The organism is Novosphingobium sp. BL-A-41-Hi4B-X5A, assembly GCF_055521705.1.
Map to the genome: position 1 here is coordinate 1581891 of NZ_CM145500.1, position 223859 is coordinate 1805749.

The following is a 223859-nucleotide window of genomic DNA, read 5'->3' on the forward strand; positions in this document are numbered from 1 at the left end:
GACGCTCAAGGACCCGGTGATCCGCGATGCCGCGGGCAAGCCGGTGTGGGACACCGCCGCCTTTGCCTTTGCCAGTGGCCCTGCGCCTGCCACCGTGAACCCCAGTTTGTGGCGCCATGCCCAGGTTCTCGGCAAGGCCGGCCTGTTCAAGGTCACCGACCGCATCTGGCAGGTGCGCGGGTTCGATGTCGCCAACGTGACTTTCGTGCGTGGAGACAAGGGCTGGATCGTCATCGATCCGCTGACCGCGACCGAGACAGCGGCCGCTGCCTATGCGCTGATTTCCGAGAAGGTGGCGAGACTCCCCGTCACTGCAATGATCTACACCCACAGCCACGTCGATCATTTCGGCGGCGCAGGCGCGTTCACCTCGGTAATGGCCAAGGACGCGCCGATCATTGCCCCGCAGGGTTTCACCCGCGCCGCCGTCAGCGAGAACGTGATCGCCGGGCCCGCCATGGGGCGCCGCGCGTCCTACCAGTTCGGCCTTGGCCTACCCAAGGGCCCGGAAGGTTCGATGGGCTCAGGGATCGGCATGGGCGTGGCGGCGGGCGGCCGCAGCCTGATCCCGCCGACCCGCGAGATTGGCGAAACCGGCACCGAACTCATGCTCGATGGCGTGCGGGTACGCTTCCAGATCACGCCCGGAACCGAGGCACCTGCCGAGATGAATTTCGGCTTCCCCGACTGGAAGGTTGCCGACCTTGCCGAGAACGCCAACGTCACCCAGCACAACATCCTGACGCCGCGCGGCGCTGTGATCCGAGATGCCAAGGCCTGGGCGCAAGGGCTGACCGAGGCGATCGACTTTTTCGCAGGCTCCGAAGTGCTGATCACCAGCCATGGCTGGCCGCGTTTCGGCGCGAGCGAGATCACCGAATATCTCGCCAAGCACCGCGACGCCTATGCCTACCTTCATGACCAGACGGTGCGGCTGATGAACAAGGGCCTGACCGGCCCCGAAATCGCCGCGCAGTTGACGCTGCCCCCGGCGCTGGCGGCAAAGTGGTACGACCGGCCTTATTACGGCTCCTACAGCTTCAATGCCCGCGCCGTGTATCAGTTCTATATGGGCTGGTACGATGGCAACCCCGTCCACCTCGCTCCCCTGCCCCCGGAACAGGGCGGCAGGCGCTATGTCGAGGCACTGGGCGGCGCAGAGCGGGTGCGGGCCCTGGCCGAGGAAGCGTTTGCCAGGGGCGATTATGCCTGGACGGCAGAATTGCTCGACAAGGTCATCTTCGCCGATGGCAATGATGCTGCGGCAAAGAGCCTGCTTGCCCGCACCTATCGCCAGCTCGCTTACCAGAGCGAGAACGCCTTGTGGCGCAACATGTATCTCACCGGTGCGACAGAACTGGAGAAAGGCGTCACCGCCACCGATCCTACCGGCGGTGCGGCCCTGATCAGCCAGCTCCCCCCGTCAGACCTGTTCGAGGTCCTCGCGGTGCGGCTCGATCCGGCCAAGGCCGGTGACGGGTCTGCGTCACTTGGGTTCGTTTTTCCTGACAAGGACCAGGACTGGACGGTGACGATCGCCAATGGCGTCCTCGTCCACCGCAAGGGCCTGCGCGATGGTCGGCAGGCGACTCTGACCGTCCGCTACGCAGACCTGCTGTCAGCCTTGTTTGCAGGCCAGCCGCTGGCTGCAAAAGTTGCCTCGGGCGAGGCGAAGATCGAAGGGGACCCGGCTGCCTTTGCTCGCCTGATCGGCTGGCTCGACAAGCCGGATCCTGCCTTCGCTATCGTGACGCCCTGAAAGGCAAACTCAGTTCGGCTTCTTGAGGTAGGCGATCACGTTGGCGCGGTCTGCCGCGTTGGGCAGGCCGGCGAACGCCATCGATGTGCCGGGAACCAGCGCCGACGGGCGCGTCAGCCACTTGTCGAGCGTGGCATCATCCCACTTGAGCTTGGCCTTCTGCATCGCCGCGGAATACTTGAAGCCCGGAGCCGCCGCTGCCTTGCGCCCGACAACGCCCGCAAGGTTGGGGCCCATCTTGGCGCCAGCGCCCGGCTGCACGGCATGGCAGGCCACACAACGCATGAAAATCTTCTTGCCCGCAACCGGATCGCCCTTGGCCTGTGCAAAGGCGGTTCCGCCCGCCAGCGCCGAGGCGGCCAGTCCTGCCACGATCATCGCACCCATCATCTTCTTCATCGATACACCCTGTTCAGTTCCAGAAGCCGCCAGAGCCGCAAGGCTCGAACGCACGAAGAGAATTCCGCAACCGCGCTTTATCGCGGCTGAACGCGAACGCGCTATATCAATAAGGGCAGCGCTGCAAAAAGGGTGGCGATGGGCTAGAGTCTATCAATGGAACCCCTGTCTCTCCCGCACGCGCGCCCCTTGCCCCAAGGCTTCGTTGACCGTCTTTCGGCCCGCTTTGGCCCGCAATGCCAGACGAGCGAAGCGATCCGCGCGCAGCATGGCGCCAGCGAATCGCAGTATCCTACCGTTCTTCCCGATGCCGTGGTCTTTGCCCGGTCAACGCAGGACGTGGTCGATTGCGTGAACCTGTGCCGCGAAGCCGGCGTGGCGATCGTGCCCTATGGCGCCGGCACATCGCTGGAAGGCCACACCCTGCCCCTTGCAGGCGGGATCAGTCTCGACCTGACGCCGATGGACGCCGTCCTTGCCGTGAACCATGCCGATTTCGATTGCACGGTGCAGCCGGGAATCCGGCGCGAAGCGCTCAATACGCACCTGCGCGACAGCGGACTGTTCTTCCCGATCGATCCGGGCGCCAACGCCACGATCGGCGGCATGGCCTCGACCCGCGCGTCTGGCACCAACGCGGTGCGCTATGGCACGATGCGCGAGGCTGTTCTGGGGCTGGAGGTGGTGACGCCGCAGGGCAAGGTCATCCGTACCGGCAAGCGCGCCAAGAAGTCCGCCGCCGGGTACGACATCACCCGGCTGTATATCGGTGCGGAAGGTACGCTCGGCGTCGTCACCGGCATCACCCTGCGGCTCCACCCGGTGCCAGAAGCGATCATGGCCGCGACCTGCCCGTTCGAGACGCTGTCCGGCGCGATCGAAACCGTGGTGCAGGCCTTCCATTGCGGCGTGCCCATGGCGCGGATCGAATTGCTCGATGCCATGCAGGTCCGCGCGGTCAACTTGCGCAGCAAGCTGGGACTGCCCGAGGCGCCGACGCTGTTCTTCGAATTTCACGGCACGCCTGCCGGCGTTGCCGAGCAGGTCGAGACGGTCAAGGCACTGGCTTCGGCCAACGGCGGTGGCGCATTCCAGTGGGCGACGCTCGCCGAAAACCGCAACCGTCTGTGGCGCGCGCGGCACGAATCCTATTACGCCGCCGTCAACCTGCGGCCCGGTGCGATCGGCCTGACGACCGACGTCTGCGTGCCGATGAGCCGGCTGGCCGAATGCATCCTTGCCACCCGCGCCGATCTCGACACCTGCAGCGTGCCGGCCACGATCCTGGGTCACGTCGGGGATGGCAACTTCCACCTCGTCTTCTCGATCGACCCGAATGCACCGCATGAGATGGCAGAGGTGGAAAAGGTCAACCACCGCATGGTCGCCCGGGCGCTCGCCATGGACGGCACCTGCACTGGCGAGCACGGCGTCGGGATCGGCAAGCAGCAGTGCCTTGTCGATGAACTGGGCGAGGACGCCGTCGACATCATGCGCACGCTCAAGCAGGCGCTGGACCCGGGCAATATCTTCAACCCGGGGAAGATTTTCCGGAGTTGAATCTCAGGCCAGAATACGGGCCTCTTATACCAAGCTGCACAGACTCTGACCCATGAGGACGGCGTTTTGGCGGTTCTCGGCAAGGAGCGTCCGAAGGGGTGATGCGGGGTCATCATACCGAGGACGCGACGCTGTCCGAGGGCCGCCAAAACTCCGCCCGCAGGGGTGCCCAGCCCCGCTCGCTGGACATCGTCGCAGCCTCGCGACGATGAACCACATCGCCGCTTCGGCTGCTTCTCGCCAGCAAACGGGGCTGGGCATCCTCATGGGTCAGAGTCTGTGCAGCTTGGTATTACACCAACTCGCGTCATCCCGGCGCAGGCTGGGATCCATCTCGCTGCCCTCCCGACGAGCGGTAGTGGGCCCCGGCCTTCGCCGGGGCGACGTTCACTCGGTGTGCCGTAGCAAAGTACCCCGACTCACTCCATTTCGAGGATGATGGCGTCCACGGCCAGGCTGTCGCCGGCCTTGGCGTTGACCGTCTTGACCTTGCCCGCCTTCTCGGCGCGCAGGATGTTCTCCATCTTCATCGCTTCGACCACGGCCAACGGCTGACCTGCCTCGACCGTATCGCCCTCGCCCACGTTGAGTGACACAAGCAGACCCGGCATCGGGCAGATCAGGAACTTCGAAAGATCCGGCGGGATCTTTTCGATCATGTGCTGGGTCAAGTGCGCGATATGGGCGGGCAGGACTTGCACGTTGTGGATCGCGCCTCGAGTCGTCAGCTTGAAGCCCGCGCGGGTCGGCTCGACCTTCACCGACAGCGGCTTGTCGTCAACCTCGCAATGCACCATCCGGTCGCCCGGAGTGTATTCCAGCGCGATGTCGATGGCCTTGCCGTCAACGCTGATCTCGTCCTCGGTCAGTTCCACCGCATAAGTCGAGCCGCCGATCTTCACCGCCCATTCCGACGGCGGATCGAGATCGTGGCCAAGCTGGTTGTCGACCTGCCGCGCCCGGTCCGACCGGGCCGTTGCCAGGAACGCCGCCAGCGCCGCCAGCGACTGCTTCAACTCGTCAGACGTTGCCGCGCCGTGGAAACCCTCGGGATATTCCTCGGCGATGAAGCCGGTGGTCAGCTCCCCCGAACGGAAGCGCGGGTGCTGCATGATGGCGTTGACGAAGTCGATGTTGTGGCCCAGCCCCTCGATCTCGAAAGCGTCCAATGCCTCGATCTGCTTGTCCGCCGCCTCGTCGCGGGTCTTGCCCCAGGTGATCAGCTTGGCGATCATCGGATCATAGAACATCGAAACTTCGCCGCCTTCGTAGACGCCATCGTCCACGCGCACGCCGTCCACGCCGCGACGCCCGTTGGCCTGCCCGTCATCGGTCCATCCGGCGAGCGGCGGGTTGTAGCGGATCAGGCGCCCCGTCGAAGGCAGGAAGCCGCGATAGGGGTCTTCGGCATAGACGCGGTTCTCGATGGCCCAGCCATCGATCTTCACGTCGTCCTGAGTCATCGCCAGCTTCTCGCCATAGGCCACGCGGATCATCTGCTCGACCAGGTCGACGCCGGTGATCGCCTCGGTGACGGGGTGCTCCACCTGCAGGCGTGTGTTCATTTCGAGAAAGTAGAAGCTTTCACCGCTCGGGTCCGCGCCCGAAACGATGAGTTCCACCGTACCGGCCGAATAGTAGCCCACCGCGCGGGCCAGCGCGACGCACTGCTCGCCCATCGCCTTGCGCATCTTCGGGGTCACGAACGGCGAAGGCGCTTCTTCCACCACCTTCTGATGGCGGCGCTGGATCGAGCATTCGCGCTCGTTCAGGTAGAGAATGTTGCCGTGCTTGTCGCCGAGGATCTGGATCTCGATGTGGCGCGGGTTGAGGATGAACTTCTCGATGAACACGCGGTCATCGCCGAACGAATTCAGGCCCTCGCGCTTTACCGCTTCAAAGCCCTCGCGCACGTCCTTCTCGCTGTAGGCCAGGCGCATGCCCTTGCCGCCACCGCCGGCCGAGGCCTTCATCATCACCGGATAGCCGATCTCGTCCGAGATGCGTACGGCATGCTCGGTATCCTCGATCTCCCCGACGAAGCCGGGAACGACATTGACGCCCGCTTCCTTGGCCAGCTTCTTGGATTCGATCTTGTCGCCCATCGCGGCAATCGCGCCGACAGGTGGGCCGATGAATGCAATGTTCTCTGCCGCCAGTGCCTCGGCAAACGAGGTGCGCTCGGACAGGAAGCCGTAACCAGGATGCACCGCTTCCGCGCCGGTCTGCTTGCACGCCGCGATGATCTTGTCGGCAATCAGATACGACTGCGCGGCAGGGGCCGGGCCGATATGCACGGCTTCATCCGCCATCTGCACGAACGGCGCCCGCGCATCGGCATCGGAATAGACCGCCACCGTCTGGATACCCATCCGACGCGCCGTCTTGATCACACGGCAGGCAATTTCACCACGGTTGGCGATGAGGATTTTCTTGAACATTCAGATATCCTTGGCGAGTTCGGCGAGCGTATCGGTGCGCTCTATTGTAAGTTTTGTCAGGCAATTGATGTGAAGCATCTTATCTAGCGAAATGCCCAGATCGAACGGCCAGCGAGCTGCACAGTCGGCATCGCGAAATGTCAGCCAAGCGCGCTGTGCCACACGAAGCCGAGCCTCGTCTTCACGTGACCGCTCCCTGAAAATACGGACCGTAGTCTTCCACTGTGCATTCAAGGCTCGATCCGCCTCCGCGAATTCGGTCTGTGCGCATTCGTTGAGTTCGGATTGAATGGTCGTGTTCTTGCAGTCCGGCGAATTGCTAACTGCCGCCGCCAGCATCAGCATTACCGACATGCCGAGGTCTCCACTTCATTCGTCACCCCGGGCCTGACCCGGGGTCCCGCTTCTCCCGCAACCTCGAAAAAGGCAGCGGGGCCCCGGGTCAGGCCCGGGGCGACGGGAGAGAGGCGAGGCGAAGCTGCCAAGATCACACCAGCTCCAGCGCCTGCGCGAGGTCGGCCACGATGTCGTCGATGTGTTCGATGCCCACTGACACGCGCACCGTGTCCGGCCCGGCGCCTGCGGCCACCAGCTCTTCCTCGCCCAGCTGGCTATGCGTGGTCGAGGCGGGGTGGATGATGAGCGAGCGGGTGTCACCGATGTTGGCGAGGTGGCTGAACAGCTTGACCGACTGGACCAGCTTCACGCCCGCCTCGTACCCGCCCTTCACGCCGAAGGTGAACACCGCGCCACCTTTACCGCCGAGGTACTGCTTGGCCAACTGGTGATATGGGTCTTCCGGCAGGCCGGCGTACGATACCCACGCCACCTTCGGGTGGTTCTGCAACCACTGCGCCAGGTGCAGCGCATTGCTGCAATGCCGCTCCATGCGCAGCGCGAGCGTTTCCATGCCGGTCAGGGTCAGGAACGCGTTCATCGGCGCCATGGCTGGCCCCAAATCGCGCAGGCCGAGCACGCGGCAGCCGATGATGAAGGCAATCGGGCCGACGGGCTTCAGCGCCTCGGTCAGCACCGCGCTGTGATAGCTGGGGTTCGGCTGCGAGAGTGAGGGGAACTTGTCACTCGCCGCCCAATCGAACTTGCCCGAATCCACGATCAGCCCGCCGATGGAATTGCCGTGGCCGTTGAGGAACTTCGTGCACGAATGGACGACGATGTCCGCGCCATGTTCGATCGGGCGGCACAAAGCGGGGCTGGCCATCGTGTTGTCGACGATCAGCGGCACGCCTGCGGCATGGGCGACCTCGGCAATCGCCGCGATGTCCTGCACCACGCCACCGGGATTGGCGAGGCTTTCGATGAACACGCCGCGCGTCTTGTCGGTGATCGCGGCGGCAACGGCGGCGGGATCGTCGGCATCGACGAACACGGCCTTCCAGCCGAACTTGGCAAAGCTGTGGGCGAACTGGTTGAGCGTGCCGCCATAGAGCTTCTTGGCCGCCACGATCTCGCAGCCCGGCTCCATCAAAGTGTGGAACACGATGAACTGCGCGGCATGGCCCGATGCCACGCCCAGCGCGCCGACACCGCCCTCCAGCGCCGCGATCTTGGCTTCGAGCGCGGCGTTGGTCGGGTTCATGATGCGCGTGTAGATGTTGCCGAATTCGGCCAGCGAAAACAGGTTCGCGGCGTGCTCAGCACTGTCGAACACGTAGCTGGCCGTCTGGTAGATCGGCGTGATCCGCGCCTTGGTCGTCGGATCGGGCTCGCACCCGGCGTGGACCGACAGCGTCTCAAGCTTCTGTGTCATCGCATCTCTCCCGTTATACGGCGCGGATACTATCAGGCGGCGTCGATCTCGCTACCCAGCGGCGGCATGTTGTGGCCAAGCAGGCGCAGCATGTCGGCGGCGCATTCGACCACGTTCGAGCCGGGACCGTAGATGCCCTGCACGCCTGCCTCGCGCAGGTAATCGTAGTCCTGCGGCGGGATCACGCCGCCCGCCACAACCTTGATGTCTGCACGACCAGCGGCCTTGAGATGGCCTATCAGTTCGGGGATCAGGGTCTTGTGCCCGGCGGCAAGCGACGATGCGCCGACCGCGTCGACGTCCTTTTCCAGCGCCAGCGCCGCGGCTTCCTCGGGCGTCTGGAACAGCGGGCCGGACGTCACTTCAAAGCCCATGTCACCAAATGCCGAGGCGATGACATTGGCACCGCGATCGTGCCCGTCTTGTCCCATCTTGGCGACGAGCATGCGCGGCTTGCGGCCCAAGCGGCGGGTGACCGCCTCGACGCCATCGAGAACCTGCTGGTAGCGGCTATCGCCAGCATAGGCCGAACCATAGACGCCCTTGACCGGCGTCGGGAACGTGCCGTGGCGGCCGAAGACGACTTCCATCGCATCCGAAATCTCGCCCAGCGTGGCGCGGTGGCGCGCGGCTTCCACGGCGAGTTCGAGGAGGTTGCCGCCGGTCTTTGCACCTTCGGTCAGCGCATTCAGCGCCGCACGGCACTTGGTCTCGTCGCGGGTCTCACGCACGCGCTTGAGGCGGGCGATCTGCGCCTCGCGCACCGCGTGGTTGTCGACTTCAAGCGTCTCGATCTGGTCTTCGTTCGCCAGGCGATACTTGTTGACGCCGACGATCACGTCTTCGCCCCGGTCGACGCGGGCCTGACGGCCGGCGGCGGCCTCCTCGATCATCGCCTTGGGCCAGCCAGCTGCCACGGCCTTGGCCATGCCGCCATCGGCCTCGACGCGCTCGATGATCTCCCACGCCTTGTCGACCAGTTCCTGCGTCAGCGCCTCGATGTAGTACGACCCGCCGAGCGGATCGACCACGTTGCACATGCCGGTTTCTTCCTGGATCACGATCTGCGTGTTGCGCGCGATGCGGGCGGAGAAGTCGGTCGGCAGCGCGATGGCTTCGTCGAGCGCGTTGGTGTGGAGCGACTGGGTGCCGCCGAGCATCGCCGCCATCGCCTCGATCGTGGTGCGGATGACGTTGTTGTAGGGGTCCTGCTCCTGCAAGCTGACGCCCGAGGTCTGGCAGTGGGTGCGCAGCATCTTCGAACGTTCGTCCTGCGCGCCGAGCTTTGTCATCACCCGGTGCCAAAGCACGCGGGCGGCGCGCAGCTTGGCCACTTCCATGAAGAAGTTCATGCCGATGGCGAAGAAGAACGACAGGCGACCGGCGAACTTGTCGATGTCCAGTCCCGATGCCACGCCGTACTTCACGTATTCCATGCCGTCGGCAATGGTGAACGCCAGTTCCTGCACCTGCGTCGCCCCGGCTTCCTGCATGTGGTAGCCGGAAATCGAGATCGAGTTGAACTTCGGCATCTCGCGGCTGGTATAGCCGAAGATGTCCGAGATGATCCGCATCGAGGGCTCGGGCGGGTAGATGTAGGTGTTGCGGACCATGAACTCCTTGAGGATGTCGTTCTGGATGGTCCCGTCGAGCAGCTTGCGATCGACGCCCTGCTCTTCACCGGCGACGATGAAGAAGGCGAGGATCGGGATCACCGCGCCGTTCATCGTCATAGATACCGACATCTGATCGAGCGGGATGCCGTCGAACAGGATCTTCATGTCCTCGACGCTGTCGATGGCCACGCCGGCCTTGCCGACATCGCCCACCACGCGCGGATGATCCGAGTCATAGCCACGGTGCGTTGCAAGGTCGAACGCGACAGACAGGCCCTTCTGCCCTGCGGCCAGATTGCGGCGATAGAAGGCGTTGGATTCTTCCGCCGTGGAGAAACCGGCGTACTGGCGGATCGTCCACGGGCGCCCGGCATACATCGAGGCGCGCACACCGCGTGTGAAGGGGGCGAAGCCGGGAAGGCCGGGATCGGCGGTGACGTCCTCGGCGGTGTAGAGCGGCTTGACGGCGATGCCTTCCGGCGTCTGCCAGGTCAGATCCTTGCCCTTCACTTCCTTGGCCGCAGCGGCCTGCCAATCGGCCAGTGTCTTCTCGGTCATCGTCTCAATCTCCATGCCCTCTCCCCGGTCGGGGAGAGGATACGCAGGCTTGGCAGCTTGCTGCCTAGCCGAAGTTGGAGAGGGGCCTTGCGACGCTTTGGGTGCGCGCGCCCCCTCTCCCAACCCTCTCCCCTGAAGGGGAGAGGGCTAGAAGCTCAGTGCCCGTCCTTGGGCGTCTCCATGATCTCGGTCAGTTGCCCGCCCATGTCCTTGGGGTGGACGAAGAAGATCAGGGTGCCGTGCGCGCCGATGCGGGGTTCGCCGAGTACGCGCTTGCCCTGCGCCTCGAACCACGCTTTCGCAGCGTGGATGTCGGGCACTTCGTAGCAAAGGTGGTGCTGCCCGCCCAAGGGATTGGCGGCGAGCCACTTGCCCACGGCGCTGTCCGGGCTGGTCGGCTCGATCAGTTCGATCTGCGTGCCAGCGGTCCCGTTCTCGCCCGGCGTGTTGACGAAAGCGACGCGCACCTGCTGGCTTTCCAGCACGAACGGTTCGGTTATGTCCGAGGCGCCCATCACATCGCGGTAGAACGCGATGGAAGCGTCGATGTCGGGCGTCGCAACGCCGACGTGGTTGAGGCGGCCCAACTTCATGTTCAAACCTTTTCGATGACCATGGCGATGCCCTGCCCGCCACCGATGCACATGGTGATCAGGCCATAGCGTCCGCCGGTCCGGTGCAGCTCGTACATCGCCTTGATCGTCAGGATCGCGCCGGTCGCGCCGATCGGATGGCCGAGCGAAATGCCCGAGCCGTTGACGTTGGTTTTGGCCGGATCAAAGCCCAGTTCCTTGGCCACGCCGCAAGCCTGCGCCGCAAACGCCTCGTTGCTCTCGATCACGTCGATCTGGTCGAGCGTCAGCCCCGCGCGCGACAGCGCCACCGGCACAGCCTTGACCGGCCCCAGCCCCATCACGCCCGGCTCGACGCCCGCATGGCCCCAGCCGAGAATCTTCGCCATCGGCTTCAGCCCATGCTCTTCAACAGCCTTGCCGCTGGCCAGCACGACCGCAGCCGCGCCGTCGTTGATGCCCGAGGCATTGCCGGCGGTGACGGTGCCGTCCTTCTTGAACACCGGCTTGAGGCCAGCAAGGCTCTCGACCGTCGTCTCGCCACGCACATGCTCGTCGGTGTCAAACACCACCGTGCCCTTGCGCGTCTTGATCTCGACCGGGACGATCTGCTCCTTGAAGTAGCCAGCCGCGATTGCCGCGGCCGCGCGCTTCTGGCTCTCTGCCGCCAGCGCGTCCTGCTCTTCGCGCGAAATGCTGCAGCGCTCGGCCACGTTCTCCGCCGTCACGCCCATGTGGATGTTCTCGAACGGATCGTGCAGCGCGCCGAGCATGGCGTCCATCAGCACCTGATCGCCCATCTTCTGGCCGTTGCGCGCGGTCAGCACCATGTGCGGCGCGTTCGACATGCTTTCAGCGCCGCCGCCGATGGCAATGTCCTGCTCGCCCAGCGCAATGCCCTGCGCTGCCGAGACGATGGCCTGCAGGCCCGAACCGCACAGACGGTTCACGTTCATCGCCGGAGCCTCGATCGGCACGCCCGCGTTCACCGCAGCCACGCGGCTGACATAGGCGTCCTTGGGCTGGGTCGGCACGACCGTGCCGATCACCACGTTCTGCACCTTGTCCGCCGTGATCCCGGCGCGGGCGATGGCTTCCTTGATCACGATGGCGCCGGTCTCGGCCGGACGCAGCGAGGCAAGGCCGCCGCCGAAGGAGCCGATGGCGGTACGCGCGCCCGAGACGATGTAGATGTCGGTCATTTTCAGTCTTTCCAAAGTCTTGGGTCAGGTCACAGCGGAATGTTGTCGTGCTTCTTCCACGGGTTCTCGAGGCTCTTGTTCTTGAGCTTCCTGAGGCCCAGCGCCACGCGGCGGCGCGTCGAGTGCGGGTGGATCACCTCGTCGACGAAGCCCTTGCTTGCCGCCACGAACGGGTTGGCGAAGCGGTCCTCGTATTCCTTCGTCTTGACCGCCTGCTCTTCGGCAGAGAGGCCGCGGAAGATGATCTCGACCGCGCCCTTGGCGCCCATCACCGCGATTTCGGCGGTCGGCCAGGCGTAGTTCAAGTCACCGCGCAGGTGCTTTGAGGCCATCACGTCATAGGCGCCGCCATAGGCCTTGCGCGTGATCACGGTGATCTTGGGCACGGTCGCCTCGGCATAGGCGAACAGCAGCTTGGCGCCGTGCTTGATGATGCCGTTGTGCTCCTGCGCGGTGCCGGGGAGGAAGCCCGGAACATCCACGAAGGTCACGATCGGAATGTTGAACGCATCGCAGAAGCGCACGAACCGCGCCGCCTTCTTCGACGAGTTGATGTCGAGCACGCCGGCCAGCACCATCGGCTGGTTGGCCACTACGCCCACAGTGCGGCCTTCGACGCGCCCGAAGCCGCAGATGATGTTGGCCGCATGCTTGGGCTGGATTTCGAAGAACTCGCCCTCGTCCACCGTCTTGCGAATGACTTCGTGCATGTCATAGGGCTGCGTCGCCGAAGCCGGGACGATGGTATCGAGGCTCGGCTCGAGACGGTCATAGGGGTCGGAGGTTGGCCGCTCGGGCACATCCAAGCGATTGGACAGCGGCAGGTAATCGAAGAAATCGCGCGCCGCCAGCAGCGCCTCGATGTCGTTCTCCAGCGCAAGGTCGGCAACCGAAGTCTTGGTCGTGTGCGTCACCGCGCCGCCCAGCTCTTCCTGCGTCACAACCTCGTTGGTCACCGTCTTCACCACGTCCGGGCCGGTGACAAACATGTAGGAGCTGTCCTTCACCATGAAGATGAAGTCGGTCATTGCCGGCGAATAGACCGCACCGCCAGCACAAGGTCCCATGATCAGCGAAAGCTGCGGCACCACGCCCGAGGCGAGCACGTTACGCTGGAACACTTCGGCATAGCCGCCAAGCGACGCCACGCCTTCCTGAATGCGTGCGCCGCCCGAATCGTTGAGGCCGATCACCGGCGCGCCAACCTTCAGCGCCATGTCCATGATCTTGCAGATCTTCTGCGCGTGACGTTCCGACAGCGATCCGCCGAACACGGTGAAGTCCTGGCTGAACACATAGACCAGACGGCCGTTGATCGTGCCCGAACCGGTGACGACGCCATCGCCGGGGATGACCGTATCGGGCATGCCGAAGTCGACGCAGTTGTGCTCGACGTACATGTCCACTTCCTCGAAGCTGCCTTCGTCGAGCAGCACTTCAAGGCGTTCACGCGCGGTCAGCTTGCCCTTGGCGTGCTGCGCATCGATGCGCTTCTGCCCGCCACCCAGCCGCGCGGCTTCCCGGCGCTTTTCCATTTCGGCGATATTGGCGGACATGCGTGGCATCCCTTCTTCTGACTGGCGGACCGTTTTCTGCTGCGACTCCGGCCAGCTCCTCCTCCCCGAGGTGCCACGCCAGAGCCGCGCCCGCGCCCTGCCAGAACGACACTGGGCGCGGATCGGCGTTCCAACTGCGCCACGCCGCTTGCCAAGTCCAATGTTATTCTGCAAACTTGCGAAGGGCCACTTTGCAAAACTGGCCGGAGTTGGGGGACGGTATAAATGGCGCGACGCCGCTTGTTTGCAGGCGAACAGCTCAAGGCCTTGCGCATCACGCGCAAGCTGCGTCAGGGCGAGATGGCATCGCTTCTGGGCATCAGCGCCTCGTATCTCTCGCAGATCGAGAATGACGAGCGCCCACTCACCCCTGCGCTGACCGACCGGTTGCAGCAAAGCTTCCCGGTCGAATGGCAGGACTTCGCCGCGGACCGGGTCGAACCCGTGCTTTCCGCGCTGCGCGATGCCACGGCCGATCCGATGCTCGGTCAGATGCTTCCCGGCGATCAGGTGGAGCGCGTGGCCGAGCAATATCCCGCATTTGCTCACGCCTTTGCGCAGTTGTGGGACCAGCATCGCCGCTCGGTCCAGCGCCTCGAAGCCATCGACGAAGCCTTGGGTTCGGACAGCATTTCCGGCGGCCGCCTGCCGTGGGAGGAAGTGCGCGACTGGTTCCACCACGCCAACAATTACGTCGACACCATCGACCGCGCCGCCGAACGACTCGCCGTGCGCCTGTCCGGCACCGGCATGACGCCAACCTCGGCGCAGATGGCGATCTGGCTTGAAAGCCGTGGCATCGCGGTCGAGCAGGTCAGCGGCGGGGCCATGCGCCGCTTCGATCCAGAGGCGCGGCGGCTGACGATCGACCCCAACCAACCCATTGAATCCGCTCGCTTCCAGATCGCCTACCAGCTTGCCGCCGAAGCCCTGCGCGAGGAGATCAGCGCGATTGTCGGTGAGGCAACGCTGCAGTCCGACGCCGCGCGCCAGCTGCTGACGGTGGGCCTCGGCAACTATGCGGCGGGCGCGCTGATCATGCCCTACGAGTGGTTCCGCACCCGCGCCCGTGCGCTGCGCCACGATATCGACCAGTTGCGTCTGACCTTCGGCGCCAGCTTCGAACAGGTCTGCCACCGCCTCTCGACGCTGCAACGCCCGCAGGCACGCGGCATTCCGATGTTCTTCTGCCGCGTCGACATGGCCGGCAACATCACCAAGCGCCACTCCGCCACGCGCCTGCAGTTCGCCCGCTTCGGCGGCGCCTGTCCGCTATGGGTGGTGCACGAAGCCGTGGCGATCCCCGACCGCATCCACGTCCAGGCCGCCGAAATGCCCGATGGCGTGCGCTATGTCTCGATTGCCAAGGGGCTGGTGAAGCCTTCGGGCAGCTACTACCGCACACCCCGCCGCTATGCCGTGGCGCTGGGTTGCGAAGCCGCTTTGGCTGACGAATTCATCTATGCCGACGGCATCAACCTCGCCCGGCCCGAGGCGGTCACCCGGATCGGCATCTCCTGCCGCATCTGCCCGCGCGACAAGTGCGATCAGCGCGCATTCCCGCCCAGCGACCGCGCCATCGTCGTCGATCCGCACGAACGCGATCTGGTGCCCTATGGGATCACAGACTTCACGCCATGATGGTCAGTTCACCACGCGCACAGTCGCCGTGCCGGTAGCCCAGACCGGCAGGTAAAGCCCCTGCCCCGCCGCCTGCAATTGTCCGGAGCGAGTGCGCAGCAGGTCCGCCTCGACAATGAAATCGCCCTCGCGCTTGACCTCTATCGCGCGGTCGACCTTGCCGAGCAACTTGGCATAGTCGCGCTCGAAATCCTGGGTCAGCGACGAGGCCACGTACTGCGCCACGCCCGGCGCATTGATCAGGTCGATGATCAGATCGCCGCCGGTCATATCGGTCGTGCCGCTGACGCTCAGGTCCTCGAAGCCGACACGGCGGGAGTTCTTCGCATTCACCGGCTTTCCGGTGAGCCACACCGTGCCGCTGGCAGTCTCCCCACCCGCCTGAGGACGGGCGGAAAAGTTGATACCGACCGCGATCTTGCCACCCTTGGTGCCATAGATCTCCACCGCCTTGAACTGCGCCATGACCGGGCCCACGCCAGGCACGTCGAACGGCTGTGCCGACCGCTTCGTCAGCGCCTTCATCAGCACCGGCTCAAGTTCGCGATAGTCGGCAAAGACCGGGAGGAAGAATTCGAGCTTGCCCGCGCTCTGCTCCAGCCGCTTCATGTTCGGCAAGGGAGCGGACTTGGGATCAGCCGGTCGTTGGCCGACGAAGGTCTCGGTCAAGGCTTGGAGGCCCAGCCGCAACCGCAGCTTGCCACCAACCACCTGATAGCCGCCATAGCGCAATTCACGCGGAGTAATGCGCATCCACACCGGCGGGTTTTCACGGTTCAGCGAAACCGTGGTGAAAGCATCGGCCCAGGCCTTGGCCACCGCTTCGCGCAAGTGCAGCTTGCCCAGTTCTCCCGGCAGATCGCGTTCGAGCTTGGCAATGACCGGGCGAAGCTTTTCATCCGCCTTGTCGGCAATGTCGATGCGCTGCCCCATGAAATCGACGTGGGGTGCGTCGGTCCAGTCATAGCTGATGTCCACCCTGCCGCGCGGAGTCCAGTCAGGCGCGATGTCGAGCCGCACAACGGCATGGGCCATGGCATCGGCAGTTGCGGATTCGTCGATCAGCCCGGCGACGTTTTCGCCGCGGATCTTGGCATGGAGCGGCATCGCGATGCGGATGTCGCGGCCTGATCCTTCCAGCCGCAGGCTCCCGCGTGTGACCGCGCCGATGATGCGGCACTTCAGCTTTGGCGTCTTGATCGTGGCGATGCCGATATCCAGGCCCTTGCTCTTGACGCAGGTCTGGCCCGGCTTGTCGATCGTCCACAACTGCTGGGAAATCTCGCGTTCCAGCACGCGAGACAGGTCGGCCAGATCGGCCTCTACCGGGACCGTGATCAGCGACGGCGCAGGCTCGACCTCGATCGCGTCGGACGTGCGGACGGGCTTGCCGCCCCCGCCTGCGCCATTGCAGCCGGACAAGGCGAGGAGGATTGCGAGGGGAGCGAGGAGGCGGTGCATGTCGCCCTCAACGCTGGATGCGGCCAAATGGTGCCCCGGCGCGGCGAGCCGACAGCCCAAGAAAACAGGACAGGAGCGCCAAGCCCCTGCCCTGCCACAATTTTAATCGTCGGATCGAACGGAATCAGGCGTTCGGATTGGGCGCGAAGGCGCAGATCTTGTTGCCATCGGGATCGCGCAGGTAGGCGCCGTACTGCTTGCCCGGCGAATTTTCGCGCACGCCCGGCTGCCCTTCGCAGGTGCCGCCGTTGGCAAGTCCGGCGGCGTGCCAGGCATCGACCACCGAGGAGTCAGCCGCCTTGAAGCCGAGGGTGTAGCCGTTCGAGACGGTGTGCGCTTCGCCGTTGCCGGGCTTGGCCACGATCAGCGAGCCGTTGGGCGAAGGGAACAGCGTGCCGTGCGGCAGTTCCACCGCATTGTGGCCGAGCGTCTGCATCACCGCGCTGTAGAATTTGCGCGATTTTTCAATGTCGTTGGTGCCAAGGAAAGTGTGGGTGAACAAGGTGGTCTCTCCGTCCAGATTGTTATTGAACCAAACTATCTTGCCGTGATCCTGTCACTGCGTCGAGAGCGAAAATGAAACGTCAGAACGTTGTCGGGCTTTCGAGCGGCGGGTCGGCGCGGTGCGCGGCGGCATAGATTTCAGCCGCCCTCATCACGCGCAACATGTTGCCGCTGCTCAGTTTTGCAAGGTTCGCCTGCGACCATCCGCGCTGCTTCAACTCGGCGAAGAGCGCGGGATAGGTCGAGACGTCCTCCAAGCCCTGGACCGTGGCTTCGACACCATCGAGGTCTCCGCCGAGGCCGACGTGGTCGGCGCCGATCAGTTTCGCAATGTGATCAATGTGATCGGCAACATCCTTGATGCTGCCGCGCGGCATCGGGTTGGCCTTGTCCCATGCTTCGATCGCGGCTTTTTCGGCATCCGGATCGCCGCGGTTAAGTGCCTTGGCGCGAGCCATTTCGGCATCGCGCGACGCGCTCCATTGTCGTGCCGCTTCAACGACATAGGGCGGGTAGAAGTTGACCATGACAATCCCGCCCGCTGCGCCGATGGCCTTCAGCGTCTCGTCCGATATATTGCGGGCGTGTTGGTTGATCGCGCGGGCGTTGGAGTGACTTACGATCGGCGGCGGACCGCCCAGCGCGAGCACGTCGCGCATCGTCGCCTCGCTCACGTGGGCGAGATCGACCAGCATGCCAAGCCGTTGCATTTCCTTGACAACTTTGACACCGAACGGCGTCAGACCATCGTGCGCTGGGGAGTCGGTGGCGCTGTCGGCCCAGGCGTTGTTCCTGAAGTGGGTCAGCGTCATGTAGCGCGCGCCGAGGGCATACATCTGGCGCAGCACGCCCAAGGAACCACCGATGGAATGGCCGCCTTCCATGCCGAGAAGCGAGGCTATCTTCCTTGATTTCCACGCTTTTTCGACGCAAGCGGTGTCGGTGCAGAACTGCATTTCAGCCGGATGCCGCGCGATCAGGCGCTTCATCACGTCGATCTGTTCGAGTGTTGCCTGCACTGCCTGCGGTTCAGACAGATCGGCCGAGACATAGACCGACCAGAACTGTGCGCCGACGTTTCCGGCGCGCATTCCGGGCAGGTCGGTCATCATGCCCGACGCACGGGAGTCATTGAAATCAAAGCCTTCCAGCACGTCCTTGCGGCGTTCGCGCAGCTGTTCGGGTACGTCGTTGTGGCCGTCCCAGACCAGCGGCGAGGAACTTTCCAACTCTCGCGAACTCTGGGGGGACTCTGCGGCAACTCCCCCGCAACTCCCCCACAACAGCGCCGTGCAGACGAGGGACGAAACGAGGCTTCTGGTCACGCGCATTTCGTCCGCTCCGATCCGGCCCAAGATCCTGAGGTGATCCTATGCGGCAGGCTGCTCCGCCATCACATCATCGCCATCGCGCTCGGGCAGCATCAGGAACAGCACAAGGCTGAAAATCGAGCCCATCGCCATGATGACAGACACCGTCAACAGCTGGTCATCCCCCAGCCAGCCGAACAGGGTGCCCGCCAGCAGCGGACTTCCCGCAGCGCCCAGCCGCCCCACGCCCAGCGCGAAACCTGTGCCGGTGGCCCGCGCATAAGCCGGAAAGCCGCGCGCGAAGGCGGCATAATAGCCGCTGATCGCCGCATTGGTGAAGAAGCCGGCGATCATCGTCGCCATTTGCCAAGCGCTCAACGTATCACGACCGGTGCCGAACCAGGCCACCAGCATCGCGCCGATCAGCAGCATCAGCGCGGTTGGCCACCTGACTCCCAGCCGTGCCATCACGAAGCCGAAGAGCGCACTGCCGAGGAACCCGCCGATGTTGGCATATGTCAGCACCGTGGCCGCCTGTGCCGGAGGATAGCCCGGCGGATAATCGGACACGATCTGCACGCCGAACTTCAGGATGTAATAGAAGGTGATGCAGTGGAATGTGTAGCCGAACGCCAGCAGCAGGGTGACCGGGCGCAGTCTGGGGTTTGACAGGATATCGGTAACGCGCGGCTTGGCGGCGCCCGGCACGATCACTGGCAGATCGCTGACGGCAGGCTTGCCGAAAGCGGCGAGCGTGCGGTTCACGCCCGCGAGATTGCGCTTCGTCACCAGATAGGCCGCCGTTTCGGGCACCAGCACCAGAATGATGGGGATCAGAACTGCGGTTACCACCGCACCAAACACGAAGACCGCGTGCCAGCTGTAAGTGGGCAGCAGCCATTCCGACGCCGCAATTCCGCCGATGATCGCACCCAATGGATAGCCGGCCACATAGACCGCGATGGCGATGGAGCGCCAGCGGCTGTTGGTGCTTTCGGCAACCACCGCGTTGGTGGTCGTGAGCATCCCGCCGATGCCGATGCCAGTGAGGAACCGGTAAGCGACCATCGGCTGAACCGACGCCGCAATGCTTGCCAGGTACATGCCAATCGCCATCAGCACGAGGCAGACCAGCATGGTGGACTTGCGGCCATAGCGGTCTGCCGCGCCGCCCAGCAGCACCGAACCGAAGCCCATGCCGAGCAGTTCGGCCGAAAGCACCACGCCCAGCGCCGGGCGGGCAATGCCCCACTCGGCGGTGATCCCCGGCGCGGCAAAGGCGCTCGACAATACGTCAAACCCGTCGAGCGCGTTCAACAGCACCATCAGGACCACCACGATCCACTGGCGAACGCCCATCGGCGTCTGCTCGATCACCTCGCGCGGGGTTTGTGACATGCGGCCCGATTCCTCTCCAAAAACACTTATTGCTATCTGTTATAACTTATTCGTGGATTCTGGAAAGCAGTTCGATGAGCTGCCGCACTTCCTTGTCGGAAAAGCGGCTTTTCACCCAGGCCTCGTGCTCGCCAATGGCCTGCTTGGCACGGCCCAGCATCTCGATGCCATCGGGTTCGAGGAACAGCGCCTGCTTGCGCCCGTCCTTGGGTGAGCGGTCGCGCCGCAGGAAGTGCTTGGCCTGAAGGCGGTTGATGATGGCCATGGTGGTGGCACGGTCCATGCGCAAGCGCTGCGCCAGATCGGTCTGCGCGATGCCGGGGTGATCATCGACCAGCCAGAGCACCGAGACCTGCTTCTGCGTGAGATCGAGATCGGTGAAGGTTTCCGTGAAATGCCTGAGGCACGCGCCGTGGGCGAGACGGATGTGGAAGCCGAGAATATCGTTGATCGCGCCGACGTCGTCCTCGTCGGTGTGGCCGACGGGTGCGATGGCGTCGGCGAATTTGTCCTTGATCAATGCCCTTCCCCCAACAAACGCGGCCCCAACGAATGCGCTTGTCTAATTGTTAGCAATACATACAATATCACGAGGAGGATGCCATGGCTCAATTTCCGAACACCCCCAGCTTCACGGGATTCAACACGCCATCGCGGATCGAGGCGGATATCGCCGATCTGGCCCACGAAGGCACGATTCCGCAAGGGTTAAACGGCGCATTCTATCGCGTCCAGCCCGACCCGCAGTTTCCCCCACGCCTTGCCGACGACATCGCGTTCAACGGCGATGGCATGATCACCCGCTTCCACATCCATGATGGCCAGGTGGACTTCCGCCAGCGCTGGGCGAAAACCGACAAGTGGAAGCTGGAAAATGCGGCCGGAAAGGCCTTGTTTGGCGCCTATCGCAATCCGCTGACCGACGACGAGGCGGTGAAGGGCGAGATCCGTTCGACCGCCAACACCAACGCCTTCATCTTCGGCGGCAAGCTGTGGGCGATGAAGGAGGACTCCCCTGCCCTCGTCATGGACCCGGCGACGATGGAGACGTTCGGGTTCGAGAAGTTCGGCGGCAAGATGACCGGCCAGACCTTTACCGCGCATCCCAAGGTGGACCCGAAGACCGGCAACATGGTTGCCATCGGCTATGCCGCATCCGGCCTGTGCACCGACGATGTGGCTTACATGGAAGTGAGCCCGACAGGCGAACTGATCCGCGAGGTGTGGTTCAAGGTGCCCTATTACTGCATGATGCACGATTTCGGCATTACCGAGGACTACCTCGTGCTGCACATCGTGCCGTCGATCGGCAGCTGGGAGCGGCTGGAAAAGGGCATGCCGCACTTCGGCTTCGACACGACCAAGCCGGTGCACCTTGGCATCATCCCGCGCCGCGACGACGTGCGACAGGAGGACATTCGCTGGTTCACCCGCGACAACTGCTTTGCCAGCCACGTGCTCAACGCCTGGCAGGAAGGGACGAAGGTGCACTTCGTGACCTGCGAGGCGAAGAACAACATGTTCCCGTTCTTCCCCGACGTCCACGGCGCGCCGTTCAACGGCATGGAAGCGATGAGCTACCCGACCGACTGGGTGGTGGACATGGCGAGCAACGGCGAGGACTTTGCCGAGATCGTGAAACTTTCGGACACGGCTGCCGAGTTTCCGCGCATCGATGACCGCTTTGCGGGCCGCAAGACGCGCCATGGCTGGTTCCTCGAGATGGACATGAAGAGGCCGGTCGAGCTTCGGGGCGGCAGTGCCGGCGGGTTGCTGATGAACTGCCTGTTCCACAAGGACTTCGAGACCGGGCGCGAACAGCACTGGTGGTGCGGCCCGGTATCGAGCCTGCAGGAGCCGTGCTTCGTGCCGCGTTCCAAGGATGCCGCAGAAGGTGACGGCTGGATCGTGCAGGTGTGCAACCGGCTGGAGGACCAGCGCAGCGACCTGCTGATCTTCGACGCGCTGGAGATCGAGAAAGGTCCGGTGGCCACGGTACACATCCCGATCCGCCTGCGTTTTGGCCTGCATGGCAACTGGGCGAATGCGGACGAGATCGGGCTGGTCGAGAAGGAGATGGCGGCGTGATTCAGCCCAGAATCCAACCAGGCCTGGAGTTCGTCTACGAGGCGACCGGCGATCTCGAGCCGCCAGTGCCCATCGGCGAAACCTATGACGGGACGCGACGGATCATTCCGATTGTTGGCGGCGGGCGCGTGGAAGGCCCGCTAATCAAGGGCAAGCTGATCGGCAATGCGGCCGACTGGCAGGTGACGCGGCCGGACGGGGTGACCGTGGCCGATGCGATCTATGCGCTTGAAACCGATGACGGGGCGGTGATCCAGATCCGCAATCGCGGGCTGCGGCATGGCCCCCCGGAGGTGATGCAGCGACTGGCCTCGGGGCAGGACGTGGACCCGGCGGAGTATTACTTCCGCACCGTGCCCGAGTTCATCGCGCCCAAGGGGAAGTACGACTGGATGAACCGGTCGATCTTTGTCTGTTCGGGCGCGCGGTATCCCTTGGGGATCAAGCTTTGGGTGTGGCGGGTGACCTGATCGGTCACCCTTCCGCTCTCTCCAAAAGTGCCCCTTCATCCCGCTGTGCGCGGCGAGCAATGAACAGCATCAGGACCGCGATCGGGATCGCGACCGCATTGATCGAGAGCATCGCGGTGCGCAAGGATCCGGTGGCGTCGGACAGGAGGCCGACGACGTAGGGGCCGATGCCCATGCCGAGGATCGTCATGACCAGCAGGTAGAGGCTGGAGGTGAGCCCCCGCATGCGCGGCAGCACCTGATCGTACATGATCGCGTAGAGCGGCGGCATCCAGCCGGTGAGGATGAAGCTGTAGATCAGGAAGCGGGCGTAGAAGCTGCCGGGATCGGCGGCGTAGTAGACCCAGAATGACATGACCGGCGAGACGGCCATCGCGAAGAGTGCGACCCAGGCGCGACCGGCGCCGGGGAAGCGCTGGTTCAGCCAGTCTGACAGGGGTCCCCATGCCAGCGGGCCGATGATGCCCATGGCCGCCGACAGCAGTCCGAACTGCAGCGCGGTTTCCTGCATGGTCAGGCCATAAGTGCGGATCAGGAAGCTGGGGTTGAACGCCATCATCCCGTAGTTGATCACCGACTGCAGTGTGCCGACGGCGATGCACATCATCACCGTGGGTGAGCGCGAGATGACGCGGAAGGCCTGGGCATCGCCCAGCTTCATGCCCTGCATCAGGTTGACGATGACGAAGACGCCGAGGCCGATCACGCTCCACTGCAGGGCATGGGGATTGAGCGTGACGCTGCCGAGTTGCATCGGCGGCTTGGGGCTGATGGCGTTGCTGAGCAAGGTCAGGGCGAAGGCGGCGGCGGCGATCAGGACGAGCGCCAGCAGGTTGCCGCGCACCATGGCAGGGCTGGCGCCCCTGCCCTTCATGCCGATCCAGTGGAAGCCGGGCGTGACCGAGCCGAGCAGGCCGAGACTTTTGCGGAAAGGATGGGCCTCTCGAGCCGTCTCGATCCCGTCCATCTGGCCGCGCACGGGCTCCTTCAGCATCCACAGGAAGGCGGCGAGGACGAAGCCGGGAGCGGCGGCGACGAGGAAGGCGAATTGCCAGCCCTTGAGGCCGCCGGCCGCGTGGTTGGCGTCCCACCAGTGCGCGGCGACGCCGCCGAGGATCAGCGAGCCACCAAGGCCGAGCGCGATGGCCGAAGCAATGACCGACATGACGAAGCCGCGGCGGTGCTTGGGCCAGAAGTCATAGAGCAACGACGTGCCCGCAGGTGCGGTCGCCGCCTCGCCGATGCCGACGCCGAGGCGCGACAGGGCGAGCATGGCGAAGCTCGACGCCAGCCCGGCAAGGCCGGTGGCGGCGGACCAGAACAGCAGGCTGATCGCCAGCAGGCGCGTGCGGACCCAGCCATCGGCGAGACGGCCCACGGGAAGCGAGAACAGCGCGTAGAACAGCGCGAAGACGGTGCCGTAGAGCAGGCCCATCTCGGCGTCGCCGATGGCAAGGTCCTTCTTGATCGCAGGCGCGAGGATCGCGAGGATCTGGCGATCGAGCAGGCTCATCGCGTTGGTCAGCGCTACCAGGATCAGCGCGTACCATGCGCCGGGGGCCAAGGTACGGCGGGGTTCTGTGGTCATTGGCTCTCCCGTCGTTCTTTTACGCTACCGTTGCTGGCCCACCCCCCAGCCCCTCCCGCTTGCGGGAGGGGGATGAAAGCACTGCCCTCTATCCCCCCCCCGCAAGCGGGAGGGGTCGGGGGTGGGCTACTTCACTTCACAGCTTGAACCACTTCTCCGCATTCGTCTGGAAGAACTTCTTCTTGGTTTCGTCGCTCATGTCCATTGCGTCCATCGCACGGACTTCGTCGGCGACGTACTGGTAGGGGTAGTCCATCGCGTACATCACGCGGTCTTCGCCCATGACCTGCTGGCAGAACTTGATCGCCGGTTCCCACGCCACCCCCGAATTGGTGACGAGGACGTTGGTCTGGAGGTATTCGGCGATGGTCTTCTTCAAGGGCTTCATGCGCTCGTAGCGCTGCGAGCGGACGCCTGCCTGGTGCATGTAGTCGAGGCGGTAGAGCCAGTAGGGCAGCGCCTCGCCCATGTGGCCGACCATGATCTGCAGGCTCGGATACTTGTCGAAGATGCCGATGGTGATGAGGCGCAGGAGGTGCATCCCCGTTTCGACGCCGAAGCCGAAGATCGCGCCGTCGAGCCCGGCATCGAGCATCGGGCCGATCATCGAATCCGGCGAAGTGGCGGGGTGGATGTAGAGCGGCTGGTCGACCTCGACGAGGGCGCGGAAGATCGGGTCGAAGTACGCCTCGTCGAGATAGCGCCCTTGCGTGTGGCTGTTGATCTGGATGCCCTTGAAGCCGAGTTCCTTGGCGCCGCGATGAATCTCGCGGGCCGACCATTCCGGGTCCTGCGGGGCGACCGTGCCCATGCCGATGTAGCGGGTGGGGTGCTTTTCGCAGGCATCGGCGAGCGTGTCGTTGGCGCGGGTGGCGAGCGTCTTGGCTTCCTCGACATCGAGCAGCGGCTGGACGCCGGGCGAGGTCAGCGCGAGAATCGCCTTGTCGATGCCGGTGGCGTCCATGTCGGCGATGCGGCGGTCGCCGAGATCGAGCAAGCGCTCGAGAATCTGCGTGGCGCGCTCCGACGGGGACTGCGCGTAGAAGCCCCAGAGCGAGACCATGCCGCGGTCCGCCGTGCCGTCGCGGATCATGCGCAAGTAGACGTCGATGATCTCGCGCGTGGCGAAGGCTTCCTCGGTGGCGATGCGCAGGTAGCCCTGTTCGCCACCGGTCTTGAGTTCTGTCGTCATGCAGGCTTCCTTCCCGGGGAAGACAGCCTGCGGTCCATCACTTGCGGATGGTGAGCGACAGGCTGCCGATGTGGTTCATGCGATCGGGCACGTTGAAACGGTTGACGTACTGGCCCGAATATCCCGCCTCGATGGCAATGCCCTTGGCGATAGGTACGCCCACCCCGGCAAAGGTGCGCAGCTGGTCGAACCCGGCGCGCTGGCCCCATGAGGTCGTGTCGAAATTGACGAAGGGTTCGGCCCAGACAATGGCGTTGAGGCCCTTGGCCACCGGCGTTTCGACGCGCACCTGCTGACGCAGGCGCCAGCCCATGCCGGAGCGCCCTTCCAGCCAGCGCTGTTCGAGACGGGTGCGAGAGGTAACCGTCGTCTTGCCGGGGCCGCCGACCACGCGAACAAGCGCCTGCTGGAACATGCGGTGCTCGTCGGTCGGCGTGCCGTTCAACGGCTCGGTGCGGACATAGGCGTAGCCGAGGAACAACGTGTCGCTGGGCGTGATGCGGTATCCGACGGCGGGACGCAGCAGGACCTGCCCCAGCCGGTCCGCTCCATCGGTGAAGCGCAGTTGCACATCGGTGAAGAGCAGGACCTTCTGCCCGACCTCGATCGTCGAGAACTGGGCCAGCCAGACCTGTTCGTCCTCCTGCGCGGCCATGGCCGTGGCGGGGAAGCAGAGGCCGGCGGCGGCCAGCAGGAGACGCGTGCGCCGCATGGGAAACTCCGGGCAAGTGGGGATGACCCTTGCGCGTTAGTGTCGGCACATTGCCCGGATGTTTCCCGATCACGTCAAAGCCCGCCGATCAACCTTCGTGCACGGCCTTGGTGACCATGCAGGCGAGGACGCCTTCGGGGCCGTCTTCGGCGCCGTGGCCCGACCACTTGACGCCGCCGAAGGGAGAGTCCGCGCCGCCGATCATGGTCGAGTTGAGGCCGATCATGCCGCTTTCGATCTCGCGGGTGAGGCGCTTCTGACGCGAGGCGCTTTCGGTCCAGGCGTAGGCGGCGAGACCGTAGGGCAGGCGGTTGGCTTCGGCGATCATCGCCTCTTCGCCGCTGAACGGGTTGATCAGGGCGACGGGGCCGAACGGCTCCTCGTTCATGATCGCGGCGTCGAGCGGTACTTCGGAGAGGACCGTGGGCGCGTAGAAGTACCCGGCATTGCCGATGCGTTCGCCGCCGGTGTGGAGGCGTGCGCCGCGCGTCATGGCATCGCCGATGAGGCGGTCCATCGCCTCGGGGCGGCGGGCGTTGGCCATCGGGCCCATCTGCGAACCGTCCTCAAGGCCATTGCCGACCTTGATGCGGCCGACACGCTCGGCAAAGCCATCGCGGAAGCGTTCGAAGACGTTCTCCTCGACGATGAAGCGCGTGGGGCTGACGCAGACTTGCCCTGCGTTGCGGTACTTGGACGCGGCCATCGTATCGAGGGCGCGGTCGACATCGGCATCGCCGAAGATCAGGACCGGACCGTGGCCGCCGAGCTCCATCGTGGTGCGCAGCATGTTGTCGGCAGCGAGGCGCATGAGGTGCTTGCCGACGACGGTCGAGCCGGTGAACGACAGCTTGCGGATCACCGGCGAGCCGAGCAGGTGGCGGCTGACTTCATCGGGCACACCGAACACGGCCTGCGCCACTTCCTTGGGCAGGCCAGCGTCGAGCAGGCACTGGAGGACGCCGAGCGCGGAAGCGGGCGTTTCTTCCGCTGCCTTGAGGATGACCGAGCAGCCAGCGGCAATGGGCGCGCCGAGCTTGCGGCCCGGATTGCCGAGCGGGAAGTTCCACGGCGCGAAGGCAGCGACGGGGCCGACGGGTTCATGGGTGATCGTGCTGCGCTGCCCGGCGGGGCGGACGAGCGTGCGGCCATAGATGCGGAAGACTTCGCCCGCGTAGAAATTGAACAGGCCGACGTTCATCAGGACTTCGATGCGCGCCTCGGGCAGGGTCTTGCCCTCTTCCATAGTGGCGATGCGGGCGAGGTCTTCCTGCCGCTCCAGCATCAGGCGGGCCGCGCCCTGCAGAACGGCGGCGCGCTGCTGCGGCGTGCTTTCACGCCAGATGCGGAAACCCTTGGCGGCAACTTCCAGCGCGCGATCGAGATCGGCGGCTTCGGCCAGCGGCAGTTCGCCGATGGTTTCGCCAGTGGCGGGGTTGACGACGGTGTGGGCGCGGCGGCCTTCGCCCTGCACGCGCTGGCCATCGATGATCATGTGGAGCGAAGGATACTGGGTCATGTCTGTTCCATGGTTTGCGGGCAGGAGCCGGGAGGAAGGGGCCCCTGCCCGCAAGCTTTTACGCCCGCGCGTTCTCGCGGTCGATGTCGCCCTGCCAACGCTGTGCGACCATTTCCTCACCCGTGACAGGGTGCTTCATGTGGAAGGCGTTGAGCTTGTGGGTCGGCCACAGCCAGTGGCCCTCGATCAGCTCGTCCGGGCCGGTCGGGTCGGTGGGGTAGGTGACCTTGGGGAACGGCACGTATTCGTGCGGGGTGTTGGCCCAGCCATGTTCGAAATCGGCGTGCCAGATCGGCATGTAATTGAGGATATGCATCCGCCAGACGCCGTCCACCTTCTTGTAGGTGTTCTCGTAGATGCCGCCTTCCCACCACTGGCGCGCCTTGAGATGCGGGGCATCGCCTTCGTAGTCCTTGTGGCGGCCGGCCTGCATCATCGAACGGGCGCGGCCCAGTGCGGTGACGCCATCGGGCTGGATGTTGATGATGTCCTGCAGCTGCGGGTGATCGAGCAGGAAGCCATCGATCGGGCCGTTGTTGCCATAGGTGAAGCGCTTCTGGAAGCGTTCGACATAGAGACGGCGGACGCCCTCCTTGCCCTTCCACACGCCGCCGAAGAAGCGCACCTCGCCATCGTCGGTGAACAGGTCGACCGTCTCGTTATACATGCACTTGTCGATCAGGTAGCCGTAGAGGTGCTGCAGCTTGCGGATGTCCAGTTCGTCCTCGCGCACCGTCAGGCGCTTTTCGAGATCGGCAAGGCGGCTTTCGAGCGCGGCAATCTGGCTATTATCGGACACGTCCAACTCCCTTATATTTTGGCATCTATTTTGTAAGTCTTACTAACAATCTGACGGGCTGCGCGAGTCCTGTCAACGCCCCATTGCCTCAAGCCTTTCAACTTCCTCGCGATAGGGACGGATGGCCTTGAACATCAGGAACGTGGCGAGCGGCATGAGCACGCTGGCGGTGATCAGCAGGGCCTTCCACAGCTGGGCAGGATCGCCGATCAGACCGTCCTGCACCTTGCCGACGACGTAACTGCCCATCGCGCCGAAGAAGGTGAACATGAACAGGTAGAAGGCGGTGACCTGCCCGCGCATGTCGTTGGGGGCGACGCGCTGGACAGCAGCGTTCTGCGGCACGGCGCCCGCAATGCCGAACATGCCCGAAAGGCCGAACATGATCAGCGATCCCCAGGCCGTGGGCATCAGGATGGCGGTGATGGTGCAGACGGTAACCCCGGCAGCGCAGCAGGTGGCGGCGCGGACGTTGGCGTCCTTGTGGCGCTTGGCCAGCCATTCGACGAACAGCCCCCCCAGCAGCAGGCCGGAGAGCGAGGCGATCAGTACGGTGACGCCAAGCGCGGCACCGATCTGCCCTTCGTTCCATCCGAAGGTGCGGATCATGAAGGGCACGCGCCAGAACTGCAGGCCGAAGGTCTCGACCGCGCTGAGGGCGAGAGCGCCGAACAGCGGGTAGTAGACGCGGGGCTTGGCGTTGATCGCGCGGAAGGCATCCAGCCCCATGAAGGTCAGGATCTTGCGACCGAAGGTGGCATTGGCAGGAACGGTCGGTGCATCAGCTGCCGGGGCCATGCGCGGCGGTTCCTTGATCGTGAGGAACAGCAGGCCGACCAGCAGCGAGGGGATACCCATGAAGATCAGGATCCACTGCCAGCCGAGGATCGTCAGCGGGCCGAGGTGGGTTGCCTCCCAGGGCGCGGTCATCATCACCAGCATGCCGCCGATCAGCGGGCCGAGGGTGGTGCCGCCGATGAAGCCGAACTGCAGCAGGGCGAAGGCGCGCGTCAGCTTCTTGGGCGGGAAAGCGTCTGCCAGCAGCGAATAGGATGCAGGCGCGTGGGCGGAGCCGCCAGCGGCGAGGAACACGCGGCTGCCGACGAACTGGCCGAAGCTCTGGGCAAGACCGCCTGCCGAGATGATCACGCCGACCAGCGCGGCCCCTGCCCCCAGCACGTACTTGCGCGGGTAGATGTCAGCGAGGCGCGCCAACGGGATGCCGACGAACAGATAGCAGATGATGCTGGCCGGACCCGCAAGGAAGCCCAGTTGCGAATCGGTGAGGCCGAAATCGCGCTTGATCCGCTCGGCCAGCATGCCGAAGGTGATCGCATCGAAGAACGTCAGGAAGGTTGCCAGGACGATCACGAACAGCGCCCAGTATGCCGCGCCTGCCGGATGTTCGGCACGTTCCTGCTGAACGGCGCCTTCGGGAACTGCCGTGACTGCGACACCTGCCATGTGCTCTCCTCTCTCGCCGCAGCAGCCCTTTCGTGGACCTTTTCGAAGCGGTAATATTGTTAGTCTTGCATACAATTCCGCTCTGGTGAATACACAAGGTGAAAAATGATTCCCCGCCCTCTGCCGAGGGTCGGGGGCGCCAATGGATGGAGAGGATCTGATGCAGAATCTGCCGGGCAAGACAGCATTCGTGACGGGCGGCGCCAGCGGCATCGGCCTCGGCATCGCCAAGGCGCTGCTGGGCGCGGGCATGAACGTGACCATTGCCGACATCCGCCAGGACCATCTCGATTCGGCAGTCGCCGAACTCGATGGCGGTGAGCGCGTGCTGGCGCTGAAGCTGGACGTGACCAATCGCGAGCAGTTCGCAGCCGTGGCCGATGCGGTCGAGGCGAAGTTCGGCAAGATCCACATCCTGGTGAACAATGCAGGCGTTGCCGTGGTCGGGCCGACGGAGTTGGCGACCTTTGCCGACTGGGACTGGGTCATGGGCGTTAACGTCGGTGGCACGATCAACGGCATTGTCACGATGCTGCCGCGTATTCTCGCCCATGGCGAAGGCGGCCACATCGTCTGCACCGCATCGATGAGCGCGCTGGTGCCGGTGGGCATGACCACGATCTATTCGTCGGGCAAGGCGGCAGTCACTTCGATGATGGAGTGCATGCGGCCCGAACTGGAACCGCGCGGCGTGATCTGCAGCGCATTTTGCCCCGGCGCGGTGCAATCGAACATCGCCGATGCCGCCAAGACCCGACCTGCCGATCTGGCCGACACCGGCTATGCCGAGGCGGACAAGCGCCGCGCATCCGGTGGCAATTTCATGCATCTCTACCAGACCAAGGAGCAGGTCGGGCAGCGGGTGCTGGAGGGCATCCTCAATGACGAGCTCTACATCCTCACCCACTCCGAATTCCTGACCGGCGTGGAAGAGCGCGGCCTTGCCACCACTGCCGCCGTGCAGACCCACCTGCCCGAGAACCCGGAATACAAGCAGACCTTCGCCATGCTGTTCCGCAACCCCGCGATCACCGAGGAGATTGCGCGGCAGAACAAGCTGAAGGAGGCTCGCGGCGCATGAAGGATTTTGCAGGACGCACCGCCTTTGTCACCGGGGGCGCGAACGGCGTGGGCATCGGGCTGGTGCGGCAGTTGCTCAATGAAGGCTGCAAGGTCGCCATCGCCGACATCCGGCAGGATTCGATCGACAAGGCGCTGGCCTCGCTCGACAATCGGGAAGTGATGGGTGTCCAGCTCGACGTGGCCAGCCGCGACGGGTTCAAGGCAGCAGCGGACGAGGTCGAGGCCAGGTTCGGTCCGGTTTCGATCCTGTGCAACAACGCGGGCGTGAACCTGTTCCAGCCGATCGAGGAGTCCTCCTACGACGATTGGGACTGGCTGCTGGGCGTAAATCTGCACGGCGTGATCAACGGGGTGATGACCTTCGTGCCGCGCATGGTGGAGCGCGTGAAAGCGGGCGAGCAGAAGGGCGGCCACGTCGTCAACACGGCGTCGATGGCGGCCTTCCTCGCGGCGGGCAGCCCTGGCATCTACAATACCACCAAGTTCGCCGTGCGCGGCCTTTCGGAGTCGCTGCACTATTCGCTGCTGAAGTATCAGATCGGCGTCTCCGTGCTATGTCCCGGCCTGGTGAAAAGCTACATCTATGCAAGCGATGACGTGCGGCCCGATGCGCTGAAAGGCACGATGAAGCCGGTCGATCCGACTGCGGTGGAGCGGCTGCAGGGGTTGCACGAATTCGGCATGGAACCCGACGTGATCGGCGCGCGCGTGATCGAGGCGATGAGGGCCAACCGCCTGCACATCTTCTCGCACCCTGACCACAGGCAAGAAGTGCGCGAGATCTTCGACGAGATCATCGCCGAGTATCAGGACTACCCGAAAGACCCCGGCTATGACCGGCGCGTGGCCTTCGAGAAGTTCCGCGCCGACAGCTTTGCCGAAGCACGGCGGCAATCGCGGGCTGCGGACTTCTGAGCGCAAACGAAAAGGGCGGAGCCGCAAGGCCCCGCCCTTTCTCGTTGGTTTCGCGCTGTCTTCAGGCGACGTCGCGCAGGGCTTCGACGAACTTGTCGATGTTGCCCGTGGTCAGGCCGGCGATGTTGATGCGGCCCGACCCTGCCATGTAGACGCCGTGGCGTTCGCGGATGGCGAGGATCTGTTCGCCATTCAGCGGCAGCATCGAGAACAGGCCGTTCTGCACGCCCAATGGCGCCATGCTGATCGGGCCGACCTGCTGCGCGGCAGCAAGGCGATCACGGACCCAGCGCATGCGATCGCGCATCTCGTCGAGCTCGGCCAGCCACATCGCGGTAAGATCGGCATCGCCGAGGATCAGGCGGACGGCAGCGGCGCCATGATCGGGCGGCATCGACCACGAAGCGCGGGCGATCGTCGCGCCATTGGCCATGGCATTGGCGAGTGCGGTGGCATCGGAGGTCACGGCGTAGAATGCGCCGACGCGGTCACGATAGAGGCCGAAATTCTTGTCGCACGAGTAGGCGACGAGTGCTTCGGGGACGACCGAGAGAACCTTGCGCAGGCCATAGGCATCGGCTTCCATGCCAGCGCCGAGGCCCTGGTAGGCAAGGTCGAGGATCGGCAGGACCTTGCGCTCGACCAGCAGCGGCGCGATCTCGTCCCATTGGGCTTCGGTGTAGTCGACGCCGGTCGGGTTGTGGCAGCAGCCGTGCAAAAGGACGGCATCGCCGGGCTCGGCCTGTGCAAGGGCAGCCTTGAGCGCGTCAAGATCGGCAAAGCCGTCGGCCGTCATGTGGCTGAAGGTCTTCAGTTCGACACCCACGGCTGCGATGATCTGGGCGTGGTTGGGCCACGACGGCGTGCCCATCCATACGCGCTTGACGCCCGAACGCTTCGCCACCTCGATGGCGAGACGCACGGCACCAGTTCCGCCAGGAGCCTGCATGCCCTCGACCTTCGAACGGTCGAAGTCCTTGCCGAAGACGTAGGGGATCAGCGCGTGGACGAAGCCCATGTCGCCTTCGGGGCCGAGGTAGGCCTTGGAATCCTGCGTCTCGAGCAACCTGGCTTCAGCGGCCTTGATCGCCTTGAACACCGGCGTGTCGCCCTCGGACGTGCGGTAGACGCCCACGCCGAGGTCAATCTTGTCAGCGCGCGGATCGGCATTGTGGAGCTTGATCAGCGCCAGAAGTGCGTCGGCGGGCTGGGCGGCAAGATTTTCGAGCATGAGGCCTTCCTTTGCGGGGAGCAAATTGCGGCGGCTCCATGCCGCCGGAAGGCCTCGGGGGCAACCCTACATTTCAATTATAAGGTATGCGGGGGGCAATTTGCAGCGATATTGCGCGAAACCGTCAGAACGGGAACCAGTTCTGCTTGCGCGAGAACTTCATGTAACCGCCGTTGATGCCAAGGCGCAGCCCTGCTCCCGAACGGACGGGAATCAGCACGGTATCGCCCTTGCGCAGATAGCTGACGTGGAAACCGCCGACGAGATAGGCCTGCCCCTCGCCCGCCGGGAAACGCTTGTAGAGCTCCTCGCTGTCGAACAGGTTGTAGACCAGCACGAAGGTGCTGGCGGCGTTGGCGCCGGCATCGAAGCCGATCGACGGTCCGGTCCAGTAGACCGGGCGCTCGCCCTCGACCTTGTGGTGGAGCGTGCCGGAGCCATAGCGCAGGCCGACGACCAGCGCGCCGCCGGCTTCGCGGCCTTTGATGTAGGCGTTGGGCTCACCCTGCTTCTTGAGCAGGTCCTTGATCAGATCGGCAAGGCCTGCAGCGCCCTTGCCGAACACGCCCTCGGCGGCACCGATCAGATCATCGTCCTTGTAGGTGTTGCTGGTTGCCGATTGAGGCGTTGCCGCTGCGGGCGCAGGCGGCAGTGTGGCCGGTGCCGGGGTTTGATAGGGCGCCGAGGCGGGCGGCGGGGCATCGGCGGGGAGCGCAGGGAGCGACCCGGCCTCGGCACCGGCGGGCGTTGCCGCAGGGCCTTGCGTCGGGACTGGCGGATTGGACTGTGGCGCCAGGTCACCGTCGATCACTGCGTTGGGATCGACGGTCTGGACCTGCGCGAAAGCGGCGCTGGTGGTGAGCGCAAGGCAAGCGGCAAGGCCGGTTACCAAGGTGTGCGCTTTCGACAATGTGATCATGATTCCCGGCCGTCCCGATCTTCGCGCGCATTCGCGCACCCCTGCCCTTCATGCAGAATCCAAGGCTGACGCCACGACAATGAACCGGCGATGAGCCGAGTCCAAAACGCGGCGAACCGCCTTCCCGCGATGATTTTCGATTTGGCCGGATTTTTGCCCGACAGCCCCTTGCCGCCCCCCACAACCCTCGTTATAGCGCGCCCTCGCCGCTGCGATCCGGAGACGTGGGTGAGTGGCTGAAACCAACGGTTTGCTAAACCGTCGTACTGGTAAATCCGGTACCGAGGGTTCGAATCCCTCCGTCTCCGCCACCGCACCGCCCGTAACGGTGCTTGGGCGTCCACTAACCCTTGATTTTCGGGCGTTTTGATGGGATCAACGGCATTGCCGTGTTCCCCGCCTGTTCACAAGCGTTCACGAGGAAGCATGGTATCAGGCATGGCATCGGGCCTGCCGGGACATGGTATCGCCTCATGCTGAACGACGCGAAGATCAAAGCCGCCAAGAGGCAGGACAAGCCCTACAAGCTCGGGGATTCGAACCAGCTGTACCTGCAGGTCCAGCCGACGGGCGCGAAGCTGTGGCGCATGAACTACTCGCACCGGGAATCGCCTGCCGCCCCGCTGAAGCAGAAGACGCTCGCGCTTGGTGCCTACCCAGCGGTGACGCTGCTCGATGCCAGGCGGCAGCGCGACGAGGCGAAGGAGCTCCTACGACAGGGCATCGATCCCGGTGCAAAGCGGAAGATCGATGTCCTGACCACCTCGTCGCAGATGGCGACGACGTTCGAGGCCGTGGCCCGCAACTGGTGGAGCAAGCAGAAGAAGCGCTGGTCACCGGTGCATGCGGCGGACGTCCTTTCGAGCCTTGAGGACAACGTGTTCCCCGCGATCGGCGCGCTGCCGATCTCGACCATCAAGGCCCCGAAACTTCTCGAGGTGCTTTCGAAGGTGGAGAACCGGGGCGCGATCGAGACCGCCCACAGGATTCGCGCGCGCATCTCGTCCGTCTTCGTGTTCGCCCTGGCATCGGGCCTCGCCGAACAGGACCCAGCCGCGAGCCTCGGCAAGGCACTGCAGCCGAAGCCGCGCGCGACCAAGCAGCCCGCTATCACCGCCTTACCCAAGCTGCGCCAGATGCTGGTCGACTGCGAGGCCGAGCGCTGCCGCGCCAGTACGAAGCTGGCGCTGCGCTTCATCGCGCTGACCGCTGTCAGGCCGGGCGAACTCCGCGGCGCGCGGTGGAGCGAGTTCGAGGATATCGACGGCGAGCATCCGCTCTGGCGCATCCCTGCCGAGCGCATGAAGGGCGATGACGAGCGCAAGGCCGAAGAGCATGGCGACCACCTGGTGCCGCTGGCGCCGCAATCGGTGGCGGTCCTGAAGGTGCTGGAGCAGCTGTCCGGCGATCTCGACCTGGTATTCCCGAGCGAGCGGCATCCGCACCGACCCATTTCGGAGAACACGCTGCGCGCGCTGCTCATCCGCGCCGGCTATCACCAGCGGCACGTGCCCCACGGATTCCGCGCTGCCTTCTCGACGATCATGAACGAGCGCGCCGAGCGCCTATGGCGGGAGAGCGGCGCGGCTGGTCATTCGCCCGATCGCGCGATCATCGATCTGATGCTGGCGCACGTGCCGAAAGACAAGGTCGAGGGCGCATACAACCGCGCCGCCTACATGCCGAGGCGGCGCGAATTGGCCTGCGAATGGGCCGATATGCTGGTCGGGGATTTCTGGCCTCCCGAGGTCCACCTCGGCCAGCCAATCAGATATGCGGCTACTGGGCCGGGGCGTTAATCCGCGCCTTCGGTGGCGTCAGCCAAGGCATGGAGGGCTTGGCCGACTTCGCGGAACCCGTCGCGAACCTCGACCGCCAACATCTCGATTGCGCCCATAGGTGATGCGGCGTCGCCGAGCCCAAGGTATTTGAGTGCAGCCGCAGTCGACTTCTGCTCGCGCGCCAACTGCATAATGGCGAAAGCGATGGCAAATTTGCCATCGCCAGCACGTGCATGTTCTTCGAAGACGTTCTCGATGTGGTTTGTCATTTTGCTTTCTCCTCAAAAGCGCGCTGCCCGGACACTGTTCACTCATTCGAGACGTCATTCGTGGCGCTAATAGCAAGTCGCAGCCTTTTCCTCGCCACTCATGATCGCGACGCTGCGACGAAACTCGATCCTCGATCCGCCTTCCGGCTGCTGAATTATGTCGAAGCGAACAATGGGAACGCCGTACGCATTGTTGCGCACGACCACCCAATGCCCCTCGCCCTGTTGAAACGCGGGGTTGCTACCCATCAAACGGGAACTTACGCAGCCCGCAACCTCAGACGCAGGCTTCTTGCTTGTGTAAGTATCTTCGACCTTGGAGCGGCCCAGGCCCTCGGCCGACCAAGCACACCCTGAAAGCAGGGCGGCGGTCGCAATACAAAGCACAACTTTCATAAGGGTCTCCCTGTTCGTATAAGCCACGACAGGGATGCATAGGCCTGCCGCTCAATGGTCACTGCGGTCGGCGCGCTGCGCCTCTCGCCAAGCTGCTACTTCGGTCTCACTCCACCTGCTCGCATAGCCCCCAGGTTTATAGGGTTGGGGAAATTTCTGCTCCCGAATCAGACGATAGATCATCGTCTTACCAATTCCTGCGATCTCGATCACTTGGGGAAGTCGGAGCAGGCGGTCCACGCGCTTATTTTCAGCCGACATTTCGGCCTCCTTTTACTGAATATTTCTTGTCGACGAAGCCGGATGTTGTACCGGTGACGATACACGAGTTAACCCATGTCACTCGCTCTGGTCCAAGACGCCGGACGTGCCCCCGGCGCAAATGCGCCCTGCGGCTGGCACCTCCGGCGCCTGCAGCCGAGCCGAGCGCGGCATCGCCAGCGAGGTTCAGGATATGGAAGTCCTTCAGGGGCACCTTTCCTGCCTTCACTCGCGAACGGTTCAGCTTCTCCGGCTGCGTGCAACGAACCATGCTGACGTTCGTACAGGCCAGCGCAATGCACATGTCGAGGTAAGCGTTGACCTCGTCCATGAGATCTGCGGACATCATCTCCATGGTCGTCTGCCAGCCGTGCTGACGAACCGTGCGACCGAGCCATTCCGGCATCAAGGCGACGACGCCTTCCATCTGTAGCGCTTCTGCGTTGAACTGCGCCCGGTTGATCCGCCCAGTCTTGAGCATCGCCTCCCGATATGCGCTCGGCTCGGCCTTGGCGTAGATCGCATCGAACGGAACCACCGTCGCGCCGGCAACGGGCACCCAACGTCTGATTTCGTCGAAGTAGCAGATCGAGGCGATGACCACGCCCGAGCCGGGTTCCGGTGCATCCGGGTAAGTCTTGCCCCCGGGGAACTTCCCGTCGAACAGCCAGGCCAAAGCAATCCTGCGCGACGAGGTCGTCGCCTCGTAGAAGTTGTCGCGGCGCCCTGTATCGACTGCCCGGTATTCCAGCGCGACGACAGGGAAAGGCGGATGGAACATGACGCCTGGCACCTGCGGCCTCGGCTTGTCGCGGGTCAGGAGCATACCCGCATCGGGCAGTACAAAGACCTCAGCCTTGCTCAGCAAATCCGCGATGAAAGCGACGCCTTCCCGGTCGGCTGAACCGAGGGCCGACTGATGCTCGAGCTCGGCAAGGTCGGCCAGCGCCTTCGTGGTGAAATTGAGGGCTTCAGACACTGAACAGCCCTCGCCACATGAAAAGGCCAATGGCTGCAATGTTGATTAGGGCGCAAACCGTGCCGATCGGTTCCGCACCTCGTTTTGCCCTACCTCGGTACACCGCATACGCGAAAACAACGAGGTAGGTTGTCCAAGACAAGCCTACCGCGACACGGATAAGCGTATAGATCATGCGGCCCTCCTGTACTGGCGGGCACGCAGACTGGCGCGGACGCGCTCAGTATGCGGCCGCATGATCCTGCGATCGGCATAGGGGTCGAAGGGTAGCGGCTGGCTCTGATCCGAACCGTAGACCGGCACGAGGAAGCTTTCCTCCTCGCGGTCATCGTTACGGTCGTCGCAGCCTTCGTCGTCGACGGCGCAGTCGGGATCTGCGACGGGACAACCCGGCCCCGCAATCGCGCCAGTGTTGTGACCGCAAAAATCGTCTTCGGCCAAGCTGCCGTCGAACTCGTCGCCGTTCAGTTCGAAGCCGTCGGCCTCGTCGATGGCGTCGAGGACATCAATAAGGCAGTCGATTAGATTCTCAATCTGCATGCGGAAGATGAGGGCCGGTGTCCTGCCACCGCAGGGCACGAAGGCATCCAGCGAGGTCATCATGTTCATGACGCCACCTTTTCAATGAGGTTGCGGAGCGCGAGGGGCAGGCCGGGAGTGTCGAGCAGCTGCTCGACCAGCCGGTTCGAAGTCTCCAGCGCCGCTCGGCTGGTGAAGTGCATCCAAGGCACGATCTGACCCGCAGGACCGACGGTGACCGCGCCACCGATTTCCCGCCAGGCGTGCAACCAGCCTTCCGCGAGGAGGGCGGGCGCGGCCTCGACGGCCTCGTCGACGCGGATGCCCGTGACGTTGCTGTTGCTCATGCGCCGACGCTTTCCAGCCAAGCGGCTGCGTTCGGGCATACGATCAGGTCAACCAGCCGGAAACCTTCTCCGGTCATGTCCTCATCAATCGATGCCGGGGCCCATCTCGATTGCCACTGGTTAAGGGCTCTGCCGCTGTAGCTCCGAGCCTCGGCGGGGATGCGCTCGCGCTCAAGACGACCCTCGAACATGGCAAGCACCATGTCGCCGATCACGTCATCTCTCAGGACCGGGTCCGAGACATGGCGCGCTGCGTCCGAGACTTCTCTCAGCAATGCCGCTCCTGATTTTCGAAGCGCATCACGCTTGCCGGTCAAAGTGTGGCCATGCGCCCGCAGCCGATCGTCTCCGGCGATCTGCTTGCGCAGCCTCATGACAGTGCTCTTGGCGACGCCTACCTCGCGCGCGACTTGCTCCCCTGTCGCCCCGCCGCGCAGCAGCTTGCGAACCTGCCGCCGCTGGGCTTCGGTCAGGCGCTGAGAGCCGGGGTGCGGCTGGTTCGGTTGCAGGCCCTGCCTCCAGCGCCAGCGTGTCACGCCGCCCTGCGTGACGCCGAAGCGCTTGGCAATTTCGGTATCGTTGAGGCCTTGCTCGTAGAGCGCGCGGGCTTCTTCTGGGTTGATCCTTGCGGCCATGGCTCAAGCCTCCCCCGCCATTACAGGTCCAGTGATAAGCTGCGGCCAGTCGCGCTCGATCTCCTCCATGATCTCGGCGGTGCGCACCTTGGTGTCGAAGGCGAGGATCCTGCGAAGCCGGTCAGCCTCGCGCCCAGCCGGGGAGTCATGCTCTGCGGGCGTATCCATCGACTGCCAAAGGGTGCGCTTGCCATTGAACTGAACGATGCGGACCTGCAGTCCGATCGCGTCGGCGCGCTCCATCCATAGCTCGGCCGAGAACCGCGGCTGGCCGTAGGCAAGCAAGTTGGCGCCGATGTCCGAGTGGTCGATGTCGAAGTAAGCTGCCCGGTTGAACGCGCAGGTATCATCGCGCTCGTCATCCTCGAGCGCGATGTTCGCGTCCCAGATGTTGCCCCAGCCCTGCTCCTGCCCCTCGCCGAACCAGGTATGACCCACGAGCCCATGCAGGTTGACGTAGGCCTTGGCGATGAAATCCCCGGCCGTCGTGCAAGGGGTTGCCATCACCGCGCGGAACGCTGCCGAGCGGCTGGCCCGCGCGGTTTCACCGAGATCGCTCTCGTGGTCTGCGGTGTGCTGAAAAGCCTCTTCGGCCTTGCGCCAATCCGCTAGCGCGCGGAACATGTCAGGCCCCGGATAGTGGGCCTGCAGCAGAACCGTATCGTTGATGATTGCCTCGAAGGCATCTCGGGCAGTCGGCCCATCCGACCACTCGGACACGTTGTTGTCGCGGTAGAGCATGAGCTTCAGCCCCAGCTCGGTGGGAGTGACTGCCGGGTGCTGCAGGCATTCCAAAACCGCCGCCATGTGGGCGGTCAGTTTGCCCTGTGTCTCCTCGCTCTCGGCATCGCGGTCGAAAGCCGCTTCGAACTCCGCATGTGCGGCATTCTGGGCCTTCAGAGTATTGATGAAGGCGATGGTGCTGTGGAAGCGCATGGCTCAGGCCCCCCCGAGCAGGCGCGCGATATCGCGGCGGGTTTGCTCGACGTAGCTATCGGTCCACGGGTTTAGCGTGCCGTTGTCATCTTCGAGCAAGTGGTCGAGCTTGAAGCGCAGCGCGGCCAAGTCCGGCGCGGGCGTGTCCATGAGTTCGCCCTGGCGCAGCGCGGCATCCTGATCGAGGCGGTCGGCTTCGAGTACGATCTCGCGGTCAAGCGGTTCGCCCTTGGCGCAATGCGACTGGTGAAACAGGGCGGCAGTGGCCTTTGCCGACTGCCATTCCGCCATGGCGTTGTCCCAGCCGGACTGGGTCGAACTGGGCGCCAGTGACGCAGCCAGTTCGTCAGCCAGGCGTGCCGTGGTTTCGAGGACTTCGACCGCAATGACGTGCATAGAGCCGATCTGGTCGCAGGCATCGACGACTTCGGACAGGCTGGCGCTTTCGGCAAAGCCGGTGATCCGGTCCTGCTGGACGTGATCCATCGCGACCAAGAGGTTGCGGATGTCGCAGATGCGGCCCGAAATGGCCTCTGCCCGATACTGATGGTCGCGCTGGGTAAGCGGGGGCGTCTCCGCAAGCGAGGCCGCTTGCGGCATGTTCAATGCCGTCATGGTTGATCTCCTGCGGTGAAGCAGGAGGGAGGCGTCTCATTCGCACAAACGCAAAGGGCGCCATCCCACCTGCATCGGAGGGTCAGCGGCCCGAGGGCGATCGTCTCCGATGCCCTTACCTAGCCAACAGGCTAAACTTGTTCAAGTCCAAAATTAGCCCATTGGCTAAAGCGACGATCCTTGCCAGATCACGCGTCCGAGAACCGTGAAGGGCTCTCGACCGATCGGGATCGGCTGGTGCATAGGATTCGAGGAGACCGGTTCGAGTCGCGGCGGGTTTGTTCGGTACCGCTTGAAAGTGGTCTCGCCAGTGCCGTTCATGATGGCATAGAGGCGCCCCTCCATCAGGTCGAGGTCCTCGGGGTCGACAATGATGATGGCTTCGTCACCGACAACCAGATTCATGGAATCACCGTCCGGCTTCAGCGCGAAAGCCGACGCACTTCGCACCGGCGCGGGGATGTAACCGTCGGGGTCGCGGACGGCCTCACGCCAGTTACCAGCCGCGATTTTCCCGATGATTGGCACCATTCGCACAGCTACCGTAGCCGGTATGACGGTTGCGATCTGCTCTGGCGGAACCTCGAGCGCCTCGGATAGCGCGCGCAGCATGTCGCTCGATAGCTTGCGCTGCGACCGCTCCAGCTTCGCGATCGTCGTGAAATGGGTTGCCTTGCCGAGGATAGCTCCGACTTTTTCGGCGAGCTGCTCCTGGGTGAGACCCTTGCCCTTGCGGATCTCGAAGATGCGGTTCGACGGTATCATGTTGTAAATCCTAGCCAACTGCCCTGCGGCATATTAGCCGATTGGCTACGGCGGGGATATAGTGTTTTTGCGCACAAGCTCGGTCTGGGACTGGACAAAATTAGCCAATAGGCTAGAACCTCGCGGCATGAAGCTAGCCGACTATCTCACGGAGACGGGTCTTAGCCTGTCGGAGTTCGCCCGCCAGATCGGTGCCCGCAACGCCCGAACGGTTCAACGATACACGAAACATGGACGCGTACCCTCGGGCACGATGATGGCCAAAATTATGTCGGCCACGCAAGGCAAGGTCATGCCGGACGACTTCCTCAGCTCCATCGGCGAGTAACCCAATGCACCGGGGCGCAACGGGTACCAGCCGACCGGGACGGCTGAGCGATGCAGAGTTTCGTGACCTCTGCGACAGGGCGCGGGAGCGCCATTCGATTTCCGAAATCATTGGTCGACACACTACGCTGAAGAAGCGCGGCGCGCGCGAACTCGTCGGCCTCTGCCCTTTCCACAGCGAAAAGACGCCAAGCTTCGAAGTCAACGACACCAAGGGAACCTATCACTGCCACGGCTGCGGCGCTGGTGGCGATGCAATCCAGTTCCTTGTCGCCCGCGAGGGCATGACATTCATGCAGGCCGTGCAGCTGCTGATGGGCGACGAGTTCCCAATCATCTCCGAGGAGGAGCAGGCCAAGCGCAGGGAAGCCGATGCGCGGGACCGCGCCGACCGAATCCACCTCGCCCGGTGGATTTGGGGACAGTCGGTCAAGCCCGAGGGAACGCCTGCCGAGGTCTACGCGAGGTCGAGAGGCATCACGATACCCCTTCCCCCGACTGTCCGGTTCGTCACCTCGCCGCGATGGTTCAACTTCGAGACCGGCGAGTGCGGACGAGAGCATCCGGCGATGGCATGCGCGCTGCAGGATGTGGGCGGCGCAATCGTCGGCGTCCAGTGCGTGTTCCTGCAGGACGGCGGCAACAAGAAGTACGAACGCGTCAATCCCGACGGCAGCAAAGCGAAGGCGAAGCTGTCGTTCGGTATTCTCGTCGGCTCCGCCTTGCGGCTGGGTCCGGTAGCGCCCCATCTCGTCAACTGTGAGGGCCCAGAGGATGGACTCACGCTAGCGCAGAAGCTGGTAGGCCAGTCAATCTGGGTATCGTGCGGTACCGCCCTGCTCTCTCGCATAGAATACCCGCCTAAAGTGAAGTCGGTGTGCTTTGTCGGCGACAATAATCCGGCCGGCAGGGTCGCAGTTGAGCAGGCGCGAGACGCGGCGCTGGCGCGTGGCCTGATCCCGACGGACGTATATCCCGATGCCCGGTTCAAGGACTGGAACGATGAGCTCCGGGGGGTGACCCTGTGAGTCTCGACGATCCACAACGGTTCGGGCCTGGCCCGGATATGGCCATTGGCCAGCCGATCGACATAAAGCCGATCCTTCCCGACGCGGAAGCCTTCCCTATCGACAAGCTCCCAGCGCGCCTATCTGCTGCGGTTCAGGCGATCACCGACATCGTGCAGGTGCCCTTATCGCTCGCGGCGCAGTCAGTGATCGGGGCCTGTGCCCTCGTTGCGCAAACCCGCATCAACGTCGAAGTGCCGACGCGGGAAACCGTCCCTTCATCACTCTTCCTGTTCACGATCGCGGCGTCGGGCGACCGCAAGACGACAGCTGACAAGCTGGCGCTCGGGCCGGTCTACGAACATGAGCGCGAACTGCGAAAGCGGTTCGAGCCCGAGCAGCAGCAGTACACCATCGACAAGGCTGCATACGAGGCCGCGATGTCGAAGGCCAAGCGGGACGGCGGCAAAGACCGCCTGCAGGTGAAGCGCAACATGGAAGCATGCGGAACGCCGCCGCTCCCCCCGGCTCTGCCCATGCTGCTTGTCGAAGATCCGACCATTGAAGGCATGACCAAGTTGCTCGACGAAGCCTATCCGTCGATCGGCCTCTTTTCCGACGAAGGCGCGAAGATGCTCGGCGGGTACAGCATGCAGGAGGAGCGACAGGCGTCGAGCGGCGCCGCCCTCTCCCAGCTCTGGGACGGCAAGCCGATCAAGCGTGTGCGCGGGACCGACGTCACCAAGATTCTCGATGGTCGGCGAGCCTCGGTTCACCTCATGGTGCAACCAGGCGTTGCATCCAAGCTGTTCGGCAACAAGGCGCTCCGGGACCAAGGCATGCTGAGCCGCATGCTTGTCACCTATCCCAAGAGCTTGAAGGGCTCCCGCCTGTGGAAGGAACCACCACCGGAGACGTGGGACGCTATCGAGGCGTATCACAAGAGACTGAGTGGCCTGCTGCGGCAAGCCTTCACCCGCATGCATCCGGAGACCCGCGAGCTCGAATTCAGCAACGTCGCGCTGCAGCCGGAAGCGAGAGAGATGTGGATCGCATTCAGCGACATGCTCGAGCGCCAGCAAGGACCTGACCAGCCACTGGCCGAAGTCAGTGACCTTGCATCAAAGATGGCGCAGCACGCGCTCCGGCTGGCCGCGGTGATCTCGTACTTCGAGAACGGCGAAAAGGTAGTGGCGAGCGGAATCAGTCCCGCGAGCATGTCCGTCGGCATCGCCTTGGGCGAGTTCTATCTTTCGGAAGCTCTTCGCCTCTTCAATGCCGGCAGTGTCGACGAGGATTCAGAGAACGCCGCAGCGCTCATCGAATTCATTCGGAAGGAGCGCTTGGCGATCGCGGGACACCGTTGGCTCAGCCGCAACTGCCCGAACCCGATCCGGCCTGCCAAGGTCCTGCAGCGAGCCATCGAGTTGCTGATGGACCAAGGGCACCTTCGCAAGATCGAAGGGGGAGCAGAAGTCACCGCGCGCGGAAAGACCTTTGCCGAACGGTCCGCTTACACCGTCATCTATCCGGAGGCGGACAAGTGACATTCCAGCGCTTTTCCGACGTCATGCCGACTCCGACCGGGCAACATGCCGCGCCGCCTACCCAGCCTCCCGCACAGGGACCGGCCGATCTGTTCACGCACATCGAGCGGATGGAGCAGACACGGCGTCCCCGGGGTTACACGGAGGCGCGTTGGTACACCCTCTTGCGTGATATGCGCCTATTCGGGGAGCGGTGGCTTGACGACGCGCTGGCGGCCGGCTGGTCAATGCTGGACCTGTTCGGCTCACCACCTGACATGAGCGCTCACAGGTGGGACCTGACAGGCCTCGTGTTGATGCTCGACGGCCGGGAGGTCGGGCAGATCGCTCCGGACAAGATCACCATCATTAACCGGCTGGGCAATCCCAATACGTTCTACCGACAAGCGCCTGGCTGCTCGGTTCCGTTCAGCCGCGCCGGCGCTGTTCTGGTGTGGGCGGCGGTCTGCAATCGGAGTTCAGCAGCATGACTGTCGCCGCTGTCGCAACTGTCGCAGCAACGGGCAAGAATGGCGGTTTTCTGCGGGTTTCGCAGAAGTGTCGCACGGCTGTCGCACCAAAAGCTGCGACAGTTCATTCCTGCGCTCGATCATCGCCGGACGAAGGCTTCGGCCTAGGTTCGGTGAATGGCGGATTTCTGCGGATTTTCATGTTGGCCACTTCGCACGGTTTCGGCGGAAGGGCATGGGTTAGACCCCCTTACGGCCTGAAAGGCCTACAGGGGGTCTAAAGCCGTCAAGCCCGTAATGGGGTGTCGAGGCAAGGACGAGGCGATGAAGCGAACAAAAAAGACGGTGAAGCGAAATACGGCAATCAGGCGCGGGAGGCTCGAGCTTCACCATGTCCCGCAAGAAGGGTCTGCGGTCCTTTTTGAAGGCAGGCCAATGGTCTTTTTGTACCATTCCCCGTTCGCCTGGCCAGATGGAAGGCAGGGTGTCCAACTAAACTGGCGCTCGCTTTGCGCGGTATGCGGCGAGGAATTCGTTAGCAGGACCATCCTTGGCGGCGCATCGACGGTGATTAAGCGGTGCGAAAAGCATTGCGGCAAAGGCAAGATGCCTTCGCTGCCCGATCCCCTGCCGATCTACCTGGTTGACCCGATCAGTCGAACTATTTCCACGATCCCTCACCCCGTGAAATGCGAGACCAATGATGACCCTGCCTGATAACCCGGGTGCAGTTGAATGGTGCATCCTGCGAACCTCGCCGTCACTGACCCTTCGACTGACCGATGCACTGGAGAGTGCTGGCTATGCGGCCTGGACACCGATCGAGATAACCATCCGACGCGCGGCACGCTCTCGGAAGAGGATCGAGCGCCGCCTCCCGATCACTCCCTCATTCGTGTTCGTGTCCTACGCGAGCCTGACCGAGCTCATCGCACTCGCAAGGTCCGCCTCGCTCACCCACATGGTCTGGGACAGAGATGAGTGCCGCATGGTGCAGCGCGGCTTTCCCCAGTTCACCGTGTTTCGGTCCATGGGCAAATACCCGCGCATCTCCGATGCGAGCCTCAACCCGCTGCGCAGCATCGAGCGTCGACGCAAGCCAGCCGTGAAGCCGACGTCATTCACCGTCGGCGATGAGGTCCGCTATCCCGATGCTGGCTTCGAAGGCCTGACCGGCAAGGTGGACGGCATCAAGGGCCGCTACACCCTGGTGCTGTTCCCCGGCCTGCCGATCGCAGTGCAGATCGATCCCCGCTTCCTCCAGCCAGCGCAGCGTGCGGCTTGACTGATCGTGAGCCCATACGGTATGCATTGCGGGAGCCGAGAGGCCGATGCGGTTACGGATTGCACTGCGATGGCTTTAGCCACCTGCCCCGGAACCGAGAGCGACCGAGCAAAGTGCAGGGTGCACTGAGCCGGGACTGCGAAAGCCTGCCTCATTTCAGCACTGCGTGAAGCGATGGGAAAGCCTCCCGCATTTCACCGCGACACCAAGCGCACGACGACGGAACGAGGATACGGCTGGCGCCATCAAAAGATGCGCGCTCTCGTCCTCCGAGAAGAACCGCTCTGCCGTTCCTGCATGAAGCGGGTGCCACCGATCTACACGCCCTCGGTCATCGCTGACCATATCAAGCCCAAGGCTGAAGGCGGCACCGACGATCGCGAGAACTACCAAGGACTGTGCCAGCCCTGCTCCGATGCCAAGACGGCTGACGAAGCAGCGCGAGCGCGAGGTACCAAGGCACCGCGGCGCCGAGTGGCGATAGGAGACGACGGATGGCCGAAGCAGTGATCAACATGGCCGACACGATCCGTAGCGTGACCATCAACGTCCGCGTCTCTGGTATCGCAGTGGCACGTGCCCGTCTCTGGGCAGGCGCTCAGGTCATGAAGCTCGCGGCTCTGATCATCGGCTGCGACATCGAAATTGAGGCAGAAATCAGCCCGAAAACCGAAGGTTTTGGCGGCTGACGGCGGGGGGATGTCGGAAAATGGGGGGCGTAAGGCCTCCTGACCGGTGTCGGCCTGAAATTCGCGCAAAACCACATTAAATGTCCGGAGTGCTTCAATATGGCCAAGCCAGGAGCGAAGCCGAAGGCGGCGCACCTGCGTATTGTCGACGGCACCCATAGAGCGACCCGCCACGGCGACGCAGCCAAGGCGAAAGAGATCATCGAGGCTACCGCCGACAAGTTCGGAAAGCTCACCCGCCCCAGCTACCTCAAGGGCGAAGCTGCTACGGCATGGAAGCGCTACATCGATCCGGCCGGCTGGCTGGACGCGTCGCGCGAAGCCGCTGCCATCGCCTTCTGCGAACTCTGGAAAGAATTCCGCTTCAACCCAGCGGGCTTCCCCGCGTCGAAGCACGGACAGATGCGTGCCTACATGAGTGAGCTTGGCCTGACCGACGAGCGCAATCGCGGAGACCAGGATGGCGGCGAGGAAGAAGACGAGTTCTTCGGGCGAGACTGACCGCGCAACCGCATATGCCAAGGCCGTTGTTGCTGGCGAGATCGTCGCCGGGCCGCATATCCGCAACGCTTGCCGCCGCCATCTCGACGATCTGGAGCGCGGACACGAACGCGGACTGCACTACGATCGCGAAGCAGCGGCGCGCGGCATCAGGTTCTACGAGGACCGCCTACGGTTGAACGACGGCCAGTTCGAAGGCCTGCCCTTCAAACTGCACGCCAGCCAAGCGTTCAAGACGGGTTCGATTTTCGGCTGGAAACGCAAGGACGGCACCCGCCGATTCCGCCGCGCTTACATCGAGGAAGGCAAAGGCAACGGCAAAAGCCCTTGGGTCGCGGGTCTCGGGCTCTACGGTCTCTGCGCTGACGGCGAAGCCGGATCCGAAGTCTACGCGGCGGCGTCAAAAAAAGACCAGGCTGGCGTGCTGTTCCGTGACGCCATCAAGATGTTTAAGTCGTCGCCAACGTTGAAAGCGCGGCTGTCGGCAAGCGGCGGCGAAGGCAAGGAGCACAACCTCTCCTATCTCGCCAAGGCCTCGTTCTTCCGGCCGATCAGTCGCGAGGCAGGCCGTACCGGCTCGGGCCCTCGCCCGCACTTCGCGCTCTGCGACGAAGTTCACGAGATGCCCGATCGCACCATCGTCGAGATGTTGGAGCGCGGCTTCAAGTTCCGACGCCAGCCCTTGCTGGCGATGATCACCAACAGCGGCAGCGACCGCAACAGCTTCTGCTACGAGCAGCACGAGCATGCGATCAGGGTTGCGGCTGGCAACCCTGACGCGAAGGACGATGACCCGACCTATCTGGGTGAGCCCCTCGACGACAACACGTTCGCGTTCGTCTGCTCACTCGACCCCGGTGACGATCCGCTCAATGACCCGTCGTGCTGGCCGAAAGCAAACCCGCTGCTCGGCGTCACGATCACGGAGGATTATCTCGCCGATGTCGTGAAGCAGGCCAAGCAGATGCCAGGCGCGCTGAACGGCATTCTTCGACTGCATTTCTGCGTCTGGACCGATGCTGAAACCGCATGGATGACGAGGGATGTTCTCGAACCTTGCCTCGCCGAATTCGATCCGACCGAGCATTACGGCAAGCGCATCTTCGACGGCATCGACCTCTCGCAGAACAAGGACATCACCGCGAAGGCCAGCGTCTGCCAGACCGGCGTGGTCGAGGAAGGTCCGCACGCCGGCAAGCCAATGTTCGACGCTTGGGTCGAGGCCTGGACGCCGGGGGACACGGTGGCGGCGCGGAGCCTTCGGGACAAGGCGCCTTATGACGTCTGGGTCCGGCAAGGACATCTCTCGGCGCCACAGGGCGCCAGCATCAGTTACCGGCATGTCGCGCAGGCGCTCGCCGAGGACACACACAACTACGAGCTCGTCGCTGCGGCATATGACCGGTACGCTTTCAAGCGTGGGCTTGAACCGGAGTGCGACGAACTCGGCTTGTCGATTGAGTTCGTGGAGCATCCGCAGGGCGGCACCAAGAAGGGTAAGCCCACCGAGGCGATGATCGAAGCGGCCGAGGCGACTGAGCGGGAGCCGGAAGGTCTGTGGATGCCGATGAGCGTCCGACAATTCGAAGAGCTGGTTCTTGAGCGGCGAATCCGCATCCGCATCAATCCGGTGGTCATCTCCGCGATCATGAGCGCGGTCACGGCATCGGATCGATGGGGCAACTACTGGCTCGCGAAGGAAAAGCCGGTGATTAAGCTAAAAAGCCTATATGTTTCAGCACTTTAGGGGCCTCCGGGCCCCTTTTCCTGCCCTGCGCACAACCTCCCCACCCACCCCCATAAAAACCGCAGTTTTCCGCCACTTTTGAAAGCGTCCCGGCTGCTCTGTTGCGCAACAGTTGCGCAACGGTCGGGCAAGGAGACCACCATGGCCGAAATCAACGAAGAGTCCCGCGCGGACCTGCTCTATGGCGTTCCAGCGATTGCCGCCCACCTCGGGCTGACCGAAAAACAGGTCTATCACATGCGCGATCGGGACAAGCTCCCGACGTTCAAGATGGGCGGCAAGGTCTGCGCGTTGCGCTCTGCGCTGGCGCGCCACTTCGACCAGTTGGCCACCACCGCCACCAAGGACCCGCAGGCATGACTGCGCTAATGCGGATACCGCACCGGGACAAGCTGCGTGCGGTGCTGGTGAAGCGCTCGGGCACCGGCTGGCGCGTCGGGATAGGTTTGATCCTCTCCGGCGCCTTCGAGGGCGACAGCACGGGATCCGGCGACGAGCGGCAGGCAGAGACTGCCGCGCTCCGCCTGGCCGACGCTCACGACCTCATCGCGGTGCAGGACTGAGCCAGTGTCGCAACTGTCGCAACTGTCGCAAATCACTATCCAAAGCCCGCAATCGCTGGGCTTACGGTCAACTGTCGCAGAACCGTGCGACAGTGCCTGCGACAGCAGCGCGAGGTCTGCGACATGAGTAAGGAAGCGGTCGATTGGGCGGCGCGCATGATACCGGACAATCCGCCTGACAAGCTGGTGCTGTGGGCCATCGCCCATTGCCACAACAAGGGTAGCGGCATCGCCTATCCGTCGGTCGCGGCGATCATGACCTTCACCGGCCTGCGGCGTCGCACCGTGCTCTATGCCCTCGACCGCCTGCACGAGGCTGGTCTGATCCTCGATACAGGCGACAGGCGAGGACGGACAGGACAGGTCAAGGTGTGGGCGCTGCCCCTCGCCCAGCCGCTCGGCAAGGCCAAGCCTGCGCCAGTCCGAAAGGGCGCACCTGATGCACCCTTGGACCCGGACGACCCAGCCGCTGACCGAGTGTTCTAAGGGTCCGCTAGACGGATGCTTAAAGGGTGCATGACGTGCACCCTTTCACACCGCTAAGGGTGCAGCAGATGCACCGTTAAAGGGTGCACCAGATGCACACGGAACTTATATCTCTAAGAGATACCTAAGCTGCACCGTAGTGAAACGTAGGTGCAGCGTTGATAGGTAGCGCGTGCGCGAGAGGCGTGTCGCTCGCCTTGCGTCGGCTCCACGCGCGAGCCCTGCCACGACAGGACAGGGCAAGGTCGATGGACGCTCCGCTCGCTTGCGCGGCGTCGCTCCCGGCCTGCCCCTGCCCCCTGCACAGGCACAGGTAGCGCAGCCCGTCGGTTCGAGATTGCGCGACGACGACAACGCAATGACGACTACCCCGGGGGTAGGGGGGGGAGGGGGTGGGGTACCCCCCTATGCGCCCCCTATCGATGATGTGCCGCCGAACTTTTTATTTTTCCGAACTCGAAGAACAATATTCAACACGCGCCAGTTGGCCCCTGCCCTGCCCCTGATCCGCGCTGATCGCGGCCTTGCTGCTGCTCGAACCGCGCGGGAACGCTGCCGGATTGACCCGCCCCCCGGGGGGTATTCGGAAAATCAGGAGGGTCCGGCCTCCTGACCGATGCAGCCCAAAAATTCGCGCATCCACAGTCCATTTCCATGAAAACGGAGGCCACATGAGCCACAGATTGCCGCCTGTCGTCGCCAAGGTGACCGGCGCCGCCGCGAAAAACCGGGGGCGCTACGAGGGCCGGAACGATCCGACCTCCCCGCTCCTCGGCGAGCCCTCTAAATTTCTGACCGCCGCGCAGAAACGCGCGTGGCGGCTGTTCAAGGATGAACTGCCGTGGCTGGTGGAATCCGACCGGCCCCTTGTCGACCTCGCCGCCACAATCCGCGCCCAGCTGATCGAAATGAAGGGCCTGAACATCAACATGGTGCAGGTCTATTCCGCGATCCTGTCAAAGCTAGCCGCGACGCCAGTGGACCGCTCCCGCGCTCCCGGCCTGTCGGGCAATCCCGAGTTCGACGAATTTTTCGACCGCTGAACTGACCCCGAAGGGAACGACCATGACCGACGAAACCACCATTGCGCCTGCCGACCTCACGCCGGAACAGTGGGAGCAAGCCGCGATCGTGCAAGGCGAAGTGCTCGAATTACTCAAGCGGCTAGTGCGGGACGGGTTCGATTACCGGATCGTGTCGGTCGGCACCTCGACAGCGCTGGCGAACATGATCGGATCGATCTGCGGGCCCGCGCAAGTGCCGGTGCACTTTGCGCGGCTGTCGGCCTACACGATGCACCTGGCCCAGCCGCGCACCGACTGAGCGCGCTTGCCATTTCCGCAAATTCACCGTATTGGTTTGCTCGTTGGAAGCGCGGGTGTCCGCGCAACCGCACCGACTTACTCGCGGGTGTCCGCGCCAGTCGGCTGGAAAACGAGCGATGCTCGACAGTCGAGGTGTGCGCATGAACTACGCGGGTTCCCCGTTCGAAATCAAAGAATTGAGCGGCAGCGGCCAGATCGAAGGCCTGTTGTCCGGGTTCGACAACGTCGATTCCTACGGCGATATCGTGCGCAAGGGCGCGTTCGCGAAGTCGCTCGCCGCGCGCTCGCGCCCGCTTCCCATGCTCCTGCAGCACGATCCCAAGCGCCCGATTGGCGCTTGGACCGAATGGAGCGAGCGGGGGGACGGGCTTTACGTCAAGGGCGCGATCGTTCTCGAAAGCCCGGACGGCAAGGCAGCGCACGCGCTCGCGAAGGCTGGCGCGCTCACCGGCCTGTCGATTGGGTTTCGCGCAACCAAGGCCATGGAGAACCCCAAGGCAGGCATTCGCGAACTCATCGAAGTCGACCTCGCGGAAGGCAGTCTCGTGACCTTCCCGGCGAACCCGAAAACGCGTGTCGCTGACGTCAAGTCTATCGTCGGTCCCGGCGATATCGAGACGCTGCTCCGCGATGCCGGTTTGTCCGGAAGGCAGGCCAAGACCGCCGCCAGCGCGGCATGGAAGTCCATTAACGAAACCAAAGGTGACGACGAGGCGGCCGCACGGCTGGCCGCGCTCATCACCCAGTCAACCAACCTAATCGCCCAGATCTAGGGCAAGGAGACGATCATGGATATCGAACAGCTTTTCAAGGATCACAGCGAGGCGGTTCAGGCGAAGCTCGAAGAGCTCGGCCTGAACCAGAAGACTGCGCGCGAGCAGCTGAAGGCGCTCGAGCAGAAGATGGCGCGCGGCGACAAGGGCGGCTCGCCTTTCGGCCAGACGCAGGGCTACGGCGAACAGGTTCTGGCGAGCGAAGAGTTCAAGGCCTTCCGCGCTGAGGGTAGCCGTGGCCGCGCCCGCATCGAACTCAAGGCGATCACTTCCGCACAAGCCGGCACGTGGAGCGAGCGCGATCCGGAGCTTGCGCCGATGGCGCGCCGGGTGACCCGCGTCCGCGACCTGCTGACGGTGGTTCCGACGACCAGTGGCAGTGTCGACTGGGCCAAGCAGACCACCCGCACGAACAATGCGGCCGTCGTCGCTGAGGAGGCCCTGAAGCCGACGAGCGTCTATGTGTGGACCAAGCAGAACACGCCGATGCGCACTATCGCGCACCTCGCGAAATTGACCCGCCAGGCACTCGACGACGACGCGCAGCTTGCGGGCGAACTCGACACCGAAATGCGCTATGGCCTGACGCTCGCGGAGGACGCGGAGCTTCTGAGCGGTGACGGTACCGGCGAACATCTGACCGGCATGATCCCGGCAGCAACCGCCTACTCGCCCCCGTTCGAGGTGACCAATGCAAACGAGATCGATGTTGTCGGTCTCGCCGTGCTGCAAGCCAGCCTCACCGAGTTTCCGCCTGACGGTATCGTCATCAACCCGTCGCGGTGGATGAAGATGCGCCTCCTGAAGGACGCCGACGGCAAGTACATCATGGGAGACCCAGCGGCGAACGTGGAACCTGTCTTGTTCGGCCTGCCCGTGGCGGCGACGCAGGCCATGGGCGCGACGAAGTTCCTGACCGGCGCGTTCAAGATGCAGAAGCTCTACGACCGCATGCAGCCGGAAGTGCTGATTGCGACCGAGAACGCGGACGACTTCGAGCACAACCTGCTCACCGCGCGCTGCGAGGAGCGTCTTGCGCTGGCGGTGCGCCAGCCGACCGCGCTGATCTACGGCGACTTCGACACCGCGCTCGGCCTGTAAGTGAACACGGCTGGTATAATCCCCCCTGCCAGTCGGGGAGCATAGGCGGCGCGCAGAGGAATCTCCGCAGGGCTGCGCGCCGCCGCTCCGAAAAATAAGAGTCGCCACTATGGTCGATGACAAACCCATTCCGGACCTTATCCGCAGGCAGCAGGCCACGCAGGCCACGCTGGCAAGGTACCGGAGCCAGCCGTTCGACTGGAAGAAGGCGGTAACCTGCGTTCACATGGCGCGGTTCCACCTGCGCAAGATGGGCCACAAGGTTCCCGAATTGCCGCGCATCCGGGGCGTGATCGGGGCAACCCGCGCGCTGCGTGAACGGGGCTGGGCCAACGTGTCGGACATGCTCGATGCGCAAGGTTCGCTGGAACGGATTGCCCCGGCGTTCATGCGCATTGGCGATCTGGCCGTGCTGCCGGGTGACGAAGTGATGGACAGCATCGTGATCAACGCAGGCACCGGCAAGTTGCTGGGATGGCACCAAGACTGGGCCGGGGGGATGATCGAGATGGAAGCATCGCTCGATGATCTGCTTGGGGCGTGGAGGGCCTGATGGCAAAGGTTCTGCGCGTCGTCGCCGTGGTGGCTGGCGCCGTGGCTGTCTTGGCATCCGGCGGCGCCCTGCTGGCTGGGGCTGGAACTTTCCTAGGCGTGTCGGGGGCTACGCTTGGAACCATTGCGACCGTCGCCAGCACCCCTGCGAGCAGCAACGCCATTGCTGCCCAAATCCTACCGCGAGGAAAACCCTATGACCCTGATGAACGGATTCATTACCGCGAGCGAGGTTCGCCTCTACACGGACACTGCGTGGTTTCACCGCGGCGACCCGAGCATCGTGGCGTTCTATCCGAAAGCGTTTGTCTCGCTGTCGCGCATGTTCCCCTATGCCGTGGCGACATCGATGATCGGCCCGGGCCTGTGGCCGGGGCCGATGAACGACTTGTCGCAGATCGTCGAGAAAGCGCGTCCTGGCACTACGCCGGAGCTTATCGAATGCCTGACCGAATACGCTCGGGCCTACGCGGCATCTGGGGGAACTTGTCGCCTGCTCGCTGGCTCATTCGGCTACTGTGACGAGTACCCGCGCCTGCACCTCGTCAGCACCGACGGCGCGGGCCTTGGCGCGCCGTTCGAGGCCGTGGAGCTTGCGAGCTTCGTTTCATCGGCCAATGACACTGCGGCGGCGCAGGCCGTCGTCGCGGACTGGTGCAATCGCGACCGCATGCTTGCGGCGATCGATGCGCAACGGGCGACACTGACCGCCGACGCCGTCGGGAGCGCGCCATCCTATATCGTCGGCGGCGAGGCAATCGAGATCACGGTCAACCGCGACGGCGTCCGGCAAGACATCGTTCGCGTGTGGAACGACAAGCTGAATCACCCCATCGATTTGCGCCGCGACGAGGTTCTTGCGTGACACTTTCGGGCCTTATCGACCGGCTGACCGGCAATGTTCGGTTGAAACGGACGGGGGGTGCACCTCCTGAGGATTGGCGCGTGCGACCGGTCAGCGAAAGAGAGGCCCTGTCGATCACACCAGCGCTGGCTTGCGTCAGCTTGCTGGCCGGAACAATCTCTACCCTTCCCCTGATGGTGTACCGCAAGGACAGTCGGGGCAAACGGCCAATGGCCGACCACTGGCTCTACTCCATCCTTCACGACGACCCGAACGCGGATCAGACTGCAGAGGATTTCTGGGAGTTCATGTGCGTTGCGCTGGAACTGCGCGGCAACGCCTATGCCGAGAAGCTTCGTGGCGGTTCTGGGCAGGTGATCGGACTGGACCCTATCCCTCCGTCACTGGTGACAGCACAGCGCCGCAAAGACGGGCAGATCGAGTACCGTTGGACATGGGAAGGAAAGCAGCGCGTCGAGACCGCCGATAATGTGCTGCACCTTCGCGGCTTCGGCGGCGACCCGCTGGGCGGAATGTCGACGCTACAGATCGGCGCTGAGGCTTTCGGATTGGCGCGGAGCCTTTCGCGCACGGCGGGCAACGTCAGCCGCAACGCGATGTATCCTAGCGGGGCATGGCAGTCCGACGCGCGAATGACTGCGGAGCAGGTCAAAGAGACCGAGGCGCTCCTTGCGAAGAAATACCAGGGCGCGATCAATGCCGGACGCCCGCTGGTCATGGGCCACGGCCTGAAATGGACGCAGCTTACCATGTCCCCCGAGGACCTGCAGATGCTGCAGTCCCGGTCTTTCTCGGTGGAAGAGGTATGCCGCATCTTCGGCGTGCCCCCTCACCTCATCGGTCACACCGCCGGCAACACCCAGCTGGGCAGCAGCATCACTGAGCAGACCCGCGCTTTCGAGAAGTTCACGCTGCGCCGCCGCCTTCGAAAGATGCAATCCGCGATCGCAAAGCAACTGCTCTCCGCCCGCGATCGGGCACAAGGCTACTACGTCGAGTTCAACATGGAGGGCTTGCTTCAAGGCTCGGCTATCGAGCGGGGCAACCTTTACCGCGATGCGCTGTCGGACAACTGGATGACGATCAACGAGGTCCGCGCGCTGGAGAACCTCGCGCCGGTCCCGTGGGGCAATGAGCCTATCGTGCAGCAACAGGAAATGCCCCTGTCCGTCGCGGACCAATTGCACCGCCCGGGCAAGTAGACAGGCAGCGCCCTGCCTCCCCGGTTAAGGGGAGGCTTGCGCTTATGCGTCTGTGAGGGCAAAACGGCCAGTGGGTGTAGCAGCCCTGACCAGTGATAGGCGGTTGTCGGGTCCGTTGGCGCGGACCGAATCGCCGAAAGTAACAGCGTGGATTGGCGTCCACCGCTGAACGACGTTCTACGTCGGGAGCGGAGCGCCATACAAGACCCTTTTTGGGAAAAACGTTCCACCTGTCTCACTGGCAGGCTGCTACTCTCCCGGCACCACGTCTGAAACGTGGATTTAGGCTGTAGCAGGCCGAAACCAGTGAGAACCAAACATGCTCTATACCCCAAATTCGCCCCACAGAGGCCCCACAGAGGCCGCTGGCGACTTCGTGGCACGTGCGATACCCCTCGGGGTGCCTGACAGGCCCGGAGTGGCCGCGCTGGGCGAAAGCATCCTCTGCACTGCCGAATACGTCGGCTCGCTCGGCGAGGCCGCCCTGCTCTGTCTCGAAGAACTGCCTATCGAGCAGCGCGGCGGGAAAGCGCACCTCGCGGTCAGCTTGCTCAACCTGCTCGATGATCAGGTGCGAATCCTCTTCGACCTCGCGGGCAAGGTCGAGGTCGCAGGGATCGAGCGCGGCCACCTGCCGCGCGGCGTGACCATGCTTCGCGGCGTGACCGAGATTGCCCTCGCGCTGAATCTGCCGAACCGGCAAGTGTCGCACCTCATCAATCACGGCCTGCTCCCCATCTTTCGGGCCGACGGCTGTCCATGCGCGACAGAGGCGGCGCTGGCCGACTGGCAGGCGCTGAGCGCGACCGGGCAAATCCCGACCAAGTAAGACCCCTGCCCCGGCTGGGTCAGCCCGGTCGGGGCCAACATCGGAGATCAACATGAGCAAGTTAGAACCGGGCGAAAGCGATCTGCTCTATGGCCTACAGGCCATCGCAGATCACGTGGGCCTGACGGTCCCGCAGGTGAAGTGGCAAATAGTCCAGACCGACTGGCCGACGTTCAAGATGGGCGCGATTGTCTGCGCGCTGCGCTCGGAACTCGCCGCCCACTTCGCCAAGCTTTCGAGGGAGGCGCGCCATGGCGAGCGTAAGTAAGCGCAAATGGACCCACAAGGGCGTCGCAAAAGAGGCGTGGGTCGTTCGATTCGTGGATGGCGACGGAACCCATCGGCAAAAGACCTTTGACCGCAAGAAGGACGCGGACAGCTTCCGCATCACGATTGAGGGCAACAAGCAAAAAGGCTTCATCGGCGGGGCTGGCCACAAGCTCACAATGAGACAGCTTTTCGACGACTACGTTCGGACCCTCGACCAGCGCCTGGCATCCGGCGAGATTGGCATGTCGCACTATCTCAGCCAGACCCGCATGCTCAAAAAGCATGTGCTGCCGAAGATTGGAGACATGGTCCTGACCGAGGTTCGCATTGGAACCTTGCTCGAATGGAAGCTTTCGCTCGAATCCAACTCGCGGCTGGGCGCGAGATATCATCGGCGGATCGGGCGCGCGGTGCAAACTCTGCTCGCGCACGCCGAAGAGCGGGAGTGGATACAGGGCAATCCGGGGCGGACACTGATGGGCAAGTTCGCGCGCCTGCCAAAGCCGAAGGTGCGGACCTTCACCCGCGAGGAGATGCGCAAGCTCCTCGAAACAGCATCGGCCCGACAATTCCGCACCAAACATCGACCGCAGGCATACATGCATTGCTTCGTCCTTCTTGGGGCGGTTTGCGGTCTACGGCTGGGCGAGATATTAGCCCTGCGTCGAGACGACCTCGACTTCGACGCGCAACTTGTGAAGGTGCGCGGTAGTCTTTCCCGACACGAAGGGCTCAAGACCACAAAAACCCCGGCTGGCATTCGCGAGGTCGGCATGCCCCCTTACCTCGCCGCCCGACTGCAGGATTGGTTGAAGCGGTACTATGTTCCGAACGACCTAGACCTCGTTTTCACTTACGAGACCGGGAAGCCTTTTAGCCCTAACAATTTTCGAGCTGGGGCATGGGGCACGCTACTTTGCCGCGCGGGGCTGAGTGCAGATCCCCGCAAGCCTTCGTTCCACTTTCACGCGCTACGGCACTTCGCTGCCAGCGCGCGCGTTGAGGCGGGATGGTCTCTGCCAGCCGTCGCGAGACAGCTTGGCCATGCCAGTTTCGACATGACGCTCGGAACCTATACCCATGCGCTCGACAACGATGTGGCGCAGGTTTCGGCGGTCCACGAACTGGCCAGCACTATCGTTCCAGCGAACACATTGATGCTCTCAAACTGACCCAACTTGCGCAAGGGTTGCGCAACGGCACTGAAAACGGCGGAAATCCGGGCTTGTGGGAAGTCGAAGGAGCGTGCTGTGAACAAAATCGACTGCGCCGTCGCGCTCTGCATGGCTGTCGGTGTCGCGCTCGCTTATGGTGAGGCCGAGGCTGACGGCATCAACGCCCTGCTCGCGAGCCTCGCATGAGCGCGCTCAGCGGGTTCATCGAGACCCTGTCGGGTATCTTCCGGCTGGGCACGCGCACAAGCGCGGATTCCGCGCCGGGCGTCGGCAGTTCGGCTGGCGAAGTTGTCAACGAGAGCACGGTCCTTTCCATCCCGGCAGTCGCGGCTTGCCTACTCATTCTTGCCGGTACGCAGGCCACCCTCCCCTTGATGGTCTATCGCCGGAACGGGACGGGCCGCGAGGCCGCAACGGACCACTGGCTCTACTCAATCCTGCACGACGATCCGAACGCAGATCAGACCGCAGAGGATTTCTGGGAGTTCATGTGCGTCGCGCTGGAGTTGCGCGGCAACGCCTACGCCGAAAAGCTCCGCGGATCGATGGGGCAGATCGTCGGCCTCGATCCCATCCCGCCTTCGATTGTCAGCCGGGCACGCCGCGCCGACGGTCGCATCGAATACCGTTGGACTTGGAACGGGAAGAGCCGGGTCGAGACAGACGAGAACATCCTGCACCTTCGCGGCTTCGGCGGCGACCCGCTGGGCGGAATGTCGACGCTACAGATCGGCGCTGAGGCTTTCGGATTGGCGCGGAGCCTTTCGCGCACGGCGGGCAACGTCAGCCGCAACGCGATGTATCCTAGCGGGGCATGGCAGTCCGACGCGCGAATGACTGCGGAGCAGGTCAAAGAGACCGAGGCGCTCCTCGCGAAGAAGTACCAGGGCGCGATCAATGCCGGACGCCCGCTGGTCATGGGCCACGGCCTGAAATGGACGCAGCTTACCATGTCCCCCGAGGACCTGCAGATGCTGCAGTCCCGGTCTTTCTCGGTGGAAGAGGTATGCCGCATCTTCGGCGTGCCCCCTCACCTCATCGGTCACACCGCCGGCAACACCCAGCTGGGCAGCAGCATCACTGAGCAGACCCGCGCTTTCGAGAAGTTCACGCTGCGCCGCCGCCTTCGCAAAATCCAGTCGGCGTTGCGCAAGCAATTGCTCACGGCCGAAGACGTCGCGCTTGGCATCACTATCGAGTTCAACATGGACGGCCTGTTGCAGGGTTCCGCTGCCGAACGCTCGGCCTTCTACAAGTCGGCCCTCAGCGACAAGTGGATGGTGATCAACGAGGTGCGCGGGAAAGAGAACCTGGCACCGGTGCCTTGGGGCGACGAGCCCATCGTGCAGCAACAGGACCGCCCCCTCGGTCAGCAGATCGAGGAATTGACGCAGCAAATGGGCGCGCTTTCGCAGAGATTCGAGGAGTTCCGCCACCGTGGATAGGACCAAGAACAGTGGCTTCGCGCTCGACGTGAAAGCCGTCGGCGATGACGGCACCATTGCGGGCTATGCCTCGGTGTTCAACGTGGTCGACAGCTACCGGGAGTTGGTCCTCCCGGGCGCCTTCAAGGTGTCCCTCTCGGACGCCAAGAAGGCGAAGCGCTCGATCAAGATGTTGTACCAGCATGATCCCTATCAGCCGATCGGCGTCTGGGACGTGGTGCAGGAGGACACGAAGGGCCTGCACGTCGAAGGCAGGTTGCTAAAGGACGTCTCACCGAAAGCTGCCGAGGTCTATGGGTTGGTGCGCGAAGGCGCGATCGATGAGCTCTCGATCGGCTATCGCGAAATCGAAACGGTCAAGATGCCGAACGGCCTCGGCCTGAAGAAGCTCGACCTGAAAGAGGTCAGCATCGTGACCTTCGGTGCGCTCGGGCGGAACGCACACATCGACGAAATCAAATCCATTCTCGCCCGTGGCGAAATGCCCACGGTACGTGAGTTCGAGGAGTTCCTGCGGGACGCAGGTGGCTTCTCGAAAAGCCTTGCTGCTGCAATCGCGGGCAAGGCTGCGCCGCACCTTCGGGGGGATCCCGAAGCGCAGGCAGATGACGACATGCTCAAGTTCCTGAAGGCCTTGAGCGCCTGAACTTCAATCCCTCCATCGGAGACATATCATGAAAAATCGTGCCCTTTTCGGTGCCCAGCGCACCGTGGGAGCCCTCGGGCTCATGACCAAGAACGAGGCCCGCATCGGCCGCTATCTGCGCGACGGCGAAAATCATCCGTCGGGCACGAAGTCGGTCGAGCAGATGGCCGACGATCTGCGCAAGTCGATCGACGCCAAGCAGGCCGAAGTCCTCAAGAAGGCTGACGACGCCCTCACCGAGGCGAAGAACGCTGGCTCGCTGTCGGCCGAAACGAAGAAGTCGGTCGACGAGATGCTGACCGGCGTCAACGTCATGCGCGAGCAGCTGAAGGCGCTCGAGCAGAAGATGGCGCGCAAGCCGGGCGAAGGCGAGGACGAGGTTAAGTCCTACGGTGGCCAGGTCATCGGTAGCGAGCGCTTCAAGTCTTACCTCGACAACGGCGCGCAGGGCACGATCAAGTTCGAACTCAAGGATTCGAACCGGGTCAAGGCCATCACTGCCGCGCAGGCTGCTGCATGGAGCGAGCGTGATCCGACGATCACTTCGCTGCCGCAGCGCACCCTCACCATCCGCGACCTGCTCACCGTGGTTCCGACCTCGGGCGGCAGTGTGGATTACGCGCGCCAGACCACCCGCACGAACAATGCGGCGGTCGTCGCCGAGGGTGCCACCAAGCCGACCAGCGCATATGTCTGGGAACAGGTGAACGCGCCCGTTCGCGTCATTGCTCACCTCGCCAAGCTGACCCGCCAGGCGCTGGAGGATTCGGTCCAGCTGCAGGGCGAAGTCGACAGCGAAATGCGCTACGGACTGGCACTCGCCGAAGAAGGCGAACTGCTCACCGGCGACGGTACCGGCCAGCACCTGACCGGCATCAACACCAACGCGACTGCCTTCGCCGCAGCCATCGCGATCACTGGCGCCACCGAGATCGACGTCATCCGCCTTGCGCTGCTGCAGGCGGAACTCGCTCTTTACCCGACCGACGGCGTCATCCTGAGCCCGGCCGACTGGGCCGCGATCGAGATGACCAAGACGACCGACGGTGCCTACATCTTCGCGAACCCGATGAACCTCGCCGGCCCCCGTCTCTGGGGCAAGCCGGTGGTTTCGACCCCAGCGCAGACCCAGCGTAAGTTCACGGTCGGCGGCTTCAAGCTGCAGACCCTGTACGACCGCATGGCTCCCGAGGTCGTCATCGCGTCCGAGAACTCGGACGACTTCGAGAAGAACCTCTACACCATGCGGTGTGAGGAGCGCGTCGCGCTGGCGATCAAGAAGCCCGGTGCGCTGATCTACGGCGACTTCGACACCGCGCTCGCCCTCTGACGAGACGCCGGCGGGGGCGGGTAATCCGCTCCCGCTGGTTTCGGGAGAAAGACCATGACCAAGCTCGTCGAATACATCGTGGCCCGCGAACACCAGGGCGACCGCCTCACCGAAGATGGCACCGAAGTCCACCGCTTCATGGAAGGTGAAACCCGCACTGCCGATCCGGCGATCGTCGCCGCACTCGTGAAATCGGGTGTGCTGATCGCGCCTGCCGAGGACAGGGAAAAAGAGCCCGTGGAAGAAAAATCCGAGGCAGCCCCCGCCAACAAGTCCGAACCCGCCCCGGCAAATAAAGCCGAGGGCAAGGCTCCTGCCAACAAGTCGAAGGCCAAGGCCTGAACCAAGGCGCTGCGGCGCCGACAGAAGGAACCGTTCCCATGCAACGCATTAAGCTCACCGTCACCACCGCCGCTGATGGCACCGTCACCGCCTACAGCCCGCGCATTGCGGGCGAGGTCCACCAGATCGAATACGTTAAGGACGGCTCAAACGGTTATACCGATGGCGTCGACTTCACGATCACTGGCGAAGCCACCGGTGTGAACCTCTGGACCCAGTCCAACGTGAACGCCTCGGCAGTCGTCGCACCGCGCCAGCCCACACACTCGCAGGCCGGTGTAGCAGCACTGTATGCCGCTGGTGGTACCGCGGTGCAGGCTCGCGTCGCGCTTGCAAATGACCGCGTGAAGATCGTCCTGGCACAGGGCGGTAACGCCAAGGTCGGCGTCTTTCACATCCTCGTCGCCTGATCACCTCGGGCCGGGGGTGGGTAAAACACCCACCCCCGTTTCCGTGAGGACCGCTGCCTTGCCCCCGGGCAGCGGTCCTCTCGCAAGCGAAAGGCCAACCGATGACCCTCATTCTGGTCACGCCTGCAAGCTCGTATCCTGTGACGGTCGACGAGGCCAAGGTGCAGTGCTTCGCCACCGGTACTACCGACTTTGACGGCCAGCTGACTGGCTTCATTGCCGCAGCCTGCGACGCTGCCGAACAGTATCTGGGCAGGGCGCTTACCGAGCAGTCGTGGAAGCTGGTTCTCGACAGCTGGCCCGACGTCATCGAGTTGCCCTTCGGGCCCATCGCCGCGTCGCCGGTCGTCAAGTACGTCGACGACAGTGGGATCGAGCAGACTGCGACCACGGACCTCTACGAGGTGGACATCTACGGCAGTCCTCCGCGCTTGCAGCCGATACTGGGGCAGACCTGGCCGACTGCGAAGGCAGCCCTCAATGCGGTATCGGTCGAATTCACCACCGCACCGGCAGCGGTCCCGCCGTCGGTGAAGCAGGCCATCCTCATGATGGTCGCGTTCTGGTTTAGCAACCGCGAAGCCATCAACGTCGGCAACATCGTCAACGAGGTGCCGATGGCATGGCGACACCTGCTTGATCCCTATTCGCGGGTGCAGATCTGATGCCGGTCAAGCCCGCTGGCCGGCGCATCCACTCAATCCGGTTCCAGCGCCTGTCCTCAAGTGAGGATGCGCTGGGCGGCACAGACACTTCGGCATGGTCCAATCTCTTCGACAATCCGCGCCCCGCTGCGGTCTACTATGGCACCGGGGGTGAGCGGAGACAGGCGGCGGTAGAGTCAGCAGCGCAGACGGTGACATTCAACGTGCTTGCCGACAGCGAAACCCGCACCGTGACGACCGGCGACAGGATCGAATTCAACGGGACGCCATGGGACATCACCGGCATCGCGCCAATCGGCGGTCCGGTTCCGTTCGAGATCGACTTCACCGCGACCACGAAACAGTCGTGATGACGGAGTTCAAGACCAGCGGGCTCAAGGAGCTTGAAGCAGCGCTGCTGGAGATGGCCACGAACGAGGCAAAGCGGCTCGGGCGGCTGGCGCTGCGCAATGCGGCGAAGCCTATTCTCGCCGAATACAAGGCCAGGACGAAGGTCAAGACCGGCGAACTGGTGAGTAATGAAAGCGCAGGCACTCGCCTGAACAAGCGGCAGCGCTCTCTCACACCGCGTCGGGGCCCGAGCGAGATGGAGATTCATATCGGTACTGCAGACCCGGGTGGTCTGATGGAAGAGTTCGGCAACCGCAACCAGATCGCAAATCCGGCGCTCACTCCCGCATGGGACAAGGAAGGCGGAGAGACGGCTCTGCGGCGCATCGGCGAGGAACTCGGCGCAGGGATCGAGCGATACGCTGCCCGCGCGAAGAAAGGCTGACCGATGGGCATGGAAGAGGCGCTCATTGCGCGGCTGAAAGCGGCCTCCGGCGCCGAGGTTCTGACCGAGGGGCCTAACCGCGTCACATACTTTGAACGAGTGCGCAGCGCGGGCCTTCCCGCCCTTTCGGTTATGTCGGTCTCCAATACTGACGGCTGGACGCACGACGGTCCGACAGGCTTCGATTGGGTGCGCGTGCGCGTCGATATCTGGTCCGCGACCCGCACCGAGGCAATCGCCCTGAAGCGCGTGGTCCGCACTGAAATGCAAGCGGCCAAGACCGTCGGCGATGTCCGCTTTCAGCGCGCCGAGCGGCTCGCCGAGCGCACGATTGACGAAGGCGAACAGGACGGCGGCGCGGAACTCTATCACGTGCAGCAAGAGTACGGCTTTTACTACGAGGAGCTTTAAAGATGACGGATCAGGCCAAGAACTCGTTCGGCGCTGAACTGTGGATGGGACCCGCAGGCGGCACTTTGGTGAAGATCGCGGAGCTGACTTCGGTCACCCCGCCGAAGCGTTCGCGCGGCACGAAGGACGTGACCACGCACGACAGCCCGGGCGGTGCCCAGCAGTTCATCGCATCGGGCATCTACGATGCTGGCGAGTTCGGCGGTGCGGGTAACTACATCGCTGGCAGCGCAAGCGATGGTCTGCTCACCGCTGCGATCGTCGATGGTGTAACCCGCGACTTCAAGTATGTCTCGAAGGGCGCGGAGGACACGTTCGATTCCGCGTTCTCAGGCATCCTCACCGACTATGGTGTTGACGAAATGCCGGTCGACGGCGTTCAGACCTTTACCTTCGGCGGCAAGGTCACCGGTGAAATCACGCAGGCGGCGTCGGCATAATGGCGGCGCCTGATGGACAGGTAGCTTTCGAGTACGATCGCTGCCGCTTCACCATGGTGTTCGACATGAAGGCCATCGCGTTCTTCGAGCGCGAGGCCAACTGCTCGATCCTCATTGTATTGCGCGATCTTGCGAATGCGCAGGACGACCCGCACGCTAACCCGCCGAAGCTCAGCCATGTGGCGCTACTCGTGCAGGCAGGTCTACGCGCCTTCCATCCTGAGATATCTCTCGACAAGGCCATGCGCATGGCTTCGGATCCTGCCGTTCAGGCGGCGCTCGGTACCGCCCAGGCAGCAAGCCAGCCAGTCGCCAGCGCGGGCACAGTTGAGAGTGCGGAGGGAAAGGCACCCGCTCACTCGAAGCGAGCTGGCCGTGGGACGAGCACCTCGGCCAAGCGGTCGAAGCGGGGCTGAGCGTCAGCGAATACTGGTCGTCCACTCCACGGACGATCGACCTTGCCTGTAAGGCTTACTTTCGTCGGCGCGGCTGGATCGTCTGGCATACCGCAATGCTGATGCGACAGGATGGCAAGCACTTCCCCTCGCTCGGTGATCTTACCGGCGAGGCCCGGGTGAAGCGCAAGGGCGGCCAGGTCAACGTCGCCGAACTCCAGCACAACATGAAGTTGTTCAAGGCTGCGCTCGCCGCGCGGAAAGGTGGCTGATGTCTGCTCTGATCGGCGCGCTTCGTGTCACGCTCGGCCTCGACAGCGCCGCGTTCGAAAAGGGCGCGAGCGCGGTCGAGAAGCGCGCCAAGGGCATGGTGAGGACAGTCGAAGCGCACGGCAAGGCGATGACCGATCTCGGCAAGACGATGTCGGTCGCAGTCACCGCCCCTCTCGTTGCCTTCGGTGTGAAGTCGGTGCAGGCCGCGATAGAATCTCGCGACGCCATGGGGCAAGTCGAAGCCGCGTTGAAAAGCATGGGCACGGCCGCAGGCCGGACCTCGGAGCAGCTGGGCGACATGGCCGGCAACCTCATGCACAATTCGCTGTATGACGATGACGATATCCTGCGGAAGGTCACAGCCAATCTCCTGACGTTCGGAAGCATCGCGGGCGACCAGTTCGACCGCGCTCAGCAAGCTGCTGTCGATCTGGCAGCGCGAATGAAAATGGATCTGCAACCGGCTACCCTGCTCGTCGGCAAGGCGCTGAACGATCCCGTGAAGGGCATGGGCGCTCTGCGCAAGGCTGGTATCCAGCTGACCGAGCAGCAGCAGAAGCAGATCAAGTCGATGGTCGCGGTCGGCAATGCGGCGGGTGCCCAGAAGGTCCTGCTCGCCGAGCTTGAGAAGCAGTTCGGCGGCAGCGCGGCGGCGGCGCAGAAGGCGAACCCATTCGACACCCTCAAGGATTCGATGGCGGATTTCATGGAGGCCGTGGGCGGCCAACTGCTGGAAATCCTCCCGAACATCACCGCGGCACTGACGAACGTGATCCAAGCTTTCGGGGCTTTGTCGCCGGGCGTGCAGCAGGCGGTCGTCGTCGGCGGCATGCTGACCGCAGCTCTCGGGCCGGTTCTCACCGTGCTTGGCACGATCACGAGCGCCATGGCGCCGTTCCTGGGCGTGCTGGGCACGGCGTTTGCCGAAGGCGGCGTCCTGCTCACCGCCAAGGCGGCACTGGTCGGCCTGGGCGCGGCACTCGGTCCGATCCTTCTGCCCCTTGCCGCTCTGGCCGGAGCCGGCGCACTGATCTACGCAAACTGGGAGAAAATCTCGCCGGTCCTTTCGGAGTTTTGGCAGGCTCTCCAGACCGCGCTGGGGCCGCCGCTCCAGCAGATCGTTACCGAGATGAGCGCGACGCTGACCGAGCTGTGGAACGGCCCGCTCGGCGAAGCCCTGCGGCAGACGATCGGGCTGATAGGCGACCTTGTTGTCTGGCAGGCAAAGGCGTTCGGGCCAGTGTTTATCGCGCTGCTCCGCGCTGCGGCGGACATTGTGGGGAGTGTCTTCGGCGTAATCGGCGATGCGCTGAAAGCGGTCTCCCGGCTGCTGCAAGGTGACTGGTCCGGGGCTTGGGAGGCCGCGAAGAGCCTCGCCATCAATGCCTTCAATGCGATCAACACAGCATTCGCGGGACTGCCGGGCTTTGTGGCAGATGTCATGATGCGCATGGTCTCCGCGATTAGCGGCTGGGTCGGCGACAAGCTCAATGCGATCTGGGATGGCGCGGTGCGCAAGATCGACTGGGTGAAGCAGAAGTTCTACGATCTTTATGACGCCGTTGTTGGGCACAGCTACATTCCCGACATGGTCGATGGCATCGCTGCTCAGATGCTGCGCCTCGACAGCGTGATGGTCGACAAGGCTGACAAGGCCACGGAGAAAACCAAGGCCGCGTTCGAGAAGCTCGCTAACGAACTGAAGCCGCTGATGGAGCGACTGTTCCCGGAAGCGAAGGCGCTGAACGACTATCACTCCGACCAGCAGACGCTGGACGCTGGCCTCAATAGCCCTGATCCACGCACCCGACTGACGCAGGCGCAGTATGACGAGGCCACCCGCCGCCTACATCGTGAAGGCGCGGGCATCGATCCAGCCCAACCGCTCGGACCTAGCGCAATCGGGGGCATCACGGCGGGCCCCATCGTGCAGGATATGGACAAGATTAGCGAAGGTCTCAACCGGCTGATGCAAGACGCGACCGGCAAGGGCGCTGGGATCGAAGCCGCAAACATCCGCATCGCCAAGTCCTTTAAGGACATGGCGCAGGAGACGCTTGGAGCGTTGCAGAACGTGGCCAACGCGATCAAGGGCGGCGGGTTCTTCGATATCCTGACCTCGGTCATCAACCTTGGCCTACAGCTCGGCGGCATTGGTGCGTTCGGCAGCGGCTTTCAGCAGCGCCTCAACACCGCTGGGGGAGATATCCCATCAATTCCACAGTACGCCAACGGCACAAACTTCCACCCGGGCGGGTGGGCCATGGTCGGCGAGCGCGGGCCGGAACTGGTTCATATGAGCCGCGGATCTGCCGTTTATCCTCACGGCGCACCGAATGGCGGTGGCGACACTTACTACCTGCAGGGCAACCTGCTGACCCCTGAATTCTGGCAGCGCATCACTTCGCAAGATGTGCAGGCGGCGCAGGCCGGGGGTGAACTTGGTTATCGTAAGGTTCTGACCAAGAGCCGCAGGAGGCTGGCATGATCGAGCTTCCCGCAGAGTTTAAACCGCGAGAAGCCGCGCCGCAATTGCTCGACTTCGGCATGTTGCTGCGCCCGGCATCGGGTGCGCCCGCGCTGAGGGTCAACCGCACCGGAAGCCGGTTCGTGCTGCAGGTGGCGTTTCCGCCAATGCAGCCGGACAAGGCGCGACGGTTCGTGGCGCTGATGCAGGTAGCCAAGCGCGAGGGGCTGCGCATGCCGTGGCCGCTGATGGGCATGACGCAGGGCGGCGGCGCGGCAACGGTGGACGGATCGGGCGCGGCGGGCACGACATTGCCGCTGAAGGACATGACGCCGGGCTACATGGTGCGACAGGGCATGTGGCTATCGGTGGAAGGCGCAGACGGAACACGCTGCCTGCATACCGTTGCCGAGGCGGCGCGGGTGGCCATCGATGGCACGGTGACATTGACCATCGAACCGCCGTTGCGGGTGGCGCTGGTCGATGGTGATCCAGTGAACGTGAGTGCGCCGACAATCGAAGGCTGGATTACCAGCGATGTTGCCTGGTCTTTGCCGGTCGACCGGATCGTCGAGGGGCTGGGCTTTACTCTTGAGGAAGCTGCGTGATGCGGGCCGAGTGCAAAACGCTGGTTACGAAGCGCAAGTTTGCCGTGTCATTTGCCGGTGCGCGCTTTGCGCTGCGCCACTGGCTGGCGGTCCAATGCATTGCGCTGGCTTTGACGTTGGGTGCCGTCACCTCGATTGCGATCGAGGACTGACATGCAATCCGTTGCGCTCACCGGCCTGCTCAAGATCGAACTGCCTTCCGCAACAATCCGCCTGTCTGACGGCGGGCTGATCAAGTGGGGGGCAGAGACGTTCACCGCGAAGGACACGCTGTTCGGCACGATCGCCAGTTTCAGCGAAGTGAACGAAGGCGTGGGCGAGGAAGTGCCCGCGTTCGAATTGACCTTTGCCCCGCCGGAAAGTTCGCTGGCCGATGACCTGGCATCGCCGGGTTACCAGACCTCGCAGGTGACGGTGTGGATTGCCGAATACAATCCTGCGACCGGTTCTGTCGTGGGCACGCCGACGGTGATGTTTCTTGGCCAGCTCGACCAGATCGAGCTTGGCGTTTCGCGCGATAGCCGGGACCTTGGCGCGACGGTGGTTTCGTTTGCGGAACGCCTGTTCAGCCGCAACGAGGGCAACAGCCTGTCGGAGGCATTCCACAAGTCGGTCTGGCCGGGCGAGACGGGAATGGACGCCGCCAACGGGCTTTCGATCACCGTCAGCTGGGGCGCGGAGAGCGCCGGGCAGGGATATATCTCGACCAGCGGCCCGGCATGGAACCGCCAATGGGTGAACATGTGATGGTGCCTGACCTGATCCGCAGGCAGCAAGCCACGCAGGCCACGCTCAACAAGTATCGCGCCAAGCCGTTCGACTGGAAGAAGGCGGTAACCTGCGTTCACATGGCGCGGTTCCACCTGCGCAAGATGGGCCACAAGGTTCCCGAATTGCCGCGCATCCGGGGCGTGATCGGGGCAACCCGCGCGCTGCGTGAACGAGGCTGGGCGAACGTGGCAGACATGCTCGATGCGCAAGGTTCGCTGGAACGGATTGCCCCGGCGTTCATGCGCATTGGCGATCTGGCCGTGCTGCCGGGTGACGAAGTGATGGACAGCATCGTGATCAACGCAGGCACCGGCAAGTTGCTGGGATGGCACCAAGACTGGGCCGGGGGGATGATCGAGATGGAAGCATCGCTCGATGATCTGCTTGGGGCGTGGAGGGCCTGATGGCAAAGGTTCTGCGCGTCGTCGCCAAAATTGCCGGGGTGGTTGCCGTGGTGGCGACTGTGCTGGGCAACCCGCTGGTTGCCGCGATTGCAACGGCTGTGGCGGCTGTGGCGACGATCGGCGCGCAGCTGCTGACCAAGCCGCCGCCGGTTCGTGGATCTCCGACGCAAGTGCTGGTCGATACCGAACCACCCAGACCTTACGTGATGGGCGAAGGGCTGATCGGTGGCGTCGTGCGCTATGACCGCGCCTATGGCTATGAGGACGACGTGCCCAACCCGTTCCGCTGGATCGTCATGGTCTATTCGGGCGTCACAGCGGCAAGCATCGCGGCCTATACCGACTTCGAGCCGGTGAGTTCGTGGTATTCGGGCTATCTCGATCAGTACACGCAGGTAGGGGCGTGCCCTGAATCATCGGCCCTGATGCCGGTGGCGTGGCCAGGGGCACCGGATTGGACGACTGCCAGCAAGCTTTCGGGCTGCGCGGCGATCGGGTGGAACCTGCACTTCGACAAGAAGGGCAAGCGCTTTGCCTCGGGCCTTCCGCAACTGCAGGCCTATGGCCAGTGGTCCAAGGTCTATGACCCGCGTCTCGACAGCACACGCGATGGCGGTTCGGGCACGCACCGGGTGGACGATGAGGACACTTGGGCATGGAGCGAGAACCCCGCGCTGCATGCCGGCACCTATGCCTATGGCCGCTATCAGAACGGCGTGAAGGTTATGGGCATCGGCATGCCTGACGCTGGCGTTGACTGGACGGCAGTGGCGGCATGGGCGAACGATTGCGAGGCCAATAGCTGGACGATCTTCGGGCGCATCTTCGAACCGGCTGACCGCTGGGCGAACCTGAAGGAAATCTGCACGGCGGGCGGTGGCAAGCCGGTGTTCTCGGGCGGGAAGATCAGCTTTGATTGGAACCGTCCGCGCGTGACGCTTGGCACGATCACCGAGGCAGACCTTGGCGAAGGCAGATATTCGAAGGTTGCGGGCCGTGGCTATACCGACCGCTACAACGCGATCATCCCGAAATACACCGACCCCGACAGCAACTGGCAACAGATGAGCGCGGGCGAAGTGAAGGTGGCGGCCTATGTCACTGCCGACGGTGAAAAGCGGCTGCAGGAGTATCCGTTCAATCTCGTGAAGGACGTTGACCAGGCGGCGCAGCTCGCCCGCTATGTCATCGAGGACAGCCGCGAGCAGCAGCCTATCGTGCTGCCCCTGTTGCCGCAGTGGCGCATGGCAAGGCCGGGGGAAGCCTATGCGCTCGACATCCCCAGCCTTGGCTTCACCGGAGAGACGGCAGTGGTCATCGACCGGCAGGTGAACCCGCAGACCTTCGAGGTAACCTTGACCTTCCGGCAGGAGAACGACGCCAAGCACGCGGCGGCGCTGGCAACAGTGGGCGTTCCCCCTGCGGCCATCGGCACGGTGCAAAGCGGGCAGGATCGTGACGAGACGGCAGCGGTAGTAGGGGCCGTCAGCGATACCGACGTGATCTATGACGGTGGCGCGGCGGTGATTGTATGACGACGGTTTCGGTCCGCTTCCAATGGCGGCGCGACACGGCGGCGAACTGGACCACAGAAGACCCGGTGTTGCTGCAAGGCGAACCGGGGCTGGAAACCGATACCGGGGCCTTCAAGATTGGCGACGGTTCGACCGCATGGAGTGCGCTGGGCTACTTCAACGGGACCAATGCCGAGACGGTGCGCGACATCATTGGCACAGCGCTGACCGAAGGCGACGGGATCACGATTACGGTTAATGATGGGGCCAATACCATCACTGTCGAGATCGATGCCGCTGCCGCGTTGGAGTGGTCCGCAAGGCACCAATTTGCGGAAGGCGTGCGACTTGGCGGGACTGGTGGCCCCCTTGTCCTGGCGGGCACCGGGACGCCTGAAAGCACAGTTTCCGCACCGGTCGGATCGATGTTTCTGCGTGCCGATGGGGGCGCAGGCACAAGCTTTTACATCAAGGAGTCCGGCACCGGCAGCACAGGCTGGGTGGCCAAGTAGGAGCAATCATGAGCACCACATTCGACACCTGGCTGCAGACGCTTGCAGCCGGATACAAAGGCGGGTCCGCAATCACACTGCCGCTGGCCACGCGCGGGCTGAAATGGGAGCACGATATTGAGATCGGCGGCGACTGGACGGGCGCGACGCTGGAAGGATCGATCAGCGCCGCGCCTGATGCGGCAAGCCCGCTGGTAACAATCACGGTCGGCTCGCTGGTTTATGACGCTGGCGACGACGTGACGAACTGGACCGTCAGCCTTGCGGCAGGAACCGGCAGCAACAGCACCGGCATTCTGCCGACCGACACCGACGGCGATGGCGTGGAATACCTGCCGATCGCCTTCTACATGACGCCATCGGGCGGTTCGAAAGAGCTGCTGTTCGGCGCTGCATTCCCCCTGACCGGAAAGGTTTGAGCCGATGACCACTATCCAGTTCGGCGGACAGACGCTGCAGATCGGCGTGGGTGAAAACACCCGCGCGGCACAGCGGGCGGCGGCGGCTGCCACGACCAAGGCGGCGCGGGCCGACCTTTCCGCCTACCTCGCCAGCAATCCCTTTGCCGACACCACGGCGCTGAACGCCTATGCGAACGATGCACTGGCGGTGGGTGATCGCACCACGATTGTGGGCGATGGGGTTTACCAAGTTACCGCGCTCGGGCCGGTCGTGTGGACACGGCAGGCTGATGATGCTGTCAAGCAAGGTGCGGATCAGGTTGCGCTGGCGACTGCGGAGGCCGATGAAGCCGCGCTGGCAGCGGATGAAGCGCAGGGATATGCCTCAACTGCGGGTAGCGCATCGGTAACTAACCTGTTTTCGGTGCTGTCTCAGGTCACGTCTAACCCGCCGTCAACCGCCTCTGTGATCCAATCCAACGGTTGGCGCATTACGAACAGCGCGCCGTCTGATGTTTCGCTTGGCGCGGTCAAGGTGATCCGGCAGGGTTACAATACCAGCGCCGTCCCGGTGTTCTGGGTCGATACCCTGTATCGAACCAAGCGAGTGCGGCAGGTCTACCCAAATCAGGCCAGCTTCACGACGAACGAAGAAACGCTGTCCGATTTCGTCTATTCGACCGACTGCGTTCTCGGCCTGATTAACCAGTCCACGGAAACCAGTCCCAAGCCGGTAGCGAACTGGGTCATGCCGTCACGCTTGCTGGTTGCCTCGTCGGTGCATTGGGAGATCGTTGCATTCCATCGTGACGCGCGGAATTGGGGGTCTGGCAACGTTGGGCAACAGGTGGCCTGTGTCCGGGTCCGCGCCAACAACGGCACCACGGCAACGGCGTGGCAGACGGTATCGGCAACGTCGATCTCGACTTACGTTGAGGATGCCAATCCGGTTGAGGTTTTCCAGAACGATCTGGATATCTCCGCGCTGGCTGACGGGGCATTCTGGCTTGAGGCGGAGGTCTACCCGTGGATCGGCGCGGCGGCGTCTGTCCTGAAAAGCGAGGATCAGAGCGCGTTCCGTGAGTTTTCGCGCCGCTACTTCCGCAAGGGCTCGACGGTCAATTACGTCTATGTCGCTTCAACTGGCAATGACACGACCGGCGTTGTTTCGACCACACCGGCAACGGCAGCGGCAACGCCCTGCCTGACCGTGGGCGGCGCGTTGCTTCGCGCCCGCACGGCTCTTGGCACGACGACGACGGGTTCGCTTGATGGCCTGCGCATCCGCATCGTTGACAGCGTGACCTGCGGGACGCCCAATGGCGCGTTTTTCCCGCTGCGGCAGGACGTGGCAGGGGTTGTTATCGAGCGCGCGCCCGGAACGGCGCGTGCCTCTGCAATCGTCACCCTCGCTGCGACATTCCGCCCCGGCTTCAGCGATACCGGTGGCACGCTTACCGAAGGCTCGATCATCTTCAATGATGTATCCGTGGTTCTCGGTGGAGCGTTCCTGATCCAAGGCGAGGCAACGCGCGGTCTCGACGTGCAGTTCTGGAACTGCAACCTGAATTATGGCTCCTTCGCTACCACGCTGCGGTCAAGTTCGCATCTGCGCTTTGCGGGTGTCGCTGTCTCCAATCCGCCATCAACGGCGCTGGGCCTGATTACAGATACGCAGGTCCGCATGCTTCGCGGCGTGACCGGAAGTTTTAGCAACGGCGGCTATGAGGCTTGGCTGACGGTCGGGTGCAACCTTACTGCGATTGCTGGGCCTTCCTTCACCAACGCGCAGACCACCGGCACGATCTGGTTCAACAACAAGTTCCTCAACCCATCGGCATCATCGACCGGGCCACTGGTGTTCGCCGGGGCTGTAGCGGGGAATAGCGGCCAGAACCTTGGCGGCTTTGCCATGGTGCAGAACCTTGTCGAACTGCTTGGCACCGTTGGCAATTCGTCAATGCGTGTGGCTGGGGATAGCGACTTCGGCAACATCGTCAACGCGGTGATCCACCACAACACGCTGACCGGAACCAACGATGCAGGGCGTGTGAACATCAGCTATGACGAGCATCCGACCGTAGCCCGCACGCACAAGCTGATTTCGTTCAAGGGCAATCTGGTTCCTTCGCTGAACGTGAAGGGCGACGATTACAGCTTGATCCAAGATGGCACGCGCATCGGGCATTTCCCGTTCGAACATGGCGTAGGCTGTGAAGGAACCTTCACCAAGGACGTTAACGCCAACGCTGGCTCGGCATCGTTCGGGCAGGCTTATCCCGGTATCGGTTCGGTCATCGCGGGCGGTGATCCGCTATTCACTAGTAACCAGAGCGTGACCAAGCCAGCAGCTTCTTATGTCGCGGGTGCGGGCGGCGGTACGTATACGCTTCAGTCCGGCTCGCCTGCCAAGAACCTGCTTTCCATACCTGTGATGAAATACGACCTCGCGGGCAATGCTCGCGGGACAGGGACGCAGCACGCTGGTGCTTATCAGTGATGCCCGATAGCACCGGCAACGCAGCCCAGACCCGCATCATCGCCGAGCAGGTCGCCAAGGCTGCCGTGATCGAGTTTGCCGCTGAGCACCCCGAAATCCGCAGGGACAGCGGCTTCACCAATTTTCAGAAAGGCGTCGTCGGCGTCGGCGTCACACTGCTGGTCTCGGCCGTGCTCTGGCTGGTCAGCACTGTCAACCAGATGCAGCTCACGCTGGCACGGCTCGATGAGCGTATCGCCAGCGGCGCTGTGAAGGACGTTCGCGTCGACGATCTTGAGCGCCGGGTGACGACGCTTGAGGGGTATCACAGACAGGGAGGCGGGCAGTGATCAACTGGCGCAAGACACAGACCCGCCTGATCGCCAAGGGCTACGACGTCGGTGCCGTCGACGGCATCGCTGGCAAGCGGACGCATACCGCCCTGCTTGCCTTCATCGCCCAGCGCGCGATGACGCCGCTCGAACCGCTGGGTGCAGCCATGGCCGTGCATGCCCCTGCACATGGCATCACCGAGACGGCGGCGCGACTGGCAAACTTCTTGGGGCAAGCAGCGCACGAGACCGGTGGCTTTCGCCTTCTTCGCGAACTCTGGGGGGCGACGAAGGCGCAGAGGGGGTACGAAGGGCGCACAGACCTGGGCAATACACAAGCCGGTGATGGCTATAGGTATCGAGGGCGCGGCATCTTCCAGCTTACCGGCCGGGCCAACTATCGCGAGATCGGCGCCAGCATCGGGCAACCCTTGGAGACGAACCCGGAACTTGCCGAGCGTCCCGACATCGCGGTCCTGACCGCCTGCCGGTACTGGCAGTCGCGCGGGCTCAATGCTCTGGCCGACCAGGGCCTTGAGGACACGATCACGCGGCGGATCAACGGCGGCACGAACGGCATTGCAGAGCGTCGGGTGTATGTCGCCCGGATCAAGGCGCTGCTGTCATGAGCGCGCGGCTGTGGGCTCGGGCGGTGCTTGAGATCTGCGCGATCGCCGCGCTGATCATTGCTGCCGCTTCCTGCAGGAGCATGTGCCAATGACGTTCTGGGCATGGGTCGACAAGCGCTGGCCGACAGAACGCGGATGGGTGACGATCGCCACGTTCACCCTCGCCGCCTCGATGCTCAAGATGGCGGAGGTTCACCGCGAACTCTGGGGCGTCGAGTTGTTCAAGACGCTGCTCACGCTCGTGATCGGCACCGCGATCGTCAATATGATCCTCGCTTTCCACTTCACCGCGAACAAGGGCGATGAGAAGAAGGCGGACAACACGGCCAAGGCCTTCGAGGCAATTACGGCTGCGGCGAACGCGAGCGGTTCATCCCCAGAACCAGACGTGATCTTGCAGCCCGGCGAGACGGCCAAGGCGCAGGAGACAGGCGAATGACCGCCCTCACCACCCTCTGGCGTCTGCGCGTCCCCATCGCGATCATCGCCGCCGCCGCGCTGCTGTGGTGGGCCCTCGACCGCTATGTCGACGGCGCGGTGCAGGACGACCGCCAAGCCAGCGCCATTGTTGCGCACGAGGCCGATGCCCGCGCCGATGATGCCGCCGGCATGGTCGCGGCGTCGAAGGCTTCCACAATCGCTCAGGAGAACGAAGATGCGCGCGAAGCCGCCAATGCTGGCACTGATCCCCTTGGCGATGGCCTGCGCCAGCTGCGCGCAGGAAAGGCCCGCGATCGCGAAGCCTCCCGCTGATCTGCTTGTCTGCGCCGACGAGCCTGTGGCGCCCGATCTGCCGGGGCGAGATGAGCAGGCGCGGCGCGATGCTATGACGCTGGACTACATCCTGGCGCTGCGTTCGGCGTGGGGGGATTGCTTTGCCAAGGTTGCGGGCGTCAGGGCTTGGGCTGAGGCGGTGGACTGAGGAAGACCTGAAATGGAAACGGCGGGCCTTTCATGAGCCCGCCGTCGCGCTCGGAAGCGCCCAACGATGTGATCGTCTCATAGGCCGGTCTTGGTGGCAAGCGGATCTTGCCTGAGATTAGGATTGATAGCCTCGATCACTTATTCAGCAGGTCGAAAAAGTCGGTTTGGGCTGCGTTCGACTTTGGGATAGCCTCTGGGAATGCGCGATAGAACGAGCGCTCGAAGTCAGTTTTATCGCGCGAGGCATTACCGATGCCGATCGTTTGCCAGAGATGCTGGCGTAGCGCATCGACGCCGACCTCATTCGTGAGGAACTGGTGCAGCTTATATTTCCGGCCTCCGCCAGCATACACGACAGGGTTCGCTTCATCGAGAAGTTCAAGAATCGCCCCTTTGCTGTTTGCCAAGGGATGGTAGATGTACTTTCTGGTAAACCAACCGAAGAATTGCGGGTGTTTGAAAGAGTTAGGATTCTTTCTCTTCAGTCCATAAATCTTGTAAATCATGTCCGCGAACTGGTTTGGGAATTCTTTTTCCCATGCACGGAATTCAGTTCGGATAAACTGATTCCATTGCTTAAGATAATCTTCTCGCTTCGCATCCTCGATGTACCCAGTTGCGGTATCGACCAAGTAGATGATGCCCATCTTCGCTGACGATCGCATGATGATCTCGGCTTGAACGGCCAAGAATGCCTGCGAAGGGGCGAGTGAGCCATCATTCCGGGCTTGGATTAGGGCGTCACACACTTCAATGAGTGTCGTCGCCTCATAACCGTCGGCCACACCTCCGGGACCAGAATCGGTATCTATGTATTTGAAAAATATAGGATTTTGAATTTTATCCCACAAAGAATCGCTGATCGCGGATCGTACCCCCTTGCGGCTCATTGTCCTTAAAAATGCGTTGCCGCCTTCTGACTGGAGCGTGAGGGCCCGGGCCATTGCGGCCTTCGCGATAACCCGACGCTTGTCGAACAAATTGTAGACCTCGATCTCGACGTCACCGATCGGCAGCTTTCCTTGATGGCTTGCCTTAGGCAGGCCGTCAGCGTCATTAATCTTGGCCCATCGCACCTGGGCAGCGCGTTTGGCAATTTCACGACGCTGCTCTTTCGTCAGCGTCAGTGCACGGGCGGTTCCACCCTTGCTTTGCGGTGTGTCGCTCATCTCGATCCGGCCTCATGCTTGCTACGTATGATCGATATACATGCTTGCTTCCCCACTTGCAAGCATGGCATGCACGTTCCGATGGTTATGCTTGCTAAAAGGCAGGGCAAGCTTCCGTAGGCTCCCGTTGGTCTCTAACCCTCCCATTTCCACCAGATTCGACACCGCCCCAACTTTCGTTTACACCAGTCCCGTCACCAGCCAGTTCGCCTGCTGGTGCTTGAGAGACTATCACGCTCCCGGCTTCTAACGGGACGCATCACATGCCTTTCCTGCCCGTAATCCTGATCGTTGTTGTCGGCTTGGCTGTGGCCTGGCTCCTGTCGGAGATCTTGTGCCGCAAATTTGTTTCGCGTGACCGATCACGCGATGATTAAATCCTAGATTAATCAATGGGAAAGAACGCCATAGTAGGCTGTTGAGACCCACATCTAGGTCAGCCGTCGGGAAGGCATTGTTGACCCTGCAACTCCCCGTGAACGGCTGAGGACCCCCCGATTGGAACGCCGCAGAGTGGGTGCTGGTCCTGACGCTTGCGGGATTCGCCTGCATCCTGGTCGCCATGCTTGCAGGCTTGGGAATATATTCCGATAAGCTGCCCTAGCCCCTGTTGGATCATCCAAGGGCTAGGGCATCACGACCAGGCGACTCGGGCCCTGCCGTGATGTAGAAACAATACCGCCATCGCCGTTATAGCGGAAAGCTATTTCAGACAGCTTCGCATCTCAAATTGATCGATCAGGCGACGAAGCAGATTGGTCGAGCTCTTGTCTTATCGCGTCGACAGCATTGCTCAGGTGGATTCCGACCATATCCAATCTGAGACTGTCTGCCTCCCGGAGGCACAGCTCCAACATGTCCGCTAGCTCAGTCAGCCGAAGCTGACGTTCGTACGCCGTTTGCGCTGGAAGCATTATCGATTCCCGGGGCGTTTATCCCTAACCCACTTCTTGGCGCGCTTACGGGAAATGCTCTTCCCGCAGTACCGACACACCGAATGATACCCCGACAGGTCCCGCTTCACAGCGTTAGCGGTTGGCCGATGAAAGCCGAATAAGCAGCGAATCCCCATAAGTGCCCCCTTTGCAACGGCATGGTCTAGGAGTGGATCACCGCCAAGGCATTGGATTAATGCGACATAACAGCATTTGTGTGGTTTTGGGACACCGGATGCAAGGACGCGGGTCGGCGCAACCACCTTGCAGAATCAGGACCGTTCCGCTTCCGTTCCCCTATGGGAAAGAACGCGCCACTCATTCCGGCATGAACCAAGACGCTCGACGGACTGATCGAGCAGGGGGTCAAGGTAACGGTCAGTTGCACGCAATGCAGCGGCAAGGACTTCGTGAATCTCGAACTGCTCAGGGCGCGCGTCGGTTCCGGATCATACAGCCTATGGAACCGGCGCTGTCGCTGCCGCCTGACGGAAGGATGCGAAGGCTGGAACCGTTTCCGCTACATCAACGGCATGGCCTGGGCGATGTGGGACGATGAGGGTGCGAAGCACTGGTGATCGTTACGGCGTCGCGTCGATCCCGATCATCTTCTCCAAGCGCTCGGTTGCATCGAGCACATCCTCCCAGATCAGGTTGACCGCTGCCCTGTCGTAGTCGTCGGGGTCCGTGCTGAGGGCTTCAAGCGCGGCGCGGAGATGGTGCCGGGCTGATGTGAAGTCCGGGGCTGTGCGGGATTCGGGGTAGGTCATGGGGCGGTGTAGCACGGTTGATACGCCTTGTGGGCGACCTCAACTACCTGCCTATCCAGCAAAGGATCTGATGCGAGGGCGCGGAGTTCATTTTCCACTTCTTCCCAGTCCTCGGCTTCCTTTGTTTTAACGAGGCCGGTTCCGAAGGCGGCAAGCCAGAACACCACCAAGATGCCAGCGACGATTAGGTGGGGTTCGCTCATGTCCTGTCCTTCACATACTGGATCTGCTTGCGGAGCCCGAGGGCGCGCAAAACATCTTGTGGTGGAGCCTTCTTACCATGCATGAAGGCTGACAAGTGCGCCTGAGTTACGCCGTTCCGCTGACACCAGTGCATCGCCGCTTCTTGTCTGAAGCGACGGGCAAGCTTCGCTCTGATCTGGTCTTCCGTCATGGCGCAACCTGTTCGATCTTACCTATGATAACGCCGGGAAAGAGATTGAATGTGGTCCATATCCATAGATACAAGCGAGCCATCCAGTGGAAGCGGTAATAGCGAGGCTCTTCCCATCCAATCGCTGCACCGTAGAAACCCGCGCCAAGCATAAGCTTCCACCTCACTTCTTCCACTCCCCTGTTTCGAGTGCGGCCAGTTCTGACAATGCCTGCGACCTTGCAACACGTCGCGCCTCTGCCTGCTCTGCCATTGCTGGGGAATAGAACGGGTCTGCACTTTCCGGCACTTGGCCCATCGGACGGCGGATTGCGTCATGCAGGGCAATCGTGATGGTCTTCACCCGCCCCTCTACCTCTGCCAGCGCGGTTTCGAGTGCTTCAACTCGGTCGGTTAGCAGGGCATTGGCTTGGCGCTCACTGTCCAACGTGGTGATGGCTTGGTGCCACTTCACGCGCTCATCACGCAATTGCCGCAGTTCGTCCGCAATCATCTCGTCGCTCCATGTCCAATCGAACGACTAGGGTGACCGCAGCCAGAGTCCAGAGGTCTGCGAAACTGAACCGTTGTCATCCCTGTGGACTAAAGTCAGCCGTCTAATCGTTGTCACCAACTGCCTCCAAAATGGTCCTTCCCGAATCGCTCAACTCCTGCCAGCTTTGTTCCACTTTCGTTCTGATGGAGGGCCCGGTGGGGTGGAATGATTTCAGCTTGCCAGCTTGCGGAGAGTGGTTCGATAACGAGGATGGCACCAGTCGCCAAGACGAACTGCGGAACTGCGAGCCGGGCGAGGTGATCCATCTGGTGCGCGAACCTGACAATCCGCACGACCGCATGGCTGTAGCTCTGGTGACCGTGCGCGGCATTCGCGTCGGGTATCTGCGCCGTGACCGAGCGGTGTGGATCGGCAGCAAGATTGACCGGGGATACGACGTGCGGGCGATCATCGAGCGCGTGAAGGGCTCTCACCTTCCCGCCGCGACCCTCGGCCTGGTCGTCCGGGTCAACATGGAAGGCGACGATCCGGAGCTTCCCGACCATGGTATCGGCGATCGGGTTCGAATTCGTGGAGGGGAGCAAATGAGGGCAAAATTCAAATCCATGGTATCAGGCATGGTATCAGCCCGCGACGGCGTATAATTTCATCGTGATTTCAAACATTTGCGATATTGATTTGACGGGCTCCGTCTCCGCCACCATGCGCAATGCCGCGAAGCCCTCCCAGAAAGTGATGGACACCCAGACCGGTCGACCTTTGCTGGTCGTCCGGGTGGTTGGCTCCGGGATGGCATCTAGCTTGGTCTTGGGCGATACCACCGGCATGACTGGTGGACGACTCATGACTGACCCATTGATCCTGCATGGTTTCTGGCGCTCTACGGCGACGTGGCGCGTACGCATCGCGCTTGGCCTCAAGGGGCTCGAATGGCGGGGCGTAGCGCACGACTTGCGGGCGGGCGAGCAGAAGGCGCCGGACTACGTCGCGCTCAATCCGCAAGGGTTCGTGCCTGCGCTGGTCACCGGGAGCGACGTCCTCACCCAGAGCCTTGCGATCTGCGAATATCTGGACGAGCTGCATCCCCAGCCCCCGCTGCTGCCGGCAACGCCGCTGGAGCGCGCCAAGGTTCGCGCCGCGGCGCAAGTCATCGCCTGCGACATCCACCCGGTGCAGAACCTGAAGGTGCTCAAGATGCTGCGGCGGCGTGGACTGGACGAAAGCGAGACCAATGCCTGGGCAGCCGAGGTTATCGAAAGCGGACTGAATGCCTTTGCCGCGCTTATCGCGGACTTCGATGGTCCCTACTGCTTTGGCGATCAGCTTACGCTGGCCGACGTGGTGCTGGTGCCGCAACTGGGCAATGCACGCCGCTTTGGCGCAAGGTTCGACTTCGGGCGGATTGCCGCGATCGAGAGCGAATGCATGAAGCTTGCCGCCTTCGCGTCTGCAGCGCCGGAGCGGCAGCCCGATGCGCCATCGTGACGCAGCAGCGGCATGGCGCGACAGACCACTTAGCCGAAACGGTATCGCCGGACCGCAAACTCGGTTAAAGCCACGGCATGCCCTGAAACGGAGAACGATGGGCAGCGCGAAGAGGAGTGCGAGCCGAGGGTGAGCGACAACGATCTCGTTGCGGCCATGTACGGCGCGGTCGGCGAGGATGCTCGCTGGACCGAGGTCCTCGACGCGATCAAATTGCGCCTGGGCGTGGCAAGCGCGGTATTCCAGCGGCTGATAACCGACGGGGACGATCTGGTGCCGGTCACCAGTCTGCGTGACACCTGGTCTACCCAGGAAGCCAAGACGCACGACACCTGGGCCAATTCGCCCCTCAACCCGCGGTTTCGCCGCGACACCGAACCGCGCGGGCAGGACGAGATCGAGAGCGACCAGCGCAGCATTGCCCTGACGGCAAGCGATCGGGAAGCTCTCAGGCGCGGCCTTGCGGGCTGTGGTCTTGGCGCAGGGTTCTGGCTCGGCTGCAAGACCGTGCCGGGCGAACATACGACGCTGATCTTTCATCGCCACGCTGGCGACGGGCGCGACATGACTGAGGAAGACCTGCACTTCCTCAACCTGCTGCTGCCGCATTTCCGGCAGGTCTCCAGACTGGTGACGAGCATGGCAGGATACGAGGCGCGCCTCTCGGTTGCCGAGGCCTTCATGGACTCCACCAGTCTGGCGCTGGTCGCCTGCGACACGGATCTCGGCATCCACTGGATGAACGCTGCTGCCGAGGCGCTTATCGATGCCTTGCCACAGGTCACCCAGGAGCGCGGCAGATTGCGGTTTGGCGCGAGCGAAGCCACCGGCGTTGTCCGCGCCGCGATTGCGGGAACGCTGGGCGATACCTGCCGCGTGCCCGGTGAGCAGCCAGCCGAAGTCCTGCACTTGCGCGTGCTGCGCCGCGATGCGGCAGACAAGCGCAAATGGGGACGCAACCTTGCCTTGCTGGCGCTGTGCTCGCCCGGCACGGCTCCCCGGATCGATGCAGCCGAAGTGGCCAGCCTGTTCGGGCTGACGATGGCCGAAGCGACCCTGACCGCGCACCTTGTCGGGGGGATGACGGTCAAGGACTACGCATCGCATCGCGGCATTGCCGAGGGCACCGCGCGCATGCAGCTCAAGAGCGCGCTGGCCAAGGCGGGCGTTGGCAGACAGGCCGATCTGGTGCGGCAGGTGTGCCAGTCTCTTGCCAGGTTGTGAGAGGCCGGAACGGTCCTTCCGCTCCGACCTCTGCGCGTCAGAAGGTGACGTTCAGCTTGACCCCGTACTCCCGCGGTGCGCCGTAGAACTCGTTCGAGTTCAGCTGGCCGGTGATATAGTCCTTGTTCGTCAGGTTCGTGCCCCAGGCCTCGAGCTTCAGCCTGTCGTTTATCCTGAGCGTGACGATGGCCGAGAGCAGGCCGCGCGGGTTGAGGCGGTCCGACAGCGGCGAATAGCCGATATAGGTGAACTGCTCACCGACATAGGCATAGTTCACCCGCGGCGTCAGCGACATCTCCCCGCCGAGCGGAATCTCGTAATCTACGCCGCCACCCCATGTCCAGCGCGGCGCATAGAGGTTGGGGCCGCCGCCGGTGGTCTGGATGAACGGCGTGTAGTCAAAGCAGACCGGGGGGTTGGATGGCGCACCGGTCGCGCATTGAGGGCCAAGGGCTGCGCCGCCGAACGTCCGGGTGTTGACGAAGGTGACGCTGGCCAGGTCCGAGTCCACATAGGCCACGTTGGCATCGAAGCCGAAGCCGCCGAAGCGCCCTTGCACCTGCGCCTCAACACCCTTGATCTCGACGGTCGAGATGTTCTCGACGCCGGCAAAGCCGGTGGTGGGTTCGACCACGTTGAACTGGAAGTTGGCGTACTTGTTGTAGAAGGCGCTGACCTGGGTGCGGATGCGGTTGCGCAGGAAGGCGGATTTCCACCCTGCTTCATAGCTGATCACGCGCTCCGGATCGAAGTTCGAGGTGGGCGAGTTGAAGCCGCCCGGCTTGTACCCGCGTGCGACGAGCGCATAGAGCAGGTTGTCGGCATCGACCTTCCAGTTGAGCGCGAACTTGCCGGTGGCCAGCGAGTCCTTGTGGCTGCCAGCCAGCGATGCAACCGAAAGCCCGTTTGGCGGGAAGTCGGGGATGCCCCTGCCGATCTTCACGTCGCCCTCGCCAGTGGCCTTGTAGGTGGAATACCGCGCGCCAAGCTGGGCTTCGAGACCAGGGACGATCTCGTAGTTGCCCTGCGCGAAGAGGCCGGTGGTGGTGCGCTGGTTGCCGCCGATGATGTCGGTGCGGAAGCCCTGCTGGTCCTGCAGGATGCGGATCGCAATGTCGTTGCGCTGGAAGTACCCGCCAAGAATCCAGTCGAACCGGCCCTCGGTCGGCGAGATGATGTTGAATTCCTGCGTGTAGACCTTTTCGCCCGCGAAGTAGTCTTCGGCAATGCCGCCCGGTCCCGCCGAGGCATCTAGGTCGTTCAGGGCCTTGATGCGCTTGTGCTGATAGCCGGTGACCGAACGCAGGGTGATGCCGCTGGCCAGTTCCTGGCGAAGTTCGAGGCTGGCCTGGAACGCCTTCTGCCGCTCTGCCACAGGCGTATCGAAGCTGATCGTGCGGATATCGCCCACGCGGAACGCGTCGTAGGGCGTACCGAGGATCGGGCGATAGGCATAACCGCCCGAATCACGATCGTTGAACGAGACCTTGGCGACGGCCTGGAACCAACCGGGCTTCCACATCGCGGTCAGGCGTCCACCGCCTTCGCGCAGCCTGCCGGCCTGGTTGGATACGGGGCCGACGCTGGTGTAGAAGCTGTCGCGGTTGCGATAGAAGCCTGCGGCGCGGAAGCCGAAGGTATCGGACACCGGCAGGTTCACTGCACCTTCGGACTGGACCGAGTTGTAATTGCCGGCACCGAACACGGCATAGCCGCCAAGGCCTTCATCCAGCAGCGGGTTCTGCGTGTTGATGAAGATTGCGCCGCCGGTGGAGTTGGAACCGACCAGCGTCCCCTGCGGCCCGCGCAGCACTTCGACACTGGCAAGGTCGTAGAAGCTGTTGGCCTGCACGATCGGTGGCTGGAACAGGCCGTCGACATAAGTTGCGACACCTGCCGTCACGCTTGGCGAATTGCTGGCAAGGCCGATGCCGCGAATGTTGATCGACTGGGTGATGCCACCATCGGAAATGGACAGCGCAGGGCTGGCATTCTGCAGGTCTGCCAGATTGGTCACCGCCTTGTCGGCCAGCGCACTGGCATCGAAGGCGGTTGCGGAGACGGCGACGTCCTGGAGCTTTTCCTTGCGACGCTGCGCCGTGACGATGATCTCGCCAACGCCCTCGCTCGCTTCCTCTGACGCGCTGGCCGTATCCTGCGCCGCTTGTGCAAACGCGGTGCCCGGCTGGGTGACAAGGGCAAGCGTCATCGCGCAGCCCAGTAGATACTGAGTCTTCATGGTATCCTCCCTCTTGTTATTGCTTACGGTGCCGGCTTCCATGCAGAGGCGGCGGCAAGGAAGGCCATGGTTTCCTGTCCGACGCTGCCTTCCATGGGCGGGAAGTAGCTCAGCTTGACCACCACGGTCCGGCTGGCGGGATCTACGTAGACGTACTGACCCTGCAGTCCGATTGCCGAATAGGCGGGCGAATTGGCCATGGTCCACCACTGGTAGCCATAACCGCCTTCCGGTCCGTCCTCGGGACCAGCCGGAGCTTGGGCCACCTTGACCCAATCCTCGCTGACAACGCGCTTGCCGTTGGCCATCCCGCCATTCAGCATCATCTGCCCAAAGCGCGCCCAATCGCGCAGCGTGGCGTTGAAGCCTGCGCCGCTGAATTCGCGTCCTGTGCCGGGCTGGCCATCCATGATGTAGAAGCCATCGGCCTCGGTGCCGAGCGGCTCCCACAGCTTGCGCGCGGTGAAGGCCGCCACCGAACCACCGCTGACCCGTTCGATCAACCAGCCGAGCACGGCGGTGTCGATGGTCTTGTAGGCGAAGACTTCACCGGGCTTCGACTTGCGCTTGATGGTACGGGCGACATCGGCAAAGCGCGCAACGTTCTTGACGAGCGCGTTGATATGGTTGCTCGCCGCGATGCCGGGATTGGCGAAGTCGTAGCGCTCCTCGTAGTCGACGCCGGAGCGCATCTGCAGGATCTGGCGGATGGTCACACCATCGTAGCCGCTGCCTTTCAGTTCGGGCAGGTAGCGCACGATCTGATCATCCAGCGAGCCGATCAGCCCATCGGCAAGCGCCGCGCCGACAAGGGTCGAGGTCAGCGACTTGGTCATCGACCAGCCCATGAAGCGCGTGCGCTCGTTCGAGCCGTTGCGATAGATTTCGGTGACGATCCGCCCGTCCTTCATGATCAGGAGAGCGTTGGTGTAAGTGCGCTCGAGCGCCTGCTCGGCGGTCCAGGTCTTGCCGCCGAATGCGTAAGTGAAATCCATCGGGCGCTCGACCTTGGGCAAGGCCCACGGTGACCCGGAATGCGCGACCGTGCGCGTGGTGAACAACTGATCCATGTTGCGGAAGGCAAAGCTGTTCACATCGGCGTCGTTCATGCGCCAGCGCATCACCTGCGTTGCCACCGGCACGTCCGAAGCAGGGCCGGATTGCAGTTGCGCGGGCAATTGTTGCTGGGCCTGAACCGGCATCGGCAGTGCCAGCAACCCGGACAGCGCGGCTGCGGTCAGACGAATGGCAAGAGTCATCGTGAACTGTCTCCCTGGTGGACGACTCGCATCGGTCATCCTCGGGATATGGCTAGGCCTCGCTGGTCCGCGGCGCATGAACCATTTGGTATATGCCATAACAATTTTCACGCCCACCGGCAGGGTCGGACGGAATGGGTAAGCACTGCTGGAAGTGCGGTCCGCGCAGTAAAGAGAAAGCCCTCCCCTCCGCATCGGAGAGAAGGGCTTTCGTCAATTATCGTCAGGTAGCGGCCAGGGGCCGCCCCGATCAGAAGGCGACAGTAGCCGAAACGACCACGCGCGAACCGGCGATCGACGAACCATCCTTGGTCGAGGAGAAGTTCGGCGTCAGGTAGTTGAAGTCGGTCGGGTTAAGGTCGGTATCGACATAGGCCACGCCGAGCGTGACGTTGCCGAGGGTGTAATCGGCACCGACCAGCCAGTCGACATAGTCACCGGTCGGCGAAACCGAGGTGCCTTGAGGGCCAAGGCCCTTGTTGCCACCGTTGGTGTAGCCAATGTGGCCCTTGACCGTCAGGCCGGTGTCGGGGATGCCGGCCGAAAGGTCGGTCCAGACATAGACGTTGTCAGCCTTGGCACCGGGATTGTCGTAGACGCCGGTGGCAGCCGAAGCGCCCGAGTTGTACCACTGGCCAAGCGCTTCCTGCTTGGGAGCATAAGCCACGCCGACGAGGACGTTGGCCGGACCGACGGCGCTCGACACCTTGACATAAGGCTCGGCGAAGTCGGTGTTGTCGAGGCCGCCCGGATACATGTACCAGGTCAGGCCGACATCGACCGTCACGCCGCTGATCTCGGTCTTGTAGCCGCCGATGATGTCGAGTTCCATGTTGGAACCGGCGAAGGTGCCCCAGCCGGCGAGGTTCGAACCCCAGGTGCCGACATAGAAGCCGCTTTCATGCGCCACGGTGACGCCGGCTTGAACTGCCATTTCCTTGTCGGTCATCGAAACGCCGCGGAAACGGTAGTCCGAAACGAGAGCTGCGCTGCCCGAAACGGTGATGGCGGGGGTTTCTTCCTGCGCGAAAGCCGGAGTCGCAAAAAGTGCGAGGGCGACAGGTGCCACGGCTGCGGCGAGACGGGTCTTCATACGGAACGCTCCCTGGATAGGTTATCACGTTCCACCTGCGTCTGCCGTGCGAGCGCTTCTCAAAGACGGAGCGACGTCACTGCAGAGCCAAAAGTAATACACGCCGTTTTGCTGCACTGCAAGATAGATTCTTCCGTCAAATGGCAAGAGTCGGCAATTTCTGCCGACTCTTGCCATCTGGCGCGCAACAAGAGGGGGTGGGCCGTCGCGCGCGTCTTGATCCCAACGCTCTGAATCGAGCGGGGTTTCAGGCGTGTGCCAGCGTCTTCAGCAGGGGCGCGGGGCCAGAGACGGTCACCGCATCCCCCCGCTGCTTGCGCCGTGCCAGCCACTCCGTCAGCATCTCGGCCGTGGTGTGGTCCATCGCATGGACACGGTCGAGGTCGACGTGAACGGGCTTGGCAACCGGGACCTGCTCGAGAGCGTTGGTCAGCCGCGTCAGCCCCAGGAACGTGGCCGCACCTTCCAGTTCAAGGCGCACGGTTTCGCCCACGGTCTGCTCGCCGACACGGAAGCGCAGGTTTCGCAGGTGCGGAACAAGCTCGAGCGCAGACAGGGCCAGACCCACCAGCACACCGGTGAGCAGGTCGGTCGTCACCACGAGCGTAAAGGTCGCGACCCAGATCAACGCGGGCATGAAGCCATGCACCTCGAACAGGCGACGAACCTGCTTGAGACTGACCAGCTTCCATCCGGTGACCACCAGAACCCCGCCCAGCGCCGCCATAGGCACTTCGCGCAGGATGAACGGCAGCAGGGCCACGAAGCCGAGAATCCACACCCCGTGCAGCACCGCAGACGTGCGAGTCATCGCGCCCGCCTGCACGTTGGCCGAGCTGCGCACGATCACGCCTGTCATCGGCAGCGCGTTGACCACGCCGCACAGCAGGTTGCCGACGCCCTGCGCCCGCAGCTCCTTGTTGTAGTCGGTCCGCACGCCATCATGCATGCGGTCAACCGCTGCGGCCGAAAGCAGGGTTTCGGCGCTGGCGATGAAGGCGATGGCAATGGCTGAAACGATCAGCGAGCCGTTGGTCAACGGGGTGAGGAAATCACCGCCGGGCAGCGCAAAGGCAGCGCCGATCGAATCCGGAACGGCAATGCGCGCCACGTCGAGCCCGAAGCCCCAGGCCACGCCCGTCGCCGCCAGCACGCCAAGCAGCGCGCCCGGCACGAGTCCAAGCCTTGCCGGCTTGAGCTTTTCCCACGCCAGCATCGTGCCGATGGTGAGCAGGCCGAGCATGAGTGCAAGCTCGGTCGACCGCAGATCGAACGGCGTCAGGCCGAGCACGCGCGCGGGCATCATGGCAAGATTGTCGATACCGTTGGAGAGTGGCTTGGCATCGAACAGGATATGGAACTGCCCGATGACGATCAGGGCGCCGATCCCGGCCAACATGCCGTGGACCACTGCGGGCGAGATTGCGCGGAACACGCCGCCCAGCTTGGCGACGCCCGCAAGGAGTTGCAGGGCACCGGCCAGCACCAGCACCGGTCCGAGAGCAGATAGGCCGTTATCACGGACGAACTCGAAGACGATTACCGCAAGGCCGGCGGCCGGACCGCTTACCTGCAGCGGCGAACCGGCGAGCAGGCCAACGACGATGCCGCCGATGATCCCGGTAACAAGTCCCTTCTCAGGCGGCACGCCCGACGCAATGGCGATGCCCATGCACAAGGGCATGGCAACAAGGAACACCACGATAGACGCGGTGAAATCGCGGACGAAGTAGCGGGAAATCCCGCCACCGGCGCCGTCGGCAGTCGCGGCTGTCATTCTGCGGCCTCGGCGATCCAGGCGTCGAGGACGCGGCGCGAGCGGGCTGGAAGCGCCACTGGCAGCGGCTTGTCTTCGCGCAGCGGCACGAACTCACCGGTCTCGCCGTCGAGACCAAGCACCATGCCGGCGCTGATGTCGACGAACCAGCCATGCAGCGACATTTCACCCTTTGCGATGGCTGTCGCCACCGAAGGATGCGTGCGGAGGTGGTCAAGCTGAACAATCACGTTCTGCAGGCTGACCGCGCGGACGCGCTCGTCAGTGCCTAGGTGGGGCGAGCAGCTGGAGACCACGCTTTCCGCCGCCGCGCCATGGCGCAGCCAAGCGACCACGTTCGGCATGCCTTCAGGCAGCGCCGGCGCGGAGAGCGCCTTCATCGCGCCACAATCTGAATGGCCGCAAACGATGATGTCCCGCACGCCCAGCGCCATGACGGCGTATTCTACGGTCGAGGTCACGCCGCCGTTCATGGTGGCGTAGGGAGGAACCATGTTTCCGGCGTTGCGGCAGACGAAAAGCTCGCCGGGTTGGGCCTGCATGATCTGCTCGGGAACGATGCGGGAATCCGCGCACGAAATCATCAGCGCCTTGGGTGACTGTCCCTCGCTGACAAGCTTGCCGAACAGTTCGCGGCTGTCGGGGAAGATGGTCTTTTCGAAGCTGAAGACGCGGCCGATAAGCTCGTTCACGGTGCTGGACCTTTCACTAGACTCGACAACCGACTGAGGTCGCCCGGAAACTAGTCAAAGTATGTGCCGCATCTTTCCGCATGAGCGCGGGTGTGTAACGAACTGTTTCGCAACCTTTCAGTTCGTCGCCAACGGGAAACGGACCGTGACGCGGAGGCCCCCAGTGGGCCGATTGCGCAGTAGCAAGGTGCCATTATCCAGCTGGATTGCCCGCCGCACGATGGCGAGGCCAAGGCCCATGCCCGGCGTATCGCGGGCGCGCGCAGTGTCCAGCCGGACGAATGGCTGCAGAACATCGTCGATGCGCTCGGCCGGGATGCCGGGGCCATCGTCGTCGAACTGGAGCTCGGCCGCGCCGTCGACGCGCTGCACGGTAACCCGCACGCTGCCCGCGTAATGCAGCGCATTCTCGATCAGATTGGAAAGAGCACGGCGCACCGAGACGGGGCGCGCCATGATCTCTAGGCTTTCGAGACCGTGGAAGGTGGCATCGGCGCCATTGTCGGCGGCGGTATCCACCAGCGTCTGCGCCATCACCGCCACATCGATGCGTTCGGCCGGCAGGCGGCTCCCGCCGGATTCGACGAAGGCCTGCAGCGATTCAAGCATGTGCCGCATCTCGCCGAGGTCAGCGCTCATGCCCTCGCGCGTTTCCTCGTCGAGATCGAGGCTTTCAACGCGCAGTTGCATGCGCGAGAGCGGGGTGCGCAGATCATGCCCGATAGCCAGCATGGACTGCGTGCGGTTGGTCATGGATTCATAGACGCGCTGCTGCATCTCGTTGAAGGCATGGATGAGGTCGCGCACTTCGGCGGTGCCCTGTTCGGACAGCAGTTGCGGCGGTCCCGAACCGACGGTCTTCGACGCCCGGACCAGGGTCCGCAGCGGCGCCAGTGTTGCCCGGAACAGCACCCAGGCAAGCAGGACCAGCGCAAGGGTCGGCATCATCAGCGTGAGGATGCGCCCGGCATTGAGCGTCCAGGCATCGCTGGCGTAAGTCTGGAACTGCACGATACTGCGGTCAGGCAGGGTGAGCGATCCAGTGATGTTGCCGGCAACGGCCACCGGCTTGAGATGCAGTTGCAGGTCGGCCCGGCCAAGTTCGGGGGCGTCTTCTATGATCTGTTGGCGCAGGCGCGACAGCTGGATCGACCCGCCCGGACGATTGCCGGACGGCTGCCAATCAAGCGCGAACCGCGCCGAGCTGAGGTCCTTGGCAACTTGCCTGCGTTCAGTAACCGGCGCGCGCTCGATCGCGCGGGTGGCGATGATCAGATTCTCGGCAACGCGCGCGGCGTCGTCTTCGCGCAACGCGAACTGGCTGGCACGATCGAACAGCAGGGTATTGGCCGCAAAATCGACCAACGCGACAAGCAGCAGGATCGCCAGAAGCCGCTCGGGCAGGCCAAAGCGGCGCGACAGCATCAGGCGCGCTGCACTTCGGCCTTGAACATGTAGCCCACGCCGCGAACCGTTACGATCGGAGCATTGCCTCCAGCCGCGGAAAGCTTGCGGCGCAACCTGCTGACCAGCACGTCGACGCTGCGATCCGAACTGTCGCCCAAGCGGGTGCGCGAAAGTTCGATGAGGCGCTCACGCCCGAGCACGCGCTGGGGCTGGCCGATGAAAGTGGCCAGCAGATCGAATTCAGCCCCCGTCAGGTCCACCATCGCGCCGCTGGGCGAATGCAGTTCGCGCCGGGCCATCGACACGGACCAGCCGTCAAAATGGATGTCGCCGCTGCGGCTGCCCGTATCGCCAGCGGTATCGGTGACGGCGTTGGCCCCGCGACGCAGTACCGCGCCGATCCGGGCCACCAGTTCGCGCGTGCTGAACGGCTTGGGCAGATAATCGTCCGCGCCGAGTTCAAGCCCGAGGACGCGATCCTCTTCGCTGCCGCGAGCCGAGACGAAGATGATCGGCACGTCGCTTTGCTTGCGCAGGCGGCGGAACAGCTCGATCCCGCTCGTTCCCGGCAACATGATGTCGAGCACGACCAGATCGGCCGGCTCGCTTTCCAAGGCCACCCACATTTCTGCGCCAGTGGCAGCAGTGCGGACATTGTAGCCGTTTTCCCGCAAGGCACGCGCGGTCAGCGTCCGCAGCGGCCCGTCGTCTTCCACAAGTACGATTGATGGAGATTGCATAAAGCTCCGGCGCGGTTGCAGCAACACGGTGCACGATAGCAGCGACGCCCGTGGTGCCAAGGTTGAAGAACAGGCACTATGGTGACGTTTGCTGGGGAAAAGCGGCGGTTTGGCGCCCTGTTTGCGCCTGCCCGATCCGTTCGCCCCCGCAGATCGACATGTTCTCTAGCTGAAGGCAGCGTTTTGCGCGCGACGGGCGGCAATGCGACAAAATGTTGCTGATTTACATTTTTGACTGAATTGATCCGAATTGAGCAAGGTTCAGGGCCTCGCTATCGCCCAACCACATGACATGGCGGGTGTGATCGTCCAGGTCATTGCCGCTGTTGCCGTGGCAGAAGATCGTGAAGTGTCCGCGATTTTCCATCATCCAGGCGATGGCAGCACCGATTCGCTCTGCCGGGATCGTCATCTGGCACGACCCACGCGGATGCGGCCCGACCGGGCGGGCGTGCACGCGCCCCATCGCAACGCCAAGCTCGTCGCGCATTCTCATGCACAGCCCGCCGGCTTCATCCGCCTCTGCAGGATCGAAATAGACGTGCGCGTGGTAGTCGGCAAAGGTTTGCATTTGCTGCTATTGCGTCAAGCGCTTGCCAATCGCAACATCGTGCTGCCAAGGGCTTACGGAGCGGCTTGCCGCTTCGGCGGAGTCGGCGGATATCTACGACTATTGTCCAAAAGCCCTAGCGGCCGACACAGGTTACACACGCGGGCAAGAGAAAGTTTCGAGGAGGGTTTGAACATGGGCGAAGCAGTCTATCCGGTCCCTGCAGAATGGGCCGAAAACGCCCTTGTCGACGAAGCGGGCTACTTCGAGATGTACCGCCAGTCGGTCGAAGATCCCGAAGCCTTCTGGGCGGAACACGGCAAGCGGCTCGACTGGATCAAGCCTTTCACCAAGGTGAAGAATACCTCGTATCATGAGGCCGATTTCGGCATCCGCTGGTTCGAGGACGGCACGCTCAACCTCTCGGCCAACTGCCTTGACCGCCATCTGGAAACGCGCGGCGACCAGATTGCCATCCTGTGGGAGCCGGACAGCCCGACCACGCCCCACCGCGAAATCACCTACCGCCAACTGCACGAACAGGTCTGCCGCTTTGCCAACCTGCTCAAGGCGCAAGGCGTCAAGCGCGGGGAGCGCGTGACGATCTACCTGCCGATGGTGCCCGAAGCCGCCGTCGCCATGCTTGCCTGCGCCCGCATCGGCGCGATCCACTCGATCGTCTTTGCCGGTTTCAGCCCCGACGCTCTTGCCGGCCGCATCGTCGACTGCGACAGCCGCATCGTTCTCACCGCCGACGAAGGCCTGCGCGGCGGCAAGAAGGTCCCGCTCAAGGCCAACGTCGACGAAGCGCTCAAGCAGTGCCCCGGCGTCGACAGCGTGATCGTGCTGCGCCACACCGGTGCCGACGTGCCGATGGTCGAGGGCCGCGACGTTGACTGGGCCACGGGCGTTGCCGCGCAAAGTGCCGACTGCACGCCTGAGGAAATGAACGCGGAAGATCCGCTGTTCATCCTCTACACGTCCGGCTCCACGGGCAAGCCCAAGGGCGTGCTGCACACCACTGGCGGCTACTCGGTCTGGGCCTCGATGACCCACCAGTACGTGTTCGATTACCGGCCCGGCCAGATCTACTGGTGCGCAGCGGATATCGGCTGGGTCACCGGCCACTCCTATGTCGTCTACGGACCGCTCGCCAACGGTGCGACCACGGTGATGTTCGAAGGCGTGCCCAACTTCCCCGATCCCAGCCGCTTCTGGCAGGTGGTCGACAAGTTCCAGGTCGAGATCTTCTACGGCGCCCCCACCGCCCTGCGCGCCCTGATGCGCGAAGGCGATGAATGGGTGAAGCAGACCAGCCGCCAATCGCTGCGCCTGTTGGGCTCGGTGGGCGAGCCGATCAATCCCGAGGCGTGGGAATGGTATCACAAGGTCGTGGGCGACAGCCGCTGCCCGATCGTCGACACCTGGTGGCAGACCGAAACCGGCGCGGCGATGATCACGCCCCTGCCCGGCGCCACGCCGCTCAAGCCCGGCTCGGCCAGCCGTCCGTTCTTCGGCGTGAAGCCGGCGTTGGTCGACAACGATGGCAATTTCCTTGAAGGCGCGACCGACGGCTGCCTTGTCATCACCGATAGCTGGCCGGGCCAGATGCGTACGGTCTGGGGCGATCACCAACGCTTCTTCCAGACCTATTTCAGCACGTTCAAGGGCCTCTATTTCACCGGCGACGGCTGCCGCCGCGACGAGGATGGCTACTACTGGATCACCGGCCGCATCGATGACGTGATCAACGTCTCGGGCCACCGCATGGGCACGGCCGAGATCGAAAGCGCGCTGGTCGCCCACGCCAAGGTTGCCGAAGCTGCCGTCGTCGGCATGCCGCACGACATCAAGGGCCAGGGCATCTATGCCTTCGTCACCTGCAATGCCGAGGTCGAGCCGGATGAGGCGCTGCGCAAGGAGCTGATCCAGTGGGTCCGCCACGAGATCGGCCCGATCGCCACGCCCGACGTGATCCAGTTCGCCCCGGGCCTGCCCAAGACCCGCTCGGGCAAGATCATGCGCCGCATCCTGCGCAAGATCGGCGAGAATGACATGTCGAACCTTGGCGACACGTCGACGCTGGCCGATCCCAGCGTGGTCGACAACCTCGTCGCCAACCGCCCGCAACTGGAAAAGGCCTGATTGATCAGGGGCGCGGCCTTGATGGCTGCGCCCTCGGCTTCAAGTCAGCAGCTTGCCGCTCTTCTCGCGGATCACGCCTTCGATCATGCGCTTGGCAAAACCGAGGCTGGCGGGGATGTCGACCTCGACCACCAGTTCCTTTTCGGCCAGTTCCACCCCGCAATCGAGCGTGTAGCCCATCGCGCTGACGGTCATCACCATGTGGTCGTCGTCGGTGAAGGTGGTCTTCACCTCTGCCATGCCGTCAGCCTTGGCCGCGGCCTGCGCCGCCTTCTCGCGCAAGCGCCGGCGCGCTTCGTCACGGTCGAGCGAGTGGGGAATGGCGATGCGCATCAGTTGACCTTCGGGGCTTCGAGCTGGGGCGCCGCCTCTAGACCTTCCCCGTAGCGATAGTCCAGATAGCGCCCGCGCACGGCGAGCGCATCGAGATCGCCCGCCGCCAGCTGCCGGGTGATCTCGTCGATTTCCTTGGATATCTTGCCAAGACCATCGGCAAGCTGCTGATCGGCATTTCGCCCGCCGCGCTCTTCGCGCCGCAAATGGGGCGGAATCTTGCGCCAGCTTTCGACCATGCCCGGCAGATGCTCGCCCACCAGCTTGCGCACTTCGACGGCGGCAGGTTCGGCCGGATCGATGCCTTCGAGCTGAACCCCGAGGCCATCGAGCTGCACGCCGATCTGGTCCACCAGTTGCACCGCAGGTGCGGGCAGCGCGGGCCGCTGGGCCTCGAGCCACAGTTCGGTCCGCCCGACCATCGTCCGCACATCGCCGGTGTTGAGCGCCGACAGATCAGGCACCTTCATCTTCGGATACTTCGCGAAGAATGCCAGCGCAGCGACGATCGCCAGGCCCAGCACCATCACACCGAGAATGCCGATGCCGTCGAGGATCATCCCCGCAACCATCGCGCCCACCAGCAGCACGCCGACCGACATCGCCATGCGTGCGGCCTTCTTGCCGAAATGCTGTCGCTTCAGTTCGGCCGAACGCTGACCGATGCTGCGCCGTCCGCCCGCCTGCTGGCGCACCAGCGAGGAGCGCGCTTCGGCAAGGATACGGTCGCTGTCATGTGCCGAGGAATTGGCCATGCGCCGCTCAACCCTCCAGCGTCAGCAGCGGCGAGGTTTCCGGCCCCGCCAGCTTCGCTTGCGCGGCACCTTCGGCGCGCGCGATATAGCCCTTCGACTTCTCGACCTCCCCCGACAGCGTGTTCACCGTCTGCTTCATCGCATCGAGAGCCTTGAGCTTGAAGGTGTCGATCGTGTCCATCGTGTCGTAGATGTTCTGGAAGGCGCGCTGCAGCGTCTCCAGCGGGATCGTGCTTGAAGCCGCCATCTCGTGGATCTTGCCGGTCTGTTCGCGCAGCAGCTTGCCGGTACTGTCGATCATGTTCGCGGTCGTGGTGTTGAGCGCGGTGATCTGTTGCAGCACCAGCCGCTGGTTGGTCATCGCCTGCGCCACGGTCACCGCCGTGCGCAGTGCCGCAACCGTGGTCGTGCTGGCGCGGTCCACGCCCTTGACCAGTTCGACGTTGTTCTTCTTGACCAGATCGAGCGCGAGATAGCCCTGCACCGTTACCGCCATCTGCGTCAGCAGGTCCTGCGTGCGCTGGCGCGTGTAGAACAGCGCAGATTCGCGGATCGCCTTGGCCTTGGCAGGCTCGGTATGATCGAGGTCGGCGGCAGCTTCCTCAAGCTTGGCGTCGAGCGTCTTGGAGATGTGGATCATCTGCTCCAGATTGCCCATCGCTTCCCACAACTTCTGGCGCTCCACGTCGATCCCGGCGTTGTCCATGAGCAACTCGTCCTTGCCCGAGGCAAGGCGTTCAAGGATCGCCTTGATGTGCCCTTGGGCCGAAGTATAGCCATCGAAATACTTCTTCAGGCTGTTGCCGAACGGGATGATGCCCAAAAACTTGCGGCCCGAAGACAGGTTGCCCTGCCGGCCGGGATCAAGGTCCTCGATCGTCCGGCGCAGCGCGGCAAGATCAGCGCCGACGCCGCTGTCCTTGTCCATCGCGCGGATCGGCCGGTCGAGAAACCGGTTCGACATGCCCGCCGCCTGCGCAATCTCCTTGCGGCCCATGTTGGTCAGCTGGTCGACCTTTTTGCCGAATTCCGGGCTCTGCGCATCGACCGAGATCAGGTCGGCCACGAACGCATCGACCTTGGCCTCCAGCTTGGATCGGTTCTCGTCCGACACCGGCACCAGTCCGGCGGCCTGCGCGGGGGCAACCACCGGCACCGGATCGGGCGGGGTCAGGCTGATCGGGGTCATCGTCGCGGTTTCGGTGGGGGTAGAAGCCATCGTGCTGGGACTTTCGGAATTGAACGCGTTCAACATGCTATCTTGGCAACATGGTATGTCGCGCGGCCGGGCGCAAGCTGTCTTATACTCGCAACACAGCGCCATGCCTTGGGCCATATCGACGGAGCGTTGCCACAGCTCCATCAACGGCATGATGACCATGATGAAACGATGTGCCGTATTCGGTGCGAGTGGCGGCATCGGCGCCGCCCTGACCGCTCTTCTTGCCGCGCGTGAAGACGTGGCCGAAGTCCATGCCCTGTCGCGCAGCGGCGGCGGCGGCGATGGCAAAATCGTGCCCCACCGCTTCGACCTGCTCGATGAAGGCTCCATCGCCCAGGCCTGCGCAGCGATCGGCGCCCCGCTCGACCTTGTGATCGTGGCGACCGGCCGTCTGGTTCGCGCAACTGGCGAAGGCCCCGAAAAGTCATGGCGCGCGCTGGATGCCGGTGCGATGGCGGAGCTCTACGCGATCAATACCATCGGCCCTGCCCTGATCGCCCGCCACACCCTGCCTCTGCTGCCGAGGGACCGGCCTGCCGTTTTCGCCGCGATCTCAGCCCGCGTCGGTTCGATCAGCGACAACCGCCTTGGCGGCTGGCATTCGTACCGTGCCTCGAAAGCGGCGCTGAACATGCTGGTCAGGAACCTGGCGATCGAACTCGCCCGCACGCACCCTCACGCCGTGGCCGTCACGCTGCATCCCGGCACGGTCGACACACCCTTGTCACGCCCGTTCCAGCGCGGTGTTCCTGCAGAAAAGCTGTTCACGCCAGAGCGGTCGGCGCAGCATCTGCTCGACGTGATCGACGGGCTGACGACAGCGCAATCCGGCAGGTTGAAGGCCTGGGACGGTGCGGAGATCCCATTCTGACGGTCGCGCCGCACATCGACTTATCGAAAGTGAATCCAAAATGGAGTGACAGCCGGGGAGGTGAACCCGGTGGAGATTGATAAAGTGTCTTGACGCAACAGCCATGGCATGGCCCACGCGCGAAACAAACGGCGAAATCGAAAATCCGGACAATCGGACGGGAAGCTGCAATGCCCTCTACTGCACTGCACGACCCTTTGCGGCATTCGCTACGCCACCGAGGAAGTTGATGAGAAAATTCAGCACGAATTTTGCAACGCTGTCCGTGCTGATTCTAGCCGCAGCCTTGCGCCTGCAGCACATCGATTTCGGCCTGCCTGCGCTCAATGATCCTGACGAACTGATGTTCGAGATGGGTGCCATCCGCATGCTGCGCACCGGTACGCTTAATCCCGGTTGGTTCGGCCACCCCGCTACAACGACCATGTACATTCTCGCGCTGGTAGACCTGATCGTGTTCGGCGCGGGCTACGTCACCGGCCACTTCGCATCGCCCACGGCCTTTGCCAACGCGGTCTTTGCCGACCCGACATTGATCATCCTTCCGGGACGCATCGCCATGGCCGGGTTCGGAGTGCTCAGCGTCTGGCTGACCATGCGCCTCGCTTCCGAGCTTCTCGATGGCAAGGCAGCGCTGGGTGCGGGCCTCATCCTTGCGGTCAGTCCTCTGGCGGTGACCTGGGCGCAAGTCATCAGGTCCGACATCATGGCGACAAGCTTTCTGCTTGCCTGCCTGATCGCCACTGCGCTCTTTGCCCGCGAGGCCTCGAAAAGCCGCTTCGTGTGGGCCACGGTCTGGCTGGCGCTGGCCATCGCCACCAAATGGCCGTTTGCGCTGGGCGCCCTGGCGATGGTCGCGGTGCTGCTCGATCGCTGGAGGAAAGATGAGGCTACCTTGCGCGAGAGCCTCGCCAGTCTAGCGGTGTTCGGCGCGCTGACCATCGCACTGCTGCTGCTGATTTCCCCCTACCTTGTACTGGATCACGAAACGCTTTGGCGCAACCTGCAGGGCGAGGCGCAGGCGCATCACCTTGGCGCAACCGGTGGCCCTCCCTGGCAGAACCTGGCGTGGTATGGGCAGGGTCCGGTCCTGACAGGTCTTGGCCTGGCGGGATCACTGCTCGCAATCTGGGGCCTGTGGCTGATCGCGCGCCTCGGGCTGGCGGCAAGAGTGCTGCTGCCGGTGCTGCTGGGCTTCATCGTGGTATTGGCAGCGCAACGTCTGGTGTGGGACCGCTGGGCCTTGCCGTTGCTGCCGCTCATGGCGATTGCCATCGGTGCAGCCACAAGCTGGATCACAAACCGGGCAGCAGCGCGTGGATCCTGGGTCCAAAGGCTCGCTCCTGCCGCCGTTCTCGCAGGGGTTGCCCTTCCCTTGGCCGCAGCCTCGCTCGATCGAACTGCGGCGCGGGCGCAGGACACCCGCCAGGCTGCCTCTGCCTGGGCGCTGGCCAACATTCCGCCCGGCTCCACGGTGCTTATCGAACAGTTTGCCTTTGACCTGCAGGGTGCACCCTGGCGCATCCTGTTTCCGATGGGCGATGCGGGTTGCGTCGATGCCAAGGCGATGCTGGCAGGAAAGATCGATTACGCCACAATCGAGGCCGCGCGGGGATCACGCGCCATCGTCGATTTCGGAACGCTTGCCCCTCAACGCGCCGGTTCCTGCGCGGCTGATTATGCGATAATCGCCCAATATGACAGATATTTAACTGATAATAAGCGTTTTCCGAATGAGCTGCGGATGTATAGAACGCTTTTGAGAGCTGGAAGGGAACGCATTGTTTTTCGACCCGGATCGCACCCTGCCCTGGCAGGACCTGTGGTCAGAGTGATAATGTTTTGATTACATGTGACCCTGCGCACATCGCACCACAACGGATCGAAAATATTGCACTTGCAAACGTGACGAGTAATAATAGGGCGTAGGCGGGGTTACGGCCCAGCCACATTGCAATTATTTTTTGAGGTTTACTTTGACCAAAGCGGTCATTCTGGCAGGCGGTCTGGGGACTCGCCTTGGCGAAGAAACGTCTGTTCGCCCAAAACCAATGGTCGAAGTCGGCGGATTTCCGATAATCTGGCACATCATGAAAATATACGCTGCCCATGGCGTGACTGATTTCGTGATCTGCCTTGGTTACAAGGGATACGTCATCAAGGAGTTCTTCGCGAATTACTTCCTGCATTCGGCCGATGTAACCATTGATCTTTCGCGCAATGCCATCGAAGTCCACCAGGCCAAGTGCGAGCCATGGAAGGTGACGCTGGTCGAAACCGGTGCCGAAGCGCAGACCGGCGGCCGCCTGCGCGCGGTCCGCTCCCACCTCGATGATGAGCCGTTCTGCTTCACTTATGGCGATGGCGTTGCCGATATCGACGTGACCGCCGAACTCGCCTTCCACCGCGCCCACGGCCGCAAGGCGACCATCGCGGCTGTCGCCCCTCCCGGGCGGTTCGGCGCGCTGGAGTTCGATGGTGACAAGGTGGTCGACTTCAAGGAAAAGCCCGCTGGCGACGGCGGGCTGATCAACGGCGGCTTCTTTGTCCTCGATCCATCGGTCATCGATCTGATCCCCGGTGCCGACACAATCTGGGAAAGTGGCCCGCTGGAAACACTCGCTCGGCAGGGCGAACTCGTCGCCTTCAGGCACAGCGGGTTCTGGCAACCCATGGATACCCTGCGCGACAAGCAATTGCTTGACCGCCTCTGGGCCGAAGGTTCCGCGCCCTGGAAGTGCTGGTAAGCATGGCGCACCAACACGATCCCGCTTTCTGGGCAGGACGCCGGGTCCTGCTGACCGGTCACACCGGTTTCAAGGGCAGCTGGCTATGTTTGTGGCTCACGCAAATGGGCGCAAAGGTCACCGGCCTGTCACTTCCGGCCGAAGAGACGAGCCTGTTCCGCCAGGCACGGATCGATGCGCTGGTCGACCATATCGAAGGCGACATTCGCGATCTGCCCACGTGCGTGGCTGCGGTCGAACGGAGCGATCCCGAAGTCGTATTCCACATGGCCGCGCAACCTCTGGTCCGCCTGTCGTATGATATGCCGGTCGAGACGTTTGCAACCAACGTCCAGGGTACGGTGCACGTGCTCGAAGCGTGCAGACGGGCAAAGGCCCTGCGGGCGATCGTCTGCATCACTTCGGACAAGGCCTACGAGAACCGCGAATGGCTCTGGCCCTATCGCGAAAACGATCCGATGGGGGGGCACGATCCCTATTCCGCCAGCAAAGGCGCGGCAGAGATCGTGATCTCCGCCTATCGCCGCAGCTTCTTCTCGGCCGAAGGGGCAGCTGGTCTTGCCTCGGTCCGCGCCGGCAACGTCATCGGCGGGGGCGACTGGGCACAGGATCGCCTGATCCCGGACATCGTCCGCGCGTTGATCGCCGGTGCGCGCCCGTTGATTCGCAACCCTCATGCCATCCGCCCGTGGCAACACGTACTGGAAGCTCTCGGCGGTTACCTGATGATTGCCGAAGCGCTAGCTTCTGGGAAGTCCTGGGCGGCCGAGGGCTGGAACTTCGGCCCGGCGGATGACGACACTCGGCCGGTTGACTGGATTGCCGACAGGATGACCGCAGCGTGGGGCGCGTCCGGCTGGGACCGTCCGGAAACTGCGGCCAACCTGCACGAAGCGCACAATCTCAGGCTCGATTGCGCAAAGGCGCGCAGCGTCCTCGGCTGGCGGCCGACCTGGCGGCTCGACGAAGCGCTGCAGCGCATCGTCTCCTGGCACCAGACCGTGGATCGCGGCGACTGCGCCAGAGCCACTTCGCTTGGCCAGCTCACCGAATACCGCGAAAAATTCCAGCAATTCCAATCAGGCCCAACAATTCCAATCAGGCAGTGCATGACATGACAACCGACACCCTTCCCCGCGCTGCCGACGTTCAGGCCGTGGCCGCCCATGCCGACGAAGCCGAGCTGCGCCAGCTGATCTTGAGCCTTTCTGGCGAATATGCCCGCCGTTTCCACGGCCCTCGCCCCTTCGTGCCGGGACAGAGCCCAGTGCCGGTGTCCGGCAAGGTCGTGGGCGAAAGCGAGATGCGCAACCTGGTCGACGCCAGCCTCGACATGTGGCTGACGACAGGGCGCTACAATGCGCTTTTCGAGGAACAGCTGGCCAAACGCATGGGCGTAGCCCACGCGCTCACCACCAATTCTGGCTCGTCGGCAAACCTTCTCGCGCTGGCCGCGCTCACGTCGCACTACCATCGCAGCGAAGCGCTGAAGGCTGGTGACGAAGTCATCACCGTCGCCACCGGCTTTCCCACGACGGTCAATCCCTCGCTGCAATACGGTCTCGTGCCCGTGTTCGTCGACGTCGACATCCCGACCTACAACATCAAGCCGGAAATGATCGAAGCTGCGGTCTCGGAAAAGACCCGCGCGATCATGATCGCCCACACGCTGGGCAACCCGTTCGACCTTGCCGAGGTGATGCGCGTTGCCGAGAAGTACAACCTCTGGGTGGTCGAGGACACCTGCGACGCGCTTGGCGCCACTTATGACGACAAGCCGGTCGGAACCTTCGGCCATCTCGGTACGCTGTCGTTCTACCCTGCCCACCACATCACCATGGGCGAAGGCGGCGCTGTGTTCACCGACAAGCCGCGCCTCAAGCGCGTGGTCGAATCCATCCGCGACTGGGGCCGGGATTGCTGGTGTGCGCCCGGTCAGGACAACACCTGTGGCAAGCGCTTTGCCCGTCGCCTCGGCACCCTGCCGCACGGCTATGACCACAAGTACACGTACGGCCATGTCGGCTATAACCTGAAGATTACCGACATGCAGGCTGCCGTGGGCCTCGCCCAGCTTGCCCAGGTCGATGATTTCATTGCCGCGCGCAGTCGCAACTTTGCCAAACTGATCGAACTGATGCGCCCGCTCGAGGATGTCTTCATCCTTCCGGAGGCCACCCCGCGCAGCATGCCAAGCTGGTTCGGCTTCCCGCTGACGATCCGCCCCGAAAGCGGCCTGAACCGCGAAGAGCTCGTCCAGTACCTCAATGACAAGCAGGTCGGCACGCGCCTGCTGTTTGGCGGCAACCTGCTGCATCAGCCCTACATGAAGGGGCGCAATGTTCGTGTCGTTGGCGACCTTGCCAACGCCGATCTCGTGACGACCAACACCTTCTGGATTGGTCTCTATCCGGGTCTTACCGAAGACCATCTTTCCTACAGCGTGGAAATGCTCGCCAATTTCGTCAACGGCAAGCGCTGATCTGTTGGTTAAAAGGACAGGATGACAAGATGAATACTTACGAAAAGCAAATGCTTGCCATTCTCGAAAAGGGTCGGAAAGATCTCGGTTTCGTTGCGGTCAAGGCGGAATTCGAAGCCGAAGGCACACGCTCCGATGAATTCCTTCGCCTGCTCGAACTGGCGCGCCGCGCCGGACTCAAGGTGGCACTGAAGATCGGCGGGTGCGAGGCCATCCGCGATCTTATCGAAGCCCGCCAGTACGGCGTCGACATGATCATCGCCCCGATGGTCGAAACGCCCTATGCGCTCAGCAAGTTCATCGCTGCCAAGAACAAGGTGTTTCCGGCAAAGGAGCAGGAGGACATGTCCTTCCTGTTCAACGTCGAAACTGCGGCAACGTTCGAGCATCTCGAGGAACTTGGCGGCGTGGCGCAGGCAGGCAAGGTCGGCTTCGTCTTCGGCCGCGTGGATTTTGCAGGCTCGCTCGGTCAGGATCGCGGCTTCGTGAATTCACCGGACATGGCGGCCTACGTCAACCGCGTGGCGCAGGAAGCGCGCATTCGCGGCATCGAACTGGTCGTGGGCGGCGGTGTCAGCCCGGATTCGATCCCGCTTCTTTCGGGCGCGCGTCGCCACCGGCTTGACCGCTTCGAGACCCGCAAGGTCGTGTTCGATTCCATCGTGGCCGATGATGGCCGTGCCCAGGCCGGCATGGAACTTGCGATCGAGTTCGAACTGCTCTGGCTGAAGAACAAGCGCGATTTCTACCGCGGCATCGCCGAGGAGGACGCCGCCCGCATCGAGATGATGGAAGCCCGCCAGAAGGTGTCGGCCCGCACGGCGGAAGCAGCCTGACCCCATGGCGCAGACTATTCGTGTTGCAGACCTGATCGCGCGTCTGCTCGTCCAGCATGGCATCAGCGATTGCTTTATGCTGACGGGCGGAGGTGCCATGCACCTGAACGATGCGTTCGGCCGGGAAGCGGGCCTGCGCAAGATCTTCTCCCACCACGAACAGGCCTGCGCCATTGCCGCGGAAAGCTACGGGCGTCTCACCGGACGCCCCGCCCTGGTCAACGTGACGACCGGTCCGGGCGGCGTGAACGCCCTTAACGGCGTATATGGCGCCTATGTCGATTCCGTCCCGATGATCGTCGTTTCGGGGCAGGTGAAGCGCGAGACCATCGCGGGTAACTATCCGCAGATTCCCCTGCGCCAGCTTGGCGATCAGGAAGTCGACATCATCGCGATGGCGCGCCCGATTACCAAGTATGCCGTCTTGCTGCAGGACCCGCAAGACACGCGCCGGGTGGTCGAACGCGCCATTCACCTCGCCCGAAGGGGCAGGCCCGGCCCGGTTTGGATCGACGTACCGATCGACGTTCAGGCAGCCCCGGTAGATCCCGAAGCCTTGGCAGGTTATGATCCTGCGTCCGACGAAGGTCTGGCCGACCTTCCGAGCAATACCGATGCAGAGGCCGGCGCTCTCGAAGGCACTGACCTTGAAGCAGAAGTCGGCGCTTTGCTGGCAGAGATCACGGCAGCCGAACGCCCGGTCGTGTTCGTGGGCGCCGGTGTCCGCCTGTCAGGCACGCATGCCGCGTTTCTCGAATTCGTCGAACGTCTCGGTGCCCCGGTCGTGACCGGCTGGAACGCGCACGACGCCTTGCCGGATGCGCACCCGCTTTATGTCGGGCGGCCCGGCAGCGTGGGCGATCGTGGCGGCAACTTCGCGGTCCAGGCGGCAGACTACGTCCTCGTACTCGGTAGCCGCCTCAATGTCCGCCAGATCAGCTATAACTGGGGCAGCTTTGCCCGCAATGCACGGGTGGCCATGGTCGACATCGACAGCGCCGAACTCGCCAAGCCGACGCTGCGCCTTCACCGACCGATTCATGCTGACCTGCGAGCCTTCTTCGCCGCGGCACGGTCCATGCCCATTCCAGCGGCTGGCGAAGCGCACAGGGCAGCCTATCTCGCCCGCAGTCGCGAACGCTCTGCGCGATACCCCGCCGTGCTGGATTCGATGCGCTCAAGCGAGGGACCAAGCAACCCTTACGTGTTTGCCGAAGCCCTGTTCGAGGAACTGGACGAGGGTGACATCATCGTCACCGGTGACGGTACGGCCTGCGTCACGATTTTCCAGGCGGCACGCATCAAGGCCGGCCAGCGGCTCTACACCAACTCCGGCTGCGCCAGCATGGGTTACGATCTTCCCGCAGCGATCGGTGCATACTTCGGGGCCGCAGCCATGGGTGGCGCACCCAAGCGGATCGTCTGCCTTGCCGGTGACGGTTCGATCATGATGAACCTGCAGGAATTGCAGACGATCGTCGGCGCCAAGCTGCCAATCAAGATTTTCGTCCTCAATAATGACGGCTACCATTCGATCCGCCAGTCCCAGGTTGCGCACTTCAGCGGCTTTTCGGTTGGTTGCGGGCCAGACAGCGGCCTGACATTTCCCGACTTCACAAGACTGGCCGATGGTTTCGGACTTCCCGCACGCAAGGCCTGCCGCGATGGTGAGCTGCATTCGGCCATTCGGGCGACGCTGGATGGTCCGGGGCCCCAGCTGTGCGAAGTGATGATAGACAAGGGTCAGCAGTTCGAACCCAAGCTGTCCAGCCGCCGCCTGGCCGATGGCTCGATGGTATCGCCGCCGCTGGAAGACCTTTCGCCTTTCCTCAGCGATGCCGAACTGGCAGAGGCCATGAGCCCCTGCGCCATCCTGAGATAGGCCATGGCGGGGGTGCAGAAATCGCTGATCTTCGACCTCGACGGCACGCTCGTCGATAGTTGCGCGATATGCGTCGAGATTCTCGACGACATGCTGCGCGACCGTGGCAGCGATCTCGTCATCGACCCGGAGTTTGCCCGGCCGTGGATGAGCGAAGGCGGTCCCCGCATGGTCGCCGCGCTGCTCGGGAGCGCCTGTGCCGATCCCGACGAGGAAATAGCCGAGTTCCGCGCGCGATATGCCACCAAGCGAACTGCGCGCAACTCGCTCTTCGCCGATGTCGAGAAAGGTCTGATCGACCTGCGCGAGGCGGGTTTCACGCTGGCAATCTGCTCGAACAAGCCACAGCCACTCGTCGACCAGGTCCTCGCCGACACCGATCTGGCGCACCTGTTCTCTTCGGTCGTGGGCGGACGCCCGGGGATTCCGTCCAAACCTGCACCCGATCTTCTCGAAGCGGTCCTTGAGGAACTGCAGGTTCGGCCGCGCGATTGCCTGTTCATTGGCGACAGCGAAATCGATCACGCCGTGGCCGACTGCCTCGGCATTCCGTTCATGTTCCTCACCCACGGCTACGCAAAAGCTGACTACATCCCCGACCCCGACCGCAGCTTTGACCGGTTCGGAGACCTTGCCTCCACCATTCTGGCAGGCGTCCATGCTTGATCCGATCGTGGCGGAAGCTCTGCGCCGGGACGGGCATCGGATCGTCATCACCGGTTCGGGTGGATGGATCGGCCTTGCGCTGCTCGATCTGCTGAACGCCGCGCTTGGTCCTGACGCTCTGCGCGCCCGGGTCCGCGCTTTCGGATCGAGCGCCAGAGAATTGACACTGGCTGACGGCAGCACTCTGCCGCAAGCCGCGCTTTCTTCCATTGCCGACCTCCCCCATGCCCCGACCTGGGTATTTCACACCGCCTTCCTGACCAAGGACCGCGCGTCGGGGATGGACGAGCGTGATTACGCCGCGGCCAATCGCGCCATCACCGGACAAGTGCTTGACGCACTGGACGCGATCGGCACCACCGGTCTGTTCGTTGCCTCGTCAGGCGCCGCCGCAAAAGCGGAAGACGGCAGCGCCCAAGGTGCGCTCGAACTCTACGGGCAGCTCAAGCTCGAAGAGGAAGAGCGCTTCGGCAAATGGGCACAGGATCGTCAGGCCACAGCCGCCATCGTGCGCATCTATGCCGTGCTCGGCCCCCGCATCAACAAGCCCGAAGCCTATGCCATCGCCAGCTTTATCCTTGACGCGCTGGCAGGCAGGCCGATCGCAGTGCGCAGTCCCCGCCAAGTCGTCCGCGCCTACGCCAGCTTGCGCGAACTGCTGAGCCTGGTCCTCGCCACAATGCTGCGCGGGCAGGGCGTATCGCGGTTCGACAGCGGTGGAGAGCCGATGGAGCTGGGGGACGTCGCCCGGCTCGTCGCCAGCCTGATGCCGGAAGGCAGCGTCGAGCGTGCGGCGATCACCGCGCCCGATGCCGACATCTATCACGGGGACGGCGCACGCTACGATGCCCTTCTCCGGACGCACGGGATAGCCCGCGTGCCGCTGCTTCAGGGCATCAGAGAAACGATGGACTGGCTCGGACAGTCGCACCCCAAGGCCCTTGTTCCCGGCGTGCCGGCCCCAGCCTGATCGAGAAAAGAAGACGTCATGCCTATCAACCCCTCCCCCGCTCGCACCGCGCCTTTCGCGCGGGCCATAGTTCCCGCCCTCGCCGGGGGCTTGCTGGCCTTTGCCATGCCCGCACTTGCGCAGCAGGACTCGCAACAGAACTCGCAGCAGAATGGGCAGCGTGACAGCAGCGACAGCGAAAGCACAAATACCTCGACCCAGTTCACGCCGCTCGACATCACGCCATCGGCAAGAAGCAGCACCGAGCGCGACGTTACCGCCGAAGGCTCGTCCGGTTCCGGCACCGACAAGGCCGCCCGCGTAACATCGGGCGGCGATATCGAACGCCCCGAACCGAAGCTTAGCGAATTCGAACAGTTCCTCGCCAGCATGGCTGGCCGCAAGGTGCCGCGCTTCGGCGCCGATCTGCTGGTGCCAAGTGCCACCGATTACTCCGTGCCCTCGGCCCTCGTCATTCCGCCCGATTATCCCATCGGCGTGGGCGATGTCATTGCAATCAACCTGACCGGATCGGTCGTCGGCAGCGCCGAATTCCCGGTCGACGCCAACGGGCGCATCTTTCTCCCGAACATTGGCGAGGTCAGCCTCATCGGGGTGCGCTATCGCGATCTCAAGCGGCACGTCTCGCAGGCGATCGGCGCGCAATATCGCGGCTACGACGTGTCTGTCAGCATCAAGAAGCTCCACGGCATCCGGGTGTTCGTGACAGGCTTCGCGCAGAAACCGGGCGTCTATACCGTGAATTCCCTGTCTACGCTGCTCGGTGCTCTGGTCGCTGCGGGCGGCCCCAATGCGGGCGGCAGCCTGCGCAGCGTCAAGCTCTACCGCAACGGGCAGGAAGTGCAGGATTTCGATCTCTACGATATCCTGCGCAAGGGCGATCGTTCACGCGATCCGATCCTGCGCAACGAGGACGTGCTGTTCGTGCCCGCAGTCGGCAAGCAGGTCGCGGTGATCGGCAGCGCCAACGAGGAGGCGATCTACGAACTGCGCGGACAGGAGACGCTGGAGGATCTTCTGGCCTACGCCGGCGGCCCGAACCAGCTGGCCGATCCCGATCGTGTCATCCTCTACCGCCTTGCAGACCGCGACAGCGTCGGCAGCCGCGAGCTGCCTCGCGCCCAGCTCGCCCTCTCCCCGGCCGAGGGCGGCGACGTTCTCCAGATCCTCGCCAAGGGCAGCCTCGCCCGCCCCATAGAAAAGCAGTCCGTCCTCGTGCGGCTCGAGGGCGAGGTTCAGCGGCCCGGAAACTACTTCGTCGCCCCCGGCACATCGGTCAGCGAAGTCGTCCGCCTTGCCGGCGGCTTCACCAGCCGGGCATTCGTCTATGGAACGGTGTTCAGCCGCGCCACGGTCCGCGAGCAACAGCGCGAAAGCTTCAGGGCTGCGGTCGAACAGCTTGAACAGATGGTCAATGCCGCCGCCCTCACCGGCTATGCCTCGCAAAGCCAGCCTGACCGTGAAGCGCAACTGGCATCGGCCAGGGCCCTGCTGCAAAGAATGCGCACCGCAGAACCCGATGGGCGCTTGGTGATGAACATCACGCCGACCGCGACGAGCCTGCCCGAAACGGTCGTCCTCGAAAACAACGACCGCATCATCGTTCCGCCGCGCGTCGATACGGTGGGCGTATTCGGCGCGGTATACCGGCCGGCCTCGTTCCTGCTCGATCCGGCACGCAGCGGCAAGGTGAAGGACTATCTGGAATCGGCCGGCGGCGTCCAGCGCTCGGCCGACAAGGGCGCGATCTTCGTTGTCCACGCCAATGGCGCAGTGGAGACCAAACGCAAGGGCGCGCTCGACAGCACGGCGTTGCCGGGTGACGTGCTGTTCGTGCCGGTGCGCACGCAATCGTCCACGCTGCTGGCCAAGATCAAGGACATTACCCAAATCATCTTCCAAGCCGGCATCAGTGCCGCAGCCCTTGCGGCGATCAAGTGATGACACCGCGCAAGAGCCTTGTCGGCAGCCTCGTGCACGGGCGTATCATCGGCAACGACCGCGTCCGTCGCACCGGTCTTGCTGTCGCGCTGGTGATCTGTGCCGTGTTCACGGTTTACCCGCAGAACTACCGCGCCGCGGTAAGCCTGACGCCAAGCGATCCCTCCACGCTCGGCCTTTCGGGCACGCTCAGCCAGCTTGGTGCCGGCGCCAACATCTTCGGCAACCAGACGGCGATCGAAGTCAGCCTGAAGGTCGCGCGCAGCGTCTATGTCCGCCAGCTCGTCGCCCGGCGCGTCAAGCTGGGTGAGCGGCTTGGCCTGAACGAGACGCAAGGCCTGCGCTGGCTAGAAAAGAACGTCGACGTACGCATCATGCGCGGCGGGATCATCGAGATCGAAATGGTCCGCCGCGACGGTGATTTCGCGCGCGATGTGGTCGCAACTTATGCCGATGCGGTGCGCGAGCAGCTTGGCGTGATCTCGCGCGAGCAAACCGCCTACAAGCGCCGCATTCTGGAACAATTGGTCGATCAGGCAGCGCAGCGGCTGGATCGGGCACAGGCCGAATTCGATACCTTCCGCCTCAACACGCGCTATGGCGATCCTCAGTCGGCGGTGCAGGAAGTGGCCAAGAAAGTCCCTGCGCTCGATGCGCAGATCGAGGCCAAGCAGTCCGAACTCAATGCGCTGCGCCGTTTCGCCACGGACCAGAACATTCTCGTTCAGCGCGCCCAGGTTGAACTGCAGGAACTGCTGCGGCGTCGCGCGCTTGCAGCCGAACCCCAGCCGCAACAGCGCGGCTCGGTCGGGCAGGTGGTCCAGGAATCGACCAAGGGCCTCAGGCTGCGGCGCGAGCTTGATGTCGCCCAGTCGCTCTACGACAACTACAAGCGCTTCCTGCAGGGCACGTCGGTCGAGGACCTGACTTCCACTGCCAACATCCGCATTCTCGAACCGGCCTATGTCGATCCGGACCGCCAGTACAACCTCCCTGCCCTGGCGATCGGGCTGCTCCTGTTGCTGCTCGGGCTGGCCGTGGAATTCTACAAGCTGCGTCCTCCCCCGGGAGAGCCGCGAAAGGTCGTGCAATGACCTGCGCCAGCACCGCCCAGACACGCGCTCTCGTTTCGGCAGATGCCACCGGGATCGAGGACATCTCGGTCGTGATCCCGTGCTACAACGAGGAACTCAACGCCGAAGCCATTGCCGCGGCGGTCATCGCCGAGCTTGAGAAGACCGGAGCCAGCTTCGAAATCCTGTTCATCGACAATTGCTCCACCGACCGCACGGTGCCGATCATCCGGGAAATGTGCGCGCGCGATCCGCGCATCCGCCTGATCGTCAACACCCGCAATTTCGGGCAGATGCGCTCGCCCACGCATGGGATCTTCGCCGCGCGCGGGCGGGCTGTCATCGGCATGTGCGCCGATTTCCAGGATTCGCCTGCCCTGCTTCCTCAGTTCGTGGAACGCTGGCGAGCAGGCGTGGACATCGTACTGGGCGTCCGCGAAGCCGAGGATTCCGGAACCGTGCTACGCGCGGTGCGTGGCCTGTCCTACTGGCTCGCCAAGAACTTCGGCGATTTCCAGACCATTCCCAATGCCACCGGCTTTGGTCTCTACAGCCGCCGCGTCGTCGATGCGATCAAGGCGCTGAATGAGCCTGAACCGTTCTATCGCGGGCTGCTGGTAGAAACGGGCTTCCCGCTTGAAACGATCGGCTATGTCCGCCCGCCCCGGGCGCGTGGCGCATCGAAGAACAACTTCTTCACTCTGCTCGACTTCGCGGTAACGGGGTTGACCGGATCGTCCAAGCGTCTCCTGCGCGTGCCGCTTTACTTCGGAGTGGTCGGCATCGTGATCGCCTTGGCCATGCTGGTCGGCGCAGGCATCGCCTTCTTTACCGGTCGCCCCATCGCCGGGTGGCTGATCGGCAGCGTGATGCAGGCGCAGGTTTCGCTGATCTTCGGCTTCCTTGGGCTTATGGGAGACCATGTTCGTCAGATTTCGGAGCGGACCCGGGCAGCCCCGCTCGTCCACGAACGGGAACGCTACAATTTCCCGCAAGATTACTGACATGCCGCGCGCGGGCATGGTTGAGATTGTGCGCTATTTGGTTGCCGGAGCGATGAACACCGCCTTCGGCTTCGGCATATATGCCGCTCTGGTATGGCTGGGCCTCGATCGGTATCTGGCGCAGGCCATCGGGTACGTCCTTGGCACCGCGTTCAACTATGTCACCTACTCGCGCGGCGTGTTCATCGGCAGCGGCCCGGCAAAACTCCGCTTCGTGGCTTCATACCTCGGCAACTACATCGTCAACCTGCTCGTCCTGCGCCTGGCTTCGCAGTACATACCCAACCCCTATGCCGCGGGCGCGGCAACCACCGCCTTCGGTGTCATCCTGAACTATCTCGTCCTCAAGCGCTGGGTCTTCCGGCCCTCGGCCTCGTGATCATGGCCAGACGCGCAGGGCTCCGCTTCGAATGGGCGATGGCCGCGCTCATTGCCGCGATGACCGTGTGGAACATGTGGCACCTCGTCACGCGGGGATATCTGCCGCAGCCGTTCTTCTATGAATCGTCCGACACCTGGATGGACTGGTTCAACACCGCATGGTGGGCGCACGACCGCGGCATCTACGACAGCTGGGCCTCGATCTACCCGCCGATTTCGTTCGTCGTCCTGCGCCCCCTCGGCCTCGCATCCTGCTATGCGCAGACGACGGCCGGGCTCGAGGTCCGCACGTGTGACTGGCTCGGCATCGCCGCGATCCATGGCTTCTATCTTCTGGATATCGTCCTTTGCGCATTGGCATTTGCCAAGCTGGACCGGCGCACCGCCATACCGCGGTCCTTTGCGCTCACCGCGGGCATGCCGCTGCTTTATGGCCTGGAGCGCGGCAATCTCATCCTGCTGGCCTTTGCCTGCATGATCCTGGCCTTTGGCCCGTTGCTGAAGTCGGCCCGCCTGCGGTGGCTGAGCCTTGCCGTAGCGATCAATCTCAAGGTCTATCTGGTGGCAGCCCTGGCGGCACAACTGCTGCGTCGCCGCTGGCGCTGGTTCGAAGGCGGCGCAATCGCCTTTGTCGCTGTCTACCTCGCCTCCTTTGCCATGCTCGGCATCGGCACGCCCGGCGAGATCGTCCGCAACATCACGGCCTTCTCTGGCGGCTTCAATGCCGCAAGCGTCCTTGATGTCTGGTATCCGGTGACGTTCATCCCGATGAAGTCGCTGCTGAACAGCACCGATTTCCCGATCACTGCACTGATCGGTTCGCAGCTGGTCGAGACCGGCGATCCGATCATTTCCCTGATCCTTCGCCTGGGTCAGGCCAGCATGGTGCTCGGTGCCGCCGCCATCTGGTTCCGCCCACAGGCGGTGCCGGCCCACCGGGCCACGCTGCTGGCCGTCAGCCTCGCCCTGATCACTTCGGAAGCCGGTGGCTACACCCCCGCCCTGATACTGCTGTTCGTGATGATGGAGCGCTGGGAAGGCTGGCTGCGCCCCGCCGCCATCGTCATCGCCTATGTCCTGTCACTTCCCGGCGAGATCGTATTTTCGACCATCCCTTCGATGATCCAGGACAGCTTCTTTGCCGGGCGCACCGTCACCGTCCAGCACGGCATCGGGCTCGGCATGTTCATCCGGCCGATCCTGAACATCCTGGCCCCCAGCCTGCTGGCGTGGCACACCATCGCGCTCGTCTGGCGCGCCGTGATGGAGGACAGAGAAGCCGACGCGCGCGATTGCGTGTGAGAATGGAGCGGGCGAAGGGATAAGCCAACCCTGAACTCAGCGATGCGGCGAAATAAGAGGCTGGAGCGGGTGAAGGGAATCGAACCCTCGTATTCAGCTTGGGAAGCTGCTGCTCTACCATTGAGCTACACCCGCGCGGCCGTGGAGGCTGCCTGATCCGGGGCTGCCGGATGCGCTGCCTCTGGCATGATCGAGGGGCGGTCGTCAACCTTGCGGCTGCGGTTCGCCGCATTTGCCCGATGCACGTGTCGGCTTGCCACTGAACGGTGTGCGCGATCAGCGTATGGCCCCTGCCTTGGTCATGCGCGAGTATCATCTGGTACAGCGCCAAACCCTTTTCGCAACCGCAAAAACAAAGGCGTTGACGAACTTTTGACATCTGTCCAGTCTTTGCCCTGACACCGCGTTCGACTCGTTGCGGACACGGCCTGCCAAGGGGGAAATCGCGACCATGACTTTGGCCGAAACTGCTGCCCGTGATCTTGCCACGGATGTTAGCCAGACTGGGGCAAAGCGCCCGCACCGTCGGCATCTTCTGCAATTCCTTGCCCTGACCGCGCTCCCTGCCTCGATCGTGCTGGCACAGTCCGCCAAGGAGCCGCCACGCGATCCTTCTAACCCGATGGAAACCGAGGCCGGCATCGCCATCAAGGATCCGCTGGTCGTCGAAAAATGCGGCACTTGCCATACCGCAGATGCGAAGGGCAACCTCTCGCGCATTTCCTGGGTGCGGACCACGCCTGAAGGCTGGGCACAGGTCATCCGCCGCATGGCCTCGCTCAACGGCCTGTCGATCACGCCCGCTGAAGCCAAGGCGGTGATCCGCTCGCTCTCGGCCAGCAACGGCCTTTCGCCCGAGGAAGCAAAGCCGGTTTCCTACCTGCCCGAGCACCGCATCGTGGTCGAAAGCAACATTCCCAACGAGACGATCCGCCAGTCCTGCGCGGCCTGCCATGCCTTTGCCCAGCCGCTGTCGTGGCGCCGTTCGAAGGCGGAATGGAGCCTGCTGCGCAACTTGCACGTCGCCATGTATTCGCAGGCTGACGCGCAGTTCCGCAAGCCCGTGGAAGACCCGACGCAGCCTGTCCCCGCCAATGGCGCGCCCAAGCCGCTGCCGGTGGAAGTGGCGCTCGAATACATGAACAAGAACGCGCCGCTGATGACGCCCGAATGGACGAGGTGGCAGGCGCGGCAGTCGTCGGCCAAGCTCGGCGGCAAGTGGCTGGTCAACGCCTTCCTGCCCGGCAAGGGGCTTTATGTTGGCGAGATGATGCTGAGGCCCGCTGGCGCGGATGACGATTACACTACCACCATCACGCTGAAATCGCTGGCCGATGGCTCCACCCTCACCCGCAGCGGCAAGGGTCTGGTCTACACCGGATATTCCTGGCGCGGCACGTCGTCGAGCGGCCCTGCCGGGGCACGGCCGGATGCACCGCAGGACCATGAAACGCGCGAGGCGATGCAGTTCTCGCCCGACCGCAGGAGCGCGGAAGGCCGCTGGTTCTGGGGCGATTACACCGAGTTCGGCTTCAACGTGAAGCTGACCCGCGCCGCCGCGGAACCGACGGTCGTCGCCACCTGGCCCTACGCGCTGAAGGCCGGGACCAAGGGCGCATCGCTCAAGCTGATCGGCGATGCCTTCCCGGCAGGCCTGAAGGCTTCGGACATCGACCTCGGCAAAGGCATAACGGTGACCAAGGTGGTTTCCGCCAGCCCGACCGAGGCGGTGCTCACCGTCGATGTCGCCCCCGATGCCACCGTCGGTGCGCATGACGTCGGCGTGGGCGGCTCGATCCTGGCCGCTGGCCTGCCGGTCTACAAAAAGGTCGATTATATCAAGGTCACGCCCGAAACCGCCATCGCCCGCCTCGGCGGCAGCGAGAAGCATACGCCCGGCTACCAGCAGTTCGACGCGCTTGGCTACGACGCCGGGCTCGACGGCAAGCCCTACACGGCAGACGACGTCTCGCTCGGGCCCATCGACGTGACTTGGGCGATGGAGGAACTGCCGACGGTCTATTACGACGATGACGTCAACTACGTCGGCAAGCTCAGCCCGACCGCGCTGTTCACCCCGGCGATCGACGGGCCGAACCCTGCGCGCAAGTGGGGCCGCAACAACTATGGCGAGGTCTGGGTCGTCGCCACGGCGAAGTCCGAGAAGGACAGCCTCGGCAAGCCGCTGACCGGCAAGGCGTTCCTCGTCGTCACCGTGCCCGCCTACAAGCGCTGGGATCAGCCGGAGGTGGCCAAGTGACCACGATCCTCGCCCCCAAGTATCGCCGCGGCGACATCCACCTGTTCGAAGCCGATGGCGCGGGCTTCGTCTACCTTGCCTCCGCAGGGGCAATCTTCGCGCTGGATGAAGGCGCGGCCAGTGTCATGGCCGTGCTTGGCGAGCGCCAGATGGCCTATGGCGAGATGGTTGGTGCGCTGGTCGAGAAGGGCTATTCGCGCGCCGATGCCGAAGACCTGATCCGCGAGTTGCGCGCCGTTCGCGGCATCGTCTCGGACGAGATCCGCGAAGCTCCCCTCGCCCCGGCGGCTCCGCCCGAGGACTATCCGCTGCAGGCGCTGGTGCTCAACGTCACCAACCAGTGCAATCTTGCCTGCACCTATTGCTACGAATTCGGCGCCGACAAGATCGCCACGCCTGCGGGCAAGCCCAAGTACATGACGCTGGAAACAGCCAGGACCTCGGTCGACTTCCTGCTCAAGAGTTCGGGCGAGCGTGAGGTGCCGCACATCACCTTCTTCGGCGGCGAGACCTTGATGAATTTCAAGCTCCTGCGCGACGTGGTGCTCTATGCCAACGAAGCCGCTGCTGCGGCGGGCAAGCGCATGACCTACAGCCTGACCACGAACGCAACGCTGCTGACCGACGAGATCATCCAGTTCCTGTCGGATCAGGCAATCGGCGTGACCGTCTCGATGGACGGCCCGCCCGACCTGCAGGACCGCCACCGCGTCTACAAGAACGGCAAGGGCTCCTACGCGGTGATGGAGCCGCGCCTGAGGAAGCTCATCGCCGGGCACAAGACCCGCGCGATCACGGCCCGCGTCACGCTGACCGAAGGCGTGACCGACGTGATCCGCATCTATCGCCACCTCAAGGACGACCTCGGCTTCCACGAAGTCGGCTTCGCCCCAGTCACGGACTCCGGCCAGCAGGCCTACACGCTCGATGACGAGGGCATGGACACGGTCGTCGCCGCGTTCCACGAGCTCGCCGCCGAATGGCTCGCCTATGCCCTGCGCGGCGAGATGCATGGCTTCTCCAACGTCTCTGAGACGATCAGCGAGCTGATCCAGGGCACCAACAAGTCGCACCCCTGCGGCGCTGGCCTCGGCCTTGTCGGCGTCAGCCCTTCGGGCGATCTGTCACCCTGCCACCGCTTCACCGATGCCGACACGCATGTGCTCGGCCACGTCACCACCGGGCTCGACAAGGAAAAGCGCACCGACTTCCTCACGCGCGGCCATGTCGGCGCAAAGTACGAATGCGCGTCCTGCTGGGCCCGCCCGCTCTGCGCCGGTGGCTGCCATCACGAGGCCTTCGTCCGCTACGGCGACACCGGCCACGCCAACCTGCACTACTGCGACTGGATCCGCGAATGGACCGAGGCCTGCCTGAAGATCTACGGCACCGTCGCCCAGCGAAATCCTGAATTTCTTGAACGCTTTGCTGCACGAAAGGGCTTGTCATGAAGCACCTGAAACCCCTCAACAAGAAGGCGCTGCGGATCGAGGAAACCATTTCTTCGACCGAGGAAGACGTCGTCGCGCTCCAGCAGAAGCCGATGCACACGCCGATGGGCTGCTCGATCTCGTTCTCGCCGGGCTGGGAAGTCGATGCGGGCGGCGGCACGGCAGGCCTGTGCCAGCCGGCCGAGCGCGACATCTATGACTGCTACGTCACCTGCTTCTGGCCGGTGCAGGTTCCCGATCATGTCAACTACTCGCCCGACTGGGCCAGCAATTGCGCGACCGCGGCCAAGGACTGGCGCAGCCTCGACATCATCTTCCCCTGAGAGCTGCTGCTCTCTCGTGAAACGTCAGCATCGGAAGACCCGACCCATGAAGAAACTTGGTCTCGCGCTCCTGCCCCTTCTTGCGACCGCCGCCCCGGCGCACGCATCGACCGTGTTCATGGGGTCCTACCCCGACAAGATGCTGATCGTCGACGAGGCGACCGGCGAGATCAAGGACCGCATCACGCTGGCATCGGGCCTGCCCACCTCGATGCGCATCTCGAACGACATGAAGAAGATCTACGTCACCACGATCACCACCAGCGGCATCGAGGTGATCGACACGGCAACCAAGAAGGTGGTCAACTCCTTCAGCCTCAACACCCCGACCACGCGCTATCGCTTCGGCGGCGGCGTGCCCGATCCGACCGGTCGCTATTTCTACACGATGATCCAGAAGTTCGAGAAGCTGCAGGACCGCTGGACCGTCAGCCCGCAGATGTTCGGCGTGATCGACCTGACCAGGAAGGCGGTCGTCCGCACCGCCGACGTGCCCGACGAGGACGTGCGCAACGGCGCCGGGCGCGGCAACTACATGCTGTCGAAGGACGGCAGCACGCTGTTCCTGATCCGCGACAAGGTGCTGGTGGTCGATACCGCATCGCTCAAGGTCAAGGACCGGCTGGAGTTCTCCAAGCCCGAGGCCACCGGCATCGAAGGCGTCAGCTTCGGCGGCGGCGTGGAGGCACTGCGCAATCCCGATCAGTACGTCTCGATGTTCACCGCGCAGGACCCATACATCCGCAACAAGGTCTATGGCGTGGGTCGGTTCGACCTCGTCACCAAGACCTTCGATTTCCGCCCCATCGGCCCCGCCCCGGTCGGCGGTGGCATGGCCGGCCTGCAGGTGTCGAAAGACATGAAGGAAGGCTGGACCGTCGTCACGCAGGAGAAGGTCGGCAACAAGCGCTGCGAGTTCTGGCACCTCGACCTCACTACCAACCTGGTCAAGAACAAGGCCGAGTTCCCCTGCCGCACGCGCTTCCAGTTCGGCATGTCGGGCGATGGCAAGCTGCTCTACATCTATGGCGCCAGCTACGACATCGAGATGTACGATGCGCAGACCCTTGCCCACGTCAAGACCATCGACCTCGGCAATGACACCACCGGCGCGGGGATGATCATTACGCAGTGACAGCTGACGTGCTCATGAGGGGGCAGGGCGTCGCGGTGGCTACGGCCGCGCACCTGCTGGACCGGGCCGGGTTCGCGTTTGCGCGCGAACCCGGCCTGCGCCGTCCGGTGCCGGTGATCATGCTGAGCGATCCAGCGCTGGCCTTGCTGCGCGATGTGTTCGGCAAGCCTGCGCTGTTTGCTGACAGGCCCCGGATCGAGCACCGGGTGGTGAAGTGGGGCGGCGCCGAGGCCGTCGCGATGCCGCACGGGGCAGTCGTTGTTTCGGAGGACGACCTTGCCGCGGCGCTCGATCCGACGAGCGGGTGCGATCCAGGGCCGGTGCAGCCTCGTTTCACGATCGAGGCGATGGCACCGTTTTCCTGCGGCAAAACGCTGCGCTTTGGCGAGCGGATTTCAGCGACCGCGCGGGTCACTCTGAAAGCAAATGCCCCCGCCCGCACCTGCTGGATCGAGGCCGTGGATGCAGGATGGCTGTTCCTGATCCCCGACGGCTTCGGACAAGCGTGGCTCCTCGCCGTTGGGGGTGATCCGCAAACGCTCGCAAGTGATGCGCCGCTGATCGGCCCACTGATCGACGCACTGGAGTCCACTGGCGGCCAGTTCGACACCAGCCCGCGCATGCTGGCGCAACTCGCCGGGGACAATTGGCTGGCCTGCGGCACCGCCGCCATTGCCTTCGACCCGATCTGCGGTGATGGCACCGCACAGGCCGCGCGCGAGGGCATCCTCGCCGCCGCCGTGGTCGGCGCTCTGGCCCGGGGCGAGGAGGCTGGCCTGCTCGCCACGCACTACCACTCCCTGCTGCTCGCCTCGTTGCGGCGCCACCTGCAACTGTCGCTGCCGTTCTACGCCAATGGCGGCGCGGGCCGCTGGTGGCATGAGCAATACGCCGCCGCCAAGGCGGGCTACGAGCAGACGACCGCTCTGCTGGCCAGGCTGCCGGAACCACGCTTTGCCCTGCATGGCTTCGATCTCGTCCGCCGCGAGCTGGCGGCATGAGCGAGGCCCCCAATGTTGCCCCATGGAGCACCTACAAGCGGCTCTGGCCATGGCTCAAACCCTATGCGCCGCGCCTGATCCTCGTCCTCGTCGGCAGCCTCGTCGCCACTGGCCTGACCCTTGCGCAGCCGTGGATTTCCAAGCTGATGATCGACGAGGCGCTGCTCAAGCGGGACTGGCCGATGCTGGTGCGGATCGCCGGGCTTATGGTCGGGGCGACGGTCGGCGGCTTTGCCGTCAACGCACTGGTGTCGTACCGGTACGTCTCGCTCTCGGCGCAGATGCTGTTCGACATGCGCGTGGCCCTGCTGCGCCACCTCCAGCGCCTCTCCCCGCGCTTCTACGGCAGCTTCCGGCTGGGCGACCTGATGTCGCGCCTCAATTCCGACGTTTCCGACGTGCAACGCGTCGCCGGCGACACCCTGCTCTCGGTACTCAGCAACGTACTGTTCTTCGCAGGCTCCGTCGCCATGATGCTCTGGCTCGACTGGAGGCTGTTCCTTGTCGGCACTGTGCTCGTGCCCTTCGCGGTGCTGAGCTTCCTCCATTTCCAGTGTCGCATGACCGACCTCACCCGCCAGATGCGCGAGCGCGGCGCGGACATCGGCAGCCTGCTGGCCGACACGATCCTCGGTATGCGCACGGTCAACGCGCTGGGCGCGGAAAAGCACGAGGCCGATCGTTTCGCCAAGGCCAACAGCGGCTTCGTCGCCACGATGCTGCGCATGCAGACGACCTCGTTCCTCACCGGCGCGCTCCCCGGCACGATTGTCACCGCATCGAGCGCGGCGGTGATCCTCTACGGCGGCAAGCAGATCATCGACGGCACCATGACCATCGGCGCGCTCGTCGCCTTCATCACTTACCACGGCCGCCTGCTCGCCCCCGTCCAGGCGCTGATGGGCCTGACCGCGAGCCTTGCCACGGCGCGCGTCGCGCTCGCCCGCATCTTCGAACTGTTCGACACCGCGCCCGAAGTGGTCGAGGCCGCAAGGCCGTGGCCCCTGCCCGTCGTCACGCGCGAAATCCGTCTCGAAAACGTGACCATGCACCATGGCCGTGAGCCGGTGCTGCAGAACGCCAACCTCGCCATCCCCGCAGGCTCGCTCACCGCGATCCTCGGCCCCTCGGGCGCAGGCAAATCCACCCTCGCCGATCTGCTGGTCCGCTTCCTCGATCCCGTCTCTGGCCGCGTGACCATCGACGGTGCGGATGTGCGCGAACTCACGCTGAGCGACCTGCGTGCCCGCATTCTGCTGGTCGATCAGGCGCCATTCCTGTTCAACGCCAGCATCGCCCAGAACATCGCCTTCGCCCGTCCCGCCGCCACCCCGGACGAGATCGCCGCCGCTGCCTCTGCCGCCGGACTCGACACCCTGATCGCCCGCCTGCCCGAAGGCCTTGCCACCCGCACCGGCGAGCGCGGCCTGGCCCTCTCGGCAGGCGAGCGGCACCGCATCGCTATCGCCCGCGCCCTGCTGCGCCAGCCCGACGTGCTGATCCTCGACGAACCCACCGCCGCGCTGGACGAGGAAACCGAGCATGTCGTCGCCCTCGGCCTGCGCCGCGCCCTGCCCCACGCCACGCTCATCGTCATCACCCACAAGCCCGCGCTGGCGCAGATGGCGGACCATGTGATCCGGCTCGAAGGCGGCAAGGCCCATGTCGAGCCACAGGTAACCGCGCATGGCTAGGATTGCCGTCATCGACAGCGGCGTCCACCCCACGCATCCACATATTGATGCGACGCGGCTCCTGCCCGGCTGCGCGATCCTTGCCGATGGCACCGTGCTGACCGACGCCCACGAAACGCTCGACAAACTCGGCCACGGCACCGCCGTTACCGCCGCGATTCAGGAGCTTGCGCCGCAGGCCGAAATCCTGACGATCCGCGTCTTCCGCGATGGCCTGCGCGCCTCGGCCCGCGCATTGGCAACGGGCATCCGGCAAGCCCTCGAAGCCGAGTGCGACCTGATCAACCTCAGCCTCGGCACGGCAAGCCCCGCCCATGCCGAAGTCTTCGCCCTGTTGGCCGAGGAAGCGACAGACCGCGGCACCCTGATTGTCGCCGCGTACGAGGCAGACGGGCAGCCCTGCTGGCCGGGATGCCTGCCGCAAGTCCTCGGCGTCGGTCTCGACTGGGACCTGCCGCGCGGCACCCCGGCCCTTTGCGCCGACCAGCGCATGGTCATGGCCTCAGGCTATCCCCGCCCGATCCCCGGCGTCGAACCACGCCGCAACCTCTATGGCGTCAGCTTCGCCGTCGCGCAGGTGACCGGCTGGGTCACGGCGTGCGGGCTGCGCCACCGGGCCGAGGCCATCGCCGCTTGCGCCGATTTGCGTACACCCCAAGGAGCCGGTGCCGACTAGGCTTGCGCCCATGATCCAGCCTTTGCGCGCGCCCTCGCCCCAGCAAGCCCTCGCCGAAGGAGAAGCCCTGCTGGCAAGCGCGCCGCACAAGGCGCTGACGCAAGCCGAAGCGATCCTGCGGCAGGCTCCGGGGTATCCGCCTGCAGAATTCCTCGCCGCGCGGGCGCTGCGCAAGATGGGCAAGGGCAAGCAGGCCGTCGCCAGGCTTGACGCCCTGGCGCGAGCGAATGGCCGGGTCCCCGCCGTGTTGTGGGAACTGGGCCAGGCCGCTGCCGAAGCCAAAGACACGCAGCGCGCGATTGCCGCCCTGCAGGCGCTGACGCAGCTGCAGCCCACCGTCGCCGGTGGCTGGTTGCTCCTCGCCAGACAGTTGCGCAAGGCAGGACGCACGCAGGACGCATGGCGGGCCGACCTGTCCGGCGTCCACGCGTCCTCGCGCGATACCGCCCTGCTCAAGGCAGCGGTCGCGGTGCAGGATGGCGATCTCGAGGCCGCGGACCGGATGCTCGCCGAACGTCTCGCCCGCGATAGCGACGATCCCCCGGCTCTGCGCCTCCATGGCGAAATTGCCTGGCGAAAGGGCGAGATGACACCGGCCATCGCGCGCGTTGAACAGGCCGTGGCCAGCGCGCCGGGCTTCGATCTCGCGCGCGATTTCCTGATCCGCCTCCTGCTCCAGACCAACCGCCTGCCCGAAGCGCTCGAACACGCCGAAGTGTTGCAGGCCTCGCCGATCCCCTCGCCCGGCCACAAGCTGATCCTCGCCTCGGTGCTGGTGCGCCTGGGCCATCAGGAGCGAGCGGCAGGCCTCTATCGTGATTTGCTCGCCCGTGATGCGGACCAGCCGCAAGTCTGGCAGAACCTCGGCCACGTGCTCAAGACCTTGGGCCGACAAGCCGAGGCAGTCGATGCCTATCGCGCCGCCGTCACCCGCCAACCGACCATGGGCGAGGCTTGGTGGAGCCTTGCCAATCTCAAGACGGTGAAGCTCGGGCCAGAGGACATCGCGACGATGGAAGGCGCTCTCGCGTCGCTCGCCGACACCACCGAGGAGCGCCGCGAGGACGTGTTCCACCTGCACTTCTCGCTCGGCAAGGCGTTCGAGGATGCCAGGGATCACGCCGCCTCTTTCGCGCATTACGACAAGGGCAATGCCCTGCGGCGCACGATGATCCTGCACGATGCCGATGCCTTCTCGGCAGAGGTTGAGGCGGCCCAGCACACGTTCACTTCCGCATTCATCGCCACCATGGGAGACGGCGGCTGCCCTGCCCCTGATCCGATTTTCGTCGTCGGCCTGCCGCGCTCGGGCTCCACGCTGGTCGAACAGATCCTGTCGAGCCATCCGATGATCGAGGGCACGATGGAGCTGCCCGAGATGATGATGATCGGGGCGCGCCTGCAATCGCGGGTCGACGAGGGCGAGTTTGCCGACTTCGCCGCGATGATCGCCTCGCTCACCCCGGCCGACCGCCAGCGGCTCGGCGAGGAATACATCGAGCGCACCCGCATCCACCGCCAGACTGACCGCCCGCTGTTCATCGACAAGATGCCCAACAACTGGCAGCACGTCGGCCTGATCCGGCTGATCCTGCCCAACGCCAGGATCGTCGACGCGCGGCGGCACCCGCTGTCGTGCTGTTTCTCAGGCTGGAAGCAGCACTTCGCGCGCGGCCAGACCTTCACTTACGATCTGACTGACATCGGGCGCTACTATGCCGATTATGTCGGCCTGATGGCGGCGTGGGATGCGCAGGCGCCCTGCCACGTCCATCGCGTGATCTACGAGCGCATGGTCGCCGATACCGAAAGCGAGGTGCGCCGTCTGCTCGATTACATCGGCGTGCCCTTCGATCCCGCCTGCCTCGAATTCTACAAGACCGAGCGCGCGGTGCGCACCGCCAGCTCTGAACAGGTCCGCCAGCCGATCTTCAGGGACGGGCTGGAGGCGTGGAAGCCCTACGAGCCATGGCTCGGCCCGCTCAAGTCCGCGTTGGGTCCGGTGCTGGACAGCTACCCCGACGCGCCTTCCGTCTAAAGCCCTCTCCCCTTCAGGGGAGAGGGTTGGGAGAGGGGCGAGCGCAAAAGCCCCTCTCAACTTCGGCTAGTCAGCAAGCTGACAAGCCTGCGTATCTCTCCCCTGAAGGGGAGAGAGAGCCAACCCCATCCATATATCTTACCCTACGAAAAAGCCCCCACGGTTTCCCGTGGGGGCAAGGCTACTTTCGCAGGGTAACGCGGTTCGGATCAGTACTTCTGGCCCCAGCGGATGCCGAAGAACTGCGGTTTGATGATGAAAGTGCGGGACGAGCCCGAGCAGAAGTCGATCGAACAGAAGGTGTTCTTGGTCAGCTGCCCACGCTTGTCGAAGGCGTTCTGCAGGAACACGTCGAGCGTCCAGCTTTCGGTCTTGATCCCGGCCGAAAAGTCGAAGCTGACGAAGCCGGGGGTGTTGCCGTAAAGTGCGTTCTGATCGACATTGAGGTCCTGCGTCGCGCCGGTCTGGTAAAGCGCGGCACCCTGGACGTAGAAGTCCTTGTCGCCCCAATCGCCGTCATAGCGCACCGACGTGGTGCCCTTGAACTTCGGCTGGCGCGGCAGGCGGGTGCCGTCGATGGCGGCGACCGAGGAGGTCTGGCCATTGGTGCCCGGAACGGGCGTGCCGACAGCGCAGGTCGCGAGCTGCTTGATGGTCAGCGCCGCGCGGTCTGCTACGAAATTGCAGAAGTCGCCCTTGAGCTTGCCGTCGTTGAACGCGCCCGAGGTGGAGATCGTGACCTTGCCGAGCTTCAGGTCGGCGTCGTACTCGATGCCCTTGACCTCGGCCTTGCCTGCGTTGCCGGTGTAGCCCGCACCCTGTGCACCAGCCACGACCACGCCGTACTGGATGTTGTTCCACTTCTCGAGATAGATCGCGGCATTGAGGCGGAACATGTTGTTCCAGGTGCCCTTGAAGCCGAGTTCGAAGTTGGTCAGCTCTTCGGACTTGAACGGCGGCGCGGCGACGACCACGCCCGGAAGCGTCGCGGTTGCACGGATACGCAGCGGACGGTTGTAACCACCCGGACGGAAGCCGGTCGAGTAGTTGGCGTAGATCATCTTGTCGGGCTGGAACTGCCAGTTCAGCGCCACCTTGTGCGTCTCGCCCTGCTCGCGATAGCGACCGATGCTTTGCGGATCGAGGCGGTTGATGTTGCGGCATTGCAGGCGCTCGGCCGGCAGTGGCAGCGGGCATCCCACCGAGTTCGTCGGCAAGTAGATCGACGGCGCATTCTGGGCTGACGCCGCAACGCCGGCAAAGCCCGTCACGTCATAGCGCGTCCAGAAATAACGGATACCGCCGGTCAGCTTGAGCTCGGGCGTGATGTTGTAGTGCCCTTCGGCAAAGACCGCATAGTCCTTCCAGTGGTTGGTCTGCTCGGTCAGGTAGAAGGCATCGCGCTTTACCGCGGGCGAGCCGAGCACCATCGTGCCGCCTTGGCTGACCGGAATGCCGAACCCTGCCGGGTTGCTGTCGCCACCGCCGGACTTGGTGTAGCCGACGATGTCGGCCAGGCCGTGGATGCCGTAGTCGTTGTTGATGTCGTTGGTCTGGTGGTGGAGGAAACCGCCAATGGTCACGTCGAACGGCCAGGACTTCGGCGTGGTCAGGCGCACTTCCTGCGTGAACTTCTTCTCGTTGCGAAGCCCGCTGTAGAACTGCGTCGGATTGATCAGGCTGCTGCACTTGAGCGAGGCGCCGGAACCGGTACAACCGTTCTTGCTGAAGAACTGCAGGTAGTTTTCGTAGCCCGGGCCGAAGCCGTCATAGGTGACGGTGTAATAGGTGTAGTCGTTCAGCAGCTTGATCTGGCGCTGGTAGTAGCCGGTCGCCGAAACCAGATCGAAATCGCCGATGTGGCCATGGATGCTCAGCGCGGCCTGATAGAACCTGTCGTTCTGGCTGGTCTTGTCATAGTCGTGCACCTCAAGGTCGCCCACGCGGGGATCGAAACCGAAGTAGCCGTTGGCGATCTGCTGCTGGGCGGTGATCTGTGGCATGATATCCCAGCCGTCGAACGGCTGCCACAGCACCTGAAGCCGCCCGCCATAGCCCTCAATCGTGTTGTAATCGTCCTGCGCGATCGACGAGTTGTCGAGTGTGAAGCTGGTGTTCGGGTTATCGTCGCCGAGCGTCAGGACCGAGGGGCGACCATCGTTGAACTTGCCGTTGTTGGGCGTGTTGTCGATGTAGCCGCCATCGCGCCGGTAGAAACCCATCGCGCGGATCGCCAGCGTATCGGTAACGGGCAGGTTGATATAGCTCTGGTACTGGCCGCCGAAATCGCCCTTGCCGTACTTGTTGACCTCGGCATCATAGCCGAACTCGAACTTGTCGGGATTGGGCTTTTTCGTGATGAAGCGGATCGTACCGGCCAGCGAGCCTGCACCGTAGAGCGTGCCCTGCGGCCCCGAGAGCGCCTCGATGCGCTCAAGATCGTAGGCCATGATGTCGGGCAGGCCAGTCCCGGTGATGGGGATATCGTCGATATAGTAGCCCACGGATTCACGCCCGCCGCCCGCCGGCACAATCCCGCGGAAATAGGGCGTGTTGCGGCCCGGCCCGATGCCGGCGAAGGTCACAGACGGCAGGAGCGAGGCAAAGTCGGTCAGGCCCTTGACCTGGCGCTGGCCAAGCGTGTCGGCGCTCAGCGCCTGCATCGAGATCGGGACTTTCTGGATCGAAGTGGCAGTGCGCGTCGCGGTCACCACGATCTCGCCCAGGCCCTGCTCCTCGGCAGCCTGCGGTTCGGCAGCAGGAGCGGCGGCTTCCTGAGGCTCGTCGGCGGCGCGGGCGACGGTGGGCAGGACCATCGTCGAAAGGATGGTCGAAACGCCCAGCGCCCGCATGGCTTTGGATTTGAACCCGATCTGCTTCTTCATCTCGTCAACCCCCTGTTATGGCTGGCCCGGACAGGTCTGACCCGGCCCTTGCTTCTCCCCGTGCATCCATCCCCAATTCCATTGCGCATCTTCCCCACATTGCACCGCAACATGGCCGGACCGCCGCACAGACGGCCCAGATGAAAAGGCAAAGCATCCCCGCCAGCCGAAGACAGCAGCGTCTCCGGCCCCGTCGCGTCGGCGCGACAGACATCAGGTTGTCAGCAATACCCCTTCGACCGGCGCGGCCTTTTGACCATTCCATGACGCCTGTCCGGGATTGATAATGCTGCAGAGCAACATGGAGTCAACGCCCTTTTGGGCAGGTGGCTCACCCTTTTCGGATCGAGGCCAGAAACCCGTTGACGCACATAGCAAACGGCGCCCGGATCACTCCGGGCGCCGTTTCGGACAACAGCAAGGTTTTGCGCTTACCAGCTGCCGGTGTTCGGCATGCTTGCCCAAGGCTCCTGCGGCGGCAGATGGCCCTCCTGAAGCAGTTCGATCGAAATGCCGTCAGGCGATTTGACGAAAGCCATGTGCCCGTCGCGCGGGGGGCGGTGCACGATGTGGCCCGCATCCATGATGCGCTGGCAGGTCTCGTAGATATTGTCGACGCGATAGGCGAGATGGCCGAAATTGCGCCCGCCGCCATAGACTTCGGCAGGCGATCCGTCTTCCGGCGGCCAGTTGTAGGTCAGCTCGACCTCGGCGACGCCCTCCTGTCCAGGAGCGGACAGGAAGATCAGCGTGAAGCGTCCCTGCTCGCTCGAGAAGCGGCGCGTCTCCTTGAGACCGATCAATTCGAAAAAGGCGATCGTCGCGTCCGGGTCGGTCACGCGGATCATGGTGTGGAGAAACTTGGTCACGGCTAGGGATTCCGTTCAAAAGCGGTTCATCGACAGAATCGCACAACTTGTCGCAGGCAACCAGGCCCGGGAGATGGCGATGCAGGCTGAAGATAGTGACGACGCGGCGGAAACCCAAGGGCGCGGCTCACGTATCCTGCCGCAGGGTGGAATGGCGCTCCTGCCGGTCGCGATTCTGGCGGCCGGACTGGTCACCGGCGGCTGGTTCATCGGCGACGGATTCCGCCGCGCCAAGGTTGCCGATCGTTCCGTCACCGTGCGCGGCCTGGCCGAACGTGAGGTGACTGCCGATCTCGCCACATGGACCTTGGCCTATTCCGCCACCGCGCCCGACCTTGCCAGCGCACAGGCCAGCGTCGACCGCGACAGCCAGGCGATCCGCGCCTTCTTCGGCGAACTCGGCTTCCCCGCAGACGCGCTGCAGCCGACCGGGGTCAACGTCCAGACGATGACCAGCGACGGCGTCGTCAGCTTCTCCGTGCGCCAGCGCATGACCTTGCGCACCACCGATATCGCCCGCGCGCAACGGGCAGTGAAGCGCCAGTTCGATCTGGTGCGGCGCGGGGTGATGCTCGAGGAAGGCTCGGGCATGGCCTATACCTTCACGCGCCTCAACGCGATCAAGCCCGAAATGGTCGCCGCCGCCACCAAGGACGCGCGCGCCGCCGCCGAACAGTTCGCGCGCGACAGCGGCGCCTCGGTCGATGGCATCAAGACCGCAAGCCAGGGTTATTTCGAGATCACCGCGCGCGATGGCGATGGCGGCGGCTGGGGCGTGTCGGACACGCCATACAAGAAGGTCCGGGTGGTCACGACGATCGACTTCTACTTGCGCTGATCCGGCCGGGCTGCGGGCCGGACTGCGGGCAAGCCCCGAGGGCCTCGGCAACGCATTGCTTGGCAAAGGTGTTGCATGAAGCACAGGCCGGGGCCATATCGCGCGCTAACGAGGATCCATGTTCAACAAGCTTCGCTCGCTGTTTTCATCTCCTGTCGCCGAAGAGCCCCTGCCGCAGCAGGCCTCCCTGCTTGCCGGGCAGCGCGTCTATGCGATTGGCGACATCCACGGACGGCTTGACCTGTTCGAGCAGCTGCTCGCCCGGATCGACGCCGACGATGCGTCGCGCGGGGCTGCCGACACGACGCTGATCCTGCTCGGCGATCTGGTCGATCGCGGCCCCGACAGCCGCGGGGTGATCGAGCGGGCAATGCAGCTCGTGGCCACCGGCAAGGTCCGCATCCTTGCCGGCAACCATGAAGAGATGATGCTCGGCAGCCTGCGCGACGAGGAAACGATGCGCCATTTCCTGCGCCACGGCGGCCGGGAAACGCTGTTCAGCTATGGGTTGCGGGGCGAGGAATACAGTCGCGGCAATCTCGAAGAGATCATCGAGCGGGCGAATGCACTGGTTCCCCCCGATCACATTGCCTTCATGCAGGCGATGGAAGACCAGATCGTCATGGGCGATTACCTGTTCGTCCATGCCGGCATCCGCCCCGGTGTGCCGCTTGACCGGCAGATGACTTCGGACCTGCGCTGGATCCGCCGCGAATTTCTCGATCATGCCGATCCGCACGGCCACCTTGTCGTGCATGGCCACACGATCACCGACGAGCCGGTGCTGAGGCACAACCGCATCGGCATCGATACCGGCGCCTTTGCTTCCGGCAAGCTCACCGCCTTGGGTTGCGAGGGAGATCGGCGATGGCTGCTGACAGCTTTCATCGCACCGCAGGAACGCGAAGCCGCCTGAGCCGTTGAGGCGCTGCACTTCGCTGCAATGCAACAATTTTTGTTATGTGTTGCAACATCGCCACGGCTTCCGGAAAATGGCCGGAAACGAGGCAACTGCGCAATCTTTGGATACGCGCAGGCAAACTCCACGACAGTTTTTTACGCAGGCGCAAACCACGCCGCCGCATTGTCGTAACCTCGTCATTATAGTGTCACCTGAGACCGGTTTGGAGCCAAGGCAAGGGCCGCTAAGGCCGCTCGCGAAGGTTCGGCGCACCGGGTGATTCCCGCTCCGGCCTAAGCATACGGCGGGGAACAACCGCGCCACAAACCGCGCCACACGGCGCCTTGAAACGGGGTCAGATAATGCAGATGAAGTTCCTGGTCGCAGCCTCGACCATTGCTCTCGGTAGCGTCGCGATGGCCGGCGCAGCCCACGCCCAGTCCACCGGTTCGGTCGACTTCGAACAGCCGATCATCGTCACCGGCACCGTCGCCAAGTCGGTTGCAGGCGTCGAAACGCCGAACACGACCCGCGCCAAGCAGGTGCTTGACCAGGCCATCATCAGCCGCCAGGCACCCGGCCAGTCGATCAACGACATCATCAACCTCGTTCCCGGCGTCAGCTTCCAGAACAACGACCCGTTCGGTTCGGCCGGCGGCACGCTGACCATCCGCGGTTTCGACAGCACGCGCATCTCGCAGACCTTTGACGGCCTGCCGCTGAACGACACCGGCAACTATGCGCTCTATTCGAACCAGCAGCTTGACCCCGAGCTGATCGAACAGGTCAACGTCAACCTCGGCTCGACCGATGTCGACAGCCCGACTGCCGCCGCTTCGGGTTCGACCGTCAACTACCGCACCCGCAAGCCGACCGAAGACTTCGGCGTGCGCATGGTCGGTTCGGCCGGCCGCTTCGATTTCATGCGCGTGTTCGGCTCGATCGACACTGGCAACCTCAATGCTTCGGGCCTGCGCGCGTTCATCGCCGCCAGCTCTGCCACCAACGACACGATCTTCGGCGGCATCGGCGAGATCAACAAGAAGCAGATCAACGCCCGCATCTTCCAGCCGCTGGGCGACAATGGCGACTTCATCTCGATCGCCGGTCACTACAACCGCAACCGCAACAACTTCTTCGGTTCGGTCAACCTGCGCAGCGACACCTTCCCCGACACCAAGGCCGAGCGTGACATCAAGACTGCGCGCTGCACGATCGCGGCCCCGGTCGCTGGCGTTGCCGATGCCGCCACGAGCTGCGGTTCGGCCTTCGACTACCGCTACAACCCCTCGAACACTGGCAATATCCGCATCAATTCGCGCTTCACGCTGGCCGATGGCCTGGTGCTGACCGTCGATCCGAGCATCCAGTACACCAAGGCCAACGGCGGCGGCACGCTGATCGCCAGCGAAGGCCTGACCCCGCAGGGTCTTTCGGGCTTCATTCAGGGCTCGAGCTCGAACCCGAACTACTTCGCCGGTGTCGACATCAATGGCGACGGTGACATCCTCGATCGCGTCCGCGTCCACAGCCCCAGCCAGACCCAGACCTGGCGCCTCGGCGTCATCTCGTCGCTGCGCTACGATATCGACGACAACAACACCGTCCGTCTTGCCTACTCGTACGATCGCGGCCGTCACCGGCAGACGGGTGAAGCGGGTCTGCTCGCCCAGAACGGCTTCGGCGCCGATTACTTCCCGGTCGACAACCCGATCCTCGCCAAGGACGGTTCGAGCCTGCAGAAGCGCAACCGCCTGTCCTATGCGATCCTGCATCAGGTTTCGGGCGAATACCGCGGCGACTTCAAGGATCTGACGGTGACCGCCGGTGTGCGCATGCCGTTCTTCCGCCGCAACCTGACCAACTACTGCTTCGCAACGTCAGCAGGCGGCAACGTCGCCTGCTTCGGCACCGATGCGGCCAACGCCACGTACGACGCGGCAACCACCTTCCAGACCCCGCAGCAGCGCATCTTCAACTATTCGAAGCCGCTGCCGACCGCCGGCTTCACGTACCGCATCGGTGCCAGCGCCAGCGTGTTCGGCAACTACTCGAAGGGCCTGCAGGTGCCGGGTACGGACAACCTCTACCAGTCGTTCTTCTACGCTCCGGATCGTGCTGAAGCGAAGCCGAACCCCGAAACCTCGCACAACTTCGACCTCGGCTTCCGCGTCCGTTCGGGCCGCGTGCAGGCGCAGGCTTCGGGCTGGTGGACGATCTACAACAACCGTCTGGCCTCGGCCTACGACGTCGATCTGGATGCGACGATCTATCGCAACCTCGGCCGCGTTGACAAGTACGGCGTCGACGGCTCGATCTCGTTCATGCCGGTCGACCAGTTCAGCCTCTACCTGTTCGGCTCGTACCTGAAGTCGAAGATCAAGAACAACGTGGTCATCGGCGAGACGACCTCGGGCGGCGTGACCACCCCGATCTTCGCCCAGACCGCCGGCAAGCGTGAAGGCGGCGCGCCGGTCTACACCTTCGGCGCCCGCGCCCAGGGTGAAATCGGCCCGGTCTCGCTCGGCGTCCAGGCCAAGCGCACCGGCCCGCGCTACGTCAACGACCAAAACCTGCCGATCACCTCGGGCGGCTCGGTCGTCTATCCGAACAAGACCCCGGCATACACGCTGGTCGATCTCGACGCCAAGGTCAGCCTCGAGTTCCTCGGCCTGAACGACAAGACGTTCTTCCAGCTGAACGTCCTCAACGTGTTCGACGAAGTCTACGTCGGCGGCTTCAGTGGCACCGCAACTTCGACCACGAGCGTGCCCTTCGCCCAGATCGGCGCACCGCGCACGGTGATCGGCTCGATCAGCGTCGGCTTCTGATAAGCCTGAACGGTTGAACAAAACGGCGCGGGGTGGGGAAACTCACCCCGCGCTTTTTTCATCTTGGGCCGGTTCGTTGGCGCTGGTTCCAACGGCTGCTATCGCGGCTGAAAATCCAAAAGCTGCCTGTCAGGACACGACGCCATTGCTGCCGTTCCAAGGCGCCGCTACTTTGCCCCTGTGACCCGCACTTGGCTCTTACTGGTTTTGTCCCTTGCTACAGGCGCCTGTGATGACGCTTGCAGCGATGAAGTCATAACCCGGCTTACTTCGCCAGATGGCAAGCACGAAGCGGTGATGTATCAACGCGACTGCGGTGCGACCAGCGGATACTCGACGCAAATCTCGATTGTTGAAGTCGGACAAGGCCCAGCAGGAGGAGGCAATACGTTTCGCGCGGACGACAATCACGGAGCCGCAAAAGTCGGGGATTGGGGCGGCTCATGGGCTGAAATCAAATGGCTTGCGTCCGACCGCCTGCTCGTCCGGTATGCTGACAAGTCTCGGATCTTCGAACAGGATCATTCAGTTGCTGGCGTATCGGTCAGCTACGAAACCGTTGCATCGTAAGCGGCAGCTTTCCACCCCTTCCCAGCCATTCGCGCTATCGTGCAGATACGCCGAAACCGGTCGTAAGCTTACAGACGAAACCAACCGCCCCACTCAGCCCACCCTCAATTATAAACACACGCATCCAGCGCCCCGTTCTTCACCACCCGGACCTGGCGCGCGATGGAATTGCCATGGCGCCGGGTGAAGCCGCCGGCGCCGTTGACTTCGCGCTCCTTGGGCAGGGGCAGCACGGCGGCAATGCGCGCCGCCTCGACCGGGCTCAGCTTGCGCGCGCTCTTGCCGTAATAGCGCTGGGCACCCGCTTCGACGCCGTAAGTGCCAATGCCTGTCTCGGCGACGTTGAGGTAGACTTCCATGATCCGGCGCTTGCCCCAGATCGTCTCGATCAGCACGGTGTACCAGGCTTCCAGACCCTTGCGGAAATAGCCACCGCCCTGCCACAGGAACACGTTCTTGGCGGTCTGCTGGCTGATGGTCGAGCCGCCGCGGATGCGCCCGCCCTTCTGGTTGCGCTTGAACGCCTGCATCATCGCCTCCTGATCGAAGCCGTTGTGCTGGCAGAACTTGCCGTCCTCGCCCGAAATCACCGCGGCCACCATGTCGCGGTCAATGTCGCCAAGCGGAGTCCAGTCCTTGGTGATGGAATGATCGTCCATCAGCATGGTCAGCGTGACCGGCACCGGCACGAACTTGTAGATCACCACCTGAACCACCGAGATGAACAGGAAGGCGGCAATCAGCCGGGCAAGAATCCAGCCGATGCGCCCGATGATTCCGGAGCGTCGGCCAGTGGTGGTGCGGGGGTTCTTCAGGTCCTCGAGCATGGCCCCAGCCTATCCGCGCCGCACCCGGTCTGGCAACGCCTTGGCAGACCTGATCGTCAACTGCTCTGCGAATAACGATGCAGCCGGTCGGCCAGCCGCGCCACCGATGGCACGACGATGCGGCGTCCCTCGCGCGTGACCAGCCCTTCCTTGATCAGCAGCGAGAATTCGCGCGTCACGGTTTCGCGGTTCGTGCCGATGCGGGCGGCAAGTTCGGCCTGGGTCGGAATGCGGTTGATCGTGGCGGCGCCGGCCTGATCCGGCTCGCCTGCCAGCCGCAGCAATTCTGCCGTCAATCGCGGCCCGACGCCCATCGTCGAAAGCTCGTAGATGCGGTTTGTCAGGTAGCGGACTTGGTGCGAAAGGTACCGGGCCAGCCACAGCGAGAGGACCGGCTCCACGCCCAGCAGGCCGGTAAAGGTCGGCCCGGGAATGACCAGCAGGGTACTGTTCTCAGCCGCGACCACGTCGGCCGAGCGCGGCTCCCCGTCGATCGCGGCAAGTTCCCCGAACATCTCCCGCGCGCCGATGGCACGGAGCACCGTCTCGCGCCCCTGCGCCGAAACGAGCGAGACGCTGACGCTGCCCTCCAGCACGACGTAGACGTCGGTCGCTGGCAGACCCACCGCAAGCAGGACCTGCCCCTTGCGCACGCGCATCTGCCGCCCGTGAAGAGCAAGAACTGCCTGGACATCATCCGGCACCATTAGGATCGAACTGGACACAGATATCACCGTTCCCGCGGCATCTCACGGCGAAGGCTTAGAGAATGTGCGCCAAATCACAAGGGGCCGGTGCGCTGGCCGACGGACGCCTCACGCGGGCGGACGGCATAGAGAGCGGCCCGACACTTCCACCGTTTTCGGCCAATTGCCGGGGACGAACGACCGAGGCCAATGCAGCGCTATCTCATCTGGAAATCCGGCCCCGGCCCCCTGCAGGTCGAATTCCGGCGCGTGGGCGAGGCCATCCTGCGCCCGTCGCTGCAGATCGTCACGCCGACCGGTTCCGATCCCCTGCCCCGGCAGGACGATTGCGATGTCGCGCGCTTTTCGCTTTCGGACGAGGATGTCGACCGCGTGCTTGCGGCACGGGGCGCTCTGCGCCCGCCCTGCCTGATGCTGCAATGCGATGCCTTTCTGGGCCTGGCGTGCGACCAGCGGCGCTGGGGCTGGTCCATCCGCGTCTCGCGCCAGGGCGAGGCGCTGCCATGCTACGACCTTGACGGCACGGCCCTGCCGCTGCGCCGCGATGGCTTTACCCGGGCGCAGTTGCAACGCATCCCGGAACGCTCGGGCATGGCGCGCAGCCACCAGATCATCGGCCTGTCATGACCGGCAGTGCGACAGCACATGCACAACGCCCCTGCCGATTCTCGTTGCGATTCAGTCAACAAACTGAATATCTGCCATTGTCAGTCGGTTTGGCGCGAGATTCGACCGGACTGTCATGGGGGCGAAAGACAACAAGGTGCGGGCCGAGGGACTCGATACTGCCACCGGACAACCGGTGCAGCCGATTGCCGGGGAAGCGAACGGGCGGGTGCCCTCGCTGTCCGGCGATGTCGAGGCCGTGCGCTTTGCCACCGTGCTTTTCGCCGATATCGTCGGCTCCACCCGGCTCATTTCCGTGCTCGATCCGGAAGACGCCCGCGACGTTCTTGACAGCACGATCAGCCTCATCCGCAAGGCGATCCACGATTTCGACGGCATGGTCGTGCGCGTACAGGGCGATGGCGTAATGGCCGTGTTCGGCGTGCATCCGGCGGTGGAGGACCACCCCTTGCGCGCCGCGCTTGCTGCACGCGCCATTGTCGAACGCATGCGCAGCGGGCCTTCGGGCATTCTTCCGGCACCGCGCGCACGCGTCGGCCTCCATTCCGGGCCGATCCTGCTGCGCCGCCAGGACAACGATTTCGGCAGCATCCTCGATGTCGTCGGCCATGCCACGCACGTTGCCGGGCAGATCGAAAAGCTCTCGCCACCGGCCAGCGTGGCAATTTCGGCCACTACCGTTTCGCTGATTGCCGAATCCTGCCAGTTGCAGCCACTCGGCACGATCACCAGCGAGATCGACCAGCGCGGCGAAGCGGTCTTCGAACTCACCGCGATTGATCTTGAAGGCGGTGACCGCATTCCGGTGAAGGGCAACGCCACCAGCCCGCTGATTGGCCGCGATGTCCAGCTCGACGCGGTCAAGGCGCTGGTTTCGGGTCAGGCGGGCGCCGCATTGTGCATCGTCGGCGAAGCCGGGATGGGCAAGAGCCGCCTGCTTCTGGAAGGCGCGCGCCTCTCGGCGGGCTTCGGCGTGACGACGCTGGTGGTCCGTGGCAACGCCCTGCTCGCGCCGGTGCCGTTCGGTTGCCTCGGCGGTCCTGTCCGACATCTGATGCAACTGTTGCAGCCCCTGCTGGCCGACGTGGCATCCGCCGCAGCGTTGACGGCAGACCAGGCCGAATGCCTGCAGGGCCTTATCGACAATGGCCAGAAGTGGCTGGCCCATCTCGCTCCGGGCGACCGCAACCGTATCGCCACGCAGACGATCCTGCGCCTTTTGCAGCTCGCCGTAGTCCACGTTCCCCTGCTCCTGCTGGTCGACGATGGCCAGTATCTCGATCGCGAAAGCCTGTCGGTGCTCACCGGCATCAGGGATGGCCGCATCATGACGATGCTTCTGGCCGGACGGCCGGAAGCGCTCACCAGCCTCGCCCAATGCTGCGATCAGGTGATGAACCTCGAACCGCTCGGCCCCCGCGCCGCACGCAGCCTTGTCGCGATGATCAACCGCTTCGCTCCGCTTGATGACGATACAATCGAGCGGATTCTCGACCGTGCCCAAGGCCTGCCGCTCGCCCTGCAGGAATTCGCGGTCAGCGCGCAAGGCGAGGACGGCACAGAACCGGCCGAACTGTCGGCCCGCATCCCGGCACGGCTCGATGCCCTGCTTGGCGCCCGCCTCGCCGCGCTTGACGATGATGCGACGCGCCTGTGCCAGTTCTGCGCCGCACTTGGGCCGATCTTCCCGGTAAGCCACTTGCAGCAGGGCGCTGCCCTCGTCTGCCGCAACCCTTCCGGCGCCATCGCGCGGCTGGTCGAAGCGCGGGTGGTGGAATTCGCCGTGGCCAACCAGGCGCGGTTCACCCACCAGCTGGTGCAGGAAGCGGCCTATCGCACCATGCCCCGGCGGCGGCGGACCGCGATGCATGCCAAGGCGCTCGAACTTCTCGCCACGCAGGCCTCGTCATCGCAGGAGGCCGAGGTCGCCAGCCATGCCGAACTTGCGACCCACGCCGAGAAGGCCGGCCTGCCGCAGCGCGCTCTCGGACATCTCTGGGATGCCTGCCAGCAGGCATTGAGCCTCGCCGCGATCGATTCGGTGCGCCAGCTCTACCTGCGCGCGCGTGAAATGGCGGCACGCCTAGAACCGGCCGCTGCCGCGATGGAACGGGCACGCTTCTCGCTGCTCGCCTTCGATACGCTGCAGCAACTCTCGCAAGAGCAGATCACGCGCGAAGACATGGCGCTTCTGGCCGAAGGCACCGTCGACATGGGCCCCGGCATCCGCACCGTCGCACGGATCAACATGGCGCTGCTTGACTGGATCGATGGCGCTCCGCTTCAGGGTGAAGCCTGGCTCGCCCGCGCCGAGGCCGATCTCGATGCGCATGACAGCTTGCCCCGCCGGACCTATGCCGATCTCGTCGCGGCCTATCTCGCCTTCTCGCAAGCCCGCCCGCGTGCGGCAATCGCGCGGATCGAACGTCTGGGCAACCGGCTGGACGATGGACAGCGCGGATCGACCTTCGGCGCGGTGGTGGTGATCCCCCACGTCCTCGCCCGCGCTTTCGGCGCGTGGTATCTTACCGATCTGGGTGAAATCGCCAAGGCACGCTCGTGGGTGGCCGAGGCGCTCAACCTTTCGCGCCGCTATGCCCACGCCTATTCCCGACTGCTCGCCGATCTCGCCCATGGCTACCTGCATTACCGCGAGGGCAGGTTCGAACGGGCCCTTGGCATATTGCGCGGCGCCTATGCCGATTGCCTGCACCACCATTTCCTCGGCTTCGAACCGGCCAGCGCAAGCTGGCTTGCCCTGACCCTGATCGAACTCGGCCAATTGCACGAAGCCGAAGCCGTGCTGGCGGAATCGGTCGCGCGTGGCCACTTCCGGCAGGTCCGCACTTCTGCGACCTACTACCTGCACGAGGCCCGCGCCCGCCTCGCCATGGCGCAGGGCAAGGTGGTGCAGGCCGCCGACCTTGCCGCCGAGGCTCTCGAACACAGCCGCTCGTGCGGAGAAGCGATGCACGAACTGCACGCACTGGTGCTGTGCCGCGAGGTTGAGGCGCATACCGGGATGGCCGTGTGGGGCGCGCAGGATGTGCCGACCGCCGATCTCGTCAGCAGGATCGACGAACTCGGCCTCGCTTGCCTGCAACGCCGGCTCGTCGCCATCGAGGATCGCATCGCATGAACCAGCAGGACGTGCTTGCCGCAGCGTCAGCCCGGTTGTTCCAGCCGGGTGCGCCCGCGCTGCTCCGCTGCGCCGAGCTGGACAAGAACGGCGTTCGTGTCTTCGCCGCCGCAAGGCACGACGTGGTCAGCGCCCTGCTCTGCGAAGAAGACACGTTCTCTCTGCAGCAGTACGACGACTTGCTCGAACAGGTCCTGCCCGGCACGCGCTACCTTGTGGGTGAGAACGACGCCAACCGGCAAGTGCGCCTCCGCCAGCTCCATGCTGCGCAAAGCTGGCTCAATGCCCGCATCCCCGGCGTGAACCCAAGCCTTCCGCCCAATCTCGATCCCGGTTTCCGCGGCTGGATCGCAGCCATGGCGCGCGAGGAAGCTACGCATCTTCTCGACCGTTACCAGCCGCGCGCGCGCACTGGCGAGACCATCAACTTCGTCCGCGAATATGCCTTCCTGCTCTCCTACCGCATGGCGCGGCGGGTTCTGGGCGTGCCTGCACCCTCCAAGGTGCCATGGCCGGTGCCGCTGCTGCTGTTTGCCCGCAACCTGACGAGACCCGGCCCCGCCCTTCGCCGCAGGGACGAACTGGGCGATGCGCTCAACGCCCTGTTCCTGCAGGTGCCACTGTTCGGCCATGTCTTCGGAACCATCACCACCAGCACCGGGACGATGCCGTGGCTGGCCGGGAAGACCGCCAGCGTCGGCCTCGCCGCCATCGACGATGCGCTCGACATGCCGCAAGTGGCGCCCGAAACCAGCCTGCTCAGCGCGCTTGTCGCGGTGCAGCCGCAGTTCCCCGAAGTCGCCGACTACCGCCTGCAGGCGCGCAGCGTCCTGTTCGAATTGACCGGCGCGCTCGTGCTGATCGTCGGCAAGGTGCTTTCGGAAGTGGCCGCCTTCAGCGCCTCGGAGCGTGGACGCGCAGCGGGCATCCCTTGGCCCGCGCTGGTGCAGCGGCTGGGCGATCCCGCGCCAAGGCCCGAAGCGCGCGACGCCACCGTCGCCGAAATGCTGCGCCTTGCTGATACCAGCCAGCTCGTCCGCCGCGTCCGCCACGATTGCACTTGGCGCGGGCAGCAACTGAAGGCCGGTGACCGCATCGTTGCGCTGGTCGGCGCTGCAGCGCACGACGAGGCAGCATTTCCCCAACCGCACCGCTTCGCTCCCGATCCGGCGCGCCCCTACATCACCTCCGGCCCGCTGCAGGGGCCCCATGTCTGCTACGGCCGGGGCATTGCCTGGACCATCATTGCCGAGGCCATCGCCGCCACATCCGGGCGAATTGAACCCGCACCCAACGCCGCTCTCGGCACCTTCCTCGGCCTGCCCGACGACCTGAGCTTTACCGCCATCCCCTAATTACAAAGGAACCAACCTTTGAGCGTCAATCAGGACTTCGTCACCGTTGCCATCCCCTTCGGAGACAAGTCCGAATGGTGCGACGTCGGCGATATAGAGCGCGAGATCGGCGAACTCGGCAATCCGGCGAACGAAGCCATGGCCACGGCCCTGCGCCAGACCGGCGTGGTCCACTTCGCCAGCATCCACGCCATCCCGCCCGAAGCGCCGGGAAAGCAGGCCCATCTGGTGCTCGAAGCCACAGTCGATGGCAACGCCGGACGTGCGCTCGATCTGATTGCCGAATACGCCGGAGCGCTCCTGCTCCCGGTGCTCAAGCTGACCAGCGGCATCAGCGCGGTCGGCGAGGTCCTGCCGCTGCTGCGTCGCCATGCCTACGGCATCAACCCGGCGGTGTTCCGCGTGCCGTTTCTCGACCGCCGCCTGACCGGCCTGCCCTTCGTCGGTCTGCCGGGCCTCGGCGTTCGCACCATCGACGAGAACCGAGCAATCGTCGCCAAGGCGCGTTCCATCATCGCGCGCGAACGTGCCCGCTCCTCGCTCCACGGCCCGCAAAGCCTGTTCCGCGTCGTCGCGACAGAGCTGAAGGACGACCTCGTCCGTCTGGAAGACCGCAAGCCGCCCAAGCTCGCGTTCTGCGAACGCAACGACGCGCCGTGGCTGGATTTCGCCCGCTCGCGCTGGACGCTCGGCTGGATCGGCAAGGGCCTTGCCAACGCGCAAGGACTGATCTGGCCGCTGCTGGGTATCGGCTATCTTCTGGCACTTCTGCTCGGCCGCGCGGGCGGAGCCACCGGCTTTGCGCTCCTCAAGGGCGCGATCCTGCCCGCCGTGGTCATCGCGCTGCTGATTGTCGCCGCGGTGGCGTGGGCCTTGCGCCGCGACGAACTCGCCAACACGCCGGTGGACCGCACGCCATCTGCCGCCGCACTCGGCGCGATGATGGCCAAGGAGAATGCCCCCGGCGTGATCCCCAACCACATGGTCAGCGTCACTACCCTGCGCAAGGCATGGGTGCGCAAGTGGACCTTGCCGCTCGCCTTCACTGCCGTTGCCATCATGGCGAAGATCGGGGTGATGCGGAAAGGCTTCCTCGCCACCATCGGCACGATCCACGCCGCACGCTGGGTCGTCCTGCCGGGCACGCGCCAGCTGGTGTTCTTCTCGAACTACGATGGCAGCTGGGAAAGCTACCTCGAAGATTTCATCACCAAGGCATCCGAAGGCGTCACCGCCGTCTGGAGCAATGCCGAAGGTTTCCCCGCCACGCGCCTGCTGTTCTTCAAGGGCGCCGAGGACGGCGACCGGATGAAGCGCTATGCCCGCTGCTCGATGCGCCCCACCCCGTTCTGGTTCGCCGCACACCCCGATCTTTCCACCACCGCCATGCGCAAGCACGCGCTGATCGTCAGCGGCCTCCTGTGCAAGGACCGCCTCGAAGCCAACCCGTCGGACGCCGAGGCCTGGCTCGACCTGTTCGGCTCGATCCCCCGCCCCGATTACGGGTTGCAGTATGAGGAAATCCAGACGCTGATGTTTGGCGGGCTCAAGCGTCATCCGCACAGCCGCGTCGTCGCGCTCAACTTCGGAGAGCCGAGGCGCGAAGGCAGCGCCCACCCTTATGCCCACGTGCAGAAGTGGCTGGCTGGCCTGATCGCCGAAGACCTCGTCTCGTTCGGTGACAAGCCGCCGCAGGACTTCGTCTGCAATATCGCCTTCTCCGCCGCCGGCCTGCGCCTGCTCGGGCTGGACAAGGAACTGGCGCTCGAAGGCCCGGGCACGCCGCAAGGCTTCCCGCCGGCCTTCTCGCTCGGCATGGCCCACGCCAGCCGCAAGCGCGCACTGGGCGATCCAGAACAGCTCGAATGGTGTGACGACGATACCCACATCGTGCTGCTGCTCTATGCCAAGGACGAAGTTGCCGCGCAGAAGTTCGCGCAGATCGTCAGCGACGCTGCCGCCATCGGCATCACCGAAAAGGCCTCCATACGCACCGGCCTCAAGGCCTTCGACCTCGAACGCTTCAAGGAGGCATGGCGAACCAGCGACGACAGCGTGTCCAAGCCTGCCGAGGGCGCAGAATTCGTCCATGCCACATCAAGCAACGACGACCTCTCCGAAGAACCCTTCGGCTTCGTCGACGGCGTCTCGCAGCCCCTGGTGCGCGGCTTTCCCGGCCGCCACGGCGCGCCTGATCCGGTCCACGGCGTTGAGCCCGGCGAGTTCATCCTCGGCTATACCGACAACCGCGGCTACTACCCGCCCTCGCCGCTGGTCGAGCGCCCGATGCAGGATCTCGGGATGTGTCCGCAGCTCCTTCTCCCATCGCCCCCGCCCGACCAGCCGACACAGTACCCCGATTTCGCCGATCAGGGCGCCCGCGCGCGCGATTTCGGCCGCAACGGCAGCTATCTGGTGATCCGCCAGCTCGCGCAGGACGTCGATGGCTTCCGCCAGCAACTCGATGAAAAGGCGCACGAAATCTGCAAGCAGCCCGATGTCATCAACCCGCACAACGGCAACATCCACCGCACCCGCGAATGGATCGCCGCCAAGATGCTCGGCCGCTGGCGCGATGGCTCGGCGCTGATCGACAATCCCTTCCACCCGGCGATGAAGAGCGGGGTGGACGCGATGCGGAAGAACGATTTCCTCTACAAGGACGCCGACCCGCAAGGCCTGCGCTGTCCCTTCGGTGCCCACGTCCGCCGCACCTTCCCGCGCGACAGCCTCGCGCCGACAGAGCCGGTCGAACTTTCCGTCAGCAACCGCCACCGCCTGCTCCGCCGTGGCCGGCCCTATCTCGACAACGACGGCGATACCGCGCGCGGCACGCTGTTCATGGCCTTCAACGCCGATCTCGAACGCCAGTTCGAATTCGTCCAGCAGACCTGGCTCGCCTCGCCCACCTTCCACGGCCTCGAAGCGGAGCCCGACCCCTTCGCCATGCACAAGGGCCCGACCGAAACCCCCGACCAGCGCTTCACCATCCTCGGCCGCAATGCGCCGCTCGAGCTATGCCCGGTACAGCGCTACGTCACCTTGAAAGGCGGCGGCTACTTCTTCCTCCCCGGCCGCCACGCCTTGTGGTTTCTGGCCGGGGCCGCGCTGGATACGGACCGGCTGCACATGTCGTAGGCCCAAACAAAAACGGCCGGGCTCGCCACCCGGCCGTTTCGTATCAATCACCCAACCCGCATCAGGCCGGCAGCAGCTTGCGCTCCACCGCGATCCGCTGGATCGCCTTCTGCAGCTTCTCGAATGCGCGCACCTCGATCTGGCGGACGCGCTCGCGGCTGACATTGTAGACCTGCGAAAGCTCTTCCAGCGTCTTCGGCTCGTCGACCAGACGGCGGTCGGTCAGGATATGGCGCTCGCGCTCGTTCAGGCTGTCCATCGCCTCGACCAGCAGCTGGTGGCGATAGCTCGCCTCCTCGGCCTCGGCCACGGTCTCGTCCTGCAGCGGGCGGTCGTCGGTCAGCCAGTCCTGCCACGAACCCTCGCCGTCCTCGCGCATCGAGACGTTGAGCGAGGCATCGCCGCCCATCATCATGCGCCGGTTCATGTTGACCACTTCCTGCTCGGGCACCCCGAGGTCGGTCGCGATCTTGCGCACGTCGTCCGGATGCAGGTCGGAATCCTCGAACGCCTCGAGGTTCTTCTTCATCCGGCGCAGGTTGAAGAACAGCTTCTTCTGCGCCGCCGTGGTGCCCATCTTCACCAGGCTCCACGAGCGCAGGATGAATTCCTGCATCGAAGCCTTGATCCACCACATCGCATAGGTGGCCAGACGGAAGCCCCGGTCGGGCTCGAACTTCTTCACGCCCTGCATCAGGCCAATGTTGCCTTCGGAGATCAGCTCGCTGACCGGCAGGCCATAGCCGCGATAACCCATGGCGATCTTCGCCACGAGACGCAGGTGGCTCGTCACCAGCTGGGCGGCAGCTTCGGGATCCTGGTGTTCCTGAAAACGCTTGGCGAGCATGTATTCCTGCTCAGCCGTCAGCACGGGGAACTTGCGGATTTCCGAGAGATAGCGGTTGAGGCTGGCTTCCCCGCCAAGGGCAGGTACTGTCAAAGCTTTTCTTTCCTCACTCACCTGAACACGTCCTTTCTTCTCGTCGGTTCCCATGTGACGGCCCCCTGATGGGCGACCGGCGGCGGGACCACTCAAACGGAGCCTCTTCGCGGACGACTCCAAAGTCCTTCATTACAACATCGCCAGTACCTTTGCATCATGCCCTTCAGCGCAGAGTTCGACGATGAGTTCCCGCATATCGACGGGCGTCGGGCTGGCGAAATGATGGGTTGCACCGGTAACGGGGTGAACGAACCCCAGTTCCGCCGCATGCAGCGCCTGGCGATGAAACCCAAGCCGCTGGAGCAGCGGCCGAAGCTTTGAAGGTGTGCGTCCATAGACAGGATCACCCAATAGCGCATGGCCGATTGACGCAAGGTGAACGCGCACCTGGTGGGTTCTCCCGGTCTCCAGCCGACTCTCGACCAAAGCCGCCCCTTCGAGCGCCGCAAGCGTGCGGAAATGCGTCACGGCATGCTTTCCGCGACCGTCCTCGACCAGCGCCATCTTCTTGCGGTCATGGCTGGACCGCGCAATCGCCCCGCGCACCGTGCCGGATGGCGGCATCGGCACGCCCGCCGTTACGCACTTGTAGGCGCGCACGATCGAATGGTCGGCAAACTGCCTGGCCAGCCCCTCATGCGCCACGTCAGTCTTGGCGACGACGAGCAGCCCGGACGTATCCTTGTCGATCCGATGCACGATCCCCGGCCGCGCCACCCCGCCAATGCCCGAAAGCTGCCCCCGGCAATGGTGCAGCAGCGCGTTGACCAGCGTGCCGTCAAGATTCCCCGCCGCCGGATGCACCACCAGCCCCGCCGGCTTGTCCACCACGATCAGCGCATCGTCCTCATAGACGACGCTCAGCGGAATATCCTGCGCCACAGCCTCGGCCGGCGCGGCTTCCGGCACGCGGATTTCGAAGGCGGTGCCCTCGGCCACCTTGACGGAAGCTTGGCTCACCACCTTCCCCGAAAGGCTGATCCGCCCCTCGGCAAGCAAAGCCTTCACCCGCTCCCGCGAAAGGCCCGAAGCATCGGCCAGAGCCTTGTCCAGCCGCTGCCCGCCACTCGCGACAGTTCCGGAAATGATCGTGTCAGCGGCCCCCATCGGTGGAGATATGGGTGGCCTCCACCGTGACGGCAAGGGCCGCTCGCGACAGCTTCAGGCGTAGGCGACTTCGCGCTTGTCCTTGAGCGAGCGGCCGAATTCGTGGAACGGTTTCTCGATCAGGCGATAGGTCAGCGTCGAAATGATCAGCGTGCCGATCAGCGTCAGCACGAGCAGTGCCACGGACAGGGCGACATTGCCGAGGTTCAGCCTTTCAAGCAGGTTTAGCGCGCCCACGATCACCAGCATATGGGAAAGATAGACCGAATAGGCCATGTTGCCCATCTTGAGCGCGAACGGATGCGTAAACGCGCGTGATGCCGCAGCGAACGGCCCCTTTTCCTGCTCGCGAGCTATCACGATCGTCACCATCATCATGATCCAGATCATGTAGGGCAGCGTGGCCGGCGTCTTCAGGAACAGCAGGAACGGCACGCCGAACACCGCGAAAGGCAACATCGGGAACTGCAGCGCCGGATTGCCCTCGAACCGCGCCTTCAGGAACGCGAAGCTGAAGATGCCGATCAGGAATTTGTGCAGGTGCGTGCCAAGGAAGCCGGCAGGCATGAAGCGCGACAAGGCAACGCAGACAGCAGCCACAAACAGCAGCCAGACCATTCGGCCCAGCGGCGCTGATGGCCGCGCCCATGCGATCATGAAAGGCGCGATCAGGTAGAACTGCCACTCCAGCGAGATGCTCCACGCCTGACCGAGAAAGGCATAGTCGGTGCTGGGCAGGAAGCGATCAGGGATCAGCCCCTGAACAGCAGCCAGATGCGCCCATAGGTGCGGCCAAAAGTAGGTCAGGCTGTCAGTAGCAATCCTGATGCGGTTATCCTGCATGTATCCGGCAGGAGCCGCTTGCCACGTCTGCAACGCCAGTGGCGCAAGCAGTGCCGATATAACGAGGAAAAACAGGTAGACAGGGAAGATTCGCAGGAAACGGCGCGTGATGTACATGCCGAAACGTTCGGGACGCTTGTCGATCAGTGCCGCTATAGCAAATCCGCTGAGGATCACGAAAACGTCAACAGCATATCCGTTATAAAGCTTTGTTTTACCGATGAAATGTGGGATCGGCGCAGTGGTGGACCAATGCCCGATGACCACCCACCAGGCCATCAACCCACGCAGACCTTCAAGTTCGCGAATATACTTCATTGTCTGCTCCAGGCGGCCCGGGATCGGCACCCACCATCAGTCCCGTAAAAACACGTATAGCGCTCGATTGGTGCGCTGTGAACCGCGATGCAGCATCACTCTTCGCACGTGCAAAACCACGCGTGGCAAGCACGTTCGTGCGGAAGCACCTTGACAAAACGAACCATATAGGTTATACGCCCCGCCCACAGGTCAGGAGAGGGCACAAGGCCATCCCGCTCCTCTCCCTTCGGACGCCAACACATCGTGAAGGCTTCCGGCGCGATCGGTGCGGCAGGTGCGCGTGGGTTCAATGCGGGGCGTAAAGCCCAAGACCCACCGGGCAAGACCTGTCGTTACCCAAGGACAGACAGGACACCCCAGGGCTGATAGCACGGCGCGTAAGCCCTGAGCGACGCTGCGGATGCGGAACCCGCCTGACTTGCGTGACAGTGTCTGCGCAAACGACAGGTTCTTTTCACACAGCCGCTTGCCAGAAGCCAAGGCAGCCCGCGAGCCGCTGCCAACGCTTCGTCCTCTCACATATGTCCGACCATCAGGCTGAGCCGATCAGGGGTTCGGAACCGCCCCCGGCCACTCGCACCCGGTCCCGCGCCCCATCCCTTGCGTGCCACAACGGCACCGCACTGGTCGCGCGATCTGTGATTTTCCCACCGGCGTTACCGTCCGCACTCGCCAGCGGATGCTTTTTTGCATCGAGCGTGGAATGGTTCACGCAGAGACGCAGAGGAAGAAAGGGAGGCGCAGAGTTCTTGGGAAGGCGCCTGCGGCGCAGCCGCCTCAAACTCTTCTCTTCCCCGCGTCTCCCCTTGCTTCTCCGCGTCTCTGCGTGAAACAGAAAGAAAAAGGGGCCACCGCAGCAGCCCCTTCCTCGATCACTCCACGACGAAACTCAAAGCCCCATCGCCCTCGTCGATGCGCACGGTCGAACCGTCCGGCACCTCGCCGCCCAGCAGCTTCTCGGCCAGCGGGTCCTGCAGATAGCGCTGCACCGCCCGCTTCAGCGGACGCGCGCCATAGACCGGATCGTAGCCGACCCGGCCCAGCCAGCGCTTGGCCGCATCGGTCAGGTCCAGCACGATCTTGCGATCCTTGAGCAGCCTGGCCACCCGCGCCACCTGGATCTCGACGATCGGTGCCATGTGCTCCTGGCCCAGACGGTGGAAGAGGATGATCTCGTCCAGGCGGTTGAGGAACTCGGGCCGGAAATGCCCGCGCACCACGTCCATCACCTGCGGCTCGACGGTCTGCACATCCTGCCCCTCTTCGAGGTTCGCAAGATACTGGCTGCCGAGATTGCTGGTCAGGATGATCAGCGTGTTGGTGAAGTCCACCACGCGGCCCTGCCCGTCGGTCAGGCGACCATCGTCGAGCACCTGCAGCAGCACGTTGAACACGTCCGAGTGCGCCTTCTCGACCTCGTCGAACAGCACGACCTGATAGGGCCTGCGCCGCACCGCCTCGGTCAGCACCCCGCCCTCGTCATAACCGACATAGCCCGGAGGCGCGCCGATCAGGCGGCTGACCGAGTGCTTCTCCATGAACTCCGACATGTCGATGCGGACCATCGCGTTGTCATCGTCGAACAGGAAGCCGGCCAGCGCCTTGGTCAGCTCGGTCTTGCCCACGCCCGTTGGCCCCAGGAACAGGAAGCTGCCGAGCGGACGGTTCGGGTCCTGCAGGCCGGCGCGCGCACGGCGCACCGCCTTGGACACGGCAAGCACCGCGTCCTTCTGCCCGATCACCCGCTGGCCGAGCACTTCTTCCATCTTGAGCAGCTTCTCGCGCTCGCCTTCCATCATGCGGTCAACCGGCACACCGGTCCACTTGCTGACGACGGCAGCGATGTCCTCGGCGGTCACCTCCTCGCGCAGCATGGCATTGGCGCTGACGCCCTGCGCTTCGGCCAATTGTCGCTCAAGCTCGGGAATGCGGCCATAGGCAAGCTCCCCGGCCTTCGCCAGGTCGCCATTGCGCTGCGCCACGTCCAGCTCGCTGCGCGCGGCGTCGAGGGCCTCTTTCACCTTGCCCTCGGCGGCGATCTTGTCGCGTTCGTTCTGCCAGCGCGTGGTCAGCTCGGCCGATTGCTGTTCGAAGTTCGCCAGTTCCTCGCGCAAGGTCGCCAGCCGGTCCTTCGACGCGGTATCGGTCTCCTTGGCCAGCGCCATCTCCTCGATCTTCATCTGGATGATGCGGCGGTCGAGCTTCTCGATCTCCTCGGGCTTGCTTTCCACTTCCATGCGGATGCGGCTCGCCGCCTCGTCCATCAGGTCGATGGCCTTGTCGGGCAAAAAGCGGTCGGAGATGTAGCGGTTGGACAGGGTCGCCGCCGCCACGATCGCATTGTCGGCAATGCGCACGCCGTGGTGCAGCTCGTACTTGTCCTTGATGCCGCGCAGGATACTGATCGTGTCCTCCACGGTCGGCTCGCCCACGAACACCGGCTGGAACCGCCGCTGCAACGCGGGGTCCTTCTCGACATACTTCTGGTATTCGTCCAGCGTCGTCGCGCCGATGCAGTGCAGCTCCCCGCGGGCGAGCGCGGGCTTGAGCAGGTTGCCCGCATCCATCGCGCCCTCGCTCTTGCCCGCCCCGATCAGGGTGTGCATCTCGTCGATGAACAGGATGATCTGGCCTTCGGCGCCCTTGACCTCGTCAAGCACCGCCTTGAGCCGCTCCTCGAACTCGCCGCGATACTTCGCGCCCGCAATCAGGCTGCCCATGTCGAGCGCCATCAGCGTGCGGTCACGCAGCGAATCCGGCACGTCGCCATTGGCGATGCGCAGCGCGAGGCCTTCGGCAATCGCGGTCTTGCCGACGCCCGGCTCGCCGATCAGCGCCGGGTTGTTCTTGGTGCGGCGGGCGAGGATCTGCACGGTGCGGCGGATCTCCTCGTCGCGGCCGATCACCGGATCGAGCTTGCCCTCGCGCGCGGCCTCGGTCAGGTCGCGGGCATACTTCTTCATCGCATCATAGGCGTTTTCGGCGCTGGCGCTGTCCGCCGTACGCCCGCCGCGCAGCTGCGTGATCGCCGCCTCGAGCGCCTGCGGCGTGACGTTCGCAGCCTTCAGCGCCTGCCCCGCCGAAGTCGTGGTGGCGAGCGTCAGCGCGACGAGCATACGCTCGACAGTCACGAAGCTGTCGTTCGACTTGGCCGCGATCTGCTCGGCAGAATCGAGCACGCGCACCGCATCGTTGTCGAGGCCCGGCGTCTGCTGCGCGCCCGAGCCGGAGACGGCGGCAATCTTCGCCAGCGCCTTGTCGACTTCGGTCTGCGCCAGGGCAGCATTGCCGCCCGCGCGCTGGATCAGCCCGCTGGCCATGCCCTCGCTGTCTTCCAGCAGGGCCTTGAGGATATGGTCCGGCGTGATCCGCTGATGATTCATGCGGATCGCAACGGTCTGCGCGGCTTGCAGGAAGCCCTTGGCGCGGTCGGTGAATTTCTCGAGGTTCATAAGGTCGAGTGTCCTCCTGTTGCGCAAGACATGGTGTGGCTTTTTCGCAACACAAGTGCTCCGCCGACGAAAAAGCTACACCGCTCGACCGGGGTGGTTCCTTGATCGGGAGCAATCAGAGTTCACGCAGAGGCGCAGAGAAGAGAAGGGAGACGCGGAGAAAGTTCAAGAGAATGCCTGCGGCGCAGCCGCCCTCATCCTTTTTCCTTCTCCGCGTCTCTGCTTCTTCTCCGCGTCTCTGCGTGAAACAGAATGAGCGCTACCTCACAGGATCAGCCGCTTTCGCCGCCTTGGGTGCAAACTCCTTGCCGAAGAAGCTGCCAGCGTACCACTTGGGCCGCTCGGCACCGTTCGCGAGGCCCATCACGGTGTAGTAGTTGACCTTTGCAAACAGCGCGCCCGCGTCCCAATTGAACGGCAGCTTCAGGTCATCGCTGGGCTGGTGGTAGTGGTCTTTCAGGAACCCGCGGAACGCCTTCTCGCCCGGCCCTTCGAAGCCGGTCATCATGAACACTGCAGGCACGCCCTGCTGGACGAAGCGGTAGTGGTCCGACCGCGTGAACAGCCCCTCTTCCGGCATCGGATCGGGCGAGAGCTTGATCCCGGCCTTGGTCGCCGCCTCGGCCACGACCTTGCCCATCGTCGAATTCTCCGCCCCGAACGCGACGACGTCCGAGAACATGTAAGTCAGCACCGGCATGTCGAAGTTGACGAGGCCGACCATTTCACCCCCAACCACCGGATTGCGCGCGAGGTAGTCCGAGCCGATCAGCCCGCCTTCCTCGCCGGTCAGCGCCGCGAACATCACCGAACGGCGGGGCTTTCCCTTCGCCACGGCCTTGGCCACTTCCAGCATCGTCGCCACGCCCGAGGCATTGTCCATCGCGCCGTTGTGCAGCGTGTCCTCTCCCTTGCCGTGGATGCCGATATGGTCGAGGTGTGCGGTCATGCCGATGAATTCGCTCGACACCGCCGGGTCGGAACCCGGCAGCACGGCAACGACGTTCTCGCTCTGAACGTCCTTCCAGGTCTGCGCGTACGACAGGCTGGCCTTGGCCTTCATCGCAAAGCCCTTGGGCTTGCCGCCGGTCCTGTCGGCCTCGGCGCGAATCTTGGTGAGCGACTTGCCCGATGCGGCAAACAGCGGCGCGGCAACATCAGGGTTGAGCGTGGCGCCGCCCATGATTCCAGGCGTGCGGCTGAACGCCTTGCCATCGGTCCCGACCCAGCCCTTGGCCGGACCGTCCGAGATCGCCACGCGCTTGTCCCAGGGGCGGCGCCTGGTGTCCTCGTCGGTCGGAATGCTGATCACGCCGATCGCGCCGCGCCTCATCGCCATCATTGCCTTGTCGGAGTTGAGGTGCGCGCCAAGCTCGCTCGGCGTGCCCTTGGGCGCGCCGGTCAGGACGACGACGATCTTGCCCTTCACGTCGAGGCCCCTGTAGTCATTGAAGCCGAGGTCCGGGCGGTCGAAGCCGAAGCCTGCAAACACCAGCGGCGCTTCGATCGCTACCTTGGCGTCGGTCAGGCTCGGCCGCACCAGCACTTGCGCGGTGTCGGAAAACACCGTTTCCTTACCGCCGTAGGTCAGCGCCAGCTTCGGCGCCCCATCGAGCCGCGCCTCGCGCACCGTCAGCTTCTGGAAGAACGAGCCGTCCGCAGCGGCGGGCTTAAGGCCCAACGCGATGAACTGCGAGGCAACGTAACTGGCGGCGATGTCGTAGCCGCGGCTGCCGGTGTCGCGGCCTTCCAGCAGATCGTCGGCCAGGAAGGTCACGTGCGCGCGCACGGCCTGCGCATCGAACACCGGCTCCTCGGCCAGGGCGGGAACCGCTGCGCCAGACAGCAACAGGGCAGAAACAAGCAGCTTGACGTTCATCGGTCTCTCTTTGTCGTTTGTCGAAACGGATCGCGTGGCACCTGCCCATTGGGCACGCCCCACTTGCGCGCGCGAGCATGGGCACTAGAAAGTTTCCAATCAAACCAAATCTGGGAGCCTGGGCTAAGCCGATATTCAGGCTGGACCTGCTCTTCGACCTTGCACAACCCCCGCAGCGCCCCTGTTCGCTGCCACTTCATGGGACACTCATGCAGCACAAACTCTCCGCCAGCCTGCTTGGCCTTGCCGCATCGACTGCACTTGCATCCCCTGCCTTTGCCCAGGAAGCAAAGCCCGCTCCGCTGCCTGACCTCGTCGCCAAGGTCCAGATTCCCTACGAAAGCTTCAAGCTCGACAATGGCCTGACTGTACTGGTCAACACCGACCGCAAGGCCCCGGTCGTGGCAGTGTCGGTATGGTACGGCGTCGGCTCGAAGAACGAGCCCAAGGGCAAGACCGGCTTTGCCCACCTTTTCGAACACCTGATGTTCAACGGCACCGAGAATGTGCCGGGCGATTTCTTCACCCCGTTGCAGCAGGTCGGCGCGACCGACGTCAACGGCACCACCTGGTTCGATCGCACCAACTACTTCGAGACCGTGCCCACTGCCGCGCTCGATATGGTGCTGATGATGGAATCCGACCGCATGGGCCACCTGCTCGGCGCGGTGACCCAGAAGGTGCTCGATAACCAGCGCGCCGTCGTCCAGAACGAGAAGCGCCAGGGCGACAACAACCCTTACGGCATCGTCGAGTACGAACAGCTCGAGAACCTCTACCCCTCGGGCCACCCCTACCACCACTCGACCATCGGCTCGATGGCCGACCTCGATTCCGCCAGCCTCGCCGACGTGAAGGGCTGGTTCACCGACCACTACGGCCCGAACAATGCAATCCTCGTCCTGTCGGGCGATATTGACGCGGCGACCGCCAAGGCAAAGGTCGCCAAGTGGTTCGGCGACATCAAGCCGGGTCCGCAGGTCAAGCCGGTCAGCGCCCCGGTGCCAACGCTGCCTTCCACCGTCTCCAAGACGATCAAGGATCAGGTCGCGACCACGCGCATCTACCGCATGTGGGCCGTGCCCGGTCTCGACAACCCGGACTATCTGCCGCTTGACCTTGCCGCCTCGGTGCTGGGCGGCCTCGCCTCGTCGCGTCTCGACGATGCGCTGGTGCGCGAACAGAAAGTTGCGGTCGCGGTTTCGGCCGATGCCGAAGTCTTCGCGCAGGCTGCGCAGTTCGTGATCAAGGCTGATGTCACGCCGGGCCAGGACCCGGCCAAGGTCGCCGCCGCACTCGACGCCGAGATCGCGAAGTTCATCAAGGAAGGCCCGACGCAGGACGAACTGCTGCGCGCGGCAACCTCCGCCACCGCCAGCGAGATCCGCGGGCTGGAGCGCACCGGCGGTTTCAACGGCAAGGCTCCGACGCTGGCCGAGGGCCTGCTCTACAACGGCACGCCCGAACATTATCGGCAGGAGCTTGATCGCACCGCCAAGATGACGCCCGCCGAGGTCAAGGCAGCAGCGGCCAAGTGGCTCACCGGCCCGGCCTTCGCGCTGACTGTCGAGCCGGGTGAGCGGACCGAGGGTGGCGAGGCGCGCGGCGGGTTCTACACCCAGACCGCAACCGGTGCCCACCCTGCCTATTTCCGCGATCCCGACATGCCGGCCAAGGGCGTGCCCGCCCCTGCTGTCGCCGGAGCCGACCGTTCGAAGCTGCCCGCCGTTGGCCAGCTTGCCCCGCTCGACTTCCCGGCGATCCAGCGCGCGACGCTCAAGAACGGCATTCCTGTCTATTTCGCCAAGCGTTCCGAAGTGCCGACCGTATCGGTCCGCGTCAGCTTCGATGCCGGCTATGCCGCCGATCCCAAGTCGGCGCTCGGCACCGAATCGCTGCTGCTCAGCCTGATGGACGAAGGCACGCAGAAGCTTTCGGGCTCGGAATTCGCGCGGGAGCGTGAACGCCTCGGCGCCAACATCTCGCTGTCGGCAACGAGCGACCTGACCTCGTTCCAGGTCGATGCATTGTCGCCCAACCTCGGCGCCTCGCTCGGCCTGCTCGCAGACGTGGTGCGCCGTCCCGCGCTCGCCCCGGCAGACCTCGAGCGCGTGCGCACGCAGCAGCTCACCGCAATCTCGGCCGAGATGAAAAGCCCGCAGGCCCTCGCCGCCCGCGTGCTCGTGCCCACGCTCTACGGCAGCCACCCCTACGCCTTCCCCTCCAGCGGCCTCGGCGATGCCGAAGTCGTGAAGAAGCTGACGCGCGAGGATCTGCTGGCCTTCCACGCCCGCTGGTTCCGCCCGGACACCGCGCGCATCTTCGTGGTGGGCGACACCACGCTCGACGCCGTGGTCAAGATGCTCGACGACAGCTTCGGCAATTGGCCCTCGAACCGCATGGCGCGGCCGGTGAAGGACTTCTCGGCGGCAGTTCCGGTACAGAAGAGCCGCGTCATCCTCGTCGACCGCCCGGGCTCGCCGCAGTCGTTCATCATGGCCGGCAAGGTGATCGACGCCAAGGGCACTGACGACACCGTCGCGCTGAACACCGCCAACGATATCCTCGGCGGCAACTTCCTCGGCCGCATCAACATGAACCTGCGCGAGGCCAAGGGCTGGACCTATGGCGCCTACAACGGCGTCAGCGAACCGCTCGACAAGGTCCGTTTCCAGGTGATCGCACCGGTGCAGACCGACCGCACCGGGGATTCACTGGTCGAGATCAAGCGCGAGATCGACGAGTACGGCAGCACCAAGGGCGTGACCGCCGAGGAGCTGGACTGGTCGACCAAGGGCAGCGCCCGCGAACTGCCGGGCATGTTCGAGACCAGCGCCGCAGTGCTCGATGGCCTTGCCAAGATCGTCAACTACCAGCGCCCGGACGACTTCTACGAGACGCTGTCCGCCCGCTACGGCAAGATGACCGCCGCCGAAGTGGACAAGGCGTTCCGTTCGAAGATCAACTCGGACGGCATGGTCTGGGTGGTTGTCGGCGATGCCGCCAAGGTGAAGCCGCAGCTCGACAAGTTCGGCCTGCCGGTAGAGGAAATGGCCGCGCCGAAGTAAGCTTTGCATCGGCAAGCGAATTGGGGGGCGTGCGGCGAGCACGCCCCCTTTTTCGTGCTGCCAACCGCGCGCAACGCTTCGTCACGCGGCCTGTCTTGCTATTGACACGTTTGTAGATAGACTTTGCCCACCACACCATAATGGGAGAGCATCAATGTCCGTTGCCGGCACCTACAATTGCGTGACCCACACCCCGATGGGTGACCAGACCAGCACCTTCACCGTCAACGTCGATGGCGACAGCTTCACCGGCACCAACAGCGGCCAGATGGGCTCGATGGACGTCGAGAACGGCAAGGTCGATGGCAACACGCTGACCTGGCAGATGAAGATGACCGTGCCGATGCCGATGACGCTTGATTGCACCGCTACGATCGAAGGCGACACCCTGACCGGCAAGGTAACGGCAGGCATGTTCGGCACCTTCCCGATGGAGGGTACGCGGGGGTAAGAATGCTGGGCGCCGTTGGCGGGCTAGCCGATTCGTCGCCCAGTTATTGGCCAGATGCAGCTATTCGCCCGCACAGTACATTGACGGCCCTGCGCAAAATTGCTGGGGCCGTCAGGCGTTCTTTCCCGTTCACTTCAAGCGCAATAGTCTCGACAGACAAGGCCTTTTGACCGTCTTTTCTCCAGGTGAACGTGAAAGCTGCTTTCCCGCTGAGCGATTTCGTATCCCCCATGCCGAACATGCCCCACGATTTCGCGCATAGCTTCACTGCGGCTGACTTGAGATGAACTTCAATCTTAGGCGTGGAGCCGCTGCCAAGCGAGCCTTTGTTGTGCATTGCTTGTTCGTCAAGCGTTTGGCGAACAAGTAAATCAAATTGGTACTCATCTGAAACGAAATCAGATCCTCGCAAACTGCTCTTGGGAAGGCAGAACTGGCCCGCTTGCAAGGGGCCGACACTTTTGGTCAGTGGAAAGTCCACCCTCATCTTCGCCGAAGCCGACGTGACCTGCGAGACAAGCAAGATAGCGACGCCAATTGCCGCTCGAACCCCGTGTGGTAGCACCAAAAGCCCCTCCAACGCACTGGCGGTGAAGGGGCTTAGATGAAGGGCAATTTAACGAAGAGTCGAGCTAATGCGCTTCCAATTTGGGGCGATCAACGCTCTTAATTGGCTGTGGCCGTTCCAGACGGTGCAGGCGTAACAGTTGCAGCAGGTGCAGCTGACGCACTATTTCCTTCGGCCTTTTTGGACGGCTCGAGCGCGCCCGAAACAAACAGTGCCTCGTCGATCTTTTCCCACGCTGCACGATAAGTGAGCGGATCGAGTATGGGTTTGTCCTGCTGATTGGCTTGTCCATAAAGCGTTGACGATGTCTTGCTGAACATGAAATTCAGCCTCACTCGCGACATCCCATTCGGCATGTTTTGGACAAAAGCGGTCATCTTGGTCACCGCCGTAGACCGTCCTCCACCAAGCGCTTCGAAAAAGTTTGTCTTCTGTTCGGCAGCACTTACGGCAGTGATGAAACCTGTCTGCATGTCAGCTGACTGAACTTGGTAGCCCAAATCTTGGACAACTGTCATCACGGCGTTGAAAAGGTTTTCCTTTCCGGTTTCAAACTCACGAGACTGCAGCGCTTGCAGTTCCAGAGGTGTCAGTTCCGGCTTCTTCTTGGCCGTCGCAGGAACCGCGGCAAACACCACCGCAAATGCCCCGAATGTAGCGACTAGCGCGCGCATAAAATTCTTCATCAGAAATCACTCGTACGGCTGCGGAAATCGGAAACGACATCGTCCGCGTTGAACTTGATGATCAGCGTCATCGTCCGTGATGTTTGGCTAAACCCACTTGCTCGCGAACTTCCTCCAACAAGAAGGATTGTCCAGAAACTGTCTTTCTCTTTTGATTTCGCAACGGTAGCATGCCGCTGGTAAGACCAGACTTCCTGTCCGCTTCCGTCACGAGTCGTGATGTTGGGAGCACCGAAAACCTCAAGCACGTCAGCCTTGGTCGTAGTCCCGACCTTGACGTTGAGCTGAACGTTTCCTTGGGTCATCTCACTGTTTTTACCCTCAAGCGATACTTGAGAATAAGCGGGCGCGGCAAACGCAAGACCCACTGCCAATAATGAAAGGCGCATTGTTATCCCCCTTTACTGCGCCTTACCATAGACATCACCTGTACTCGAAACAACTGCAATCGCCCGATTTAATTGAGCTTCTTCTTCAGCAGTTCGTTCACGACGCCGGGGTTGGCCTTGCCCTGCATCGCCTTCATCGTCTGGCCGACGAAGAAGCCGAACAGGGCTTCCTTGCCTGCCTTGTACTGATCGACCTTGTCGGCATTGGCGGCGAGGATGCCGTCGATGGCGGCTTCGATGGCGCCGGTGTCGGAGGTCTGCTTGAGGCCCTCGCGCTCGACGATGGCGGCGGCGCCGTCACCGCTCTCGAGCATCTTTTCCAGCACCTGCTTGGCGATCGAACCGGAAATCGTGCCGTCGGCGATCAGCGCCAGCAGTTCGGCACCTGCCGCCGGGCTGACCGGCGAATTGTCCAGCCCCTTGCCGAGCTTGTTCAGCGCGCCGAACAGTTCGGAGATCAGCCAGTTGGCGGCCTGCTTGGCCACTTCCGCTTCGGGCTTCTTCGCCTTGGCAGCTGTCTCGGCCAGCAGCGCCTCGAACCAGCGCGCGGTTTCCACGTCCGCCGTCAACACGCCTGCGTTATAGGCTGACAGGCCGAGCGCGGTCTCGTAGCGATGGCGCTTGGCGTCCGGCAGCTCGGGCAGCGACGCGCGGCATTCCTCGAGGAAAGCATCATCGAGTTCGAGCGGGAGCAGGTCGGGGTCGGGGAAGTAGCGGTAATCGTGCGCGTCTTCCTTCGAACGCATCGAGCGGGTCTCGTTGCGATCGGGATCGTAGAGGCGCGTTTCCTGCACCACCGCACCGCCATCCTCGATCAGGGCAACCTGGCGCTTTGCCTCCTGCTCGACCACGGCCATGACGAAGCGGACCGAGTTGACGTTCTTGGTTTCGGTGCGGGTGCCGAACGGTTCACCGGGGCGGCGGACCGAGACGTTGACGTCGGCGCGCATCGAACCCTGGTCCATGTTGCCGTCGCACGAACCGACATAGCGCAGGATCGTGCGCAGCTTCGACAGGTAGGCTCCGGCCTCTGCCGGTGAACGCATGTCCGGGCGGCTGACGATTTCCATCAGCGCCACGCCCGAGCGGTTGAGATCGACATAGGACATCGTCGGGTGCTGATCGTGCATCAGCTTGCCGGCGTCCTGCTCCACATGGATGCGCTCGATCCCGATGGTCTTGGTCGATTCCGGGTTCTTGTCGTCAAGCTGGATTTCGATCGAACCTTCGCCGACGATCGGATGGTAGAGCTGGCTGATCTGGTAGCCCTGCGGCAAATCGGCATAGAAGTAGTTCTTGCGATCGAACCGCGACCACTTGTTGATCTGCGCATTGATCGCCATGCCGGTGCGCACCGCCTGGCGGATGCACTCCATGTTCGGCACGGGCAGCATGCCGGGCATCGCCGCGTCGACCAGGCTGACCTGCGTGTTCGGCTCAGCCCCGAACGCGGTGGCCGCGCCGGAAAACAGCTTGGCATTCGAAGTGACCTGCGCGTGGACTTCGAGGCCGATCACGACCTCCCATTCGCCGGTTGCGCCCTGGATACGATATTCGCTCATGCTCTGCCCGATAAGGTGTGAGGGATGGGTTGGAAAGGGGTCAATTGGCTGGCCTCGGCTCCGGTCGTCCGGCCAGGCGGCGCGACCACGCCCGCGCCGGTTGTTCGATCAGTCTGGCAAACGGCACCGCCACGATCAGGCACAGCGCCATGATGAGAAGTTTCATCGCGTCGGCCTGCCAATCGGGGCCGGTCAGCGCGTCGGCACCGCCGATGGTGCTATCGGCAATCATCAGCCCCAGGCGCGGCTGGAGCACCGCCAGAAGATCGAACACGCGGCCGATCACGAAGACGTGGACCATGTACAGCGCGTAGGACATCGTGCCGAGCCACTGGAACGGCGCGGCGCTCAGCAGGCGCGAGACGAGCCCGCGCTGCAGGGCCGAGAGCGCGACGAGCGCGGTGGCGGCAAGATCGAAGGCCATGAGATTGCCGCTGCCCCACAGCACCGCGCCAAGAGCGGCAAAGGCAGCCAGCTCAAGCACGGTCGCCACAGCAATCGGCAACTGCGGTGGCGATGATTGCTCGTAGGCGCGATGCAGCGCAAGACCGAGGCCGAACCCGGCAATTCCGCGCCCGATGTTGGACGCCAGGCCATCAAACGGACCGCCGAACGTGGCAAAGGTCAGCACCGCCACGGCCAGCGCCAGCCACGCCATCCACACGCGCTTCCCGGCGAGCTTCCAGCCCGCAGCGGCGAGCAGATAGAGCAGCATCTCGACCGAGACCGACCAGCTCGGGTGGTTCCATGTAATCCCGAGCGACGGCACCACGCCCTGCAGCAGCAGGAAGGCAATCGGCAGGTCCGCCGGATCGCCCTGCCCTGCCATCAGGCCGTGGGTGCGCAATTCTGGCCGCATCACGCCCAGCGCCAGCATCGACAGCGCGAAGACGGTGAGCATCGCGGCATGCAGCGGCCAGACGCGGCCCCAGCGCAGCCAGATGAAGCGCGAGAACGAGAAGCCTGCCGACAGCTTCGCGCCATAGGAGGCGGCAATCACGAAGCCGGAAAGGACGAAGAACAGATCGACCATGCGGCCGAAGTTCGCATCGAATCCGGCGGCGGACAGGCCTGCTGTTGCGGGGATATGGTGGAACACCACCCCCAGCGCCGCAAGACCGCGCAAGGCATCGAGGACGGGATAGCGCAAGGGCATGCCCGCGCCGCTCCCGTCGGTCGACTGTCTTACCACCACTTCTCCGGGCGCGCGGAGAACTGCGCGCGCTGTTCGAGAGCGAGGCTGGCATTGAGCACGCCCTGCTCGTCGAAGGCCTTGCCGATGACCTGAAGGCCAAGCGGCAACCCGTTGCGGTCAAGCCCGGCCGGGACCGACATGGCCGGAAGCCCGGCAAGGCTGGCAGGCACCGAGAACACGTCGTTCAGGTACATTTCCAGCGGGTCGGCGCTCTTTTCGCCCAGCGCAAAGGCCGAGGACGGCGCGGTGGGGACGAGGATCACGTCGACGTCCATGAACGCATTGGTGAAATCGCGCGCGATCAGGGTGCGGACCTTCTGGGCCTGGGTGTAGTAGGCATCGTAGAAGCCCGCCGAGAGCACATAGGTGCCGATCATGATGCGGCGCTTCACTTCCGGGCCGAACCCGGCGGCGCGGGTGGCGGCGTACATGTCCTGCAGGCCGGCACCATCCGGCAGATCGCGCAGGCCATAGCGCACGCCATCGTAGCGGGCGAGGTTCGACGAGGCTTCTGCAGGCGCGATGATGTAGTACGTCGGCAGCGCGTACTTGGTGTGGGGCAGCGAAATCTCGACGATCTCGGCGCCGGCATCCTTCAGCCAGGCGATGCCATCGTCCCAGCTCTTGGCGACGTCAGGGTCCATGCCGTCGAGGCGGTATTCGCGCGGAATGCCGACCTTCTTGCCCCGCATGTCGGCATTGAGGCCTGCGGTCCATTCCGGCACCGGCAGGTTGAGGCTGGTCGAATCCTTCGGATCAAACCCTGCCATGGCTTCGAGCATGATCGCGCAGTCGGTCACGTCATGGGCCATTGCGCCTGCCTGATCGAGTGACGAGGCAAACGCCACGACACCCCAGCGCGAGCAGCGGCCGTAAGTCGGCTTGATGCCGGAAATGCCGGTGAAGGCCGCGGGCTGGCGGATCGAGCCGCCAGTGTCGGTGCCGGTGGCAGCAGGCGCGATGCGCGCGGCAACCGCAGCGGACGAACCACCCGAGGAGCCGCCGGGGGCCAGCGGCGCGGTGTCGTTCGGGCGACGCCACGGCGAGATCACGTTACCGAAGGCGCTGGTCTCGTTCGAGGAGCCCATGGCGAACTGATCGAGATTGAGCTTGCCGAGCATGCCGGCGCCCGCGTCCCACAGCTTCTGCGAAACGGTCGATTCGTACTGCGGCTTGAAGCCTTCGAGGATCTTCGATGCGGCGGTGGTCTGCGTGCCCTTGGTGGCAAACAGGTCCTTCATGCCAATCGGCACGCCCGCCATTGGTCCAAGCGGCTTGCCAGCGGCGCGGTCCGCGTCGACCTTCGCGGCAGCTTCCAGCGCCTTTTCCGGCGTGGTGACGATGAAGGCGTTGAGCGCGGGCTGCGCGGCCTCGACCGCCGCGTTGAACGCGGTGGCGACTTCGGTGGCGGAAAACGCGCCCTTGGCCACGCCATCGCGGATGGCGGCAATGCCGAGATCAGTAATATTCGTCATTATTCGATCACCTTGGGCACGCCGAAGAAGCCATGTTCGGGCGCTGGCGCGTTGGCCAGCACCGCATCGCGCATGTCGCCGCCGGTCAGCGGATCGGCATTGACCACGTCATCGCGCAGGCGCTGGTGGTTCGGGATGACGGCAGTCATCGGCTCGATCCCGGTGACGTCGACTTCGCCGAGCTGTTCGACCCAGGCGAGGATGCCGTTGAGTTCGGGGACCATCGCGTCAAGCTCGGCCTCGGTGACCTTGATGCGGGCCAGCGAGGCGATCTTCGCCACCGTGGCGGTATCTACGGACATGGCGGATACTCTTATCGGAAAGAAAAAAGGAACGCCGCGCGCTACCAGAGCGCACGGCGTGCTTCAAGCCGAGGCCGCCCCATAAGGGCGCCCGGCCAGGATCAGGGTTGCGGAGCGCCTTCGGGCATCGGCACGCCACCCGGAGCGCCACCGGGCGCACCACCGGCCCCACCCTGCATGCGCTGCATCTGTTCGAGCATCATGCGCTGCTGCTGGATTTCAGCAGCACTGCGGAAATCGAGCAGTTCGATTTCGAAGACGAGGTCGGAATTGGCGGGGATCACCACTTCGCCGGTCTGCGGATTGCGCTTCTCTTCGGCGCCGTAGGCCTTTTCCGAAGGGATCTCGAGGACGTACTTGCCGCCCTTCTGCATCTTCGAAAGACCTTCGGAGAAGCCAGGGATCACGGTTTCGAGCGGGAGGACCGCATTCTGGCCACGGTCGAACTCCTTGCCGCTGGCGAGGCGACCGACATAGTTGATCAGCGCCACGTCAGCCTTGGTCGGCGAAGCGCCGGTGCCGGCCTTGACCGTCTCGATCTCTATGCCCTGGTAGCGGGTGGCATAGGCCACGCCCGAGCCGAGCACGACCGCAGCGATGACGCCGAGCCAGATCTTGCCGACGGAGCCCTTGGCAACGGGCTGGAGCGGAACGCGGGTGATTTCCGACATGCTTTCCCCCTCAAGCGCGATTCGCTTCGAATCGCGCTGGATGATTCGAATGACCTGATCCGGCACACGAAAAAGGGCGCCGGAGTGCGGCGCCCTCTTGGCCCATCAGGGCGCGAACGGCAAGTAGCCAGATGGAGCGTTTCCGCCCCGATCCTTCTTACTTGACGCCGTCACGCTCCTGGCGCTTGCGCTCAAGCTTGCGGGCGCGACGGACGGCAGCAGCCTTCTCGCGAGCGCGCTTTTCCGAGGGCTTCTCGAAGTGGCGACGCAGCTTCATTTCGCGATACACGCCTTCACGCTGCAGCTTCTTCTTGAGTGCACGAAGAGCCTGGTCGACGTTGTTATCGCGAACGAGAATCTGCATAAACCGCTACACCTCAATCTGACGGCGAGAGCCCGCGAAACCGGCGGGAGTCACCTTAATCTGGAAACACAAAACAAGCCGAATCCGTACAGGACCGGCCCGAACGGGTGCGCCACTAGCCAAATCGGGCCACAAAGGCAAGCAAAGTCGTGCATTTTGCAGGCCATGAGGTTAAGGGCGGCGGATGAACTCTCCCAATACACTGACGGCAACTGCCATCGTCGCCCTGGGTGGCGGCGTAGGCGCCATGCTGCGCTATCACGCGGGGCGCGCCGTAACTGCGTTTTCCGGTCCCAACACCCTGTTCCCATGGGGCACCTTCCTGATCAACGTCAGCGGCAGCCTGCTGATGGGCCTGCTTGCAGGATGGCTGGCGCGGCAGGACGGCAGCGAATCGCTGCGCCTGCTGCTGGGCGTCGGCGTGCTCGGCGGCTTCACCACCTTCTCTGCCTTCAGCCTTGAAACCGCCATGCTGATGCAGCGCGGACTTTATGGCATGGCCGGCTTCTATGCGCTGGGCTCGCTGCTGGGCGGCGTGGCCGGGCTGTTCCTTGGCCTTTCAATGATGCGGGGTGCAGCATGAGCCGCGGCAAGATCCCGGACGACAACGTCCGCCAGTTCACCGTGGGCCGTGACGATGCCGGAGCAAGGCTTGACCGGTGGTTCAAGCGCCACCTGCCGCAGGTCGGCTTTGCCACCGTATCGCGCTGGGCGCGCACCGGGCAGATCCGCGTCGATGGCAAGCGCGCCGATGTCGATACGCGGCTCGAAGCCGGGCAGACCTTGCGCGTCCCTCCCGGCAATGCCACGCCGGTGGGAGCCGGGATCAAGGGCCAGCGCGTGCGCAAGCCGCTGACCGAGGAGCAGATTGCGCTGGCCGAATCGATGGTGCTGGAAAAGGACCGCGCCGCAATTGTGCTCAACAAGCCGCCGGGCCTTGCCACGCAGGGCGGCAGCGGCACGCACGAGCATGTCGACGGACTGCTCGATGCCTATGCCGCCGATGGCGAGCCCCGCCCGCGCCTCGTCCACCGCCTGGACAAGGACACCTCGGGCGTCCTGCTGATCGCGCGCACGCCGGGCAGCGCCGCATTCTTTTCCAAGCACTTCTCCGGCCGCTCGGCGCGCAAGATCTACTGGGCGCTGGTGGTCGGCGTGCCAGAAGTGAAGGACGGACTGATCGAACTGCCGCTGGCCAAGCAGCCGGGCACGGGCGGTGAGAAGATGATGGTCGACGAGAGCGGCCAAGGCCAGTCCGCGCGCAGCCGTTACCGCGTGATCAGCCGCGCGGGCAATTCGGCCTCATGGGTCGAACTGCAGCCGCTGACCGGGCGCACCCACCAGTTGCGCGTGCACATGGCAGCGATCGGCCATCCGATCGTCGGTGACGGCAAGTATGGCGGGCAGGCCGCGTTCCTGACCGGCACGATCAGCCGCAAGATGCACCTCCACGCCCGCCGCCTGCGGATCGAGCATCCCGAGGGCGACCTGATCGACGTGACCGCGCCGCTTCCGGCGCACTTCGCGGCGAGCATGGCCAGCCTCGGCTTCTACGAGGAAGACGGCGACCTGCCGCTGGAAGCGCCCAAGCTGGTCCCTGAAAAGACCATGCAAAAGCGCGCGGCGAAGCAGCACGCCAAGGAATATCGCAAGGAGCGCCGGGGCGAACGCCGCAAGCGCGCCGACAGTGAGAAGGGTGCGGGCAGCGCCGGTCGCAAGCCCACGGGCAAGCGCGCTGGTCCGACAAAGGGCGCGCCGCCGAAAAAGGGTCCTGCAAAGCCTGCCGGGAAGCCTGCTGCTCCGCGCAGGGCGCCATCGGGCAAGCCTGCCCCGAGGACGCGGAAAGACTGATGCATCCCAACCCGTCCTTCCGGCATGATGACCGCGACCTGTTCGAGGCGCTGATTGCCGAGATCGGGTTCGGGATGGTGTTTGCCACGGTGCCGGACGGTCCGCGCGTGGCGCACGTACCGCTGCATTCGACCGGCGACGGCGCGGTGCAGTTCCACCTCGCGCGGGGCAATGCGCTGACCCGGCATCTTGACGGGATGACCGCGCTGGCGGTGATCAACGGACCGGACGGCTATGTCAGCCCGCGCTGGTATGCCGATCCGGCGCAAGTGCCGACGTGGAACTACGTCTCGCTCGAGATGGAAGGCCGGGTGCGGCGGATGGATCAGGATGGACTGCGCGGACTGCTCGAGACCGTTTCTGATGCGCATGAGGCGCGGGTGACCGAAGGCACACCCTGGACGATGGACAAGATGCCCGAGGACAAGCTGCGTGCGATGATGGGCGGGATCGTCGGCTTCGAGATGGAAGTGCTGGCATGGCGGCCCACCTTCAAGCTATCGCAGAACAAGAGCGCCGATGAGCGTGCGCGCGTGGCGGCTGGGCTGGAAGCCGAGGGCTCTCCGGCGATTGCCGAACTGATGCGGAGGCTTGTTCCTTGAAACTGGCGATCTTCGATTGCGACGGCACGCTGGTCGACAGCCAGGCCGATATCTGCGCGGCGATGGATGCGGCGTTCAAGGCTGCGGGCCTGATCCCGCCCGAACGCCAGCTGACGCGCCGCGTCGTCGGCCTCTCGCTGCACGAGGCGATGCGCCAACTGCACCCTGAGGGCGAACACCACGAGCACGCGAGCCTCACCGAACTCTACAAGGATGCCTTCCGCGCCCGCCGTGCCGCAGGGGCGGTGGCCGAGCCGCTCTATGAAGGCATCGCCTCGCTGATCGAGGAACTGGCCGGGCAAGGCTGGCAACTTGCCGTCGCCACCGGCAAGTCAGACCGGGGCCTTGCCCATTGCCTCGCCACGCATGGGCTGACCGGGCATTTCGTCTCGCTGCAAACCGCGGACCGTCATCCTTCCAAGCCCGACCCCTCGATGATCGAGCAGTGCATTGCCGATGCCGGCGCGGATCGCGCGCGCACGGCGATGATCGGCGACACCGTCTATGACATTCACATGGGCGTGAACGCGGGCGTACGCTCGTTCGGGGTCGATTGGGGCTATCACGAGACCGAGGAACTGATCGAAGCCGGCGCGGAAGCGGTGGCGACGAGCATCGAGGACTTGCGTGCACTGCTGGGGAGGATTGCATGAGCGATCAGGCCCGAGATCCGGCAATGGGCCGCTATTTCGCGTTGCAGGCGGTGCGGGCTTCGGGCGCGGTGCTGGTGCTGCTCGGCGTGCTGGTGCAGGCGGGCAAGGGGCCGGGGCCGCTGGCCGAGCTCCCGCCGCTGGTCGGGATCGTGCTGGCTCTGGCAGGCCTGTGGGACTTCTTTTTCCTGCCGCGCATCGTCGCGCGGCGGTGGCGTACTCCGGAATAGACAATGAAGCGCTTTTACAAGGCAGTGACGGTCGAGGCGGCAGAAGGCGGCTTCGGGGTGAGGCTCGACGGGCGGGCGATCAAGACGGTAGGCGGCAGGCCGCAAGTGGTGCCGACGCAAGCCCTGGCCGAGGCCATGGCGGCGGAATGGTCTGCGCAAGGACCGGAAATCGACCCCGCGCTGTTCCTGCTGCGCGACATGGCAGACTACGCGATCGACGTGGTGGCGCGGGACCGCGCCTCGGTGATCGGGGAAATCCTGCCTTACGCCGAGACCGATACGCTATGTTATCGCGCCGAGCCGGACGAGGCCTTTGCCGCGCGCCAGCGGCTGATGTGGGAACCGTTGCTGGCGAATGCCGAAACCCGCCTGGGCGTGCAGTTCGTGCGGGTAACCGGCATTATCCACAAGCCGCAACCGGTCGAAACGCTGGCCGCCTTGCGCGATGAACTCGAAGCGCTCGATGCCTTCCAGCTTGCCGCCTTGCGCAACACCACCAGCCTCGCCGCCTCGCTGGTGATCGGCCTCGCCGCGCTGCAACCGCAAGCCGATCTTGACGCGCTGTGGGATGCCGCCAACCTCGAAGAAGACTGGCAGGCCGAACTCTGGGGCAAGGACGCCGAAGCGATGGAGCGGCGCGAGAAGCGGGCTGGCGCGTTTGCGGCGGCGGCGCGGTTTGCGGGGCTGGCGCGGGGTTAGCCTTACAGGCGGCCTGCGCCGGGGTGACGATTGATACCAAGCTCTGTTTCTCGTCATCCCGGCGCAGGCCGGGATCCAGTTGCTGCCCAATCAGCGCAAGGGCAACATCACCCCACCCAGTCGGCCACCTGCTTGGCCACGGCGTTCGCGGCTTCGTTCAGCGCCGGGCCGACGTACTTGGCTTCGGCCTCTGCCACCGGCACCGTGCTTTCAAAGCGCCTGGTCTCCACGCGGCCGCCGGCTTCCTTGACCGCATCGTAGCGGACCACGGCGGACTGGGTGCGGGCGTCGTAGCCCATGTCGAGCAGCCGGCCCGAGAGATGCAGGCCGGCAGCGCCCGGATCATTCTCGATGACGAGGCGGTTGCCGCGGGCGCGGATGGTTTCGGCGAGTAGGCGCTGGAACAGGCGCGAGGGGCGTTCGACCCACATCGTCTTCTGGAGATAGGCCACGTTGGCATCGTCAATCTGCACCGGCACGCGCGTGACGGCGAGGCGCGCTTCGGCCGAGGGCTCCATCACTACCAGCGCAGTGGCGAACGTGCCGCTGGTGCCGCTGCCTGCAGCAGGCGCGGCGGTGGGGGTGAGCGCCAGCAGCGTGTCCGGCACCTTGGGGCCGAGGCTGACGCAACCGGAGAGGGCGGCGAGAAGTGCGGGGACGACAAGGGCTTTGCGGATCATCTTCATCGCCTCCTCAATTCTTGTAGTCGGGCAGCTTGGGGCCGCCGACAAAACCGCCGACGCCCTGATCGTTCAGGCGGTCGGTCACTTCGCGCAAGCTCTTCGTGGTCGCCTGCAGATCGCGGATGGCCGCTTCGGCAGCAGGCAGCGTGCGTTCGTTCAGCTGGCGGGCGGCCGGGCGGGCTTCGCTCAGGGTGCCTTGCAGCTCATCAGCCGCGCCCTGCGCCGATTTCAGCGTCTGACGCAGCTGCTTGGCGAGGCCATTGGCATCGTTGTTGAGCATATTGTCGGCCGAGTTCGTCAGCTTCTCGAAGCTGGCCAGCGTATAGTTGGCCTGCCGCAGCGTGGCCTGCAGTTCGGCCAGCGTGCGCTTCACATCGGGCGAGGCATCGGCGAGATTGCCGGTCATGCGATCGGTGTTGGCGAGGATGTTCTCGATCGACTTCTGGTTCTTGTCCGACAGCACCATGGTCAGGCGCTCGGTCAGGGTAGCGAGACGTTCGAGCAGGAGCGGCGCGTTCGAGAGGATTTCGCCAAGGCCCGAGCGCTTGGTCGGGATCACCGGCACGCCTTCGGGGCAAGTGGCGCGCTTGTTTTCCTTCGGACAAGCGATAGGCGGGGCGCCCTTGACCGCGCCGGAGAGCTGGATCGTCGAAACGCCGGTGAAGCTGCCGAGCAGGCTGGCCGTGGTGCCCTGCAGGATCGGCACCTTGCGGTCGACCGCGATGCGCACGCGCACGAATTCGGGATCGCGCTCCCACAGCTTGATGTCCTTGACCTGGCCCGACGGCACGCCCGAGAATGAGACCTCCGACCCCTTGGCCAGGCCGTCGACCGACTGCTTGAAGAAGATGTCGTATTCGTTGAGGTCGCCCTGGTTCAGGCGCGCGATCCAGATGGTCAGCACGGCGGTCGCCGCCAGCAATGCCAGCGTGACGAGCCCGACCCAGATATGGTTTGCGCGCGTTTCCATCGGCTAGTCCTTATGCCCCGTCAGGATCAGGCGAAGAACGCCCGTCGTCCGAAAGTGTTGCCCGTACGGCATCATGCCGCTCCTGCGCATCCTGCGCCGCACGTCCGCGCGGGCCGTTGAAGTATTCCTGTATCCACGGATGATCGAGCGCGAGCAGTTCCGGGATCGTGCCCACGGCAATCACCTTCTTGTCCGCGATCACCGCCACCCGGTCGCAGATTTCGTACAGCGTATCGAGATCGTGGGTGATCAGGAACACGGTGAGGTCAAGCGTCTGCTGCAGCTTGAGGATCAGCTGGTCGAACGCCGCTGCGCCGATCGGGTCCAGCCCGGCGGTCGGCTCGTCAAGAAACAGCAATTCGGGATCGAGCGCGAGCGCACGGGCAAGGCCGGCGCGCTTCTTCATGCCGCCGGAAAGTTCGGACGGATACTTGCTTGTCGCCTCGGCCGGCAGGCCCGAAAGCAGGACCTTGTACCGCGCAATCTCGTGGCGGAGTTCGTCGCTGATTTCGGGATAGAATTCGCGCAAGGGGACTTCGACGTTCTCGGCCACGGTCAGCGTCGAAAACAGCGCGCCGCCTTGGAACAACACGCCCCAGCGGCTGCGGATGTCGATGTCATCATCGTCGCGGGCATCGGTGATCGTATCGCCGAGCACTTCGACCTCGCCCGCATCGGGAATCTGCAGGCCGATGATCGTGCGCATCAGGACCGACTTGCCGGTGCCCGAACCCCCGACAACGCCAAGGATTTCCCCCCGGCGCACATCGAGATCGAGGCCATCGTGGATCACGTGATCGCCAAAGACATTGCGCACGCCGCGCACGCGGATCGGGTACTTGCCGTCGAACGGATCAGGCAGGTCGACAAGCTGCTCGGCGGTGGTGGTTGCGGCCTGTTCCATCAGCCCCACCCGATATTGGTGAAGAACACCGCGAAGAACGCATCGAGCACGATGACCGTAAAGATCGCCATGACCACCGCAGCGGTGGTGCGCGCGCCGACTTCCTCGGCATTGTTCTTGACCTGCATGCCCTGATAGCAGCCCGCCAGCGCAACGATGAGGCCGAACACCGGTGCCTTGGTCAGGCCAACCCAGACGTCGTGCAGGGGCACCACTTCCTGAATCCGCGCGAGGAAGGTGAAGAACGGGATGCCGAGCGAAACGCTCGACAGGAAGGCGCCGCCGATGATGCCAAGGAAGGCCGAATAGAAGCCGAGCAGCGGCATCATGATCATCGTTGCCGCAATGCGCGGGACGACCAGAGCCTCCATCGGAGAGACGCCGATGGTGCGCATGGCGTCGACCTCTTCGGTCAGCTTCATCGTGCCAAGCTGTGCCGCAAAGGCCGAGCCGGAGCGGCCGGCGACCATGATTGCGGTCATCAGCACGCCAAGCTCGCGCAAGGTCAGTCGGCCGACGAGGTTGACGGTGTAGATCTCCGCCCCGAATTGGCGCAGCTGCACTGCACCCTGCTGGGCGATGACGATGCCGACGAGAAAGCTCATCAACCCGATGATCGCGAGCGAGTTCACGCCCACCAGTTCCATCTGGTGGACCAGCGCCTTGCCGCGAAAGCGCGATGGGTGGCGCAGCAGTGTCCCGGCGGCCTGGATGATCTGGCCGAGGAAGCCGAGCACCTGCAACATGCCCAGCCCCAGACCGATCATCACATCGCCGACATGCGCGGGGACGCGTTCAAGCAGCGGGAGGCGCGCGGCAGCCACCGAATGGTCGTTCGAATCCGCCTTGCTGATCGCATCGACCAGCTTCTGCGCATCCTCGCTGCAGCCAGTAATTTTCGCGTCGTTGTCTCGCGACAGCCGCCAGACGGTCCACGCGCCGACGGTGTCCATCCGGGTCACACCGGAAAGATCGATCACGCTGACGGATTCGCTGATGGAGCGCAGACGCGCATCGGCAAGGCCCAGCGAGGACACCGTCATCGGCCCGCGGAAGGCGAGCGTCGCGCCTTCCCCATGCGCAGAGGCCTCAATCTGGAAATCGGTCAGTTCCCGCATCTTGCCCGCTTCATGGGGGATTTAATCCAAGGCGACAAGTGCATCACAAGCGCCGTAACGGCGGAACAACGCTTGCGGTTCCCCGGAACGCTTGCAGGCGCGGGCCGGCGATGGCAAGGCGCTGCCCCATGACCGAGACGACTTCAGCGCAGACTTCCGGCGAACTCGCCAAGACATTCGAACCCGCCGGGATCGAAGCCAAGTGGTATGCCCACTGGGAGCAGAACGGGCTGTTCCGCCCCGAGCGGCCCGATGCCGCGCCCTATACCATCGTCAATCCGCCGCCGAACGTGACGGGTTCGCTCCACATAGGCCATGCGCTCGACAACACGCTGCAGGACGTGGCGATCCGCTATGAACGCCTGCGCGGCAAGGATGCGCTGTGGGTGGTGGGCATGGACCACGCCGGGATTGCCACGCAAATGGTGGTCGAGCGCCAGATGGAGGCGCAGCAGGACAAGCGCACCAACTACACCCGCGAGCAGTTCGTGGACAAGGTGTGGGAGTGGAAGGCGGAAAGCGGCGGCGCGATCACCGGCCAGCTGCGCCGCCTCGGCTGCTCGATGGACTGGTCGCGCGAGCAGTTCACGATGGACCCGCACTTCACCCGCGCGGTGGTGAAGGTCTTCGTCGACCTCTACAACCAGGGCCTGATCTACCGCGACAAGCGGCTGGTGAACTGGGACCCCAAGCTCAAGACGGCGATCTCGGACCTTGAGGTCGAGACGCGCGAGGTTCAGGGTGGCTTCTGGCACTTCAAGTACCCGCTGGCCGACGGCGTGAAGCGTGACGACGGCCTCGATTACATCGAGGTTGCCACCACGCGGCCCGAGACGATGCTGGCCGACATGGCCGTGGCAGTGCATCCCGAGGACGAGCGCTACAAGTCTGTGATCGGCAAGGAGATCCTGCAGCCGCTGACGGGACGCCGCTTCAAGGTGGTGGCCGACGAGCATGCCGATCCTGAGCTGGGTTCGGGCGCGGTGAAGATCACGCCGGGGCACGACTTCAACGACTTCGAAGTGGGTAAGCGCGCCGGGATCAAGGCCGCCGACATGCTCAACATGTTCGATGCCGAGGCGAAGGTGGTGCAGACCGCCGATGGGCTGGTGCCTGCGGAGTTCCTCGGGCTCGACCGCTTCGATGCGCGCAAGCTCGTGGTCGAGCGGATGAAGGAACAGGGCTTCCTGATCCCGCACGTGACGAAGGACAAGGAAGGCAACGAGGTTCTGCACGATGCCGAACCGCGCACGATCCAGACCCCGTTTGGCGATCGTGGCGGCGTGGTGATCGAGCCGTGGCTGACCGACCAGTGGTACGTCGATGCCGAAACGCTGGCCAAGGCGCCGATGGAAGCGGTCCGCTCCGGCGCAATCGAGATCGTGCCGAAGACATGGGAAAAGACCTTCTTCAACTGGATGGAAAACATCCAGCCATGGTGCGTCAGCCGCCAGCTGTGGTGGGGGCATAGGATTCCGGCTTGGTATGGCTCGGATGGCCAGTGCTACGTTGCCGAGACCGAGGAAGAGGCGCAGGCCAAGGCAGGCGCAGGCGTGACGCTGAGCCGCGACGAGGACGTCCTCGACACGTGGTTCTCCTCCGCCCTGTGGCCTTTCGCCACGCTCGGCTGGCCGGATGAAGACGCACCGCTGCTCAAGAAGCACTATCCCAACGACCTGCTTGTCTCGGGTTTCGACATCCTGTTCTTCTGGGATGCGCGCATGGCGATGCAGGGCTTGCACTTCATGAAAGAGGTGCCTTGGAAGAAGCTTTACCTGCACGGCCTTGTCCGCGCCGCCGATGGCGCGAAGATGAGCAAGTCCAAGGGCAACGTGGTCGATCCGCTCGGCCTGATCGACAAGTACGGGGCTGACGCACTGCGCTTCTTCATGTGCGCGATGGAGAGCCAGGGCCGCGACGTGAAGATGGATGAGAAGCGCGTCGAGGGCTATCGCAATTTCGCCACGAAGCTGTGGAACGCCGCGCGCTTCTGCCATAGCAACGGTATCACCGGCAGCACCTCGGTCGCAGCCCCTGCCGCCACAGCGGCGGTCAACAAGTGGATCATCGGCGAAGTCGTCGAAACCGTCGCCGCGCTGGATCAGGCGATGGCCGACCTGCGCTTCGATGCAGCGGCAAACACCGTCTATCACTTCGTGTGGGACCAGTTCTGCGACTGGTACATCGAACTGATCAAGGCCAATTTCGATGCCGAGACCAAGGCGGTCGCGGGTTGGGTGCTCGACCAAATTCTGGTGATGCTCCATCCGTTCATGCCGTTCGTAACCGAAGAGCTGTGGCATGCGCTGGGCAAGCGCGACGGCGAGCTGATCGTCGCGGCCTGGCCCAAGCCCGAAGCTACGGTAGATGCGGCCGCCAAGCGCGAGGTCGAATGGCTCATCGCGCTGGTCTCCAACCTGCGCACCGCCAAGAACGAACTCGGCATTTCGCCGGGGGCCAAGCTTGACGCCTACCTGCCCGAGCCTTCGGCGCAGACGCGCTCGATCATCGAGGCGAACCCTGCGGCGATCGAGCGTCTTGCGCGGCTTAACGGCATCCGCTTCGAATCGGCGCCTTCGGGCGCTGCGATGCAGGTTGGCGCGGGCGATGCCAACATCATCGTACCGCTCGAAGGCGTGATCGACATCGCGGCGGAGAAGGCGCGTCTGGAGAAGGCGTTGGCAGTCTCGCAGAAGGAAGCGAAGTCGCTCGAAGGGCGTCTGGGCAATCCCTCGTTCGTCGAGAAGGCCAAGCCCGAAGCGGTCGAGAAGGCCCGCGCCGACCACGCGATGCATGCTGCCGAGGCCGAGCGCCTGGCGGCGGCACTGCAGCGGTTGGGATAAACTCCCGTCCCCCTTGATGGGGGAAGAAGTAAGGGCCTGAGATGTCGATCGTGTTGGCCACCGTGAACCCCGGCGAGCCGGAGGTGTTCTCCTCGCTTCAGGGCGAAGGCCCCGGCATGGGTCGGCCCTCGGTGTTCGTGCGGCTTTCGCGCTGCAACCTCGCCTGCCGCTGGTGCGACACCGCCTATACCTGGCGCTTCACCGGCGACAATCGGCCGCACCGCGACGAGGTGGCGTTTGAGCGGGGAGAGAACCAGATCGCGATGAGCGAGGCTGACGCAGCCGCGCTGATCCTGTCCCACCCCGAGGAGCGGCTGGTGATCACTGGTGGTGAGCCGCTGTTGCAGGGGGCAGCGCTGGCGCGCACCGTGGCCCTGCTCAAGTCCGAACGCCCTGCCCTTCATGTCGAGGTCGAGACCAACGGCACCGTGGCAGTGCATCCGGAACTCGATGCGCTGATCGACCAGTTCAACGTCAGCCCCAAGCTGGCGCATTCGGGCAATCCCGCAGAACTGGCGCTGGTGCCCGAGCGGCTGGACGCCTGGGCGCGCGATACCCGCGCATGGTTCAAGTTCGTGGTGGCCAGCGCTTCCGACCTTGCCGAGATCGCCGCGCTGCAGGACCGCCATGGCATCGCCAGCGATCACCTGTTCGTTATGCCCGAGGGCACAGCCAGTTCGGTTCTGCGCGAACGCTCGCGCTGGCTGGCCGAGGAAGCGCTGGAGCGCGGCTGGCGCTTTACCGACCGGCTGCATATCCACCTCTACGGGGATACGCGGGGGACCTGAGCTTGCAATAAACAAGAGCGCCGCGAAGCTTTTGCCCGCAGCGCCTTGTTGTTCCTGCGTCAAGCAATCCGACGATCAGAACGGAATATCGTCGTCCAGATCGTCGCCGAAGCCGCCGCCGCCCTGGTTCCAGCCACCGCCGGCGCTGCCGCCTGACGAGCCGCCACCGCGCGAGGAACCGCCGCCGAAGCCGCCCGAACCGCCCGAAGAACCGCCATCATTCCAGCCACCGCCGGACGAGCGGCCGCCGCCGCCACCGCCCATGCCGCCGCCGCCAGCGCCGCCCGACCCATCGAGCATGGTCAGCACGCCGCCCATGCCGCCGACCGAGATTTCGGTGGTGTAGCGGTCATTGCCGGACTGGTCCTGCCACTTGCGGGTGCGCAGCTGGCCTTCAATGTAGACCTTGGAGCCCTTGCGCAGGAAGCGTTCGACCACGCCGACGAGACCGTCGGAATTGATCACCACGGAGTGCCACTCGGTGCGCTCCTTCTTCTCGCCGGTGGCGCGGTCCTTCCAGCTTTCGGATGTCGCGATGCGCAGGTTGGCGATGCGGCCACCGTTCTGGAAGCTCTTGATTTCGGGGTCTGCCCCGAGGTTCCCGACAAGGATCACCTTGTTGACGCTGCCTGCCATCGAATCACGTTCCTTCTGATCTGGCCGATTGCGTAGCGCATGGCTTTGGTGGGGGGCGAGTCCGGGCCTGTGAGTTTTCCAGAAGGAAGATTGGTTCACGCAGAGACGCGGAGAAGAAAGGGAGACGCAGAGGGGGGTAGCGCTGGGCCGACAGGCCCCTCTACTCCGGCAACGACGAGGCTGACGCAAGATTGGAATTGGAGAGCGGCTGCGCCGCAAGCGCGACAACCCCGCGCCTCCCCTTCTTCTCCGCGCCTTTGCGTGAAACCCTTCTAACCCAGCCCCGCCGCAATCGCCGTCCAGTAGGTCACCCCCGCCGCCGCATAGGCCAGCGCGAAGAGGTAGGCGAGCATGAACGCCGGCCATTTCCAGCCGTTGGTCTCGCGCCGCGCGACGGCGATGGTCGAGAGACACTGCGGAGCGAAGACGAACCACGCGAGGAAGGCGAGCGCCATCGGCAGGGTCCAGCGCGACTTGAGCTGGTCGCCCAGCGCCATCGCAGCCTGATCCTCGTCATCACTGGCGCTGACGGCATAAGTCGTGGCGAGCGAGCTGACGGCGACTTCGCGCGCGGCCATTGCAGGGATGATCGCCAGGCTCATGTCACGGTTGAAGCCGATGGGTTCGAGCACGACCGACAGGCCATTGGCCAGAGTACCGGCGACCGAGGCGTTGACCTGGTCCTGCCCCGGCTCTGCGCGCGGGAAGTTCAGCAGGATCCACAGCGCGATCGTGACCGTGAAGATCATCGTGCCGGCGCGGCGCAGAAAGATCCACGCGCGCTGCCACAGGCCGAGCGCGAGATCCTTGAGCGTGGGCAGCTGGTACTTGGGCAGCTCCATGATGAAGCCCGAAGCCGCGCCCTTGGTGACCGAACGGCGCAGCACAAGCGCCACCACCATCGCGCCGACGATCCCGGCGACGTAGAGGCAGAACAGGACGAGACCCTGCAACCCAATGCCGGGGCCGACGCGGGTGTTCGGAATGAACGCGGCGATGATCACCGCATAGACCGGCAGGCGCGCCGAGCAGGTCATCATCGGCGCGATCAGGATCGTGGTTAGCCGGTCCTTGGGATCGGTGATGCTGCGCGTGGCCATGATGCCCGGGATGGCGCAGGCGAAGCTTGACAGCAGCGGGATGAAGCTGCGGCCCGACAGGCCGACGCCGGCCATCATGCGGTCCATCAGGAAGGCGGCGCGGGCCATGTAGCCGGTCGCCTCCATCGTCAGGATGAAGAAGAACAGGATGATGATCTGCGGCAGAAACACCAGGACGGAGCCGACGCCTGCGATCACGCCATCGGTCAGGAGATCGCGCAGCAGGTTTTCGGGCAGGGTGGCCTTGGCAAGATCGCCGAGCGCCGAAACGCCGCCGTCGATCGCGTCGGCAAAGGGCGTGGCCCAGCTGAACACCGCCTGGAAGACGATGAACAGGAACGCGAAGAGGATCGGTGGCCCCGCCCACGGGTGGAGCAGGAGCCTGTCCATGCGCGCATGGATGCGGTGCTTTGCCGTCTCCGAAAGGATCGCCGCGGTCGCCATCTGGTGGGCCAGCATGCGGCGTTCGGGCAGGGTGACGTGGGGACGCGCTGCGTCGAGCGCGCGCTCGGGCTTGTCACGCGCTTCGGCGATGGCGGCAGCAAGTTCGGTCAGGCCACGACGGCGGACGGCCACGGTCGGGATCACCGGCACCCCGAGCGCAGCTTCGAGTGCGGCGGGATCGAGGGTCAAGCCATCGCGCTCGGCCAGATCGACCATGTTGAGCGCAACCACCGTAGGCCGGCCGAGTTCGAGCACTTCCTGCGCGAAGACGAGGTGCTGTTCGAGGTTCGAGCTGTCGAGCACCAGCACGATGACGTCGGGCCTGGCTTGGCCGGCCTGCTCGCCCATGATGACCTTGCGGGTCACTTCCTCGTCAGGGCTGGTGGTTTCGAGGCCGTAGGAGCCGGGCAGGTCGACCAGCTCGACCGGCTCGCCCGAGGGAAGCAGCAGGCGGCCCGCCTTGCGCTCTACCGTGACGCCGGGATAGTTGGCGATCTTCTGGCGCGCACCGGTCAGCGCGTTGAACAGCGCGCTTTTCCCGGCGTTGGGGTTGCCGACCAGCGCGGCGACGGTGGGCATCTTGCTCATGCGACAGCTTCTGCGATCGGTTCGACCGTCATCGCCAGCGCATGGATGCGGCGGATGGCGACGGTCATGCGGCCAATCTCCACCGCCAGCGGATCGCGACCGGCAAAGACACCACGATAGGCGAGCGTGACCCTCGCCCCCTCGTCAAGACCAAGCGCACGCAAGCGCTGCGCCTCTTCCGCGACAAGCGCGGACCAATCCACCGATGCGATTCGGGCGGGCGTACCGATAGGGAGCTGATCGAGCGTCACCGGTTCCCGCTGCCATAGCGAGCCAGCATTTGCAAGTCATTCGCAATAGAATTGCGCTGGATCAAAAAAGGAAGGTCGGCGCCACCCTTCAATCGTCATCCCGGCGAAGGGCGGCGCGCTATGTGTTACCGGTTACGCCGCCGGATAGCGCAGGCGGCCCAGCATTCGCGTCAGCGAGAAGGTTTCCTCGCGCGGCTTGACCAACTTGGCCTTGGCCTTTTCGAACTGCATCACGTTCTCGATCCGGCGGTCGAGGAAGGTGCGCGTGTCCTCGTGGCCGTCGCTGGTATCCTGCGCGAAGTAGGCAAGCGTCGCAGCATAGATCGAGCCTAGCGTGATGCGCTTGGTATAGTGGTTGTAATCGGTGGCGACATCGCCTGCGAGCCGCCACATCGCATCGGCGCTCGACCAGCCCAGCCGGGTCGCCTTTGCCACGTTCTGCGGCATTGCCATGATCGCCAGCGCGCGACGCAGGGCTTCTTCCTTGCCGACCAGCGCATCGAGCCGGAACTGGACAAGACGGCGGATGCGCTCGCGAATCGGCAGGTTGCCGAGTTGGGTGCTGGGCAGCGCATCGGCCATGTCGGCGTCGATGCGCGCGATCCATGCGGAGATCATCTGCATCGGACCACCTTGGAACGCAAAGGCAGCCAGCGCGGGATCGACGCCCTCCATGGCAGCGGCCGCAGCAACGGCAGCCGGTTTCCAGCCATCGAACGCAGCAGCTTCGGCAATAGCCGGGGCGAGGCGAAGGCGCAGGGCATCGAGGGTTTCGTCGGTCATGTCAGTACCCGTCAGAACGAGGGGCCGTAGGTCTTCTTGGGCGCGGCGGACTTTGCTTCCTTCGACGCCTTTTCCAGCTCGCCCAGCACCGGGCTGCCCTTGTCGAGTGCCGCATAATCGCGCGCGGAGCGCCCGGAATTGTCCGGACGATCGGGGTTGGCCCCGGCCTTGATCAGCATACGCACCAGCGCAAGATCCTTGCGGTGAACCGCACTGATCAGCGGCGTTTCACCAGTATTGTTCGCCTCATCGATGCGCGCGCCAGACTTGATCAGTTCGTCGACGCCTTCAAGGAAACCCATCTCCGACGCTGCCACCAGCGGGGTCACGCCGCGATTGTCACGCGCGTTGACGTTGGCACCCTTGCCGATCAGGAATTGCACCCAGACAAGATCACGCCGGGCCACGACGATGTGAAGCGCGGTCTGTCCGGTGGTATAGTCCTTGGTGTTGATGATCTGCGTGCCGGGCTCGTTCAGAGCCTCGGTCACCTTGTCGCCTTCCTTCTTGCGGACGGCTTCGAGGAACTTGTAGCTGTCGGAGAACTGGGCCTGTGCCGGAATTGCCGTGGCGGCGGCCAGCAGCATGGCCAGCGCGGTAAGCGGCCTGCGCATCTTCGACAGCATTCGAACCTCCTGTTGCGTGCCCCATCAGCCATTTACGGCCTTGCGGACTCGCCTCTTGCAAGGACACGGTTAGCAGAGCATGAACCGGCGCGCCATGGCTCTCGCTTTCAGATCGACACTCGCCGCGCTTGCCGCAACCTGCACTTTCGCGCTTGGCGGATGCAATATGACCCCTGCCGAACAACCGCCTCTCGAAGGCGCCGCGATTGGCGGCGACTTCACGTTGACCGGCAAGGACGGGCAGGCCGTGAAGTGGAGCGACTTTGCCGGCAAGTATCGCATCGTCTATTTCGGTTACACCTTCTGTCCGGATGTCTGCCCGCTCGACATGCAGAACATCGCACAGGGCCTTCGCCTCTTCGCCAAGGAACACCCCGACGCCAAGCCAATCGTGCCGATCTTCATCACCATCGATCCCGAGCGCGATACCGCGCAGGTCGTGGGCAAATATGCCGCGAACTTCGGCAAGAACGTGGTCGGGCTTACCGGAACGCCGGCGCAGATCGCCGATGTCGCAAGGAAGTGGGCGGTGTTCTACCAGCGGCGCGACGAGGGCAAGCCCGACGCATACCTGATGGACCACAGCCGCGCGGCCTATCTGATGGGGCCGGACGGTGCTGCCATCGCGTTGTTGCCCGCCGAACAGGACGGAAAGGCCGTGGCCGCCGAACTCGCCAAGTGGGTGCGTTGACGCCGGAATGAACGATGACCGCTTCTGGGAACGGCCAGTGGCAACACTCAGCCGCGAGCAGTGGGAAGCGCTGTGCGACGGCTGCGGCAAGTGCTGCCTGCACAAGCTGGAGGATGAAGACACAGGCGAGGTGGTCCATACCAATGTTGCCTGCAAGCTGCTGGACCTCAGGACCGCGCGATGCAGCGACTACAAGCATCGCCGCGCCTATGTCCCCGATTGCCTGCGCCTGACGCCGAAGCTGGCGCGAGAATTGCCGTGGCTGCCCGATACCTGCGCCTATCGCTTGCGGGCCGAGAACCGGCCGCTGCCTGAGTGGCATTATCTGATTTCTGGTGATCGCGAGGCGGTGCATCGCGCTGGCCAGTCGGTCGTCGGCAAGGCGGTGAGCGAAACGCTGGCCGGGCCGATCGAGGACCATATCGTGCCTTCGGACCATTTCGATGGCTAGGGGCGTGCTCGACTGGTTGCGGCGGGCCGACACCAAGGCCAAGCAGCCCCCCTCTCGCGGAACTTTGGCCCCGCGTGCCGTGGCGCGCCGGACGCTGATGGTCGAAGGGCGCGAATTGCCACTGGTGATCCGCAAGCTCGGCCATGCCCGGCGGATGACGCTGAGGCTTGCACCCGACGGCAGCGAAGCGCGCATCTCCATCCCTGCGTGGGGTCGCGTCGGCGATGCCGAGGCTTTTGCGCGCGACCGGGCCGACTGGCTGGCGGGGCAACTGGCGCGGATCCCAGAGCCACGCGCTATCGCGCCCGATGCCACGCTGCCCTGGCGGGGCGAGACCTTGCAGATCGAATGGTCGGAGCGGGCGCGACGCAAGCCGGTGATCGCGGATGGACGCCTGATCGTCGGGGGGCCGGTCGAGGGGCTGGCTGCGCGGCTGCAGCGTTGGCTGGAGGCCGAGGCGCTCGCTTACTGCGCTGATGACCTTGCCCATTACTGCGCCCGCGCCGGGGAAGCCGTCCCACGCCTGTCGCTATCGCGCGCGCAGCGGCGCTGGGGCAGCTGCGCGGCAGACGGGTCGATCCGGATGAACTGGCGGCTGATCATGGCGCCGGATTTCGTGCGGCGTTCGGTCGTGGCCCACGAAGTGGCGCACATGAAGCATTTCGATCATAGCCCCGCCTTCCACGCTCATCTCGAACAGCTTTTCGAGGGCGAGATCGAGACGGCGAACCGCTGGCTCAAGCGGCACGGCCGGTCGCTGTATGTGCCGTTTGGCTGAAAGCCTGCCGATGGGTAGCGGAAGCGTGCGCCAGCGCCTATCTAGGCCGGCATGAGAGCCTTCTTCCGCAACGTATCCCCGCGCCGGGCCATCGTCGATTTCTGGCAGGTCTTTACTGCGCCCAGCGATTATCGCCGTGTCGGACTGGTGATGGCAGCAGCGGTGACGGGGACGTTGTTCACCGCGATGGCGATGGAAGGCGGCACGGCGCTGCCCCGTCCGCCCGAGATCATCTATTTCCCGAGCTTTCTCGAGGGCCGCAGCGACGCCGAGATCCTCGCCGAAAACAAGGCAGCGACGGCCAAGGCCAGGGCAGAGGAAGCCGAGGAGGAGGCGCGGCAGGAGCGCATCCGCCAGATGTACAAGGCGGTGGGCGACGCCACCGGGGTCGAAACCAAGCGTGCCTACGAGGAAGGCAAGGCCGAACGCGAGGCCTACCGCAAGAAGGTCGAGGCCGCGCGCAGGGAAGTGCTGGACAAGCATCTGGTCGACAATCCTGTCTATGATGCCGAGATGAAGAAGGCGCAGACCGAGAAACCATGAGCAGGGCTGAGGACCTGCGCTGGCTCGATGCCGCGGCGGCGCTCGCGGCGCGTGGGCGTCCATTGAGCAGGCCCAATCCGGCAGTCGGAGCGGTGATCGTCAAGCAAGGGCTGGTAGTCGGCCGTGGCTGGACGCAGGCAGGTGGCCGGCCTCATGCCGAAGCCGAGGCGCTGGCCATGGCCGGTGAGGCCGCGAACGGTGCGACGCTTTATGTCACCCTGGAACCTTGCGCCCATGCCAGTGCGCGCGGGCCTTCCTGCACATCGCTGGTGCTGGGCAGCGGCATTGCGCGCGTGGTGATCGGCGTTGAAGATCCAGACCCGCGCACGGCAGGCAGCGGGATCGCCGCGCTGCGTGAAGCAGGTATTGCAACAGACGTTCTGCCCGCCCCGGCAGCACGGGAGTCCTTGGCCGGATACCTGACACGGTCGGCGCAGGGTCGACCACATGTCACTCTGAAGCTCGCAACTTCGCTGGACGGCAAAATAGCCCTCGTCGACGGATCGAGCCAATGGATCACCGGCCCCGAAGCGCGCGCGCATTGCCATGTCGAGAGAGCACGAGCCGACGCGATCCTTGTCGGCGGCGGCACCTTGCGCGCCGACACGCCGAGGCTCGACGTGCGCCTGCCGGGGCTCGAGCACCGCAGCCCGCAGCGCATGGTGCTGACGCGCGGCACGGCGCCTGAAGGCTGGACGGCGGTTGCAGATATCACCGCGCCGCAAGCTTTCGGGGATGTGCAGTACCTGTTCGTCGAAGGCGGAGCGCAGGCGGCAGCCGCATTCATCGCCGCCGACATGGTAGACCGGCTGCTGGTGTATCGTGCACCGATCATCATTGGCGATGGCCTGCCCTGCATCGCGGATATCGGCCTCGGCTCGCTCGCTGACGCGCACGGGCGCTGGCGCAATGTGGACCGGCGGACGCTTGGCAGCGATGCGCTCGACGTCTACGAGCGGGTCCGCTGAAGGAGATTTCTTATGTTCACCGGGATCGTCACGGAAATCGGCAACATCCTCGCCGTCGAGGACAAGGGGGACCGCCACATCACGATCTCGTGCGCGATGGACCCTGCGAAGATCGCCATCGGCGCCTCGATCGCCTGCTCGGGCGTTTGCCTCACCGTGGTGGACAAAGGCGGCGTGGCCGGCGAAGGCTGGTTTGCGGTGGACGTTTCGGGCGAAACGGTGAGCCGTACTGCAGCGGAGCAGTGGACTGTGGGCGCGCCGCTCAACCTCGAACCGGCTCTGAAGCTGGGCGATGAACTTGGCGGGCACATCGTGACCGGGCATGTCGACGCCGTGGGCGAGGTCGTCAGCATCCGCCCCGATGGCGCCTCGCTCAAGTTCGGGATTTCGGCGCCACAGGAACTGGCGCCATACATTGCGGCGAAGGGGTCCATCACGGTCAATGGCGTGTCCTTGACCGTCAACGAAGTGGCCGATCAGCCCGACGGATCATGCCACTTCGCGCTGAACATCATCCCCCACACCGCGCAAGTCACGACGATGGGCGCGCTGAAGCCGGGATCGAAGGTCAACCTCGAGATCGACGTACTGGCGCGCTATCTCAAGCGGATGCAGAGCCTGGCGCAGCAGGGCTGAGCAAAATTCAGGCGCAGCCGAGCACAATCTGAAGCAGTTGCTCGGGCTGATCGCCCATGACGTTGTGGGTGGCTTCGGCCTCGTGATACTCCCACGCCGGATCGTCCTGCACTGCATCGGCGAACTTGCCGAAAGGTGACGGACTCCAGCCATTGGCGAAGATGTAAACGTGGCGGGGGATCTTCGCTTCCTCGCCGGTGAAGCGCACCGCCTCGACCAACGTCAGCAACGGGTGATCGGACAGGACAGGGCTTTCAAGACCGGGGAGCGGGGAAACCGCACCGGGCTTGCGCTTCTGGCTGCCGATGTAGTGATCGTGCTCCGACTGCCCAGTCAGGTCCCACAGTGACTGGCCATCCTGCGGCAGGAAAGCATCGACGTAGACTATCGCGTCGATCCGCGCACCGAGGCGCGTGGCGACACCGGTGATGACCATGCCGCCCCAGGAATGGCCGACCAGCACGAAGCGATCGAAACCGGCCTTGGCAATCTGGTCGCACACATCATCGATGTGCGTGGTCAGCGTGATGCCGGGGTTGAACTCGGCCTTGCGGCGGCCAAGACCGGTGAGATCGGCAGCGAGGACGCGGTGCCCGGCGGCGGTGAGATCAGCTTTCAACCGATCCCACGCAAAACTGCCGCCCCACGCGCCATGCACCAGCACGAAGTCGGTCATGGCTCAGGCCCCCGGGCCGATGCCGTGCTTCTTGTTGTAACCGTGAATCCATTCGAGCGTCTTGGTCAGGCCGCCGAACGGGTAGAAGTGCAGGCGCACCTTGCCGTGCTCGGCCCCGAGGCCACGGGCGAAGGCATCGACCAGCTTGTCTGGTCCAGCCGTGCCGAGAAGGTTGGTGACGGAAATCCCGTACTTCTTGAGCACCGAGGTCGACGCACCCACGCCGCAGCGGGCAGCAAAGGCGAGCAGGCGCTTGATCCCGGCGGGGCCGGGCACGCCGATGCGCACCGGGGCATCGATGCCGCGCGCGCGCAATTCCTTGAGCCAGGCGAGGAAGGCATCGGGATCGAAGCCGAACTGGGTGACGATCAGCGGGGCCATGCCGCGCGCGGTGATCTCGGCCACCTTCTTTTCGAGGACCGCCCAGCATTCGGCCTCGGTCATGTTCGGATGCCCTTCCGGGTGCCCGCCAATGCCGATGGCCTTGATGCCGGAGCGTTCGAACGCGCCGGTGGCGATCAGGGCGGAGGTATCGAAATAGGGGCCAACCGGCTCGGGCGGATCGCCTGCGACGATGAAGCAGCGCGTCACGCCGGCCTGTTCGACCACAGCGCGAAGGTAGCCTTCGAAATCGTCCTCGGAGGTGATCCGGCGGGCGGAGAAATGGGGCATCGGCTCGAAGCCGAGCTGGCGCACCGCGACTGTAGCGGCAACCCGGGCGGCAACGTCCTCGCCGGGGAGGAACGTGACGGCAATAGGGGTGTCGGCCGGAATGAGCGGGGCGGCATCGCGCAGCGACGCCTCGTCCTTCGCGGTCATCTCCAGGCTGAAGCCATCAGTGATCCCGTCGGGCGCCTTGTCCCAGTTGGGATGGATAAGCGGTGCTGCCATGTGCGGGATCCTCTCAATGGTTGAGGGCAGTCCGCCCGGTTGCCTTTGCAGCAATCCGGGCGGCGCCAGTCTGCTTGGGCTCAGCGCGCGGTGCGCCAGCCTTCGGCATAGTTTTCGCGAGCGACGCGGCTGTAGGGAACCGGCGAGACGATCGCGCGGACCTCAATCTGCTTGTGCGGCTCGACGGTGGTCTTGCGAGTACCGCCGTTCTCTTCGCCCCACACCACGCGCAGTTCGGTGCCGACCGGGATTTCCGGATCGATCGTGGCGAGGCTGAGCGCCTGCTTCTCGTTGTACGAGTAGCCGGTGAACATCGAGAAGCCGACGGTCTTGCCGCCAGCATCGACGACGCGATCGTAGTTCGACGAAGCATAGTTGGCGAGCGGGGTGTCGAAGAACTTGTACTGTTCGCCATCCGGGTTGAACAGCGAGGCCATGATCTTGGCCATGTCCTCAGGGTTCCAGGCGAGCGTCACCTTCTTGCGCTGCTCGGCGGGGTTCAGAGCTTCCAGTGCCTCGCGGCCATGGAAGTCATGGTCGAACTTGACGAAGTTGCCGTAACCCAGCTCCCACGGGTTGAGGTAGTAGTCCTCGATGTTGTCCGAGACGAACGAACCACCAATCGAACCGGTCGCTTCGTAGCTGTCGGCAGCGAGCCATTCGCGGAAGCCCTTGAGCTTTTCGCCGGTGTAGATGGCGGGCAGCGGCGAGGGGATCCAGCCGGATTCCAGCGTGTTCGACGGGTAGGCGCGACTGCCGCAAGCGATCAGGCCGAATTCCTTGCCCGCTTCCAGAATGGCGGCGCGGATTTCTTCCTGCTCGGCATAGGGGCCCCAGATTTCAAGGCCCGGTGCGCCCGACATGCCGTGGCGCAGCGTGCGCACGGTCTTGCCGGCGATGTTCATGGTGCTCATGTTGAAGAACTTGAGCTGTTCGAGCGGGCCGCCGTGCAGCTTCTCGATCACGTTCCACGCCTGCGGACCCTGGATCTGGAAGCGCCACTCCTTGCGGGTGACGGGCTTGCCCATCGGGCGCATCGGCGAACGGTCGTCGAGTTCGATCTCGACATCGTAGCCACCGGTCGCGCCGTGGTAGCGAAGCCAGTTCGAAGCCGGGGCGCGGCCGACGTAGGTGAACGATTCTTCTTCTTCCCAGAAGATGATGCCGTCACCGATGACGTGGCCGTAAGGCGTGGTCGGGACGTACTGCTTGGCCTTGTTGACCGTCCAGCCCTTGGGGCTGTTGATCATGGTGTCGGACAGCAGCTTCAGCGCGTCCTTGCCACGAATGTAGAGGTTCACCATGTGGTGCGACTGGTCGAACAGGACGGCGCTGTGCTGCCATGCCCACTGTTCGCTGCGCCAGTTCGAGAATTCCGGCGCAACGACCGGATAGACATAAGCACCGAGCTGCGAGTTGCGCAGCATCTCGACGACGTTGCCGCCTTGCTGGATTACCTCTTCGAGGTTCTTCGCCATCTTGAACTCTCCCGACTTGTGAAATGGCAGGGTTGAAAAACTTGTATGCAACACATACAATCTCCTTCGAGATTCGCAATGGGAAATGTTGCGCCCTCTGTGCGCCACCCCTAACGCGACAAGGACGGGAGAGATTTTGATGAGCGCATCGCTGATTTTGACGCTGTCTTGCGAAGACAAGCCGGGCATCGTCGCCCGGGTCACGGGCAACCTCTATGAAGCGGGCGGCAACATCCGCGAGGCGCAGCAATTCGATGACTCGCTGAGCGGAAAATTCTTCATGCGAGTCGTGTTCGATCCGGGCGAGACCGGGATCGATGCGTTCCGCACGGCCTTTGCGCCGGTTGCCGATGACTACGGCATGGAATGGAACATGCGCGACACCGCCGTGAAGCGGAAGGTCGTGCTCATGGTCAGCAAGTTCGACCACTGCCTGGGTGACCTGCTGTACCGCACCCGCATCGGCGAACTGCCGATGGAAGTCGTGGCGATCCTCGGCAACCATCCCAAGGAAGCGCTGTCGATCTCGCTGATCGGCGACGTGCCCTACTACCACCTGCCGATCACCAAGGAGACCAAGCCGCAGCAGGAAGCTGAAGTGAAGCGCATCGTCACCGAGACGGGCGCGGAACTGGTGGTTCTGGCGCGCTACATGCAGATCCTGTCGGATGATCTCACGGCGTTCCTCGCCGGCCGCTGCATCAATATCCACCACTCGTTCCTGCCGAGCTTCAAGGGTGCAAAGCCCTATCACCAAGCGCATGCGCGCGGCGTGAAGATGATCGGCGCGACCGGGCATTACGTTACCGCGGACCTCGACGAAGGCCCGATCATCCACCAGGACGTGGAGACCGTGACCCACGCCGACAGCCCCGAAGACCTTGTGCGCAAGGGCCGCGACGTGGAGCGCCGCGTCCTCGCCGAAGCGGTTCGCCTGCACCTCGAGGATCGCGCGCTGGTCAACGGCAACAAGACCGTCGTGTTCAAGAGCTGAGCGGTTTCAATAGTTGAGAAAGGGCGGCGGCGGGGGCACCATGCTCCTGCCGCCGTTTTGCTGCGGGAGAGGACAGATGCACGTCAACGCGCTCGATCACGTCAACATCATCACCGACCGGCTCGACGAGACGGCAGAGTTCTACAAGGCGCTGCTCGGCCTTGATCGGCGGGACGGCCCACCTCCCCTCACCCCGCAGAACGCGCAGTGGATGTACGATGCGGCCGGCAAGGCCATCGTGCACATCAACGCCGTGGACTGCCCGCGCGCCTATGACCGCGAGGTGCAGCCGGGCGCGCTCACCGGCGCGATCCATCACGTTGCGCTCAATTGCTCGGGCTATGACGAAGTGGTGGCGCGCGTGGCCGCGCTGGGGCTCGACTGCCAGACCAACGTGGTTGAAGCCATCGGCCTGCGGCAAATCTTCACCGCAGATCCGAACAACGTTCTGCTGGAGTTGAACTTCTTCGCCGATTAGGCGGAGATTGCCGCCTCCAGAGCGTCGGCCAGTTCCTGCGGCTTCGACAGATAGGGGCTGTGATCGGCCTCAAGCGTGACCACGTTCGCGCCAGGCGACATGGCAATCATGCGGCGCTGGCTTTCGATCGGGATCGTGCGGTCGAGCGTGCATTCGACGTAAGTGCGCGGAAGACTGCCCCAGCGTTCCGGCGTCACCGCGATCTTCTCCGAACGCGGCGCGTGGGGTTCGGCCATGAGCCTTGCCATCGCCGCACTGACGAGGCCGGGCGGCGAGACTTGCGCAAAGACGGGTGCAGCATTTGCCGCGTCGATGACGGTCGCGATCCCGCCGTGAACCTTGGAAATGATCGCATCGAAGGCGGGGTTGGGGCCTTCGAGTTCCTTGAATTCGGCGCGGCTCATGCCCGCTGGCAACATCATTGCGCAGATATAGACGATGGCGTTCATTGCAGACGGATCACGCTCCGCTGCGGTGGACACGACAAGGCCGCCGCGCGAGTGTCCGCCAAGGACAACTGGCCCGACGCCCTGCGCCTTGAGGTCACGGCAATGCTGCGCAGCAAAATCGCCCCAGCGATCAAGCGTGACGGCGGCCATCTCCTCCGCGGTGCCGCCCATGCCGGGCAGTGTCGGCGCGACCACATTATGCCCCCGCGCGCGGAGAATTTCCGCGACCGGATCGAAGCACCAGCCACCGTGCCAGGACCCATGGATCAGAACGAAACCAGCCATCAGCGCACATGCCCCGACCAGGTGCGCAGGCCCGGCGCGGTCCGGTCCTCGCTCTTGAGGGCTTCGGCGACAGCGGGACGCGCGGTGACGCGATCGCGCCATTCGCACAGGCGGGGGAAGCGGCTCGCCACTTCCATCTCGGGAAACATACGCTCGACCATCATGCCGCAGTGCGAATAAAAGTTGATGTCGGCAAGAGTGTACGTGTCACCTGCCAACCACTTTGTCTGCCCAAGCTGGGCCTCGACCTTGGCGAGGGCATATTCGATCTTGGCGGTGGCGTTGGCGAGGTCCGCCTCGGAGAAGCCGGAGCGCGCCGTTGCCCACTTTTTGCGCTGATCGGGCAGCGGGATGCTCTCGAGCAGCTTCTCGAACTCGCCATTCTCGATATTGCGCGCGATCACGCCGACCATGCGGTGCCAGCCATGCATCGAGACGAAGTTCATCACGTGCTCGTCGATAAACTTGTTCCAGTAGCGCATCCGCGCCGCGCCCACCGCGTCGCGCGGACGCAACGGCGCGTCGGCGGGCTGGGCATCGGGGAAAACGTCCTCGAGGTATTCGTTGATCACCGTGGTGTGGGTGATGATCGTGCCGTCGTGGTCGAGCACGGGCACCTGGCCTTCGGGATTGATCGCGGTGAACCACGGCTGGTGCTGCTCGAACTTGTGCAGATCAACGTAGATGCTCTCGTAAGCGAGGCCCTTCTCCTTGAGCGGGACCATCGACTTCAGCGAGTTCGCCAGCGGTTCGGCGTGGTAGTATTTCAGGGCCATCGGCGTCTCCGGGGGATCAGACTCGCATGGTGCCAAGCATGCCACCGTCTACTGCCCAGCTTTGGGCAGTGACGTGGCTGGCGGCATCGGAAAGGAGGAAGGCGGCGACCTTGGCCAGTTCCTCGGGCTGGCCAGTGCGGCCTTGCGGCACGGCCTTGGCCATCTGCGAGGCAGCTTCGGGCGGCAGGCCATCGAGCATCGGCGTCTCGATCAGCCCCGGCACGATGCAGTTGCAGCGCACCCCGAACTCGGCGACTTCGTTGGCAACCGCGCGCGACAGGCCAAGGACAGCATGCTTGCTCGCGACATAGCCCGCGTTCATCGGCAAACCGCGCTCGCTGGCGAGGCTGCCGGTGACGAGGATCGCGCCTGTCCCACGCTCCTTCATGGCGGGTAGTACGTGCTGGATCGCCCAGAGCACGCCCTTGAGGTTCACCGCCATCACGGCATCGAACATCTCGTCGGTATATTGCTCGACGGGAGCGAACATGCCGCCGCTGCCGGCGTTCAGAAACAGGCCATCGATCGGGCCGTTGGCAGCGGCCGCGTGATCGAGCGCTGCATGAAGCGCGGCCTTGTCGGCAACGTCCGCTGCAGCGAAGGCGGTGCTCCCGCCAAGGTCACGCGCGGCTTGTTCGAGCAGATCGGCGCGGCGGGCGATCAGCGAAACACGCGCGCCGGCCTGTCTGCATACGGTAGCGGTGGCGCGTCCGATGCCTGTGGAGGCGCCGGTGATGACGATGTGCTTGCCCGTAAGGTCGGTCACTCGGACGTCCTTGCGATGAATTCCGCCCAGACGCGGGCTTCCTTGCTGTCATGGCCTTCGGGAGACCACTGCCGTTCCATCACCCTGCGCGCGTCGGGCTCGGCAAGGGCGCGACGGTCGCGGTTGTAGCGGTAGAAGAATGCGGAGACGCGCCAGTTCATGATGCAGTGGACGTGCACCGGCCGGGGACCTTCCTCCACCGCCTTCACGAAGGCGGCGAAGTGGTCCTCGCCAGGCGCGTCGAACGGCACGGGAATGTGGGTATAGACAATGCCTTGCGCGGCCAGCTTCTCCCCTTCCCCGGCCAAGGCCTCGGGATGGGTCTCCAGCGCGAGGTTGACGACATGCGCGACGCCCAGATCGGCGAGGCGCATGACGTCCTTGTCCTCGATCCGGCCCGACGTGGTCACTTCCGCATCGAGCCTCTGCCAGGCGCGGATGTCGTCAGGATCGGCCATGGCGCAGGCTCAGGCGAGCCCGAGCAGGCGCGCGGCGTTGTCCTTCATGATGCCGGGCATGACCTCTTCCTTGAAGCCGACCTGAAGCGCGGCGTCGATCCACTTCTGCGGGTGGATCAGCGGGAAGTCCGAACCGAACAGCATCTTCTTCTTGAGCTGCGTGTTGGCGTACTGGATGATCTGCGGGGCAAAGTACTTCGGGCTCCAGCCGGACAGGTCGATGAACACGTTGTCCTTGTGCAACGCCATCGACAGGCTTTCATCCACCCACGGCCACGATGGGTGGGCCAGGATGATCTTCATGTCGGGGAAATCGACCGCGACATCATCGACCAGCATCGGCTGGCCATATTTCAGGCGCATGCCGCCACCGCCGCGCATGCCGGTGCCCATGCCGGAGTGGCCGGTGTGGAAGATTGCGGGCAGGCCGTATTCAGCGATGACTTCGTAGATCGGATAGCCGACGCGATCGGCGGGGTGGCAGTTCTGGGCAATGCCGTGGAACTTGAAGCCCTTGACCCCATAGTTCTCGATCAGGTCACGTGCTTCGCGCGCGCCGAACTTGCCCTTGTGCGGATCGATCGAGGCAAAGGCGATGCAGATGTCGTCGTTCTTGGCCGCCATCTCGGCGACTTCGTAGTTCGACACGCGCTTGGCCCCCATGCCGCATTCGGCATCGACCGTGAACATGCAGAACGCGATCTGCTGCTCGCGGTAGATCTCGACGATCTCGGGCATCTTGGGGCGTTCGCGCGGAGCCTTGAAGTAGGCTGAAGCCGCGTCGAAGAACTGGCCCATGACCGGATCTTCCGGATCGTGGCACGAGACCTCGGCATGGACGTGGACGTCAATCGCCTTGATCTTCGACAGGTCGATGGGCACCGTTCTATTCCTTCATTTGTGCAAGGTCGAGACGACCCTGCCGCGATACGACAGGGCCGACTTCGACATTCAGGCGCGGATCAGACCAGCGCGTCTTTCTTGACCGTGATCACCTGGCTATAGGTGAACTCCTTAAGGCCCTCGATGCCGTATTCCGCACCGAAGCCGGACTGCTTGTGGCCACCGAAAGGCGCGAAAGGCGAGAGGTGGAGGAACTCGTTGATCCACACCGTGCCGGTCTCAAGCTGCTCGGCGATCTTCACGCCACGCTCTGTGTCCTTGGTCCAGACAGCGCCAGCAAGGCCATATTCCGAATTGTTGGCGCGAGCGATGACTTCGTCGTCGCTCGAGAACTTCATCAGCGGCATGACCGGGCCGAACTGCTCTTCCGCCACGATGCGGGCGTCTTCGGGCGGATTGTCGAGGATCGTGATCGGCACATAGTAGCCCGAACCCGAGGGATCGACGTCGCCACCAACGAGGAACTTGTAGCCGTTGTCCTTGGCATCCTGGATCAGTTCACAGACGCGTTCGAACTGCTTCTTGTTCTGGATCGGGCCGACGCCAGTGCCCTGTTCCGAACCGTCACCGACCTTTACGGTCTTGGCGTATTCGGCGATCGCCTTGGACAGGTCGTCGTAGATGTCCTCGTGAATGTAGACGCGCTTTGCAGCGACGCAGATCTGGCCGGCGTTGGTGAAGCTCGACCAGAAGAGCTGCTCGGCCACCTTCTCGACGTCGGCGTCGGGCAGGACGATCGAGGCATCGTTGCCGCCCAGTTCCAGCGTGATGCGCTTGAGATCCTTCGAGGCGCCTTCCATGATGCGCTTGCCGGTTGCAGTCGAGCCGGTGAAGGTGATCTTGTCGATATCCGGGTGCGAGGTCATCATCGGGCCGAGCGCGTCTTCGCCGGTGATGATGTTGACGACGCCCGCCGGCACGATGTCCTTGATCAGCTCGGCAAACTTGAGCGTGGTCAGCGGGGTGAATGGCGAAGGCTTGAGCACGATGGTGCAGCCGGTGAGGATCGCCGGCGCAATCTTCTGCACGGCCATCAGCAGCGGGAAGTTCCACGGCACGATGCCCGCGACCACGCCGACCGGCACGCGGCGGGTACGGCTGAGACGTTCGGCGCTGTCCTCGTTGATCGTCTCTTCGAGGGTCAGCGTCGACTGGGCGTTCATGATCCCGGCGCAGGCGCCGATCTCGTGCTGGGCCTGGTGGTGCGGCTTGCCCTGCTCGCTGGTCAGCAGGCGATACAGTTCATCGAAGTTGGCTTCGATTGCCGAGGCCATGTTGCGGATGACTGCACGGCGGTCGTCGACCGGGGTCTTGGACCAGGTCTTGAAGGCGGCGCGCGCGGCTGCAACGGCGCGATCCAGTTCTTCAGCGCCGCAAGCCGGCACCTGGCCGATGACCTGCTCGTTGGCCGGGTTGACCACATCGAGCGACGATGCGGTGGTGACCAGCTCGCCATTGATCAGGTTGGGATAAAGATGCGTCATGAATCTCTCCACTCGTTATGATTGCTATTGTTCATAGCATTCTTGTCAGCGCGCTTCCAGAGCCTTGTCCTCATTGGCGCGCTTGATCAGGTACTGGCGAATGTTGTCCGCATCCTCGGGCTTCAGGGCCGACTTGAACGACACCATGCCGTTGTGCTGCAGCGCGCCGTCGATCACTACCGACCGGATGGCTTCGGGAGCGTTGAGCGCGGCGGAATGGCGCAGGTCCGGATTCACGCCGCCGGCAACCGCCGCATCGCCATGGCAGACGTTGCAGTAACGGCCATAGAGCTCGCCACCAGCCTTGACCTGTTCAGGCGTGCCGGTGAAGGGCGGCGGGTCGAGCACCATCTTGGCCATTGGCGGAGCGGCAGGCAGCGCAGCCTTGCCGCCGAGCTTGAACACGATGAGGCGGCTGATGTTGCGCTGCTTCTTGGCCTTGTGCGCAAGGACGCCGGTGGCGACGTCCCAGACGCCTCCCCATCCGACCATGACCGCGACGTACTGTTCGCCGTCAATCGCATACGTCATCGGTGCGGCAATGATCCCGCTCTGGGCCGGGAACGACCAGAGCTGCTTGCCCTTGTCCGCGCTGTAGGCGACGAAATCACCGCCCGCGGTCCCCTGGAACACGAGATTGCCGGCGGTCGAAAGAATGCCACCGTTCGACGGGCTTGGCAGTTCGACCTTCCACGCGGCCTTCTTCGCGACCGGGTCCCACGCCACCAGCGTACCGGTAGTCGCGCTCATCGCGGCGGAGCGAGCCTTGGCATCGGCCGGCATTGCGGTGACGTACCCGTCGAGGCCAGTCTGGAAGCCGATATCGGTCGCCTTCCAGTCCTTGGCAGCGGCGTAGGGGAACGCCGCGTTGTTTACCGGCAAGTAGAGCAGGCCCGTCTTCGGGCTGAAGCTCTGCGGCTGCCACGAGTGCGCACCGACCGCGCCGGGCAGGCTGACGAATGGCGCGCCCTTTTCGTAACGGGCGGCGGGGTTGACCGTGGCCTTGCCGGTGTTCGGGTCAATGCCGGTCGCCCAGTTGACCGCAACGAAAGGCGTTGCCGAGATGAACTGGCCGGTCTTGGCATCGAGCACGTAGACATGGCCGTTCTTGGGGGCATGCAGCACGACATGACGCTGCTGGCCACCAATGTTCAGGTCCGCCAGCGTGATCTGTTGGGCGCTGTCGAAGTCCCAGCGGTCTTCCGGTGTTTCCTGGAAATGCCAGGCATATTCGCCCGTATCGGCATTCACCGCGACAATCGATGAGGTATAGAGGCTGTCGCCCTCGCGGCCCGAGGCAGCGGGGTTCCACGGCTCTGCGTTGCCGGTGCCAAACAGCACGAGATTGGTGGTGGGATCATAGGTGATCGCATCCCACACGGTGCCGCCGCCGCCGAGCTTCCACCATTCGCCAGCCCAGGTCTTGGCGGCGTTCTCCATGGCCTTGTTCTCGAAGCCGTCGGCGGGGTTGCCGGGGACGGTGTGGAACTTCCACACTTCGTTGCCGGAGTTCACGTCATAGGCCGCGATATAGCCGCGCGCCTTGTATTCCGAACCGCCGCTGCCGATCAGCACCTTGCCCTTCACCACGCGCGGTGCGCCGGTGATGGTGTAGTCCTGCTGATTAGGCACGACGACCTTCGACCACACCGGCTTGCCGGTCTTCTGGTCGAGAGCGACGAGGCGACCGTCAAGCGTACCGACAAAGACCTTGTCGCCATAGAGCGCAACACCGCGATTGACCGCATCGCAGCAGGCCCTGACCAGCGTTTCGCGCGGCACTTCCGGGTCGTAGGACCACTTGAGCGCGCCGGTCTTGGCATCGAACGCCTTCACCATCGACCACGCGGTCGAGATGTAGAGCGTGCCGTCGTGCATCAGCGGGGTGGCTTCCTGCCCCCGTGCGGTCTCCAGATCATGGAACCACGCAAGACCGAGCTGGCCGACGTTGGTATCGTTGACCTGGGTCAGCGGGGAGAAGCGCTGCTCGCCGTAATCGCGCCCGTAGCTCAGCCATTCGCCTTCGGGCACTTGCGCGATCATCGCATCGGTGACGCCTGCGGTAGCGACGGCGACCTTGTCGCCATCGCTCTTGATGTTGCACGCCGCCAGCGGCAGCAGTGCGGCCATCAGGCCCAGGACCTTCAAACGCATATCCAGCTCTCTCCCGACTGTCCGTTTTCCGGATCAGTTGACCATACGATCGGCGTTGCCCCAATAGGGAACCCGCAGCGCCTTCTTGTCCATCTTGCCCGCAGCGGTGCGCGGAATCGAGTCGATAAACGTGACAGATTTCGGCGCCTTGACCCCGCCCAAGCGCTCCTTGGCATAGGCAATGATTTCAGCCTCGGTGATGCCGTCTGCCACGACCACCGCGTGGACCTGCTCGCCCCACTTTTCGTGCGGAATGCCGAAGACGCAGGCCTCGCGCACTTGCGCAAGCTCGGTCACGGCAGCTTCGACTTCGGCGGTGAACACGTTGAAACCGCCGGAGACGACCATGTCCTTCTTGCGGTCGACGATATAGAGGTAGCCGTCCTTGTCGAACTTGCCGACGTCGCCGGTGTGGTGCCAGCCGAACTTGCGGATTTCGGCGGTTTCCTCGGGTTTCTCGAAATAGGAATGCGTGACGAGCGCGCCGCGCACGCAGATCTCGCCCGCTTCACCAAGCGGCACTTCGTTGCCATCATCGTCAAGCAGCGCGACCTTGATCGAGCGGGTCGGCTTGCCACATGCGGCGAGCTTTTCAGGTGACGAGGTCGCAAACTTCGCCACATCCTCAGGCGGGAACCACGCCACGATCATCGGGCATTCGACCTGACCATAGGACTGGCACATCGCCGGGCCGAACACCTCGACTGCCTGGCGCAGCTTTTCCGGGCTGCAGGGCGAGCCGACGAGGATAAAGATGCGCAAGCTGGAATAGTCGTGGTCACCCAGCTCCGGCGAAGCGAGCAACTGGTAAAGCGCCGTCGGCGGCAGGTACATGTGGGTGACCTTGTACTCCGCGATCGTGCGCAGCACGCGCTCGGCGTCGAAACCGGGCAGGATCACCTGCGTGGCACCAAGGCTCAGCGTGGAAAGTGCAATCGGGCCGGCGGCGTGGGTGATCGGGGCAGAAACCAGCGCGACCGGAGAATCGGTGCGCCCGCCCATGCCGTCGGCTGCGGTCTCGATCATCGTGCCCCAGCCGAGGTTGGTCACATTCGCGCCTTTCGAGGGGCCAGTGGTGCCGCCGGTCGGGAAGATGCCGACCATATCCATCAGGTTGCCGAACGCATCGATCTCGGGCTCGACGAAATCGGCTTCGCTCACGCCGGCCATGAACTCGTCGAGGCTCGGGTCATTGCCCATGCGCTGATCAAGGCAGACGAAGTGCTGGAGCGTCGGGCAAAGGTCCTTGAGCTGCTGGACTTCATCAGCCTTCGACGAATGATAGACCAGCCACTTGAGGCGCACGTAATTGATGTAGGCGGCGTTGGCATCGATCGCGTTGCGGGTGTTGACCGGAATCCACTTGCCGTTGGCGCGCCACATCGCCAGCAGCACGACCAGCAGCATGCCGTCGTTCGGGCCATAAAGGCCGAGGCAGTCCTGGTTCTCGAAGCCGCCCTTTTGCAGCGCGGCGGCAATGCGTTCGGACAGGGCCTTGGTCTCGGCAAAGGTCAGCTTGAGGCCGGTCTCGGTATCGACGATGGCGAGACGCTGCGGATCGCGGTCATGGCCGCGGTCAAAGTAGTCGATGGCGCGCATTGGTTATCCCCAACGGTTGATTTCAGGCCCCGGCGCCCAGGCGCGGAGCGGTTCGGAAACGGTCGATCTGGCAAGCGCCGCCTGAACGCTGGGCTGTTCCAGCGTACGAGCAAGCCAAGCGGTCGTCAGCGGCGCATGGGCGAAAGCGCCGGGGCGCAGAACCTGCATCCCGGCGAGCCAGGAACAAGTGACGAGATCGGCAATCGAGAATGTGCTCATCAGCCATTCGCGACCATCGGCCAGCTGCTTCTCGCAGCGCTCGACAGCGGCGGCGACCTTGGTCTCGCTGTCGGCCACTTGGGCAGCATCGACAACATCGTCGCTAAGCGCCTGCCAGCGCTGGCGCAGGTCGTCCGATACGATGCGCGCTGTAAGACTTGCAAACTCTTCGGCAGGGATAGCGGCTATGGCCTGCTGCGAGGTGGCGAGATTGCCGAGCAGCGCGGCAGCAGGCGACAAGCGCTCGGTGATCTGGCGGCACCACATCATCATTTCCCATCGCGCATAGGCGTCCGCCGGTTGCAGCCCGACCCCGCCCGCCGCTTCGTCGAAATACTGCGCCAGGAACACGGACTCGGTCATGGCCTCGCCATTGATGACGAGCACCGGCCCTTCACCCTCGATGCACAGGTCGAGCGCAACCGAGTCGGCAATGCCGGGCAGCGCATGTCGCTCACCGGCAAGCAGGTCGATGCGGCGACATTCGATGTCGAGGCCCGATTGCGCCAGCGCGGCAAGCACGGTCAGCGAAGCACCGTTGGGCTCGCCGTGGTAAAGAACCGCACTCATGCCTCGATCTCCGCCATGATCAGACCATAGCGATGGGCTAGGTCCGTCTTGCCCATCGCCCAGGTCTTCTTCACCGCGTCGCGGGTGTAGACCCGCTTGAGCCAGCGCATGATGTTCGGCGTCTTGTCCTTGCCGGCCAGATCGGGCTGCGAAAGGGGCAGCGAATAGGTGCTGTTGAAGATGTTGATGTCGGCCAGGCTGTACTCATGCGAGCCGACGTAGGGCCGCTTGCCCAGTTCCTCTTCCAGCTTGGCAATGCCGAGGCCGACGCGGCGGCGGCTTTCAGCCATCTCGCTTTCCGAGAAATCGCCGTTGATCGCCTTGCGCCAGGCCACGCGGCGTTCGGGCAGCGGGATGCGATCAATCGCAGCCGCAAGTTCGGCGGGATCGCGCTGGCGGACCATGGGCCCGACGAACACGCTCCACCCGATCATCGAGAAGCTGGGGCCAAGCCACTGGTCCATGAACTTCATCCACCAGCGCACCCGCCAGCGATCCTGCGCGTCGGATGGCATGAGGTCGGGGCCTTCGAAGCGGTCGTTGACGTATTCCATGATCGCGGTGCTCTCGGTCAGGACGAGACCGTTGTGCGTCATGGCCGGGATCGTGCCCTGCGGATTGATCGCGAGATATTCCGGCTTGTGCTGGTCGAACTGCAGCATGTCGATGTAATGGCTGGAAAAGGGCACACCTTTTTCCATCAGCGCCAGCATCGGCTTGCCCGAGTTGGCGTTGGGTTCCCAGTGATAGAGAGTTACCGCGTCCATCTGTTGCCCACTGGTTGCATCGCCTCTCTCCCGATTCCGATACGCGCCGGAATTTGTTAGTAACACATACTAATTGCGCGAGAGCGCGGGTCAAGCCCGCATGCTGTCGAAATACGCATTGAGGAATAAGACGCGGGTGGGGCAGACGCCCATTCTGAACGTTTCACCGAGTGAAAACGGACGGCACGTTAAAAGGGGCACGTCCCGACAGGAACGCACCCCTCTTTGCAGACTGCTGGCTTTGCGCCGGGACTGTCTAGCGCGCAGTCATCGTCCAGAGGAAAAGATGCGTGCGGCCGGAGAGGGGGGCGGCAGCACGAATCTCTTCCGAGAGACGCAAACCCTGCGCCTCCATGACCCCTCTTAGCGCAGTCCAGTCGCTCCAGCGTGTGAGCCCTGTCACGACTTGAGGGAATTTGATCGCACGCGCAGCATCCGCCGAACTTAGGGCAAGGTCGATCGACCGGCCCGGAGCCCTTGTTGCCGCGAAGGCAGCGGATTCAGGAATGCGGCTGTCAAACACCACCAGTGGCCGCGGGCTCGCCACGGCTGCCATCGCGGGCGTTGCGACAACAGCGCCTGCCAGTGCACTGCCCTTCAGCATCGAGCGACGGGAAACGCGCATCAGCCCGCCTTTCCGAGGTACTTCGCCACGGCATCAAGCTCGGCGTCGGTCAAATCGACCTTGGTCTGCTGCGGCATCGCGCCCTTGCCCATGCGGACCACGGTCTTGACGTAATCGGCAGTCAGGTCAATGCGGTTGGCGAGCAGGCCCTTGTCAGGGCTGTTGCCCGCCATGACCTGCTGCTTGGTCAGCAGGTTTGTGCCCATGCCGCCGGTCAGGTGGCAATAACCGCAATGCACCTCGAACAGCACCTTGCCATCGCCGCCGGGCTTGAGCCTGTCGCCTGTCGGTGCAACCGGGCGCATCTGGTAGGGCGGCGGGGGGCCGGGCGGTGGCCCCGGAGGTGCCGCAAAGACGGCGGTTGCGGCAACGCCGAGCGCCGCGACGAGAACGAGCGAAGCGCGGTTCATACCCCAGTCCCCTTGGCGTTGCTCCTGCCGCGCGCGTCCGCATAGGCCGCGGGCCAGATGCCCTGCTTGCCTGGCGCTATGATGCCATTGGGATCGAGCGCGTTCTTCACCTTCTCGCCGAAGCGACGCAGCGCGTGGTTGTTGAAGTCGAAGGTTTCCATCACCGGATCCATCCAACCGAGGTGCGTGCGGTATTCGGCATAACCGGCCTTGGCCGTCTCGGTGATCAGCGCGTCGAACAGCTTGCGCATCTTGACCACCTCGGCCGCATTGTCGCGGTCGTACATCAGCATGTTGACGTTGTTGGCAAAGCGCCCGCCGATGGTGAAGCTGGCATAGAAGTCGACGTCGAAGTCGGCGATGATCTTGCGGCTGCGCGCCATCTGATCGAGCACGTGCTTGCCGGTGGCCGGGACTACTGGCGAGAAGCCCATGTGCGCCCCGCGTCCGCCGATCCAGTCGGACATCTGCAGCGGCACGGCTGATGGAATGCCCATCGTCGTGTCGACACCGTGGATGTAGTCCCCGGGATGCCACCAATGCTCTTCGGGAGCGGCGGCCAGATTACGCTTCATCGCCGCCTTGACCACTTCGGCCTTGGCCTTGACCACGCTTTCCTCGCCATAAAGGCGCAGCGCGACCTGCCAGTAGCCAAGCTTGTGCTCCTTCAGCAGTTCCTCAACGCGCCATTCGGGGATGGCCGATGGCTTGTCCCAGAAGTCCTGCCGCTGGCCCTTGAGGACCATCTTGCCCAGCCACGACGGTATGAACACGTTCTGGTCGATCAGGCCCGAAATCTTGAGCGGGGCGATGGTGTCGACCACCCAGCCGATGTCCTCGACCTTCGGGATGTCCCACACGATCTCGAGCGAGCTTTCCGGCGCAGGTTGCAGCCACACACCGGCCTTGGTCACCACGCCCAGGTTCGATTGCGAGAAGGCGAGGTCGAAGGTCGGGCCATAGCTCATCGGGAAGAGGTGCCAGGCCGGATTGTTGCTCATTGCGCCCATGCCGGTGCGGACAAGGTCGCCATCGGGCAGCACTGCCTCGATCCCGCAAAGATTGCGGGCGTGCAAGCCATAGGGCGTGTAGCCGATACCATGTTCGAGGGCGTTGCCCAGTACCGAGCCCCAGGCATTGCCCGGCACTGACATCCACAGCGGCGCCTTCTCACGCTGGATGTGCTCGTAAAGGTCGAAGAAGCCGACCCCCGGCTCGACCACGCAATAGGCAAGGTTGCTGTCGAGCTCGAGCACCTTATTCATCCGGCCAAGGTCAAGCACCACCGTGCCCGGCAGGCGCGGCGCGGCAGTGCCGTAGCCCAGGTTCTTGCCACGTGCCACGGGCCACAGCGGCGTCTTGTGCTCGTTTGCCAGCCGCACGATCGCGCGCACTTCCTCGACCGAGGCAGGCGCGACCGCAGCCGATGCCGGCCACTCCTCCGTGCTGCCGGGCGCGTAAGTGTCCGAATAGGCGTCGCGGTCGGCGTCCGAGTCCATCACCCAGTCCTTGCCGACCACGCCGGCGAAGGCGGTCATTGCCGCCTGGAACTGCTTGGGACTGACGCGCGGAGGCAGGTGCAGCTTCAAGGCGTGGACTCTCCCGTCACTTCTTTTCTAACAATTGTTATTGTTTGCAGCACTTGTGATATGCCGTCAAGCCTCACGTCAGCGCGTAATACTTCACGTAATTCCCGTCCGGCTTGCGCTCGCCCACGCCGATGAACACATGCCGCGTCAGCCAGTCGTGCTTGCCCTTGCTGGTCTCGAAAGTGGGCTGGGCGCGCAGGTAGTATTCCGCGTGCGGCACCGGCTCTCCCCCGGCAAAGGCCCAGGCACGCAGGCGGTCCATCGTTCCCGGCTCGCGGCCCCACAGGAAGCCCTTGTTCTGCATGTAGATCAGCGTGCCATCATCGACTTCGAGCACATAACGCGCGTCGAACACGGCTGTGTCGTCAGGCCGGAAGAACGCATAATCGCCGCCCGAATTGGGCACGGCCTTGCCCTTGAGACGCGGCCCCTCAAACTCGCCCTCATCGACATAGACCGCGCTGCGCATCCCGCCCGAAGGCAGGTCCGGCACCATCTGCACGCGGGTGAAGCGCAACCGGCAGGCGAAGGCGAATTCGAGGCGGGGATTGTCGAGCGTGGAGAAGTCCATGAGTTGCCTCAATAGTTCGAGAGGATCGTCAGGCTCGGCCCGTCGAGCGGCTTGCCGGCCTTCTGCTTGGCAAGTTCGTCGGCGCGGGTCTTGGCCTGCAGGTCAATCAGATAGGCTTGGATCGCGTCGGCATCGCCGGGCGAGAGGATATCGTCCCAGCGCGGCATGCCGTTCGGCGTCAGCAGCCCTTGCAGCACGATCTGGCGGAACGCCTCGTGCGTGCCCGGCTGCATCCGGCGCAGGTCGGGCGTGATCGAGCGCGGCTGGTTGGCGTGGCAAATGGCGCAGTTGCCAAAGAACAGCCCCTGCCCCTTTGCGATGGTGGCCGCGGTGACGCCGGCGGACTGTGCTGGCGGCTCGGGCGCGACTTCCAGCGGCGGCAGCAGATCGGGCATCGGCACCGTGCCGCCACCCAGCTTGAACACCAGCAACCGGTTCATGTTGCCGCGCGTGTAGGCAGCGGAATAGCGCGGCACGAACGGATAGCCGCCCCCGCCCCATCCGGCCATGACCGCGATGTACTGCACGCCACCGACCTCGTAGGTCATTGGCGCCGCCATGATCGGGGTGCCGGTGTCGATTTCCTTGAGCAGCTTTCCGGTCTTCGTTTCGCGCACGAACAGCTTGCCGGTGACGCCGCCATAGATGGTAAGGCCCGTTGCAGTCGTCAGCACGCCACCACGATCCTGCCAGCCAGCGGTGTCGGCCGACCAGACGGTCTTGCCGGTCAGCGGATCGATCGCGCGGATCTGCGCAGTGGCCGGTTGCCGCAGCGCTTCCTGATAGGCAGGCAGCTTGCGCACGGCATCACCGAACTCGGGCGGAAATGCCGCCAGTGCTTCCTTCACATCGGGCGTGAAGATCAGCGCCGCGTCGTTGTTGAGCCCGCGCGCCTTGAGCGGCTTGGCCCCCGGGGTCATGAAGATCAGGTTGCCCATGTCGAGCACGGCGCCAATGTAGAGCCCGGTGTCCGGGTCGTAGCTGGCCGGATGCCAGTTGCGCGCACCGGTCGTGGCCGGGAACACGATCTTCGGGCCGGTGGTATAGTCCGCCGCTTCCGGATCAAGGATCGGGCGTCCGGTTTTCTGATCGATGCCCTTGGCCCAGTTGGTGCGCACGATGGGATTGGCGCGCAGCAGCTTCCCGTCGCGCCGGTCGAGAATGTAGAGGTAGCCGTTCTTGGGCGCGTGCAGCACGACCGGGCGGTTCTCGCCATCGATGTCTATGCGCGTGAAGATCATCGGCTGCGTGGCGGTGAAGTCCCAGTTGTCGCCCGGCGTTTCCTGATAGTGCCACTTCATCCGCCCCGTCTTCGGATCGAGCGCGACGAGGCTGGCGAGGTAGAGGTTGTCCCCGCCCGCCGGCGAGCGCTTCGACGTCGCATAGGGCCCGCCGTTCCCGGTGCCGACGAGGACCAGCCCGGTTTCCGGGTCGTAGTTGATCGCATCCCACGGACTACCGCCACCGCCGATGTCCCAGCGGCTGTTCGGGTCCCAGGTCTTGAGCGCGGCTTCAAGCTCCGGCGTCTCCTGCGGCCCGAGCTTCGGATCGTGCGGCACGACATGCCAGCGCCAGCGCAGCTTGCCAGTGTCGAGATCGAGCGCAGTGACATAGCCACGCACGTCGTATTCCGCGCCGCCCATGCCGATCACCACGACATCGCCCGCAACTTCCGGGGCGCCAGTGGAATTGTCGCCCTTGGCGCGGTTCTCGATGAAGTCGCTCTTCCACACGACCGCGCCGGTCCGCGCATCGAGCGCATACACCCAGCCATCGAGCGAAGCGACGAACACCTTGCCCCGCGCTACGGCCACGCCGCGATTGACCATGTCACAGCACACCGTGCGGTTGACCTGCATGTCGACCTCGGGTTCGAACCGCCAGAGTTCCTTGCCGCTCGCCGCATCGAAGGCATAGGCTCGGCCCGCGGTGCCGGACGTGTAGAGCACGCCGTCGACAACGACCGGAGTCGCTTCCTGCCCCCGGAAGGTGTCGAGATCAGCCGCCCAGGCGAGGCCGAGTTGGCTGACATTCTGCGCATTGATCGCGGTCAGGCGCGAATGGTGCGTCTTGCCGGAATCGCCGCCGGGGCTCGTCCACTCACGGCCTGCCCCCTCGGTCAATGCTGTCGCGCCGCCAAGCGAACAGGCAGCCAGGCCAAGAAACAGGCTGGCAAGTATTTGGCGCATCACAACGCATCCCACGGTGAAGGCATGCGATACGGCACGGTGATGAAGTTCGCCTCGATCTGCTCGATCATGCCGTGGTCGATCTTGAACAGCTCAGAAATATAGAAGCTGTGCGGGCGCAGCACGGGGCTTTTCACGGTGCGCCCGTCGGTCAGCTGGAACTCCCGCAAGCGGCCGGAATGGTCGATGAAGCCGAACGCCAGCACCAGCCCGCGCTCCTCATCCACCAGCGGGAAGCGGCGGGCGCGCAAGTCGTCGTCGTAGCGGTAGTTGCCCATGCGGAACTGCTCTTCGCAGCCGAGCGCCGAGACCGGCACGATCTTGGCGAAATCGGGATTGCGCGTGGTCTGGACTCCGTTTTCCACCCGGTTGCAATCGGGGTGGAACTTCGTGTGGATCGCCCCGTCATTGCGCTGGAGCGTGTCAAAGTAGCCGTTCGACAGGCGCACCATTTCCTCGCGCGCAACCGGCGCTTGCGCTTCGCGGTGCAGGATCGGCTTGTCCCAGTAGCGGCAGTTCTCGAACTTGATGCCACTGTCGGACTGGCGGACGATCAGCATCTCGCACTCCACGATTTGCCCCGCTTCGTTCAGCCCCAGTCGCAGGGTGAAGGCGGATTCCTCGATGGGTTCGATCACCGTGCCGAAATAGCCCACCTGACCCGTCTTCACATCGGCAAAGCGCAACTGATAGTCGCCCAGCCGGTCGATAGTGCCCCAAACGCCGTCGCCAATTTCCAGCATGACGTTGTTCTCGCTGTGATGCGCGCCCGGCGCCCAATCGAGCGCGTGCGGATCGCGCGCGTTCAACGCTGCCAGGAACCGGTCAAGAACGGCATAGAGCTCAGCGCGGGTCATCGATTCTCCCAAGACAAATTGAGGCTTTGACGGCCTTCTCAGGTCAAGGCATACTCTACCAATTGTTATAAATAAAGGGGAGAGGCGCATGGCGCGGACACAGGCGGAACAGGCCAACCACGACCTCGTGCTGGAGATGTATCACAAGGTCCTGATCGCGATGGATAGCAGCGCGGTCGACCGCTACATCGCGCCGGGTTACGTCCAGCATTCCTCGCTGGCCGAGCCGACAGTAGAGGCGCTCAAGGGCTTCCTCGACGGCGTGCGAGCCGAATCGCCCGAGGCCACGCAGACCATCCACCGCAGCTTCGTCGATGGCGACCATGTCATCACCCACACCCATGTGGTGCGCTGGCCGGGCGATCCGGGCCTTGCCGTGGTCGATATCTTCCGGGTGGAAGACGGCATGATCGTCGAGCACTGGGACGTAATTCAGGATGTTCCGGCCCAGCCGGTCAACCCCAACAGCATGTTTTGAAGGGAGAAGAACGATGCGCCTCGTATTCGCAGCAATTGCCCTCGCCCTCACCGCCAGTGCCGCGCAGGCGAAGGAATGCAAGCTGACCCCGAAGCAGGTCGTCAGCAACTTCATGGACGAGTTCTACATCCAGAAGAAGGTCCGCTCCTCGTTCGAGCGCTGGGTCGATCCCGGTTACATCCAGCACAACCCCTATGCCGCCACCGGCCGTGATGCCGCCATCGGGTTCCTCGAGAAGTTCGTGGCCGAAAACCCCGGCCAGCGCACGACGATCCACCGCATCATCGCCGATGGCAATCTTGTCGCGGTCCATAGTCACGGCTGGATGGAAAACGGCGACGCAGCGGCCAAGCGGGGCTTTGCCGTGGTTGACATCTTCCGTGTCGAGGGCTGCCGGGTGATGGAGCATTGGGACGTGCTTTCGCCCGTGCCGGAGGCTTCGGCCAATACCAACACGATGTTTTGAAACTGCCTGCCCGTCATCCCGGCGCAGGCCGGAATCCATAACGGCGCAATCGTGCGGTACAGAGAGGCAATGGACCCCGGCCTGCGCCGGGGCGACGAAGAATTGGACCAGGAGCAGCGAACTATGCGGTTCGACAACAAGTGCGTGGCAATCCTTGGCGGCAACGCTGGCATCGGCCTTGCCGCAGCGCGAATGTTTGCCGCCGAGGGTGCCAAGCTCGCCATCACCGGGCGCAACGCCGAAACCTTGCGTGCGGTGGCCGAAGAGCTTGATGCCCTGTGCGTCCGCTCGGACATGGGCGATCTGGCCCAGACCGAGGCCGCTTGGGCCGAGATCGAGGAGGCTCTGGGCGGAATCGACGTGCTGTTCGTCAACGCTGGCGTCGGCGGGTTCGCCATGGTCCCCGACGTCACGCCCGAGTTCTGGGACCATATCCACACGGTGAACCTGCGCGGCGCGTTCTTTGCGATCCAGAAGGCGCTGCCAATGATGCGCGACGGCGGGTCGATCATCATCACCGGCTCTATCGGATCGACCGCCGCGGTGCCGGGCAATGTCGCCTATGCCGCCGCCAAGGCTGGCCTCAGGGCGATGGCGCGCATCGTCGGCAAGGAACTGCTGCCGCGCCGTGTCCGGGTAAACATGGTCAGCCCCGGCCCGACCGACACCGAAATCTTCAAGCGCGACGCCACGCCCGAGGAGGTTCAAGGCATGCGCGACATGCTCTCGTCGGTCGTGCCGATCGGCCGCATGGGCACTGCGGAAGAAGTGGCGCGCGCGGTGCTGTTCCTCGCCAGTGCGGAGGCCAGCTTCATCAACGGCGTGGACCTCAGCGTCGATGGCGGGTGCATCGAACTGGGCTGACTACTGGTTCGGCCCCGCCTCGGCCGCGCCCTTCAGCGTAGTGCCTGTGCTATCTGGCAGCGTCCAGATGATCAGGTTCACCACCATGATCCCGGCGAGCGTCAGCATCAGCATCGGCCGCTTGCGCTCACCCCGGCGCAGCAGGAACACCGCCCCACCGACCAGAGCAATGGTGGCCAGCATCATCAGCGAAAGCGCGGCATCAAGCATGCAGGATTCCTTGAATGCGGCACCGGCCCGCTCCCCCGGCCCGACCACCCGGCAGTGCCTCCTATGGGTGGTCGGGCCGGGGGAGCGGGCCGGTACCGCCAATCAGAATCCGTTAGCGGCTGAACAGCCCCTTGGCCATACCGGCAAGATCGTCGAGCGGATTGCCGTCGCCGTCCCTGTCAAGGAACGCCGAAACCTTGCTCAGCGCATCGGGATTCTGGCCGAGCGCCGAGGCAAAGCTCGCCAATGCGCCCTCGCCGCCGATATGGCCGACGATCTCCTGCAGCTTCGAAGCATCGAGCCCGGAATTGGCCGCTGCCGTCTCGATCGTGTCGCCTTTCGACTGGTGCCCCGCCGCCAGCGCCGCAATCGCGTTCTCGGCCATGTCGGGATCGATGCCGACCTTTGCCGCAAGGTTCTTCACATCGACATTGCCGGCCACCTGGCCAAGGATCGAATCGAACAGGCTCATTGGAAATCCCCTTCTCTACCGCATGCAGAGTAACAGGCGTCAGTCAGACTTCCAGAGCGTGAATTTCCGCCCGCCGCCTTGCCCCATCGCGCCGCACCAGCAACGCCGAATACTCCGGCACCTCGATCCACGTGGCGAAATCGCGGGTCAGCGGCTCGGAAGCGACAATCACGCTGTCGGCATCGATCGCGCCGCCGGTCAACTTCCATTCGCCCTCGTGCAGGCCATAGTCGCGCCCGCAGGTGTACCACATCGAGAGATACTCGGAGCTGCCCTGCAGCGCGCCCGCATCGAAGTGCCCGAAGTCGAAAGTGAAGCGCACCGCAGCGAGGTTGGTGCCATCGCAGAACATCAGGTTGGTCGAACTCGACCGCGTAATCCCATGCCGCGCCCGCGCCTCGCGCAGCACGCTCAAGGCATGGCGGATGGCGGCGAGGATGGCGTCCGGCTCATTGATCCCGCCCGGATCGGGCAGTGCCGAGACGACCAGCGCATAGATCCATTCGCTGTCGGTAGAGCCCTGGATCTGCCTGGCGAACTCGGGCCGGATATGCGGGGCAAGATCGAAGCGCATGTCGCGAAATCCCGCAAGATCACCGTTGTGCGCCATGGACAGGGGCACCCCATCAAAACGGAAGGGATGGCAGTTCTGCTCGTTGATCTGGACGGTCGAGTTGTAGGGCACGCCACGAATGTGCGCGAGCAGTGCGGAGGACCGCAATTTGCCCGCCAGCGCCTTCAGGTTCCGGTCGAACAGCGCGACTTGCGTCGTGCGATAGCGGAAGGGCACGTTGGGGGCATGGCTTGCTTCGTCCCACGCCGCCATGCCGAAGCCTGCCAGATTCAGCATCTGCAGCATCTGCGCGCCGATGGTCTGGTTGAGCAGCGAGGAATCAGGCGCATAGAGCAGGTCGTCGAGCAGGACCGGCGTGCCGAGATAGCTCAGGATGCGGCACATCAGCCCAGCTCCCCGGCATGGTTGAACCGCGCCAGAGACAGCGAGCGCCCGAGATGGCGATTGGCCTTGCGCTGGTCCTGCACCAGTTGCCGACCGAATGCGGCGTGGAGCGCGGGCAGCCACGGCGGCGCCTCTCTCTCCAGCGCGGCCAGCGTATGGCCAGGAAGATGGACAAGTTGCGCCTGTTCCGCCGCCGTCACCAGCAGGGGCTGCGGCCCGCCGTCGCTGTGGCCGGTCAGGCCGACAAAGCAGCCGGGTCCGAACACGAAGACCTGCTCCGCCATTGCGCCCCGTGGCACCGCTGCGCGCACTGCCCCGCGCAAGACAAGAAACAGGCCGTCCTGGCTATCGCCGGGAGCAGCGACCTTAGCACCCCGCCGCGCTTCCAGCAGCGTCCCCGTCCCCACAACATTCTCGATCCCCTTCAGGCGACCAAGCCCTCGCGCCAGCGCGGCAGCATCGACACGCGACGGGACCGGTCCCGGGCCGAAATGCAATTGCCGCAGCGAAAGAGGATCGAAATGCCCCTCGGAAACGATCCGCTCCAATGTCTGCCGAGTGCGCGCGGCCACGAGGCGGCGCAAGGCGTGGCCGAGTTGCATGGCCCAGTCCGAGCCATCGGCCAGCAGCGCCCGAAAGCGGCGGCCTGACACCACCAGCCCGCACGTGTCCTCAACCGCCTTGACCCGGGCCGAACGCGGGCCGTCGTCCAGCAGCGCAAACTCGCCCACGACTTCGCCGGGACGGATCGCCGAGATTACCGCATTGTCGTCACCCGGTATGCGCGCGGCGATTTCCAGCAGGCCTTTTTCGACAAGGTAGAGTGCATCGGCATGATCGCCTTGCCGGAACAGCACCTCCCCCGCGCCGACGGCAAACGGCGAGGCATTGCCCAGCAGTGCCGCCCACGTCTCGCGATCGAACCCGGCAAGTTGCGCCGGTGCCTGCGCTCTCTCTCCCATGGCGGGAGATTGCGCCTGCCCCGCCGTAACGTCAATCTGCCTCGGCGAGCGCCTGCAACTGGTCGGCGCAGGCGTTCCACCCGGCTTCGAAGCCCATCTCGGCGTGGCTCTGCATGGCCTCCTCGGTCCAGTGCCGGGCGCTGGCGGTATAGCGCGTGCCATCGCCCTCCGGCGCCACTTCCCAGATACCGATCATGAACGGTCCCGATGGCTCGAAGTCATGCGTCACCGCATCTGTCGTGATAAACCGCCGGCCTTCCTCCCAGGCGAGGAATATCCCCTCCTGCGGCATCTCCTCGCCATCCGGGCCGTGCATGACCATCGCCGACCGGCCTCCGGGCCGACGCTCCTGAGCGACCATGGTGATGTGCCACGGCTTGGGGCACCACCATTCCTCCTGCCGGTTGGCGAGCACGTCCCAGACCTTGACCGGGCTGGCCGCAATATACCGAGTGATCGAAAGCTCGTGCATGTCTGTCTCCTTGCATGTCAATCGCGATCGGGCGCACCAAGCGGGAAGTAGTGCCGGAACCGCCGGGCATCCTCGACGCAGCGCGCGACCGGCGGCAATGCCAGAAGGTGCGCGCGCCACGTCCGCAGGCGGGCGCAGTCATCGGGGATGCGCACCACCCAGTCGGCGTAGAACAGCGAGGGCGCGGCGGCGCATTCGATCAGGCTGATCGTCGCGGGCATCGCATATCCCGCCAGCCATGCGTCGATCCAGCGATAGGCGCGCGTGACGCGCTGCTCGACCCGCGCCTGCACTTCGGCCGAGACCGCCCCATGCCGGATCGCATCGTCGACGCTGTCCTGCATCGCGTTCATCACGTAATTGTCAAATACCCGGTCAATCATGCGCGTGCGGATCGCGTCGTCTGCTTCCACAGGCATGAGCGGCGCGGGACCGGGATGATGAAGCGCAAGATACTCGATGATCGAGGTCGCCTCGAACACCTCGCGCTGCCCATCTACCAGCAGCGGAAACTTGCCCATCGGACTGGCCTGCTGGACCCGTGCATAGGCGGCTTCGTGCTCAGGGTTTTCCGCATCAAGGCTATGGAATGTGAATGGCGTGCCATTGGCATAAAGCGCGATCAGCGCCTTCCATGTGTAGGATGAGAACGGGTGACCGTAGAGCGCGAGCATCAGGCTTCTCCTCGGACTGCGGCCTCAATCGCGGCATGATCGATCTTGTGCATGGTCATCATTGCGGTGAAGACGCGGGCGCGGACGGCGGGATCGCCATGGGCCATCCCGTTCGTGAGGACGCGCGGGGTGATCTGCCAACTCAGGCCCCACTTGTCCTTGCACCAGCCGCAAGCACTCTCGGCACCACCATTGCTGACGATGGCGTTCCAGTAACGGTCGGTTTCCTCCTGTGAATCGGTCGCGACCTGAAACGAGAACGCTTCGCTATGCGGGAACAGCGGGCCGCCGTTGAGGCCGATGCACGGAATGCCGAGTACGGTGAAATCGACTGTCAGCACCGTGTCGGCGGAACCGCCAGGAAAATCGGTCGGCGCGCGATGGCTGGCTCTGACATGGCTGTCGGGGAATGTTGCAGCGTAGAAACTCGCCGCCTCCTCGGCGTCGCCGTTGTACCACAGGCACAGCGTTACTGGAGGGACGGTCATGCCTGCATCTCCGCGATCAGCTTCATGTCTATGGCCTTGGCCTTGAAGTAGGCCGGTCGCGCCCGCACCCGCTCGAGATAGGCCGCGAACTCCGGCCGCTCTGGCAGCGACTTGAAGCCCACGCCCCAATCGACGTGGCTGCCGACATAGACGTCCGCCATGGTGAATCGGTCACCACAGACATAGGCGTTCTGCGCCAGATGCCCGGCCAGCGTTTCGACCGTGCGCTCGTAGCTGCCGAATCCGGCCATGCCCTGCTGACGTGGGTCCTTCGGATCAAAGCCGAGGCTCCGCGCCGTTACCGCCTGCTCCACCGGCCCAGCCGCGAAGAACGTCCAGCGCAGATAGGCCGCGCGCTCGTGATCCTGCGGACCCAGACCGAACTCCGGAAAGACCTCGGCCAGGTACAGGCAGATCGCCGCGCATTCGGTGACGACGTGATCGCCATCGTCGGCATGGTGAATGATCGTAGGCACCTTGCCCATCTGATTGGCGGCGAGGAACGCTTCCGGCTTGGCCTGCCAATCGACCAGCACGATATCGTAGCTGGCACCAACCTCATGCAGGGCCCAGCGCGCGATCTGCCCGCGCGACATGGGGTTTGTGTAGAATGTGAATTTCGACATAGGCCGACTCTCCCGGCAACCCGGTCCGCACCCTTTCGCGCGGCCGGTGTTATAGGGGAAAGGTCGGCCTCTCGTGGGGGCCGTGGCAAGCCCCATGCGGCGAAGCGAGTGCCGGGAGCCTAGAACAGCTCCCGGCCAGCTGTCACATGGCCATGATGCGCCGCGCAATCGGCTCTTCCATCGCCGCCACCGCCGCCCACGCTGGCCGCGCCGTGACACGCGCATACCACGCTGCCGTCTTGGGCCGCGTCGCTGCGTCGACACCGTGGCCAACATAGGCCAGCGTGCGGAACATCGAGGCGACGGCAATGTCGCCGAGGCTGAAGCTCTCGCCCAGCAGCCAGCCCTCGTCCGGCACAGCCGTTTCCAGCCAGTCCACCCAGCGCGGCAGTTCGGCCTCGCCCTGCAGGGCAATCGCCTCATCGCCACCGGTCTTGATCAGCTTCGGACCGACGAGGCGGTTGAACAGGATCTTGAGGCCCGACGCGCCCAGCACGGTGTCGGCAAACTCGTCCCAGAACACCGCCTTGCCGCGCAGTTTGGCATCGTCCGGGATCAGACGCGGTTCGGGGTATTGAGCATCAAGGTACATCGCAATCGCAGTCGAATCGGCCAGTTGGAAGCCGTCGTCGTCGATCGCCGGAATCTTGCCCAAGGGGCTGCAGGCGAGAAATTCGGGATCGCTGCTCCCCGGCCCGCCCCGTGCCAGATCGAAGGAAATGCCCTTTTCCGTAAGGACAACCGCCACCTTGCGCACGAACGGCGAAAGCATCGCGCCGTAGAGCTTCATCGAAATTCTCCCATTCTAACGGACAGGTTCCGTGAAACCTTATTGCAGCGCCGCGCCCGCCCGTATAGGCGAGGCAGCGATGAGCGAACTTCCGAACAGCCACGCGACGACGCTGCTCGCCGCGCCCGACACCGAAATCGATGTCCGCGAGACCTTCGGCATCGACATCGACATGAAGGTCCCCGCGTTCAGCCGCGCCGATGAGCGCGTGCCCGATCGCGATGAGACCTACGTGTTCGATCCGGACACCACGCTGGCGATCCTTGCGGGCTTTGCCTACAACCGCCGCGTGATGGTCCAGGGCTATCACGGCACCGGCAAGTCGACCCACATCGAACAGGTTGCCGCCCGCCTCAACTGGCCGTGCATCCGCATCAACCTTGACGCTCACATCAGCCGCATCGACCTCGTCGGCCGCGATGCCATCGTTCTGCGCGATGGCCTCCAGGTCACCGAGTTCCGCGAAGGCCTGCTGCCTTGGGCGCTGCAGACGCCGACCGCGCTGGTATTCGACGAATACGACGCCGGCCGTCCCGACGTGATGTTCGTGATCCAGCGTGTGCTGGAAACCGAAGGCAAGCTCACGCTGCTCGACCAGAACCGCGTGATCCGTCCGAACAAGCACTTCCGCCTGTTCGCCACCGCCAACACGGTGGGTCTGGGTGACACCTCGGGCCTCTATCACGGCACGCAGGCGATCAACCAGGGCCAGATGGACCGCTGGAACCTCGTCGTCGCGCTGAACTATCTGCCCGATTCGACCGAGGTCGAAATCGTCAGCAAGAAGGTGCCGACGCTCGATCCGAAGATCGTGGCCGACATGGTGCGCGTTGCGAACCTGACCCGCCAAGGCTTCATCAACGGTGATATCTCGACCGTGATGAGCCCGCGCACGGTGATCAGCTGGGCGCAGAACAGCCAGATCTTCAACGACGTCGGCTTCTCGTTCCGCCTCTCGTTCCTCAACAAGTGCGACGAGACCGAGCGCGTGCTCGTGGCCGAATACTACCAGCGCGTCTTTGGCAAGGACCTGCCCGAAAGCGTCGCACACCGCGGCTGAAACGGGTGACGGTTGCGGCGGGCTCAGGCCCGCCGGGCCTCCTGAATGTCTGCGCCTGGAAACGCGTCAGCCACAGGCTGGTATTCGGGCGTGAGGGGCGTGACAGCCTCAATGGCGCAGTCCTGCCTCGCAAAGCGTCGGGTAATCGGCAGGTCAGCGGCCGGAATTGCCCTGCTGATCAGATAGCCCTGCACCTGCTCGCAACCCAAGGCGCGCAGGCTGGCCAATTGCTCCTCGGATTCAACGCCCTCGGCGATGGTCTGCATGTTGAGCTTGCTCGCCAGATCCAGCACCGCCTCGATGATCGCGCTGCTCTCGCTACCGGCCTGCATTTCGGTGATGAAGCAGCGGTCGATCTTGATCTTGTCGAACGGGAAGCTGCGCAGATAATTCAGCGACGAATATCCCGTCCCGAAATCATCGAGCGCGATCCGCACGCCCAGGGCATGCAGGCGCTCAAGCTGTTGCAGGTGCTCGTCGCATTCCTGCATCAGCATCGTCTCGGTAATCTCCAGCTCCAGCCGATGCGGATCGAAGCCGCTCGCCGACAGCGCCGCAATCACCTGCTTGAGCAAGGTGAAATCCGCCATTTGCGCTGGCGACACGTTCACAGCCACCGTCATGTCCGCCGGCCAGGTAGCCGCTTCCGCCAACGCCTCGCGCAGAACCCATTCGCCCAGAGCAACGATAAGGCCGGTCTGCTCGGCAATCGGGATGAAGACGTCGGGCGGGATGAGTCCACGCTCAGGGTGTCGCCATCGCAGCAGGGCCTCGAACCCGGCAATCCGGTCTCCGGCAAGCTCATGCAACGGCTGGTAGTGCAGCTCGAATTCCCCATCGGCGAGGGCACTGCGCAAATCCAGCTCCAGCCGTCCACGCTCCTGCTTCAGTTCCTCCATGGCCGGATCATAGACGATCGCCGATCCGCGACCGCGCGATTTCGCCTCGTACAGCGCAAGGTCAGCGCTGCGCAGCAGGACTTCCGAAGTCGGCCCATGTTCGGGCGCAAACGCGATACCGACGCTTGCACCGATGCGAACGGTGCGGCGCTCGATTTCCATTGGCTGGCTAATCGCCTCGACGATTGCCTTGCCAGCCAGCCGCAGGTCTTCGATCGCATCGAATCTATCGACAATGCACGCAAACTCGTCGCCACCCAATCGCGCCACGAAATCCTTGCCGCCAAGGGCGGACTTGATGCGCCATGCCGCTTCAACCAACACGCTATCGCCGAACTGATGGCCCAGCGTGTCGTTCACCGCTTTGAAGTGATCGAGATCGACATACAGCACCGCGAACGGATTGTCCGCATCTGCACCGTCCAGCGCAGATTCCAGCCGCGATTGGAAATTGTGGCGATTGGGCAGGACAGTCAGGCTGTCATGGTCGGCAAGGAAGCGTACCTGGCTTTCCGCCGTATAGCGGTCGGTCACGTCTCTTATGAACAGACGGAACCCCGTATGCCGGAGGTCGTCATAGACCGGATTTCCCGTCACCGACCACCAGTGAAGATCCCCATCGATCACCACCGGCACAACCAAATCGTGAAATGGCTTGAGCTTTCGAGCTGCCACTCGCATCGCCTCTGTCTCCACCCCGGCGACAAGGAGATTGATGAGCTTGACGCCCTCAAGCTCGGCCGCAGTCCGGCCCAAGGCCGCGCATAGCCGGTCCGATGGCACAACGATCCGCCCGCTCGCGTCAGTTTCCAGCATCCAGTCGCTGGCGTGGGTCTCGTATTCGGTGAGCAGGCTTTGGATCGTCTCGTTGGCAGATTTCAAGCGCCGCGTCCGCAGGATGCGCGTGGCGAACATGTAGTGCAGGTTGAAAAGCATGACGTGCAGGGCAAGCAGCTGCAGCGCCATGACCGGCAAAATCAGCTCTCCACGCATATCCTGCCGGAACAGCAGGGCGATTGTGGTCAGGCCCAATGAGATCGTCTGCGAGATGATCCCGGCAACCGGCATCGTGAACTGCAGCAACAGTTCCAACTGCGCCAGCACCAGCACATAGATGATCAGCGCGCCAACCCGCTCCGTCGGCACCGCGATGATGCAGCAGGCGGTAAACGCCGCCAGGAATATCGCGCGCAGCCAGATGCCCTTCGCCCAGATCTCGACCATTTCGGATGGCGCGTACTGTCCGCAGCTTTCCTTCCGGCGCAGTTCGGTCAAGCCGACCCGCATCTGCGCGAGGAGCAGCACGGCGCAAACATAGAAGTGCCAAGTAAGGCCCGGAGCGCAAATCGCCAGCAACAACGCCATGCGCAGCGCTTCGAACAGGTTGCCGCTAAGGGAATTGATGTATTCCAGCTTGCGCCGTGCAAACCACTCGGCCTCGCCCGGCTCGATGTGATAGCGCAACAGATGCAGCAACGAGCCGGGCTGCGACAGTAGCCACTGCCACAGCCTTTCCAGCCCAATCCTGCCCCGAACCCTGTCCATCACTGCCGGATAGGTCACCAGCAGTTCAAGATTGCTGGCACAAAGCCTATGTAACCTTACGCAGGTGCCGGGTCATCAAATCAGGGGTTGATCAGATACTTCTCGCCGGTGCGGCGCGCATTGTACTCCAGCGCCGCTGCCTTGGTCAGCGCCTCGTCCAGCGTGACCCGCGCCTTGTAGTGGCTGGCAAAGGTCGTGGTGAGTTCTGCCATGACGCGGCGGCGCATCTTTTCGACGACTTCGGCACCCAGCTTGCCCATCCACGGCGTCAGCAACCAGCCCGAGACATCCCAGCTGAAACCGAAGTTGCGGGTCAGCACGGTCGGCGAAAGATCGAGCGCGCCATAGATGAACGCATGCTTCGGGCTGTTCGAGCCATAACGGCTGTAGGCTGCGCCCGAATTGGCGACCTGCTCCATCACCGTCATGATCTGGCTGACCAGCTTGCCGCCGCCGATCGCATCGAAGGCCATCGTCGCCTTGGTCGCGCCGATCGCGGCGGCGAGATCATCGAGGAACGTCTCCTTCGAACTGTCGACGACATGCTCGGCGCCGATCCCCTTCAGGATCGCAACCTGCGCATCGTTGCGCACGATATTGACGAGCGGAATCCCGTCAGCCTGGCAGATCTTCACCAGCATCTGGCCCAGGTTCGACGCCGCCGCCGTATGCACCAGCGCGCTGTGGCCAAGGTGGCGCATCGTCTCGGTGAAGCTCAACGCGGTCAGCGGGTTTACGAAGGCCGAGGCGCCCTGCTCCGCCGTCACGCCCTCAGGGAGTTCCAGGCACATGGCGGCGTCAGCCACAGCCAGCGTCGCATACATGCCGCCCGGGAAGCAGGTCACACGCTTGCCGAGGAGCGCTTGCGCTTCGGGCGCATCGCCCGCCGCGACGACCGTGCCCGCGCCTTCGTTACCCACCGGCATCGCAGCACCATGACGCGCGCTCATCGCGCGCACGGCAGGGTCCGGCATGCGCGCCACGATCTTGCCCGGGGAGAATTCCGCGTTCTCGATATCGGCAGGGCCGAACAGCAGGCCAAGGTCCGAAGGGTTGATCGGCGTCGCTTCCACGCGGATCACCACCTGCCGCCCCTCGGGCGCAGGCAGGGTGAAGTCTTCAAGGCTGACGGTCAGGGTGCCGTCGGAATCAAGCTGCGAGACGATGCGCTGGCCTTGAAGTTCGGTCATTTTTCACTCTCCGGGATATGTTGCGGAGACGAAGTATAGACCTTCGGCGGGCGCGTTAAGTCCTAATTTGCTACGGTCTTTTGCTGCGAGCGCTTCGGCCACTTGGGCCACCGGCCACTGTCCCTGCCCCACGAGCGCCAGACACCCGACCATCGAGCGCACCTGATGGTGGAGGAAACTGCGCGCCGCCGCCTCGATGATCACCCGGTCGCCCTCGCGCCGCACGTCAAGCCGGTCGAGCGTCTTGAGCGGACTGGCCGATTGGCAATGAACCGAGCGGAACGTGGTGAAATCGTGGTGCCCCACCAGCGACTGCGCTGCTTCATGCATCGCCGCAGCGTCCAGCGGCTTGGCGATACGCCATGCCCGCCCAAGCTCCAGCGTCAGCGGCGCGCGGCGGTTGATGATGCGATACTCGTACGACCGCCCGATGCACGAGAAGCGCGCATGCCAGTCGTCCGCCACCTCATGGCAATCCAGCACGGCGATCGGATGCCCGGCCAGCCGCAGCCGCGCATTCAGCGCCTCCATCATGCGGAACGGATCGAATTCGCGCGCCAGATCGAAGTGCGCCCGCATGCCCAGCGCATGGACACCGGTATCGGTCCGCCCGGCGGCGTTGAGTATCACGGCCTCACCGGTCACGGACTCGACTGCGTCCTCAACCGCCTGCTGCACACTCGGTCCGTGCGACTGGCGCTGAAAGCCCATGTAGGGCCCGCCGTTCCATTCGAGAGTCAACGCAAACCGCATCAGCCGAGCCGCGTCCCCGCCGCAATCGCCCGCCCGCGCAGCAGCGAGGCAGCGTCCATCGCCGGACGCCCTGCACGCTGGATCAATGTCGGCCTGATCGCGCCTGCGCCGCAGGCGATGGTGAGCGCTTCGTCCAGCGTCACGCCTGCTTCTCCCGTCCCATCGACGACTTCCGCCGCAAGAATGCGATACCGCTCGCCCTCAAGCTCGAAGAACGCCCCCGGCGCAGGCGCAAACGCCCGCACCTGCCGCTCCACGTCCACCGCATCGCGCGCGAAGTCCAGCCGGCTCTCCGCCTTGTCGATCTTGTGCGCATAAGCGACGCCCTCCTCCGGCTGCACCACGGGAGTATAAGCCGCAAGGTCAGCCAGCACCTCCACCATCAGAGCGGCGCCTTTCTCGGCAAGCTCCGAAGTCAACTCCCCCGCCGTCTTGCCACTCACCGGCGTCTCAACCTTGGCCAGCATCGGCCCGGTATCGAGCCCGCGCTCCATCTGCATGATGGTGACGCCCGTCGTCTTATCCCCTGCAAGGATCGCCCGCTGCACCGGGGCAGCCCCGCGCCAGCGCGGCAGGATCGAGCCGTGCACGTTCAGGCACCCCAGCCGCGGCGCATCCAGCACCGCTTGCGGCAGGATCAGCCCATAGGCCGCGACCACCGCCACATCAGCCTCCAGCGCCATAAGGGCGGCCTGCTCATCGGCGCCCTTCAGCGAAACCGGCGTGCGCACCTCGATGCCATGCGCGTCTGCCGCCAGATGCACCGGCGAGGGTTGCAGCTTCTTGCCCCGCCCGGCCGGACGCGGCGGCTGGCTATAGGCAGCAACCACCTCGTGCCCCGCTTTCACCAGCGCTTCCAGCGTCGGCACCGCGAAATCGGGCGTCCCCATGAAGATGATGCGCATAAGCTGTCTGCAAGGCCTTCCGTTTGTCGCCCCCGGCCCTATCTGTGCTGCCATGGCATCGCAAGAGATCGAGGCACTTTCCGGCGCATTGGCGCGCCTTCCCGGGCTCGGCCCGCGCTCGGCCCGCCGCGCCGTGCTGTGGCTGATCAAGCGGCGCGAGACGGCCCTGCCCCAGTTGCTCAACGCATTGACGCAAGTGCAGGAACTGCTGGTCGAATGCGAGGTGTGCGGCAATGTCGACACCACCAACCCCTGCGGCATCTGCACCGATCCGCGCCGCGACCAGCGTTCGATCTGCGTGGTCGAGGAAGTGGCCGACCTCTGGGCGCTGGACCGTGCGCGCCTATTCACCGGCAAGTACCACGTTCTGGGCGGCAAGCTCTCGGCCTTGGAAGGTGTGCGCCCGGAGGACCTGACCATCGGCCAGCTGCTCGATCGCGTGGCCCAAGGCGGGATCGACGAAATCGTCCTCGCCATGAACGCCACGCTCGAAGGCCAGACGACCGCGCACTACATCGCCGAACGGCTGGAAGACGCACCGGTCCGCGTGACGCAGCTCGCACACGGCCTGCCGGTGGGTGGAGAGCTCGATTATCTCGACGAGGGCACCTTGGCGCAAGCCTTGCGGGCGAGGCGGCCCGTGGCTTAGGACCCCACCCCGGAATGGAAACCGCCCTGTCACCTCCCCTCCCGCAGGCGGGAGGGGCCGGGGGTGGGCACTGGCGCAACGCCTGCGCACCGCACTTGCGAGTCCGGCCCACATTCCTTATCTGCCCCCCATGGCCATTCGCGAAATCATCGAAGTCCCCGACCCGCGCCTCAAGCAGGTCTCCGTCCCCGTCGAAAAGTTCGACGACGAGCTCAAGACGCTGGTCGAAGACATGTTCGAGACGATGTACGATGCCCCCGGCATCGGCCTTGCCGCGATTCAGGTGGGCGTGCCGCTGCGCGTTCTGGTGATCGATCTTCAGCCCGATGATCCCGATGCCGAACCCGTCGCCTGCGATCACGATGGCTACCACCATCACCACCAGCCGACCAAGAAGGAACCGCGGGTCTTCATCAACCCCGAGATCCTCGATCCGTCCGAAGAGCACAGCCTCTATCAGGAAGGCTGCCTCTCGGTGCCCGAAATCTACGCCGAGGTTGAACGCCCCGCCCGCATCCGCGCGCGCTGGCAGGACCTCGAGGGGAACACCCATGAAGAGGACTTGGACGGCCTGATGGCCACGTGCCTCCAACACGAGATGGACCACCTCGAAGGCATCCTGTTCATCGACCACCTTTCCCGCCTCAAGCGCAACATGGCGCTCAAGAAGCTCGAGAAGCTGCGCAAGGTCGCCTGACGCGATGAGGCCGCGTTATGCGGCCTCATGCACCTCACGATCCAAATCTTCCAGCGCCCGACGGCAATCGTCCGCGCATTCCCGGCACATCTGCGCGCAGCGGCGGCAATGGGCATGGTCGTGCTTCGCGCATTCCGCCTCGCAGATCTCGCAGGCCTTGATGCACACGGCAAGCTGCGCCCTGATCAGCTCGCGGTTCGAGCCGGTGCGGCGTATCGCGATCCGGCTGGTCGCCGCACAGACGTCAGAGCAATCGAGGCAAGTGCGGATGCACTGGTCCATGTCCATCGCCTCGGCAAGGCAGGCATCTGCGCACGAATTGCAGATAGCCGAGCAATACATCGCATGCTTCACAGCCAACCCCAGCGAGGGGTTGTAGTTACCGGTGACCTGCGGGTGTTCTGAAATCATCTTTTCGATCGACATGAGCGCTCTCCTTCGTTCGCAAGGACTTAGCGGGACGCGCGCCTTTCCGTTCCGCGCCCCGTCCTGCCTGTGGAACACGCCGGCTGAATTGGTTGCGCTAATCTGCCGGGCGCGATAGGTTCCCATTTCGTTCCTGCTGGAGAATTTCGTGGAATCTGCCCTGTTCGTCATCGTAGCGCTTGTAATCGGGCTGGGCCTCGGCTGGTTCTTTGGCTCCCGCCCTGTCGCCGAATGGCGCGCCCGGCATGACAGCCGCGATGCCGAAGCCAAGGCGCACGAAGGCCGGGTCAAGGAAATGACGGTCGATCTCGCGGCGACGGCAGAGCGCTCCAAGGCTTTGGAAGCCAGCCTTGCCGAGTTGCAGGACGTTCGCCGCCAACGCGATGAACTTGCTCCTGCCCTCGCCGCTGCCCGCCAGCGCGCAACCGATGCCGATCAGGTCCGCGCCGAACTGGCGCAAGTCCGTGCCGAGCGCGAAGCCTTACGCGCCGACCTCGAACGCATGAAGGCCGATGCCGAGAACTTTGCAGAGCAAAAGCGCCTGCTGATCGAAGCACAGGAAGCGCTGCGCAAGGAATTCGAGAACGCCGGCAACAAGGTGCTCGAAAAGGCCCAGGAAACCTTCCTCGCCCGCGCCCAGGCCCGCTTCGAGGAGAGCGAGAAGACCAGCGCCGAACGCCTGAAGTCCCTCCTCGCCCCGGTCGACCAGCGGCTGCGCAGCTACGAGGAGCAGGTGCAGAGCCTTGAGAAGCAGCGCGTGGACTCGTTCGGCCAATTGACCGGCCTCATCCAGTCGATGCGTGATGGGCAGGAAGCCGTCCGCGCCGCCGCTGCGCAGCTCGGCAACTCCTTGCGCAATGGCCCCAAGACGCGGGGGCGCTGGGGCGAACTGCAGTTGCGCAACGTGCTGGAACAGTGCGGCCTGTCCGAACACACTGATTTCATTACCGAGCATTCGGTCAACACCGAGGAAGGCCGCCTGCGCCCCGATGCGATCGTGCGCGTGCCCGGCAACAAGCTGCTGGTCATCGACGCCAAGGTTTCGCTTAACGCCTATCAGGATGCGTTCGAGGCAGAGGACGACGATACCCGCAAGATCGCTCTCAACGCCCACGTCCAGTCGATGCGCAACCACATCCAGACACTGGGCGCAAAGTCCTACCAGTCGCAGTTCGAGGAAGCGCCGGACTACGTGCTGATGTTCGTCCCCGGCGAACACTTCATCGCCGCCGCGCTGGAGCGCGACCCGACGCTGTGGGACTTCGCCTTCGAGCGGCGCGTGCTGCTCGCCAGCCCGACCAACCTCGTCGCCATCGCCCGCACCGTGGCGCAAGTCTGGCGGCAGGATGGCCTGGCTCGCGAAGCGCGCGAGATCGGCAAGATGGGCGGCGAACTTTATGACCGTCTTGCCGTCGCCGCCGAGCACCTCAAGCGCGTGGGCAGCGGGCTCGACAGTGCGGTGAGCAACTACAACAAGTTCGTCGGCAGCTTCGAACGCAACGTCCTGTCCGCAGGCCGTCGCCTCAAGGACAAGCACATCGAAATCGGCAAGCGCGAGCTGGAAGAAGTCCCCCTCGTCGAATCCGCTCCACGCTATGCCGAGGCAGAACCGGCAGCGCTCTCGGCAATTGCCAACGACGATGGAGACGTGGCGGCAGAATGACCCACAGGCTCGCCCGGCTCCTTTTGGCCACTGCCGCGCTTGCGGCTCTGGCCGGGTGCGGAAGCGGGAGCGAGCCTGATGCGTCGCCAGGCGCGAGTGCCTCCTCCCCAATCCCGCAACCGTCCCCACGGGCTTCGGAGGTCGTAGCAGAGCCTGAACCTGAAGCTAGCGAGCCCGCCACCCCCGCGCCTACTTCGGTGAAGGAAGCCCGCTACGCGCCGCGGGACGAGTGCCAGAAGCAGCCAGGCTGGCCTGCGTTCCACAAGGCCGTGGTCGCCGCGATCCGGAAGCGGGACGCGCAAGCACTATCCAAGCTCGCCGCCCCCGATATCGCGCTCGATTATGGCGGCGGCAATGGCCCTGCCGAACTGGTCAAGCGCCTCGATGACCCCGACACGAAGCTGTGGCAGGAGCTCGACGCGATCCTGCCGCTCGGCTGCGCCGTGCAAGGCGGGCTCGCCGCCATGCCGTGGGTCTTCTGGAACGTGCCGGAAGACATCGACAGCTACAGTGCCATGCTGGTGCTCGGCGACGACACGCCCCTGCTCGACAAACCCCTCGATAAGCCCGGCGGCAAACCCTCAGCGCAGGCAGGCTGGACGATTGTCGGCATCGATCCGATGGATTTCGACAGTGAAGCCAAGGCGATCCGCGTCACCACCCATGATGGCACCAAGGGCTGGATCGAAACGCGCAAGCTTCGCAGCCTGCTGGACTATCGCCTGATTGCCGAACCCAAGCAGGGTCAGTGGCAGATCACCGCCTTCATCGCCGGGGATTGATCAACCCGCGGTAAGTTCCAGATCTAGCGCATGACCGCCGGACACCAGCCGCATCGTCCGCCCGCGCCGCTCGATCTGGGGCGCAGCAGAGAGCAGCGCATTGACCGCCTTTTCCTGCTGCCACACCGGGCCCTCGCAGAACATCCGCGTCGCCATCAACGGCCCTGCGACCAGCCGGACGCCATCGACGCGATAGTCACCGCCGATCCCGTTGCAGCCGACGTTGGCACTCAGCCGCTCGTCCTCGAATTTCAGCGAAGCCTTCTCCGGCACCACCGGCGCCGCCCCATCGACGCGCAGGATGGTCCACTCTGTCCCGGACAACCCAGCGCTGCCCGAAGGCGCAGTGGCGCAACCGGCCATGAGCGAGGCCGAAACCGCAAGAAGAGCAAGAGTCGAACGCATGAGGCGACCATGCGCCCGCGCGACTGAGCGTGCGATTAACCGGTTGGTACGTGGTTATTCAGGCAGGCTGGCAAGCACTTCGTAGGCCAGCACCGCGCCTGCCACCGCCGCGTTGAGACTATCAGCGCGACCCTTCATCGGCATGGTCACGCGCAAGTCGCAGGCCATCTCGTAATCTTCGGGCAGCCCGCGTGATTCATTGCCGACCATCACGAAGCATGGGCTGGCGTAGGGCGCTCCGCGATAGGACACGGCCTCGCGCAAGCTGGCCGCCACCAGCTGCCCCTCGCCCTGACGCAGCCAGCCGAGAAATTCATCCCACCGCGCCTGCGCCAGCCGCTCGGTAAAGATCGCGCCCATGCTGGCGCGCACCGCCTCGACCGAGAACGGATCCACGCAATCGTCGATCAGGATCAACCCGCCTGCACCCACCGCATCAGCCGTGCGCAGCATCGTGCCAAGATTGCCGGGATCGCGCATGGCATGCGCTACCAACCAGATCGGCGCAGAATTGCGATCGATCAGGCCGATCGAAGTGTCCCACTCGGCAAACACCCCCGCCACCGCCTGCGGGTTCTCCTTGCCGGTAACCTTGGCCAGGATATCCAGCGGCAGTTCGATCACCTCGCCCCCGGCGCGGGTGACATCCGCCTCTAGCTCGTCGAGCAGCGGATGCCCCTCGCGCCCTTGCGCCATCAGCAGGATTTCCGGCAGCCGCCCGCCCTCGCGCGCGTCGGTCAGCAGGCGCAGCCCTTCGGCCAGGAACTTGCGCTCGCGCCGCCGGTGCTTCTTCTCCCGCAAACTGCGGACGAACTTTACCGTCGGATTGGAATAGCCGGTGATGATCTTGCGGGTCATGCCGCTGCCATGGGGCAGTGCAGCCATTGCGGCAAGAGGATCAATCCTCTCCGAAGCCGTCCTTGATCAGCCCGGTCAGCTTCATCAGGATCGCGTCTGCCTCGCCTTCAGGCCCGGCCACGCTCACATCGACAGTATCGCCCTTGGCCGCGCCCAGCATCATAAGCCCCAGGATCGAGGCGCCGGCGGCGTCGGTGCCATCCTTCGCTACTGTCACTTCGAACCCCGCCGGCAACTTGGCCACCGCGTTGACGAACTTGGCGCTCGCCCGTGCATGAAGGCCGCGCTGGTTGACGATCGTTACCGTCTCGCGGGTGACGTAACCCTGTTCTGCCATCTCATGCATCCTGCCCTAAGAACTCCGAAGCGATCGTTATGTAGTTCCGCCCCGCATCGCGCGCGGCGGCTGTCGCTTCCTTCACACCCATGCAATTGCGCGCTTTGGCCAGACGGATCAGCATGGGCAGGTTGATCCCGGCAATCACTTCCACGCGCCCCGCCTGCATCAGCGAGATCGCAAGGTTTGATGGCGTTCCGCCGAACAGGTCGGTGAGGATGATCACGCCTTCGCCGCTGTCGACGCGCCGAATCGCGTCGGCAATTTCCTTGCGGCGCTTCTCCATGTCATCGTTGGGGCCGATGCACACGCCGATCACGTCGCTTTGTCGGCCGACGACATGCTCCATCGCATGAATGAACTCGTCGGCAAGAGCGCCGTGGGTAACCAGAATAAGACCGATCATGAAAGGGGCAGGCTCCGAAGTGCGGCCGGGCAATCTGCACTGCTGGCGATGAACGCGAGCTTGGCAGGATTGCAGGGCGCGCAAGACGACTGGGAATCAAAACGCATGGCTTCCAGTGCTGCCCCGCCCATCCTTGTTCTCCCCCGCTGTCTCAAGCTTTCCGACCTTCAAGCAGATCGGCCGCGCGCGACGCGAGGTTGCGATGCAGCAATGTGGGTGAAAATCCTTCCGCGCGCAAGGCTGAAGCGATCTGCTCGGCCATGAACACCGAACGATGCTTGCCTCCGGTGCACCCAAAAGCCACGTGGACATAGGCCTTGCCCTGCTGCCGATAACACGGAAGCAGCAGCAGAAGAAGATCGCGAATCCGCTCGAAAGCCTCGGCAAAAGCGGGGTCCTGCCGGATGTAGTCGCCCACCGCGGGGTCCTGCCCGGTCTGCGGCCGCAACTCGTCCACCCAGTGCGGGTTGGCAAGAAAACGCATGTCGAATACCAGATCGGCCAGCGGGGGCGTCCCGCGCGAAAAGCCGAAGCTGCTGATCGTCAGCGTTGGCGCAGCGGCGGTCACATTGCCGAACTGGTCGCGAATCGCCTGCTGCAAGTCGTTCGAGGTGAAGCTGGTGGTCGAGATCACCACGTCGGCCCAGCGTCGCAGCGGCTCAAGCAGTTCGCGCTCGGCCATGATCCCGGTCGAAGCCGGCTTGTCCTCGCTCATCGGATGGCGGCGGCGCGTTTCGTTGTAGCGACGCTCCAGTTCGGCCCCACCACAATCGAGGAACAGGGTGGTGACCTCGATGTCCTTGCGCTGCGAGAGCTTCTTGACCAGCTGGATCGTCCTGGCCGGATCGAACCCGCGCGTCCGGGTGTCAAAGCCGATCGCCATCGGCGCGCCCGACTCCATCCGCGCCGTTCCCGGCTCGGTCTCGAGCAGGCGATCAAGCAGGCGGATCGGGAAGTTGTCGATCGCCTCCCAGCCGAGATCCTCCAGCGTGCGCAGCGCGGTTGTCTTCCCCGCGCCGAGCAAGCCGGTGACGAGGAGAATGCGCTGAGGGCCAGAGTCTGGAGAGCTTGAGTCTTGCGCCATCGGAAGCCCGCTTTGCGCCTTTGCCGCACGCTTGGAAAGTCCGCAAAAAGGACCTGTCCCCAATCAGGAAAACGTCAACCCATAGCGCGAAAGCGCCAGTTCAGCGCGCAACGGCAGCACCGGCGACTCCGGCCAGAGCGCCACCGAAGGAAGGCTAATTCCTTCCAATTCATATGCTTGCGCCTGCTCGATAAACCGCGGTGCGGCGTTGGCCAGCCGCACAAGCAAGGCCGCCGGGACC

The 223859-nt window shown here is 64.0% G+C and carries 230 protein-coding genes and 2 tRNA genes (2 of these 232 cut by a window edge); 119 read left to right on the forward strand and 113 right to left on the reverse strand.

The window, feature by feature from the left end; genetic code table 11:
* Positions 1-1759, forward strand: the 3' portion of a protein-coding gene (locus ACZ1JY_RS07510) for an alkyl/aryl-sulfatase (RefSeq protein WP_465130841.1). Its footprint begins 179 nt before the window's first position; only the last 1759 of its 1938 coding nucleotides appear in the window; the start codon falls outside the window, past its left edge; its stop codon occupies positions 1757-1759.
* Positions 1760-1768: 9 nt separating this feature from the next.
* Here the strand turns inward: ACZ1JY_RS07510 and ACZ1JY_RS07515 are convergent, their stop codons facing one another.
* A complete protein-coding gene (locus ACZ1JY_RS07515) occupies positions 1769-2146 on the reverse strand; it encodes a c-type cytochrome (RefSeq protein WP_465130886.1) in 378 nt (125 codons plus the stop codon).
* 168 nt (positions 2147-2314) lie between these two features.
* Here ACZ1JY_RS07515 and ACZ1JY_RS07520 point away from each other — a divergent pair, with 168 nt between their 5' ends.
* The gene (locus ACZ1JY_RS07520) at positions 2315-3718 is read left to right on the forward strand and encodes an FAD-binding oxidoreductase (RefSeq protein WP_465130842.1); all 1404 of its coding nucleotides are present in this window, start codon (positions 2315-2317) and stop codon (positions 3716-3718) included.
* Positions 3719-4137: 419 nt separating this feature from the next.
* Here the strand turns inward: ACZ1JY_RS07520 and ACZ1JY_RS07525 are convergent, their stop codons facing one another.
* From ACZ1JY_RS07525 to ACZ1JY_RS07555, 7 genes are all read right to left on the reverse strand, one after another.
* Positions 4138-6159, reverse strand: a complete 2022-nt coding sequence (locus ACZ1JY_RS07525; RefSeq protein WP_465130843.1) for an ATP-binding protein — start codon at positions 6157-6159, stop codon at positions 4138-4140.
* Positions 6160-6513: a lysozyme inhibitor LprI family protein gene (locus tag ACZ1JY_RS07530; RefSeq protein ID WP_168903522.1), complete on the reverse strand. Its 354-nt coding sequence runs from the start codon at positions 6511-6513 to the stop codon at positions 6160-6162. It abuts the gene before it with no gap.
* A gap of 133 nt (positions 6514-6646) precedes the next feature.
* Positions 6647-7930 carry an O-acetylhomoserine aminocarboxypropyltransferase gene (locus ACZ1JY_RS07535; RefSeq protein WP_465130844.1) on the reverse strand — a complete coding sequence of 428 codons (1284 nt, stop codon included), beginning with the start codon at positions 7928-7930 and terminating at the stop codon, positions 6647-6649.
* Positions 7931-7962: 32 nt separating this feature from the next.
* On the reverse strand, positions 7963-10104 hold the full coding sequence (scpA, locus tag ACZ1JY_RS07540; RefSeq protein WP_465130845.1) for a methylmalonyl-CoA mutase: 2142 nt from the start codon (positions 10102-10104) through the stop codon (positions 7963-7965).
* Between the two features lie 155 nt (positions 10105-10259).
* Positions 10260-10697 (reverse strand): methylmalonyl-CoA epimerase, encoded by a 438-nt coding sequence (mce, locus tag ACZ1JY_RS07545; protein ID WP_465130846.1) that lies wholly within the window; start codon positions 10695-10697, stop codon positions 10260-10262.
* Between the two features lie 2 nt (positions 10698-10699).
* Entirely contained in the window at positions 10700-11878 is a 1179-nt protein-coding gene (locus ACZ1JY_RS07550) for an acetyl-CoA C-acyltransferase family protein (RefSeq protein WP_465130847.1), read from the reverse strand.
* A 29-nt stretch (positions 11879-11907) separates the two neighbouring features.
* The gene (locus ACZ1JY_RS07555; protein WP_465130848.1) at positions 11908-13434 is read right to left on the reverse strand and encodes an acyl-CoA carboxylase subunit beta; all 1527 of its coding nucleotides are present in this window, start codon (positions 13432-13434) and stop codon (positions 11908-11910) included.
* 225 nt (positions 13435-13659) lie between these two features.
* Here ACZ1JY_RS07555 and ACZ1JY_RS07560 point away from each other — a divergent pair, with 225 nt between their 5' ends.
* Complete coding sequence (locus tag ACZ1JY_RS07560) at positions 13660-15075, forward strand: helix-turn-helix domain-containing protein (protein WP_465130849.1); 1416 nt, start codon at positions 13660-13662, stop codon at positions 15073-15075.
* A 3-nt stretch (positions 15076-15078) separates the two neighbouring features.
* Here ACZ1JY_RS07560 and ACZ1JY_RS07565 read toward each other — a convergent pair whose 3' ends face one another.
* The 5 genes from ACZ1JY_RS07565 to ACZ1JY_RS07585 all read right to left on the reverse strand — a co-directional run bounded on the left by ACZ1JY_RS07565 (position 15079) and on the right by ACZ1JY_RS07585 (position 20268).
* Positions 15079-16536: a DUF4403 family protein gene (locus ACZ1JY_RS07565; protein ID WP_465130850.1), complete on the reverse strand. Its 1458-nt coding sequence runs from the start codon at positions 16534-16536 to the stop codon at positions 15079-15081.
* Positions 16537-16660: 124 nt separating this feature from the next.
* A complete protein-coding gene (locus tag ACZ1JY_RS07570; protein ID WP_118073182.1) occupies positions 16661-17038 on the reverse strand; it encodes a VOC family protein in 378 nt (125 codons plus the stop codon).
* Positions 17039-17120: 82 nt separating this feature from the next.
* Positions 17121-18269 (reverse strand): dipeptidase, encoded by a 1149-nt coding sequence (locus ACZ1JY_RS07575; RefSeq protein ID WP_465130851.1) that lies wholly within the window; start codon positions 18267-18269, stop codon positions 17121-17123.
* 141 nt (positions 18270-18410) lie between these two features.
* On the reverse strand, positions 18411-19748 hold the full coding sequence (locus tag ACZ1JY_RS07580) for an MFS transporter (protein WP_465130852.1): 1338 nt from the start codon (positions 19746-19748) through the stop codon (positions 18411-18413).
* A 46-nt stretch (positions 19749-19794) separates the two neighbouring features.
* Positions 19795-20268: a MarR family winged helix-turn-helix transcriptional regulator gene (locus ACZ1JY_RS07585; protein WP_168903515.1), complete on the reverse strand. Its 474-nt coding sequence runs from the start codon at positions 20266-20268 to the stop codon at positions 19795-19797.
* A gap of 83 nt (positions 20269-20351) precedes the next feature.
* Here ACZ1JY_RS07585 and ACZ1JY_RS07590 point away from each other — a divergent pair, with 83 nt between their 5' ends.
* Together ACZ1JY_RS07590 and ACZ1JY_RS07595 are read left to right on the forward strand one after the other, a co-directional pair.
* On the forward strand, positions 20352-21836 hold the full coding sequence (locus ACZ1JY_RS07590; RefSeq protein ID WP_465130853.1) for a carotenoid oxygenase family protein: 1485 nt from the start codon (positions 20352-20354) through the stop codon (positions 21834-21836).
* Positions 21833-22306, forward strand: coding sequence for a DUF3237 domain-containing protein (locus ACZ1JY_RS07595; protein WP_465130854.1), 474 nt, complete (start codon positions 21833-21835; stop codon positions 22304-22306). The genes ACZ1JY_RS07590 and ACZ1JY_RS07595 overlap by 4 nt, the downstream gene beginning before the upstream one ends.
* Positions 22307-22310: 4 nt before the next feature.
* On the opposite strand, the gene ACZ1JY_RS07600 is transcribed toward ACZ1JY_RS07595, so the two are convergent.
* From ACZ1JY_RS07600 to ACZ1JY_RS07625, 6 genes are all read right to left on the reverse strand, one after another.
* Positions 22311-23894: an MFS transporter gene (locus tag ACZ1JY_RS07600; protein ID WP_465130855.1), complete on the reverse strand. Its 1584-nt coding sequence runs from the start codon at positions 23892-23894 to the stop codon at positions 22311-22313.
* Positions 23895-24030: 136 nt separating this feature from the next.
* Positions 24031-25086, reverse strand: coding sequence for an amidohydrolase family protein (locus ACZ1JY_RS07605; RefSeq protein ID WP_465130856.1), 1056 nt, complete (start codon positions 25084-25086; stop codon positions 24031-24033).
* A gap of 37 nt (positions 25087-25123) precedes the next feature.
* Positions 25124-25798 (reverse strand): DUF2490 domain-containing protein, encoded by a 675-nt coding sequence (locus ACZ1JY_RS07610; protein WP_465130857.1) that lies wholly within the window; start codon positions 25796-25798, stop codon positions 25124-25126.
* A gap of 88 nt (positions 25799-25886) precedes the next feature.
* On the reverse strand, positions 25887-27317 hold the full coding sequence (locus ACZ1JY_RS07615; RefSeq protein ID WP_465130858.1) for an NAD-dependent succinate-semialdehyde dehydrogenase: 1431 nt from the start codon (positions 27315-27317) through the stop codon (positions 25887-25889).
* Positions 27318-27375: 58 nt separating this feature from the next.
* Complete coding sequence (locus ACZ1JY_RS07620; protein ID WP_465130859.1) at positions 27376-28116, reverse strand: nuclear transport factor 2 family protein; 741 nt, start codon at positions 28114-28116, stop codon at positions 27376-27378.
* Between the two features lie 72 nt (positions 28117-28188).
* Positions 28189-29580, reverse strand: coding sequence for an MFS transporter (locus tag ACZ1JY_RS07625; RefSeq protein ID WP_465130860.1), 1392 nt, complete (start codon positions 29578-29580; stop codon positions 28189-28191).
* A gap of 160 nt (positions 29581-29740) precedes the next feature.
* Here ACZ1JY_RS07625 and ACZ1JY_RS07630 point away from each other — a divergent pair, with 160 nt between their 5' ends.
* Both ACZ1JY_RS07630 and ACZ1JY_RS07635 read left to right on the forward strand, forming a co-directional pair.
* Complete coding sequence (locus ACZ1JY_RS07630) at positions 29741-30661, forward strand: SDR family NAD(P)-dependent oxidoreductase (protein ID WP_118074660.1); 921 nt, start codon at positions 29741-29743, stop codon at positions 30659-30661.
* Positions 30658-31578 carry an SDR family NAD(P)-dependent oxidoreductase gene (locus ACZ1JY_RS07635; RefSeq protein ID WP_465130861.1) on the forward strand — a complete coding sequence of 307 codons (921 nt, stop codon included), beginning with the start codon at positions 30658-30660 and terminating at the stop codon, positions 31576-31578. Before ACZ1JY_RS07630 ends, ACZ1JY_RS07635 begins: the two co-directional genes overlap by 4 nt.
* Positions 31579-31639: 61 nt before the next feature.
* Here the strand turns inward: ACZ1JY_RS07635 and ACZ1JY_RS07640 are convergent, their stop codons facing one another.
* Together ACZ1JY_RS07640 and ACZ1JY_RS07645 are read right to left on the reverse strand one after the other, a co-directional pair.
* Positions 31640-32809: an amino acid aminotransferase gene (locus tag ACZ1JY_RS07640; RefSeq protein WP_118073173.1), complete on the reverse strand. Its 1170-nt coding sequence runs from the start codon at positions 32807-32809 to the stop codon at positions 31640-31642.
* A gap of 124 nt (positions 32810-32933) precedes the next feature.
* Positions 32934-33728 (reverse strand): DUF1134 domain-containing protein, encoded by a 795-nt coding sequence (locus tag ACZ1JY_RS07645; RefSeq protein WP_465130862.1) that lies wholly within the window; start codon positions 33726-33728, stop codon positions 32934-32936.
* Between the two features lie 218 nt (positions 33729-33946).
* On the opposite strand from ACZ1JY_RS07645, the gene ACZ1JY_RS07650 reads away from it, so the two are divergent.
* Positions 33947-34039, forward strand: a tRNA-Ser gene (locus ACZ1JY_RS07650).
* A gap of 162 nt (positions 34040-34201) precedes the next feature.
* On the forward strand, positions 34202-35527 hold the full coding sequence (locus tag ACZ1JY_RS07655; protein WP_465130863.1) for a tyrosine-type recombinase/integrase: 1326 nt from the start codon (positions 34202-34204) through the stop codon (positions 35525-35527).
* Here the strand turns inward: ACZ1JY_RS07655 and ACZ1JY_RS07660 are convergent.
* From ACZ1JY_RS07660 to ACZ1JY_RS07705, 10 genes are all read right to left on the reverse strand, one after another.
* Positions 35524-35778 carry a hypothetical protein gene (locus tag ACZ1JY_RS07660; RefSeq protein WP_465128872.1) on the reverse strand — a complete coding sequence of 85 codons (255 nt, stop codon included), beginning with the start codon at positions 35776-35778 and terminating at the stop codon, positions 35524-35526. The two genes, ACZ1JY_RS07655 and ACZ1JY_RS07660, sit on opposite strands and share 4 nt — an antisense overlap.
* 66 nt (positions 35779-35844) lie before the next feature.
* Positions 35845-36174: a hypothetical protein gene (locus tag ACZ1JY_RS07665; RefSeq protein WP_465128873.1), complete on the reverse strand. Its 330-nt coding sequence runs from the start codon at positions 36172-36174 to the stop codon at positions 35845-35847.
* A gap of 51 nt (positions 36175-36225) precedes the next feature.
* Entirely contained in the window at positions 36226-36435 is a 210-nt protein-coding gene (locus tag ACZ1JY_RS07670) for a helix-turn-helix transcriptional regulator (RefSeq protein ID WP_465128874.1), read from the reverse strand.
* Positions 36425-37414 carry a hypothetical protein gene (locus ACZ1JY_RS07675; RefSeq protein WP_465128875.1) on the reverse strand — a complete coding sequence of 330 codons (990 nt, stop codon included), beginning with the start codon at positions 37412-37414 and terminating at the stop codon, positions 36425-36427. The genes ACZ1JY_RS07670 and ACZ1JY_RS07675 overlap by 11 nt, the downstream gene beginning before the upstream one ends.
* Positions 37415-37585: 171 nt before the next feature.
* Complete coding sequence (locus ACZ1JY_RS07680; RefSeq protein WP_465128876.1) at positions 37586-38023, reverse strand: hypothetical protein; 438 nt, start codon at positions 38021-38023, stop codon at positions 37586-37588.
* Positions 38020-38280: a hypothetical protein gene (locus tag ACZ1JY_RS07685; protein WP_465128877.1), complete on the reverse strand. Its 261-nt coding sequence runs from the start codon at positions 38278-38280 to the stop codon at positions 38020-38022. The genes ACZ1JY_RS07680 and ACZ1JY_RS07685 overlap by 4 nt, the downstream gene beginning before the upstream one ends.
* Positions 38277-38915: a hypothetical protein gene (locus tag ACZ1JY_RS07690; protein ID WP_465128878.1), complete on the reverse strand. Its 639-nt coding sequence runs from the start codon at positions 38913-38915 to the stop codon at positions 38277-38279. Before ACZ1JY_RS07690 ends, ACZ1JY_RS07685 begins: the two co-directional genes overlap by 4 nt.
* 3 nt (positions 38916-38918) lie before the next feature.
* Complete coding sequence (locus ACZ1JY_RS07695; RefSeq protein ID WP_465128879.1) at positions 38919-39851, reverse strand: hypothetical protein; 933 nt, start codon at positions 39849-39851, stop codon at positions 38919-38921.
* A gap of 3 nt (positions 39852-39854) precedes the next feature.
* Positions 39855-40466 (reverse strand): hypothetical protein, encoded by a 612-nt coding sequence (locus ACZ1JY_RS07700; protein WP_465128880.1) that lies wholly within the window; start codon positions 40464-40466, stop codon positions 39855-39857.
* Between the two features lie 165 nt (positions 40467-40631).
* Positions 40632-41231, reverse strand: coding sequence for a LexA family protein (locus ACZ1JY_RS07705; protein WP_465128881.1), 600 nt, complete (start codon positions 41229-41231; stop codon positions 40632-40634).
* 127 nt (positions 41232-41358) lie between these two features.
* Between ACZ1JY_RS07705 and ACZ1JY_RS07710 the strand changes: the two genes are divergently transcribed.
* The 49 genes from ACZ1JY_RS07710 to ACZ1JY_RS07950 all read left to right on the forward strand — a co-directional run bounded on the left by ACZ1JY_RS07710 (position 41359) and on the right by ACZ1JY_RS07950 (position 76095).
* Positions 41359-41559 (forward strand): helix-turn-helix domain-containing protein, encoded by a 201-nt coding sequence (locus tag ACZ1JY_RS07710; protein WP_465128882.1) that lies wholly within the window; start codon positions 41359-41361, stop codon positions 41557-41559.
* Positions 41560-41563: 4 nt separating this feature from the next.
* Complete coding sequence (locus ACZ1JY_RS07715; RefSeq protein ID WP_465128883.1) at positions 41564-42586, forward strand: CHC2 zinc finger domain-containing protein; 1023 nt, start codon at positions 41564-41566, stop codon at positions 42584-42586.
* A gap of 38 nt (positions 42587-42624) precedes the next feature.
* Positions 42625-44112, forward strand: a complete 1488-nt coding sequence (locus tag ACZ1JY_RS07720) for a YfjI family protein (protein WP_465128884.1) — start codon at positions 42625-42627, stop codon at positions 44110-44112.
* Positions 44109-44582, forward strand: a complete 474-nt coding sequence (locus ACZ1JY_RS07725) for a hypothetical protein (protein ID WP_465128885.1) — start codon at positions 44109-44111, stop codon at positions 44580-44582. Before ACZ1JY_RS07720 ends, ACZ1JY_RS07725 begins: the two co-directional genes overlap by 4 nt.
* A 303-nt stretch (positions 44583-44885) precedes the next feature.
* Positions 44886-45278, forward strand: coding sequence for a hypothetical protein (locus tag ACZ1JY_RS07730; protein ID WP_465128886.1), 393 nt, complete (start codon positions 44886-44888; stop codon positions 45276-45278).
* Entirely contained in the window at positions 45265-45846 is a 582-nt protein-coding gene (locus tag ACZ1JY_RS07735) for a hypothetical protein (protein ID WP_465128887.1), read from the forward strand. The genes ACZ1JY_RS07730 and ACZ1JY_RS07735 overlap by 14 nt, the downstream gene beginning before the upstream one ends.
* 297 nt (positions 45847-46143) lie before the next feature.
* Complete coding sequence (locus ACZ1JY_RS07740; protein ID WP_465128888.1) at positions 46144-46356, forward strand: HNH endonuclease; 213 nt, start codon at positions 46144-46146, stop codon at positions 46354-46356.
* Entirely contained in the window at positions 46341-46535 is a 195-nt protein-coding gene (locus ACZ1JY_RS07745; protein WP_465128889.1) for a hypothetical protein, read from the forward strand. The genes ACZ1JY_RS07740 and ACZ1JY_RS07745 overlap by 16 nt, the downstream gene beginning before the upstream one ends.
* Before the next feature lie 99 nt (positions 46536-46634).
* On the forward strand, positions 46635-47036 hold the full coding sequence (locus tag ACZ1JY_RS07750) for a hypothetical protein (RefSeq protein WP_465128890.1): 402 nt from the start codon (positions 46635-46637) through the stop codon (positions 47034-47036).
* Positions 47037-47211: 175 nt separating this feature from the next.
* A complete protein-coding gene (locus ACZ1JY_RS07755) occupies positions 47212-48783 on the forward strand; it encodes a terminase large subunit (RefSeq protein ID WP_465128891.1) in 1572 nt (523 codons plus the stop codon).
* Between the two features lie 141 nt (positions 48784-48924).
* A complete protein-coding gene (locus tag ACZ1JY_RS07760; RefSeq protein WP_465128892.1) occupies positions 48925-49143 on the forward strand; it encodes a hypothetical protein in 219 nt (72 codons plus the stop codon).
* On the forward strand, positions 49140-49346 hold the full coding sequence (locus tag ACZ1JY_RS07765) for a hypothetical protein (RefSeq protein WP_465128893.1): 207 nt from the start codon (positions 49140-49142) through the stop codon (positions 49344-49346). Before ACZ1JY_RS07760 ends, ACZ1JY_RS07765 begins: the two co-directional genes overlap by 4 nt.
* 123 nt (positions 49347-49469) lie before the next feature.
* Entirely contained in the window at positions 49470-49832 is a 363-nt protein-coding gene (locus tag ACZ1JY_RS07770; protein WP_465128894.1) for a helix-turn-helix domain-containing protein, read from the forward strand.
* A gap of 671 nt (positions 49833-50503) precedes the next feature.
* Positions 50504-50875 (forward strand): hypothetical protein, encoded by a 372-nt coding sequence (locus ACZ1JY_RS07775; protein WP_465128895.1) that lies wholly within the window; start codon positions 50504-50506, stop codon positions 50873-50875.
* A gap of 22 nt (positions 50876-50897) precedes the next feature.
* Positions 50898-51155, forward strand: coding sequence for a hypothetical protein (locus tag ACZ1JY_RS07780; protein WP_465128896.1), 258 nt, complete (start codon positions 50898-50900; stop codon positions 51153-51155).
* A 43-nt stretch (positions 51156-51198) separates the two neighbouring features.
* Positions 51199-51930 (forward strand): HK97 family phage prohead protease, encoded by a 732-nt coding sequence (locus ACZ1JY_RS07785; protein WP_465128897.1) that lies wholly within the window; start codon positions 51199-51201, stop codon positions 51928-51930.
* A 15-nt stretch (positions 51931-51945) separates the two neighbouring features.
* On the forward strand, positions 51946-53031 hold the full coding sequence (locus tag ACZ1JY_RS07790) for a phage major capsid protein (RefSeq protein ID WP_465128898.1): 1086 nt from the start codon (positions 51946-51948) through the stop codon (positions 53029-53031).
* A gap of 109 nt (positions 53032-53140) precedes the next feature.
* On the forward strand, positions 53141-53584 hold the full coding sequence (locus tag ACZ1JY_RS07795; protein WP_465128899.1) for a DUF6950 family protein: 444 nt from the start codon (positions 53141-53143) through the stop codon (positions 53582-53584).
* A gap of 195 nt (positions 53585-53779) precedes the next feature.
* Positions 53780-54448, forward strand: coding sequence for a hypothetical protein (locus ACZ1JY_RS07800; protein WP_465128900.1), 669 nt, complete (start codon positions 53780-53782; stop codon positions 54446-54448).
* Between the two features lie 80 nt (positions 54449-54528).
* Positions 54529-55650 (forward strand): phage portal protein, encoded by a 1122-nt coding sequence (locus ACZ1JY_RS07805; RefSeq protein WP_465128901.1) that lies wholly within the window; start codon positions 54529-54531, stop codon positions 55648-55650.
* A 418-nt stretch (positions 55651-56068) separates the two neighbouring features.
* Positions 56069-56479 carry a hypothetical protein gene (locus ACZ1JY_RS07810; RefSeq protein WP_465128902.1) on the forward strand — a complete coding sequence of 137 codons (411 nt, stop codon included), beginning with the start codon at positions 56069-56071 and terminating at the stop codon, positions 56477-56479.
* Positions 56480-56531: 52 nt separating this feature from the next.
* Positions 56532-56747 (forward strand): hypothetical protein, encoded by a 216-nt coding sequence (locus ACZ1JY_RS07815; protein WP_465128903.1) that lies wholly within the window; start codon positions 56532-56534, stop codon positions 56745-56747.
* Complete coding sequence (locus tag ACZ1JY_RS07820; RefSeq protein WP_465128904.1) at positions 56731-57921, forward strand: tyrosine-type recombinase/integrase; 1191 nt, start codon at positions 56731-56733, stop codon at positions 57919-57921. The genes ACZ1JY_RS07815 and ACZ1JY_RS07820 overlap by 17 nt, the downstream gene beginning before the upstream one ends.
* A 185-nt stretch (positions 57922-58106) precedes the next feature.
* The gene (locus ACZ1JY_RS07825; protein ID WP_465128905.1) at positions 58107-59369 is read left to right on the forward strand and encodes a phage portal protein; all 1263 of its coding nucleotides are present in this window, start codon (positions 58107-58109) and stop codon (positions 59367-59369) included.
* Positions 59362-60015, forward strand: a complete 654-nt coding sequence (locus tag ACZ1JY_RS07830; protein ID WP_465128906.1) for an HK97 family phage prohead protease — start codon at positions 59362-59364, stop codon at positions 60013-60015. Before ACZ1JY_RS07825 ends, ACZ1JY_RS07830 begins: the two co-directional genes overlap by 8 nt.
* 28 nt (positions 60016-60043) lie before the next feature.
* Positions 60044-61345: a phage major capsid protein gene (locus ACZ1JY_RS07835; RefSeq protein ID WP_465128907.1), complete on the forward strand. Its 1302-nt coding sequence runs from the start codon at positions 60044-60046 to the stop codon at positions 61343-61345.
* Positions 61346-61399: 54 nt separating this feature from the next.
* On the forward strand, positions 61400-61687 hold the full coding sequence (locus tag ACZ1JY_RS07840) for a hypothetical protein (protein ID WP_465128908.1): 288 nt from the start codon (positions 61400-61402) through the stop codon (positions 61685-61687).
* A gap of 38 nt (positions 61688-61725) precedes the next feature.
* The gene (locus ACZ1JY_RS07845; protein WP_465128909.1) at positions 61726-62097 is read left to right on the forward strand and encodes a hypothetical protein; all 372 of its coding nucleotides are present in this window, start codon (positions 61726-61728) and stop codon (positions 62095-62097) included.
* A gap of 101 nt (positions 62098-62198) precedes the next feature.
* On the forward strand, positions 62199-62762 hold the full coding sequence (locus ACZ1JY_RS07850; protein ID WP_465128910.1) for a head-tail connector protein: 564 nt from the start codon (positions 62199-62201) through the stop codon (positions 62760-62762).
* A complete protein-coding gene (locus ACZ1JY_RS07855; protein WP_465128911.1) occupies positions 62762-63112 on the forward strand; it encodes a phage head completion protein in 351 nt (116 codons plus the stop codon). Before ACZ1JY_RS07850 ends, ACZ1JY_RS07855 begins: the two co-directional genes overlap by 1 nt.
* The gene (locus ACZ1JY_RS07860) at positions 63112-63537 is read left to right on the forward strand and encodes a hypothetical protein (protein WP_465128912.1); all 426 of its coding nucleotides are present in this window, start codon (positions 63112-63114) and stop codon (positions 63535-63537) included. Before ACZ1JY_RS07855 ends, ACZ1JY_RS07860 begins: the two co-directional genes overlap by 1 nt.
* A gap of 9 nt (positions 63538-63546) precedes the next feature.
* Positions 63547-63948 carry a hypothetical protein gene (locus ACZ1JY_RS07865; protein ID WP_465128913.1) on the forward strand — a complete coding sequence of 134 codons (402 nt, stop codon included), beginning with the start codon at positions 63547-63549 and terminating at the stop codon, positions 63946-63948.
* Positions 63949-63950: 2 nt separating this feature from the next.
* Complete coding sequence (locus tag ACZ1JY_RS07870) at positions 63951-64388, forward strand: phage tail protein (protein ID WP_465128914.1); 438 nt, start codon at positions 63951-63953, stop codon at positions 64386-64388.
* Complete coding sequence (locus ACZ1JY_RS07875; RefSeq protein WP_465128915.1) at positions 64388-64804, forward strand: hypothetical protein; 417 nt, start codon at positions 64388-64390, stop codon at positions 64802-64804. Before ACZ1JY_RS07870 ends, ACZ1JY_RS07875 begins: the two co-directional genes overlap by 1 nt.
* A gap of 95 nt (positions 64805-64899) precedes the next feature.
* A complete protein-coding gene (locus tag ACZ1JY_RS07880) occupies positions 64900-65055 on the forward strand; it encodes a hypothetical protein (RefSeq protein ID WP_465128916.1) in 156 nt (51 codons plus the stop codon).
* Complete coding sequence (locus ACZ1JY_RS07885; protein ID WP_465128917.1) at positions 65055-67544, forward strand: phage tail length tape measure family protein; 2490 nt, start codon at positions 65055-65057, stop codon at positions 67542-67544. The genes ACZ1JY_RS07880 and ACZ1JY_RS07885 overlap by 1 nt, the downstream gene beginning before the upstream one ends.
* The gene (locus ACZ1JY_RS07890; protein ID WP_465128918.1) at positions 67541-68131 is read left to right on the forward strand and encodes a hypothetical protein; all 591 of its coding nucleotides are present in this window, start codon (positions 67541-67543) and stop codon (positions 68129-68131) included. Before ACZ1JY_RS07885 ends, ACZ1JY_RS07890 begins: the two co-directional genes overlap by 4 nt.
* Positions 68131-68283: a hypothetical protein gene (locus tag ACZ1JY_RS07895; protein ID WP_465128919.1), complete on the forward strand. Its 153-nt coding sequence runs from the start codon at positions 68131-68133 to the stop codon at positions 68281-68283. Before ACZ1JY_RS07890 ends, ACZ1JY_RS07895 begins: the two co-directional genes overlap by 1 nt.
* A 1-nt stretch (position 68284) precedes the next feature.
* Positions 68285-68878, forward strand: a complete 594-nt coding sequence (locus ACZ1JY_RS07900) for a hypothetical protein (RefSeq protein WP_465128920.1) — start codon at positions 68285-68287, stop codon at positions 68876-68878.
* The gene (locus ACZ1JY_RS07905; protein ID WP_465128921.1) at positions 68863-69306 is read left to right on the forward strand and encodes a DUF6950 family protein; all 444 of its coding nucleotides are present in this window, start codon (positions 68863-68865) and stop codon (positions 69304-69306) included. Before ACZ1JY_RS07900 ends, ACZ1JY_RS07905 begins: the two co-directional genes overlap by 16 nt.
* Complete coding sequence (locus ACZ1JY_RS07910) at positions 69306-70841, forward strand: phage tail protein (protein ID WP_465128922.1); 1536 nt, start codon at positions 69306-69308, stop codon at positions 70839-70841. Before ACZ1JY_RS07905 ends, ACZ1JY_RS07910 begins: the two co-directional genes overlap by 1 nt.
* A complete protein-coding gene (locus ACZ1JY_RS07915; RefSeq protein WP_465128923.1) occupies positions 70838-71332 on the forward strand; it encodes a hyaluronate lyase N-terminal domain-containing protein in 495 nt (164 codons plus the stop codon). The genes ACZ1JY_RS07910 and ACZ1JY_RS07915 overlap by 4 nt, the downstream gene beginning before the upstream one ends.
* Positions 71333-71340: 8 nt before the next feature.
* Positions 71341-71751 carry a hypothetical protein gene (locus tag ACZ1JY_RS07920; RefSeq protein WP_465128924.1) on the forward strand — a complete coding sequence of 137 codons (411 nt, stop codon included), beginning with the start codon at positions 71341-71343 and terminating at the stop codon, positions 71749-71751.
* A gap of 4 nt (positions 71752-71755) precedes the next feature.
* A complete protein-coding gene (locus ACZ1JY_RS07925; protein ID WP_465128925.1) occupies positions 71756-74233 on the forward strand; it encodes a hypothetical protein in 2478 nt (825 codons plus the stop codon).
* Positions 74233-74562, forward strand: coding sequence for a hypothetical protein (locus tag ACZ1JY_RS07930; RefSeq protein WP_465128926.1), 330 nt, complete (start codon positions 74233-74235; stop codon positions 74560-74562). The genes ACZ1JY_RS07925 and ACZ1JY_RS07930 overlap by 1 nt, the downstream gene beginning before the upstream one ends.
* A complete protein-coding gene (locus ACZ1JY_RS07935; RefSeq protein ID WP_465128927.1) occupies positions 74559-75173 on the forward strand; it encodes a glycoside hydrolase family 19 protein in 615 nt (204 codons plus the stop codon). Before ACZ1JY_RS07930 ends, ACZ1JY_RS07935 begins: the two co-directional genes overlap by 4 nt.
* Before the next feature lie 88 nt (positions 75174-75261).
* A complete protein-coding gene (locus tag ACZ1JY_RS07940) occupies positions 75262-75612 on the forward strand; it encodes a hypothetical protein (RefSeq protein WP_465128928.1) in 351 nt (116 codons plus the stop codon).
* Positions 75609-75926 carry a hypothetical protein gene (locus tag ACZ1JY_RS07945; RefSeq protein WP_465128929.1) on the forward strand — a complete coding sequence of 106 codons (318 nt, stop codon included), beginning with the start codon at positions 75609-75611 and terminating at the stop codon, positions 75924-75926. The genes ACZ1JY_RS07940 and ACZ1JY_RS07945 overlap by 4 nt, the downstream gene beginning before the upstream one ends.
* Before the next feature lie 25 nt (positions 75927-75951).
* Entirely contained in the window at positions 75952-76095 is a 144-nt protein-coding gene (locus tag ACZ1JY_RS07950; protein ID WP_465128930.1) for a hypothetical protein, read from the forward strand.
* A 136-nt stretch (positions 76096-76231) separates the two neighbouring features.
* Here the strand turns inward: ACZ1JY_RS07950 and ACZ1JY_RS07955 are convergent, their stop codons facing one another.
* Positions 76232-77266: a P63C domain-containing protein gene (locus tag ACZ1JY_RS07955; RefSeq protein ID WP_465128931.1), complete on the reverse strand. Its 1035-nt coding sequence runs from the start codon at positions 77264-77266 to the stop codon at positions 76232-76234.
* 1345 nt (positions 77267-78611) lie between these two features.
* On the opposite strand from ACZ1JY_RS07955, the gene ACZ1JY_RS07960 reads away from it, so the two are divergent.
* Positions 78612-78779 carry a hypothetical protein gene (locus tag ACZ1JY_RS07960; protein ID WP_465128932.1) on the forward strand — a complete coding sequence of 56 codons (168 nt, stop codon included), beginning with the start codon at positions 78612-78614 and terminating at the stop codon, positions 78777-78779.
* 3 nt (positions 78780-78782) lie between these two features.
* Here the strand turns inward: ACZ1JY_RS07960 and ACZ1JY_RS07965 are convergent, their stop codons facing one another.
* The 3 genes from ACZ1JY_RS07965 to ACZ1JY_RS07975 all read right to left on the reverse strand — a co-directional run bounded on the left by ACZ1JY_RS07965 (position 78783) and on the right by ACZ1JY_RS07975 (position 79858).
* A complete protein-coding gene (locus ACZ1JY_RS07965) occupies positions 78783-78971 on the reverse strand; it encodes a hypothetical protein (protein WP_465128933.1) in 189 nt (62 codons plus the stop codon).
* Positions 78968-79174 carry a hypothetical protein gene (locus ACZ1JY_RS07970; RefSeq protein WP_465128934.1) on the reverse strand — a complete coding sequence of 69 codons (207 nt, stop codon included), beginning with the start codon at positions 79172-79174 and terminating at the stop codon, positions 78968-78970. The genes ACZ1JY_RS07965 and ACZ1JY_RS07970 overlap by 4 nt, the downstream gene beginning before the upstream one ends.
* Before the next feature lie 354 nt (positions 79175-79528).
* Positions 79529-79858, reverse strand: a complete 330-nt coding sequence (locus tag ACZ1JY_RS07975) for a hypothetical protein (RefSeq protein ID WP_465128935.1) — start codon at positions 79856-79858, stop codon at positions 79529-79531.
* Positions 79859-79989: 131 nt separating this feature from the next.
* Between ACZ1JY_RS07975 and ACZ1JY_RS07980 the strand changes: the two genes are divergently transcribed.
* From ACZ1JY_RS07980 to ACZ1JY_RS07990, 3 genes are all read left to right on the forward strand, one after another.
* Positions 79990-80505 (forward strand): HIRAN domain-containing protein, encoded by a 516-nt coding sequence (locus ACZ1JY_RS07980; RefSeq protein WP_465128936.1) that lies wholly within the window; start codon positions 79990-79992, stop codon positions 80503-80505.
* A 199-nt stretch (positions 80506-80704) separates the two neighbouring features.
* Positions 80705-81346 (forward strand): maleylacetoacetate isomerase, encoded by a 642-nt coding sequence (gene maiA / locus ACZ1JY_RS07985; protein WP_465128937.1) that lies wholly within the window; start codon positions 80705-80707, stop codon positions 81344-81346.
* Between the two features lie 129 nt (positions 81347-81475).
* Positions 81476-82570: a helix-turn-helix transcriptional regulator gene (locus ACZ1JY_RS07990; RefSeq protein ID WP_465128938.1), complete on the forward strand. Its 1095-nt coding sequence runs from the start codon at positions 81476-81478 to the stop codon at positions 82568-82570.
* 37 nt (positions 82571-82607) lie between these two features.
* On the opposite strand, the gene ACZ1JY_RS07995 is transcribed toward ACZ1JY_RS07990, so the two are convergent.
* The 8 genes from ACZ1JY_RS07995 to ACZ1JY_RS08030 form a co-directional block, all read right to left on the reverse strand.
* Entirely contained in the window at positions 82608-84809 is a 2202-nt protein-coding gene (locus tag ACZ1JY_RS07995; protein ID WP_465128939.1) for a TonB-dependent receptor, read from the reverse strand.
* 23 nt (positions 84810-84832) lie between these two features.
* Positions 84833-86068, reverse strand: coding sequence for a serine hydrolase domain-containing protein (locus ACZ1JY_RS08000; RefSeq protein WP_465128940.1), 1236 nt, complete (start codon positions 86066-86068; stop codon positions 84833-84835).
* Positions 86069-86318: 250 nt separating this feature from the next.
* A complete protein-coding gene (locus tag ACZ1JY_RS08005; protein ID WP_118073168.1) occupies positions 86319-87161 on the reverse strand; it encodes a TorF family putative porin in 843 nt (280 codons plus the stop codon).
* 247 nt (positions 87162-87408) lie between these two features.
* Positions 87409-88938: a SulP family inorganic anion transporter gene (locus tag ACZ1JY_RS08010; RefSeq protein ID WP_465128941.1), complete on the reverse strand. Its 1530-nt coding sequence runs from the start codon at positions 88936-88938 to the stop codon at positions 87409-87411.
* On the reverse strand, positions 88935-89630 hold the full coding sequence (locus ACZ1JY_RS08015) for a carbonic anhydrase (protein ID WP_168905217.1): 696 nt from the start codon (positions 89628-89630) through the stop codon (positions 88935-88937). The genes ACZ1JY_RS08010 and ACZ1JY_RS08015 overlap by 4 nt, the downstream gene beginning before the upstream one ends.
* Positions 89631-89747: 117 nt before the next feature.
* Positions 89748-91055: an ATP-binding protein gene (locus tag ACZ1JY_RS08020; protein WP_465128942.1), complete on the reverse strand. Its 1308-nt coding sequence runs from the start codon at positions 91053-91055 to the stop codon at positions 89748-89750.
* Positions 91055-91777 carry a response regulator transcription factor gene (locus tag ACZ1JY_RS08025; RefSeq protein ID WP_039331775.1) on the reverse strand — a complete coding sequence of 241 codons (723 nt, stop codon included), beginning with the start codon at positions 91775-91777 and terminating at the stop codon, positions 91055-91057. The genes ACZ1JY_RS08020 and ACZ1JY_RS08025 overlap by 1 nt, the downstream gene beginning before the upstream one ends.
* 223 nt (positions 91778-92000) lie before the next feature.
* Complete coding sequence (locus tag ACZ1JY_RS08030) at positions 92001-92348, reverse strand: DOPA 4,5-dioxygenase family protein (protein WP_465128943.1); 348 nt, start codon at positions 92346-92348, stop codon at positions 92001-92003.
* Positions 92349-92522: 174 nt separating this feature from the next.
* Between ACZ1JY_RS08030 and acs the strand changes: the two genes are divergently transcribed.
* Positions 92523-94472: an acetate--CoA ligase gene (acs, locus tag ACZ1JY_RS08035; protein WP_465128944.1), complete on the forward strand. Its 1950-nt coding sequence runs from the start codon at positions 92523-92525 to the stop codon at positions 94470-94472.
* A gap of 39 nt (positions 94473-94511) precedes the next feature.
* Here acs and ACZ1JY_RS08040 read toward each other — a convergent pair whose 3' ends face one another.
* The 3 genes from ACZ1JY_RS08040 to ACZ1JY_RS08050 are packed head-to-tail and all read right to left on the reverse strand — an operon-like array spanning position 94512 to position 96779.
* Positions 94512-94805 (reverse strand): polyhydroxyalkanoic acid system family protein, encoded by a 294-nt coding sequence (locus tag ACZ1JY_RS08040; RefSeq protein ID WP_168905213.1) that lies wholly within the window; start codon positions 94803-94805, stop codon positions 94512-94514.
* The gene (locus ACZ1JY_RS08045; protein WP_465128945.1) at positions 94805-95560 is read right to left on the reverse strand and encodes a hypothetical protein; all 756 of its coding nucleotides are present in this window, start codon (positions 95558-95560) and stop codon (positions 94805-94807) included. The genes ACZ1JY_RS08040 and ACZ1JY_RS08045 overlap by 1 nt, the downstream gene beginning before the upstream one ends.
* A 7-nt stretch (positions 95561-95567) precedes the next feature.
* The gene (locus ACZ1JY_RS08050; RefSeq protein ID WP_465128946.1) at positions 95568-96779 is read right to left on the reverse strand and encodes a toxic anion resistance protein; all 1212 of its coding nucleotides are present in this window, start codon (positions 96777-96779) and stop codon (positions 95568-95570) included.
* A gap of 163 nt (positions 96780-96942) precedes the next feature.
* Between ACZ1JY_RS08050 and ACZ1JY_RS08055 the strand changes: the two genes are divergently transcribed.
* From ACZ1JY_RS08055 to ACZ1JY_RS08120, 14 genes are all read left to right on the forward strand, one after another.
* On the forward strand, positions 96943-97653 hold the full coding sequence (locus ACZ1JY_RS08055) for an SDR family NAD(P)-dependent oxidoreductase (RefSeq protein WP_465130887.1): 711 nt from the start codon (positions 96943-96945) through the stop codon (positions 97651-97653).
* Positions 97654-97882: 229 nt separating this feature from the next.
* Positions 97883-99499 (forward strand): glycosyltransferase family 39 protein, encoded by a 1617-nt coding sequence (locus tag ACZ1JY_RS08060; protein WP_465128947.1) that lies wholly within the window; start codon positions 97883-97885, stop codon positions 99497-99499.
* Positions 99500-99629: 130 nt separating this feature from the next.
* The gene (rfbF, locus tag ACZ1JY_RS08065; RefSeq protein WP_205525276.1) at positions 99630-100400 is read left to right on the forward strand and encodes a glucose-1-phosphate cytidylyltransferase; all 771 of its coding nucleotides are present in this window, start codon (positions 99630-99632) and stop codon (positions 100398-100400) included.
* Between the two features lie 2 nt (positions 100401-100402).
* A complete protein-coding gene (gene rfbG / locus ACZ1JY_RS08070; protein ID WP_465128948.1) occupies positions 100403-101518 on the forward strand; it encodes a CDP-glucose 4,6-dehydratase in 1116 nt (371 codons plus the stop codon).
* Entirely contained in the window at positions 101515-102882 is a 1368-nt protein-coding gene (gene rfbH, locus ACZ1JY_RS08075) for a lipopolysaccharide biosynthesis protein RfbH (RefSeq protein ID WP_465128949.1), read from the forward strand. Before rfbG ends, rfbH begins: the two co-directional genes overlap by 4 nt.
* A 29-nt stretch (positions 102883-102911) precedes the next feature.
* Positions 102912-103718, forward strand: coding sequence for an aldolase/citrate lyase family protein (locus ACZ1JY_RS08080; RefSeq protein ID WP_118073158.1), 807 nt, complete (start codon positions 102912-102914; stop codon positions 103716-103718).
* Between the two features lie 4 nt (positions 103719-103722).
* Positions 103723-105600 (forward strand): thiamine pyrophosphate-binding protein, encoded by a 1878-nt coding sequence (locus ACZ1JY_RS08085; protein WP_465128950.1) that lies wholly within the window; start codon positions 103723-103725, stop codon positions 105598-105600.
* A 3-nt stretch (positions 105601-105603) separates the two neighbouring features.
* Positions 105604-106266, forward strand: coding sequence for an HAD family hydrolase (locus tag ACZ1JY_RS08090; RefSeq protein WP_118073156.1), 663 nt, complete (start codon positions 105604-105606; stop codon positions 106264-106266).
* Positions 106259-107236: an NAD-dependent epimerase/dehydratase family protein gene (locus ACZ1JY_RS08095; RefSeq protein ID WP_465128951.1), complete on the forward strand. Its 978-nt coding sequence runs from the start codon at positions 106259-106261 to the stop codon at positions 107234-107236. The genes ACZ1JY_RS08090 and ACZ1JY_RS08095 overlap by 8 nt, the downstream gene beginning before the upstream one ends.
* Before the next feature lie 18 nt (positions 107237-107254).
* Positions 107255-109177, forward strand: coding sequence for an SLBB domain-containing protein (locus tag ACZ1JY_RS08100; RefSeq protein WP_465128952.1), 1923 nt, complete (start codon positions 107255-107257; stop codon positions 109175-109177).
* A complete protein-coding gene (locus ACZ1JY_RS08105; protein WP_465128953.1) occupies positions 109177-110271 on the forward strand; it encodes a GumC domain-containing protein in 1095 nt (364 codons plus the stop codon). Before ACZ1JY_RS08100 ends, ACZ1JY_RS08105 begins: the two co-directional genes overlap by 1 nt.
* Positions 110268-111254, forward strand: coding sequence for a glycosyltransferase family 2 protein (locus ACZ1JY_RS08110; protein WP_465128954.1), 987 nt, complete (start codon positions 110268-110270; stop codon positions 111252-111254). The genes ACZ1JY_RS08105 and ACZ1JY_RS08110 overlap by 4 nt, the downstream gene beginning before the upstream one ends.
* Positions 111255-111270: 16 nt before the next feature.
* On the forward strand, positions 111271-111633 hold the full coding sequence (locus ACZ1JY_RS08115; protein ID WP_162895957.1) for a GtrA family protein: 363 nt from the start codon (positions 111271-111273) through the stop codon (positions 111631-111633).
* A 2-nt stretch (positions 111634-111635) separates the two neighbouring features.
* Positions 111636-112937: a hypothetical protein gene (locus tag ACZ1JY_RS08120; RefSeq protein ID WP_465128955.1), complete on the forward strand. Its 1302-nt coding sequence runs from the start codon at positions 111636-111638 to the stop codon at positions 112935-112937.
* Between the two features lie 61 nt (positions 112938-112998).
* Here the strand turns inward: ACZ1JY_RS08120 and ACZ1JY_RS08125 are convergent.
* Positions 112999-113072 (reverse strand) — tRNA-Gly (locus ACZ1JY_RS08125).
* A 316-nt stretch (positions 113073-113388) separates the two neighbouring features.
* Here ACZ1JY_RS08125 and peaA point away from each other — a divergent pair.
* The 8 genes from peaA to ACZ1JY_RS08165 are packed head-to-tail and all read left to right on the forward strand — an operon-like array spanning position 113389 to position 123515.
* The gene (gene peaA, locus ACZ1JY_RS08130; protein ID WP_465128956.1) at positions 113389-115197 is read left to right on the forward strand and encodes a quinohemoprotein amine dehydrogenase subunit alpha; all 1809 of its coding nucleotides are present in this window, start codon (positions 113389-113391) and stop codon (positions 115195-115197) included.
* On the forward strand, positions 115194-116648 hold the full coding sequence (gene peaB, locus ACZ1JY_RS08135; protein WP_465128957.1) for a quinohemoprotein amine dehydrogenase maturation protein: 1455 nt from the start codon (positions 115194-115196) through the stop codon (positions 116646-116648). Before peaA ends, peaB begins: the two co-directional genes overlap by 4 nt.
* Positions 116645-116971, forward strand: a complete 327-nt coding sequence (gene qhpC / locus ACZ1JY_RS08140) for a quinohemoprotein amine dehydrogenase subunit gamma (protein ID WP_084278627.1) — start codon at positions 116645-116647, stop codon at positions 116969-116971. Before peaB ends, qhpC begins: the two co-directional genes overlap by 4 nt.
* 46 nt (positions 116972-117017) lie before the next feature.
* On the forward strand, positions 117018-118106 hold the full coding sequence (locus ACZ1JY_RS08145; RefSeq protein ID WP_465128958.1) for a YncE family protein: 1089 nt from the start codon (positions 117018-117020) through the stop codon (positions 118104-118106).
* Between the two features lie 35 nt (positions 118107-118141).
* Positions 118142-119107 carry a hypothetical protein gene (locus ACZ1JY_RS08150; RefSeq protein WP_465128959.1) on the forward strand — a complete coding sequence of 322 codons (966 nt, stop codon included), beginning with the start codon at positions 118142-118144 and terminating at the stop codon, positions 119105-119107.
* Positions 119104-120801, forward strand: coding sequence for an ABC transporter ATP-binding protein (locus ACZ1JY_RS08155; RefSeq protein ID WP_465128960.1), 1698 nt, complete (start codon positions 119104-119106; stop codon positions 120799-120801). The genes ACZ1JY_RS08150 and ACZ1JY_RS08155 overlap by 4 nt, the downstream gene beginning before the upstream one ends.
* Positions 120794-121477: a subtilisin-like serine protease QhpE gene (gene qhpE / locus ACZ1JY_RS08160; RefSeq protein WP_465128961.1), complete on the forward strand. Its 684-nt coding sequence runs from the start codon at positions 120794-120796 to the stop codon at positions 121475-121477. The genes ACZ1JY_RS08155 and qhpE overlap by 8 nt, the downstream gene beginning before the upstream one ends.
* Before the next feature lie 10 nt (positions 121478-121487).
* Positions 121488-123515 (forward strand): tetratricopeptide repeat-containing sulfotransferase family protein, encoded by a 2028-nt coding sequence (locus ACZ1JY_RS08165; RefSeq protein ID WP_465128962.1) that lies wholly within the window; start codon positions 121488-121490, stop codon positions 123513-123515.
* Positions 123516-123724: 209 nt separating this feature from the next.
* Here the strand turns inward: ACZ1JY_RS08165 and ACZ1JY_RS08170 are convergent, their stop codons facing one another.
* Positions 123725-126400, reverse strand: a complete 2676-nt coding sequence (locus ACZ1JY_RS08170) for a TonB-dependent receptor (protein WP_465128963.1) — start codon at positions 126398-126400, stop codon at positions 123725-123727.
* Between the two features lie 431 nt (positions 126401-126831).
* Positions 126832-127269: a VOC family protein gene (locus tag ACZ1JY_RS08175; RefSeq protein ID WP_168905194.1), complete on the reverse strand. Its 438-nt coding sequence runs from the start codon at positions 127267-127269 to the stop codon at positions 126832-126834.
* A gap of 151 nt (positions 127270-127420) precedes the next feature.
* Between ACZ1JY_RS08175 and ACZ1JY_RS08180 the strand changes: the two genes are divergently transcribed.
* The 4 genes from ACZ1JY_RS08180 (at position 127421) to ACZ1JY_RS08195 (ending at position 132409) form a co-directional block, all read left to right on the forward strand.
* Complete coding sequence (locus tag ACZ1JY_RS08180; protein WP_168905239.1) at positions 127421-128107, forward strand: SIMPL domain-containing protein; 687 nt, start codon at positions 127421-127423, stop codon at positions 128105-128107.
* Between the two features lie 118 nt (positions 128108-128225).
* Positions 128226-129023, forward strand: coding sequence for a metallophosphoesterase family protein (locus ACZ1JY_RS08185; protein ID WP_465128964.1), 798 nt, complete (start codon positions 128226-128228; stop codon positions 129021-129023).
* A 353-nt stretch (positions 129024-129376) separates the two neighbouring features.
* Positions 129377-131839: a TonB-dependent receptor gene (locus tag ACZ1JY_RS08190; protein WP_465130888.1), complete on the forward strand. Its 2463-nt coding sequence runs from the start codon at positions 129377-129379 to the stop codon at positions 131837-131839.
* A gap of 207 nt (positions 131840-132046) precedes the next feature.
* Positions 132047-132409: a hypothetical protein gene (locus tag ACZ1JY_RS08195; protein ID WP_465128965.1), complete on the forward strand. Its 363-nt coding sequence runs from the start codon at positions 132047-132049 to the stop codon at positions 132407-132409.
* 104 nt (positions 132410-132513) lie between these two features.
* Here ACZ1JY_RS08195 and mtgA read toward each other — a convergent pair whose 3' ends face one another.
* On the reverse strand, positions 132514-133236 hold the full coding sequence (mtgA, locus tag ACZ1JY_RS08200) for a monofunctional biosynthetic peptidoglycan transglycosylase (protein WP_118073142.1): 723 nt from the start codon (positions 133234-133236) through the stop codon (positions 132514-132516).
* 56 nt (positions 133237-133292) lie between these two features.
* Positions 133293-133895 carry a Crp/Fnr family transcriptional regulator gene (locus tag ACZ1JY_RS08205; protein WP_465128966.1) on the reverse strand — a complete coding sequence of 201 codons (603 nt, stop codon included), beginning with the start codon at positions 133893-133895 and terminating at the stop codon, positions 133293-133295.
* Between the two features lie 237 nt (positions 133896-134132).
* Between ACZ1JY_RS08205 and ACZ1JY_RS08210 the strand changes: the two genes are divergently transcribed.
* From ACZ1JY_RS08210 to ACZ1JY_RS08225, 4 genes are all read left to right on the forward strand, one after another.
* The gene (locus ACZ1JY_RS08210) at positions 134133-134570 is read left to right on the forward strand and encodes a hypothetical protein (RefSeq protein WP_118073140.1); all 438 of its coding nucleotides are present in this window, start codon (positions 134133-134135) and stop codon (positions 134568-134570) included.
* A 115-nt stretch (positions 134571-134685) separates the two neighbouring features.
* A complete protein-coding gene (locus ACZ1JY_RS08215; protein WP_465128967.1) occupies positions 134686-137709 on the forward strand; it encodes an ATP-binding protein in 3024 nt (1007 codons plus the stop codon).
* Entirely contained in the window at positions 137706-139064 is a 1359-nt protein-coding gene (locus ACZ1JY_RS08220; RefSeq protein ID WP_465128968.1) for a cytochrome P450, read from the forward strand. Before ACZ1JY_RS08215 ends, ACZ1JY_RS08220 begins: the two co-directional genes overlap by 4 nt.
* 18 nt (positions 139065-139082) lie before the next feature.
* Positions 139083-142202, forward strand: a complete 3120-nt coding sequence (locus tag ACZ1JY_RS08225) for a Dyp-type peroxidase (RefSeq protein WP_465128969.1) — start codon at positions 139083-139085, stop codon at positions 142200-142202.
* A gap of 61 nt (positions 142203-142263) precedes the next feature.
* On the opposite strand, the gene rpoH is transcribed toward ACZ1JY_RS08225, so the two are convergent.
* The 5 genes from rpoH to ACZ1JY_RS08250 form a co-directional block, all read right to left on the reverse strand.
* Positions 142264-143196 carry an RNA polymerase sigma factor RpoH gene (gene rpoH / locus ACZ1JY_RS08230; RefSeq protein WP_465128970.1) on the reverse strand — a complete coding sequence of 311 codons (933 nt, stop codon included), beginning with the start codon at positions 143194-143196 and terminating at the stop codon, positions 142264-142266.
* Positions 143197-143274: 78 nt separating this feature from the next.
* The gene (locus ACZ1JY_RS08235) at positions 143275-144252 is read right to left on the reverse strand and encodes an RluA family pseudouridine synthase (protein WP_465128971.1); all 978 of its coding nucleotides are present in this window, start codon (positions 144250-144252) and stop codon (positions 143275-143277) included.
* 54 nt (positions 144253-144306) lie between these two features.
* Positions 144307-145413 (reverse strand): acyltransferase family protein, encoded by a 1107-nt coding sequence (locus ACZ1JY_RS08240; RefSeq protein ID WP_465128972.1) that lies wholly within the window; start codon positions 145411-145413, stop codon positions 144307-144309.
* 875 nt (positions 145414-146288) lie between these two features.
* Entirely contained in the window at positions 146289-148868 is a 2580-nt protein-coding gene (gene clpB / locus ACZ1JY_RS08245; protein ID WP_168905183.1) for an ATP-dependent chaperone ClpB, read from the reverse strand.
* A gap of 259 nt (positions 148869-149127) precedes the next feature.
* Entirely contained in the window at positions 149128-150747 is a 1620-nt protein-coding gene (locus ACZ1JY_RS08250) for a M28 family metallopeptidase (RefSeq protein ID WP_465128973.1), read from the reverse strand.
* Positions 150748-150956: 209 nt separating this feature from the next.
* Here ACZ1JY_RS08250 and ACZ1JY_RS08255 point away from each other — a divergent pair, with 209 nt between their 5' ends.
* Together ACZ1JY_RS08255 and ACZ1JY_RS08260 are read left to right on the forward strand one after the other, a co-directional pair.
* Positions 150957-153815, forward strand: a complete 2859-nt coding sequence (locus tag ACZ1JY_RS08255; RefSeq protein WP_465128974.1) for a M16 family metallopeptidase — start codon at positions 150957-150959, stop codon at positions 153813-153815.
* A 154-nt stretch (positions 153816-153969) separates the two neighbouring features.
* Positions 153970-154266, forward strand: a complete 297-nt coding sequence (locus ACZ1JY_RS08260) for a hypothetical protein (protein ID WP_168905180.1) — start codon at positions 153970-153972, stop codon at positions 154264-154266.
* A gap of 43 nt (positions 154267-154309) precedes the next feature.
* On the opposite strand, the gene ACZ1JY_RS08265 is transcribed toward ACZ1JY_RS08260, so the two are convergent.
* The 9 genes from ACZ1JY_RS08265 to rpsU all read right to left on the reverse strand — a co-directional run bounded on the left by ACZ1JY_RS08265 (position 154310) and on the right by rpsU (position 161478).
* Positions 154310-154846 carry a hypothetical protein gene (locus ACZ1JY_RS08265; RefSeq protein ID WP_465128975.1) on the reverse strand — a complete coding sequence of 179 codons (537 nt, stop codon included), beginning with the start codon at positions 154844-154846 and terminating at the stop codon, positions 154310-154312.
* 86 nt (positions 154847-154932) lie between these two features.
* Positions 154933-155520: a hypothetical protein gene (locus ACZ1JY_RS08270; RefSeq protein ID WP_465128976.1), complete on the reverse strand. Its 588-nt coding sequence runs from the start codon at positions 155518-155520 to the stop codon at positions 154933-154935.
* Positions 155520-155909 (reverse strand): hypothetical protein, encoded by a 390-nt coding sequence (locus tag ACZ1JY_RS08275; protein WP_465128977.1) that lies wholly within the window; start codon positions 155907-155909, stop codon positions 155520-155522. The genes ACZ1JY_RS08270 and ACZ1JY_RS08275 overlap by 1 nt, the downstream gene beginning before the upstream one ends.
* 68 nt (positions 155910-155977) lie before the next feature.
* Positions 155978-157471 (reverse strand): Asp-tRNA(Asn)/Glu-tRNA(Gln) amidotransferase subunit GatB, encoded by a 1494-nt coding sequence (gatB, locus tag ACZ1JY_RS08280; protein ID WP_465128978.1) that lies wholly within the window; start codon positions 157469-157471, stop codon positions 155978-155980.
* A 40-nt stretch (positions 157472-157511) separates the two neighbouring features.
* Entirely contained in the window at positions 157512-158663 is a 1152-nt protein-coding gene (locus tag ACZ1JY_RS08285; protein WP_465128979.1) for an acyltransferase family protein, read from the reverse strand.
* Positions 158657-160141: an Asp-tRNA(Asn)/Glu-tRNA(Gln) amidotransferase subunit GatA gene (gene gatA / locus ACZ1JY_RS08290; protein WP_465128980.1), complete on the reverse strand. Its 1485-nt coding sequence runs from the start codon at positions 160139-160141 to the stop codon at positions 158657-158659. The genes ACZ1JY_RS08285 and gatA overlap by 7 nt, the downstream gene beginning before the upstream one ends.
* On the reverse strand, positions 160141-160443 hold the full coding sequence (gene gatC, locus ACZ1JY_RS08295; RefSeq protein WP_118073124.1) for an Asp-tRNA(Asn)/Glu-tRNA(Gln) amidotransferase subunit GatC: 303 nt from the start codon (positions 160441-160443) through the stop codon (positions 160141-160143). The genes gatA and gatC overlap by 1 nt, the downstream gene beginning before the upstream one ends.
* A 101-nt stretch (positions 160444-160544) precedes the next feature.
* Positions 160545-161114 carry an FKBP-type peptidyl-prolyl cis-trans isomerase gene (locus ACZ1JY_RS08300; protein WP_118074654.1) on the reverse strand — a complete coding sequence of 190 codons (570 nt, stop codon included), beginning with the start codon at positions 161112-161114 and terminating at the stop codon, positions 160545-160547.
* A gap of 157 nt (positions 161115-161271) precedes the next feature.
* Positions 161272-161478: a 30S ribosomal protein S21 gene (gene rpsU, locus ACZ1JY_RS08305; protein ID WP_039331685.1), complete on the reverse strand. Its 207-nt coding sequence runs from the start codon at positions 161476-161478 to the stop codon at positions 161272-161274.
* Positions 161479-161662: 184 nt separating this feature from the next.
* On the opposite strand from rpsU, the gene crcB reads away from it, so the two are divergent.
* The 6 genes from crcB to ACZ1JY_RS08335 are packed head-to-tail and all read left to right on the forward strand — an operon-like array spanning position 161663 to position 165510.
* Positions 161663-162061 (forward strand): fluoride efflux transporter CrcB, encoded by a 399-nt coding sequence (gene crcB, locus ACZ1JY_RS08310; protein ID WP_205525275.1) that lies wholly within the window; start codon positions 161663-161665, stop codon positions 162059-162061.
* Positions 162058-163329 (forward strand): RluA family pseudouridine synthase, encoded by a 1272-nt coding sequence (locus ACZ1JY_RS08315; RefSeq protein ID WP_168905173.1) that lies wholly within the window; start codon positions 162058-162060, stop codon positions 163327-163329. Before crcB ends, ACZ1JY_RS08315 begins: the two co-directional genes overlap by 4 nt.
* Positions 163329-163931, forward strand: coding sequence for an FMN-binding negative transcriptional regulator (locus tag ACZ1JY_RS08320; RefSeq protein WP_465128981.1), 603 nt, complete (start codon positions 163329-163331; stop codon positions 163929-163931). Before ACZ1JY_RS08315 ends, ACZ1JY_RS08320 begins: the two co-directional genes overlap by 1 nt.
* On the forward strand, positions 163928-164584 hold the full coding sequence (locus ACZ1JY_RS08325; RefSeq protein ID WP_168905171.1) for an HAD-IA family hydrolase: 657 nt from the start codon (positions 163928-163930) through the stop codon (positions 164582-164584). Before ACZ1JY_RS08320 ends, ACZ1JY_RS08325 begins: the two co-directional genes overlap by 4 nt.
* Entirely contained in the window at positions 164581-164811 is a 231-nt protein-coding gene (locus ACZ1JY_RS08330) for a hypothetical protein (protein WP_168905170.1), read from the forward strand. Before ACZ1JY_RS08325 ends, ACZ1JY_RS08330 begins: the two co-directional genes overlap by 4 nt.
* Positions 164812-164814: 3 nt before the next feature.
* On the forward strand, positions 164815-165510 hold the full coding sequence (locus tag ACZ1JY_RS08335) for an ATP12 family chaperone protein (protein ID WP_118073119.1): 696 nt from the start codon (positions 164815-164817) through the stop codon (positions 165508-165510).
* A gap of 107 nt (positions 165511-165617) precedes the next feature.
* On the opposite strand, the gene ACZ1JY_RS08340 is transcribed toward ACZ1JY_RS08335, so the two are convergent.
* The 4 genes from ACZ1JY_RS08340 to ACZ1JY_RS08355 are packed head-to-tail and all read right to left on the reverse strand — an operon-like array spanning position 165618 to position 169185.
* Positions 165618-166190, reverse strand: a complete 573-nt coding sequence (locus ACZ1JY_RS08340; RefSeq protein WP_465128982.1) for an ABC-type transport auxiliary lipoprotein family protein — start codon at positions 166188-166190, stop codon at positions 165618-165620.
* A gap of 13 nt (positions 166191-166203) precedes the next feature.
* Complete coding sequence (locus ACZ1JY_RS08345) at positions 166204-167163, reverse strand: MlaD family protein (protein ID WP_118073118.1); 960 nt, start codon at positions 167161-167163, stop codon at positions 166204-166206.
* Positions 167164-167173: 10 nt separating this feature from the next.
* A complete protein-coding gene (locus tag ACZ1JY_RS08350) occupies positions 167174-168067 on the reverse strand; it encodes an ABC transporter ATP-binding protein (RefSeq protein ID WP_465128983.1) in 894 nt (297 codons plus the stop codon).
* On the reverse strand, positions 168067-169185 hold the full coding sequence (locus tag ACZ1JY_RS08355; protein ID WP_118073117.1) for an ABC transporter permease: 1119 nt from the start codon (positions 169183-169185) through the stop codon (positions 168067-168069). The genes ACZ1JY_RS08350 and ACZ1JY_RS08355 overlap by 1 nt, the downstream gene beginning before the upstream one ends.
* Before the next feature lie 128 nt (positions 169186-169313).
* Between ACZ1JY_RS08355 and ACZ1JY_RS08360 the strand changes: the two genes are divergently transcribed.
* On the forward strand, positions 169314-172028 hold the full coding sequence (locus tag ACZ1JY_RS08360; protein WP_465128984.1) for a valine--tRNA ligase: 2715 nt from the start codon (positions 169314-169316) through the stop codon (positions 172026-172028).
* Positions 172029-172069: 41 nt separating this feature from the next.
* Positions 172070-172816 carry a 7-carboxy-7-deazaguanine synthase QueE gene (locus ACZ1JY_RS08365; protein WP_465128985.1) on the forward strand — a complete coding sequence of 249 codons (747 nt, stop codon included), beginning with the start codon at positions 172070-172072 and terminating at the stop codon, positions 172814-172816.
* A 75-nt stretch (positions 172817-172891) separates the two neighbouring features.
* Here ACZ1JY_RS08365 and ssb read toward each other — a convergent pair whose 3' ends face one another.
* From ssb to ACZ1JY_RS08390, 5 genes are all read right to left on the reverse strand, one after another.
* Positions 172892-173452: a single-stranded DNA-binding protein gene (ssb, locus tag ACZ1JY_RS08370; protein ID WP_168905164.1), complete on the reverse strand. Its 561-nt coding sequence runs from the start codon at positions 173450-173452 to the stop codon at positions 172892-172894.
* A gap of 272 nt (positions 173453-173724) precedes the next feature.
* A complete protein-coding gene (feoB, locus tag ACZ1JY_RS08375; RefSeq protein WP_465128986.1) occupies positions 173725-175584 on the reverse strand; it encodes a ferrous iron transporter B in 1860 nt (619 codons plus the stop codon).
* The gene (locus ACZ1JY_RS08380) at positions 175581-175835 is read right to left on the reverse strand and encodes a FeoA family protein (protein WP_168905163.1); all 255 of its coding nucleotides are present in this window, start codon (positions 175833-175835) and stop codon (positions 175581-175583) included. The genes feoB and ACZ1JY_RS08380 overlap by 4 nt, the downstream gene beginning before the upstream one ends.
* A 132-nt stretch (positions 175836-175967) precedes the next feature.
* Positions 175968-176618 carry a COQ9 family protein gene (locus ACZ1JY_RS08385; RefSeq protein WP_465128987.1) on the reverse strand — a complete coding sequence of 217 codons (651 nt, stop codon included), beginning with the start codon at positions 176616-176618 and terminating at the stop codon, positions 175968-175970.
* Positions 176619-176629: 11 nt separating this feature from the next.
* Positions 176630-177244, reverse strand: coding sequence for an ankyrin repeat domain-containing protein (locus ACZ1JY_RS08390; RefSeq protein ID WP_465128988.1), 615 nt, complete (start codon positions 177242-177244; stop codon positions 176630-176632).
* Between the two features lie 94 nt (positions 177245-177338).
* Here ACZ1JY_RS08390 and ACZ1JY_RS08395 point away from each other — a divergent pair, with 94 nt between their 5' ends.
* The 6 genes from ACZ1JY_RS08395 to ACZ1JY_RS08420 are packed head-to-tail and all read left to right on the forward strand — an operon-like array spanning position 177339 to position 181311.
* Positions 177339-177935, forward strand: coding sequence for an SCO family protein (locus ACZ1JY_RS08395; RefSeq protein ID WP_465128989.1), 597 nt, complete (start codon positions 177339-177341; stop codon positions 177933-177935).
* Positions 177936-177942: 7 nt separating this feature from the next.
* Positions 177943-178386 carry a YcgN family cysteine cluster protein gene (locus ACZ1JY_RS08400; protein ID WP_465128990.1) on the forward strand — a complete coding sequence of 148 codons (444 nt, stop codon included), beginning with the start codon at positions 177943-177945 and terminating at the stop codon, positions 178384-178386.
* The gene (locus tag ACZ1JY_RS08405; protein WP_465128991.1) at positions 178379-179164 is read left to right on the forward strand and encodes a M48 family metallopeptidase; all 786 of its coding nucleotides are present in this window, start codon (positions 178379-178381) and stop codon (positions 179162-179164) included. Before ACZ1JY_RS08400 ends, ACZ1JY_RS08405 begins: the two co-directional genes overlap by 8 nt.
* A gap of 51 nt (positions 179165-179215) precedes the next feature.
* Positions 179216-179707, forward strand: coding sequence for a hypothetical protein (locus ACZ1JY_RS08410; protein ID WP_465128992.1), 492 nt, complete (start codon positions 179216-179218; stop codon positions 179705-179707).
* Positions 179704-180675 (forward strand): bifunctional diaminohydroxyphosphoribosylaminopyrimidine deaminase/5-amino-6-(5-phosphoribosylamino)uracil reductase RibD, encoded by a 972-nt coding sequence (ribD, locus tag ACZ1JY_RS08415; protein WP_465128993.1) that lies wholly within the window; start codon positions 179704-179706, stop codon positions 180673-180675. Before ACZ1JY_RS08410 ends, ribD begins: the two co-directional genes overlap by 4 nt.
* A gap of 12 nt (positions 180676-180687) precedes the next feature.
* Positions 180688-181311: a riboflavin synthase gene (locus ACZ1JY_RS08420; RefSeq protein ID WP_465128994.1), complete on the forward strand. Its 624-nt coding sequence runs from the start codon at positions 180688-180690 to the stop codon at positions 181309-181311.
* A 7-nt stretch (positions 181312-181318) separates the two neighbouring features.
* Here the strand turns inward: ACZ1JY_RS08420 and ACZ1JY_RS08425 are convergent, their stop codons facing one another.
* The 3 genes from ACZ1JY_RS08425 to ligM all read right to left on the reverse strand — a co-directional run bounded on the left by ACZ1JY_RS08425 (position 181319) and on the right by ligM (position 184356).
* A complete protein-coding gene (locus tag ACZ1JY_RS08425; protein WP_465128995.1) occupies positions 181319-181987 on the reverse strand; it encodes an alpha/beta fold hydrolase in 669 nt (222 codons plus the stop codon).
* A 3-nt stretch (positions 181988-181990) separates the two neighbouring features.
* Complete coding sequence (locus tag ACZ1JY_RS08430; protein ID WP_118073108.1) at positions 181991-182878, reverse strand: methylenetetrahydrofolate reductase; 888 nt, start codon at positions 182876-182878, stop codon at positions 181991-181993.
* 80 nt (positions 182879-182958) lie between these two features.
* Positions 182959-184356 (reverse strand): vanillate/3-O-methylgallate O-demethylase, encoded by a 1398-nt coding sequence (ligM, locus tag ACZ1JY_RS08435; RefSeq protein WP_118073107.1) that lies wholly within the window; start codon positions 184354-184356, stop codon positions 182959-182961.
* A gap of 139 nt (positions 184357-184495) precedes the next feature.
* Between ligM and purU the strand changes: the two genes are divergently transcribed.
* Positions 184496-185350: a formyltetrahydrofolate deformylase gene (gene purU, locus ACZ1JY_RS08440; protein WP_118073106.1), complete on the forward strand. Its 855-nt coding sequence runs from the start codon at positions 184496-184498 to the stop codon at positions 185348-185350.
* A 76-nt stretch (positions 185351-185426) separates the two neighbouring features.
* Complete coding sequence (locus tag ACZ1JY_RS08445; RefSeq protein ID WP_465128996.1) at positions 185427-185828, forward strand: VOC family protein; 402 nt, start codon at positions 185427-185429, stop codon at positions 185826-185828.
* On the opposite strand, the gene ACZ1JY_RS08450 is transcribed toward ACZ1JY_RS08445, so the two are convergent.
* The 16 genes from ACZ1JY_RS08450 to ACZ1JY_RS08525 form a co-directional block, all read right to left on the reverse strand.
* The gene (locus tag ACZ1JY_RS08450; protein WP_465128997.1) at positions 185825-186562 is read right to left on the reverse strand and encodes an alpha/beta fold hydrolase; all 738 of its coding nucleotides are present in this window, start codon (positions 186560-186562) and stop codon (positions 185825-185827) included. The genes ACZ1JY_RS08445 and ACZ1JY_RS08450 overlap by 4 nt on opposite strands.
* Complete coding sequence (locus ACZ1JY_RS08455) at positions 186562-187338, reverse strand: glutathione S-transferase family protein (RefSeq protein WP_168905153.1); 777 nt, start codon at positions 187336-187338, stop codon at positions 186562-186564. Before ACZ1JY_RS08455 ends, ACZ1JY_RS08450 begins: the two co-directional genes overlap by 1 nt.
* A 16-nt stretch (positions 187339-187354) precedes the next feature.
* The gene (locus ACZ1JY_RS08460) at positions 187355-188104 is read right to left on the reverse strand and encodes an SDR family NAD(P)-dependent oxidoreductase (RefSeq protein WP_465128998.1); all 750 of its coding nucleotides are present in this window, start codon (positions 188102-188104) and stop codon (positions 187355-187357) included.
* A complete protein-coding gene (locus ACZ1JY_RS08465) occupies positions 188101-188562 on the reverse strand; it encodes a protein tyrosine phosphatase family protein (RefSeq protein WP_465128999.1) in 462 nt (153 codons plus the stop codon). The genes ACZ1JY_RS08460 and ACZ1JY_RS08465 overlap by 4 nt, the downstream gene beginning before the upstream one ends.
* A gap of 9 nt (positions 188563-188571) precedes the next feature.
* The gene (locus ACZ1JY_RS08470) at positions 188572-189444 is read right to left on the reverse strand and encodes an amidohydrolase family protein (protein ID WP_118073099.1); all 873 of its coding nucleotides are present in this window, start codon (positions 189442-189444) and stop codon (positions 188572-188574) included.
* Positions 189445-189524: 80 nt separating this feature from the next.
* Positions 189525-190949 carry an aldehyde dehydrogenase family protein gene (locus tag ACZ1JY_RS08475; RefSeq protein ID WP_118073098.1) on the reverse strand — a complete coding sequence of 475 codons (1425 nt, stop codon included), beginning with the start codon at positions 190947-190949 and terminating at the stop codon, positions 189525-189527.
* Between the two features lie 45 nt (positions 190950-190994).
* A complete protein-coding gene (locus ACZ1JY_RS08480; protein WP_465129000.1) occupies positions 190995-193103 on the reverse strand; it encodes a PQQ-dependent dehydrogenase, methanol/ethanol family in 2109 nt (702 codons plus the stop codon).
* A 33-nt stretch (positions 193104-193136) separates the two neighbouring features.
* Complete coding sequence (locus ACZ1JY_RS08485; RefSeq protein ID WP_465129001.1) at positions 193137-194702, reverse strand: AMP-binding protein; 1566 nt, start codon at positions 194700-194702, stop codon at positions 193137-193139.
* 3 nt (positions 194703-194705) lie between these two features.
* Positions 194706-195491 carry a glutathione S-transferase family protein gene (locus ACZ1JY_RS08490; RefSeq protein WP_465129002.1) on the reverse strand — a complete coding sequence of 262 codons (786 nt, stop codon included), beginning with the start codon at positions 195489-195491 and terminating at the stop codon, positions 194706-194708.
* The gene (locus ACZ1JY_RS08495) at positions 195488-196258 is read right to left on the reverse strand and encodes a glutathione S-transferase family protein (RefSeq protein ID WP_168905148.1); all 771 of its coding nucleotides are present in this window, start codon (positions 196256-196258) and stop codon (positions 195488-195490) included. The genes ACZ1JY_RS08490 and ACZ1JY_RS08495 overlap by 4 nt, the downstream gene beginning before the upstream one ends.
* 256 nt (positions 196259-196514) lie before the next feature.
* Positions 196515-196883, reverse strand: coding sequence for a twin-arginine translocation signal domain-containing protein (locus ACZ1JY_RS08500; RefSeq protein ID WP_168905147.1), 369 nt, complete (start codon positions 196881-196883; stop codon positions 196515-196517).
* Entirely contained in the window at positions 196883-197293 is a 411-nt protein-coding gene (locus ACZ1JY_RS08505; RefSeq protein ID WP_465129003.1) for a c-type cytochrome, read from the reverse strand. Before ACZ1JY_RS08505 ends, ACZ1JY_RS08500 begins: the two co-directional genes overlap by 1 nt.
* On the reverse strand, positions 197290-198882 hold the full coding sequence (locus ACZ1JY_RS08510; RefSeq protein WP_465129004.1) for an FAD-binding oxidoreductase: 1593 nt from the start codon (positions 198880-198882) through the stop codon (positions 197290-197292). Before ACZ1JY_RS08510 ends, ACZ1JY_RS08505 begins: the two co-directional genes overlap by 4 nt.
* A gap of 73 nt (positions 198883-198955) precedes the next feature.
* A complete protein-coding gene (locus tag ACZ1JY_RS08515; RefSeq protein ID WP_084279875.1) occupies positions 198956-199453 on the reverse strand; it encodes a DUF3237 domain-containing protein in 498 nt (165 codons plus the stop codon).
* Between the two features lie 8 nt (positions 199454-199461).
* A complete protein-coding gene (locus ACZ1JY_RS08520; RefSeq protein ID WP_465129005.1) occupies positions 199462-201642 on the reverse strand; it encodes a PQQ-dependent dehydrogenase, methanol/ethanol family in 2181 nt (726 codons plus the stop codon).
* Entirely contained in the window at positions 201642-202499 is an 858-nt protein-coding gene (locus tag ACZ1JY_RS08525) for a DUF8021 domain-containing protein (protein ID WP_465129006.1), read from the reverse strand. Before ACZ1JY_RS08525 ends, ACZ1JY_RS08520 begins: the two co-directional genes overlap by 1 nt.
* Positions 202500-202587: 88 nt before the next feature.
* Here ACZ1JY_RS08525 and ACZ1JY_RS08530 point away from each other — a divergent pair, with 88 nt between their 5' ends.
* From ACZ1JY_RS08530 to ACZ1JY_RS08540, 3 genes are all read left to right on the forward strand, one after another.
* Entirely contained in the window at positions 202588-202977 is a 390-nt protein-coding gene (locus ACZ1JY_RS08530) for a nuclear transport factor 2 family protein (RefSeq protein WP_465129007.1), read from the forward strand.
* 13 nt (positions 202978-202990) lie between these two features.
* Entirely contained in the window at positions 202991-203443 is a 453-nt protein-coding gene (locus ACZ1JY_RS08535; protein WP_465129008.1) for a nuclear transport factor 2 family protein, read from the forward strand.
* 123 nt (positions 203444-203566) lie between these two features.
* Positions 203567-204307, forward strand: a complete 741-nt coding sequence (locus ACZ1JY_RS08540; RefSeq protein WP_465129009.1) for an SDR family oxidoreductase — start codon at positions 203567-203569, stop codon at positions 204305-204307.
* Here the strand turns inward: ACZ1JY_RS08540 and ACZ1JY_RS08545 are convergent, their stop codons facing one another.
* The 9 genes from ACZ1JY_RS08545 to ACZ1JY_RS08585 all read right to left on the reverse strand — a co-directional run bounded on the left by ACZ1JY_RS08545 (position 204308) and on the right by ACZ1JY_RS08585 (position 209959).
* On the reverse strand, positions 204308-204517 hold the full coding sequence (locus ACZ1JY_RS08545; protein WP_465129010.1) for a hypothetical protein: 210 nt from the start codon (positions 204515-204517) through the stop codon (positions 204308-204310).
* Between the two features lie 112 nt (positions 204518-204629).
* Positions 204630-204989, reverse strand: a complete 360-nt coding sequence (locus ACZ1JY_RS08550; RefSeq protein ID WP_118073086.1) for a hypothetical protein — start codon at positions 204987-204989, stop codon at positions 204630-204632.
* A 43-nt stretch (positions 204990-205032) separates the two neighbouring features.
* A complete protein-coding gene (locus ACZ1JY_RS08555) occupies positions 205033-205947 on the reverse strand; it encodes a class II glutamine amidotransferase (RefSeq protein ID WP_168905141.1) in 915 nt (304 codons plus the stop codon).
* Positions 205947-206909: a cyclic nucleotide-binding domain-containing protein gene (locus ACZ1JY_RS08560; RefSeq protein WP_465129011.1), complete on the reverse strand. Its 963-nt coding sequence runs from the start codon at positions 206907-206909 to the stop codon at positions 205947-205949. The genes ACZ1JY_RS08555 and ACZ1JY_RS08560 overlap by 1 nt, the downstream gene beginning before the upstream one ends.
* A 31-nt stretch (positions 206910-206940) precedes the next feature.
* On the reverse strand, positions 206941-207381 hold the full coding sequence (locus ACZ1JY_RS08565) for an SRPBCC family protein (protein WP_118073083.1): 441 nt from the start codon (positions 207379-207381) through the stop codon (positions 206941-206943).
* A 17-nt stretch (positions 207382-207398) separates the two neighbouring features.
* Positions 207399-208055, reverse strand: coding sequence for a glutathione S-transferase family protein (locus ACZ1JY_RS08570; protein ID WP_346766761.1), 657 nt, complete (start codon positions 208053-208055; stop codon positions 207399-207401).
* On the reverse strand, positions 208055-208543 hold the full coding sequence (locus ACZ1JY_RS08575; protein WP_168905139.1) for a VOC family protein: 489 nt from the start codon (positions 208541-208543) through the stop codon (positions 208055-208057). The genes ACZ1JY_RS08570 and ACZ1JY_RS08575 overlap by 1 nt, the downstream gene beginning before the upstream one ends.
* A complete protein-coding gene (locus ACZ1JY_RS08580; RefSeq protein ID WP_465129012.1) occupies positions 208540-209169 on the reverse strand; it encodes a glutathione S-transferase family protein in 630 nt (209 codons plus the stop codon). The genes ACZ1JY_RS08575 and ACZ1JY_RS08580 overlap by 4 nt, the downstream gene beginning before the upstream one ends.
* A 142-nt stretch (positions 209170-209311) precedes the next feature.
* Positions 209312-209959, reverse strand: coding sequence for a glutathione S-transferase family protein (locus ACZ1JY_RS08585; protein ID WP_118073077.1), 648 nt, complete (start codon positions 209957-209959; stop codon positions 209312-209314).
* Positions 209960-210038: 79 nt separating this feature from the next.
* On the opposite strand from ACZ1JY_RS08585, the gene cobS reads away from it, so the two are divergent.
* The gene (cobS, locus tag ACZ1JY_RS08590; RefSeq protein ID WP_168905135.1) at positions 210039-211019 is read left to right on the forward strand and encodes a cobaltochelatase subunit CobS; all 981 of its coding nucleotides are present in this window, start codon (positions 210039-210041) and stop codon (positions 211017-211019) included.
* Between the two features lie 23 nt (positions 211020-211042).
* Here cobS and ACZ1JY_RS08595 read toward each other — a convergent pair whose 3' ends face one another.
* From ACZ1JY_RS08595 to fmt, 4 genes are all read right to left on the reverse strand, one after another.
* Positions 211043-213463, reverse strand: coding sequence for a putative bifunctional diguanylate cyclase/phosphodiesterase (locus ACZ1JY_RS08595; RefSeq protein WP_206065788.1), 2421 nt, complete (start codon positions 213461-213463; stop codon positions 211043-211045).
* A gap of 80 nt (positions 213464-213543) precedes the next feature.
* Complete coding sequence (locus ACZ1JY_RS08600; protein ID WP_465129013.1) at positions 213544-214653, reverse strand: zinc-binding dehydrogenase; 1110 nt, start codon at positions 214651-214653, stop codon at positions 213544-213546.
* 3 nt (positions 214654-214656) lie between these two features.
* Positions 214657-215409, reverse strand: a complete 753-nt coding sequence (gene truA, locus ACZ1JY_RS08605; protein WP_465130889.1) for a tRNA pseudouridine(38-40) synthase TruA — start codon at positions 215407-215409, stop codon at positions 214657-214659.
* The gene (gene fmt / locus ACZ1JY_RS08610; RefSeq protein ID WP_465129014.1) at positions 215406-216311 is read right to left on the reverse strand and encodes a methionyl-tRNA formyltransferase; all 906 of its coding nucleotides are present in this window, start codon (positions 216309-216311) and stop codon (positions 215406-215408) included. The genes truA and fmt overlap by 4 nt, the downstream gene beginning before the upstream one ends.
* A gap of 52 nt (positions 216312-216363) precedes the next feature.
* Between fmt and recR the strand changes: the two genes are divergently transcribed.
* Positions 216364-216960 carry a recombination mediator RecR gene (gene recR / locus ACZ1JY_RS08615; protein ID WP_465129015.1) on the forward strand — a complete coding sequence of 199 codons (597 nt, stop codon included), beginning with the start codon at positions 216364-216366 and terminating at the stop codon, positions 216958-216960.
* A gap of 130 nt (positions 216961-217090) precedes the next feature.
* Positions 217091-217657 carry a peptide deformylase gene (gene def, locus ACZ1JY_RS08620; RefSeq protein ID WP_465129016.1) on the forward strand — a complete coding sequence of 189 codons (567 nt, stop codon included), beginning with the start codon at positions 217091-217093 and terminating at the stop codon, positions 217655-217657.
* 15 nt (positions 217658-217672) lie between these two features.
* Here def and ACZ1JY_RS08625 read toward each other — a convergent pair whose 3' ends face one another.
* Positions 217673-218083, reverse strand: a complete 411-nt coding sequence (locus ACZ1JY_RS08625) for a four-helix bundle copper-binding protein (RefSeq protein WP_465129017.1) — start codon at positions 218081-218083, stop codon at positions 217673-217675.
* A 148-nt stretch (positions 218084-218231) separates the two neighbouring features.
* On the opposite strand from ACZ1JY_RS08625, the gene ACZ1JY_RS08630 reads away from it, so the two are divergent.
* Both ACZ1JY_RS08630 and ACZ1JY_RS08635 read left to right on the forward strand, forming a co-directional pair.
* Positions 218232-219746: a DNA recombination protein RmuC gene (locus ACZ1JY_RS08630; RefSeq protein WP_465129018.1), complete on the forward strand. Its 1515-nt coding sequence runs from the start codon at positions 218232-218234 to the stop codon at positions 219744-219746.
* 197 nt (positions 219747-219943) lie between these two features.
* Entirely contained in the window at positions 219944-220528 is a 585-nt protein-coding gene (locus ACZ1JY_RS08635; RefSeq protein WP_465129019.1) for a hypothetical protein, read from the forward strand.
* On the opposite strand, the gene ACZ1JY_RS08640 is transcribed toward ACZ1JY_RS08635, so the two are convergent.
* The 6 genes from ACZ1JY_RS08640 to ACZ1JY_RS08665 form a co-directional block, all read right to left on the reverse strand.
* A complete protein-coding gene (locus ACZ1JY_RS08640) occupies positions 220529-220933 on the reverse strand; it encodes an META domain-containing protein (protein ID WP_465129020.1) in 405 nt (134 codons plus the stop codon).
* Between the two features lie 54 nt (positions 220934-220987).
* Complete coding sequence (locus tag ACZ1JY_RS08645) at positions 220988-221791, reverse strand: TrmH family RNA methyltransferase (RefSeq protein ID WP_465129021.1); 804 nt, start codon at positions 221789-221791, stop codon at positions 220988-220990.
* Between the two features lie 40 nt (positions 221792-221831).
* Complete coding sequence (locus ACZ1JY_RS08650) at positions 221832-222128, reverse strand: HPr family phosphocarrier protein (protein WP_039331581.1); 297 nt, start codon at positions 222126-222128, stop codon at positions 221832-221834.
* Position 222129: 1 nt separating this feature from the next.
* Positions 222130-222534: a PTS sugar transporter subunit IIA gene (locus tag ACZ1JY_RS08655; RefSeq protein ID WP_039331580.1), complete on the reverse strand. Its 405-nt coding sequence runs from the start codon at positions 222532-222534 to the stop codon at positions 222130-222132.
* Between the two features lie 151 nt (positions 222535-222685).
* A complete protein-coding gene (rapZ, locus tag ACZ1JY_RS08660) occupies positions 222686-223618 on the reverse strand; it encodes an RNase adapter RapZ (RefSeq protein ID WP_465129022.1) in 933 nt (310 codons plus the stop codon).
* Between the two features lie 63 nt (positions 223619-223681).
* On the reverse strand, positions 223682-223859 hold the final stretch of the coding sequence (locus ACZ1JY_RS08665; RefSeq protein ID WP_465129023.1) for an HPr kinase/phosphorylase. It continues 248 nt past the right edge of the window; 178 of the gene's 426 nt are visible here — the last part of the coding sequence; its start codon lies off the right edge, out of view; the stop codon is at positions 223682-223684.

Coding starts and splice junctions, on each gene's coding strand:
- ACZ1JY_RS07975 (WP_465128935.1), bottom strand. CDS start 79,858: ATGATTGCGGACGAACTGCGGCAATTGCGTGATGAGCGCGTGAAGTGG.
- ACZ1JY_RS07745 (WP_465128889.1), top strand. CDS start 46,341: ATGGCCGAAGCAGTGATCAACATGGCCGACACGATCCGTAGCGTGACC.
- ACZ1JY_RS08330 (WP_168905170.1), top strand. CDS start 164,581: ATGAGCGATCAGGCCCGAGATCCGGCAATGGGCCGCTATTTCGCGTTG.
- ACZ1JY_RS07895 (WP_465128919.1), top strand. CDS start 68,131: ATGCGGGCCGAGTGCAAAACGCTGGTTACGAAGCGCAAGTTTGCCGTG.
- ACZ1JY_RS08625 (WP_465129017.1), bottom strand. CDS start 218,083: ATGTCGATCGAAAAGATGATTTCAGAACACCCGCAGGTCACCGGTAAC.
- ACZ1JY_RS08205 (WP_465128966.1), bottom strand. CDS start 133,895: ATGCGCGTGCGCAAGGGGCAGGTCCTGCTTGCGGTGGGTCTGCCAGCG.
- ACZ1JY_RS08270 (WP_465128976.1), bottom strand. CDS start 155,520: ATGAAGAATTTTATGCGCGCGCTAGTCGCTACATTCGGGGCATTTGCG.
- ACZ1JY_RS08085 (WP_465128950.1), top strand. CDS start 103,723: ATGGCGCAGACTATTCGTGTTGCAGACCTGATCGCGCGTCTGCTCGTC.
- ACZ1JY_RS08445 (WP_465128996.1), top strand. CDS start 185,427: ATGCACGTCAACGCGCTCGATCACGTCAACATCATCACCGACCGGCTC.
- ACZ1JY_RS07880 (WP_465128916.1), top strand. CDS start 64,900: ATGCTGATGCGACAGGATGGCAAGCACTTCCCCTCGCTCGGTGATCTT.
- ACZ1JY_RS08240 (WP_465128972.1), bottom strand. CDS start 145,413: ATGAAGTATATTCGCGAACTTGAAGGTCTGCGTGGGTTGATGGCCTGG.
- ACZ1JY_RS07910 (WP_465128922.1), top strand. CDS start 69,306: ATGGCAAAGGTTCTGCGCGTCGTCGCCAAAATTGCCGGGGTGGTTGCC.
- ACZ1JY_RS07800 (WP_465128900.1), top strand. CDS start 53,780: ATGACCCTGATGAACGGATTCATTACCGCGAGCGAGGTTCGCCTCTAC.
- ACZ1JY_RS07640 (WP_118073173.1), bottom strand. CDS start 32,809: ATGCTCGAAAATCTTGCCGCCCAGCCCGCCGACGCACTTCTGGCGCTG.
- ACZ1JY_RS07655 (WP_465130863.1), top strand. CDS start 34,202: ATGCTGAACGACGCGAAGATCAAAGCCGCCAAGAGGCAGGACAAGCCC.
- ACZ1JY_RS08485 (WP_465129001.1), bottom strand. CDS start 194,702: ATGCGCGCCATCGACTACTTTGACCGCGGCCATGACCGCGATCCGCAG.
- ACZ1JY_RS07600 (WP_465130855.1), bottom strand. CDS start 23,894: ATGACCACAGAACCCCGCCGTACCTTGGCCCCCGGCGCATGGTACGCG.
- ACZ1JY_RS07945 (WP_465128929.1), top strand. CDS start 75,609: ATGACCGCCCTCACCACCCTCTGGCGTCTGCGCGTCCCCATCGCGATC.
- ACZ1JY_RS08040 (WP_168905213.1), bottom strand. CDS start 94,805: ATGCGCATCGCCATTCCCCACTCGCTCGACCGTGACGAAGCGCGCCGG.
- ACZ1JY_RS07900 (WP_465128920.1), top strand. CDS start 68,285: ATGCAATCCGTTGCGCTCACCGGCCTGCTCAAGATCGAACTGCCTTCC.
- ACZ1JY_RS08560 (WP_465129011.1), bottom strand. CDS start 206,909: ATGGGAGAGAGAGCGCAGGCACCGGCGCAACTTGCCGGGTTCGATCGC.
- ACZ1JY_RS07740 (WP_465128888.1), top strand. CDS start 46,144: ATGAAGCGGGTGCCACCGATCTACACGCCCTCGGTCATCGCTGACCAT.
- ACZ1JY_RS08090 (WP_118073156.1), top strand. CDS start 105,604: ATGGCGGGGGTGCAGAAATCGCTGATCTTCGACCTCGACGGCACGCTC.
- ACZ1JY_RS08250 (WP_465128973.1), bottom strand. CDS start 150,747: ATGAACGTCAAGCTGCTTGTTTCTGCCCTGTTGCTGTCTGGCGCAGCG.
- ACZ1JY_RS08170 (WP_465128963.1), bottom strand. CDS start 126,400: ATGAAGAAGCAGATCGGGTTCAAATCCAAAGCCATGCGGGCGCTGGGC.
- qhpC (WP_084278627.1), top strand. CDS start 116,645: ATGAAGCACCTGAAACCCCTCAACAAGAAGGCGCTGCGGATCGAGGAA.
- ACZ1JY_RS08465 (WP_465128999.1), bottom strand. CDS start 188,562: ATGGCCGATCCTGACGACATCCGCGCCTGGCAGAGGCTCGATGCGGAA.
- ACZ1JY_RS08215 (WP_465128967.1), top strand. CDS start 134,686: ATGGGGGCGAAAGACAACAAGGTGCGGGCCGAGGGACTCGATACTGCC.
- ACZ1JY_RS08500 (WP_168905147.1), bottom strand. CDS start 196,883: ATGCGCGTTTCCCGTCGCTCGATGCTGAAGGGCAGTGCACTGGCAGGC.
- ACZ1JY_RS07860 (WP_465128912.1), top strand. CDS start 63,112: ATGACGGAGTTCAAGACCAGCGGGCTCAAGGAGCTTGAAGCAGCGCTG.
- ACZ1JY_RS07520 (WP_465130842.1), top strand. CDS start 2,315: ATGGAACCCCTGTCTCTCCCGCACGCGCGCCCCTTGCCCCAAGGCTTC.
- ACZ1JY_RS08525 (WP_465129006.1), bottom strand. CDS start 202,499: ATGACCCGCGCTGAGCTCTATGCCGTTCTTGACCGGTTCCTGGCAGCG.
- rpsU (WP_039331685.1), bottom strand. CDS start 161,478: ATGCAGATTCTCGTTCGCGATAACAACGTCGACCAGGCTCTTCGTGCA.
- ACZ1JY_RS07995 (WP_465128939.1), bottom strand. CDS start 84,809: ATGAAGACTCAGTATCTACTGGGCTGCGCGATGACGCTTGCCCTTGTC.
- ACZ1JY_RS07790 (WP_465128898.1), top strand. CDS start 51,946: ATGGATATCGAACAGCTTTTCAAGGATCACAGCGAGGCGGTTCAGGCG.
- ACZ1JY_RS07765 (WP_465128893.1), top strand. CDS start 49,140: ATGACTGCGCTAATGCGGATACCGCACCGGGACAAGCTGCGTGCGGTG.
- ACZ1JY_RS08335 (WP_118073119.1), top strand. CDS start 164,815: ATGAAGCGCTTTTACAAGGCAGTGACGGTCGAGGCGGCAGAAGGCGGC.
- ACZ1JY_RS08110 (WP_465128954.1), top strand. CDS start 110,268: ATGACCTGCGCCAGCACCGCCCAGACACGCGCTCTCGTTTCGGCAGAT.
- ACZ1JY_RS07770 (WP_465128894.1), top strand. CDS start 49,470: ATGAGTAAGGAAGCGGTCGATTGGGCGGCGCGCATGATACCGGACAAT.
- ACZ1JY_RS07825 (WP_465128905.1), top strand. CDS start 58,107: ATGAGCGCGCTCAGCGGGTTCATCGAGACCCTGTCGGGTATCTTCCGG.
- ACZ1JY_RS07845 (WP_465128909.1), top strand. CDS start 61,726: ATGCAACGCATTAAGCTCACCGTCACCACCGCCGCTGATGGCACCGTC.
- ACZ1JY_RS08120 (WP_465128955.1), top strand. CDS start 111,636: ATGGCCAGACGCGCAGGGCTCCGCTTCGAATGGGCGATGGCCGCGCTC.
- ACZ1JY_RS08520 (WP_465129005.1), bottom strand. CDS start 201,642: ATGCGCCAAATACTTGCCAGCCTGTTTCTTGGCCTGGCTGCCTGTTCG.
- ACZ1JY_RS07730 (WP_465128886.1), top strand. CDS start 44,886: ATGAAGCGAACAAAAAAGACGGTGAAGCGAAATACGGCAATCAGGCGC.
- ACZ1JY_RS08480 (WP_465129000.1), bottom strand. CDS start 193,103: ATGCGTTTGAAGGTCCTGGGCCTGATGGCCGCACTGCTGCCGCTGGCG.
- ACZ1JY_RS07885 (WP_465128917.1), top strand. CDS start 65,055: ATGTCTGCTCTGATCGGCGCGCTTCGTGTCACGCTCGGCCTCGACAGC.
- ACZ1JY_RS08105 (WP_465128953.1), top strand. CDS start 109,177: ATGACACCGCGCAAGAGCCTTGTCGGCAGCCTCGTGCACGGGCGTATC.
- ACZ1JY_RS07795 (WP_465128899.1), top strand. CDS start 53,141: ATGGTCGATGACAAACCCATTCCGGACCTTATCCGCAGGCAGCAGGCC.
- ACZ1JY_RS08210 (WP_118073140.1), top strand. CDS start 134,133: ATGCAGCGCTATCTCATCTGGAAATCCGGCCCCGGCCCCCTGCAGGTC.
- ACZ1JY_RS08575 (WP_168905139.1), bottom strand. CDS start 208,543: ATGACCGTCCCTCCAGTAACGCTGTGCCTGTGGTACAACGGCGACGCC.
- ACZ1JY_RS08555 (WP_168905141.1), bottom strand. CDS start 205,947: ATGTGCCGCATCCTGAGCTATCTCGGCACGCCGGTCCTGCTCGACGAC.
- ACZ1JY_RS08260 (WP_168905180.1), top strand. CDS start 153,970: ATGTCCGTTGCCGGCACCTACAATTGCGTGACCCACACCCCGATGGGT.
- ACZ1JY_RS07665 (WP_465128873.1), bottom strand. CDS start 36,174: ATGAAAGTTGTGCTTTGTATTGCGACCGCCGCCCTGCTTTCAGGGTGT.
- ACZ1JY_RS07685 (WP_465128877.1), bottom strand. CDS start 38,280: ATGAGCAACAGCAACGTCACGGGCATCCGCGTCGACGAGGCCGTCGAG.
- ACZ1JY_RS07525 (WP_465130843.1), bottom strand. CDS start 6,159: ATGTTCAAGAAAATCCTCATCGCCAACCGTGGTGAAATTGCCTGCCGT.
- recR (WP_465129015.1), top strand. CDS start 216,364: ATGGCATCGCAAGAGATCGAGGCACTTTCCGGCGCATTGGCGCGCCTT.
- rapZ (WP_465129022.1), bottom strand. CDS start 223,618: ATGGCGCAAGACTCAAGCTCTCCAGACTCTGGCCCTCAGCGCATTCTC.
- purU (WP_118073106.1), top strand. CDS start 184,496: ATGAGCGCATCGCTGATTTTGACGCTGTCTTGCGAAGACAAGCCGGGC.
- ACZ1JY_RS08400 (WP_465128990.1), top strand. CDS start 177,943: ATGAACGATGACCGCTTCTGGGAACGGCCAGTGGCAACACTCAGCCGC.
- ACZ1JY_RS08540 (WP_465129009.1), top strand. CDS start 203,567: ATGCGGTTCGACAACAAGTGCGTGGCAATCCTTGGCGGCAACGCTGGC.
- ACZ1JY_RS08190 (WP_465130888.1), top strand. CDS start 129,377: ATGAAGTTCCTGGTCGCAGCCTCGACCATTGCTCTCGGTAGCGTCGCG.
- ACZ1JY_RS07940 (WP_465128928.1), top strand. CDS start 75,262: ATGACGTTCTGGGCATGGGTCGACAAGCGCTGGCCGACAGAACGCGGA.
- ACZ1JY_RS07905 (WP_465128921.1), top strand. CDS start 68,863: ATGGGTGAACATGTGATGGTGCCTGACCTGATCCGCAGGCAGCAAGCC.
- rfbH (WP_465128949.1), top strand. CDS start 101,515: ATGACAACCGACACCCTTCCCCGCGCTGCCGACGTTCAGGCCGTGGCC.
- ACZ1JY_RS07515 (WP_465130886.1), bottom strand. CDS start 2,146: ATGGGTGCGATGATCGTGGCAGGACTGGCCGCCTCGGCGCTGGCGGGC.
- ACZ1JY_RS08640 (WP_465129020.1), bottom strand. CDS start 220,933: ATGCGTTCGACTCTTGCTCTTCTTGCGGTTTCGGCCTCGCTCATGGCC.
- ACZ1JY_RS08025 (WP_039331775.1), bottom strand. CDS start 91,777: ATGCAATCTCCATCAATCGTACTTGTGGAAGACGACGGGCCGCTGCGG.
- ACZ1JY_RS08235 (WP_465128971.1), bottom strand. CDS start 144,252: ATGGGGGCCGCTGACACGATCATTTCCGGAACTGTCGCGAGTGGCGGG.
- ACZ1JY_RS08425 (WP_465128995.1), bottom strand. CDS start 181,987: ATGACCGACTTCGTGCTGGTGCATGGCGCGTGGGGCGGCAGTTTTGCG.
- ACZ1JY_RS07630 (WP_118074660.1), top strand. CDS start 29,741: ATGCAGAATCTGCCGGGCAAGACAGCATTCGTGACGGGCGGCGCCAGC.
- ACZ1JY_RS08395 (WP_465128989.1), top strand. CDS start 177,339: ATGGCTCTCGCTTTCAGATCGACACTCGCCGCGCTTGCCGCAACCTGC.
- ACZ1JY_RS08080 (WP_118073158.1), top strand. CDS start 102,912: ATGAATACTTACGAAAAGCAAATGCTTGCCATTCTCGAAAAGGGTCGG.
- ACZ1JY_RS07705 (WP_465128881.1), bottom strand. CDS start 41,231: ATGATACCGTCGAACCGCATCTTCGAGATCCGCAAGGGCAAGGGTCTC.
- ACZ1JY_RS07965 (WP_465128933.1), bottom strand. CDS start 78,971: ATGACCTACCCCGAATCCCGCACAGCCCCGGACTTCACATCAGCCCGG.
- ACZ1JY_RS08345 (WP_118073118.1), bottom strand. CDS start 167,163: ATGGAAACGCGCGCAAACCATATCTGGGTCGGGCTCGTCACGCTGGCA.
- ssb (WP_168905164.1), bottom strand. CDS start 173,452: ATGGCAGGCAGCGTCAACAAGGTGATCCTTGTCGGGAACCTCGGGGCA.
- ACZ1JY_RS08655 (WP_039331580.1), bottom strand. CDS start 222,534: ATGATCGGTCTTATTCTGGTTACCCACGGCGCTCTTGCCGACGAGTTC.
- ACZ1JY_RS07530 (WP_168903522.1), bottom strand. CDS start 6,513: ATGTCGGTAATGCTGATGCTGGCGGCGGCAGTTAGCAATTCGCCGGAC.
- ACZ1JY_RS08595 (WP_206065788.1), bottom strand. CDS start 213,463: ATGGACAGGGTTCGGGGCAGGATTGGGCTGGAAAGGCTGTGGCAGTGG.
- gatA (WP_465128980.1), bottom strand. CDS start 160,141: ATGACGAATATTACTGATCTCGGCATTGCCGCCATCCGCGATGGCGTG.
- scpA (WP_465130845.1), bottom strand. CDS start 10,104: ATGACCGAGAAGACACTGGCCGATTGGCAGGCCGCTGCGGCCAAGGAA.
- ACZ1JY_RS08300 (WP_118074654.1), bottom strand. CDS start 161,114: ATGTCGGAAATCACCCGCGTTCCGCTCCAGCCCGTTGCCAAGGGCTCC.
- ACZ1JY_RS07660 (WP_465128872.1), bottom strand. CDS start 35,778: ATGACAAACCACATCGAGAACGTCTTCGAAGAACATGCACGTGCTGGC.
- ACZ1JY_RS08355 (WP_118073117.1), bottom strand. CDS start 169,185: ATGCGGGAACTGACCGATTTCCAGATTGAGGCCTCTGCGCATGGGGAA.
- ACZ1JY_RS08340 (WP_465128982.1), bottom strand. CDS start 166,190: ATGATCCGCAAAGCCCTTGTCGTCCCCGCACTTCTCGCCGCCCTCTCC.
- rpoH (WP_465128970.1), bottom strand. CDS start 143,196: ATGGGAACCGACGAGAAGAAAGGACGTGTTCAGGTGAGTGAGGAAAGA.
- ACZ1JY_RS08145 (WP_465128958.1), top strand. CDS start 117,018: ATGAAGAAACTTGGTCTCGCGCTCCTGCCCCTTCTTGCGACCGCCGCC.
- ACZ1JY_RS07865 (WP_465128913.1), top strand. CDS start 63,547: ATGGAAGAGGCGCTCATTGCGCGGCTGAAAGCGGCCTCCGGCGCCGAG.
- ACZ1JY_RS07980 (WP_465128936.1), top strand. CDS start 79,990: ATGGTCCTTCCCGAATCGCTCAACTCCTGCCAGCTTTGTTCCACTTTC.
- ACZ1JY_RS08405 (WP_465128991.1), top strand. CDS start 178,379: ATGGCTAGGGGCGTGCTCGACTGGTTGCGGCGGGCCGACACCAAGGCC.
- ACZ1JY_RS08275 (WP_465128977.1), bottom strand. CDS start 155,909: ATGCGCCTTTCATTATTGGCAGTGGGTCTTGCGTTTGCCGCGCCCGCT.
- ACZ1JY_RS07925 (WP_465128925.1), top strand. CDS start 71,756: ATGACCACTATCCAGTTCGGCGGACAGACGCTGCAGATCGGCGTGGGT.
- ACZ1JY_RS07700 (WP_465128880.1), bottom strand. CDS start 40,466: ATGACGGCATTGAACATGCCGCAAGCGGCCTCGCTTGCGGAGACGCCC.
- ACZ1JY_RS07615 (WP_465130858.1), bottom strand. CDS start 27,317: ATGACCCAGTATCCTTCGCTCCACATGATCATCGATGGCCAGCGCGTG.
- ACZ1JY_RS08450 (WP_465128997.1), bottom strand. CDS start 186,562: ATGGCTGGTTTCGTTCTGATCCATGGGTCCTGGCACGGTGGCTGGTGC.
- ACZ1JY_RS08410 (WP_465128992.1), top strand. CDS start 179,216: ATGAGAGCCTTCTTCCGCAACGTATCCCCGCGCCGGGCCATCGTCGAT.
- ACZ1JY_RS08155 (WP_465128960.1), top strand. CDS start 119,104: ATGAGCGAGGCCCCCAATGTTGCCCCATGGAGCACCTACAAGCGGCTC.
- ligM (WP_118073107.1), bottom strand. CDS start 184,356: ATGGCGAAGAACCTCGAAGAGGTAATCCAGCAAGGCGGCAACGTCGTC.
- ACZ1JY_RS08030 (WP_465128943.1), bottom strand. CDS start 92,348: ATGCAAACCTTTGCCGACTACCACGCGCACGTCTATTTCGATCCTGCA.
- ACZ1JY_RS08320 (WP_465128981.1), top strand. CDS start 163,329: ATGCATCCCAACCCGTCCTTCCGGCATGATGACCGCGACCTGTTCGAG.
- ACZ1JY_RS07590 (WP_465130853.1), top strand. CDS start 20,352: ATGGCTCAATTTCCGAACACCCCCAGCTTCACGGGATTCAACACGCCA.
- ACZ1JY_RS07710 (WP_465128882.1), top strand. CDS start 41,359: ATGAAGCTAGCCGACTATCTCACGGAGACGGGTCTTAGCCTGTCGGAG.
- ACZ1JY_RS07535 (WP_465130844.1), bottom strand. CDS start 7,930: ATGACACAGAAGCTTGAGACGCTGTCGGTCCACGCCGGGTGCGAGCCC.
- ACZ1JY_RS07720 (WP_465128884.1), top strand. CDS start 42,625: ATGGCCATTGGCCAGCCGATCGACATAAAGCCGATCCTTCCCGACGCG.
- ACZ1JY_RS07580 (WP_465130852.1), bottom strand. CDS start 19,748: ATGTCACAAACCCCGCGCGAGGTGATCGAGCAGACGCCGATGGGCGTT.
- ACZ1JY_RS08315 (WP_168905173.1), top strand. CDS start 162,058: ATGAGCCGCGGCAAGATCCCGGACGACAACGTCCGCCAGTTCACCGTG.
- ACZ1JY_RS08585 (WP_118073077.1), bottom strand. CDS start 209,959: ATGAAGCTCTACGGCGCGATGCTTTCGCCGTTCGTGCGCAAGGTGGCG.
- ACZ1JY_RS08115 (WP_162895957.1), top strand. CDS start 111,271: ATGGTTGAGATTGTGCGCTATTTGGTTGCCGGAGCGATGAACACCGCC.
- ACZ1JY_RS08095 (WP_465128951.1), top strand. CDS start 106,259: ATGCTTGATCCGATCGTGGCGGAAGCTCTGCGCCGGGACGGGCATCGG.
- ACZ1JY_RS08600 (WP_465129013.1), bottom strand. CDS start 214,653: ATGACCGAACTTCAAGGCCAGCGCATCGTCTCGCAGCTTGATTCCGAC.
- ACZ1JY_RS07635 (WP_465130861.1), top strand. CDS start 30,658: ATGAAGGATTTTGCAGGACGCACCGCCTTTGTCACCGGGGGCGCGAAC.
- peaA (WP_465128956.1), top strand. CDS start 113,389: ATGACTTTGGCCGAAACTGCTGCCCGTGATCTTGCCACGGATGTTAGC.
- ACZ1JY_RS07610 (WP_465130857.1), bottom strand. CDS start 25,798: ATGCGGCGCACGCGTCTCCTGCTGGCCGCCGCCGGCCTCTGCTTCCCC.
- ACZ1JY_RS08045 (WP_465128945.1), bottom strand. CDS start 95,560: ATGGCCAATTCCTCGGCACATGACAGCGACCGTATCCTTGCCGAAGCG.
- ACZ1JY_RS08365 (WP_465128985.1), top strand. CDS start 172,070: ATGTCGATCGTGTTGGCCACCGTGAACCCCGGCGAGCCGGAGGTGTTC.
- ACZ1JY_RS08550 (WP_118073086.1), bottom strand. CDS start 204,989: ATGAGCCTGTTCGATTCGATCCTTGGCCAGGTGGCCGGCAATGTCGAT.
- ACZ1JY_RS07780 (WP_465128896.1), top strand. CDS start 50,898: ATGACCGACGAAACCACCATTGCGCCTGCCGACCTCACGCCGGAACAG.
- ACZ1JY_RS08535 (WP_465129008.1), top strand. CDS start 202,991: ATGCGCCTCGTATTCGCAGCAATTGCCCTCGCCCTCACCGCCAGTGCC.
- ACZ1JY_RS08185 (WP_465128964.1), top strand. CDS start 128,226: ATGTTCAACAAGCTTCGCTCGCTGTTTTCATCTCCTGTCGCCGAAGAG.
- ACZ1JY_RS07840 (WP_465128908.1), top strand. CDS start 61,400: ATGACCAAGCTCGTCGAATACATCGTGGCCCGCGAACACCAGGGCGAC.
- fmt (WP_465129014.1), bottom strand. CDS start 216,311: ATGCGCATCATCTTCATGGGGACGCCCGATTTCGCGGTGCCGACGCTG.
- ACZ1JY_RS08545 (WP_465129010.1), bottom strand. CDS start 204,517: ATGCTTGATGCCGCGCTTTCGCTGATGATGCTGGCCACCATTGCTCTG.
- ACZ1JY_RS08420 (WP_465128994.1), top strand. CDS start 180,688: ATGTTCACCGGGATCGTCACGGAAATCGGCAACATCCTCGCCGTCGAG.
- ACZ1JY_RS07775 (WP_465128895.1), top strand. CDS start 50,504: ATGAGCCACAGATTGCCGCCTGTCGTCGCCAAGGTGACCGGCGCCGCC.
- ribD (WP_465128993.1), top strand. CDS start 179,704: ATGAGCAGGGCTGAGGACCTGCGCTGGCTCGATGCCGCGGCGGCGCTC.
- ACZ1JY_RS08515 (WP_084279875.1), bottom strand. CDS start 199,453: ATGGACTTCTCCACGCTCGACAATCCCCGCCTCGAATTCGCCTTCGCC.
- qhpE (WP_465128961.1), top strand. CDS start 120,794: ATGGCTAGGATTGCCGTCATCGACAGCGGCGTCCACCCCACGCATCCA.
- ACZ1JY_RS07565 (WP_465130850.1), bottom strand. CDS start 16,536: ATGCACCGCCTCCTCGCTCCCCTCGCAATCCTCCTCGCCTTGTCCGGC.
- ACZ1JY_RS08475 (WP_118073098.1), bottom strand. CDS start 190,949: ATGACGCATCTTTATCCCAACCTGATCAATGGCGAGCTGGTCACCACC.
- ACZ1JY_RS07645 (WP_465130862.1), bottom strand. CDS start 33,728: ATGATCACATTGTCGAAAGCGCACACCTTGGTAACCGGCCTTGCCGCT.
- ACZ1JY_RS08430 (WP_118073108.1), bottom strand. CDS start 182,878: ATGGCAGCACCGCTTATCCATCCCAACTGGGACAAGGCGCCCGACGGG.
- ACZ1JY_RS08180 (WP_168905239.1), top strand. CDS start 127,421: ATGGCGCTCCTGCCGGTCGCGATTCTGGCGGCCGGACTGGTCACCGGC.
- ACZ1JY_RS07670 (WP_465128874.1), bottom strand. CDS start 36,435: ATGTCGGCTGAAAATAAGCGCGTGGACCGCCTGCTCCGACTTCCCCAA.
- ACZ1JY_RS08060 (WP_465128947.1), top strand. CDS start 97,883: ATGAGAAAATTCAGCACGAATTTTGCAACGCTGTCCGTGCTGATTCTA.
- ACZ1JY_RS07970 (WP_465128934.1), bottom strand. CDS start 79,174: ATGAGCGAACCCCACCTAATCGTCGCTGGCATCTTGGTGGTGTTCTGG.
- feoB (WP_465128986.1), bottom strand. CDS start 175,584: ATGAGCAAGATGCCCACCGTCGCCGCGCTGGTCGGCAACCCCAACGCC.
- ACZ1JY_RS07605 (WP_465130856.1), bottom strand. CDS start 25,086: ATGACGACAGAACTCAAGACCGGTGGCGAACAGGGCTACCTGCGCATC.
- gatB (WP_465128978.1), bottom strand. CDS start 157,471: ATGAGCGAATATCGTATCCAGGGCGCAACCGGCGAATGGGAGGTCGTG.
- ACZ1JY_RS07890 (WP_465128918.1), top strand. CDS start 67,541: ATGATCGAGCTTCCCGCAGAGTTTAAACCGCGAGAAGCCGCGCCGCAA.
- crcB (WP_205525275.1), top strand. CDS start 161,663: ATGAACTCTCCCAATACACTGACGGCAACTGCCATCGTCGCCCTGGGT.
- ACZ1JY_RS08455 (WP_168905153.1), bottom strand. CDS start 187,338: ATGGCCCTGAAATACTACCACGCCGAACCGCTGGCGAACTCGCTGAAG.
- cobS (WP_168905135.1), top strand. CDS start 210,039: ATGAGCGAACTTCCGAACAGCCACGCGACGACGCTGCTCGCCGCGCCC.
- ACZ1JY_RS07715 (WP_465128883.1), top strand. CDS start 41,564: ATGCACCGGGGCGCAACGGGTACCAGCCGACCGGGACGGCTGAGCGAT.
- clpB (WP_168905183.1), bottom strand. CDS start 148,868: ATGAACCTCGAGAAATTCACCGACCGCGCCAAGGGCTTCCTGCAAGCC.
- ACZ1JY_RS07555 (WP_465130848.1), bottom strand. CDS start 13,434: ATGTCCGCCAATATCGCCGAAATGGAAAAGCGCCGGGAAGCCGCGCGG.
- ACZ1JY_RS08570 (WP_346766761.1), bottom strand. CDS start 208,055: ATGCTCGCGCTCTACGGTCACCCGTTCTCATCCTACACATGGAAGGCG.
- ACZ1JY_RS08390 (WP_465128988.1), bottom strand. CDS start 177,244: ATGCTGTCGAAGATGCGCAGGCCGCTTACCGCGCTGGCCATGCTGCTG.
- ACZ1JY_RS07920 (WP_465128924.1), top strand. CDS start 71,341: ATGAGCACCACATTCGACACCTGGCTGCAGACGCTTGCAGCCGGATAC.
- rfbG (WP_465128948.1), top strand. CDS start 100,403: ATGGCGCACCAACACGATCCCGCTTTCTGGGCAGGACGCCGGGTCCTG.
- ACZ1JY_RS08650 (WP_039331581.1), bottom strand. CDS start 222,128: ATGGCAGAACAGGGTTACGTCACCCGCGAGACGGTAACGATCGTCAAC.
- ACZ1JY_RS07850 (WP_465128910.1), top strand. CDS start 62,199: ATGACCCTCATTCTGGTCACGCCTGCAAGCTCGTATCCTGTGACGGTC.
- ACZ1JY_RS08255 (WP_465128974.1), top strand. CDS start 150,957: ATGCAGCACAAACTCTCCGCCAGCCTGCTTGGCCTTGCCGCATCGACT.
- gatC (WP_118073124.1), bottom strand. CDS start 160,443: ATGTCCGTAGATACCGCCACGGTGGCGAAGATCGCCTCGCTGGCCCGC.
- ACZ1JY_RS08580 (WP_465129012.1), bottom strand. CDS start 209,169: ATGTCGAAATTCACATTCTACACAAACCCCATGTCGCGCGGGCAGATC.
- ACZ1JY_RS08020 (WP_465128942.1), bottom strand. CDS start 91,055: ATGCTGTCGCGCCGCTTTGGCCTGCCCGAGCGGCTTCTGGCGATCCTG.
- ACZ1JY_RS07820 (WP_465128904.1), top strand. CDS start 56,731: ATGGCGAGCGTAAGTAAGCGCAAATGGACCCACAAGGGCGTCGCAAAA.
- ACZ1JY_RS08010 (WP_465128941.1), bottom strand. CDS start 88,938: ATGACAGCCGCGACTGCCGACGGCGCCGGTGGCGGGATTTCCCGCTAC.
- ACZ1JY_RS08530 (WP_465129007.1), top strand. CDS start 202,588: ATGGCGCGGACACAGGCGGAACAGGCCAACCACGACCTCGTGCTGGAG.
- ACZ1JY_RS07550 (WP_465130847.1), bottom strand. CDS start 11,878: ATGACCGACATCTACATCGTCTCGGGCGCGCGTACCGCCATCGGCTCC.
- ACZ1JY_RS08165 (WP_465128962.1), top strand. CDS start 121,488: ATGATCCAGCCTTTGCGCGCGCCCTCGCCCCAGCAAGCCCTCGCCGAA.
- ACZ1JY_RS07930 (WP_465128926.1), top strand. CDS start 74,233: ATGCCCGATAGCACCGGCAACGCAGCCCAGACCCGCATCATCGCCGAG.
- ACZ1JY_RS08495 (WP_168905148.1), bottom strand. CDS start 196,258: ATGGACGCGGTAACTCTCTATCACTGGGAACCCAACGCCAACTCGGGC.
- ACZ1JY_RS08385 (WP_465128987.1), bottom strand. CDS start 176,618: ATGACCGACGAAACCCTCGATGCCCTGCGCCTTCGCCTCGCCCCGGCT.
- ACZ1JY_RS08645 (WP_465129021.1), bottom strand. CDS start 221,791: ATGACCCGCAAGATCATCACCGGCTATTCCAATCCGACGGTAAAGTTC.
- ACZ1JY_RS07560 (WP_465130849.1), top strand. CDS start 13,660: ATGGCGCGACGCCGCTTGTTTGCAGGCGAACAGCTCAAGGCCTTGCGC.
- ACZ1JY_RS08050 (WP_465128946.1), bottom strand. CDS start 96,779: ATGGCTTCTACCCCCACCGAAACCGCGACGATGACCCCGATCAGCCTG.
- maiA (WP_465128937.1), top strand. CDS start 80,705: ATGACTGACCCATTGATCCTGCATGGTTTCTGGCGCTCTACGGCGACG.
- ACZ1JY_RS07875 (WP_465128915.1), top strand. CDS start 64,388: ATGGCGGCGCCTGATGGACAGGTAGCTTTCGAGTACGATCGCTGCCGC.
- ACZ1JY_RS08100 (WP_465128952.1), top strand. CDS start 107,255: ATGCCTATCAACCCCTCCCCCGCTCGCACCGCGCCTTTCGCGCGGGCC.
- ACZ1JY_RS08055 (WP_465130887.1), top strand. CDS start 96,943: ATGAAACGATGTGCCGTATTCGGTGCGAGTGGCGGCATCGGCGCCGCC.
- ACZ1JY_RS08005 (WP_118073168.1), bottom strand. CDS start 87,161: ATGAAGACCCGTCTCGCCGCAGCCGTGGCACCTGTCGCCCTCGCACTT.
- ACZ1JY_RS07915 (WP_465128923.1), top strand. CDS start 70,838: ATGACGACGGTTTCGGTCCGCTTCCAATGGCGGCGCGACACGGCGGCG.
- ACZ1JY_RS08220 (WP_465128968.1), top strand. CDS start 137,706: ATGAACCAGCAGGACGTGCTTGCCGCAGCGTCAGCCCGGTTGTTCCAG.
- ACZ1JY_RS08360 (WP_465128984.1), top strand. CDS start 169,314: ATGACCGAGACGACTTCAGCGCAGACTTCCGGCGAACTCGCCAAGACA.
- def (WP_465129016.1), top strand. CDS start 217,091: ATGGCCATTCGCGAAATCATCGAAGTCCCCGACCCGCGCCTCAAGCAG.
- ACZ1JY_RS07835 (WP_465128907.1), top strand. CDS start 60,044: ATGAAAAATCGTGCCCTTTTCGGTGCCCAGCGCACCGTGGGAGCCCTC.
- ACZ1JY_RS07680 (WP_465128876.1), bottom strand. CDS start 38,023: ATGAACATGATGACCTCGCTGGATGCCTTCGTGCCCTGCGGTGGCAGG.
- mtgA (WP_118073142.1), bottom strand. CDS start 133,236: ATGCTCGAGGACCTGAAGAACCCCCGCACCACCACTGGCCGACGCTCC.
- ACZ1JY_RS08490 (WP_465129002.1), bottom strand. CDS start 195,491: ATGAGTGCGGTTCTTTACCACGGCGAGCCCAACGGTGCTTCGCTGACC.
- ACZ1JY_RS07870 (WP_465128914.1), top strand. CDS start 63,951: ATGACGGATCAGGCCAAGAACTCGTTCGGCGCTGAACTGTGGATGGGA.
- ACZ1JY_RS08505 (WP_465129003.1), bottom strand. CDS start 197,293: ATGAACCGCGCTTCGCTCGTTCTCGTCGCGGCGCTCGGCGTTGCCGCA.
- ACZ1JY_RS07955 (WP_465128931.1), bottom strand. CDS start 77,266: ATGAGCGACACACCGCAAAGCAAGGGTGGAACCGCCCGTGCACTGACG.
- ACZ1JY_RS08000 (WP_465128940.1), bottom strand. CDS start 86,068: ATGACTCTTGCCATTCGTCTGACCGCAGCCGCGCTGTCCGGGTTGCTG.
- ACZ1JY_RS07760 (WP_465128892.1), top strand. CDS start 48,925: ATGGCCGAAATCAACGAAGAGTCCCGCGCGGACCTGCTCTATGGCGTT.
- ACZ1JY_RS07855 (WP_465128911.1), top strand. CDS start 62,762: ATGCCGGTCAAGCCCGCTGGCCGGCGCATCCACTCAATCCGGTTCCAG.
- ACZ1JY_RS07750 (WP_465128890.1), top strand. CDS start 46,635: ATGGCCAAGCCAGGAGCGAAGCCGAAGGCGGCGCACCTGCGTATTGTC.
- ACZ1JY_RS08350 (WP_465128983.1), bottom strand. CDS start 168,067: ATGGAACAGGCCGCAACCACCACCGCCGAGCAGCTTGTCGACCTGCCT.
- ACZ1JY_RS07695 (WP_465128879.1), bottom strand. CDS start 39,851: ATGCGCTTCCACAGCACCATCGCCTTCATCAATACTCTGAAGGCCCAG.
- ACZ1JY_RS07625 (WP_465130860.1), bottom strand. CDS start 29,580: ATGGCAGGTGTCGCAGTCACGGCAGTTCCCGAAGGCGCCGTTCAGCAG.
- acs (WP_465128944.1), top strand. CDS start 92,523: ATGGGCGAAGCAGTCTATCCGGTCCCTGCAGAATGGGCCGAAAACGCC.
- ACZ1JY_RS08565 (WP_118073083.1), bottom strand. CDS start 207,381: ATGCACGAGCTTTCGATCACTCGGTATATTGCGGCCAGCCCGGTCAAG.
- ACZ1JY_RS07815 (WP_465128903.1), top strand. CDS start 56,532: ATGAGCAAGTTAGAACCGGGCGAAAGCGATCTGCTCTATGGCCTACAG.
- ACZ1JY_RS07690 (WP_465128878.1), bottom strand. CDS start 38,915: ATGGCCGCAAGGATCAACCCAGAAGAAGCCCGCGCGCTCTACGAGCAA.
- mce (WP_465130846.1), bottom strand. CDS start 10,697: ATGAAGTTGGGCCGCCTCAACCACGTCGGCGTTGCGACGCCCGACATC.
- ACZ1JY_RS07735 (WP_465128887.1), top strand. CDS start 45,265: ATGACCCTGCCTGATAACCCGGGTGCAGTTGAATGGTGCATCCTGCGA.